The organism is Micromonospora sagamiensis, from assembly GCF_014680085.1.
Classification (GTDB): domain Bacteria; phylum Actinomycetota; class Actinomycetes; order Mycobacteriales; family Micromonosporaceae; genus Micromonospora; species Micromonospora inyonensis.
The window spans coordinates 57672-288357 of the sequence record NZ_AP023438.1 but is presented as its reverse complement, the minus strand read 5'-3'; the positions used below and the strand labels follow the sequence as shown (position 1 = coordinate 288357).

The following is a 230686-nucleotide window of genomic DNA, read 5'->3' as shown; positions in this document are numbered from 1 at the left end:
CGCCGTCAATCAGCGGGCGATCGACCTCACCGAGGCCCTCCTGCTGCTCAGCCGCGGCGACCGCAGGAACTTCACCCGCGAGAGCGTCGACCTCTCCCTCCTCGCCGAAGAAGCCGCCGAAACGCTGCTCCCCCTCGCCGAACAGCGCCGGATCACACTGGACGTCACCGGCGGCGTGGCCCGGACCATCGGCTCCGCCGAGCTGCTGGCGCGGATGGTGGCCAACCTCGTCCAGAACGCCGTCGTCCACAACCTCCCCGCCGGCGGCACGGTGACGGTCCACACCGAGGCGCGCGGCCACACCAGCGTGCTGCGGGTCGAGAACACGGGTCGCCGGCTCCCCCCGGAGCTGGTACCGGCCCTCACCGAACCCTTTCGGCGCGGAACGGAACGGGTACGCACCGACGGGCACGCCGGCGTCGGACTCGGCCTGGCCATCGTGCACAGCATCGTCCGCGCCCACGACGGAACCCTCGACCTCGTCCCCGGCCCCGCCGGCGGTTTGCTCGTCACGGTCCGGCTTCCCGGCACGCCGTAGGAACCTCCAGGAGTTCCCATCGCTCCCGCCCGCCGCCTTGGCGGGTGATGCGCTGCGGGCAGGGTGCTCAGGCCAGTTGCTGACGGGTCCGTCGGGCGGGGTTGATCGCGTACAGGTCGAGTACGCCTGGCGGATCCGCCAGGCCGGGGCCACCGGCGCGGACCCAGGCGGCGATGTCCCCGACGGCGTCGGGGTCGTTGACCAGGCCCAACCAGACCGGCCGACCGCCGGCTCGCCGGCCGGCAGCCGAGGGTTGCACGACGATGACGTTGGCGTACTCGCAGGTGTCGAGGCAGTCGCTGACCCGGACCTGCGCCGCGCCGGCCAGCGTCTTCCGCAGCTGCGACAGTTGGCCGGCGTGGTCGACACCGGGGATCTTGCCCGTGCCGCAGCAGCAGCCCCGGCACACGGTGACCGTGCAACTCGGGCTGGCTGCCGTGTCGCGGGCGGCGGGGCCGGTGCGGCGGGTCACGACGCGGCCCCGGCGGCTGCGCGGCGCCAGGCCCGGCGGGACGCGTTGAGTCCGACGACGGTGGAGTCCTCGTGCCCGGTGACGTCGAGCGGCAGCGGCGGGTGGTCGATCAGGTTCCAGGTAACGAGCACGGTGACAAAGATAGTGGCGATCACACCCGTACGTGGGCAGCCCGTTCGTCGTCGCGCAAGCAGAGAGCGGCGGTTGTCAATTGCCCGCGTTACCCTACCGGGGTAGGGTAAGGCGGGCGGTTGTCATCAAGCCCGCCCCCTCCGGCGTGCCGCTGCTGGTCTTGCAGAAGCGCGTCCTCTGGCTGGCGCGGGCCGTACCGACGCCGCTGACGGTCCAGGATGACGGGGAGGCGGGCACATTGAAGGTCGAAGGGTTCACCGCGCAGGGGTACGACGCCGTACGGGAGGTGTTCCAGCGCCTGGTCGACGAGGGGCGGGAGACCGGCGCGGGGGTGTCGGTGTGGCGGGACGGGCGAGAGGTGGTCCGGCTCAGCGGGGGATGGGCCGATGTGGAGCGGCGACGCCCGTGGCGTGACGACACGCTGGTCCAGCCCTACTCGTTGTCGAAGACGTTCGCCACCCTCGCCGCGCTGGTGGCGGTCCGCGACGGTGCGCTGGCCCTCGACGAGCCTGTCGCCGCGTACTGGAAAGAGTACGGAGTGGAGGGCAAGGAGCGGACCACCCTGCGCCAGGTGCTCACCCACCAGGCGGGGCAGCCCCGGTTTCCGCAGGAGGCTGCGAACCTGGACCTGCTCGACGACGCCGGGCTACGGGAGAGTCTGGCGAGGACGGCGCCGGAGTACGCCCCGGGCACCGCGCTGGGGGAGCACGCACTGACCTACGGCCACCTCATCGACGGGATCCTCCGCGCCGCCACCGGACGCAGCCTCCAGGAGGTGTACGACAGCGTCGTGCGACCCGCGCTCGCTCTCGACGCCTGGTTCGGCGTGCCGGACACGGAACTCGAACGTGTCGCCGACCTCGAGTACGCCAGCCCGGACTGGCCGCGGCAACTGCACGCGGCACCGTGGCTGCAGATCCCCGACGGCGCGTTGGACACCCGCCGGGTCAACTCCCGCGACTGGCGGCAGACGGTGTTCGCCGCGGCCAACCTCCACACCACCGCGACCGCCATGGCCGGCTTCTTCTCCTCGATCACCAGCGAGGAGGGGCCCCTGCGTGAGCTGCTCGGGCCGCAGTTGCACACCGAACTGCTCACCTCGCAGGTCACCGGCCATGACCAGGTCTTCGGCACCCGGCTCACCTGGACGCTCGGCTTCCTCCGTGATCGCGGCAAGATCGCCAAGGGTGGCATCGGGGGCTCCGCCGCCTGGTGGTCCCTCGACCACCGGCACTCCTGCGCCTACCTGACCCGTCGGCTGGACGACCACTCCCGCGCCGCCGAGATCGCCACCGTACTCGGTGACAACCTGGCCGTGGTCGGGGACGATTGAGCACAGGGCTGTGCGAGGAGCGCTCTCCACCGCGTCAGAGGAGTGAGCCTTTCGTGGGTCTTGGAGGTTGACGGTCTCTCGGCGGTGGGACGGTCGGGGCCGGTCACGGGCAGCCGCAGGCGACGGGTCTCCGCGTCGGTCGTCTATCGGGACCGGACCCGGCACCGCGACCGGGCCCGACGCCGGCGGGCCCTCCCACGCGCTGTGACATGATGTCGCGCGGTCGGCCTGACCAGGATGCGCCGACCCCTGGACGGGGAGAGGGAATGCTGCGCCCTGGCCTGAGACTGAACGACCGCTACCGCCTCGACGCCCGGATCGGCGCCGGTGGGATGGGCGAGGTCTGGCGAGCGGTCGACGAGGTGCTCGGCCGGGTGGTCGCGGTGAAGGCCATGCTCCCGGACGTGGCCGGTGAACCGGACTTCGCGCGCCGGTTCCTGGTCGAGGCGAAGGCCATGGCCAGCGTGAACCACCCCGCCGTGGCCTCGATCCACGACTACGGTCACAGCGACGGGCTCACCTTCCTGGTGATGGAGTTCATCGAGGGGCACTCCCTCTCCCAGATCCTGGCCAGCCACGGCCGGCTGACCCCCGCCGACACGATGCACCTCGTCGCGCAGGCGGCGGAGGGACTGCAGGCGGTCCACGACTGCGGGATCGTGCACCGCGACATCAAGCCGGCCAATCTGCTGGTTCGTCGGAACGGTTCGCTGCTGATCACCGACTTCGGTATCTCGCGCCACCGGGACGCCACGAACCTCACCGTCTCCGGCGTCGTCCTCGGCACGCCCACCTACCTGTCACCCGAGCAGGTGCTCGGGCAACCTGCCACCGCGCTCAGCGACGTCTACTCGCTCGGGCTCGCCGCCTACGAGTGTCTCGCCGGGCACCGCCCGTTCGCCGGGGACAACCCGTACGCGGTGGCCCTGCAACGGGTCCAGGCGGCGCCCCGTGCCCTCGGCGACGACGTTCCCCCACCCGTGCGCGCCGTCATCGAGCGGGCCCTTACCCAGGCGCCGGCCGACCGCTGGCCGTCCGCAGCCGCGCTGGCCGGCGCGGCCCGAGCCGCCGCGAACGGGATGCCTGGACACCCGCTACCGCCGCCCGCCGCCCCACCGGTGGCGGCGCCCGCTCCGGGCGCACCGGTGGCCCCGCCCGGTCCGCTCCCGGTCGCACCGGTGGCAGCATCCGGACCGGTGACGGTGCCGCCGGTCGCGGACCGGCCGGTCGCATCGGCCCGGCGGCGGTGGTCGCTGGTGGCCGGGGCGACGGTGCTCGCCCTCGTCGGCGGGATCACGGCCTGGCAGACGATCGGCGACGGTGGTTCGAGGGCCGGCGCCGGCCCGACGCCGGACACCACGCCGTCGGCCGCGCCGGCCGGGTTCGTCGCCTGCGGCGCCACCCTCTGCCCGACCAGCCCGCTGTGTTGGGACGGGCTGGTCGCGATCAGTGGGAACGCCATGCGACCCCGGAAGGCCGACTGCGCCGGGGAGCACTCCTGGGAGACGTTCGCGGCGACCCGGCTGCCCGCCGACGCCGTCGACGTGCCCCAGGACGATCTGATGGCCCACCCCGTCGTCACCGCGGCCTGCTCGGCTTCGGTCATGGCGTCTCGCAGCGCCGATCGGAGCGCCACCGCCGGCTGGGTCCGGGACGCCTGGCCGGTCCAGATCTCCGGCACGGACGTCTGGTTGGTGCACTGTCTGGCGCGACCGGAGACGGGTGACCCGTCGGGCTCCGCCTTCTCGACCCCCTGACCGCGCCGGACGCGCGGCCGCCCGACACACCGCGCGCCGCCGGATGGTGCGAGGCTGGAGGCGGTCGCCGTCGCCGGAGGCGGCGCCCGCAGTGGAGGGTGCGATGGCCGAGCCACCGACCGGGGCCTCGTCGGGCAGCGCGCAGGAGCACGGCCGGCGCGCCAACCGGCGTAGTTACCACGACGGGGCGCAGGTCAACGGGTACGTCGACGACCCGTACCACCGGGTCCGCCGGGCGGTCGCGGCCCGGCTGATGGTCGACGAGGTCCTCGGGGGAGGGCCGGTACTGGAGTTGGGCAGCGGCCCGTGCAGCATGGTCGACCCGACGGAGCTGCCCGTGCCACTCGTGGTGGCGGACATGGCCGAGGCCGCGCTGGACGCGGCCCGCCGGGCCACCGCCGGTCGGGCGCTACCGGTCTGTCTGGACGCCACCCGCGGCCTGCCGTTCCGCGCCGGCAGCTTCGCCGGGCTGCTGACCGGTGAGCTGATCGAGCACGTCTACGACCCGGTGGCGCTGCTGCGGGAGTGTCACCGGGTCCTTGTCCCGGGTGGGCTGCTGGTGCTCACCACCCCGAACCTGGCGACCGTCCAGGACCGACTGGCGTTCCTCGCCGGCCGCGCGCCCCGCCAGGTGGACCCGCTGCACCCGTACCTCTGGTTGCACATCCGACCGTTCACCGCGTCGCTGCTGCGGCGGGTGCTGCGCCGGGCCGGGTTCGCACCGCTGGCGCTACGTTCCAACCACGTCGGGTGGCGGCTGCCCGGCGGGCGCTGGGTCACCTCCCGGCTGCTCGCCCGGGTCGCGCCGGGGCTCGGCGGGTCGCTGATCTGCGCCGCCCGGCGGCTGGGCGAACCACCGTCGCGGCAGGACGCGGGGCCCCGGAACAACGCGTGATCACCATATTGACAAAGGGTTATCATGGAGGTTCCGTCATCGACCGGGGGATGTCATGGCCGGCCTCTTCACCTGGGTCGTCAAGAATCTCGACGCGTTCATCGGGCTGCTCCTGGCCCTGATCGTCGCGATCCTCGGGCTCAACAACGGCGTCAGCCAGGACGTGGTGAACAGCGCCACCCTGCTCATCCTCGGCGTGCTCGCCCAGGCAGTGCTGCGCGACCGGCTGCGCCGGGAGACCGCCGAGCGCGAGGTGCGGCAGGCGGTCCGGGACACCCGCGACCGGCTCGCCGAGCTGGTGCCGCAGATGCGGGAGATCACCGGCCCGGAGGGGGCGCTGAACCGGGCCCGGGAGGCGATCGACAGCGTCTCCATGGTCCGTGTCCTGCACGGCAGCGAGGTCGGGCAGGCCCTGGCCGAGGCCCGTCGGCACACCGACCGGTGGAACTTCAAGGGCGGCACCGGCACCTACACCCGGGCGGTCACCCTGCCCGAGTGCCTGGAACACGCCCGTCAGCGCAACGCCACCCTGCACTTCGCCATCGAGATCATCGACCCGACCGACGAGGAGGTCTGCGAGCGGTACGCACGGTTCCGGCGCAGCCTCGCCCCGGACGCACCCGGCGAGCGGTGGACCGTCGACCGCACCCGCAAGGAGTCCTACGCGACCGTGCTGGCCGCCTGCTGGCACCGGCAGCGCTCCGGGCTGCTCACCATCGACGTCCGGGTCTCCGCGCAGATGACCACCTTCCGCTACGACCTCTCGTCGAGCTGCGTCATCATCACCCAGGAGAATCCACAGACCCCGGCCCTGAGGATCGACCGCAGGGAGCTCTACTACAACCGCTACAACATCGAGTTGCAGTACAGCCGTGAGCAGAGCCGACGGGTGCCCATCGAGGCTGCCGGCCAGGTCAGCCTCGACGACGAGCCCTCGGTGGAGCAGGTCCGCCGGCTGTTCACCGCGCTCGGGCTGCCACTACCCCGGTCCTTCGGCGACCGCGAGGTCGCCGACATCGTGAGCCGGGCCATCCAGGCGAGGAACCCGTACGCATGATGAGCTACGCCGACCTCGAACGCGAGATCGACCGGGGCACCCGGCCGGAGCTGCTCCGCGACTGGGTGCTGGACGTCCTCGACGACGTCGCCGGGAGGCGGCGGCCGTTGCTGGCCGTACGGCACCCGCTCGGCTTCACCTGCCTGCCGGTGAACCGCACCGGCCGCGACGGGATCTGCGTGCACGCCTGGCCGGCCGAGCCACCGGCCGTCCAGCCGACCACGTCCACCATGCACTCGCACAGCTGGGACCTGCTCAGCCACGTGCTGCACGGGCGGATCCGCAACGAGTTGATCGAGGTGACCGAGGCGCCCGCCGACCCCGCCTGGCGGGTGTACGAGGTGCACAGCCGGGGCGACGTCGACGAGATGGCGGCCACCGACCGGCTGGTGACGGCGGCGCCCGCCACCGTGGAGACGCACTCCGCCGGTAACTCGTACGCGCTGCGCGCCGGTGGCTTCCACACCTCCGAGGTGGACCCGGGACAGCCGGCGGTGACCGTGGTGCTGGGTCGGGCCACGCCCGGCCTGTGCGACCTGAGCCTCGGCGCGGTGGACGGGTGCAGCCACCGGGTACGCCGGGATCGCTGCGACGCGGCGGAGACCGCCCGGATGGCGCGGGAGATCGCCCGACTGGTGGCACGGGGCTGAGGGCTGGAGGAGGCATGGACGTGGAGCCGAGCAGACGCGGGCCGGACCTGCGGGACGCGCACCGGTTCGCGGTGGAGGCCGCCCAGGCCGCCGGGCGGCTGTTGCGCCGGGGCACCCGGGGCGACATGCGCGCCCGGGCCAAGAACGACTCCGGCGACCTGGTCACCGACCTGGACCTGGCCGCCGAACAGCTGATCGTCGACCGGATCCGGGCCCGCTGGCCGGAGCACGGCGTGATCGCCGAGGAGGGCGGCGAGTACGCCGCCGGCGACTCCTGGGCGTGGCTGGTCGACCCGCTCGACGGCACCAACAACGTGGCGATCGGACTGCCCACGTACGTGGTCGGGATCGCGCTCTGCGACCGGGGCTCGCCGGTGCTCGGGGTGGTGCACGACCCGGTCGCCGGCCGTACCTGGTCGGCCGTCCGGGGCCAGGGCGCCTTCGTGCACGTGGACGGCCCGGCCGGCCAGCCGCTGCGCACGCCGCACCGGCCGGTGCCGGCCGCGCCGGTGCTGGCCTGGACCCAGGGACACGAGGTACGCCGGGACGACAGCACCGCCCGCGCCCTGAAGGTGGTGCTCGACTCCACCGCCCGGCGCGTGCTGCAACTGTGGGCGCCGCTGCTGTCCTGGGTGATGCTGGCCCGGGGCGACATCGACGGCATTGTCGGCTACCGCCCGGAGGCGGTCGACCTGCCGGCCGGGATGCTGGTGGCTGCCGAGGCCGGCATGGTGGTCCGGGCCCTCGACGGTGGCTGCTTCGACGACCGGTACGGGTGCCCGGCTGACCGGCGCAGCTTCGTCGCCGGCCCGCCGGAGACCATCGACCGGCTGGTCAAGCTGGTCACCGTGGCACAGTGGATCGAGCCGCAGGTCCGCCATCTCACGCCGATCAGCCTGACCACTGTCGGCTGGTGACCGACGACGGCGGACGGTGTGGCGGGCGGATGGTGAGGCAGCCGTCAGGCTGACGGGGTGACCAGCAGGGCGGCGACGGTGGCGACGGTGCACAGGGCGGCGAGGACAGCGCTGGTGGCCAGGAACCGGCCCAGCGGGACCGCGACCCCGGCGGCCCGGCAGCGCTCGTACCAGATCAGCGTGGCCAGCGACGCCCACGGGGTGGCGAGCGGGCCGACGTTGGTGCCCACCAGCAGGGCCAGCAGTTGGGTGTGGTGGTCGGGGGCGATGACCGCCTCCCCGGCCACGTACGCGGGCAGGTTGTTGACCGCGTTGGCGAAGAGCGCGCCGGCGGCGCCGGCCCGCAGTGCGCCCTCGGTTCCCGGGTCGCTGCCGATCAACGTGCCCATCACGGTGTCCAGCCCGTGCCGGCCGATGGTCTGCACCACCAGGAACAGCCCGGTGACGAAGACCAGCAGCCGCCAGGGGACCAGCTGGAGTCTCAGGCTGCCCCGGGCGCGGACCGCGAACCCGGCGACCAGGATCGCCGCGGCCACCCCGGAGACGATCCCGATCTCGACCCCGGCGAGGATCCCGGCGACGAAGAGCAGGCAGGCCACGAGCGCGGTGCGATAGAGCACGGGGTCGGGCGGCACGTGCGGCGGCGGTGGCACGAACGGGTCGGCGCCGGCCCGCGCCGGCCGCCAGTACCACCACCAGAGCAGCAGCATGGTGATCGCGATGGCGACCAGTTGCGGCCACCACATCCGGGCCGCCCACGGCACCGGGGCCAGCCCGATCCGGTCGCTGGCCAGGATGTTGGTCAGGTTGGACACGGGCAGCAGCAGGCTCGCCGTGTTGGCCAGCCAGACCGTGGTCATCGCCAGAGGGATCGGCGGCACGCCGAGCTTGCGGGCCAGGGCGATCATCACCGGAGTGAGCAGGACGGCGGTGGTGTCCAGGTTGAGCGCGATCGTGGTCACCGAGGCGAACCCGACGCAGAGCCAGAACAACGCGCCGAAGTTGCCTCGGGCGGTGATCGCCATCCGGGCGGCGAGCGCGTCGAAGACCCCGGCCACCGCGGTCAGCTCGGCCAGCACCACCACGGTGCCGAGGAAGACCAGGATCGGCAGGATCCGGCGTACGGTGGCCTCGGCGTCCGCGCCGGGGAGGAGACCGGTGAGAACGCAGAGGACGCCGCCTGCGAGCAGCCCGATCGCGACCCAGTCGAGTACGTGCAGCCGGCCCCAGCGGGATCGGTCCGGTGCGGCCGACGGTGGCTCGCCGGTGGTCTCCACAAGGCAGGATCCTCGCACACCGCTTCTCGCCCGACCGGGCCGGACGCGACGGGTCGACCTCCCAGGGTGGCGACGCGTTGACGGTGGGTGGCCATAATGGCCAGGTGGCTGTAGGCACGCAACCGACCCGGTCCGACCGCCCGATCGACTTCTTCATCAGCTACTCGCCCGCCGACGAGCGCTGGGCGACGTGGCTGGCGTGGGAGTTCGAGGCCGCCGGCTACCGCACCATGCTCCAGGCGTGGGACTTCGTGGCCGGCACCAACTTCATCGACTTCATGGACCGGGGGGTCCGGGAGGCCGCAGTCGTGGTGGCCGTCCTGTCCGAACGCTACCTGCACTCCACCTACGGCAAGCTCGAGTGGCAGGCCGCGCTGCGCGCCGACCCGGACGGCACCGGCAACAAGCTGGTCACCGTCCGGGTGGAGGACTGCCCGATCGACGGCCTGCTCGCCACCATCACGTACGTCGACCTGGTCGGGGTCACCGACCCCGCGCAGGCACGTTCCCGGGTGCTGGACCGGATCCGGGAAGCGCTCGACGGCCGCGCGAAGCCCGCCCGGCAACCTGCCTTCCCGCACCATCCCGCCGACCCGACCGGGGTGCTCTCCGCGCCCGTCGTCGGCCCGCCCGCGCCGCGCCGGTCGCGGCGTACGCCGATCAACCCGCCACCGTTCCCGCCCGCCTCGGTGGCCGTACCGACCGCGCGGACGGCGCTGACCGTGCTCCAGGTGGCCGGACCGCGGTTCGGTCGGGGCGTGATCGCGCCGGGTGCCCCGGTCACCCCCGGAGAGCTCCAGGAACACCTGATGGGTGACCTCACCCTGCTGATGAACGACGGCGTTCCCCGACCCGACCTGCTGGTGGTGGCGGGCAACCTGACCGAGTCCGGCAGCCCCCGCGAGTTCTCCGACGCGCTGAGTTTCCTCACCGGGCTGCGGGTGCTGCTCGGGTTGGAGCCGCACCGTCTGGTCGTGGTGCCCGGCCCGCGCGACGTGACCATGGCCGCGAGTCGCGCGTACTTCGCCACCTGCGAGGCGGACGACGTCGACCCGCAGCCGCCGTACTGGCCGAAGTGGCGGCACTACGCGCGGCTCTTCGACGACCTCTACCAGGGTCTCGAGGACCGGATCTTCGACAGCGAGCAACCCTGGACGCTGTTCCCGGTGCCGGACCTGCGGGTGGTGGTGGCCGGGTTGAACTCCACCGTCGCCGTCACCCACCGCGAGGAGGACCGGTACGGCTTCCTCGGCGAGGCCCAGTCCACCTGGTTCGCCCAGCGGTTGCGTCACTACCAGCAGTCCGGCTGGCTGCGGCTGGGCGCGATGGCGCACGTCCCCGGCCCGCGCACCCCGTACGCCGACGAGGTGGCGGTCCCGGACGGGGTGACACTGCGCGACCGGGGGTCGTTCAACCGCCTGCTCGGGCCGATGCTCAACCTGCTGTTCTCCGACGCCGCGCCGACCGGCGCCCGGGTCGACCCGGTGGTGCCGCTGGCCACCGCCTCCCGCGACGGCCGGGCGCAGGTGCTCCGGCTCGCCGCCGACGGGATGACCCGCTGGGTGCTCGGCCGCGACGACCGGCACGAGGTGGGCGAGCCGACGGCGGTGAGCTGGCCACGGACGGAGGCGACGTTCGGGGCTGCCGGTCCGGCCCAGGTGCCCGACCCGCGGCAGCCCACCGCCGTCGAGGGGCCCACCCAGGACGCGCCGGCCACCCCGCCGGCCGTGGTCCCGGCGGCGCCGCTGGACCGACTGCTCGACCGGCTGGCCGAGGTCTGCGAGGCACGTCACGACCGGGTGCTGGTCCGCCGGGTGGCGGCCGAACCACCACACCTGTTCGTCACCTACCGCGCCGACGGGGTGGTCCGGCAGCAGCGGGTCGGGGCGTACGTCGGCACCCCGACCGCCACCGACCTCGACCACTTCGCCCGGCGGGTGCACGCCACCGACCCGGACATCCCGTCCGAGCTGGTCTACGACGGCGACCGGGTTCCGCGCGGGCTGGCCGACCAGGCGCAGCGGCGCGGCGTACGGGTGCTGCACCTGACCGAGTTCCAAGGGCTGCTCGACCTGCGCGAGTACGTCGCCACGCAGACCGCCCGGCTACAGGCCGACCGGCTCTACCCGCCCGGCCAGTACGTGCCGCAGCGCTATCGCCACCTGGTCGGCGCCGACCAGCAGGTCCGCGAGGACGTGGTGGACGAACTGCTCGGGCTGGCCTCCGCGCCGGACGGCCGGTTCGTGCTGGTGCTCGGCGACTTCGGCCGGGGCAAGACGTTCGCGTTGCGCGAGGTGGCCCGCCGGCTGCCGACCGCCGCCCCCGACCTGATCCCGATCCTGGTGGAGCTGCGTGCGCTGGACAAGGCACACTCGGTCGACGGGCTGGTCGCCGCGCACCTGGCCAACCACGGCGAGCAGGTGATCGACCTCAAGGCGTTCCGCTACATGCTCCGGCAGGGGCGGATCGTGCTGCTCTTCGACGGCTTCGACGAGTTGGTGGCCCGGGTCACCTACGACCGGGCGGCGGACCACCTGGAGACGTTGCTCCAGGCGGCCGAGGGCAACGCCAAGATCGTGGTGAGCAGCCGCACCCAGCACTTCAAGACCAACTCGCAGGTGCTCACCGCCCTCGGCGAGCGGGTGGGCATGCTGCCGCACCGGCGGGTGCTGGCCATCGAGGACTTCACCCCCGGGCAGATCGAGGCATTCCTGCGGCACCGCTACGGCGGTGACGAGCGGGCCGCCCGGGAGCGGATGGACCTGCTCGGCGGGGTCAAGGACCTGCTCGGCCTCTCCCGCAACCCGCGCATGCTGGGCTTCATCGCCAACCTCGACGAGGGACGGCTGGCCGCCGTGTCGGGTGCGGGTGGCACGTTCAGCGCGGCCGCGCTCTACCGGGAGATCCTGGAGTCCTGGCTGGACTTCGAGGAGCGGCGTACGCAGGGGGTGCCGGGCGTACCGGTCAGCCTGCGCCGCCCCGAGCTGTGGCAGGCGGTGAGCCGGTTGGCGTTCCAGCTCTGGGAGAGCGGGGAGTCGTACCTGCGCCTGGCCGAGCTGGCCGAGACCGCCGGGCAGCTGGCCGGGCTGGCGGAGTCCCGGCTCTCCGGACCGCAGGCGACGCACGCGGTGGGTGCGGGCAGCCTGCTGGTCCGCACCGACGACGGCCTGTTCGGGTTCATCCACGCCTCCGTGATGGAGTGGCTGGTCGCCGCAGGGATCGCCGCGCAGTTCAACCAGGGCGAGGAACCGTCGGCCCTGGCGGCGCGCCCGCTCTCGGCGCTGGCCGTGGAGTTCCTCGGCGACCTCGCCGACCCGGCCCGCTGCACCGCCTGGACGGCGCAGGTACTCGGCGACGAGACGGCTGGCGAGACGGTCCGGGCCAACGCCTTGCGGCTCAGCGCCCGGCTGCGGCTGCCGGACCGGGCCGACCTGCGTGGCGCGGTGCTGCGTGGTGAGGACCTGTCGCACCGGGAACTGGCCGAGGCGGATCTGACCGGTGCGGACCTGACCGACACCCGCCTGGTCGCCACCAACCTGACCGGGGCCCGGCTGGCACACGCCCGGTTACGCGGCGCCCGCCTGGACCAGGCCCGCCTCGCCGGGGCCGACCTGCGCGAGGCCGAACTGGCCGGGGCCCGACTGTTCCGGACGGACCTGCGCGACGCGCGGGTCGCCGGCAGCAGCTGGCGCCGGGCCGCGCTGATCGACGTGAACGCCGACGCGGCGCTGCTGCGCGCGCCGGAGCTGCGTGGCGCGGTGGTCGCCCCGGGCCGTCCCGTGACACCGGGCCTGGCGCCGCCCGCCGTCGGCGTCTCGTACGGCTTCGAGGTGGGCCGGCTGCCGGTGCCGGCGGCGTACAGCCCGGACGGCGCGGTGCTCGCCGTGGGCAGCGACGACGGCGGTGTGCTGATCTGCGACACGGCCACCGGCCTGCCGGTGCGGACCCTCCAGGGGCACCGGGGCCGGGTGTACGCGGTCCGCTTCGACGCCGCCGCGCACCACCTGGTCACCGGCGCGGCCGACCTCACCGTACGGCTGTGGGACGCCGACCACGGGGACGTGCGGCACGTGATCGAGGACGTCTTCGCCGGCTGGGTGTGGCCGCTGCTCACCGACGGCGCGCGGGGCCGGCTGGTGGTGGGCGACGCGGCCGGCGTGGTCCGGCTCTACGACACCCGCACCGCCCGGCTGCGCCAGGTCTGGCCGGGGCACGCCGCACCCATCTGGGGCACCTCGTTCAGCCCGGACGGCCGGCGGGTCGTGGTCGTGGACAGCGCCGGCGTGGTCCGGGGCTGGGACATCGCCTCGGGCGACCTCGCCTTCGAGGTGCGGGAACCGGAGGTGGTCTACCGGGTGGTGCACACCCCGGACGGCCGGTTGCTGGTCGCCGTCGGCCAGCACGGCCGGGTGTGGATCCGGCGGGCCACCGACGGGGATCTGCTGCGCCAGCCGCGTGGCCACGAGGCCGACGTGTACGCCCTCGACGTGCACCCCGACGGCGGGTTGATGGCCACCGGCGACACCCATGGCGCGCTACGACTGTGGGACGTGGAGACCGGCCGCCCGGTCCGGGTGCTGGGCCGGCAGCGCGGGGCGATCTACAGCGTCCGGTTCAACGCCGACGGCACCGTGCTCGCCACGGCCGCCAGCGACGGCGCGATCCAACTCTGGGGCACCGCGGACGGCCAGCTCCGGCACGAGCTGACCCGGCACCGTGGCTCGGTCTGGCCGGTGGTCTGGCGGCCGGACCAGACCCAGGTGGCGACCAGCAGCAACGACGGCACCACCCGGCTCTGGGACGCGCGGACCGGGCAGCTTCAGCACACCCTGCGCGGACACGGGCGGCGGGTCACCTCGCTGTCCTTCCGGGACGACGGCGAGGTGCTGGCCGCCTGCGGCAACGACGGCGTGGTCCGGCTGTGGGAGCCGCGCACCGGGCGGCTGGTCCGGCAGCTCGCCAGTCCGGCCGACCGGCTGCTCTCCGCCGTGTTCTGCCCGGGTGAACCGCTGGTCGCCGCACCGAGCGGCGACGGCGGGGTGCACCTGTGGAACACCGACACCGGGATCGACGAACGCGAACTGAACGTGGACACCGACCATGTCTGGGCGGCCGCGTTCAGCCCGGACGGCGACGCGATGGCCACCGCCAACGACGACGACACGGTCCGACTGTGGTACCGGCGTACCGGCCGGCACTTCGCCACCCTCACCCCGCACCGCGGCCGGGTTCGGGCGGTGGCGTTCAGCCCGGACGGCGAGACCATCGCCACCGGCTGCGACGACCAGCTCGTCCGGCTCTGGGACGCGGCCACCGCGACCTGTCGCCGCACCCTGGAGCAGCACACCGACCGGGTGTACGCGGTGTGCTTCAACCGTGAGGGGACCCTGCTCGCCAGCGCCAGCAACGACGGCACCGCCGTGGTGTGGGACGCGCTCACCGGCGAGCGACGCACGGTGCTCACCCAGCACACCGGCCGGCTCTGGTCCTGCGCGTTCAGTCCGAACGGCGCGCTGCTCGCCACCGCCGGTGACGACCTGATCATCCGGCTGTGGGATCCGGGCACCGGCCGGCTGCACGGCACCCTGGCCGCGCACACCCGACGGGTCTGGTCGGTGGCGTTCAGCCCGGACAGCAGCATCCTCGCCAGCGCCGGTGACGACGGCACCGTCCGACTGTGGGACGTGGCGGACCCGGAGCACGCGCAGCTGCGCACCACCCTGATCGGCCTGCCCGACGGCTGGGCCGCCGTCAGCCCCGACGGGCGGTACAAGCTGGACGGTGACCCAGGCGGCCAGTTCTGGCACGTCATCGGCACCTGCCGGTTCGAGGTGGGGGAGTTGGACCCGTACCTGACGCAGGTGCGCCGCCTGTCGGTGGACGCCCCGTTCTGAGGGCCGGCCGTGAGCCGGCCAGCCCTCGGAACGGGCGGGCGCCGATGCCGGCCGGCTGACTACTTGAGCTGGCCGGCGGTCAGGCCCGACTGGACCTGGCGCTGGAAGGCCACGTACACCAGCAGCACCGGCACCACGGCGATGGTGAGGCCGGCGAAGAGCTGGGCGTAGTCGCCCGCGTAGCCCTGGCTGACCGACAGCGCGGCCAGGCCCTGGGCCAGCATCCACTTCGAGTCGTCGCCCTGCAACAGCACCTGTGGCAGCAGGAACTGGTTCCAGTGGCTGAGGAAGTTGAAGATGGCCACGCTGATCATCCCCGGGCGGGCCATCGGCAGCATCACCCGGAAGAACAACCGGAAGTGGCCGCAGCCGTCGACCAGCGCCGCCTCCGCCACCGACGTCGGCAGGGTGCGGAAGAACGCGGTGAGGAAGAAGACCGTGAACGGCAGCGAGTACGCGGCGTAGACCAGGACCAGCCCCGTCCAGGTGCCGAACAGCCCGGCGTTGCGCACGACGAAGAACAGCGGCACCAGGGCGAGGAAGACCGGGAACATCAGGCCGCCGACGAACAGGTAGTACGCGAGCTGGCGGCCCCGGAACTCGTACCGGGCGAAGACGTACGCGGCGGTGGCACCCATCAGCATGGTGAGGGCGACCGAGCCGGTGACGACGATCGTGCTGTTGAGGAAGTACCGGCCGATGTGCGCGCTGGTCCACGCCCGGGCCCAGTTGTCGAAACGCAGCTCGCCGGGCAGGCCCCACGGGTCGGAGACGATCTCCGCGTTGCTCTTGAACGAGCTGAGGAACATCCACAGCAGCGGGAGCACGGTCAGTGCGCCCCAGAGCAGCAGGAAGCCGTGCGAGAGGACGTCCACCACGCCCCGGTCGCGGCGTACCGCCCGGTCGGCGCCGGTGCCCCGGCCCCGGCCGGCGGTGACGTCGGTGGACGTGTCGATGGTGGTCATGACAGTTCGATCCGTTCCCGCCGGCTGACCCGCAGCGCCAGCACGGCCACCGACAGGGTCAGGAAGAACATCACCACACCGATCGCCGAGGCGTAGCCGAACTTGGTCTCGCTGCCGAACGCGGTGTCGTACAGCCGTACGCCGATGACGTCGGAGGAGAAGTTGGGGCCGCCGTTGGTCATCAGCTGCACGAGGATGAAGCCGTCCAGCGCGGCGATGGCCAGGTAGATCCAGGCGACCTGGACGGTGTCCCACAGCAGCGGGATGGTGATCCGGCGCAGCGTCGTCCAGCGCGACGCCCCGTCGATCAGCACCGCCTCGTAGATCTCCCGCGGGATCGCCGACATGGCGGCACCGAAGAGCACCACGTAGAACCCGACGTTGGCCCAGATCATCACCGCCAGCACGCACCAGAACGCGGTACGCGGGTCGCCGAGCCAGGCCGGCGCGGGCAGCCCGACCGCGCGCAGGATGCCGTTGAGCAGTCCGGCGTTGGGCTGGTAGACCTCCTTCCACAGCGCCGCGATGATCACCACCGAGAGCACCTGCGGGAAGAAGTAGACGGTGCGGTAGAGCGCGCTGCCGCGCACCCCGGTGACCCCGGCCCGGCCCCGGCGCCCGCCCATGCTGAGCATGGTGGCGAAGAACAGCCCGAGCCCGATGGTCAGCACCGGCACCAGGGCGAGCAGGATCGCGTTGTTCTTCAACGCGTTCCAGACGTAGTCGTCGTGCCACAGGGCCCGGAAGTTGGCCAGGCCCACCGGGTTGGCCTCGGCCGAGTAGCCCAGCCAGTCGGTGGTGGAGATCTGGAACGCCTGCAGGTACGGCGAGACGACGAAGACGACGTACAGCAGCAGCGGCGGCACCAGGAAGGTGACGATCAGCGGGTACTTGCCGTGTTTCATGGGGCCTACTCTCCGGCGGCGGCCGGGCGGGGCGCTGCCCCGCCCGGCCGGGGCTTCACGCGGCCCGCTTGTACTTCTTGATGGAGCTGTCCTGGGCGATCGAGTCGGCGCCCTTCTGGCACTGGTCCAGGAACTCCGCCGGGCCGATCCGCCCGCTGAAGAACTCGCCGCACGCGGCGTCGACCAGGTTGCGCTCCAGCTTGCGGTAGTAGTTGTTGTAGACCCAGTTGAATCCGTTGGTCCCGGAGGCCTCCAGTGCCTTGACCACGGTGGTGAGACCGAACGGCAGCTCCACGCCCTCGGTGGCCCCGGCCACCACGGTCAGGCTGGAGACCTTCTTCGTGAAGTCCTGGGCGCCCTTCTTCGACAGCATGGTCCGGAAGTAGTCCAGGCCGCCCGCGACGTTCTTCGCCTTGGCCGGCACCATGAACGGCTCGCCGGCGGTGCCGCGGATCGCCTCGAAGGGCAGCTTGTCGCCGCTGCCGAGGCTCGGGGTCGGTGCCACGGTCATGTCGAACCCGGCCGGGGTGACGGCCTTCTGCTCGCTCTCCAGCCAGGAGCCGCAGGAGATGAACGCGGCCTTGCCCTGGCACCAGGCGGTCTGCGACTGGACGTGGTCCAGCCCCGGCGTGCCGTCGAGGATGAACTTGTCCTTGACGATCTGGTGCCAGGCGTCGGCGGCGGCCTTCATCGCGTCGGACTTCCAGGCGTTGGGCTCCAGGTTGTCGATCGCCGTGGCCACGGAGGGGCCGCCGAACTTGATCGCCGTGGAGATCACCGGCCAGCTCATGTAGCGGGGGTGCTTGCCCGCGTACGTCCAGGGGGCGATGCCGGCGGCCTTGATCTTCTTGCACAGGGCGATGTGGTCGTCCCAGGTCTTCGCGTACTCCCAGCCACGGTCGGCGAAGAGCTTGGTGGAGTGCCAGATGCCGTAGACGGTGTAGGTGTAGTTCATCACCAGGAACCGGCCGTCGTACGAGCCGACCTCCACCGCGCCCGGCAGCAGCGTCTCCTGGACGGTCTTGCCCGGAATGTCGAGGCTCGGGGCCGAGAGCAGCTCACCGAGGTCGGCGAGGGCGTTCTGGGAGACCAGGCCGTTGAAGTCGATCTGGCCCGCGCCGGAGTTGTTGACCACGTCCGGCGGGGTGCCGTCGACGAAGCGTGGCTGGAGGGTCTTGCTGATCTCCTGGGTGGCCGAGTGCTTGATCGTCGCCTTGGGGTACCGCTCGGTGTACATGGCCTCGTGGGCCTTGGCGTAGTCCTCGCCGAACCCGCCGTTGAAGATCACGACCTCCAGCGGGGCGTTCTCCTTGACCCCCAGCGGGTTCTGCTCGCTCTTGGTGTCCTTGTACACGTCGGCATCGCCCTTGTCGCCACCGCCGGAGGTGGCGCAGCCGGCGAGCAGGCCGGCGGCGGGGGTGGCCAGCAGGCCGGCGGCGGCGCTGCGCCGCAGGATGTCACGCCTGTTCATGCTCTCTCCTCGAATCGGTACGGGCTGCCGCCGGATGTGGGGATGACGGCCACCGCGCGAGGGGCGGGGGAACCTGTCGTTAGTCTTCACTTTGTCGAATATTGCTGAAGAATTTCTACGGCAGGACCGCGCCGACTTCAAGACCTACGGCCCGGCGTGGTGTTACGAGACAGCCTCAACTGCCCGGCGAGGTCTGGATCGCACCGCCGCAACCGCCGGATCTCCGCCCGGTCTGCGCCGATTGTCATCGGTGGTGGGGGAGTGGTTCGTGTCCTCCCTCGGACACCGATTCGCGGCATCGAGGCCGTGTCCTGGGTACCGGTCGAGGCGGGGAGTTCAGCTGTTGCGCGGGTGAGCCGCGAAGAAGCGCCAGATCGTTTCGGTGGCCGCCAGCGCCGTTGACGGCGGGTCCATCCCGAGCAGGCGTTCCACCCTCGCCGGCGACGCGCCCGGCCACTGGTGCCCTGCGTCGGCGATGGTGATCAGCTCGACGTCGCGCCCGTCCGGACAGCGGGCGGCCGACGTGGTGACGGCTCCAGCGGTACGTGCCTGCGGAGCGGCGCATCGCGCGACCTTCCGCCACCGGTCGACCTGGTCGGCGACGGGTCCGCCGTCGATCTTCACCGGGCGCCGCCCGGCCCCGCCGTTGTCCAGCTTTCCTGGCCGACCGTCGTACGGGACCACGTCGTCGGCGGTGCCATGGATGTGGACCAGGGAGATCGGTGCCGGCGACGGGCATGGCCCGAGCAGCGTTCCCGCCACCACCCCGATCGCGGCGAAGGTGGTGGTCTCGCAGGCCAGCCGGTAGGCGAGCATCCCGCCGTTGGATATCCCGGCGGCATAGGTCCGGTTCGGATCGATCGACAGCCTGGCGGAGATGTCGGCCACCGTGGCGACGACGAACGCCACGTCGTCGACGCCGTCGTGGGCCGGCTGCCCGCAGCAGTGGGCGCTCACCGCCCAGGATCGCTGGAGGCCATCCGGGTACGCGACCACGAACCCCTCACGTTCCGCCGTGGCGTTCCACCCGTACGCCATCTCCGCCTGGCGACCGTTGCCAAGGGCGCCGTGCAGCATCACCACCAACGGTGCCGGTGCAGACGGCGACAGCTTGGCCGGCCGGTACAGCCGGAAGGTGCGTTCCCTGCCGGCCACCGTGATCCGGTGGGCGGACGATCCACCGGCAACCGGGCTCCGGGGGCCGGCCGCGGTCGGTGTGGACCCGGGTGGTGCGGTCGGTACGGCGGCCTCCCGCCGCGGCGGACGCGTCACGTCGCAGCCGATCAGCACGGTGAGGACGACTCCGACCGCCACCACCACCGCTGACGCGGTACGTGCGACGGTCGCCGTCATCGTGGTTCGCCGATTCATGAGATCTCCCCTCGCGGTGCCCGTCCTCAGCGGCGCGGGCCGGTCGGTGCAGAACACCGACCGGCCCGCGCCCGAACGGACTCGTCACTTTCCGCCGGTCGCCGCCGCCTCGCTGGCGTCACCTCCGGGCGGGAGCGGACGCCCCGTCCCGGCAGTGGAGGGGTCGAGGGCGGCGACGGGTAGCCGGATCAGCTCCCAACCGCCCTCCGGGACATCATCCTGCTCGTCGGTCCGCAGGTTCATCGGGTTCGCCATGCCGAGGTAGATGCTCGAATCGTCGGCGACCATGGTGCGGATGCCGTAGTTGAGATAGTTGCCGAGTCCGGTGGTGTCCACCGGCCTGGCAGGTTCGTTCGGGTTGTCGAACGCCCACAGGTCGGCGCCGTACGACGAGGCGTCGGCGGTGCCGAGCGCGGCGGTGATCCCGCCACCAGATTCCCTGCCCAGGTAGCTCCAGTCCATGGTGCCGACGTACAGCGAGCCTCCGGCCACCACCATCTTCCAGATGTAGTTGTTGTAGCCGTTGCCGAATCCCGCCGCGCCGAACCTGGGCGTGTACCCGGTCGGGGTCAGCCGCCACTCGCCCGCCCCGTCGTTCGCCGCCGGATCGAATGCCGGCAGCTTCGACTGGCCGTAGAGAAGCTCGACCGACGCGTTGTCCTCACATTCACACTCGGGATCGAAGCCGCCGGCCCGGAAGAGGCTCGCCGTGCGCTGCGTGTTCGGCACCGCGACGGGGTCTGGCTTGCCACCCGTCGGCGTGTAGCGCCTGGCGTGCGCCTGCGTGGCCTTCAGCGGCACGTGCATCGTCCCCCAGTAGAGGTGACCGCCGTACGAGGCGAGCCCGCCCAGGCCGTACGTCTCGGCCACGACGGGGTCCGGCTCGTACTGGCCCGCGTCCCACAGCCGGCTCCAACCGTCGGCGTCGGCGGGGGTGAGGCCCGGCTCTCCGTCCGCGAGGAGCGGGCTCAGCCACACGCCGGGGACCCGGCCCTGGGTACCAGCGCTGGGCCAGGTGATGAGGGCGATCCGTCCCTGGTGCGCGGTGATGTCCGCGACCTGTCCCGGCAGATCACCGACCACCCCGAACCGGAACGGGTCGTCCTTGCTGCCGGTCCAGCGCAGCACCGCACCCCCGCCCAGACCGTCGAGCCCTACGCCCACACCGGCGTAGAGAACACCGTCGGCGACCACGAAGTTCCGGATGTTGCCGTAATCGGAGAGGGTCGTCGATCCGAGGTACCGACCCGACTCGCTGTCGAAGGCGAAGAGGTTGATGCCGCCGAGAGCCGGTCCCCCGAGCAGTACGACACCCTGGTGGGAGCCGGCGGCGCGGATCCCTATCGTCGAGTTCCGCCGCATCCTGTCCATCGGGGACGCCTTGCCGATGTCGCCCCCCTTGTCGGTGAGCTGCCGCGTCCGCGTGTCGTAGAGGAACACGTCCGGTGGCCGCCAGTCTCCCCCTCCCGCAGGCAGGAACGGGTTGAGCTTTCGCAGCTGACTCTCGCCGTACTCGCACACGTAGTCGTCGTTCTGGACCGGCTTCGTCTGCTTGAGGCCCTTCCCCAGGGTGAGGCAGTGGACGTTGGGAGCCGTCCCGAACCAGAGCTGGTCGCCCGACTTGGTCAGGCCCCACACGTACGACTGGTTCACCTTCGGTACGCCGACTCTGCACGGCGGTCCGGGTGGATACGGCTCACCGATGCCGGCGAAGCACTCGTCCGGTGTGGCTTTGGCCAGCAGTTCCGGTCCGGGGGGCGCCGGTGCCGCCGGCACGTCCGCCAGGGGTGGCTGATCCGCGAACTCGCGTGTGCGTCCGACCGGATCCGGACTGAGGCGGTGCTGGGCCGCCGGCACGGTGGCGAGCAGCGGCAGGGTCGCCATGATGGCGGCGGGAAGCAGAGACCGGGCGAGGATCTGGGCCCTGTCCATAGAGGTCCTTTCGTCGGGTGGCGATGCGTCGAGCGGTTGTTGCCAGGACTTCGGGTGCGGTTGGTGACGTGAATGTGAGCCCGAACTCGGTTTTATCAGACAAACCCGGACGAACCGCGCAAAACGCTAGAGACCTACCTATTTCGGATGAAGGCCCCGCCGGTGACGTGGCTGGCGTGGCCACCGCGAACGGGTCTGGAGTGAGTCGGAAGGTGAGGCACTTTGCGTGCTCGGGTCGTGACGCGGCGGTGACGTGGGGTGGCCGAACATCGCTGCGGTGACACACGGACGACGGGCCCGACGCACCGCTACCTCGATCGTCACGGTGGTGGCTGCGACGGAACCCACCGGCGCAGCGGACGGGCTGAGAGCGCCGGCGCGCCTGCCCCAATCGACGGGAGATCGATGAATACCGCACCCGCCAGTCGCAGTTTGGTGATCGTGATCAATCCATGTGGTGCGGTGGAGCCCAGTCCGCAGCTGGTCGCCGCCGCCGGTGCGGGTGGTGGGCTCGGTGTGTTCGATCTGGCCCGGGGCGACCACCCGACGCTGCGCGCGCTGGAGCAGGTGGCGGCGAGGTCGGCCGGGCCGATCGGGGTGCGGGTGCCGGTGGGCTGCGCCGCGACCGTTACCGATGTGGAGCGCGCCGCGAAGGGCCGGGTGGGTTTCGTCGTCCTGCCGGCGGACGGTTCGTGGCCGCTGAGGACGTCGTCGGAGCGTTATCGGGTGCTGGTGGAGGTGACCAGTCGTACGGAGGCGCAGGCGGCGGCGGCGAGCGGTGCGTACGGGCTGATCGCGCGCGGCTCGGAGGCGGGCGGACGGGTCGGTGAGCTGAGTTCGTTCGTCCTGGTGCAGCAGTTGATCGCCGACGAGGCGCTGGACCTGCCGGTGTGGGTGGCCGGCGGGATCGGGCCGCGTACCGCCGCCGCGTGTGTGGTGGGCGGGGCGGCTGGGGTGGTGGTGGACAGCCAGTTGGCGCTGATGCCGGAGTCGGATCTGCCGGAGGACGTGCGGGCCGTGATCGGGCGGATGGACGGCTCGGAGACGGTGCTGCGTGACGGCGTGCGGGGGGTGCGCCGCGACGGCCGACCGGACGGCGTCGGTCCGTTGCTGCCGGTGGGGGAGGACGGCTGGTTGGCCGCGGTGTTCCGGCGGCGTTGGCGGAGCACGACTGCCGCGGTGCGCGGCATCCGCGCGGCGATCACGGACGCGGTCGAGGACGCCGCGGCGGGTGGGTTGCTGGCACCGGGTGCACCGCTGGCGCGGGCGTGGGGTGTACGGATCCCGGTGGCGCAGGGTCCGATGACGCGGGTCAGCGACGTGGCGGGGTTCGCGGCGGCGGTGGCCGGCGACGGCGCGTTGCCGTTCGTCGCTCTCGCGCTCGCCAGCGGCGAGCAGTCCCGGCGGATGCTGCGGGAGGCCGTCCAGACGCTGGGCGACAGACCGTGGGGAGTGGGCATCCTCGGCTTCGCCCCCGAAGAGGTGCGGGCGGCGCAGCTCGCGGCGGTGCGGGAGGCACGGCCGCCGGTGGTGATCATCGCGGGCGGCCGGCCCGCACAGGCCAAGGCCCTGGAAGCCGACGGCATCAACGTGCTGCTGCATGTGCCGTCGCCGGGGTTGTTGCGCCAGTTCCTGCGCGCCGGGGCGCGGCGGTTCGTGTTCGAGGGCGCCGAGTGCGGTGGGCATGTGGGGCCGCGGACGAGCTTCTCGTTGTGGGAGGCGCAGGCGCTGGCGTTGGAGGAGTTCCTCGATGGCGCGCCGGCCGGGACCGCCGCGCAGGTGCAGGTGTTGTTCGCCGGCGGCATCCACGACGCGCGTTCGGCCGCGATGGTGGCGGCGTTCGCGGGACCGCTGGCGCGTCGCGGTGTGCAGGTGGGCGTGCTGATGGGCACCGCGTACCTGTTCACCCGGGAGGCGGTCGAGTGTGGGGCGATCCAGCCGCTGTTCCAGCAGCAGGCGATCGCGGCGACACGTACGGCGGTGCTGGAGACGGCACCCGGACACGTGACGCGCTGCCTGCACAGCCCGTACGTCGACGACTTCCACCGCGTGCGGCAGGAGTTGCTGGCGGCGGGGGCGGCTGGCCGGCAGGTGTGGGAGTCGCTGGAGGTGCTCAACGTCGGCCGGCTGCGGATCGCCAGCAAGGGCAGACGGCGCGAGGGAGGCGACCTGGTCGCGGTCGACGAGGCGGGGCAGCACGCCGAGGGACTGTTCATGGCGGGCCAGGTCGCCGTGCTGCGCGACGCGCGAACCACCGTGGCCGCCCTGCACGACGAAGTCACCACGGGCGCACAGCGCTTCCACGCCGAGCGGATCGCGGCGCTGGCGGCGACGCTCGGGCCGGACGGCGAGGCGGCCGACCGGGCGTCGGTGCCGCCGCTGGACGTCGCCATAGTGGGCATGGCCTGTGTCTTTCCGGAGTCACCCGACCTGTCCAGCTTCTGGCAGACGATCCTCAGTGGCCGCGACGCGGTCACCGAGGTGCCCGCCCAACGATGGCCGGTGGACACCTACTACGCGTCCGAGGTGGACCGGAGCCAGACGGGACGGCTCAGCGTCTCGAAGTGGGGCGGGTTCATCGCGCCGGTACCGTTCGACGCGATCGGGTACGGCATCCCACCGGCGGCGTTGGCCAGCATCGACCCGACCCAGCTGCTGGCCCTGGAGGTCGCGAGCCAGGCTCTGCGCGACGCGGGGTACGCGTCGGGCGTCGACCACTCCCGTACCGGGGTGGTGTTCGGCGCCGAGGTGGGTAGCGACATGGCGCATGCGCAGACGCTCCGCATGATGCTGCCGACCTATCTCGGGGAGGTACCGGCGGAGCTGGAGGACCAGCTGCCCGTGATCACCGAGGACTCGTTCCCCGGCGTGTTGGCCAACGTGATCACCGGGCGGGTGGCGAACCGGCTGGACCTGGGAGGACCCAACTTCACCATCGACGCGGCCTACGCCTCGTCGCTCGCGGCCCTGGACGCCGCGTGCAAGGAACTGGCCGCAGGCACCAGTGACCTGATGATCTGTGGCGGCGCTGACCTGCACAACGGCATCAACGACTATCTGATGTTCAGCTCGGCGCACGCGCTGTCGCCCACCGGCCGGTCCCGCGCGTTCGACAGCACCGGCGACGGCATCGCCCTTGGCGAGGGCGTCGCGTGTGTCGTGCTCAAGCGGCTCGCCGAGGCCGAGCGCGACGGTGACCGGATCTACGCGGTCATCAAGGGGGTCGGCAGCTCCAGCGACGGGCGGGCCCTGGGCCTGACCGCGCCGCGTGCCGAGGGGCAGCGTCGGGCGCTCGACCGGGCGTACGCGCGTGGCCGTGTCTCGCCGCGCCAGGTCGGGCTGATCGAGGCGCACGGCACCGGCACCATGGTCGGGGACCGTACCGAGTTGGAGACCCTGACGCGACTGTTCGCCGAGTCGGGTGCGCAGCCGGGCAGTTGTGCGCTCGGCTCGGTCAAGTCGCAGATCGGCCACACCAAGTGCGCGGCCGGGCTCGCGGGTCTGATCAAGACGGCACTCGCGTTGTACACCGGGGTCAGACCGCCGACCATCAACCTGACCCAGCCCAACCCGGTGTGGGACCCGCAGCGCAGCCCGTTCGCCTTCTACACGCAGGCCCGCCCGTGGAGCGCCCCGGCCGGTGAGCGGATCGCCGGGCTCAGCGCGTTCGGCTTCGGCGGCACCAACTACCACGTGGTGCTCGCCGCGCACCCACACACGCCCGAACCACGCCACGCCCGCCAGGAGTGGTCGGCGGAGCTGTTCTGCTTCCGCGGCCCCGACCGCTCGGCAGCGCACCGGGCGGTGCGGCAGCTGGCCGCCGCACTGTCGACCACCGACCGGTACGGCCGGCCATGGCGACTGCGCGACCTGGCCGCCACGGCGGCGGCACAGGCCGACCTGCGCTCCGGCCCCGTCCAGGTCGCGATCGTCGCCCGCGACACCACCGAACTCGACCGGCTGCTGCACCGCGCGCTCGCCGGCGAGCACGACCCCGGGCAGGGACTCGTCCAGCCACCACCGCAGGCCACGGGCACTGCCGACGGGAAGGTGGCGTTCCTGTTCCCCGGGCAGGGCAGCCAGTACCCCGGCGCCCTGGCCGAACTGTTCGTCACCTTCCCCGACCTGCACCGGTACCTCGAACTCGGCGAGGAATGTGCGGACGTGCTGTTCCCACCGACCGCGTTCGACCCCGCCACGGAACGCGCCCAGCAGCAGCGGATCGTCCGGATGGCCCAGCCCGTGCTCGGCATCGGCGGACTCGCCGTGGACCACCTGCTCCGCCGGCTCAACATCCGTCCCGACGTCGCTGCCGGGCACAGCTACGGCGAACTCGTCGCGCTGTGCGCCGCCGGCGCCTACGACCCGCCGACCCTGCTGGAGCTCAGCCGGCAACGCACCGAGGCGATCCTCGGTGCCACCGACGACGATCCGGGCACCATGGCGGCGGTCGGCGTCACCGCCGAACGCCTCGCGCAGATCCTGGCCGGTGCCGGCCTCGCCGACCAGGTCGTCCTGGCCAACCGGAACGCCCCCACCGAGCAGGTGATCTCCGGCCCCACGCCCGCGGTGCGGGCGGCGGTCACCGCGCTGAAGGCGGCCGGCCTGACGGCACGCCGTCTCGACGTCGCCCGCGCCTTCCACAGCCCGCTCGTCGCCGCCGCCGTGGATCGCTTCGCGCAGGTGCTCGCCGCCCAACCGGTCGCACCACCGGGCATCCCGGTCTGGTCCAACCGCACCGCCGCCGCCTACCCCGCCCACGCCGACGGGGTGCGGCACGAACTCGCCGCCCAGATCGGCGCCCCCGTGCGCTTCGTCGAGCAGATCGAAGCCATGTACGCCGCCGGCACCCGCACCTTCGTCGAGGCCGGCCCCGGGCAGGTACTCACCCGTCTCGTCCAGACCATCCTCGCCGACCGGCCACACCTCGCCGTCGCCTGCGACCGGCGCACCGGCGAAGGGCTCCGTGACTTCCTCATCGCCGTGGCGCAGCTGGCGTGCGCCGGGGTACCCGTACAGACCGGCTGGCTGCTGCACGGCCGCGACACCGCCGAGGCCACTCCGACCGCGGCCGACAGCCGCCCCTTCTGGCGGGTGGACGGGCAACTTGTCCGCGACCGCGGCGGCAACCGCCTTCCTGGCGGCATGACGCCCCCACAACGTATGAAGGAGTTGTCCATGACCGCAGCAACCGAACGCACCGCCAGCGGTCGCGGTGAGCGTTCCGGGCGGGAACATTCCGACGACCTGCTCGCCGAGTTCCTCCGGACCAACCGGGAGATGATCGCCTCCCAGCGTGACGTGCTGCTCGCCTACCTCGGTCACGACACCAACGGTGGACCCCCCGCCCCACGGCTACCCGAGACACACCGCCCCACCGGCTCACCGGTCGATCCCGTTGACGCCGTGGCGGGTCCACCGGAACCTGCGCCGACCGGTCTGCGGGCTCCGGTCCCGCCGGCCACGACCAGCCCACCGACACCGCTCCCGCCGATGCCGGCCGCCATGGCGGTGTTCACGCCACCCGAGCCCGGCGGAGCCACCACCAGCGCCAACGGCGCGGCAGTCGCTGCACCGGTCGCCACCGTCGTGGCGGAGCCACCCGGTCCCGACCTCCAGAACGTGGTGCTGACGGTGCTCAGCGAGCGGACCGGTTACCCGGTCGACCTGATCGAACTCGACCTCGATCTGGAAGCGGACCTCAGTATCGACTCGATCAAGCGGGCGGAGATCGCCGGTGAGGTCGCCGCCCGGCTCGGGATGTCCGGCGAGGGCGACGAGTCGGAGCTGGAGGAGATGATCAAAGCGCGGACCGTGCGCGCGATGCTCGACCTGCTCGCCACCCGGATCAGCGCTGCGGGGACGTCCTCGGTGGCGAATGACGCCGTTGCGACCCACGTGCCAGCCGCCGGCACCGCCCCCGCTGTCCCCGCCACGCCGGCAGACGGTGCCGCGTCCGCGTCCGCTCTCCCCGCACCCACCGGCGTGCCGGTCTCTCCCGTCGGCGCGCCGGCACCGCCCGCCGCCCCCGCCGCGACACCGGGCGGTGTGGACCTCCAGGCCGTCGTGCTGACGGTGCTCAGCGAGCGGACCGGTTACCCGGTCGATCTGATCGAACTCGACCTCGATCTGGAGGCGGACCTCAGTATCGACTCGATCAAGCGGGCGGAGATCGCCGGTGAGGTCGCCGCCCGGCTCGGGATGTCCGGCGAGGGCGACGAGTCGGAGCTGGAGGAGATGATCAAAGCGCGGACCGTGCGCGCGATGCTCGACCTGCTCACCACCCGGGTTACCGACGCCGTGGCCGCCACGGTCCCCGCATCGTCTCCGGGCACCCCCACCGGGCCGGCGCCGGCTGCGGCGTTGCCCCCGATACCGGCGCAGCCGCGCCCGGCGCTGCTCGCCACGGTCCCCGCCGGGCACCTGCCACGGGTGCCGCAGACGGTGCCGGCTGCGGGTGGCGCGGCGTCGGTGGACGGTGACGGGCGGCCGGGTGTCGCGCCCACGCGGATGCTCCCCACGTTGGTGTCGGTCGCGGACGCGCCGATGCAACCGGAGACCGTGCTCGCGGGTGCCACGTTCCTGGTCACCGGCTCCTCGACGGTGGCCGACCAGGTGGTGGAGCTGCTGCGCCGGCACGGGGCGACCGTACGCGTCGGCACGGCAGCCGATCCCGGCACCGTCGACGGCGTGGACGCACTGGTCCTGCTCGACGGTCTGGCCGGTGGCCGGGCGCCGCTGCTGCCCGGCGCGTTCGGGTTGATCAGACAGGCCCTGGCGGGCGGGCCACGCTGGGTGTTCGCGGTCGCCGACCGGAGCGCCGGCGCGGGCACGGACGGGCTGGGTGGCCTGTTCCGCACCATCGCCCGGGAGTACCCGTCGACCACGGCGCGGGTGGTCATCGTCGACGGTACGGAACCCGCGCAGGGGCTCGCCCAGCAGATCATCGACGAGTTGCTGCTCAAGGACGATGCGGTGGTGGTGCACCGTGGCGGTGGCGGGCGGGGTGGGCACGACCTGGTGCCGGCGAGCCTCGGGGCGCTGGCGGCTGGCGGTGCCGGTCCGGCCGGCGACGGCGTGGCCGAGGCCCGGGCGATCGGTCTGGACCGTGACTCGGTGGTGGTGCTGGTGGGCGGCGCGCGGGGCATCACCTCCTGGTTCGCACGGGCTCTGGCAACGGCTGCCGGGTGCCGCATCGAGCTGGTCGGCCGCACCCCGCTGTCGGAGGGCCCACCGGATCCGGTGTTGGCGGCGGCCACCGACGCGGTGGCATTGCGGGCAGCGCTCGCCGGACAGGGGGTCGGCTCCCCCGCGACGATCGCCCGCACGGCCCAGGCGATCCTGGCCGGCCGGGAGGTCGAGGCCACCCTGCGGGAACTGGGGGAGCGGGGCGCCCGGGTGCGCTACCACAACCTCGACGTCCGTGACGCGCAGGCGACCAGGCAGCTCATCACCGCGATCCACGGCGAGTACGGTCGCATCGACGGGCTGGTGTACGCCGCCGGGGTGATCGAGGACAAGCTGATCGCCGACAAGGATCCGCAGTCGTTCACCCGCGTCTTCGACACCAAGGTGGCCGGTGCCCAGGCGGTGCTGGACGCGCTGGAGGGCCTGCGCTACCCGCCGAGGTTCGTGGTGCTGTTCGGCAGCATCGCGGCGGCGTACGGCAGCCGCGGGCAGAGCGACTATGCGGCGGCCAACGACGCCCTGGAGGCAGTTGGTGCCCGCTGGAAGGCCCGGACCGGCAACCGCTGCCTGACCGTCCACTGGGGACCGTGGGCGCCGGTCGAAGGTCACGGCGGCATGGTCAGCGCGGAGCTGAGCCGGGCGTACGCCCGGCGCGGCGTCCGGCTGATCGACCCCGAGGAAGGCGCGCTGAGCCTGCTGGGCGAGTTGGCCTGGGGCGATCCGGCGGCCACCTCCGTCGTGTACACCGCGTCGGGCTGGTGATGGGAATGTCCAGCGACCAGATCGCGATCGTGGGGATGGCCGCGGTGCTGCCCGGCGCGGGTGACCTCGACAGTTACTGGCGCAACCTGGTCGAGGGTTTCGACGCGATCATCCAGGTGCCGCCGCACCGGTGGGATCCGGAGTTCTACGACCCGGCGCAGGCGCACCGGCCGGACCGGGTGTACTGCCGCCGGGGCGGCTTCGTTGACGAGTTCGCCACCTTCGATCCGCTGAGGTTCGGCATCATGCCGGCGTCCGTCGCCGACATCGAGCCGGATCAGCTCATCGCGCTCCAGGTGGCGGCGGCGGCCATCGACGACGCCGGTGGTGGCGACCGGCTACCCGCCGCTGACCGCGTCGGCGTGATCCTCGGCCGGGGTGGCAGCATCAGCCCCGCCGCGGCCCGGTACGCCCTGCGCGTGCGGATGACCAGCCAGACGATCAACCTGCTCCGGGAGCTGATCCCGGACCTGCCGGAGAGCCGGTTGGAGGCCGTGCGGGCGAGGTTCGACGAGCAGCTCGGCGAGCACCGGCCGGAGGGAACGATCGGACTCGTGCCGAACCTGGTCGCCTCCCGGGTGGCCAACCGGCTCAACCTGCGTGGTCCGGCGTACACGTTGGATGCCGCCTGCGCTTCGTCGCTGATCGCGGTGGACCAGGCGATCAGCGAGCTGACCAGCGGCCGGCTCGACGCGGTCCTCGCCGGGGGTGTGCACCACGTGCACGACATCGGTTTCTGGTCGATATTCAGCCAGCTCGGCGCGTTGTCCCGGCGGGGCGAGATCCGGCCGTTCGACAGCGCGGCGGACGGGCTGCTCATCGGCGAGGGCACCGGGATCGTCGTACTCAAGCGGACGGCCGACGCGGTGCGCGACGGCGATCGGATCTACGCGGTGCTCCGGGGGAGCGGGGGGTCCAGCGACGGGCGCGCCGCGAGCATGGTCAACCCGGTCAGCGAAGGGCAGGTGTTGGCCGTCCGGCAGGCCTGGGCCGCGGCGGGTCTGGATCCGACCGCCCCGGACGCGCTGGGCCTGCTGGAGGCACATGGCACCGCGACGCCGACGGGCGACACCGTCGAGCTCGCCACCATCGCCGAGGTGTTCGGTCCGCACCGGGGCGGGCCACGACCGGTGATCGGCTCGGTGAAGTCGATGATCGGTCACACCATGCCGGCGGCCGGCAGCGCAGCCCTGATCAAGGCGGCCCTGGCCGTGTACCACGGCGTGCTCCTGCCGACGCTGCACTGTGACACCCCCCGACCGGAGCTGGCGCGCACCCGGTTCGCGCCGATCAGCGGCGCTCAGCCGTGGGAGAGCGACGGACCCCGCCGCGCCGCCGTCAACGCCTTCGGCTTCGGCGGCATCAACGCCCACGTCATCCTGGAGGAGGCGCCGGAGGCCTTCGCCTCCCGTCGGGGTGGTACGGGCACGACCGGGCTGGTGTCCCGCGCCGTGTCGGCGCCCGCGGCCGTCGACACCACGGCGGCGGTCACCGTCGAACAGCCCGACGAGGTGCTGTGGCTGGCCGCCCCCGACCCGGCCGCACTGGCCCGCCTGCTCGACACCGACGACCACGCCGTCCGCGCCCTCGGCCTCGCCCGGGCCCGACAGGCCGGTCCCGCTGGCGCCCGGGGCCAGGCGGACGAGCGCTGCCGGCTCGGTGTCGTCGACCCCGACACCAAAAGCCTCGCCACCGCCCGGCGCGCCGTCGCCAAGGGGCAGCCCTGGCACGGCGCCCGGGACATCTGGTTCAGCCCCGCCCCGCTGCTCTCCGGCGATTCCCCCGGCCAGCTGGCCTTCGTGTTTCCCGGGCTGGAGACGGAGTTCAGCCCACGCACCGCGGACGTCGCGGCGCACTTCGGCCTGCCCGACCGGCAGTGGTCCACCGACGACCTCGGTCGGCACGGCGCCGGCGTGATCGAGGTCGGCAAGCTGCTCGACGCCGCCCTGCACCGTGTCGGGATCACCCCACACGCGGTCGCCGGGTACAGCATCGGCGAGTGGACCGCCGCGGCCACCACCGGACTGATCAGCTCGTCATCGGTGGACGAGTTCCTCGCCATCTTCAACTCGACGGCCGTGGAGACGCCCGGCCGCGTGTTCGCCGTCGTCGGCGGGGCCGCGCAACAGATCACCGCGCGGCTCGCCCGCTATCCGGGGGTGGTCCTCACCCACGACAACGCGCCGGCCCAGTGCATCGTCAACGGGCCCGAGAACGAGATCGACCGCCTCGTCGAGGCACTACGCGGCGACGCGATCCTGTGCCAGAAGCTGCCGTTCCGCGCCGCCTTCCACACCCCGGTGTTCGCCTCCGGGCTGGAGTCCATCGGCGCGGCCCTGCCCCGCTGGCAGGTGCAGTCCGCGCGGGTGCCCGTCTGGTCCACCACCCTCCGGGCGCCGTTGCCCACCGAGCCGGCCCGCGTGCTGGAGATCTCCGCACGACACATGCTCGAACCGGTCTGGTTCCGGCAGACCATCGCGGCCATGCACGACGCCGGCATCCGGGTCTTCCTTCAGGTCGGCGCCGGGCAGCTCGCCTCGGTCATCGCCGACAACCTGCGTGGCCGCGACCACCTCGCGATGCCGGTCAACGTCGCGCGTCGCGGCGGGCTGAACCAACTGCGCCGCGTCGCCACGGCGCTGTGGGTGGAGGGCGCCGCACCGGACCTGTCCGCCCTCGACACGACGGCCAAGGGCCGTGCCCGAGCTGCCGCGCCGGCCGCCCATCCCGCCCGCCGTGGCCCGGTCATGCGGCTCGACCTCGGCGGCGCGCTGGTGCGCTTCGGCGAGGGAGCCGACAAGCTGCTCGGCGTCTCCGTGTCCGCCGACCAGTCGGCGGGTGACGCGGACGGCACCGAGTGCACGAGCGCCACGAACGGCGCAGGCGGTGGGTCCGGGTCGGTTGCCCGGGACGCGACGACCGCCGTGGCAACGCAGGGCACGAAGACCGCGGTGGTGACACCGGCGGTCGCGACCCCGTACGCCCCGGTCGGTCCGCCGAGATCGCCGACCCTGGACAGGCTGCACGACCTCGCCGGACGCTCCAGCGTCGCCGCGGAACTCGCCTCGTTGCTGAGCGACCCCACGGACGGTGTGGTCGTCGACGGCGGTGGCGGGCACCCGCCGCCGGTCCCGCCGCGCGTCCACCGCACGGTGCTGCGGGTCGCCCTCGACACGATGCCGTACCTGCGCGACCACTGCTTCTTCGTACAGCCCGAGGACTGGCCCGAACCGGAGGACCGCTGGCCCGTGATGCCGGGCACCACCGCCCTGCACCACATGATGGAGGCCGCCCGGCAGGCGGCACCCGGCATGCGGGTCGTCGGCGTGCGCAGCGCCCGGTTCAACCTCTGGTGCATCGCCGCGCCGCCACAGGACGTCGAGATCACTGTCAAGCCCACCGGTCCCGGCCAACTCTCGGTGACCTTCGGAAACTACGCCCGCTCGACAGTCGAGGTGGCCCCGGCCTACCCGCACGACCGTCCGGCGTTCTGGAGCCACGACCCCGCCACGGAACAGCCGCCACGGATCAGCGCCGAGGAGATGTACGCCGAACGGTTCGTGTTCCACGGCCCCCTGTTCCGCGGCGTGACCACGGTGCACGCCGTCGGCGACATGCACATCCGTGGCGTGGTGACCGCCCCGTCCCCGCCCGGTGGGCTGCTCGACAGCACCTTCCAACTGGTGGCCAACTGGATCGTCACGACGCAACCGTTCTCGGCGTTGCCGGTGGGAATCGGACACGCACGGTTCTTCGGTCCGCCGCCGGCGCCCGGTACGGCGCTCGAGTGCATCGCCCGCGCGCGCTCGACCGACGACGCGCAGCACGTCTTCGACATCCAACTCGCCGTCGACGGCCGGGTATGGGCGCAGCTCGACGGCTGCATCGAGCGACGGTTCAAGAGCCACCCCACCCTGCCGGAGGAACGTTTCCCGGAGCGCCACCCGATGTCGCTGCGGCAGCCCGAGGGCTGGACCTTGGCCTTCGACTGCTGGCCCGACCTGGTCACCCGGGGCATGACCGCGCGCGGCATCCTCGGCAACCGGGGCTATACCGACTACGAGCGGCAGCCGCCCAAGGCGCGCAAGCAGTGGCTGCTCGGCCGGATCGCGGCTGTCGACGCCGTCCGGTTCCCGCTGTGGGAAAGCGGCCACACCGATGTCTACCCGATCGAGTTGACCATCACGAACGATCCGAACGGCCGGCCCCGGGTGCGCCCGCGCCCCGGCCGGGGCTTCGGCGCCTGGGACGTCTCACTCGCCCACGTCGCCGAGATCGGGGTGGCGATCGCCGGGCCCCGCGCGCCGGACGCGCTGCCCGGCACGCCGGGTGTCGGCATCGACGCTGTCGAGATCACCGAGCCTCCGGCGGACGCGGTCGCGTCCGCACTGTCGGAACCAGAACGACGGCTGTTCGACTCGATGCCGGCCAGCGGCGAGGAGAGGCAGCTGTGGTTCGCCCGCTTCTCGGCCGCCAGGGAGGCCGTCGCCAAGGCGGAGGGCACCGGCCTGGCCGGCGACCCACGACGGTTCACGGTGGTGGCCGCCACCCCAGCCGCGCTGACCGTCGAGGTGGGTGACCGCATCTACCAGGTTGCCCATCGCGAGGTGTCCAACCCCGAGGGCCTACCCCCGAGGCGGTACGTCGTCGGCTGGACGTGGGGACCGGAGCCTGCCCACCGGACCGGCCGCCCGTAGCGCGATCACGAGAGGGGACATCACATGTCCGTAGACCAGGCCACCATCCTCGCCGAGGTCGCCGCGATGGTGCACGCGATCCGCGACGACGCCGGAGTCGACGGTGAGATCACCATGGCGACCAGGTTCCAGGACGACCTGGAGATGGAGAGCATCGACGTCATCTCCCTCGCCGGCCGCCTCCAGGCGCGGTACGGCAACGTGGTCAACTTCGCCCAGTTCGTGGCCAAACTGGACCTGGACTCCATTCGACAACTGCGGGTCGGCCACCTCGTCGCACACATCGCCACCGCGCTCGACGGGGCGGACGCGGACGCCGGCCATGCGGACGCCGGCCTCGGCACGGCGGGCCGGTCCGCATGAGCATCCTCCGGGCCAACGGACTCGCCGTCCACGTGGAGCAGCTCCGGCCGCCCGAAGCGGCGCCCGGCGTACCCGGCGGTGGCCCCACCGCCGTGCTGATCCACGGCCTGGCCACGGACAACCTGGCGAGCTGGTATCTCAGCATGGCCCACCCGCTCGCCGCCGCCGGCCTCCGCGTGATCATGTACGACCTGCGCGGGCACGGGAGGAGCGAGCGGCCGCCGGCGGGCTACACGCTGGACCACTTCGTCGACGACCTGGCGGCGCTGCTGGCCGTGCTCGACGTCACCGGTCCGGTCCACCTGCTGGGCAACTCCTTCGGGGGCACGATCGCGTTCGGCTACGCGGCACGTCACCCCGAGCAGGTCGCCGCGATCGCCGCCGTCGAGTCCTCCCCGCCCACCGCGGCCTGGTTCGGGCGGGTGGCCAAGCGGCTCGACGCCGCCGCCGCACAGCTGACGGACGAGCACGTGCTCGCCAGGATCAGCGTCGAACGCGGGGAGCGGGCCAGCCGCCGGGCCAGGACGGCTCGCGAGGTGCTCGTCGCCACGAGCCTCACGCGCGACCTGCCGGCCAGCCGGCTACCGGCCGAGGAGCGGATAGCCGCGGTCCGGTGCCCGGGGCTGTGGGTGTACGGCGGATCCTCGGCCGTGGTCGAGCTGGCCCCCGACGTCGAGCGGCTGCTGCCACACGCGCGGATCGTCACCGTGCCCGGCCAGCGGCACTCCATCCTCATCGACCAGCCGGACACCGTCCGCGACATCGTCCTGTCCTGGCTGCGCCAGGACTGTGGCCTCCACCCCGGCCCCGCCGCAGCCGGACGTGACGGTCCCGACCAGCCGCCCTCACCCGTCACCCTGCACTGACCCGCATCACTCAGGAGGTTGTCGATGGACGCATCGAGCCCTGACCAGGCGATCATCATCAGCACCGGGCGGTGTGGGTCGACGTTGCTGTCCGACCTGATCGCCGAGCAGCGCGACACGCTGTCGGTCCAGGAGTTCTTCGTGCCGATGGGGTCCTGGATCGAGGACCGGGAGAGGCTCAGCGGTGCCGAGTACTGGTCGAGGGTGAGCGAGCCCAACCCGGCACTCTCCGCCCTCTTCCGGATCGGACTCCCGCCGCCCGAGGTGCGCTACCCCGAGAACGGCCGGTGGGCCGGCAATCTCGGGGAGCTGCCGCGGGTTCTGGCGACCACGTTGCCGAAGATCTCGTCCGATCCGGACCACCTGTACGACACACTCGCCGAACGGGTGCCCGGGTTTCCCACCCAACCGGTGGCGCAGCACCATCGGATGTTCCTGGAGCTGCTCACCTCGCTCCACAACCGGCGGCGCTGGGTCGAGCGTTCCGGTGGCTCCAGCCACTTCGCCCTGTCCCTGCTGAAGCACTTTCCGACTGCGAAGATTGTCTATCTGACCCGGAGCTGGGCGGACACCGCCGAGTCGATGAGGCGCCACTCCTACTTCCAGCTCCTCGAGCTTCGCATGAACGCGTTCCGCCGGTACGGGCTCGACCCGTTCGAGCTTGCCGCCGGCCAGCCGGTGCCGGAGGAGATGGAGCGCTACCTGCCCGGCCAGCTGACGGCCCGGACGCTACGCGAACGCGGCGGGGACATCGGGCACTACCTGGTCCTGTGCGCGTTCCTCGCCAACGAGGCCGAGCAGGCCATCGCCGACGCCGGGCCGCGCGAGCTGTTGACGATGACGTACGAGGACCTCGTCGACGACCCGCTGACGCAGCTCGGTCGGCTGGGCCGGTTCCTGGGCTTCGACGACTGGGCGCCGTGGGCGCACCGGGTCGTCGGGTCGGTGGAGACCCGCCCTCGCGGGCTCCAAGCCAGGCTGTAACCCGGATCGCAGATGCGGAAACAGAACCGGTATGGAAGAAGACGACCGGGCAAGATTCGTGGAGTTGTTCCGGCGACATTACGGCGCCGTCATGCGGTACGCGGCACGTCGGGTGGGATCGGACCGAGCGCCCGACGTCGTCAGTGAGACGTTCCTCGTGGCTTGGCGGCGGTTGTCCGATGTGCCGGTAGCCGACCCGCTGCCTTGGCTGTACGCGACGGCCCGTCATCTGATCGGCAACGAGATCCGAGGGCGAAGCCGGCAGGCGAGGTTGACCTCCAGGATGGGTGAGGTCGTCGAGATGGTGGCGGCCGATCACGCCGATGTGGTGGTCGACCAGGTACGAGTGCGCCGCGCGTTGGCCGAACTCCCGGAACGCGACCAGGAGGCACTGCGGTTGGCCGCCTGGGAGGGCCTGGACGCCAGCGCCGCCGCCAGGGCGATGGGGTGCAGCCGCACCGCGTACAAGGTCCGCCTGTATCGCGCTCGGACGCGGCTGGCAGCCGCGTTGGAACCTACACAGGCCCAGAAGCCCGCAGACGCCGCGCTTCTCCCGTTGGCTCACGAAGGAGGCTCATGATGGTGAGCGATCGGCTGTTGCGCGAGGCGGATCCCGCCGCCGACTGGCGTGTGGATCCCGAAGCGTCCGAAGCCCAGGCCATGCTGGCCGGCATTCTCGCGACGCCGCGCGACGGTGACGCCGAACGATCCGGGCTGGTGTCGCGCCGGCGCCTCGCCACGACCTGGCGGGCATGGCGCCGGCGGATCGCGTTCGGCGTCGCCGCGACCGTGGCAGTGGCGCTCGGGGCGCCGACGGTGTTCAGCGGCGGACCCAAGGGGGCCGCTGCCGCGTACGCGGTCACCGCGAAGCCTGACGGGTCTGTGGAACTCACCGTGCGGTGGGAACAGTTGGACGACGTGGACGGGCTCGTGACCACGCTCCGCAAAGCCGGTGTACCCACGGAGGTGCGCTCCGGCATGCCCGCTCGTTTCTGCGCCGCTCCCGCAGATCGGGACCGGAACAGCCAAGCTCTGAACGAGTACCACCCCCACGGTGGATCGGTCTCCACCGACGGTTACCTCATGCGGCCGACGTTGTTTCCCGCCGGCAGCACCCTGGTCATCTCGACCTTCTCCGACCGGGCGATGGCCTACACGATGCTCTACCTTGCGCCGGCCGGTTCCAGCGCCTGCGCCCTGAGCGGCTTTGTCGGTACCGCTCGCTACACCGGGCCCGGACCCCGTCCAACCCGTGTCACCATGCCGCAACCGACAGAGTGAGCATCGAGCCTGCCCCGTCCACCGGGCACCGGTGGACGGGGCGGTGCACGTCGACCGCCGGGGCTCGGGGGAGCCCGGCGGGTCAGCGGGGCTGGCGGGTCTTCGGCAGGTCGAACTGGTCGGCCGCCCGGCAGTCGCGCGGCCCGCCGACCGCGTCCGGACCGGCCCGGTCGAGGGCCTGCCGGGCGCGGAGCCGGCCTAGGTTCCAGGCGTACCAGGGGTCCGGCTCGTCGAGGTCCTCGGCGATCCAGCTCAGCGTGCAGCGGCGTACCGGGCCGGGCAGGCCGGCCAGGGCGGGGGTCGCGTCGGCCGACAGCGCCCGCAGATACCAGGCGTCGATCTTGCCGGTCTCCTGGTACCGGTCGATGTTGCGTCCGGCGGCGTACCCCTCCGGGTTGAGCACTGCCAGGCCGAGCAGCATCGCCACCGCGAGCGCCACCGTCCCGCGCGGGATCCAGCCGCCCCGCAGCCGTAGCCCGGCGACGAGGATCATCAGGAAGATGCTGCCGAGCAGCAGCTCGAACGCCATCACGAACAGGCGCTCGCCGGTGAAGCTGTAGACCTTCTGGTACGTGTACATCCGGGACAGTGCCGAGATCACGATCACGACGCTGAGGGCACTCAGCGCACCGAGCAGGACACGCAGCACGATCCGCTCGGCCTTGCTCTCCCGTCGCGCCCAGCGCCCCACCCCGCCGAGCACCGCCACCGTCAGCAGGGTGACCGCCACGAGCTGCCAGAAGCCGCTGCGGGCGTACTCGGCGTAGTTCAGGCCCGCGGTACGCAGTACGTGCCGCTCGCCACCGAACAGCACGGTGAACTGCACCGCCACGAAACCGCCGAACAGCAGGGTCAGCGCGCTGATGGCCGGCGCCCACTCCGTCATGCCGAGGCTGCGGCGGGTCGGCCGGTCCACCGCCGACAGGTCCGGTGGCGCGGAGAGGGTCCACACGGCGGCCACCACGCAGAGCGCGCCCACCGCGGCGAGGAAGATCCAGCGGAACACCGTACCCACGTTGACCTCGGGCACGATCGCACCGAGCAGCACCGAGAACGCGCCGTCGGCGGAGGCGAGCAGGGTACCGAAGACGACCAGCGCGGCGATGGTGGCCGTGGCCGAGCCGACCACCCGACGCAGCAGCCCCGGGTCGGCACCGGACCGGAAGTGGGCGCGCACCCAGGGCAGGCCCCGGAACGCCGCGGTCGGCGCGGCAACCAGGCTGAACAGGATCGACCGGATGCGCCGGCCCCCGACCACGCCGAGCGCCGCGCAGCCCAGCGCGGCCAGGACGCAGAACGTCACCAGCCACCAGGCGTTGCGGAACGCCGGCACCGCCAGCAGCGCCAGCGCCGCACCCGCCCAGCCGGCCCGAACCCACCGTTCGGCACGCGGCAGCTCGGCCACCGCCCGCCGGACCGCGAACACCACCGCCACGGTCACCGCCAGCCAGCCGAGGAACCACCCGATTCCGGTGCGGCTAAGCGGCACGAAGAACGCCAGCCCGAGCGCGCCGACACCGACCGCGGCGGGCACCGCCCGCCCCCGGGCCGGCTTCGGTCCGGGCCAGTACCGCTGGAGGAACGACGGTCCGGGCGGCTGCGGCCGGTAGAAGCCACCGGCCATCCCCGGGTACGTCGGAACACCGGGCCGGCCGCCGACGGCGACGGGGTGCACCGGAGGACCGAACGTCCGAGCGGGCGGCGTGCTGCCGGCGGTGACGGGTGTCGCGGTGGGTGAGGGAGGGCCGCCGGGGCTGGACGCGGTGGTCGCCGGGGTGCCCGTGGTCGCCGGGGCGCCGGTGGGCGCGGCGGCCGGTACCGCCGGGGCGGGCGCCGCCGCCGGAGTGGACGCTGCCGCCGGGGCGGACGCCGCCGAGGACCCGCTGGCGGCCGGTCCGGGCCCGCTCGCCGGAGCACCGGCGGGCGGCGGGTCCACGGTCGACGTCGACAGTGGACCCGCCGCCTCGGCTGGGGCCGTGGACACCGTCGCGGCAGCCGCGCCCGACGCGGCCACCGGCACCAGTGGGATGAACACGGCGTACCCGCGGGTGCCGGGCGGAAGTTCGACCGGGATCGCCCACGCGGGCTGGCCCTCCGGCCACGGGATGGCGCCGGGGGCTTCGTCACCCGCCGGCATGGCCAGCAGGTACGGCGGCATGGTGCCGCCGCCGGAGGCCTGATGGGGCGGTCGGGGCGCCGGTGGCTGCGTCACGGCACTCTCCTCGTTAGGGGTGGGGCACACTGTACGGCCGACCCATCCCACACGCCGCCCCGCCGTCGGGGGCGACCCGCCCCGCCGAGACCCGTGTCCGGCCGCAGGTCACCCCCCCCGGTGGTGGGCCCGCCACCGCTACTCCGGGCGCGTCGGCCTCGCTCCGGTCCGGTGCACGGGTCGGGTCTTCTCCCGGCTTCCGGTACCTCGATCCCGATGTGCGGCGGTTGTTGTCGCGTCAGCAGGGGTCAATGTAATAAATGGGATCCCAGTCGATCCGTACCGGATCGGGGTCCGGGTCGAGGGCTACCTGGATGACCCGGTTCTGGTTGAGCAGGAGTGCTCTGGCGCTGCCGGTCTGGGCGTTCTTGGCAGAACCGTCGCCGATGAAGTTGGTGAGCGAGCGTTCGGTGCAGTAGTAGAGGTAGTAGACGGTGTGCAGACCGTTGCCCTCGCCGGCCGCGACACACAGCCGGCCACTCGGGCAGAGGTCGATGAGGAGGTTCCGGCCGTCCGTGTCCACGTGGGGGAAACGCTTCTCGCGGTCGGTGTAGAACGGGCTGATCACCGGTGTCCAGGCCATCGCGTGGACGTCGTCCCTGCTCGTCGTCGCCTCGCGGGTGGTTTCCGTGGCCTGCGCCGCCGGGGCGGCCATGGCGAACACCGAGACGAGCGCGGTCAATGCGGCGGCAACGGTCAGCATTCGGGGGCGCGACCGTGAGGTTCGGTCGGTGCGCCCAGGGGAGGGGCTTCTCCGGGGTTGTGACATTTTCGATTCCGTTCCTCTCGGGACGTGGCGTGCGGGTGCCGGCAGATCGGCAGTGCGCGGGGCGCATCACCGTCCGCCACCAAGAGGATGCAGCCCGTGGCGCGAGATGTCCTTACGGCTGCGTGCACAGTTGTTCAGTCTGCGTGCACTCGTGTGGTCTGGCGGCGGAACTGGCGCGGGGAGAGGCCGTAGGCGCTGCGGAATGCCTGGCTGAAGTGCGCGGGGCTGCTGAACCCCCACCGGGCCGCGATCGCCTGGATCGGGCGGCCGTCCAGGCGGGGGTCGGTGAGGTCGCGCCGACACCGCTCCAGGCGGAGCTCGCGGACGTAGCCGGCGACGGTCTGCCCGTCCTGCTGGAACAACTTGTGCAGATAGCGCAAAGAGATGTGGTGGGCTGAGGCGATCGCGTCCGGGGTGAGCCGCGCGTCACCCAGGTGGTGCCGGATGAAGGATTTGATCTGCGCCATCAGTGCGCGCTGCCGGGTGCGGGGCGGCACCACGCTCTCGCACTCCAGCGCGTGGGCGAGCGCCGTGCCGAGCACCTCGACGGTGAGGGTGGACAGCCGGCGGACATCCGAGGGACCGAGCTCGGGCATGCGTTGGGCCAGATGCAGGAGGAACTGTGACGTCAGCGCACCGACGCCCTGGTCACCCGGGATGCGCACTGCGGTCAGGCCCCGCATGTCCGCCGGGGGGATCGGCAGGAGCGAGCGCGGCGTGTGCAGAAGCAGGACCCGGCTCAGCCGAATGTGCGGCGCGGGCTCGATGCGGTAGGGACGCGAGGGGTCGAGGAGAACCAGGTCCCCGCCACCCACGTCCGCGCTCCGGCCGTCCTGGGTCACCGTACCGCCGCCGCGCACGGTGCAGACGACCTCGAACACCTCGGGGTCGGCCTGGCGGATGCGTCTCGGCGTGCGGTGGAGCGAGTGTGGCATCACGGTCGCCAGGGCCGCCCGCACGGGACCGAACGAGCTGAATCCGGCATGCGCCCAGAACTCGTTCTCCACGCGCGGGTCGCAGTGCAGGTCATAGGGTACGGCGAGCTTCGAGATCACCTCGCGCCAGTAGGCGAACCGCTCCGCCGGGGGGACATCGTCGGTGCTGACCGCGTCCATGACCCCATGGTGTCGCGACGCGTCCGAGCGGCACCACCAGGATCGCAGTCGACACCCCGACATCACCCACCTGCGCAGCGCGATGGGCAGCCTAATCGACATTTGTCGCGGCCGCAGCGATGTCGGAGGTCGTCTCTTTGGGGCCTGTTGTCGACGTCGACGGCGTGTTTTCATACCGGGACGACGATGGCGGTGGTCTTCCCCGCGGCGGCCCTCGGCCTCCTGCTCCGTGAACCCCCCATCTCCCGCGCGTGAAAGGGCAACTATGCGCAGAAAATCCACCTTCCAACTGGCAGTCCTGATCGCTACCGCGTCGACGTTCCTGGCTGCCGGCGGCGCCTCCGGAGCGGTGAACACGGCAGCGCCCGGGACCGCCTCCCCGGGTGCCGCGGCGTGTGAGCCGGGCGCCGATGTGCACAGCGCGGCGCGGGTGCGCGAGGGCGCCACCGTGCACGAGCCGGAGTTGTACTCCAAGAACGAGGCGAACGCCTACGGCGTGATCAAGGACTCGCCGCGCCTGGCCAACGGCAGCGTCACCGTGCCCACGGTCTTCCACATGGTCTCCGACCACGCCTTCAGCGCCGCCGAGACGGAGAGGTGGAAGACCCTGATCGCGGCGCAGATGACGGTGCTCAACGACTCGTTCGCGGGCCGCACCGCGACGGACGCCTCCGACACGCCGTTCCGGTTCTCGCTCGTCGACACCACCTGGACGGTGAACAGCGACTGGTACACGGTCGTGCCGGGCAAGAACGAGCGGGACATGAAGCAGGCGCTGCACACCGGCGACTCCCGCACCCTGAACGTGTACGCGGCCAACATCGGCGACGGGCTCCTCGGTTGGGCGTACTTCCCGAAGGGCTACAACAACGGCCGGGACTACATCGACGGCGTCGTGATGCTCGACGAGTCGATGCCGGGCGGAACGGCGGGCAAGTACGCCCTCGGCGACACGCTGACCCACGAGGTCGGGCACTGGCTGATGCTGGAGCACACCTTCGCGCACGGCTGCGCCGCTTCCGGTGACTACGTCGCCGACACTCCGCGGGAGGCGGCGCCGCAGTTCAACTGCCCGCAGGGCGCGGACAGCTGCACCGCACCCGGTCTGGACCCGATCCACAACTTCATGGACTACACGCAGGACTCCTGCATGAACATGTTCACCCCGGGCCAGGCGGACCGGATGAGCGACGCCTGGGTTGCCTTCCGGGCCGGCGGCAGCAAGTAGTCAAGCACTGACAGCACGTGTCCGGGTTGGCGGGCCGCGATCAGCGGCCCGCCAACCCTTTTCGATGAACGGCTTCGATTCAGCCGGACGGGTCCATCAGGGCGGTGACGTAGGCGTCCAGCCGCTGCTCCACGACTCGCGTCGTCAGGTCCGTCCGGCCTGCCTCGCGCCATGGCTGCGCCACCGACCGCACCTCCTCTGAGCACGCCAGCGCGTCCCGCACCTGCCAGTACAGCCGTTCGCTCGCGGCAGCGGCCAGCACTCCGCCGGCCTCCTCGTACGCCTGCGCGAACCGGCGGCCCCAGGTCGGGCCGTGCAACAGCGCGAGATTGGTGGCGCAGTGCGCCACATCGAGATCCGCCGGGCCCCAGGAGGTCCCCGCCCAGTCGACGACCCCGGTGATCCGGGCACCTGCCGGCCCGGGGGCCGGCAGGTCGAACAGCACGTTGCCGGGTTGAAAGTCGCGGTGCAGGAATCGCCCTTCATAGGGCGGCGCGGGCTTGCGGATCACGTCGATCGCCGCAGCCCACGCCGCCGCGTCGGCGACCGTCGGCGTCACGACGGTGTCGGCGGTCGTCAACGTCGCGTACTTCCGGGGCCGCTCGGTGGGTCGCACCGCGTGGATCGCCACGAGCTGACGGGCCAACAGGAGAACGCGCGTCTCCACGCCCTCATCGTGGAGGACGGTCCGGCCGGCCAGATGCGTCATCAGGAGCGACGGATACCCGCAATGCGTGGCGGTCGGATCGACCGCGACCAGTTCAGGAGCCGGCACGTCGGTCCGCGTGAGCAGGGACAGGGCGTCGGCTTCCCGGTTCAGCCAGTCCTCGGCGTGCCCCAGGTAGAACGGGTCGACGAAGCTCCGCAGCACCAGGGCCCGGGTGCTGCCGTCCGGCCTGCCGATGGTCAGCCTCCGCATCTGGGCGGTGATGCCGCCGAGCAGCACCTCGGTCCTGACGATTCGTTCGCCGACCTCCAGGTGCCGGCTCACCCAAGCCAGTGTCAACGGTAGGACAGACGCCGCGTCATCGTGGTTGGTCACCGTGACACCTCATCATCCGGAGGGCAGCATGCGTGCCTTTCCACCTCGTTGACGGTGTCCGCCGTTGAACAGAATCACACCCGGCTCCACCGTTGGTTGGTGTTGCCGTGGCAGGACCAGAGGATGACCGGGGTCCCGTTCGCTGTGCCGCCGTTGTCGACATCCACGCAGAGGGACGGGAAGCGGACGTTGCTGACCGTGCCGTTGCCGTTGAACGTCCACTGCTGGTTGGTGCCGCCGTTGCAGTCCCAGATCTGCACCCGCGTCCCGTTGCCCGCGCTCGTCGGGGCGTCGAGGCACTTGCCGAGGATCCGCAGCGTCTGCCCGTTCTGGCTGACCTGCTGGTTGGGGTTGTGGTGGCAGTCCCAGATCAGGGTCCCGGTGCCGTTGGCGGTGTTCGAGTTGTCGAGGTCGAGGCACCGCCCGGCCGACTCGCTGCGGAGCCGGAACGTGGTGGGCGTCGGGTTGGTGGTGCCGCCACCGCTGACCCGGTACACCACCGTGCCGTGCGCCGGGACGCTCGCCGAGATGGTTCCCGTCGTGGTGGAGGTGACGTTGGTCCACGCCTCCCGCAGGGCGAACGAGCTGCCGGTCTTGCCGATCGCCGCCGCCGTGGTGGAGACCGTCGTGGTGGTGCCGCCCTGGTTGAACAGGGCGACCGCGACGTCACCGTCGGCCAGCCGCTTCGCCAGGATCCGTCGGGTGCCGTCGTGGGACACCTGGACGCCCTGGAGACCGAGGGAGTCCTGGTTGATGGCGACCAGGTGGTGGTTCTTCAGGATCGTCAGCGTCGCCGCGCTGGCCGAGCGTAGGTCGTTGCCCATCATGAGCGGCGCTGCCATCATCGCCCACAGCGCGAAGTGACTCCGCATCTCGGTGTCGTTCATGCCGCCGTTGCCGACCTCGAGCATGTCCGGGTCGTTGAATCCGCCGGGGGCCGCATATCCGGCCAACGGCACGTTGACGTCGACGATGTTCTGGATGCCCATCGGGTAGCCGTTGGTCTGGCCGGTGTTCCACGCGTTGGTGATGTCCTCGGTGGTCCGCCAGAGGTTCGCCACGTCGCTCCAGTTGCGCCGTGGGCCGGTCTTGTCGTGGATGCTGTTCGGGTTGATGCTGTAGACGATCGGCCGTCCGGTCGCCGCCAGCGCGTCGCGCATGATGCCGAACCTCGCCACCTGGTCGTCCATCGTCCCGGTGGGGGAGCACCAGTCGTACTTCAGGTAGTCCACACCCCAGGCGGCGAACTGCCGAGCGTCCTGGTATTCGTGTCCGAGGCTGCCCGTGGAACCGGGAAAGGCGTCGAAGTACTGGGCGCAGGTCTGCTCCAGCGGCGCCTGGTAGATGCCGAACAGCAGGCCCCGCGAGTGCAGGTAGTCACCGAGCGCCTTCATGCCGCTCGGGAACCGCTGCGGGTGGGCCTGGAGGTTGCCCTGCGCGTCGCGGTCCGGGTTGAACCAGCAGTCGTCGACGACGACGTACCTGTACCCGAGGTCCCGCAGGCCGTTGTTGACGATCGCGTCGGCCATCTGGTGGATGAGGGTCTCGTTGATGTTGCAGCCGAAGGTGTTCCAGGTGTTCCAGCCCATCGGCGGGGTCCGGGCGACGCCGTTGTTCAGGGCCTGGGCCGGACGGGGTGCGATGACGGCGTCGGCGACGCTGGTGGCGAGCATCACCGCCGAGACGCCGAGGACGGCCATCAGCCATCTCTTCGCTCTGAGCATGCTGTCTCTCCTGTGGAGTGAGGCCGCAGGTCGCCCACACCGCCCTCCCGCCCACCGGGCAGGAAAGTCGGTGTGGGCGACGCTGTCAGCAGATCCGGCCCAGCCGCCGGAGCAGGGCGATGTCGTCGCCGCTGGCGGCGGGGCCCGTGGTCATCCGACGCGGACGAGTTGCCACTGTTGGTTGTTGCCGCCCCAGTCGGTGTACTGGACGACGTTGGCGCCGTCGGCGGTGGAGGCGCCCTGGACCTCGACGGCCTTGCCGCTGTTGCGGTTGATCAGCCGGATGTAGCCGCCGGTGGAGTCGGCGGGTCGGAACTGTTGGTTGGTGCCGTTGAGGTCGGTCCACTGGACGATGGTGCCGCCGTCGGTGGTGGACCAGTTGTGCACGTCGAGGACCTTGCCGGAGTGGCGGGACTTCAGCCGGTAGTAGCCGCCGCCGGAGTCGACGAACTGCCACTGTTGCCAGGCTCCGTCGCCACGGGTCCACTGGGTGATCCGCGCGCCGTCGTTGGTGGCGAGGTTGTACACGTCCAGGGCCTTGCCGCTGTTCCGGTTCACCAGCACGTACCAGGCGCTCGTGTCCACCGGACTGCCCGGCGGTGTGGTGGGGGTGGTGCCGCCGGAGTTGAGCGCGTCGAGGACGGCGGTGTACGCCGGCTTCTTGTTGCCGTTGGCGTCGAACAGCAGCGGGTTCTGGCCGGTGCGCCAGGAGTCGCTGTCCCGGATACCCCACACGGTGATGCCGGTGCAGCGGGGTACGGCCAGGCAGGCCCGGGTCACGGTGCCGTAGACGGCCGCCTGGTTGGAGCCGGCGATGTCCAGTTCGGTGATCTGCACGTCGACGCCGAGGTCGGCGAAGCGCTGGAGGTTGGCCTGATAGTCGCTGGGCACCGAGTTGGTCAGGTGGGACTGGAACCCGACACAGTCGATGGGTACGCCTCGGGCCTTGAAGTCGCGAACCATGTTGTAGATGCCGGTGGACTTCGCGTTGACGCCGTCGGTGTTGTAGTCGTTGTAGCAGAGTTTGGCGTTCGGATCGGCGGCGCGGGCGGCACGGAACGCCGCCTCGATCCAGTCGTTGCCGGTGCGTTGGAGGTTCGAGTCACGCCTGCCGCCGCTGGTGCCGTCGGCGAACGCCTCGTTCACCACGTCCCAGGAGTGGATCTTTCCTCGGTAGTAGCTGGCGACCTGGGTGACGTGGTTGATGGCCGCGCTGCGCAGCGCGGAGCCGGACATGTTCTGGGCCCAGGCCGGTTGCTGGGCGTGCCAGAGCAGGGCGTGGCCGCGGATGCTCATCCCGTTGGCGCGGGCGTGGTTCACGATGCGGTCCGCGTTGGTGTAGGAGAACCGGCCCTGGGAGGGCTCGGTGGCGTCCCACTTCATCTCGTTCTCGGCGGTCACCGAGTTGAACTCACGGTTGAGGATGGTCACGTACTGGCTGTCGGAGAGCTTGAATGCCGCTACGGCCGTACCGAAGTAGCGCCCCTTCTCCGCTGCCGAGGCCCCGAGAGTGGTGGCCGCGTCGGCCGGACCGGGGGAGACGAGCGCCATGGTGGCGGCGACGAGCCCGACGCCCACCGCGGAGAGGGCAGCCTTCCACCCCCGTGGTCTGCGGACGGGGGTTGGCTGGCTTCTGGTTGTCGTCATCGTTGTCCTTCCAGGGGTGCGGGTGTCGATGGGTCGGTGGACGTGAGGAGCTGCACCGGTTCTGGACCGCCGCTCATCCTGGGATCAGGGAGTGGTCGTCTCGAACCGGCGGACGGTGACGGCGCCGCCGAGAGCCTGGGTGGCGTAGTTGAAGATCCCGTATCGGTAGCCCATGAAGAACTGCCAGGCGTTGTTCAGGGTGAAGGCCGGTCCGAGGGTCGTGAAGGTGACGCCGTCCGTGCTGTACGAGAACCGTGCCTGCCGACCGGTCCCCGGGCGGATGTCGGCGTTGATCCGCAGCCAGATCCGGCCGCCCGAGATGGGGGCGCTGGCCGCCTCGACGCCGGTGCCGGTGGTGTTCCAACTGCCGTCCATGGTGAGGCCGTTGGTCATCACCACCCGGGTCGTGCCGTTGTCACGTTTGACCCCGATCCACGCCGAGGAGTCGCGGAGCATGGCGAGGCCGGCCCGGTCTCCGTTGCTCATGGCGGAGTGGTCGAGGTCGATCGTCGCGGTGGAGGTCGGGCCCTGGATCCGGTGGGTGACGGTGTTGCGGGCCGAGTAGAGGTCGTTGGTCACGGTCGCGGTCTGGAGTCGCAGTCCGTTGTTGACGCTGTACCTGCTGGTGTCCGGGTTGTGGTTCCACTCCCACCGGTGGCCCAGGCCCGGCCCGGTGAAGGTGTCCGCGCCGATCATCGGCTGCACGGTCCGTGACGTCGTGATGTTCGGCTTCGGGTAGGTGACGCCCCACCGGCCGTTGACGGTCTGGAGAACGGGCCAGCCGTCGGCGGTCCAGGTGATCGGCGCGAGGGTCGGCACCCGGCCGCCCGGGTACGCGTCGGTGAAGGCCATGTAGTACCAGTCGCCGTTCTGCGTCTGCACCAGGCCCCCCTGGTGCGGGACCCCGCCCCCCGAGATGGGGCCGGGCAGGTCCAGCAGCACCTGGCGCATCTCGTACGGCCCGAACGGCGAGCTCGACTTCAGGACGTACTGTCCGTTGGCCGGTCGGGTGAGCCAGATGTAGTAGCTGCCGTTGCGCTTGTAGAAACGTGCGCCCTCCAGGGTGCCGACGTTCGACGGCGTGGTGAAGACCTGCTGCGCGCGGACCTGGGACAGACCGTCCGCGGACAACTGCGCGACGCTGATGGTGCCGTTGCCGTAGGCCACGTACATGGTGTCGTTGTCGTCGATCAGCAGGCCGGCGTCGTAGTAGCAGTTGTTGATCTGAGACCGCTTCTGCCAGGCGCCGTCGACCGCTGCCGCCGTGTAGACGTACGTCCGGTTGAACTCGACACAGCCCATCCAGTAATAGGTGCTGTTGCTGCGGCGGTAGTTCAACGTCGAGGCCCAGATGCCCTTGACGTACGCGCGCCCGCCGGTCAGGTTGTAGGCGTTCGACCCGAAGTCCAGGCTCGGCACCGAGTGGCCGGCGTACTCCCAGTTCACCAGGTCGTACGAGCGCAGGATCGGCGCTCCGGGCGAGTAGTGCATCGTCGAGGCCGAGTAGTAGTAGGCGTCCCCGACGCGGATGATGTCGCCGTCGGCGAAGTCCTGCCACACCACCGGATTGGTGAACTGCTCACCGCCGGCTGGTGGGGTGGTGGGGGCGGTGCCGCCGTCGACGCGGACGAGTTGCCACTGTTGGTTGTTGCCGCCCCAGTCGGTGTACTGGACGACGTTGGCGCCGTCGGCGGTGGAGGCGCCCTGGACCTCGACGGCCTTGCCGCTGTTGCGGTTGATCAGCCGGATGTAGCCGCCGGTGGAGTCGGCGGGTCGGAACTGTTGGTTGGTGCCGTTGAGGTCGGTCCACTGGACGATGGTGCCGCCGTCGGTGGTGGACCAGTTGTGCACGTCGAGGACCTTGCCGGAGTGGCGGGACTTCAGCCGGTAGTAGCCGCCGCCGGAGTCGACGAACTGCCACTGTTGCCAGGCTCCGTCGCCACGGGTCCACTGGGTGATCCGCGCGCCGTCGTTGGTGGCGAGGTTGTACACGTCCAGGGCCTTGCCGCTGTTCCGGTTCACCAGCACGTACCAGGCGCTCGTGTCCACCGTCGCGGCGGAAGCCGCCGGCGCGGCGACGAGCGCCGCGACACCACCGGCGAGGACCGTCACGACCGCCACCAACGCCGCCGGCCATCGTCGGCGCCACCGGGACGGCGGCGAAGCCACATCGATGTCGTTCATGCCTCTCCTTCGATAGGAGTTCGGTCGCAGCGAACATCCGCCCCGACTGGCGGCCCGCCCGACTGCGGAGAGCGCAGCTCATGCCCGGAAACGAGTTGCTGCACCGGCCCAGGACACGGCAACTCCCCACCTCGATACCTCCACCACCGAAAATGTGAGCGCTAACATCATCGGGCGAGCGCTGGTCGCTCGCACGGGAAGAGTTGGCCTTCTCCGGTGGTCTCCATCGAAGTAAGGCGATGTTACGTGACGCCTTCGTGGGCATCAAGAGGCGCGGGAAAACTCGATGCGGTCCAGGGTCGAGGCCGTGTGAGCGTTCAAGCGGATCCGTCCGTCTCCGACTGTCCGCACCCTGGTCGGATCGGTTCGGTGGTCGTTCCGTGGGGCGTTACGCCTTGGCGACGAGCGGCGTGCGCTGCGGGGATCCGACGAGGGCTGCGGTGCGCCACCGGCTGGCGAGCCGGTGCATGGCGGCTTGACGGACGGCATGTTATCGCTCACAGTCGATGGTTGAGGCGACGGCGCGTGTGGGCTTACCGGGCAAGCCCTGTTTCGTCGGGCCGTGAGGGTGTCGTCCGGGCAGGCGGGCGCCCTGTGACCGCTAACATCACCGACGCGCGACACCTGGCCGTGCGTCATGGTCGTCCACCCCTCGGGTGGGCCGGTCGACTCATCGTCGATGAAGGAGGATCATGTCTGCCTTTGGTAGGTCTCCATCGGTCGCGCCGCCGTCGCGGCGGCGTGGGTGGTTGCTGCGGTTCGTCACCGCTGGGGTGGCGGCGGTGGTGGTCGGGGGTGCCGCCGCCGCGGTGGTGTCCGCACCCGCCGCCGCGGCAACGGTCGACACGAGCGCGTGGTACGTGTTGGTCAACCGCAACAGCGGCAAGGCCCTGGACGTGTACAACCTGGCCACCAACGACGGTGCGCGCATCGTGCAGTGGGCGCGGAACGACGGCAACCAGCAGCAGTGGCAGTTCGTGGACTCGGGCGGTGGCTACTACCGGTTGCGGTCCCGGCTGTCCGGCAAGGTGCTGGACGTCTACAACTGGTCCACCGCCAACGGCGCCAGCATCGTGCAGTGGACCGACGGTAACGGGTCCAACCAGCAGTTCCGGTTGGCCGACTCCGACGGTGGCTACGTCCGGCTGATCAACCGGAACAGCAACAAGGTGGTGGAGGTGCAGGGCGCCTCGACCGCAGACGGTGGGAACATCGTGCAGTACGACGACTGGAACGGCAGTAACCAACAGTGGCAACTCGTCCGCGTCGACGGCGGCGGGAACCCCACCACGCCGCCGCCCGGCACGTGTGCTCTTCCGTCGACGTACCGCTGGTCGTCGACCGGCGCGCTGGCGCAGCCGAAGTCCGGGTGGGTCTCGCTCAAGGACTTCACGCACGCCCCGTACAACGGCCGGCACCTGGTCTACGCCACGACGCACGACACCGGGACGCGGTGGGGCTCGATGAACTTCGGCCTCTTCAGCAACTGGTCAGAGATGGGGTCGGCCAGCCAGAACGCCATGCCGTTCTCCGCCGTGGCGCCCTCGCTGTTCTACTTCGCCCCGAGGAACATCTGGGTGCTCGCCTACCAGTGGGGCTCGACCGCCTTCTCCTACCGGACCTCGACCGACCCCACCAACGTCAACAGCTGGTCCTCGGAGCAGCCGCTGTTCACCGGGAGCATCTCCGGCTCCGGCACGGGGCCCATCGACCAGGCACTCATCGGTGACGGCACGAACATGTACCTGTTCTTCGCCGGGGACAACGGCAAGATCTACCGGGCCAGCATGCCGATCGGGAACTTCCCCGGCAACTTCGGCTCGTCGTATACGACGATCATGAGCGACACGACGAACAACCTTTTCGAGGCGGTCCAGGTCTACAAGCTCCAGGGCCAGAACCGGTACCTCATGCTCGTCGAGGCGATCGGCGCGCAGGGTCGTTACTTCCGCTCGTTCACGGCCACCAGCCTGAACGGTTCGTGGACGCCGCAGGCCGCGACCGAGAGCAATCCCTTCGCCGGCAAGGCCAACAGTGGCGCCACCTGGACCAACGACATCAGCCACGGCGAGCTGATCCGCAGCAACGCCGATCAGACCATGACCGTCGATCCTTGCCACCTGCAGTTGCTCTACCAGGGGCGTTCCCCCAACTCCGGCGGCGACTACGGCCTCCTGCCCTACCGGCCGGGTCTGCTGACGCTACAGCGCTAGAAGTCGAGCGGCGGGCTCGGTGACAGGCCGGGCCCGCCCGCGGCAGGCGTTCACCTCCGGAGGCGTCGCCGGGTCAGTAGCCTTCAGCCTCCCGCACGGCGTCGGGGTGGGCGAAGAAGGCGCCACGATAGCGCGGCGGGTACGCCGGGTCGGGTGGAAAGGCGCGGTTGACGCCGAGTGCCACCTCGTGGCCGCCGTGGAGGAGCAGCTGCTTCGCTCCCGGAACGTACTCGTTCTCGACCCGGTACCGCAGTTCGGTGAACTCGGCCTCCACCGCGTCGCGGAGCGTCACGAGATCCAGGGTCTCCGGACCGCCGTTGACCCCTGCCTGTAGCGCTCTGGTCAGCGTGCTCGTGAACGGGTCGATCTCGCTGCCGAACAGCATCCCCCTGCTGGCGCCCAGCAGGGACAGGGGCGCGCGGTGCCGGGGACGGGCCGGTGGGGGCGGCTGGATGAAGTGCGGTGCGGCGGTTCCCGCAGCACCGCAGTCCAGCAGGACGACGAGGCGCGTGGCCCCACTGTCCCGCATGACGTCGGCGACCCTCGCCAACACCGACCGCCGGCTGCCCGGACACCCGGCCCACTGCTCCCCGCCATCCGGGGCCGCCCCGTGGTCCTGGCCGGTCGCGGCGTAGGAGAACAGCAGGACGTCCGACGTCGCCGCAGCGGCCCGCCGTACGGCGTCGATCACCGCGTCGGGGGACTCCCCGCGCACGAGCTGTTCGATGTGCGTCCCGAGGAACGGCGTACCGCGATGTCCCGGGAGGCGAGGGTGCGCGCCAACGCCCCGGTCGCCGCCACCGCCGACTCGTAGCCGTCGCCGAAGCCGTGGTCGGCGTCGGGCTCGGGGGTGTCCCGGCCGACGAGCACGGCTCGGGACCCGGCCAGGACGGGCAGGAGCGGCGATCGTCGCGGGTCGGAGTCGGCTGTCACCGCTCCAGTATGAGCACCGATCGGAGGCTGGCCGAGCTGTCAGGTGGCGGGCAGCGCCACGTAGGTGGTCTCGAGGTACTCCTCGATTCCCTCGAAGCCGCCCTCGCGGCCGAATCCCGAGGCCTTCAGGCCACCGAACGGTGCGGCCGGGTTCGAGATCAGTCCGGTGTTGACGCCGACCATGCCGTACTCGAGCAGTTCCGCCAGCCGCACCGTCCGGGCGAGGTCACGGGTGAAGACATAGGCGGCGAGGCCGTACTCGGTGGTGTTGGCACGGCGGACCGCCTCCTCCTCGGTGGTGAAGACGCTGACCGGGGCGACCGGGCCGAAGATCTCCTGGCGGTTGATCTCGGAGTCCTGCGCAACGTCGAGCAGCACCGTGGGGTGGTAGAAACAGCCGGGCCCCTCGGGAGCGGAGCCACCGACCACGAGGCGCGCCCCGTCCCGGACGGCGTCGGTGACGAGCCGGTGGACGGCGTCGACGGCGCGCTCGTCGATCAGCGGGCCGACGTCGACACCCGGGTCCTGACCACGGCCGACGACCAGCCGGCCCATTCGGTCGGCCAGCTTCTCGGCGAACTCCCGGGCGACGTCCGTGTGGACCAGGAAGCGGTTCGCGGCCGTGCAGGCCTCGCCCATGTTGCGCATCTTGGCGAGCATCGCGCCGTCGACGGCGGCATCGACGTCGGCGTCGGCGAAGACGAGGAAGGGAGCGTTGCCGCCGAGCTCCATGCTCAGCCGCTGCAACTGGTCGGCCGACTGGCGGACGAGCTGCCGTCCCACCGGGGTGGAGCCGGTGAAGGACACCTTGCGCAGTCGTGGGTCCGCCATCAGCGCCTCGCTCATCGCCGCGGCACGAGAGGTCGGCACGACGTTCAGGACGCCCGGTGGCAGCCCGGCCTCGTCGAAGATGTCCGCCAACGCCAGCATCGTGAGCGGCGTGAGCTCGGCCGGCTTGACCACCATCGTGCAACCGGCGGCGATCGCCGGACCGATCTTGCGCGTTCCCATCGCCATCGGAAAGTTCCACGGCGTGATGAGGAGGCACGGGCCGACCGGTTTGCGGACGGTGAGCAGGCGGCTGGCGCCATCGGGAGCGTGCATCCACCGGCCGTGGACGCGCACCGCCTCTTCGGAGAACCACCGGAGGAACTCGTTGCCGTAGGCGACCTCGCCCCTGGCCTCGGTGACCGTCTTGCCCATCTCCAGGCTCATCAGCTCGGCCAGCTCGTCCGTCCTGGCCCGGATCAGCTCGAACGCCCTGCGCAGGATCTCCCCACGGTCACGTGGCGCACTCGCCGCCCAGCCTGCCTGGGCGGCGACAGCGGCATCGAGGGCGTCGACCGCGTCCCGGACCGAGCCGTCCGCGACCGAGGCGAGGACGGACCCGTCGGCCGGGTCGCGCACCGTGAAGGTGGCTCCCTCCTCCGCCTCGCGCCAACCACCGTCGATGAAGAGGCCACGCTGATCGGGGCCGGGCAGAGTGCGTCCGGGCATGGGCGACTGAACTCCTCGGGGTGTGTCGGGCAGGGAGAGTCGCACCGGGTCCGGCGACTCGATCAGTGGGGCTCTCAGCGGCTGGCGGCCGCCGCGGCCCGCCGCAGAGCCGCCTGGACCTTCGCGATGTACTGCTCGTCCGACCGGGTCATCGGGACGACCACGGCCAGGACGCCGAGAAGGAGGTCGCCCCGGAAGACAGGGGCGGCGACCGCCCACGACTCCTCGGTCGACTCGCGACCGCTGTATCCCATGCCACGTTCTCGGATGGCGGCGCATTCGGCCCGGAGGTCGGCCAGGGTGCGCACGGCCCCGGACTCGGTCTTGAACTCGTCGGTGCCGGGCGGCAGGCCGAGGTAGCCGTGTTCGGCGTTGCTGAAGGCGATGAGGGCCTTACCGGCGGCACCCAGGTAGACCGGCCCGCGCTCACCGGGGTGGCAGACCCTCCGCACGAGCCTGGCGGACTCCGCCGACTCGATGCAGACCCGGTCGTTCCCGGCGCGGACGAAGAACGCCACGGTCTCGTCGAGCTCGTCGCGGAGGCTCGCGGCGGCCTCTCCGGCGAGCTTGCGGATCCCCGACCACTGGTCGCCGGCGTACAGGAGTGCGGTCAGTTCGGGCCCGGGAACGAACTGGCCGTCCTCGTCCTGCTGGAGGAAGTCCGCCATCTTCAGGGTTGCCAGGAGCCGCGATGCGGTGCTCAGGCTGACCCCGGCCTCGCCGGCCAGCTCGGTGAGTGTCCGGCTTCCGCGAGCGGCCGCGGAGAGCAGGTTGAGCGCCCGGATCACCGACCTGACTCCACGTTGCTCCGTGGGCTCGCATTCCAGCTCGGTCACCGCGTCCTCCTTCATCGTTCGGCCGTCGAGCCGAAGACGTTCACATCACGTGTCCGCCAGATCATGCCGACCGTTTCGCCGGTGCGGTAGGGATGCTCGCCGTCATCGTGCTGCATCTGCACCCGTACCGGGCCGAGTGTCTCAGAGTGGACGGTGTACATCGTGTGCGAGCCGAGGTACAGACGGTGCGTGACCTTCCCGGTGCAGTGGCTGAACCCGGACGGTGGGGCAGCGGTGACGTCCGTCAGCGCGATCCGCTCCGGACGTACCGCGGCCACGGACGCGTCGGCGGGCATGCTCCGGCCGTCGTCGAGTGCCAGCAGTCCGCCGTTCTCGACGCTCAGCCGTCCCGGGGCCTCGGGACGGACCGTGAGCATGTTGTTGGTGCCGAGGAAGTCCGCGACGAACGCGGACCGGGGCTGCTCGTAGAGCTCCCGTGGCGTCCCCATCTGCTCGATCCGGCCGTGGTTCATCAGGGCGACGCGATCGGACATCGACATCGCCTCCTCCTGGTCGTGGGTGACGTAGACCATCGTCACCTTCAACGCCTGCTGGAGCTGCCGCAGCTCGACCTGGAGCCGCTGTCGCAACTTGCGGTCGAGGGCGCCCAGCGGCTCGTCCATGAGCAGGAACGCCGGATCGAACACGATGGCCCGCGCCACCGCGATCCGCTGTTTCTGGCCACCGGAGAGCTGGTCGGGCAGCCGGTCGGCCGCAGCGGCCATGTCGACGAGCGTGAGCGCCCGGTCCACCCGCTCGGCGATGACCGTGCGCGGCTCCTTGCGCATCTCCAGCGGGAACGCGAGGTTGTCGCGGACCGACATGTGCGGGAAGAGCGCGTAGTCCTGGAAGACGACACCGATGTTGCGCTTGTCGCTCGGCACGTGCGCGATGTCGACGCCGTCGACCCGGATGGCTCCCGAGGTCGGCTCGGTGAAGCCGGCGAGCATCATCAGGGTCGTGGTCTTCCCCGAACCCGACGGGCCGAGCACGGTGAAGAACTCACCAGGCTCGATCGTGAGGGTGAGGTCGTCGACGGCGACGTGGTCGCCGTACTCCTTGCGGACGTTGTCGAAGTGGATCGCGCCCTGCCGGCGGGTCATGGGTTGCTCCTCCAGATCTGGGTGAGGCGGCGGACCAGCACATAGCCGAGCCAGACGACAGCGGCGCAGGCCATGACGAAGACGGAGATGACCGCCACGGTCGGGTTGGTCTCCAGGGAGAGCGCTTCGAAGATCCGCTTGGGGAGGGTCTTGACGTGCACGCCGGAGAGGAAGATCGCGACCGTCGACTCGTCGAACGAGGTCAGGAACGCGAAGAGGCTGGCGGTCGCGATGGACGGGGCGATCAGCGGTAGCACGATCCGGCGTAGCTGGACCGCCCGGCTCGCACCCAGGCTGGAAGCGGCCCGCTCGTAGACCGGACTGAGCGAGCGGAGCCCCGCGCTGACCACGCTGAACACGAACGGCAGAGCCAGCGTCACGTGGGCCAGGACGATCCCCAGCTCGGTGTCGACGAGCCCGATCCGCTCGAACTCCACGTAGAAGCCGGCAGCGGCGACCACCGTCGGGAACAGCAGCGGCAGCATCATCAGCGTCGAGGTCAGCGCTCCCCACCGGTGGGCAGTTCCCCGGACGACGCCCATCGCGGCGAGCGTTCCGAGCACTCCGGCGATGATGGTCACGAAGAACGCGATCCGGAGGCTGACCGCGAGCGGATCGAGCCAGCTCGCGGTGAAGAACTCCGCGTACCACTGGGTCGAGTAGCCGACCGGCGGGAAGACCAGCGCCTTGGTGGAGGCGAACGAGATCGGGACGACGATGAACTGCGGCGCCAGCACGAGGGCGCCGAGGACGGCGGCCAGGACCTTCGGCAGTCTGCGGCTGCGGGTGACCCCGAGGCGGTCGAGTGCGCCGGCCGCGCGGCCCGCGAGCTTGAGGCCGCGTCCGCCCCGGCGCCTGGCGCGGGCGGAGCGGGTGGCCGCGGTGCCGGATCGGCCCGCGAGTTCGGTCGTCGACATGCCGGTCAGCCGCTGGAAGCCCAGGACGATGGCCAGGACCAGGGTGCCGAGCACGAGAGCGGCGGCCGAGGCGAGGCCGTAGTCGCCGCTCTGCTTGATCGCACTGTGGATCAGCGAGCCGAGCATGCTGCCCTCGGAGCCGCCGAGGAGCGCGGGGATCACGAAGGCGCCGATGCCGTAGACGAAGCAGAGGACCGATCCCGCCTGGATGCCGGGCTTGGTCAACGGCAGGTAGACCCGGACGAACGCCTGGGCCGGCCCGGCGCCCAGGCTGGTCGCGGCGCGTGTCCGCGAGTCGCCGAGCGAGCGCATCGTGGCGGCCAGCGGCAGGATCATCAGCGGCAGCAGGTAGTGGGAGAGGCTGACGACGACCGCGATCGGGGTGAAGACCATCGCGACCGGCTCCAGCCCGACCTGCGCCAGCAGTTTGTTGACCGGGCCCTGGCGGCCGAGGATCACCAGCCAGGAGAACGACCGCAGCAGGATCGAGGTCAGGTACGGCGCCATGATCGCCACCGTCAGGAAGGTGCGCAGCCACTTGCCGCCGTGCACCATCTGGTATGCGATCGGGTAGCCGAAGACCAGCGCCAGCAACGTCGAGGCCGCGGAGATCAGGATCGTCCGTACGATGCTGTCGCGATAGCCGGAGTGCCCGAGAAGCCGGGTGAAGTTCTCCAGGCCGAAGGTCGGCTCCGTCACGCTGCGCAGGCAGAGGATCGCGACCGGAAGCACGAAGACCAGGGCCACGACCACGGCTGCCGGCGCCGCGCTCACATCCCAGCCGCGCCGGCGGTGGCGCCGGCCCCCCGTGGTGCGGGAGGCCGGCCCAGCAAGATCCGCGTCTGGCCGTGTCGGAGTGGTGGTCACCTGTTCTGCCAGTCCTGCCAGCGCTTGAGCACGTCCGCGCCGTTCTTCGCCCACCAGTCCACGTCGATGCGGAAGGTCTCGTCGCTGGCGGTCTCCTCGGTGCCGGGAAGGTCGGCCCGTGCCTTGGCGTCGAGGCCGTCGAGCACCGACTTCAGCGACGGCGTGTAACCGAGCTTGTCCATGATCGCCTTCTGGACCTCGGGCTTCAACGAGTACTTGATCGCCTCGAAGGCGTCCGGCTGGTCCGGCGCTCCCTTGGGAATGACGAGCTGCTGAACGGAGAGGACAGCGCCGTCCCAGGTGTAGTCCAGCGGCACCGCGCCGCTGGCGGCGATGCTCTTGATCCGCGCGAGGTTCCCGTAGCCCAGCGCGATCTCGCCCTGTGAGATGGCGTTCTGCAGGTCACCGTTGGACGGGAAGAAGACGGTGTTGCCGCGGATGGTGTCGAGCTTGCGGAAGGCGCGGTCCAGGTCGAGCGGGTAGAGCTGGCCGACCGGGACGCCGTCGGCGATCAGGGCGCCCTCGAGGATCCCCCAGGGCAGCCCTACCATGCCGCGCTTGCCCGGGATGCCCTTGGTGTCGAACAGGTCGGCCCAGGAGTCGATGCCACCGGGCACCTCGTCCTTGTTCCAGAACAGGTTGCGCGAGAACGTGTACCACGGCACCGAGTACTCGGTGACCGCGCTCGGGTCGGCGAAGCCCTGGAGGCTCTTGGTGTCGATCGGCTGGAGGATGTCGGCGGCCATGAACTGGGCGAGCGAGGAGTCCTCGGCGTCGATCAGGTCGAGGGTCATCGAGCCGGACTTGGACATCTGCACCAGCTTGGCGACGTCGGAGCCGCTGCTGTCGTAGAGGACCTTGACGTCGGTGTCCTTCGAGTACGGGTCGAAGAGCGCGGCCTTGACGGCCTCCTCGTAGGTACCGCCGAAGCCGGCGTACGTGATCGACCCCTTCTCGCCGGCGTCGTCGCCACCGGAGCAGGCCGTGAGGCTGCCGAGGGCCACGACGACCGTCGCCAGCGCGGCACCGACGAGACGTCGGCCCCTGGTCACGTCGAGATATGTTCGCATAACGGTTCCTTCTTGGTCATCGCGGCCGGATTGAGTGACTGGACCACCTCGGAGTAAGCTTCCACACCATGGAAGTGTGACTTCCATTGCAGATGCTGGTGGCCTGGGCGGTGGGCTGTCAAGAGCTGTAGCTGGGCTTTTCTGCGATGACGCTGGCGAGGGACCCCGAACGCTCGTACTCGTCCAGGGCGGCGGCGTACGGCGTCACGTCGAAACCGTGCTCCGCCCGCCAGGACGGGTCGTAGTACGTCGAGGCGTACCGCTCGCCGCCGTCGCAGATCAGGCTCACCACGCTGCCCCGCTCGCCGTTACGTTGCAGTTCGGCGACGAGCTGGAGGGTCGCCCACATGCTGGTACCGGTCGAGGGTCCGACCCGGCGGCCCAGGCGGCGCGAGGTCCAGAGCATCGCCGCGACCGACGCCGCGTCCGGCACCCGGACCATCTCGTCGATCACCTCGGGCACGAAGGACGGCTCGACCCGGGGGCGACCGATCCCCTCGATCCGGGAGCCGCTGGTCGACCGCAGTCCGCGGTCGCCGAGGCGCCAGGCGTCGAGGAAGACCGAATTCTCGGGATCCGGCACCAGCAGTCGGGTGGGGTGCCGCCGGTAGCGGAGGTAGCGCCCGATGGTCGCCGCCGTTCCGCCGGTCCCGGCGCTGGCGACGATCCAGGTCGGCACCGGTCGCGCCTCGCCGGACATCTGCTCGAAGATAGACTCGGCGATGTTGTTGTTGCCGCGCCAGTCGGTGGCCCGCTCGGCGTAGGTGAACTGGTCGAGATAGTGGCCGTCGAGCTCGGCGGCGAGCCGCCGCGCCTCGTCGTACACCTGCCCCGGATGATCCACCATCTGGCAGCGCCCGCCGTGCCACTCGATGAGTTCGAGCTTGGTGGGACTGGTCGTGGCCGGGACGACGGCGATGAACGGCAGGTTCAGCAGGCGGGCGAAGTAGGCCTCGGAGACCGCGGTCGAGCCGCTGGAGGCCTCGACCACCGTCGTGGTCGGGCCGATCCAGCCGTTGCACAGCGCGTACAGGAAGAGTGAGCGGGCGAGCCGGTGCTTGAGGCTGCCGGTCGGGTGTGAGGACTCGTCCTTCAGGTAGACGTCGACGCCGTGCCGACCGGGCAGGTCGAACGTCAGCAGGTGGGTGTCGGAGCTGCGGTTGGCGTCGGCCTCGACGCGGCGGATCGCCTCGTCGACCCAGGTCCGGTCGACACGGGTCTGCTCACGCATCGTCATTCGAGATCTCCTTCGGGGTCTTCTTCCGACCGTCCGCGCGGATGCCGCAGTGGCGCTTGACCGGGTTCCGATTCGAGGGCATCCTATGGTACGGAAGTCGGACTTCCACTGTACGGAACATCCGAAGGAGTCCAGTGAGCAACCAACCCGTGAACCCGGCCGATGCCCGAGCGATCGAGGAAGTCCTCAACCGGGTCGCCTACCTCCTCGACACCCGGGAGTACGACCGGCTCGGGGAGGTGTTCGCGCCCGAGATCTCCTTCGACAACCCGGGCCGTCTCACCGCCAGCGGGCTCGATGCCGTGATCGCGGCGTTCCAGGCGATCGCGACGCCCGCGGTCAGTCACCACATCACGAACGTGGTGGTGAACGGCGTCGACGACGACACCGCCGAATGCGACAGCAAGGCGCTCGCCCTGCGGGCGGGAGGGGAGGTCACCGCCGCGATCTACCGCGACACGGTGACCCGCACCGACGCGGGCTGGCGCATCTCGGCTCGACGTATCAGCCCGCTCGGCTGACCTGCCAACGGCGACGGAACGGGAGGAAGCGGATGGAGCAGGCGTACGACGTGATCGTCGTCGGGACCGGGCACAGCGGCCTGGTGGCCACCGGATACCTGGCGCGGGCCGGGCTGCGGGTGCTCGCCCTGGAGCGCCGCGACGTCGTGGGGGGCACCTGCGTCACCGAGGAGATCTTCCCGGGGTACCGGGGGAGCAGCGTGGCCAACGCGAGCCACAGCCTCGACCCGCGCATCGCCCGGGAACTCGAACTGGAGAAGCACGGGCTCCGTTTCGCCCACCCGTCGCTCGGATCCCTGACCCTCTTCGAGGACGGCCGGGCCCTGCCGGCGTGGCCGGACCGGGCCAAGCGCCGGGCGGCCATGGCGCAGTTCGCGCACGGGGACGCGGACCTCGCCGGTTACGCCTCGGTCATCGAGCTGTACGCCTCGGTGGCCCGGCAGATGAAGGTCTCCTTCTACGACCCGCCGCCGTCGTTCGCCGAGGTGGCCGCGCGCTTCACCACCCCGCGCCAGCGCCGCGACTTCGAGTCGATCATGTTCGGTCCGGTCGCGGACATCCTCGAGGAGCGGCTCTCGTCGCCGCAGCTACAGGCGTTCTTCGCCGGCACCGCGGTCGCCACCAACTTCGTCGGCCCGAGGACACCGGGCAGCGGCTACCTGCTGCTCCAGCGGCCGCTGTGGGAGGAGTCGCTCCGCAGTGTCGGCAGCCACGACGACAACGAGCTGATGATGCGCAACGCCGCGCCGCTGGGCGGCATCGGCGCCGTGACCGGCGCGATGGCGGATTCCGCCCGCGCCCACGGCGCGACGATCCTCACCGGCGTACAGGTCGAGCGCATCCTCTGCCAGGACCAGCGGGTCGTCGGTGTCGCCCTGCGCGACGGGCGCGAGTTCCGCGCCCCCCGGGTCGTCTCCAACGCGAACCCGAAGCTGACCCTGACCCAGCTGGTCGGACCCGAGGACATCGGAGCGGACCTGTACGACCTGGCCAGGTCGGTCAGCATGAAGGGCACCTCCGCCAAGGTCCACCTCGCGCTCGACGGGACCCCACGGTTCGCCGCCGCGCGGGACGAGGAGGAGAACCGTCTCTTCCTCGGCACCAACTTCCGGATCGCGGCCAGCATCGACGTGCTCCAGAACGCCTACAACGAGGCGGTGCTCGGGCGCTGGAGCAAGCGACCCACCGTCACCGCGATGATGGACTCGGCGCACGACCCCTCGCTGACCCCGCCGGGATGTCACTTCGTGAGCATCAGCGTCCGCGGCGTGCCGTACCACCTGGCCGAGGGCACCTGGGACGAGCAGCGCGACGACCTGGGCAAGGCGGTGGTCAGCACGTTGGAGCAGCACATCCCGAACCTGTCCGGGATCCTCGCCGACGTGCACGTCTACTCGCCGCTGGACCTCGAACGCGAGTTCGCCCTCGTCGAAGGCAACGGCGCCCACGGCGACATCGTGCCCGGGCACATCTTCGACTCCCGCCCGATCCCGGGCTGCGCCGACTACCGGACCCCGGTCGAGGGGCTCTACCTGACCGGCGTCGGCAACTGGCCGGGCAACTTCATGAGCGGTGTCACCGGCTACAACGCGAGCAACCGCCTGCTGGCCGACCTCCGCCGTACCACCGACTGACCCGACCCACGAACCAAGGAGCACGATGATCATCGGACGAGGCATTCCTGCGGACCGGGTGTCGGCCATGCGGTCGGCGACCACGACGGGACAGGTCTGGTCGGACATCGTCCTGGCCGACGGGGGGACCCGCGCCCTCAACATGTTCTTCGCGCCCGGGTCGCGTACGCACTGGCACCGGCACCCCGGCGGCCAGATGCTCTACACCGTCTCCGGGGAGGGCTGGATCCAGGAACGCGGCGGCGAGGTGGTGGTGATGCGTCCGGGTGACGTCGTCTGGACCGAGCCCGGGGTCGAGCACTGGCACGGTGCCACCGCGTCCGCCCAGCTGGTCCAGATGGTGTTCCACTTCGGCGACGTCGAGTGGACCGGCGAGGTCGGCGAGGCCGAGTACGCCGCCTGCGGTGCCGAGGGCACCCGGTGAGCAGCCGGTCGGCCGACCTGGTCGCACAACTCGTCGGCGACAGCCCGGGTTCGTGGATCGGCGGCACCTGGGTGACCTCCCCGGACACGTTCGAGGTCCACGACCCGGCCACCGGTGCCACCATCTGCGCGGTCGGTGACGCCGACGCCGGCCAGGCCGCCACGGCGGTCGCCTCGGCCGCGGCTGCCCTCGACGGGTGGTCGTCGGCGACCGGCTGGCAGCGTTTCGAGGTCCTCAGCCGGGCGACCGACCTGCTGGGGGAGCGGGTCGAGGCCATCGGTGAGCTCATCAGCGCGGAGACCGGCAAGCCGTTGCAGGAGGGGATCGGCGAGGCCCGCAACACGGTCCGCTTCTTCGAGTGGTTCAGCCACGAGACGCTGCGTCTGCCCGGCGAAGCCTGGTCCGACGTCGCGCCCGGACGCGACGCCCTCGTGCTGCACGAGCCGATCGGGGTGGTCCTGGCGATCACGCCGTGGAACTTCCCGGCGTTCATGGTGGCCTGCAAGGTCGGTGCCGCGCTGGCGGCCGGTTGCACGGTCGTGCTCAAACCGGCCCCGCAGACGCCGCTCACCGCGCTGGCCATCGCCCGCTGCTTCGAGGAGGCGGGCCTCCCCTCCGGTGTGCTGAACGTCGTCGTGGCCGGCGATCCGCAGCGGGTCAGCGACACCCTGCTGGACGCCCCCGAGGTCGCGTGCGTCAGCCTCACCGGGTCGCGCCGGGTGGGCGAACTCGTCATGCGCAAGGCCGCGTCGTCGATCAAGCGGGTCCTGCTCGAGTTGGGCGGCAACGCCGCCGCAGTGGTGCTGCCCGACGCGGACGTCGTGCGGACCGCGCGTGACCTGGTCCGGGCCCGGTTCCTCAACTCCGGGCAGGCGTGCATGGCGGCCAACCGGGTGTACGTCGTCGAGTCGACGGCCGGCGACCTGGTCGCCGAACTCACCGCGGCGGTCGACCAGATCGTCCTCGGCGACCCGCGCGACCCGGCGACCACGATGGGCCCGCTCATCGACCACGCGGCGGTGGGACGGATCGAGGCGCAGGTGGCCGAGGCCGTGGCGGGCGGCGCGACGCTCGTCACGGGCGGTGCCAGGACCGCCGAGAACGAGGCGAGCGCGTTCCTGGCGCCGACGCTGCTGACCGCCGAGGGGAGGAGCCAGCCCGCCGTGCTCGGCGAGGAGTTCTTCGGCCCGGTGCTCAGCGTCATCCGCTGCGCCGACGTCGACGAAGCCGTCCGGTTGGCCAACGCCACCGAGTACGGCCTCGCGGCGTACGTGTTCGGCGGTGACCAGGCCGCCGCGACGGCGGTGGCCCGCAAGCTCAAGGCGGGCTCGGTCGGCGTCAACGCTCCGTTGGTCAGCGAGCCGGCCCTGCCGTTCGGTGGTATGCGCAGCAGTGGCCTCGGACGGGAGCGCGGGCGGCTCGGCGTCGAGGAGTACCTGGAGACCAAGACCGTGCAGATGCCCGCCGTCCGCTGAAGCAGCCCCTGATCCGCCACCGTCGGCCCCATCCACGACGGCGGCTCGACAACCATGCCCGGAAAGAGGTAGAGCAGTGCCAACAGAGACAGTGTGCTTCGTCGGCGGTCGGGTCCGCACGATGGACCAGGCGGGAACCGTCGCCGAGGCGTTTCGCGCCGAGGACGGCCGGATCGTGGCGGTCGGGACGACGGAGGAGATTCTCGCGGGGGCCGCAGGGGCGCGGGTCGTCGACCTGGCCGGTGCGGTGGTGATCCCCGGACTGGTGGACTGCCACTCCCACCTGGAACTGCTCGCCTATGCCTGGGAGTTGGCCGCCGACTGCCGCTCGTCCCGGGTGTCGAGCGTCGAGGAGATCGTCTCCGTCCTCGCGGAGCGCGCCGGCGCCACGCCCGCCGGCGAGTGGATCCTCGGTCAGGGGCAGCACTACCAGAATCTCAAGCTCGCCGAGGGGCGCTATCCCGACCGCCACGACCTGGACCGGGTCAGCACCACCCACCCGGTGATGTACCGGGCGAGCTACCACATCAACGTCTTCAACTCCCTGGCCCTGGAGTTGCTGGGTGTCGACGACGACACCCCGAACGCGCCCGGCGGCCGGATCGAGCGTGACCCGGCCACCGGCGTCGCCACCGGCCGCACCTACGACATGTTCGAGCCGCTCGGCGGCCCGCAACCGACGGTCGAGGAACTCGCGGCGGCCATCAGACGGGTGCAGGAACGGTATCTCGCCGTCGGCGTCACCACCGTCGGCGACATCCCCCTGCACCGCGAGGGGCTGGAAGCGATCGCCGCGCTCGCTGCCGACGGTGAGCTGGTGCTGCGCGCCGCGCTGTACCCGAAGCTGGAGGCGGTGCTGTCGGCCGAGGACGTACGCACCGGCCGTACCAGGGACCGCATCGACGCCCTCGACCCGGACCACCTCGCGATGGTCGGTTTCAAGGTCTTCCTCGACGGCGGGCTCACCGCAGGGGCGGCCGCCCTGCACGGGGACTACCCCGGCCAGCCCGGCTACCGTGGCGAGCTGGCGTTCCCCGACAAGGAGGTCGCCGCTCTGATCGCCACCGCCGACGAGGCGGGCCTCCAGATCGCCATGCACGCGATCGGCGACCGTGCCCTGGACCAGGCTCTCGACGGCGCGTTGGCGCTGCCGCCCGAGCGGCACGGCGTCGCCCGGCACCGCATCGAGCACGCGGGCAACATGTTCATGACCGACGAACGGATCAAGCGGCTGGCCGCCTCCGGAGTCGTCCCCGTTCCGCAGCCGGCCTTCATCATGACCACCGCGGCCGGATACGTCGCGCACCTGGGCACCGACCGGATCGGGACGGTGATGCCGTTCCGGACGCTGATCGACCACGGCCTGCCGATCCCGGGCAACTCCGATGCGATCGGTATCACCGCCGACCAGCACGACCCCTTCCCGGCGATGCAGGCCGCCGTCACCCGGCGGACCAACGACGGTGACGTGCTGGCCGCCCAGGAGGCGGTCACGATCGAGGAGGCGCTGCGGATGTACACCGAGTGGTCGGCGTTCTCGATCGGCTGGGAGGACCGGATCGGCTCGATCGAGGTGGGTAAGTTCGCCGATTTCGTCCTCCTGTCCGCGGACCCGTTGGAGACCGAGCCGACGGATCTTGCCGCCCTGACCGTCACGCAGACCTGGATCGGCGCGACGCTGGTCTACGAGCGGATCTGAACGCGGCGGCCAACTGCTCCACCAGGGCGAGCGCGGCCGGGACGTGACGCCGGGGGAGGACCGGGAGTAGGTTCGGCGTGTGGAACGCGGCGAGCTCTGGTGGGCCCGGTTCGACGGCACACGACCGGTCGTGCTGCTGTCGGGTGGTGCGGGGCCGGAGTTCCGGGCCGTGCAGATCGTCGCCCCGGCCACGCCGGCCGAGCGGCAGGGGTTCGTGCTGATGTCCGGTGAGCAGGCGGCGGACCCTGCTGAGCGGCGCCGCATCGTCGAGGCGGCCGGGGCGGACGCGCGGGCGATCGGCGTCGAGGTCTTCTTCGGGACGCAGGAAGGCCTCGCCGAGGAGGGTGTCGTGCGGGTGGCGCTGCCCATGGACGGAAAGGTCTTCTGCACCTGGACGCTGTCCCTCGGCCGGGAGTACCTCGTCGAGCGGATCGGCGCCCTGTCCCCGGCGAAGCAGCGCGAGCTCGACGTCGCGATGGAGCTGTCCGGCGCCGGGTGACCGCTCTGGTCCGCGTGCGGGCCGAGTCGAAACAAAACTTGATTCATTCCAAAACTGGGCTATGTTCAACACATGACGTCCGACTTCGAGACCCAGCTTCGGGCGGTCTCGTTGCGCGTGACCCGGCCCCGGTTGGCGGTGCTCGCCGCGCTGCGCGACCATCCGCACGTCGACACCGACACCGTGATCGCGCTGGTCCGGGCGGACCAGCCCACCGTCTCCCACCAGGCGGTGTACGACGTGTTGCGGGCGCTCACCGACGCCGGCCTGGTGCGGCGCATCCAGCCGGCCGGTGCGACCGCCCGGTACGAGTCCCGGGTGGGGGACAACCACCACCATGTCGTGTGCCGCTCCTGCGGCGCGATCGCCGACGTCGACTGCGCCGTCGGCCATGCCCCCTGTCTCACCGCCTCCGACGACCACGGCTTCACGGTCGACGAGGCGGAGGTCGTCTACTGGGGCACCTGCCCCGACTGTGCGACCGAACGCACCTCCCAGTGATCCGCCAGTCGGAAGGAAGCAGATGAGCGACACCCAGGACAACGTCCCCGCCAGCGCGCAGGGCGTGGACGAGAAGGCAGCGGCCGGCTGCCCGGTCGCGCACGACTCGGTGACCGCGCACGGCAGCGAGAGCGAGAACCCGGCGATCGACTCGCCGGCCCCGAAGACCGGCGGTCGTCCGCGTACCAACCGGGACTGGTGGCCCAACCAGCTCGACCTCTCGGTGTTGCATGCCCACTCGTCCAAGGGCAACCCGCTGGGGGAGAACTTCAGCTACGCCAAGGAGTTCGCCAAGCTCGACGTCGAGGCCCTCAAGCAGGACATCGTCCAGGTCCTCACCACCTCGCAGGACTGGTGGCCGGCCGACTTCGGCCACTACGGCGGCCTGATGATCCGGATGAGCTGGCACGCCGCGGGCACCTACCGCATCGAGGACGGTCGCGGCGGCGCCGGCGACGGTGGCCAGCGGTTCGCCCCGCTCAACAGCTGGCCGGACAACGCGAACCTGGACAAGGCCCGCCGGCTGCTCTGGCCGGTCAAGCAGAAGTACGGCCAGAAGATCTCCTGGGCCGACCTGCTCGTGCTCGCCGGCAACGTCGCCCTGGAGTCGATGGGCTTCAGGACCTTCGGTTTCGGCTTCGGCCGGGAGGACGTCTGGGAGCCCGAGGAGATCTTCTGGGGCCCGGAGGACACCTGGCTCGGCGACGAGCGCTACGCCTCCGAGAAGGAGATGGCGCCCGGCGTCGGGGCCACCGAGATGGGTCTCATCTACGTCAACCCGGAGGGCCCCCGTGGCAACGCGGACCCGCTCGCGGCGGCGCACTTCATCCGTGAGACCTTCGCCCGGATGGCGATGAACGACGAGGAGACCGTCGCCCTCATCGCCGGCGGTCACACCTTCGGCAAGACCCACGGCGCCGGCGTGGCCGACGACCACGTGGGCCCCGAGCCCGAGGCCGCCCCGCTGGAGGCGCAGGGCCTGGGCTGGCTGAGCACCCACGGCAGCGGCAAGGGCGGGGACACGATCACCAGCGGTCTCGAGGTGACCTGGACCGACCGGCCGACGCAGTGGAGCAACCGGTTCTTCGAGATCCTCTTCGGCTACGAGTGGGAGCTCACCACGAGCCCCGGCGGCGCGAAGCAGTGGGTCGCCAAGGACGCCGAGGCGATCATCCCGGACGCCCACGACCCGTCGAAGAAGCACAAGCCGACGATGCTCACGACCGACCTCTCACTGCGCGTCGACCCGGCGTACGAGAAGATCTCGCGCCGCTTCCTGGAGAACCCCGACGAGTTCGCGCTGGCGTTCGCGAAGGCCTGGTACAAGCTGCTGCACCGCGACATGGGTCCGGTCGACCGGTTCCTCGGTCCGTGGGTCCCGGAGCCCCAGCTGTGGCAGGACCCGGTGCCGGCCGTCGACCACGAGTTGGTGGGTGACGCCGACGTCGCCGCCCTCAAGGCGAAGGTCCTGGAGTCCGGCCTGACGACCGCCCAGCTGGTCTCCACCGCCTGGGCCTCGGCCGCCAGCTTCCGGTCCACCGACAAGCGCGGCGGTGCCAACGGCGCGCGGATCCGGCTCGAGCCGCAGCGCGGCTGGGAGGTCAACCAGCCCGAGCAGCTCGCGACGGTTCTGGAGACCCTCGAGGGCATCCAGCGGGAGTTCAATTCCGCAGGCGGCGCGAAGATCTCGCTCGCGGACCTGATCGTGCTGGCCGGCTCGGCCGCCGTCGAGAAGGCGGCGCGTGACGCCGGCGTCGAGGTGACCGTGCCGTTCCGTCCGGGTCGTACCGACGCCACCCAGGAGCAGACCGACGTCGAGTCCTTCCGGGTCCTCGAGCCGCGCGCCGACGGGTTCCGCAACTACCTGCGCCCCGGCGAGAAGACGCAGCCGGAGGTACTGCTCATCGACCGGGCCTACATGCTCGACCTGACCGCGCCTGAGATGACCGTCCTCGTCGGCGGCCTGCGTTCCCTCGGGGCCAACGTCGGCGGCACCCGGCACGGCGTCCTCACCGACCGGCCCGGCGTGCTCACCAACGAGTTCTTCGTCAACCTGCTCTCCCCGGGCACCCGGTGGAAGGCGTCGAAGTCCGACGAGCACGTGTACGAGATCCGGGACCTGGCCACCGACGAGGTGAAGTGGACCGCCACCGCGGTCGACCTCATCTTCGGCTCCAACTCCCAGCTGCGGGCCCTCGCGGAGGTCTACGCCAGCCAGGACGCGCGCGACAAGTTCGTGACGGACTTCGTCGCGGCCTGGACCAAGGTCATGGAACTCGACCGGTTCGACCTCGTCTGATCTGATCCAAACCGGCGAGCCCGGTCGATCCCTGGTGGGTCGACCGGGCTCGCCGGTTGCGCCGACGGCCGAATCACGCGGGCCGGGGTTCCTTGCGCGTGTCGAGGGTGTTGTAGGGGACGCCGGCGGTGTCGGTCATGAACTGCAGCAGGGTCTGGGCGGGGAGCGGCAGGCGGCGTTGCCGTGGCCACCACACCCGGACGTCACGGACGGCGTCGGGATGGTCGATGTCGCGGACATGCAGGTTGTCGGTGCGGGACACGTCCATGGCCAGCTGGGTGGTGACCCCGACACCAAGGCCGGCGCCGACCAGCGCGACGAGTGACTGGGGGTTGCTCACCTGGTACACCAACGGGGGCGGCTGTCGGAGTGAGAACCAGAGGGGGTGGGTCTGGAGGCCGTCCGTGTCGTACCGGCCGGTCATGATGAGCGGATGCTTGAGGAGCTGGGCGGGCGCTAGCGGTTCGTCGGACCTGGCCAGTGGGTGATACGCCGGCGTGACCACCTTGAACTTCTCCCGCCACATCGGGTGGCTGCGGAAGACCGTCTCCGACAGAGGCGGCGTCGTCTGGCGGAGGAACAGCTGGACGTCGCCATGGATCGCCGCGTCGTGCAGGTGGGCGCCGCCCAGCTCGACGAGCCGGACCCGGATCAGCGGATACACCGCCCGGAATGCCGTCAACAGCTCGGGGACGTAGCCGGCCGTCGCACTCGGGTAGGTGCCCAGGCGTACCTCCCCCCGTCTGCGTCCGCCCGACTCGCTGACGTTGCCTCGTGCCGACTCGATCTCTCCGAGGATCGCGTGGGCGTGGACCAGCAGCGCGCGACCACGGTCGGTGAGGACGATGGGGCGACGGTCACGGTCGAAGAGCGCCACGCCGAACTCTTTCTCCAGCGCGGCGATCTGGGCGCTCACGGTGGGCTGGGACACGCCCAACTCGACGGCCGCCGCGGCGAAACCGCGCCGGTCCGCCACGGCCACGAAGGTCTCCAGCCAGCGAGTCTCCACCTGTGAGCCCCCTGCGATCTTGTTTCATCAGGATTTCCTATAGAGGAAATCAATGTTACTAGCGATTGCTATTCGGCCTGGCCAGGCCCCACTTACGTTGGCCCCGATCGACGAGCGCGCCAAGGCGCTCACGGAGCCGACGAGGACCAATCTGCATGCCTGTCATCACCCGGATCGAGGTCGCTACCGCCGTCGTGCCCCTACCACGGGTCACGGGCATCGCGCGACGGACGATCAGCAATCGTGAGTACACGCTCGTCCGGATCACCGCCGACGACGGTGTGACCGGAATCGGCTTCTGCTACCCCGGACACAGCGGAGCCAACATCGCCACGCTGGCGGTGCGCGACCTGCTGGCTCCCGTCCTGCTGGGCCGGGACGCCGACCTCATCGAGGGCGCCTGGCAGGCGATGTACCAGGAGTCGCTGCTCCACGGTCGGGTGGGCTCGGTCGTCCGTGGCCTGTCCGCCCTCGACATCGCGCTCTGGGACCGCAGCGCCCGCGCTGCCGCCATGCCGCTGCACAAGTACCTGGGTGGCCACTCCGACGAGGTCCCGGCGTACGCCTCCGGCGGCTACTACCTCGACGGAAAGGGCGTCGACGGGCTCGCGGCGGAGCTTCAGGGCTACCAGGACCTCGGCTTCTCGGCATTCAAGATCAAGGTCGGGCGGGTCGGTGTCGAGGAGGACCGGGACCGTATCGCCGCGGCCCGAGAGGTCATCGGCCCCGAGGGGGTGCTGATGCTCGACGCCAACAACGCGTGGAGCGACCTGCCGAGTGCCGTCCGCGCGCTGCGTCGCTGGGAGGAGTTCGACCCGTACTTCATCGAGGAGCCGTTCGGGCCCGACGACATCGAGAACCACGCGCGGCTGGCGAAGGCGACGCCGATCACCGTCGCCACGGGCGAGATCGAGGCCGGACGCTGGCGGGCGAAGAGCCTGCTGGACGCCGAGGCCGCGGTGATCCTCCAGTGCGACGCGGCCGTCTGCGGCGGTCTGAGCGAGCTTCGGAGAATCGCCGACCTGGCCAGCGCCTACGGTGCGTCGCTCGCCCCGCACTGGTTCCACGATCTGCACGCGCCGATGGTGGGCGCGTTCCCGGCCGCGATCTTCGTCGAGTACTTCGTCGGCAACGACATCCACAACATCAACGCGCTCCTCGACCGTCAGCTCGAGGTGTCCGGCGGCGTCATCCGGCTGCACCAGACACCGGGGCTGGGGTTCGGCTTCGCCGAGGAGGCCCTCGACCGCTACCTGACCGGCCCGTGGGAGGTCGTGGAGAAATGAGCGAGACCGACACCCTGACCCTGCGCAACCTCGTGAACGGGGCGTACGTCGACGGCGCGGCCGGCACGGACGTGTCGACGAACCCGGCGGACTCCTCCGACGTCGTCGCGGTGGTGCCCCGGATGTCCGCGGACGAGGCCCGGTCGGCCGTCGACGCCGCCGCCGCCGCGTTGCCGGCCTGGCGGAATACGCCGAGTGTGCTGCGGGGCAAGCACCTGTTCGCCGTCGCCGCGCTCATCCGGGAACGGGCCGACCAGTTCCGGGACACGATCTGCCGCGAGATGGGCAAGACCAGCGCCGAAGCGACGATCGAGGTCGAGCGCAGCGCCGAGCTGGTGGAGTTCTTCGCCGGTGTCGGTCGTCTCCCGCACGGCGACGTCGTGCCGGACCGCCGCCCCGGGGTGGTGACCACGACCCGACACGAGCCCATCGGTGTCGTCCTCGCCATCACACCGTGGAACGACCCGCTGATGGTGCCGGTCCGCAAGGCCGCACCCGCGTTGATCCAGGGCAACACCGTGGTCCTGAAGCCCAGCCCGGACACGCCCGCCGTGGCGTTGCTCCTTGCCCAGGTGATGCAGGACGCCGGGCTGCCCGCAGGGACCTTCAACACGGTCACCGGCGACGTCGCGGAGATCGGCGACACCCTGGTCCGCGATCCCCGCATCGCGGGGATCACGTTCACCGGCTCCACCGCGACCGGCCGCCACCTCGGCCGGGCGATCGCTGGCACCGGCATCCGGCTGCAGACGGAGATGGGCGGCAAGAACGCGGCGGTGATCATGGCCGACGCCGATGTGACCCGGGCGCTCGAGGTGCTGCTGCCGTCGATCTTCGGCCAGACCGGTCAGCGGTGCACCGCGGTGAGCCGTCTCCTCGTCCACCGGGACCGCTACGACGAGGTCGTGGAGCAGATCGTCGCGCGCGCCGGCGCGGTCGCCGTCGGACCGGCCGCCGACGCGGCGACGACCATGGGCCCGGTGGTGAACCAGCGCCAGCTCGACAAGGTGCTCACCATGATCGGCACCGCCCGCGAGCAGGGCGCGGTCATCGCTGCCGGCGGCGAGCGACTCGCCGACGGGACGGCGGCCCGTGGCTGCTTCGTCACACCGACCGTCGTCACGGGGGTCACCACCGACATGCGGATCTGGACCGACGAGGTGTTCGGCCCGGTCGTCGCGGTCATGCCGTTCGACGACCTGGACGAGGCGATCGGCATCGCCAACGACACGACGTACGGACTGGCGTCGGGCATCTTCACCAACAACCTGGCTGCGGCGGAGGCGTTCGTCCACGGCATGGAGACCGGCCAGGTCGTCGTCAACCTCGCCCCCAGCGGCTGGGACGTGCACCAGGCGTTCGGCGGGTTCAAGGAGTCCGGTTCCGCGTTCAAGGAGCACGGCCTGGACGGACTCGCCTTCTACACCCGCGTCAAGACCGTGGCCGTGGCGGCCACCCCTTGAGAATCGGAGCTACCCGATGAGCACGTTGTACATGCTTGCCTTCGACCACCGCGCCTCGCTGACCAAGATGTTCGGTGAGCACGGGGGCAGCTACCAGGGGCGGCCGGTCGACTACTCCGCGCTCAAGCGCGTCATCTGGGAGTCGTTGCCGCTCGCGATCGAAGCACGCGGGCTGCAGCGGTCGACTCTCGGCGTCCTCGTCGACGAGGAGTACGGCGCCGACATCGCCCGGGAGGTCGCCGAAAAAGGCTTCCTGCTGGCCATGCCGGCCGAGCGCAGCCTGCAACGGGTCTTCGAGCTGGAGTACGGCGACCAGTTCGACGTACACATCGAGGCGTTCGACCCGGACCACGTGAAGGTGCTCGCCATCGCCGACGAGACGCTGCCGGCCGACTTCCTGGCCGTCTCGATCTCCCGGCTCCGGCAGCTCTCGGAGTGGGTGTCCCCGCGACGCCAGCGGCTGATGCTGGAGCTGCTCGTGCTCCCCTCCGCCGAGCAGTTGGCGCAGGTCGGCGACGACCGGGAGCGGTTCGACACCGAGCTGCGCCCGCAGATCATGGTGGACACCATCCGCGCCTACCAGCAGGCCGGCATCGAAGCGGACATCTGGAAGGTCGAGGGCCTGGTCACCGTCGACCAGTACCAGGCGGTCGCCGCACAGGCGCGGGCGGACGGCCGCGACGACGTCGAGTGCATCGTGCTCGGCCGTGGCGCCGACGACGCGCAGATCCTGCGGTGGCTGCACGCCGCCGGCCAGGCCGACGGCTTCACCGGCTTCGCGATCGGCCGCAGCACGTGGGCGCCGAGCCTGGAAGGGCTGATGGCCGGCCGGCTCGACCCGGAGCAGGCCCGCGCGGAGATCGCCGGCCGGTTCGTGTCGTACGTGGACGCCTTCGAGGGCGGGACCGGGGACCGTCCATGACCAGAGCGGTCGACGAGGTCTATCTCGGCGTCGACGTCGGCACGACGTACACGAAGATCCAGATCGTGGACGCCGACGGGAACACCGTCGCGCTGAGTTCTCGGGCCACCCCCTGGGAGCGCACGGCGGGCGTCACGATCCTCACCCCGGACCGGCTGCTCGACGAGGTGTTCCAGCACCTCGAGACGGTGCTCGACGACCACCCGGCCCGCCGGGTGGTCGGCATCGGCCTCACCGGGTTCGGCGAGACCGGCGTACCGCTGGGCGCGCAGGGCGACGTCCTGGCTCCCGGCCTGCCCTGGTACGACCTGCACGGCGCCGACCAGCTCGACCGGCTCGCCGTCTCGCTCGGCCGGGAGGCGTTCACCGGCAGCAGCGGCCTACCCCTGAACCTCAAGCCGTCGCTGTTCAAGTTCGCCTGGCTGGCCGGGCGGTACGCCCCGCTGTCGCGATGGGTCCGCTGGCTCAGCATCCAGGAGTGGCTCGCGTTCCGGTTGACCGGGACGATCGCCGGCGAGGCGTCGCTGGCCAGCCGCACCGGCCTCCTCGACGTCGTCTCCGGACACCAGTCGGCGGAGACCAGCGCCTGGGCGGGCGTACCGCCGACCCTGCTGCCCGACCGGGTGGGGGCCGGTACCTCGATCGGCCGGGTGACGACCGGGCCGGCCCGGATCCACGGCGCGCAGGTGACCATCGCCGGCCTCGACCACCTCGTGGCCGCGGTCGGGCTGGGTGCCCTCGACGACACCGATCTCGTCGACTCGTGTGGCACCGGCGAGGCGATCATCCGGCACCTGCCCGAGCGCCCGTGGAACGCGCTCAGCCTGGTGGACGCCGTGAACCGCGAGCTCTCCGTCGGCCGGGACGTGTTCCCCGGCCGGCTGCAGGCCATGGCCAGCGTGCGCAGCGGAATCGGCATGGGGCGGTTCCTGAAGCTCATGGGAATCCAACGCGACGAGCTGCCGGCGCTGGACCAGGCGGCGCTCGCCGTGGTCCCCCGGGTCGACGGACCCCGCGTCTCGAACGTCTGGCTCGACCAGGCTCAGCTCACCAACATCGACTACGAACCGGACCGGGCCGAGGTGTGGAGAGCCGTCATCGAGGCGGTGCAGGAACGCGCCGCCTACCTGGTCCACCAACTCGACGTCGTGGCGGGGATCCCCGCACGGCGACGCATCATGACCGGCGGCGGGCTGACCAGCCACGCGGTCCGCGAGATCAAGCGCCGTTACCTCGGCGACTACGAACTGCCGGACATCTCCGAGGCCACCAGCCTCGGCGCCGCGCACTTCGCCCGGATGGCCGCCGGTGCCATCCCCCCGATCCGGATCACCGGATCATCGTCCGACGCGGCAGTCGACAACGCCTTCGACCGTTCCCACCGTGCGCCCGTTGACCCTGCCGATCACCTCGCCAGCGTGCCTGGCGGCAGAGAAGATCAGAGGTAAGGCATGCGACACCACCGACTCGGCGTCAGTATCTGCGCCGTGACCGCACTCGCCCTTCTCGCTGGCTGCGGCGGTTCCGCCAGTTCCGACAGCGACGGCCCGAAGACCATCACCTTCGCCGCGTCGATGCTCGGCGAGCCGACGCGAGGCCCACAGTTGACGGCTCTGCTGGAGAAGTTCAACGCCAGCCAGGACGACTACGTCATCAAACCGGTCTCCATCCCGTTCGCGTCCTTCGGCACGACCATCTTCACCCAGCTCGGCCAGGGCAAGGGCCCCGACGTGATCGCGTTCGACCAGATGAACATCTACGAGGCGGCTGACGCGAAGCTGATCCGCCCGCTGGACGACGTCGTGAAGGGCATCGACCTCACCGCGGCCTCCGAGTCTCTCGTCATGGACGACCACCAGTGGGGCGTCCCACTCGACGTCTCCAACTACGCGCTCATCTACAACCCCGACCTCGTGAAGAAGCCGCCGACGACGTTCGAGGAGTTCAAGCAGGTCGCCCGTGAGCAGACCGTGGCGGGCAGGTTCGGATTCGCGTTCCGGACCACCCAGGCCGAGGAGGCCGGGGTCTGGTACGACCTGAGCAACTTCGTCTACGGCGCCGGCGGCGCGTGGAGCGACGACGCCGGCAACCCGACGATCAACAGCCCGCAGACGGTCGCCGGTGTCAAGGCATTCGCCGACGTCTACCAGGCCGGCGTCATCCCGAAGGGCTCGACCGCCGCCGACTACCGCCGCATGTTCGCATCGGGCAAGGTGGCCATGATGATCGACAACGGCGGGATCCCCACCGTTCTTCGGGGCACCAACCCCGACATCCCGATCGCCGCCGCGCCCGCACCGTTCCCGACGCAGTCCATCGGCCAGGTGATGGCCGCCATCGGCATCAACGCCAACACCCGTAACGCCGAGGCGGCCGAAGCGTTCGTGCGCTGGTTCCTCGGCAAGGAAGCGCAGACGACCGTCCAGGGCTTCCTCGGCGGAAGCCTGGTCGCCACCGGTGTGGAACGGACCACGGAGGAACTCACCAAGTCGCCGTTCGTCAAGGTGTTCGACGCGCAGAGCGACCACGCACGTTCGTTCATCCCGACCGGGCTCGAGGTCGAGACGCCGCGGATCCGCTCCGCGGTGGTGCAGGCGGTGCTCAACGCGCTGCAGTCGGGCGGCGACCTCCAGCAGGCACTCGACGGCGCGCAGGACAAGGCCAAACAGATCGCCGGCGAATAGCCGCCCAGGGGAGTGGGGGAGCGGCACCGCGCCGCCCCCCACTCCCAGCCCCGTCCCGCCGGTCCCCCCCAACCCCCCGGGCGTATGCCCGTCCCCCCGACGAAACGAGCCACACATGTCCGTACTCGACGCGACATCGACGCGCGGTCGCCAGCGTGTCGGCGGGCCGAAACCGGCACCGCGACGACGGGCGGGCGAGCGCCTGCTGCCCTACCTCCTCGCGGCGCCGGCCGTCATCTACCTGGTGGCGTTTCAGGGCATCCCGTTCCTTCAGCAGGTCGTGCTGAGCTTCTCCGACACCAGCCTGCTCAACCCCACGAGCATCGACCTGGTCGGCCTGGAGAACTACCGCGACGTCTTCGCCGATCCCGGTTTCCTCGACGCCGTTCGCGTGACGATCGTGTACGTCGTCGCCTGTGTCGCCGGAACGATGCTTCTCGGACTCGGCACGGGGCTCCTGATGAACCGCAAGTTCACGGGCCGCGGCGTCGCGCGGTCGCTTCTGATCATCCCCTGGGCGGCGCCGGCCGTCGCCGTCGCGCTCGTGATGGCGTGGATCTTCAACCCCCAGTACGGTGTCGCGAACGATGCCCTCGGCGGTGTCGGCCTCGCGCCCAGCGACGGTCAGTGGCTCGACAGCACGTCCCGAGCCCTGGGCACGATCCTCTTCATCACGATCTGGCAGCTGTTCCCCTTCACCGCCGTGATCATCCTCGCCGCGCTCCAGGCCGTCCCCGACGAACTCCACGAGGCGGCGCTGCTCGACGGCGCGTCCTGGACGCAACGCTTCCGGGCCGTCACCTGGCCGGTCATCCGGCCGACGATCTCGATCCTTGCCCTGCTCATGACCATCTGGTCGATCCGTCGTTTCGAGTTGATCTGGCTGATGACCCAGGGTGGCCCGGCGGGGAGCACCAACACCCTGGTCATCGACCTCTATCGACGGGGCTTCGTCGAGCGTGAGCTTGGGCATGCGGCTGCCGTCGGGTTCGTGGGCGTCGTCATCTCACTGACGATCACCGTCATCTTCTTCGTTGTCAGCAACCGAGCAGAGAAGTCGGCCTAGCCATGCGTCATGGAATCAAGCCCCGACTGGGGCTGACCGGAGCAGTCACGGTCGTGCTCGCCCTCGTCGGTCTCGCCGTGTTCCCGTTCTACTGGATGCTCGTCACCGCCACCCGGACCGACGACGAGCTGTTCGGCGACCGCCCGCCCCTGTTGCCCGACCTGTCCGGACTGGGCACGTTCGCCACCGTGTTCAGCGACACGACCATCGTCGGCTGGCTCACCAACAGCGCACTGATCGCCGCCGGAACGACGATCCTGACGATGACACTCGCCGTGCCGATCGCCTACGCGATGTCCCGGTTCGACTTCCGCGGCAAGGTGCTCGTCGGTATCGGGCTCCTCGTGACCCAGATGCTCCCCGAGGCGGTACTCGTCGTGCCGCTGTTGTCGGTGTTCAAGACGCTCGATCTGCTGGACACCCGCAGCGGGCTCGTACTGGGCAACACCGCCTTCGTACTGCCGGTCGTGACCTGGATCCTGAAGAACGCCATCGACACCGTGCCACGCGACCTCGACAACGCCGCCAAGATCGACGGCTGCTCACCGGTCAGCACCCTGTGGCGGGTGATCGTCCCCATCGTGGCGCCCACCATGGCAGCCGGAGCCGTCATCGCGTTCTTCCACGGGTGGAACGAGTACATCTTCGCGGTGAGCTTCCTTACCGACCCCGGACTCCAGCCGATGTCCGTGGGGCTCGCCGGATTCATCGGGGAGATCAGTACACCGGTCCAGACCGTCATGTCCGTCGGTATGATCTACACGCTGCCCGCCGTGGCTCTCTACCTGCTCCTGCAGCGTTACATCGTGTCGGGCATGGCCGCCGGAAGCGTCAAGGGATGAGGGTGCCGACCCACGGTCTGTCCGACGCCCGCTACGCAGGACGTCCGGACGCGCCGGCCACCTCGCACTCACGCCCTGGAACCAGTATTCAGTCTGCCGTCGGGCGGAGCGTGTCGACGGCCCGGCCCATCCGGGTGACCGCCTCGGTGAGGATCGCGGGCGAGGTGGCGAAGTTGAGCCTCACGAAGCCATCGCCGCCGGTACCGAAGACGTGCCCGGAGCTGAGGGCGACCCGCGCGTGGTCGAGGAACATCCTCGCGGGGCCGGCGAGGTCGCTGACCACCCCGGACCCGCCGGCCGGCCGGTCGGTGGCGAGGCCCAGCGGGGTGCAGTCCAGCCAGGCGAGGTAGGTGCCCTCGGGGCGGTGGTACCGGACGGACGGCAGGTGCGTGGCCAGCAGCGTCGACAGCAGCGTGCGGTTGGCGTCGAGACCGTCGAGGAGGAGATCGAGCCACGGCCCACCGGCCTGGAACGCGGCGGTGTGCGCGATGACGCCCAGGTGGCTGGGCCCGTGGCCGACCTCTTCCGGCATCCGGTGCAGGTCGGCGGCGGCCCGCGGCCCGGCGACCGCGAGGGCTGCCTTGAGCCCGGCGAGGTTCCACGCCTTGGAGGCGGACACCAGGGCGAACGCGTTCTCGGCACCGGGCACCGTGAGGTACGGCGTGAAGTGCGCCCCGGGAAGCACCAGGGGGGCGTGGATCTCGTCGGAGATCACCCGTAGGCCGTGCCGGTCGGCCAGTTCGGCGACGGCTGCGAGTTCGTCGCGGCGGTGGACGACACCGGTCGGGTTGTGCGGGTTGCACAGCAGGAACGCCGGTCGGCGGCCGCAGGCGCGGGCCCGGCGGAAGGCGTCGTCGAGAGCGGCGTGGTCCATCCGTAGGTCGGGTCCGAGCGGGGCCTCGATCACCTGCCGGTCGGCGTGGCTGACGAAGGCGTAGAAGGGTGGGTAGACGGGGGAACAGACCACCACCGCGTCGCCCGGGTCGGTGACGAGCCGGAGCACCTCGACGATGCCCATCATCACGTCGGGCACGACCGTGGTGTGGTCGACGCGGACGTCGTGCCAGCCCCAGCGCCGGGCGGCGAACTCGCCGAGCGCCTCGGCGTACGTCGTCCCGTGCGCGTAGCCGGTGTCACCGAGGTCGATCGCGCGGCGGAGCGCGTCGGCCACCGGCGCGGCGAGGGGCACGTCCTGCTCCGCGACCCAGAGGGGGAGCACGTCGGATGGGTGCATGCGCCACTTCACGCTCGTGCGCTGCCGGAGTTCGTCGAGCGTGAGCTGGGTGAGCGGGTTCCGGTTCGTGGTGCCGCCGTCGGCGGGCGCGGGGCTTCCCATGCCAGCCACCCTAGTACGGCGGTGACACTTCGTGATCTTGCCGGACGGGGCAGCCGGCCTCGACGGCGAGGCCCGCTGCATCAGTGGCCGGCTGCTACCCGAGCGGTCACCGCAGGTCAGCCTGCCGTCCCGGCCTCGGGCAGACCCTTGACCATTGGTCTATACCAGTATTAGCCTTCGCCGCATCTGCCCGAACTCGTGGGCGGCCTCCGAGTACCGAGCGCATGCCCGTCAGCCTGCGTCGCGGTCACCGACTCGATGAGGAGAAGGGCTGATGGCTACTAGACAACGCACGAACCGATGGGCACGCGTGGCTGCACTCCTGGTGGTCTGTCTCGCGGCCGGGGGAGGCGTCCAGGCGCCGGTCACCGCAGCGGCTCCGGCTTCGGGCGACATGCCTGACGGGCCGATCGGCGGTCGACCGGACCAGCCGGTGTTCCCGGACGGATACGTCGAACGTGTCCAGGCGGCCCTGCGGCAGGGGACCGACACGTGGGGCGAGCAGCTCATGGCGCTGCCCGGTGGCCCGACGATGGCGAACATGCAGGACCTTCTCGTACCGGCCAACCACGGCGACGACTTCTGGCACGACACCCGGTGGAACAACCTGCCGTTGACGTACCCGATGCCGGACCTCAAGAACTTCAGCGCGCAACGGGACTTCAGCTTCCACTTCACCGACGGAAGCCAGATCAACTCGGATTTCGCCGACGCGCGGACCCGGCAGTGGGTCAAGTTCTACGTCGGCGACGGGGCCGAACTCTACGGGTCGGCCGAGACCAGGCTCAAGGAGCCGACGCTCGCCGATGGCTTCCAGCCCGTGCTGCAGAACCAGTACACCGACCGCCAGGGACGGGTCTACGAACGAGAGTCCTTCGTCACGCGGTTCTCCGACTCCGCCCGGCTCATGAGCATGATCCGCTTCACCGTCCGGCCGGGGAACTCCGGCCAGACGTCGGCCACCCTCCGCGTCAACCTGAACGGCATGAACGTCGCCGGGGCCGCGGCTGCCGAGAACAACCTCAAGGTGGGCGACAAGCTCGCGCTCGCCCACAGCGGCCAGGCGGCGTGGACCGCACCGGATCTGACCTACACCCTCGACCTCAGTCAGGGCCCGGCAGAGGTCCACCTGCTCCTGATGAACCAGCCTCAGGCGCTCGGGACGGTCGTCATGGACAAGAGCGGATACGACGCCAGGCGGGCGCAGATGATCGCCTACTGGAAGGGCCAGCTCGACACCGGCAGCGGGGTGCAGATTCCGGAGAAGTACGCCGCCGACGCCATGCGGTCCATGCTGCTGAACAACCTCGTCATGGGCTACAACCTCACGGTCGGCAACGGCTACGAGTTGCCCGACGACCCGAAGTTCGCGTGGATCCCCGAGGTGGTGGCCACGGTGGGGTCGCTCGGCGACTTCGGCTACGCGCCGCGCACCCGGCAGACGATGGACGAGTTCCTCGTCCGGGGGCAGTACCTCGACGGGTTCACGACCTGGGAGCGGGGCATCAAGCTCCAGGCGGCCGCGCGGTACGTCCTCCAGACCGGCGACACCGCGCTCATCACCACCCACCTCGCCGCCTTCACGGCGTGGCTCGCCGACATCGCGAAGCAGCGGACCAACGACCCCAACGGGCTGCTCGCCAAGACGAGCCTCTACTCCGACAACAGCACCAAGGCCCATGGCATCCACCACCAGGCCGACGTGTGGCGGGGCCTGCGTGACATGGGCGTCGTACTACGTCTCATCGGGCGCCCCGACGACGCAGCCGCCTTCACCGCACAGGCCGACGGGCTGCGCGCCGCGACCCTCGACGCGATCAACCGGAGCAAGACGCAGCTGCCCGACGGCTCGGTCTTCGTGCCCATCGCGCTGCTCGATCCGAACGACTTCGATCCGGCCGGCATGATCACGGACTCGCAGCACGGCAGCTACTGGAACCTCATCATGCCGTATGCGCTGGGCAGCGGCCTGATCGATCCCGACAGCCCGCTCGGGAAGGGCCTGACGGCGTTCCTCAACAACCACGGCGGCCTGTTCCTCGGGCTCACCCGGTTCAACCTCTCCGGTGAGCCGGTCGAGGCGTGCCAGACCCGCCCGGCTGGCCCGTGGCCCGCAGCGGACGGTTACCGCTCCAGCGGCGTCGACCAGCAGTACGGCTGGTCCTACCTCAAGTACCTCGACCAGATCGGTGATGCCGACCGGATCGGGCTGACGTTCTACGGCATGCTCGCCCAGAGCTTCACCCGCAACACGTTCATCGGAGGCGAGGGCGAAACCGTCGCACCGTGCCCGATGGAGTACTACCGCTCCCAGTTCCGGGCACCCCTGTCACCGAACAACGCCACGTACCTCAAGGCGCTGCGGGGGATGCTCGTCAACGAGACCCTCGACGCCGCGGGTGTGCCGACCGAACTCGACCTCGCGCCGGCGACGCCCAAGCCGTGGCTGGCCAACGGGCAGACGGTCGGGGTCACCAAACTGCCGACCCTGTTCGGGCCGGTGACCTACTCCGTCACCTCGAAGGTCGCCCGGGGCACGATCGAAGCCACGATCACGCCACCACCCGCTGCGGCGGGGCGGCCCGAACTCCAGCGGGTCAAGCTGCACCTACGGCTGCCTGCGGGCTACCGGCTGGACGGCGCGACGGTCAACGGCAGGGCAGTGGCCATCCAGGGCGACGTCGTGACCGTCCCGGGCACCGGAACGACGACCGTTCGCGCGACCGTGTCGCCGGTTCCGGTGACCCCGGTCTCCAGGGCGCAGGTCGTCTCGGCGGAACTGGCGACCATGGTGGCACCAGGGGCGACGACCGACCTGGGGATGCTCGTCGAGATGTCCGGGACCGGTGCCGTCGAGGGCCGGATCTCGGTGGACCTGCCGAAGGGCTGGACGTCCGGGTCCGGGCAGACCCCGTTCGCCCGTAACGCCAAGAACGGGCTCGCCTGGCAGGAGGTCCGCACCCGCGTCTCGGTCCCGGCTGACGCGGCGCCCGGTGACTACCGGATCACCATGACCGCCCGCCCGGACGGCGGGGAGCCGAGGGCGTTCACCACGACCGTGACGGTGGCCCGGCCGGCTTCCGGGACCTACTCGGACCTGGTGCGAGCCGACGGCGCCGTCGGTTACTGGCGGCTCGACGACTCCGGGGGGACGGTGCTCGACAAGTCCGGGCACGGCAACGACGGGGTTGTCCGGGGAACCGTGACCCAGGGGCAGCCGGGACCGCTGGCTGACGAGAACAGCCGGTCGATGAGCCTTGAGGGCGGCTACATCGAGGTGCCCGACTCGGCGAGCCTGAGCCTGACCGGCCCCTATGCCCTGGAGGCATGGGTCTACGTCCGGGAGGGCGGCGACCAGGGCGTGCTGGAGAAGTACGACGCGCCCGCGCGCAACGGGTACCTCCTGCGCCTGGGCGCGAGGAACCGGCCGGCGGCGATGAACCTCTCGGACACCCTCTCCACCACCGGTCCGGCCGGTGCCCCCGTGTTGCAGTGGGGTTGGCACCACCTGGTGTCCGTCTTCGACGGCTCGACGCTCAAGATCTATCTCGACGGCACCGAGCGCGCGTCCGTGCCGATGAGCCGGGTGCCGACCGACGGGGCTGCCTCGCTGAAGATCGGGGCACGAGGTGACGACGCGGGGAACCCCTTCGGCGGATGGATGTCGGAGGTCGCCGTCTACGATCGTGCGCTCATCCCGGACAAGGTGAAGGCCCACTACGTCAAGGGCGTGACGGTCGTGAGACAGTGAAATCTGGTGGTCAGCTGACCTCCGGCGTGCCCCTGTAGAGGCGAGTCTGGCCGCCCTCGGTGTCCTCGATCGCCGTGTACCACAGGTCGGCGGTAGCGGCGCAGGGTCCATGATCGATTTGTGATCATGGACCCTGCGCCGTCGTGTTCAGCGCCGTGCGCGGGTGGCGAGCCCGTCCTCGACGGTCGCGATATCGGCGTGGTGTCCGTAGGTCTGGGTGGTTGTGGGGTGCTGTCCGGTATTCGGGCGGTACTTTCTGGTCGCCACTGTGGACCCGCTACCGGAATGCGGGCCAGTGCTCCGGCCTTCAGGCCGGGGGTGAGAGCCCGCGCTGGGAGGGCCGCCAAGGCCCGAGCAGTGCCCTAACCGGGCCGGTTCTGCTGCTCGATGTACTGCTTCACGACGCTCAGCGGTGCCCCGCCCACGGAGCCTGCGAAGTACGAGCCTGACCAGAGCTTGTTGGCCCGGTAGTAGTGCCGCGTCAGGTCGGGGAACTCCTGTCGCAAGCGGCGCGAGGAGACGCCCTTGAGGGAGTTGACCAGCCGGGCCACCGCCACCTTGGGAGGGAAGTTGACCAGCAGGTGGACGTGGTTGTTCTCGCCGTTGAACTCCACCAGCTCGGCCTCGAAGTCGGCGCACACGTCCCGCATGATCGCCTCCATGCGGGAGAGGTGCCGGTCGGCGAACACCTTGTGCCGGAACTTCGTCACGAAAACCAAGTGGACGTGCATCGCGAAAACACAGTGTCTACCAGTGCGGATGCCTGCAAGATCAGCCATAAACCAACATGGTGCAATGTCCTCCGTGCAGCTCCGGTACAACTTCCGCGTCTATCCGACGCCCGGCCAGCAGATCGAGCTGGCGAAGGCGTTCGGGTGCGCGCGGGTGGTGTTCAACGACGGGCTGCGCGCACGGCAGGAGGCCCGCGAGCAGGGCTTGCCGTACGTCTCGGACGGGGACCTGTCCAAGCAGGTCATCACTCAGGCCAAGCTGACCCCGGAGCGGGAGTGGCTGGGCGAGGTCTCCGCCGTCGTCCTGCAACAGGCGCTGGCCGATCTGAACGTGGCGTACCGCAACTTCTTCGCCTCGGTCACCGGCAAGCGCAAGGGACGCCGGGTGGCCCCGCCAAAGTTCCGCTCGCGGAAGGACAACCGGCAGGCGATCCGGTTTACCGCCAACGCCCGCTTCAAGGTGCTGGACAACGGCCGGCTCCGGCTCCCGAAGATCGGCGACCTGGACGTCCGCTGGTCACGGGGCCTGCCGTCCGACCCCAGCTCGGTCACGATCGTCAAGGACGCGGCGGGCCGGCACTTCGCCTCGTTCGTGGTGACCACGACGGACGAGGCGCTGCCCGAGCTGGACTCCGAGGTCGGGATCGACCTGGGCCTGACGCACTTCGCAGTGCTCTCGGATGGCACGAAGGTCACCGCGCCGAAGTTCCTGCGCCGCGCGGCGCGCAAGCTCAAGCGGCTGCAACAGGATCTGACCCGCAAGCAGCGGGGCAGCAACAACCGCAAGAAGGCCGTCGTGAAGGTCGCCCGCGCTCATGCTCGGGTCGCCGACACCCGGCGGGACTGGCAGCACAAGCTCTCGACACGGATCATCCGCGAAAACCAAGCGGTGTACGTCGAGGACCTGTGCGTCGTCGGTCTCGGCCGGACCCGGCTGGCGAAGTCCGTCCACGACGCCGGATGGTCGTCGTTCGTCGGCATGTTGGAGTACAAGGCCGCCCGCTGGGGGCGAACCTTAGGGAAGATCGACCGGTTCGCACCGACGTCACAGACGTGCTCGGTATGCGGCCGGATCGACGGACCCAAGCCGCTGTCCGTCCGGTCGTGGGCCTGCCTGTGTGGCGCGGTCCACGACCGGGACGTCAATGCGGCGATCAACGTGTTGGCCCAGGGACGCTGGGACAACTCAAACGCCTGTGGAACTCGGGTAAGACCGGCACTTGTGCCGGCACCGCGGCCGACCTCGCGTCGAGAAGCAGGAATCCGCCCGGACGCCGCGTGTTCCACGCGCAGCGTGGAGGGAATCTCCGCCCTTTAGGGCGGAGAGATCGTCAAAGCTCGGCCTACTGCACCCCGTGCAGGCGGCCACCGGCCTGGTGGTGGTCGGCGTCGGCGCCAACCTGACCTACCGTCAGCTCCGGGGACGGGGTCACTCCCACTCCCACGGCCATTCCCATTCTCACGGTCATTCGCACTCCCACGCGCCGGTGCACGCCCACGCCCACCACTCCCACGCGGTCGAGCACGCCTCCGACGATTCCGACGCGCACAGCGAGTCCACTTCGCACGGGCAGCACCACCACGAGGAGCACGGACATCACCACCACCACGAGGAGTTGACCGACCCGTGGTCCCGGCGGGGACTGATCGCCCTCGCGCTGTCGGGCGGGCTCCTGCCGTCGCCGTCGGCCTTCATCGTGCTGGTGAGCGGGCTGCTCACCGGTCGTGCGCTCGACGCGGTCGTCCTGGTCATCGCGTTCGGGGTCGGCATGGCGCTCACCCTGACCGGCGTCGGTGTGGTGACCATCCGCGGTTTCGCGCTGGTGGCGACCCGGACCCGGCGCTGGCCGCTGGCCTCGATGCTCGCGACGTGGATTCCCCTCCTCGCCGGCATCGCGGTGATGATCGGTGGCTGTCTCTACCTGCTCACCGCGCTGTCCGCCCTGAACGCCTGACCGGCGCTGCTGCTCACCCGGACGACACCGGACCGATGCGTCACGTGGTGGGCGAGGTCGGCGGAGAACCGCCGGCCCGGAACGTCCGACCATCGAGTCGCGGTAGGGGCGGGCCCGGTCCTGGTCCGCCGTGGACGGGGTGCCGGGACCGGGCCCTGTGGTGCGACCGCCGGGTCAGCTGGTGCTCTGGTCGTGGGGAACGGTGACGGTGACGGTGCAGCCGAGCGGACGGCCGACCTCGTCGTGGCCGGCGTAGGTCAGGTGGTAGACCCGGTCGCCGCCGTTGCCGGGGCGAGTTGCGCGGAGTTGCCCGCTGAAGTCCGGCGTTCCGTCGACGAAATCCTCGACGTCGTCAGCCGCACCGCCGGTGACCCCGGTCAGGGTGAGCGCGTTCGGGCCGAGCACGCCGTCGGGCAGATCCGCCGCCACGGTGACATCGACCATGCGGTGGTTCGGGGGCCAGAGCACCGGTCGGTCCACCACGCAGTCCACCGTACGGGTGGGCGGCGGTTCGGCCAGGGTGGCCACCGCGTGGCCGATCGTGGCGGTGAGCCGCCCGCCCGCCTCGTAGTACATGTGCACGGTCTGGCCGTCGAAGTAGAAGGTGGGTGCGGCCGAGCGGCCCAGGTCCGGCGCACCGGTCATCGAGTCGTGCACCAGTCCGAGGTGGGTCTCCTGGTCGAAGTCGTCACCGACGTCGACGGCGTGCATGTTGCCGTCGGCCGCGTGGAAGATCACCAGGTTGCGGTTGTCCCAGCGCAGGAAGAACGGGCCCGAGGCGTTCGGGCCCTGGACGCCCCGGGGTGTCACGATCGGATCCGGTTGGATCGTCCACGTCCTCGCGTCGTGGGAAACCGCCCAGCGGATCCGGCGCGACACGGGTCCGGTCGGTCCGGGCGACGCCGCTGTGGGGTTGTCCATGAACAGCATCAGGTAGCGCGTACCCAGTCGGGGTACCGACTGTTCGAAGACCCGGGCGTAGGAGGTCTCGCCACCGGTGGTGGCGTCCCGGCTGACAGCAGTGCCGCCGTAGCTGAAGTGGATGCCGTCGTCGGAGGTGGCGTACCGGGTGATGGAGTTCTCGCCGTGGTAGTAGAGGAAGAGCTTCCGCTCGCCCTCGATCCAGATCGCGTGCGGCGAGGAGACGTGGCTGACCGTCGAGTAGTGCGGTAGCCAGGTGTTGCTGATCAGCGGGTTGGCGGCGTACTCGGTCCAAGGCCCGTTGATCGAGTCGGCGTAGGCCAGGGCGATTCCGCCGGGGCGCTCGTGGGGGGCGTAGTACAGGTAGTAGGTGCCGAGGGGGTTCGGGAAGTAGTCGGCGGCCCGGATGATGCTCGGGAAGATGAACTCGTTGGTCGGGTTGTAGTTGAGGGTGCTCTTGTCGAAGGCGTTGTCGACGTAGCTGAACTGCGGGAAGGCGAAGGCTGGGTCGGCGGCGGCCGGCGGGGCGCCGGCGAGGGCGGTGACCAGCAGCCCGGCGCTGGCCGCTGCGGCGGCGGCGCGACGGCGCGGTACGAGGGATGTTCTCGTCATGCCTTTTCCTTTTCAGGGGCGGGATCGGACGCTGGGCGGTACCGGGACGGGCGGTACGGGGGCGGGCGTCGATGAGGGAACGCGGACATGATTCGTCGTCGGCCCACGGCTGCCGCGATGCCGATGACTGGCAGAGCTCAACGTGACACTCCGTGATGTATCCGCAGGGCGTGGGTTGCCTGCGGGCGACTCGGAACGGCTTGCTAATACGTATTACTAACTACGTTTCTCGAATCTTGCTGGGCGGCGGTTGCCCTGTCAAGAGGTTGCGACTAGAGCGCCCCCTATGGCGGGATCGCGGCGCGCCGCCTCGGCGGCGGCGGTCAGGGCCGGTCGCTAATCCGCATTAGTTCAGGGAGTTCATCGACCTGAAATCTTGCGTCATCCTCTTGACATCGACCGGGCTGGCCCGCGAGGCTCGCTTTCGGTCCTCGGTGCTAATGCGCATTGGTGGCAGCGGGTGTTTCCGCGTGCCCCGGCATCCCGGCGCGTCACTAGCCGTGACGGTGCGTGGTTGGCGGCGGGCGCGTCTGGCGTACGCCGGGGTGGCGCCAGGGCGGGCCGGCGAGGGTGGCCCCGACGTCGGTCGTGAACGTGCGGTACCGGCCGACCGCGACGGCGATGACCGAAGACATGCGGTGAGAGGCCGGGGACGCACTCACAGTGCGGTTGCCGGCACGTGCGGTCAGATTGCAGATAGTGTCGACCGGGTGGTCTCCATACCGTGCCGACATGACTGACAACAAGCCGACAGCCGGAGGACAGGGCTGGTCGTTCCGGCTCGGCGCGGACGAGGGGCGTTCGTGCCCTGCAGGAGTACGAAGCCGCCCACCCCGGGGAGCCGGTCCCCGTGGGCGACGTGATCCGGAGGATCACCGGTCGGGAACCCACCCGGTCGGACGTGCCACCTCCGAAAGTGGACCCGCCGGCGGTCGGGCCTTCCTGGGAAGGGTCCCCTGTTCGAGCACGTCATGGAGGACGTGGCGAGGGGCGGGAGCGTCGACGTGGCTGGGGCATGCCTGGACCTGATCGGGCGTGACCCTTTCGAGAGCGCCGGGTAGCCGCTGGCCGCTCGCGCCTCGGGTGCGTAGTACGCGAAGGGGCCGCCCCGGTGCGCGGTGTGCCCTCGCGGTCGGCCGCGTCGGGGTCCGCTCCGTCGCGCAGGAGGGCGCCGGCGACCACCGCGTCGTCGCGTAGCACCGCCTCCATCAGGCGCTTGGTGAGCTTCTTCCGCTGCCGGGTGTTCACGGTCCTCAGGGTAGGCACGTGCTGCGTCCGGCGGACGCCCGCTACACCTCGATCGGGGACTCCATGATCACCGTCCGGTCGCGTGGCAGGCCGGAGTATTCGGCGGCCGCCGCACCCGGGCCGCCGGATCAGCGCAGCATGTTGCCGGCGAGGGTGGCGTACTGGTCGGCGAGGTCGTCGACGGTGATGCCCAGGGTCGGGTTCCACCATTCGGCGACCCGGATGCCCATGGCGCCGATGGCGGCGACGGCGATCAGCGGGTCGACCTCGGCGCCGAACGCGCCGAGCTGTCGACCCCGGTTGACGACGTCCAGGAACAGCCGCTCGGAGTCCAGGCGGACGGCGGTGATCTCGTCGCGGGCCGTGCCGTCCAGGGTGCCGAGTTCGCGGTTGGCGACCCGGGCCAGCAGTGGGTACTCGGCGTGCATGCGGACGTGGGCCCGGGTGAGCGCGGCCACCTGGTCGCCGGGGTCGGACCCGCAGTCGAGGAGGGCCTGCCGCAGCCGGTCGCGGTGTTCGACGTGCCCGAGGCGCAGCAGGTCGGCCAGCAGGCCGGCCTTCGACGGCACGTGGGCGTAGATCGAACTCGGGTGGATGCCCACGCCCGCCGCCAGGTCGCGCACCGAGACGGCGTGGTAGCCCCGGGCCGCGAACTGGCGCAGCGCCTCCGCCTGGAGGCGGCGAAGGGTGCCGCCCGCCGTCGCGCGCGGTGGCAGGGGATCCGTCGCGTCCTGAGCCGGTGGGCTGGCAGCGACGATCTCGGTCAGCAGCCGGGCGGTGTCGGCGGCAGCGGCCGGACGCCTACGAGCCACGCCTCCTGCTCCTTCCCGCCGTACTCGACGAACGTGTCCCTACCCTGGCACACCGGTTCGTCAGGCGGGAAACCTGGCCCGCAGCGCCTTCTTGTCGAACTTGCCGACGCTGGTCCTTGGGATCTGGTCGAGGAACTCGACGCGGTCGGGCAGTTGCCACCGGGCGAACCCGTGGGCGGTCAGGTGCTCGTGGAGCTGGTCCAGGGTCGGGACGGCGTTCTCGCCGGGGACGACGCAGGCGAGCGGCCGCTCCAGCCACTTGGGGTCGGGGATCGCGATCACGGCGGCCTCGACGACGTCGGGGTGCGCCATCAGCGCCGCCTCCATGTCGACCGAGGAGATCCACTCGCCGCCGGACTTGATCAGATCCTTGGTGCGGTCGGCGATGCGGAAGTAGCCACCGGGAGAGCCGACCGCGACGTCGCCGGTGCGGAACCAGCCGCCGGTGAACTGTTCGACGCCGTCGCCGTGCAGGTAGCTGTCGGCCACCCAGGGACCACGAACGTAGAGGTCGCCGAGCTGTTCGCCGTCCCAGACGACCTCGGCGCCGTCGCCGTCGCGGATGGACAGGTCGACCGTCGGCACCGGGAGGCCCGCCTGGGACGCGGCCTGCTCGATGAACTCCTCGTCCGGCAGGCCCCGCAGGTGGTGCTTCGGCCAGGCGACGCTGGCCAACGGCGAGGTCTCGGTCATGCCCCACGCCTGCAGGATCGGGATGCCGAAGTCCTTGCGGTAACGGGCGATCAACGAACTGGGCGGCTGCGCCCCGCCGGAGACGATGTGCCGCAGGTCGGGCAGGGGCCGGGGTCCGTGCAGCTGCCCGGCGACGTCGATCCAGATCGTCGGTACGCCGGCTGCCACGGTCACCTGCTCGTCGCGCAACAGGCTGATCACGCGCTGGGCCGTGAACGGTCCGGCCGCGAATACCTGCTTGGCGCCGACCATCGTCGCGGCGTACGGGACGCCCCAGGCGTTGCCGTGGAACATCGGCACGATCGGCAGGACGCAGTCGCTGGGTCCGAGCGCGAATCCGGCTCCGGACGCGACCCCGAGCGCGTGCAGGACCGTGGACCGGTGCGTGTACACGACTCCCTTGGGGCGTCCGGTCGTCCCCGACGTGTGGCAGATCCCCAGCGGCCGGCTCTCCGCCCACGGCGTACGCGGATAGGAGGTGACCTGCCCCGCGATGAGCGGTTCGTACGCCACCAGGCCGGGAAGGTTGGCCTCGGGGGTGTGGTCGTCGAGCACGATGACGTGGGTGACGTCGCGCAGCCCGCCGAGGGCGCGGGCCTGTTCGAGCAGCGGGACGAGGTCGGGGTCGACGAGGATGGCGACGTCGCCGCCGTGGTCGATGACCGTGGCCAGTTCGGTCGGGGAGAGGCGCAGGTTGAGGGTGTGTAGCACCCGTCCGCTGCCCGGTACGCCGAAGTACGCCTCCAGGTGCCGGAACCCGTTCCACGCCAGGGACCCGACGACCGCGTCGTCGGCGAGGCCGAGGCTGTCGAGGGCGTGCATGAGCTGCTGGGCCCGGGCGGCGAACTGGCCGTAGGGGTAGCGGTGGCGGGAGTCGTCGGGGAAGCTGGTGACGATCTCGACGTCGAAGTAGTGCCGCTGGGCGGCGGCGAACATCGTCCAGATGTTGAGCGGAATGTCCATCATGGCCGGCAGTTCACCTCACTTGCCGCACTGCTCGGCGAACGCGACCAGCGCGTCGGCGCAGACGGTCGCGCCGTGGTCGGCCAGCGCGATGGTGTAGTGCGTGGTGGGGGAGACCCGCTGGTGCGCGAAGCGGGCCATGGCCGCGCTCTCCGCCTGCACGAGCGCATCGGGGTACAGCGGCGGCTGGCCCGGGTAGAAGCCCTCCTCGGCGGTCAGCAGCGTCACCGGCACCTCGATCGCGGCCAGCCGCTTACGCAGCAGGTCGGCGTCGAGGGTGTCCAGGTAGTCCGCGCGAATCGCCGCCTCGGAAGCCCTCGGTCGCAGCCGTGGTGCGGTGCCGCCGAGGTCGTAGTCCAGGTACGCGTGGACCCACGGTCCCCACACCTCGGCCGGGAACGCCGGCAGCGGCCGCCAGTAGTCGTGGTACGCCTCCCGGCTCGGGAACTCCTGCCGGAGCCGGGCCAGTTGTGGACCCAGCACGACGTCCAGCAGCGCGACCGGGTCGACGCCGGGCGGGGCCGTCAGCGGTAGCCCGCCGTCGACCATCATGACGCCCGTGACCCGGTCCGGGTGCTCGGCTGCCAGGGCCGCCGCCACGAACGCGCCCATCGAGTGCCCGACGACGACGCAGTCGTCGAGGCCGAACGCGGCCATCGCCGCGGCGACGTCCCGGGCATGCTGGCTCATGCCGTAGGGGCCGCCCTCCGGCTTGTCGCTGCCGCCGCGGCCACGCAGGTCCAGGGCCAGCAGCGGACGCCGTCCGGCCAGCCGTTCGGCGATGCCGACGAAGTTAACGTAGGACGCGGTGATCCCGTGCAGGGCCACGATCGGCTGGCCGCGTCCCGGCCAGAACCCGAACGCCAGCTCCACCCCGTCCCCGGCGACCCGGCCCTGTGCTTCCCGGCTCGGCACCACGCCCATCGCACTTTCCCCATTTCCTCACGAACGATCGTTTGGAAGAAGGTCAGTCTCGGCTCCCACGACCCCAGCGGTCAATACCCCCACGGGCGACGCCTTGACAGAGGCGGTGATACGCGTCGATGCTTCCAAACAAACGACCGTTTGGAAGGGGTTCGATCATGGCAGTCAACCCTGGTCGATGGCTGCGGACGCTCGCCGCAGCTCTCATCCTCGTCACGGGAGCCTTCGTCGCTCCGCAGCCCGCGCAGGCGGCCTCCGGCACGTTCTTCTACGGCACCTACATCTCGCTCTACGGCACCCGGGACTACCACGGCTACCTGCCCTCGACCTACCGACCCGGCACGCCGATCCCGCTCGTCGTGGCGCTGCACGGCTGTACCGAGAACGACGTCGGCTTCGACCTCCTCACCGGCTGGAGCGCCCGCGCGGAGCAGAAGGGCTTCGCCGTCGTGATGCCGGACCAGAGCAACCTGGTCAACCCGGCCGGCTGCTGGAACTGGATGCTGCCGACGAACCAGCGTCGCGGCTTCGGCGAACCGGCGATCATCTCCGGAATCACCAACCGCATCGTGAGCCAGTACGGCGTCGACCGCCGCCGCGTCCACGTCACCGGCATCTCGGCAGGCGGGGTGATGGCCAACATCATGGCCGTCGCCTACCCCGACGTCTACGCCGCCGCGAGCATCGTCGCGGGCTGCGAGTACCTGTGCGACCCGCTCCAGCTCACGACGCCGCAGCAGTCCGGCCAGGCGGCGCTGCGCGAGATGGGCAGCCGCGCCCGCAAGGTGCCGGTCGTCATCTTCCAGGGCACCAACGACCTTGTCGTACCGCCGTCGACCGCGTACCGGATCGCGGGGCAGTGGACCACCGTCGCCGGAGCCGACGCCGTGCCCGACCAGACCGTCAACGGCCAGGTGCCGGGTGGGCGCAGCTACACCCTGCTGCGCTACCACGACAACGCCGGCCGGGCGATCGTCGACCAGTACATGATCAACGGCGCCGGGCACGCGTACCCGGGCGGCTGCTCGTGCAGCATCTTCGGCGACCCGGCCGGACCCGACGCGACCGGCCTCAGCTGGGACTACTTCGCCGCCCACCCCATGCCGTAGACATGCCCACCGTCAATGCTGGCTTCCTGAGGGCACAAGGAGCCAGCGCGCGAAGCAGTCGTCGTCGTCAAGTTCGGTGTACCACCGGATCTTGAACCGATACGTGGTGGTGTCAGTCGTCTGGATCAGCATGCCCGGGTCGGGCTGTCGCGCTGGCGGACCGTGCACGACCGGCACTGGCCCTGGCCTCGTCGGCGACAGCGGGGCCGAGTACTCGCCGTCGCCGTCGAGTGCTGTGCTGAAGACCGCCAGTCCACCACTGCCGACGACGAGGTCACGACCCGTGTCGTCCTCGGCGTCCGGATACTCCAGCGCTGCCGCGAGCACGGTCGGGTAGTCGGGCCCAGATGCCTGTACGAAGGCGAGGCTGCCATCCTCGGACTGGAAGACCTCGATCCAACTGTCGTCACGGACAACCCCGTCCCCGCCAACCAGAGCCGCGCTGCCGGACCCGACGGAGATCGTGGTGTCCTCTGGAGCCAGGTCGACGACTCGTTCGAAGTCGTCATTGCTGTAGCCGCGCCAGTCGCTCCGCTGCATGGCGTCGATGGCGAGGAACGGCTCACCGTTGGTCCACTACCGGCCTACGTGAACCCATGATTTTCGCACCGCGACAGTATCGCCACCGCGTACCGGGGGTCAGAGCCTGGGCCCGTGGGATGGCAGTGGTGCGGCTGGGCGGACCGCGGTGAACTGGTCGTGTTCGTACCGGGTGGCGGAAAGCAGCAGTAGCCATTCGTCGCAACCCTGCCACGGGTAGAGGTCGGCGGCGCCGCCGCGTACGGTCCGGGGCCCGTCGCCGGTGCGTGGCCGGGCGTCCGCCGGCGCGCCCGCGAAACCGGGGATCCACACGTCGGCGCAGATCTCGCCCGCCGAGCCCATCGCGGTCAGGCCGAAGGCGTTCTCCCCGGCCGCGGTCCGCTCCTTGTCACCGAAGTCGTCGAGGAGCTGGTCCTCGCCCGGTTTTTCGTCGCCGTGGAAGGTCAGCGTGGTGGTGCCGGCCCGGGCCGCGTACTCCCACTCGGCCTCGCTGGGCAGTCGGAACGGCAGGGCCTCGAGCAGGTCGTCCAGGTCGTCCTCGAGTCGGGCCGTGCCGGAGTGGCTGTCGGCGTAGAAGTCCTCGTATTCGGGCAGCCAGTGCCGGACCTGGGCGACCGTCAGCGGGTGCCGGGCGATCAGGAATGGTTCGACCCGCACCTCGCGCACCGGCTGGGCGTCCCCGGCGCTGGCGAAGAACGGCTCGAGAGTGTCCTCGCCTCCTCCGCTGCGCTCGATGGCGCGTACCGCGTTCAGCTCCGCGTCGGACAGGCCCATCCGGAACGTGCCGCCCGGCACCTCCCGGAACACCACGCCCGACATGGTGTGCACCCATGCCGGACGACCGGCCACGATCTCCTCGGTCCACATGGTGCTGTGTCCACTAACGTTCACTGGCTTTTCGGTGGCGTTGTGGATCCTCGCTGGTTGGGCGAGCGACTCCCCACCGATTGGTGGGGCGGGCCACAGCGGGCCATCTTGATCCTCGCGCTGCCGGGTGGGCGGCGGGGGTCACGTCGGGACCGACCAGCACCGGGTAGGTGCCGGCCGGCTCGACGGTGCGTGACCACCCCCGGCAACACGACACACGTGCTGCCGGTGGTGGTGGGTCCGCCGCCCGGTGTGCGGGTGGCGATGCTGGCCGCCGCGACCACGTCACGGTGACCGGAGAACTGGCAGTGCGGGCAGGTCAGCGTCCGCCCGCGCGGCTTCGACACCCGCCGTGCGCAGGCGGGGCAGGTCGAGGACGTGCCCCGCTCATCCACGAGGTGGACGGTGATGCCGGCGAGGGTGGTCTTGTCGGTCAAAATCTGCAGGAGCCGGCCGATCTGCCACTGCCGTAGCCGCAGGTTGTGCCTTCGCCCGGCCGGTAGGTCGAGGACACCGCGCGGGTCGCCGACCTTGAGCACGCCGACCCGCTGGTTGACGGCCCAGGTGATGACGGTGCGGGCGGCCTCGTGCTGGGCCTGTCGCACCCGCCGCCGATGGCGGCCCTCCACCCGCCGGACCCGAGCGCGGTACCTGCGCCACCGGCGTGATCCGCGCTGGCCGGGCTTCGGCGCTCGCCGGGCCACGGCCCGGCGGCGGGCTTTGGTGTCGGCGAGGTGCATGCGGTGCTCGGCGCGGATCGCCCGCCCCGACACCAACAACGCCTCCCCACCAGGACCAGCCACCGCGAACGGATGGATGATCCCCACGTCCACACCTGCGACCCGGGTCTGGTCCGGCCCCTCACCAGATGGGTAGACCGTGATCGGGACTTCGGCGGTGACGTCGAGGAACAGGCGGCCGCCTTCGGACAGCAGGGTGATCGAGCGGATCTGCTCGGCCGGGTACGGCACCTCGCGGGCCAGGCGCACCCACAACGGCCTGGTGCCTCGTGCGGTAGGGATACGTACGCGGCGGCCGTCGAGGGTGAACGTGCCGTGGTACCAGCGCACCGGCATCAACCCTCGCCGACGCCTGGGGAACCGCGCCGACACGTCACCCGCCTTGCGGCGTTTCGCCGTCGCGAACCACGCGTCTGAGAACCGCCGCAACACTGATCGCGCGCCCGTGGTGTCCAGCTCGCCGAACGTGCCCGGCCCGGACGCCGCCAACTCCCGGCACAACTCCTGGTAGCTCGTCAACGGGGTGTCCTGGCGGCGGCGTCGCCACGTGTTGGCCTCCAACACGCACGCCCACACATCCCCGGCCGAACGCAACAACCCGAAGCACCGCCGACGTTGCCCCGACGTCACCCGCAACGCCACACGGGCGGTGCGATGCACCACCAGAGGCGCACCCGGATCCCGACGACGAGGCATAGCAAGCAGCCAACACCACCGGTACGACACTTTTCACAACCGCTCGATTACCCCGTCAACGTTCAAAGACGCGGCGCTGGCAGCCGTCAGCCGGGTGGTACGCCTCCCCGGATCCCTGCCGAGTAGCACGACCGACGGGGCACGGACTGCTGGTTGGTCGATACGAACGGTCGATGCGCCGAGAGTAGTGGCGTTGCTACTTTTCGCATCCGTGTCGCCCGTCGGGCGCACGCCGGACCCACGGCGTCCGTGAGTCGACCGGCGCAGAGATGAGGTGGATGGGATATGAGACGTGCGTTCGTCGTAGCGGCGGCGCTCTGCCTCACGCTACCGGGCGTACCTGCCCTGGCAGCGCCCGCTATGGAGCACGACCACGGGGAGCCAACCCCGGTCTTCGCTGTACGCACCGGCGAACTGGCCCGGCCGGAGAGCGTCGTCGCGTTCGACACACTGGCCGACGACTACACGACGACGGCGGACGGTCAGGTCCTGGTCGGCTTCCTCCTGGCCGCAGCCGAGGAGAGTTCGCTCGACCCGGGCGTCATCCACGTTCGCACCCGGGACGGGCGCAACGTCTCAGGGCCGCACCGGCCCGAGGCCCCAGGACAGGCGTCCAGTTTCACCATCGCGACTCTCTCACCGGGCTCCGGATACGACGTGACGCTTCGGTCGCAGCGCGGCACGACGGGGGCGTACCAGCTCTCCGCGTTCCTCGCCGGTGATGCCAACAGCGACTTCCAGGTCAACCAGGACGATCTGGTCGCCATCGACGCGCTTGCCGGCACCGCATACGGCGACCCGACCTACTCACCCTGGGCCGACGCCGACCGCAACGGAAAGATCAACGCGGCCGACCGGCAGGTGGCGGGGAAGAACCTCGGTGCGGCGACCCGGCTGCGGCTCGACGTGGCCAACCCGCTGGACGAGCCACTGCCGGCCGACGCGCTGACGCTGGACGGCCTGTCCCCGCAGGGCTTCAACGCGGTGTCCGCCCCGGCGGCGTTCGCGTTGGCCGGAGCCGAGTTTCACGACGACCCCGCCGAAGCGAAACTGACCGTCAACGGCCACGCGGTACCGGCCGACCGGATCAGCCTCACCCCGAGCCGGGTGACCACCTCCGGGGCGCTGGTCAACGGCCGCAACACGATCGCCTTCACCGGTGTGGACTCGATCGGTCGCCCGCTGTACCACACCACGACCGTCTGGGCCGGCGTCAACAACCTGCGGGTCGACGTGGTCGACCAGACCGGCGCCCCGGTCACCGATGAGGTGACCGTGCGGGTGAGCCTCACCGACGACCAGGACGTCCACACCGAGACGACCACCTCCACCGGGAGGGCCACCTTCGCCAACGTGCCGTCCCGGACGGTTCTCGTGAAGGCCACCGCCAGCGGCAACCGACTCGGCACCGTCGGGCTCCACGCCGGCCAGGGCTCCGTCCGGGTGACACTGCTGAGCTTCGGGCAGGCCAGTAGCATCGCCAACAACGACTTCAGTCAGGGTGCGGCCGGCTGGGACATCGGCTCGGCGCCGGTGTCGATCGCCCCGCACGTCGAGGGCATACCCGGAAGTGCCGGGGTCTCGGCCCAGGCCGCGCCCGATGAGACGCGCGCCGAGGAGCCGCCGATGGCCCCGGCGAAGGCCGAAGAGTCGGACGGGACGCCGGACGCCCTGGCAATCGTCGACAACGACCTCACTCTCAGTACCACCGTCGAGGGTGAGCAGGCGATCTCCCGTACCTTCACCACGGAGCCGGAGGTCACCGCGATCCGCATCCGGTACCGCTTCATCACCAGCGAGGTGCCCGGGGGGTACTTCGGCAGCCAGTACAACGACTACTTCCGGGTGGCCCTGCGCAGCCAACAGGGCGGCGGAGCGAACGCCGAGGCGAACAGCATGAACGGGCTCGGCCTCGGAGAGTTCCACTACGGCAGCGGCGCCACCGGTTGGCGGGATCTGACCCTGCCGGTCGACCAGGACGGCGACACCATCCAGGTTGACCTGGGCGTCGCCAACGTCGGTGACGGCGCGTACGACTCGCAGGTGGTCGTCGACTTCGTCGAGGAGGTCCGCGACCAGATCAGCCCCACCCTGGCCTGGAACAACACCCAGGGGGGACTGGACCTGACCTACACCGTCGAGAACGGAGAGCTGGAGCAGGCCGGCCGGATCGACGTGTACTGGGCCAACGGACCGGGCCACGCCAACCGGCTGGGTGCGCCGGTGTTCAGCCATGAGGTTCCGGCCGGCACTGCCGAAGGATCGCACGGGCCGGTCCGGATCGCGGGCAACCTGCTCGCAGGCGATCCGGCCGGGGTCACCCACCTGGTGGCGACAAGCAGCCCCAGCCGAGTGGGGGCGGTGGCCGACGTCCGGGTGAACTTCGGCCCGAACGCGAACGCCGGGGCGGTCCGCGCGGCCACCATCGACATCATCAAGGACAGCCAGCGGGCGGCTGGCCAGGCAGCGGTGACGATCAGCAGCACCGCCCGGACTCCGGCCGACCAGGCCCGCGCCATGTTCCAGAACCTGACCAACGCGGCCCGTCCGATCGCCACGAACGTGCAGAACCAGCTAGACCTCTACGCGGCAGCCGGTGACGCGGTGGTCAACGTCTTCGTTGCACAGACCCAGGGCCTGAACCGGCAACAGATCCTCGCGAACGGGGGAGCGATCCGGGCGGCAATGGAACAGGAGATCAACAACCAGGGGCCGCAGAACGTGTCCCGTCACTGCGCCGACCCGAACGTCGTCAACGTCGCCGACATCGGCGCGGGTGCGTTCACCGCCGCTGGCGGCGCGCTCTTCGTCAACGCAATCCGCCCTCGAGTCACGCGATTCCTCGACGAACGCGCCAGCAACAACTGCTATCACATAGAAGTGCAGTAGGGCGACCGATCCGTGGGGGCGGTACGGCACACTCTGCCGTACCGCCCCCACCCTGGTGCACGGCAAGAAGCAGCGGAGGCGATCAGGCGGCGTGCCGGCGGCGGCCCAGGGACAGGAGCAGGCCGGCGGCGGCCAGGGCGGCGCCGGCACCGGCGGCGTACCCGGGGAGGCCGGCGGGGATGCCCAGGTGGACGGTGATGCCGAGGATGCGGGACAGGCCCCAGGGCAGCAGCGCCAGCTGGTCGTTCCAGACCGTCAGCGCGCGCTCCAGGCCGACCACCGCGACCAGGCCGGACAACACGCCGAGCGGGACGCCCGCAGCGGTCAGGGTCAGCCCGACAGCACCTCGGCGTCGCAGACCGTACCGGTCCCGCAGGACCAGGGCGGTGGCCACGAACAGCCAGCAGAACGCCGCGAACGCGACGGTGACGTACACCGCGCGCAGGGTCGGCTCGGTCCAGAAGGCGAACCAGTACCGCCCCGGTCCGCGCCCGGCGAGCGCCACCAGCAGCAGCACGCTGCGCAGCAGCGCGACACCGCCGACCACGGCCCACAGGTGGAACGGGTCCCGCCGGCCGACCACGAGGCGTACGACGAGGGCGAACAGCGCCCACCCGCCGAGGGTGACCAGCAGGTGCGCCGGGGCGGCGAACCAGGTGAAGACGAGCCGGCTCCCCACCAGCACCGCAGCCGGGACCAGCCACACCAGCACCCGGTCCACCCGGGACTCGGGCACCGGCAGCGCGGCGACCCGCCAGGGGCGGACCGCGCCGAGCAGCAGCCCCCGCGCGGCGGCACCGCCGAACCCGCGCCCGCGCAGGCCGAGCAGGACCACCAGCAGGATCGACCCGAGCAGCACCCGGGCCGCCCAGGCCATCGCCGGGTCCCGGTCCGCGCGCCGCGCCCCGAGGTCGGCGGCGGTGAAGTTGTACGCCGGCAGGTCCAGGTCGGCGCCGTAGCGCTGCCGGTGCACGTCGCGCGCGTCGGCGTACGCCGCCCCGGCCAGCCGCCAACCGTGGTAGGCGGACGGGGAGCCGGTGTCCAGCCACTGCGTGTGCCGCAGCACCATGGTCCGGTAGGCGCCCAGGGTCTCGAACAGGTTGACCTGATAGTCGAGCGTCCTGGTGAAGTGCTCGCGTAACCCGGCGTCCCGCCACGTCGCCGGGTCGGTCGTGGCGACCAGGTCGCGCATGCGTCGGGCCAGCGTGACGGCCTGCTCGCCCTCGTCGATCGCCGCGTCGACGCGACCACCGGTCACCGCGTAGATGCTGCCGAGCGCGGCGGAGTCGCCGGTCGGGATGTCCCACTCGAAGATCCACATCATCGGCGGTGGTTCCAGCCCGAGCGCCCGCACCGACCGGTCGGCGTACGGCCCGATGTAGAGGCCCCTGGTGACCGCCTGCCGGGACAACGCCATGGCCTGCCCGATCGCGGCGACGGTGGCCGGGTCGGCGGAAAACGTGCGGTACGCCCAGTCCGCGGTGACCTGCGCCGGGTCGGCGTCCGGATCCCAGGCCAACCGGGCGGTGGCGTACGTGTTCAGGTCGTACAGCTGCCAGAACCCGGCGCGCAGGTGCAGCGACATGGGCCCGGCGCGCAGCGGGCCGCCGTCCTGGGTCCAGTTCCAGACACCCTCGACCCTCGGGTTGGCGGCGAGGAACTCGCGTAGCGCCTGCCGGTGCAACGGGCCGAGGTCGTTGGGCAGCGAGCCGAACCCCTCGAACTCGCGCCGGGCCTGGAACTCCACGATGCGGCGGTGCCCACCGGAGCGCAGCGTGGTGTTCAGCGGCAGGTGACTGTAGAAGTCGCCGAGGGTGTACTTGGTGGACACGATCAGATGCGGGTCGTCGAACCCGCCCAGCACCTTCTCGTACGACTCCGGGTTGGTGTGCAGGTCACCGACGGCGCCGACGCCGACCGTCCAGGTACGGAAGACGACCTCCCGGCCCGCCGCGCCCGCCGTGTCCAGCAGCGCGCGCAGCATCGTACGCACGGACGCGTCCGTGGTGACCGCGAGCTTCGACGAGTAGTCCCAGCCGTCGGCGGCGTACACCTCGCCGCCCTCGCCGACGCGGACCATCAGGCCGTCGACGAACGGCATGCTCTCGAACAGTTCGGCCAGCCCGGCCTGGTAGACCGCCCACAGCCGGGGGTCGGTCACGTCGAGGCCACCGACGGTCCTCGTCAGGTACGCCTCCAGCGGAGGCGACACCGCGAGCATGTCGGTGAGCAGGAAGACCTTGACGCCCATCTCCTCGGCGTACCGGAAGACCGGGCCGAACGCGGCGACCATCGCCGTCGCACGGTCGACGTGCGGGTCGCCGGGCGGGTAGACCGCGTGCCCGTCGCCGACCTTCGCGAAAGTGACGTACTCCAGGAAGCCGGGCACGACGATCCCGTTGTAGCCCTGCGCCACCGAGTGATCGACGAACTTCCGGAACTGCGCGTCGATGCGGGCCACCGCCCCGGCGTCCACCCACGGAGCCCTCGGCAGTAGCGCCGACGAGACCACGTCGGTGTTCAGGTTGTAGTCGTCGCCCGCGGCGAAGGCGGCCGGGTCGGGCTCGCGGCCCACCGAGCCCGCGTCGGTCAGCCGCAGGCCGAGCCGGGGCGTGACCAGCCGGCCGGCGTCGGCGGCGGGAAGCACCTCGGCGCCGGAGCGGAGCCGGTCGGCGAGCCGGTACAACCCGGCTGCGGTGCCGGCGACGTCGCCGCCCTCGACGGCCAACTCGGTCCCGCGCACGCCGAGCCGGTACGACTCCGGCGTCCCGCCCAGGGTCGCGACCACGGACGCCCGCAACGTGGTCGGGGTGCCCCGGTCGGCCCGTCGGGGCGCGGCCGGTCCGGTCTGTGCCGGGGCACCCGGGGTGGTTCCGGCCGTGACCGGGGTGACGACCGGGCGGGGCAGGCCACGGAAGACGAGCGCGTCGGCGACGGCGGTGGCGGCCTTCCGGATGCGCGGCTCGTCGGGTACGACGAGGGAGGCCAACGGCGGTGCCGGCGCGACCGTCCGGGGCGGCGCGGCGGTGACCTCCTCGTGCGGCACGTCGGCGGGGGTGTGGGTCAGCCTGAGCGTGTCACCGACTCCCCAGGCCACGGCCGCGCCGAGCGCCACCAGGACGACCACCGCGACCACCAGCGGGTACGACCTGCGGACTCGTGCGACGTGAGCCACTCTCGCATTCTAGGGGCAATGTGGACCACCTGCGCGCCGCTGCACCGCCCGCCGCTCAGACGGGGGCGCTGGTGTGCCAGTCGCCGAGGAACGCGTCGACCAAGGCGTGCGCGCGGGGCCGCAGGTCGAAGGATTCCACCCGCCGACGGCGCGCCATGTGGGCCAACGCGTCGGCGGCCTCGTTGAGCGGGTGACCGCTGTGGCCCTTCACGTGTACGAAGACCAGGTCGGGACGTCCGGCCACCTGGACGGCAAGGCGGGCCAGGGTGGGCTGGGCCGCCCACTGGCGGTCCCGGAGCTGGTAGCCGGCTGGCATGTCGTCGGTCTCGCCGGCCTGCCAGCGGTGTAGCCACTCCACCGCGCCGAGGCTGTCCACCAGCACCGTGAGCCCAACCGGCGGCTCGTCGTAGGCGGTCAGCAGAAACTCGACCGCCCGCAGTTCGTTGACGAGGACCCGGGACGGGCCGGTCGGGTCGAGCCGTCCGGTGCCCCGGCCGCGCAGCCCGTACCGGCCGTCGGTGACGACGTAGCCGATGCCGCCGACCCGTCCCTTCCAACTCGCGTCCGTGGCCGCCATCAGCGGTGTGGACGCTTCGGCCCACCGGGTGACCCGGCCCCGGCCGTGTCCGGGGTCGTCGCCGGTCCGGCGGTGGACGTCATGGTCTGCGGCGAGTCCCTCGGCGGTGTCGAGCAGCTCGCCGGCGGCGGTCAGTTCGTCGTAGCGGGCGGCGGTGAACGCCAACTGGACGGCGTCGCCGACCCGCTGGCACCCCTCGCAGTCGGCGGCGCGCAGGTAGTGGCGCAGGGCGAGAAGTCGCGGGTGCCGGTCGGCGGGGAACAGCTCCAGGGACCGGAGGAACTCGTCGGAGCGCATCAACCGAGCGTCACGTCGACGCCGCCGGAGAACGGCGAGTCGTGCAGTTCGAGTTTGGTGAGCTTGACGTTCTTCGGGATGTCGAAGACGACCACGCCGGTGACCTGGTTGCCGGGGTTGATGTCGTTGAGGAACGTCTCGGCGTTCTTGTTGGCGTACATCGCGGCGCCGCTGTCGGCGGAGTACTCGGTGCCGTCGGCGGCGTACGCCTTCTGGCTGCTGCCGTCGAACATCTGCGCTTCCTTGCCGATGTTCTTGACGTTGACGGTGATCAGGCAGAACTGGCCCTGCGCCTTCTGCCCGAGCAGGTCGGTGCCGATCTTGGCGACGCCGCACTTCGAGGACTTGACGGTGAACTCGAACTTGCCGTCCCGGGCGGGCTGGCCGACCTTCGCGACGGTGGCCTTCTTGTCCTCACCCGTGCCGCCGGCACTGTCGGCGCTGTCGGTGGCCCCGGCTCCGCAGCCCATGGCGACGAGAGCGGTGGTGACCAGGGCGAGAGTGGTGGTTTTGCGCAACGCGTCCTCCTGCATCCGGTGTGGCGGCGTCAATAAGAGCATGGTGCGTGAACGGTGTCAACAGACGGACTGGTTGACGGCTGTGACACACTGCGGAGGTGCAGGAGACCCCGACCGTCACGGCAGCGGAGGTCGCCCGGCTCGCCGGGGTCGGTCGCGCCGCGGTCAGCAACTGGCGTAAGCGTCACGCCGACTTCCCCGCCCCGGTGGGCGGCACCTCGGCCAGTCCGGAGTTCGACCTGACACACGTCGAACAATGGCTCCGCGCCCAGGGCAAACTGCCCGAGCTGACCACCGCCGAACGCCTGTGGCGGCACCTCGCCGCGGCCAGCGAATCCCCAGCCGCCGGCCTCGCCGCCGTCGGTGCCCTGCTCCTGGCCCGACAACGCGGCCGACGTCCCCGCCGGCCAGCCGATCCGCAGCTCACACCGCTGCTGCCCGACGTCGACGCGCTCGTCGACGAACTCGGGCCGCAGGGCGCCTTCGACGAACTGTGGCAACGCTTCTCCGCACCCGGCCCCGGCCGGGCGTTCGCCACCCCCGACGAGGTCGCCGATCTCATGGTCGGCCTCGCCGGTGTGGGCGGCGACTCCGTCCTCGACCCCGCCGCCGGCTCCGGCGCGATGCTGCGCGCCGCCGTCCGCGCCGGCAGTGCCTCCGCCCACGGGCAGGAACTCGACGAGGGTCTCGCCCGGCTCGCCGGGCTGTGGCTCGCCCTCCGCGACGTGCCGGGGGAGGTCAGCACCGGCGACTCCCTGCGCGCCGACGCGTTCACCGGCCGCACCTTCGACGCCGTCGTCTGCCACCCACCGTTCGGGATCACCAACTGGGGGGAGGAGGAACTCGGCCACGACCCCCGTTGGATCGTCGGCGTCACCCCCCGTACCGAACCGGAGCTGGCCTGGGTCCAGCACGCCCTGGCCCACCTGCGGACCGGCGGGCACGCCGTACTGCTGATGCCGCCCACCGTGGCCAGCCGCCGCGCCGGCCGGCGGATCCGCGCCGAACTGCTGCGCCGGGGCGCCCTGCGTGCCGTCTTCGCGCTCCCGTCCGGGGCGGCCGCGCCGCACGCCGTACCGCTGCACCTCTGGGTGTTGCGGCGGCCCGCATCCGACGCGCCGCCACCGGCGCGGGCGCTGCTGGTCGACGCCGCCGGTGGTGATCTGGCCGAGACCGGCCCGCGGATCCTCGCGGCCTGGCGGCAGTTCACCGCCACCGCCGACGCCGAGGTCGACGAGGCCGGCTTCGCCCGCGCGGTCCCGGTGGTCGACCTGCTCGACGAGGAGGTCGACCTCACCCCCGCCCGCCGGCAGCCCACCGACACGGGCGGGGACACCGGAGAACACCTGGTCCGCACCCGGGAACGGCTGGCCGCCGTCGTCGCCGACCTGCCCGCGCTCATGCCACAGGTCGCGCCCGTCGCCGACGGGCAGGACGGGCAGTTCCTGACGGTGGGGGAGTTGGTCCGGGCCGGCACCCTGCGCCTGCTCGGCCCGATCCGCGCCGCGTCCCCCGAGGGTGGCGAGCCGTCAGCGGGCGGACCACCCGTGCTGACCGTGGAGGACGTGCTGAACGGCAGGGCCCCCTCCGGTCGGGACGACGGTCGGCTCGGACCGGAGATCAGGCTCGCGGCGGGGGACGTGGTGGTGCCGATGATCGCCCGGCAGTTGACTGCCGGCGTGGTGACGACCGGGGAGGCGCTGCTGGGGCGGAACCTCTACCTGCTGCGGCCCAACCCCACCGTGCTGGACCCGTGGTTCCTCGCCGGGCAGCTTCGGACGTCGGCGAACGAGAGACAGGCGTCGAGCCTGTCCGGGACGTCGCGCTTCGACATCCGGCGGGCGCAGGTCCGCCGACTCCCCCTCGACGAGCAGCGGGCATACGGCGACGCGTTCCAGCGGCTCGACGCCTTCGAGTCGGCGATCCGACAGGCCGCGTCGCTCGGTGCGGAGCTGGCCCGACTGACCGCGGACGGGCTGGCGCGAGGCGCACTGTCCCCTGTGGAGCCCGGTGCGGCGACGACCGGACCGTTGCGACGCCAGAAGGATCGGCGAAAGTCCCCAAAGGACCACTAGCTCCCAGATCAGTCCATGTTGTACGGTCGTGCGTCCGCCGGGCGTGGGGCCGGGAGCGCGGACCGACGACCCGGACGGGTGTCATCGTGAGGGGGCGGGATGACGCTGGGCACCATCGGTGGCTTCGAGTTGGTCAGGCCGATCGGCTCGGGCGGCATGGGCGAGGTGTTCTTCGCCGTGTCCCCGACAGCGGACCGGGTCGCGCTCAAGGTGATCAGGCGGCACCTCATCGAGGCACCGACCGTCCGGGAACGCTTCGCCGCCGAGGTCGACAACCTCAAACTGGTCTTCGGTTCCCGGGTGGCACGCCTGGAGGACGCCGACCCGTACGCCGACCCGGCCTGGCTGGCCGTGGAGTACGTGCCCGGTGCGACGCTGCGGCAGCACGTGGACGCCCGTGGCCCGCTCCCGTTGCCGCTGGCCGCCATGGCCGGGGCGATGCTGGCCGACGGCCTGACCAAGGTGCACCAGGTCGGCCTGCTGCACCGTGACCTGAAGCCGCAGAACATCATCCTCGGGCCGGACGGCCCGAAGCTCATCGACTTCGGGCTGGCCGTCCTCATCGACCGTAACGACTTCCTGACCCAGCCCGGCGCGTTGGTCGGCACACCGGCCTACATGTCACCGGAGCAGGTACGCGGCGAGCGGGACCTGACCCCCGCCGCCGACATCTACGGCCTGGCCGCGACGCTGGTGTTCGCCCTCACCGGTCACGGCCTCTATCCGCCGACGAACTCCTGGAACCTGCTGCTGCGGATCACCGAGCCGACCGACCTGCCCGACCTCTCCGGGGTGCCCGCCGAGCTGGTGCAGGTGCTCGGCGCGATGCTGGCCCACGACCCCGGGGCCCGACCGGGCCTCGACGACGTCCGCAGCCGGCTGTTGGCGGTCGCCACGGCGAGCAGCGGCGTGGGTGTCCCCGAGCTGCGGCAGCAGGTCGCCGACCTCACCTACGACGTGGACGCCGAGCTGCACGTCCCGCCCGACCTCGAGGACCCGAAGCAGGATCCGGAGGGCGACCCGACGGCCGGGCGGGACACCGGTCCGGAGCCGGAATCCACGGCCAGCCCGGACGCCCCCGAGCGGCCCGCCGCCTCCCGACCCGACGTGACCTGGCTGGTCGACAAGATCCGCAGGCAGTACGCCCGCCGCTCCACCCTGTAGGAAGGCCCACCGATGACCACCCCCACCCCGGCCACCACCTTTCCCCCGGGTTCCCGCATCGTCGTCCGGGACGAGGAGTGGCTGGTCCGCAGCGTGAAGACCGGCACCCCGGACGGCACCATGGTGAAAGCGGTCGGGGTCTCGGAGTTCGTCCAGGACGTCGAGGCGACCTTCTTCACCGCGCTGGAAACGATCCAGGCGATGCGTCCCGAGGAGACGGTGCTGGTCCGGGACACGTCCTCCCGGTTCCGGCAGAGCCGGCTCTTCCTGGAGGCCGTGCTCCGGCGCACCCCGCTGCCCCGCACCGAACGCGGCCTGGCCCTGGCCGACCGGTTCCTGCTCGACCCGCTGACCTACCAGCAACGCCCGGTCGAGCTGGCGCTGTCCGGCCTGCGCCCGCGCATCCTCCTCGCCGACGTGGTCGGCCTGGGCAAGACCCTGGAGATCGGGCTGATCCTCGCCGAGCTGATCCGCCGGGGCCGGGGCGACCGCATCCTGGTGGTCTCCCCGCAGCAGGTGCTGGAGCAGTTCCAGCGGGAACTGTGGACCCGGTTCGCGATCCCGCTGGTGCGGCTCGACTCCACCGGCATCCAGCGCATCCAGCAGGAGATCCCCGCCGGGCGGAACCCGTTCACCTACTTCAGGCGGGCCATCATCTCCGTCGACACGCTCAAGGACGCCGGCCAGTTCGGCCACCACCTCGACGCCACCGGCTGGGACGTCGTCGTCATCGACGAGTCCCACAACCTGATCAACAAGGGCACCCAGCGCAACGAGCTGGCCCGCCGGCTCGCCGCGAAGACCGACGCGCTGCTGCTGGCCAGCGCCACCCCGCACAACGGCGACAAGGAGTCCTTCGCCCAGCTCATCTCCCTGCTCGACCCGGCGGCCATCGCCAACGAGAAGGAGTACGAGGCCAAGGACATCGCCCACCTCTACCTGCGCCGGACGAAGATCAGCCCCGAGGTGCGCGACCAGATCGGCGACCGGTGGGCGGACCGGGGCCCGTCCCAGGCGGTGTACTGCCCGGCCAGCCCGATCGAAGAACAGATCTTCGACGAGCTGACCGACGTGTGGCTGGCCGGCAAGTGGAGCGACGAGGCGGTCACCGGCCAGCACCGGCTCTTCCCGTACACGCTGCTGAAGTCCTTTCTCTCCTCGCACCGGGCGCTGCGCGAGACGGTGACCAACCGGCAGAAGAAGGCCACCGGCACCGAACGGGCGGCACTGGACCGGCTCGCGGAGTTGACCGCCGCGATGACCGACCGCGACTCCGGCAAACTCCGCGCCCTGGTCGAGGAGCTGAAGACCATCGGCGTCGGCCGGGGCAGCGACACCCGGGCGGTGGTCTTCTCCGAACGGCCACCGACCATCAAGTGGCTCGCCGAGGTGGTGCCCGGCCTGCTCGGCCTCAAACCGACCGCTGTCCGGGTGCTGCACGGCGGTGTCGCCGACTCCGACGAGCAGAAGATCTTCCAGGAGTTCGAGCTGGCCGGCAGTGCGGTGCGACTGCTCTTCACCAGCGACGTCGCCTCCGAGGGGGTCAACCTGCACCAGCAGTGCCACCACCTGATCCACTACGACATCCCGTGGAGCCTGATCCGCATCGAGCAGCGCAACGGCCGTATCGACCGCTACGGCCAGCGGCACCAGCCCCAGTTCCGCGCGCTGCTCCTCACCTCCACCCGCGAGGACGCCAAGGACGACCGTACGGTCTCCGAGAAGCTGCTGAAGCGGGAGGAGACCGCCCACCGCAGCCTCGGCAGCGTCGGAGCCGCCACCGGCCTCTACGACTACAAGGCCGAGGAGGACCGGCTGGTCCGCGACCTGTTCAACAACAGGTCGGTGGACGAGTCCTACGAGGCGGTGTACGCCGAGATCGACGTGATGGCCGACCTGTTCGGCGACGTCGGCACCGCCCCGGTGGCGACGGACGTCCCCCGCGCCCGGGTGCCGAAACTCTTCGACTCCACCGAGGACTTCGTCGACGCCGCGCTGGCCGAGATCTACGCGGACCGCCCCGAGGACCACATCGACCTGCGCCGCGAGGAGGAGCTGCTCACCTTCCTCGCCCCGGACGACCTGGTGCACCGGCTCACCGACCTGCCCCGCTCCTACCTGCGCGCCCACCGCGAGGGCGAGGACCTGCGACTCAAGGTCACCTTCGACCGCGCGCTGGCCCAGCGCAAGCTCGACCAGGCCCGGCAGAGCAGGACCCCGATGTGGCCGGAGATCGCCTTCCTCAGCGACGTGCACCCGATGGTCGACTGGCTGGTCGACAAGGTGCTCATCCGGCTCGGCCGCCAGCAGGCCCCGGTGCTGGTCGCCGACGTGACCGCGCCGACCTTCCTGGTCCAGGGCGCCTACGCCAACCGCCTCGGCCAGCCGACCGTGGTCCAGTGGATGGCCGTCTCCGGCCTGCCGGCCACGCCCCACATCCAGCCCATGGACGACCTGCTCCGCGCCGCGAACGTCGGCCCGTCGATGGTCAACCGCGCCGAGCACATCGACCTCGAACCGCTCACCCGGCTCCTGCCGCAGGCCGTCGAGGTCGCCCGGGACCACCTGCGGGACAAGCGCGACGAGTGGGCCGAGGCCAACGCCGAACCACTGCGCAGGTACCGCCAGCAACTGACGCACTTCGAGCAGGCCAGCCTCCTCGACGACCTGCCCGCCCCGCACCGCGAGAAGCGCCGCCAACGGGTCCGCGCCACCGTCGCCGAACAACACGACCTGCTCGACCGCCTGGAAACCGCCGGTGAACCGCTGCTGCGCGTGCTCGCCGTGCTCGTACCGTCCCCGGAGACCGCCGCATGAGTTTCGAGTCGCTGACCAACCGAGGTGAATACCTCTCCGCGCACTACCTCGCCGAGATCCTGCCCACCACCCTCAAGGGCAGCGAACTGGTCAAGCGCTGGACCGCAGCGGAGAAGAACGGCGAGCAGACCCCGCGGACCGGCCTGCGCGGCCTGCGCCGGCCCTACTTCGACGCCAAGACCGAACTGGCCGACGACGAGTTCTTCGACCCGGAACGCCTCCAGAAGCTGCACCAGGACGTGCTGCGGGCGCTCGGCTTCGACCCGCAACCGCAGACCGTCACCGTCGAACGCGCCGGCCAGGAACACCAGGTCACCGTCGCCCACGCCGAACTGACCACCGCGCACGGCATCGTCGCGCTCGACTGCGGCTGGGCCGTCGACACGGAGGCCGCCCAGGACCCGGACGGGCCCGGCCGGCTGCTCGCCCCGGTCACCGTGAGTAGCACCGAGACCGTCACCGCCGGGGCGAAGCTCGCCTCCTGGCTCTTCGCCACCGAGAACCCACCCCGGTACGTCCTCGTCCTCAGCGGCGGCGTGGTCACCCTCGCCGACCGCAGCGCCTGGGGTGAAGGCCGCTACCTCGCGGTCAGCCTGGACACCCTGTACGCCCGCAACGACGACCGGGAGTATGACGTCGTCGCCGCCCTGTTCGGGGCCGACTCGCTGCGCCCGCCCGCCGAGGGCGGCACCGAACCCCTCGCCGACCTGGTCGCCGGCTCCCGCCAGCACGCCGTCGGCGTCTCCGGGGAACTCCGCGAGGGCCTGAAGGTTTCCGTCGAACTCATCGCCAACGAGGTCCTCGACCGCATCCGCCAGGCCGGCTACCAGCCCGAGGAGGTGATGGACCTCGACGAGCTGGCCAAGGAACTCGGCCGGGAGGCGCTGCGCTACCTCTACCGCATCCTCTTCCTGCTCTACGCCGAGGCCCGCCCCGAACTGGGCGTCCTCCCGGTCAACGATCCCGAGTACGTCGAGGGCTACAGCCTCGCCCGGATCGGCGACCTGGTGGCCCGCCGGCTCGCCCCGTCCGCCGAGGGTGGCTTCCACCTGTACGAGTCCCTCGACCTGCTGTTCTGCATGGTCAACGACGGCCACCGCCCGCGCGGCGGCACGACCGTCTCTGAGCAGGCCAGCGAGGGGGAGGGACTTCGCTTCGAACCGATGAAGTCCGACCTGTTCCTGCCGGAGCGGACCAGGCTCATCGGCCGCCTCATCCCCCGACCCGACGCCGACGATGACGACGCCCCCACGCCGACCATCGACACCCGGCTCCGCAACAAGGTCCTCTACCAGGTGCTCCGCCGGCTGATGCTCACCAAGGGCGGCCGGAGACGCCGGGGCGGCTTCATCTCGTACGCCCAGCTCGGCATCAACCAGCTCGGCGCGGTCTACGAGGGCCTGATGTCGTACACCGGCTTCGTCGCCACCGAGAAGCTCTACGAGGTCGCCAAGAACGGCGACCCGAAGGACGGCTCGTGGATGGTCCCGGCCGCCAAGCACGGCGAGTACGACGACAGCGTCTTCGTCTACAAGGAGAACGCCTACACCGGTCTACGCAGTCAAGTCAGCTACGACCCGGGGCAGTTCGTCTACCGGCTCGCCGGCCGCGACCGGCAGACCAGCGCCTCCTACTACACCCCGCAGTCGCTGACCGAGGTCACCGTCCAACTCGCCCTGAAGTACCGCCTCGACCAGGACGACACGGTCACGCCGGCCCGGGAGCTGCTGGACTGGACGATCTGCGAACCGGCACTCGGCTCCGGCGCGTTCCTCAACGAGGCGATCAACCAGGTCGCCGCCGAATACCTGCGCCGCCGGCAGAAGGAACTCGGCACCACCCTCGACCCGGAGGACTACCACCTCGAACTCCAGCGGGTGAAGGCGTACATCGCGCTGCACAACTGCTACGGCGTCGACCTGAACCGCACCGCCGTCGAACTGGCCGAGGTGTCGCTCTGGCTCAACGTCATGCACGCCGGCCTTCAGGCCCCCTGGTTCGGCCTGCACTTGAAGCGCGGCAACTCGCTCATCGGCTGCGGACGCAAGACGTACGACCCGAAGCAGCTCGCCGACAAGTCGTGGCTGACCACCGCCCCGCAGGAGAAACCGTTCCGGGACGGCACGATCGACGCGGGCACCATCCACCACTTCCTGCTCCCCGCCGACGGGTGGGGCGCGGTCGCGGGGGAGAAGGAGGCCCGCGAGCTGGCCCCGACCGAAACCGCGAAACTCAAAGCCTGGCGTACGGCGATGAAGCGCACCCCGTCCGCCAAGGGGAAGAACTCGCAGGTCATGCGGTTGCAGGCGCTGGCCGGGCGGGTCGAGTTCCTGTGGGGCCTGGTGCGGCAGCGGCTCGCCATCTCCGAGCAGGAGATACGCCGTGACATCCCGGTCTGGGGTGCCGACGACCTGCCGCCGGTCACGCAGGCGGTGGAGCGGGACAAGATCCTCGCCGACCTGACCGCGCCGGGCACGCCGTACTGGCGGCTCAAGACCTTGATGGACGTCTGGTGCGCGCTGTGGTTCTGGCCGCTGGACAAGGTCGGCCTCCTCGACGGCTCCGACCGCGCGTACCCGACCGCGCCCGTCCAGGTGTCACACGTCAAGGACGTGCCGGCGGACGACGAAGCGGCCACCTACGAGGTCGTCGACATGTTCGGCAACGTGCAGCCGCAGCAGATGAAACTGCCGACCAAGGCGACCGGCGGCACCCGCCAGATCACGGTGGCGGAACGACTCCGCCAGCAGGTGCCGCTGACCAACCTCGACGACTGGCTCACCTTCGCCGAAGCCCTTGTGGGCCGGAAGGACGCCGACGAGGACACCGAGCGGTTCTACGGCCGGAAGCTCACCAGCCTGGCCGAGATGAGCGAGTACGAGCAGCGCCTCGACGGCGTGATCGGCGTCGACGCCCCCTGGACCCTCGCCGACCGCTTCCCCTGGCTGCTCACCGCCGAACAGATCGCCGACCAGCAGGGCTTCTTCCACTGGGAACTCACCTTCGCCCAGGCATTCGGCAACGGCGGCTTCGACCTGCAGGTAGGCAACCCACCATGGGTGCGGCCCGATTGGGCCGAAGATATGGTGCTTGCGGAAGACGATCCGTGGTTTCGGCTGGTGGAGAGACCGGCGGCAGAAGAGTGGCGAGCGCGAAAAGCAGTGCAGTTGAAGATGGGCGGTCGATTCCGCCAATTTTTCCTAGCGGATCTAACGGTCAATGTCGGAGTGGTGCAAATCATCGGAGGTGCCGCTACGTACCCGCTTCTTGCGGGTACCAGGCCCGACCTGTACCGCGCATTCATGTGCCGAGTGTGGGGGAATATTGGGGCTTTTGGGATTGCTGGCCTTGTGCATCCAGACACTCATTTCGCTGGATCACGCGAGGGCAGGCTTCGGGCTGCCGCCTACAAGCGCCTCAGGTTCCATGCGCACTTTTCGAATCGTCTGCAACTGTTCGATGAGGTTGCGGGGACTCGACAATTTGGCGTTCATCTGTACGGCGCTGTCGGTCCCATAGAATTTACGCATGTTAGCTGGCTTTTCGCGCCGAGCTCGCTTTCCGCTTCTCTAGCCCACGACGGGGATGGCGAACCACCAGGTATCAAGCATAACGGGCGGTGGGATCTCCGCCCTCATCGTGCTCGCCTAGTGACGGTAAACCGCGACCGGTTGGAACGTTGGCGACGGTTGTTGGGCGGGCAGGAAGCGCTAGAGCAGACGAGGCTGCTTTTCCCGGTGACCTCCCTGGAGGACGGGGCAATGCTTGCGCTCAGCCAGGCGAGTCACCGCCTGCGTGATCTTCGTCCTGTGGCCAGTCTTGGCCTCGATGAAGGAAAGGCTAAAAAGGATGGCCTGATTGTTTGGGACACGGGACATCGCGTAGACTGGGATTCGGTAATTCTTCAGGGTACTCACATCGGTATCGCCACGCCATTGGCAAAGCAGCCAAATATTCCCTGTCGGTCGAATCGAGATTGGGGGTCATTCGACCTGCGTAAAACGGGAAGTAGCGTCGTGCCTCGTGCAAACTACCGGCGCTCCGTTGGCGTGTTTCAGTTTGAATCAGCGCAAGATATCTGGTTTGATAAGCCGTGCTCTCGGTTCTATCGGCTAGCTTGGCGTGAGATGATTCCTTTCGACACTGAGCGAAGTTTACATGCCGCTCTTATTCCCCCGGGGCCGACTCATGTTGACGCGGTCAACACGATGAGGCTTGCAGAGGATCTGGATACTGTCCTTGCTGCCGGATTTTGGGCCTCACTCCCGCTGGACTATCTGCTTCGCGTGTGGGGGAAAGGTCATCTAAGGATGACCGAGGCCCGTAACTTCCCTACTCCTCAAGCTGATCACCCTCTTGCCGCTGCCTTGGCAATCCGGGCCCTGCGCTTAAACTGTTTAACCGACGCGTATTCAAAGCTTTGGTCAGCAGTCTTCGACCCGATGTGGGCTTCTTCTGAGAAGTGGTCATTTGACCAGCGACTCGCTCGCCCGCTGGCTGATGTTGGGCCTTCATGGGAGTGGCGTTCTGCCCTACGTACCGAGCAGGAACGAAGAGCGGCGTTGGTGGAGATCGATGCCATAGTGGCGGTGTGGCTGGGCATTAGTTGCGATGAGCTGATTTCGATTTATCGGTCACGCTTTCCGATTTTGGCTGACTATGAAGCGGAGACCTGGTTTGATGGTGCGGGGCGAAAAGTTGCGGCGAATCACAATGCGTTCGGCGTAGGGCAGACGAAAGAAGACTACGTTCGGCTGTTGGAGTACATCGAGCATCCTGAAAGGAATGCCCTGCCAAGCGGCTATGTGGCGCCACTATACAAGGCGGACCGAGAGAGTGAATACCGGCAGGCGCACGCCGTATTTAGCAGGCGCCTATAGGATGCAATTGGCGCGGGCTGGCGACAGTTGTAGTTCATTCCTATTCATCTCAGGAAGTGCATAGGGGCCGTCTTGCCGCTAGAGCCAGGCTGGGCGGCACCCCGCCGTGCTGAAGCGTCTTGTGGGGATGTGTAGCGGTTCTGCATACATCCCAGACGTTTATGGCGATCAACGGCATGGTGAGGGCTGAGTGGGTTGATGGTCAAGGTACGTGGATGATCGCCAACGCCGACAAATGGCACGATGTCTACTGACGTCTACGTCTAGGTGGATGTGCCGTGTCGGCCGGCGCGATCTCGGGATCGTGCCCTAGCGATGAGTTGCGCAGCGGGGTGCGTACCCGGAGCTGCGCCCGCTGCACCCCGTCACCCACCGCCGGCACCGAACCCTGCAACCAGGTGACCGCAGCCCAGGTGACCGTTTCCACCGGGACCACCCCGACCGGGACCACCCCGACCGGGACCACCCCGACCGGGACCACCCCGACCGGGACCACCCCGACCGGGACCACTCACGACCGTAGGGGCCGCACCTGCCGGTCCGGCGGCAGCGGCGCGGCGGACACCTCATGCTTCTCGCCGTCCTGCTGCCACAGTAGGACCCCCGCCACCGGCACCAGCACCGGCCACCCAGAGGCCAGGACACCCCACCGCGACCGGGGCCAGCATCAGCGCGACCGACAGCAGCACCAACCCGTCGACCGCCATCAAGGCGACACTCAACCGTTTCGTCACACTGTGGAATCGTGCCCGTACCCGGCAACCCACGCGGGAGCGGGTCCGGGTGGGTGTACCGGACGCGATCCCGTCCTGCCGTACGGCTCAGGGGTGCGTCTTGGTCGCTCGGGTGAAGGCGGCCCAGGCGGTGGGGGAGAAGGTGAGGGCGGGGCCGGCCGGGTCCTTGCTGTCCCGTACGGCGACCAGGCCGGGCAGGTTGCTGGCGACCTCGACGCAGGCTCCGTTGTTGTCGCCGCTGTAGGCGCTCTTACGCCAACGGGCACCCGCCAGACGGTCAGCCATGGTGGACCTCCTCGATGATCTTGATGATCAGCCGTCTTGATTGTTCCTCATCCAGAGCGAGGGCTTCCAGACTTGCCCAGGCGTTTTCGTAGGCAGCAAACTCTTCTGGCCTGTCGAGGTAGAGGGCTCCTGTGAGGGACTCGCTGTAGATGATGGATGGGTCAGTCACGTTGCGGTTGCCGGGCGGAAAGTCGAGCATCATGAAGGTGCCTGTCAGTGCGCCGTACTGAGCGCCCGCAGCCAAGGGCAGGATGCGGACCGAGACGTTCGGCAGCTCGGTCGCGGCGAGGAGCCGACGTAGCTGATCGGCCATCACCGCTGGTCCGCCGATGGACCGGAGCAGGACTGACTCAAGCAGGATCGAGTCGTACCGGGGAGCCTTGGGCCTCACGCGGTGTAGAAGAGACTGTCGACGGCGGCGTACTTCGAGGACATCTTCCAACTCGTCGATGGGCATGTTGGGCCGGTTGGCGTACACGCCTCGGGTGTAGTCAGGGGTTTGGAACAGCCCGTTGATCAGGGACTCGTCGTAGCCGCGTAAGTGGGAGGCGGTCTGTTCGAGGCTGACGTACAGCTCGAACCAGTCGGGGACGGCGTTGCCGTAGGAGTGCCACCAGCCTTTGGCCTTGGTCTCGGCGGCGAGGTTGGTCAGGGCGTCGGAGAGTTCTCGGGTGGCCCCGTACAACTCGCACATGAAGCGGACGTCGAGGGGACGGACCGGGCCGAGGCCGGACTCGATGCGCCACATCTTCTGCCGGCTACAGTGCAGCGCTTCGGCTGCGCCGTCGAGGGTCATCTGGGCTTCGACGCGTAGCTCCTTGAGGGCCCGTCCGAGTTGGCGTCGGGGAACGGTCGACCCGGTGTCCTCGGTCATGGGCATCGGCTCCTCTCGTGTCAGTTTTTGTTACATCGCGACGGCAGTGGTGAAACGTGGAACTGTCGCTCGGAAAGGAGAGGGGAGCGACGGTGGCCGGTCGTTACGATCGCGCTTCTGACACTACTAAAGTCGGCCGATAATGGCTATTTCTGTGGGATTCCCATGAACTATTACAAAGTGGGCGGCAGAGTTGGTACAAAATGCGTCCACCGGGTGGGCTCGTGCGGCAAGGGTGGAAGCGGTTGACCCTGATTTGCTGTGGCCTGCGGCTACACGGGCATGTGGATGACCGGTAGGTGCCCGTCCGGGCCGTACCGGTGGCCCTCGCTGGTCAGGATCGATGCTCGGTGCTCCAGGGCGGCCATCACCGTGGCGGCCAGGTCGACGCGGCCGGTGAGCCCTCGCCAGTAGGACAGTTCCTGCCACGACTCGCCCCGGGTGGGCAGTCGTGCGCAGGAGTCGTGGCTGAGCAGCCGGTACAGGTGTTTTCGGTGCTTGGCGTCGGCGGCCAGCTCCAGGGCCTCAGGGCAGCAACGGCGGTGATGCCGAAACGCTGGCCATCGGTGATGACCTCACCGATGGGTTCGCCGACGTGGATCGAGTACGGGTAGGCCAGCAGCGCTGAGCGGTCCAGCACCAGCGTGACTGGGCGCTGCTCGTCCTCGGCGCTCACGCGGCCGACCGGCTGGCGTCGTCTGCCTCGTCCTGCATGTGCTGGCGCACCCGGTCGCGTGCGGCGTCGTAGCGCTCTTGGGGCCACTGGGCCTGCACCTGTAGACGGCGGGTGCGGGCCTCGGCCATACCCTGCTCGGTGAGCTGCACCCCGGCATCGGCCATGAGCGCGCGGAACTCGTCCATGCGCCTACGGTCGCGGACGGCCTGGGTGACGTATGCGGAGGCGTTGGGCTGCTGCTCCAGGGTTTCGGCCACATCCTCGGGCACGGAGACGGTCACTCGGCGCTTTGTCATACTGATCAGGCTGCTCCTGTCATACCGTGACGTACAGCAACGTCATGAACTCGGTGAGTGTCGGGTGGGGGTGCGGGCCGAGGTCGGCTGCGATGCGCTACATCCTCTGCCGGCTACAGTGAGTTCTTTTCATCGTGGGTTTCGGCTGGTCCGGGCGGTGTAGGACGAGGATGGCCTGGACGATCTTGGTGGCGCGTCGGGGGCAGCAGTGGAGTTTGGCCAGGATTTTCCAGCCCTTGAGGGTAGCGACGGCGCGTTCGCCGACGGCGCGGATCTTGGTGTGGTGACGGTTGACGGTCTTCTGCCGGCGGGACAGTCCAGGGCGCCTGGCGACCGTCCGGGGTGCCGGCTACTGGCACGTGGTTGGCACGAATCCGTATGGTGGCCGTCGATCACCCCCGTGAGTAGAGGGTGGAGGAAGGTGCTGAGGCAACATGTCTGAGCTGGCACTGCCGATACGTACCGAGCGACTGCTTCTTCGGCAGTACCGGCTGAATGATGTGGATGCCTTGCTTGCCTACTACGGGGACCCGCTCGTTGCGCGCTACGTTCCGTGGGAACCGTGGTCGCGTGAGCACGCGGCTGAGCAGGTGGCCAAGCGCATTCATGGCTTGGGTGTTACCGGGATGGACTCCGTGCTGGCGCTGGTGGTTGAGCACAAGGGCGAGGTCGTCGGCGATGTTGTTCTGTGGCCGGCCGACGAAACGCTGTCTCGAGGTGAGATGGGCTGGATCTTCCGTCCGTCCGTGTCGGGACGCGGGTTTGCCACAGAGGCAGTCCGAGCCCTTGTCGACGTGGCCTTCGAGCACTGCGGCATGCACCGAGTCATTGCTCGACTCGATGCACGGAACGAGGCATCGGCGCGACTGTGCCAACGTGTGGGCATGGTCAAGGAAGCACACCTGCGCCAGGACTACTGGATCAAAGGCGAGTGGGCTGACACTCTGATTTACGGACTGCTCGCGGAGCAATGGCACGGCTAGTACTCCAGCCGGGGATCGTGATCACGGTTCGGTGAGGGCTTGTCGGGCGTAGTGGCTGGTCATGGCTTGGGCTTGGTGACGGCGTCGGCGGATCGACCAGAGCAGTGGGTCCGCTCGGCGGCGGGTGGGTTCGATGATCAGGACGTGGAACAGGTGGCGTAGTTCGTTGACGGTCAGTGGGATCAGCCCGACTGGTTGATGGTGGTGGTTGGCGGTCGCGGCGGCGAGGAAGGCGTGGGCCAGGATCACCAGGGTGGTCCAGCGGTGCCAGGACCGCCAGCGGCGGTGTTGGTGCTGGTCCAGGCCGAGTCCGGTCTTCGCGGCCTGGAAGGCTTCTTCGATCTTCCAGCGGCGGCCGGCTACCGCGACCAGGCGGTTGAGTGGGACTGGTTGGGGTGACCAGCAGCGGTAGAAGGCCAGCTCACCGGTGCGGCGGTTACGGCGGATCAGGAGCCAGTGGTGTCCGCCGTGTGCGTCGGTGGCGTGGGGCAGGGCGGTGTAGGACCAGTCGTACCAGCGGTGACCTTTCGCGCCCCTGCCGGCGGAGATGCGCTGCCAGGCGATGGTAGGAAGACCGGTGGCCAGTGCGTCGACGCGGTAGACGCCGAGGCCGGTGGTGACCTGATGGGACCGGGCCACGGCCAGAACGTAGCCCAGGCGCAGCTGACGCAGCCGGGCGGCGAGGCGTGGATCGTTGCCGTAGGCCTCGTCGCCGGCCACCCAGCGACACGGCAACCCGGCGGTGACCGCGGCGGTGATCATCCGGGCTGCCAGCTGCGGCTTCGTGGCGAACCGCACCTGCTCGGGGACACCTGCCCGCGTCCGGCGTTCGGGGTCGTCGCACCAGGACTTCGGCAGGTAGAGGGCCGTGTCGACCATTGCGTGAGCGGTGTCGGTGGCATAGACCAGGTGCACCGCGAGCTGACAGTTCTCGATCTTCCCGGCCGTGCCTGAGTACTGCCGTTGGACACCGACGGTGTGCCGACCCTTCTTCAGGTTCCCCGTCTCGTCGATGACCAGCACCGCCTCGGGGTCACCGAGATGCTCGCCCACGAACGCGCGGACATCAGCGCGGACCGCGGCGTCGTCCCAACGCACCCGGGTCAGCAGGTCCTGCATCCCGTCCGGGCCACTGTCCCCGGCATGCTCGGCGATCGTCCAGCAGTTCTTGCGCGGTAACGGCGCGAGTAGGCCCCGGACGAAGTCACGCACCCGACGGCGAGGCTCGGGCCTGCGGAAACGTCCCCCGACCGTCAGCATCAGGCCGTCGAACAACACCCGCCACCGTTGGGCGTCTACCCTGTATCTCGCAGCCACCGCCGCGTCATGGTCAGTCCACACAACCGCCCATGATCGACGGTGGCTGCACTCGTTCACCCACCACACCAAGCCGCAGCTCAGCCAAGGTCAACATCCCCGGCTGGAGTACTAGTGCTGTGTCCACTAACGTTCACCGGGTTTCCGGTGAAGCGAGTTCTCTTCATCGTGGGTTTCGGCTGGTCCGGGCGGTGTAGGACGAGGATGGCCTGGACGATCTTGGTGGCGCGTCGGGGGCAGCAGCGGAGTTTGGCCAGGATTTTCCAGCCCTTCAGGGTAGCGACGGCGCGTTCGCCGACGGCACGGATCTTGGCGTGGTGACGGTTGACGGTCTTCTGCCGGCGGGACAGTCCAGGCCGGTACCTGCGGTGCTTGAACGGCGTGCGGATGCCGCCGCCGGCGCCTTGGTATGCCTTGTCAGCGAAGGTCATCACGTTGGCGCTGGCCAGGGCGTCGATCAGGCCGTGCGTGCGGGCGGCGGTCAGGTCATGCACGGCACCGGGCAGGGCGGGCGAGGCCCAGACGAGGCGCCCTTTGCAGTCCGCGATGATCTGCACGTTGACCCCGTGGCGTTTGTGCTTCCCGGAGTAGTACGGCTTCTGGTCGGCGACCCGGTCAATGGGGATGAGGGTGCCGTCGAGGATCGCGTACGCGAGCCGGGCGACACGCCGGACGGCTGCGTTCAGGTCCTCGGCGTGCTCGGCGAGCAGGTCGATGGCTTCCCGGACCGCCAGGCGGCCCGGCCTGCCCGGTAACCGGCTCACCGCCCGCCGTGATCTGTTCTCGTCCGGGCGGGTTCGCCCAATAAGCTCACGCCATGCCACTGCTGTCGTCGGAGATGTCCGAGTCCGTGTTGACTCTCACCTGGGCGGTCGAGGCTCCCGCCGAGGCCGTCTGGGAGCGCTTGACGACGCCGTCACTCCTCCCGCAGTGGCTCGGCGAGCTCGTCGAGGGCGAGGTCACCGGCGGGTCGCCGTTCGTCGTCGATCACGGTGGAGGCTACCGGTGCGCATCCACGGTGACGGCTTACGATCCCGGGCGCCTACTCGCCTACACGTGGGAGTTCCCGGACGAGCCTCGCACCGAGGTGTCCTGGACGTTGTCCCACGATGAGAGCGTCACGACGGTCCGACTGGCCCACGACGGCCTTGGAGACCTCGCCGCGTCGTATCGGGACGGCTGGACGACGCACCTGATGTTCCTTGAAGCGTCGGCGCTCGGAGATTCCCTGCCCACCGCGATGTTCTGGCAGATCCACGCCACGATCGCACGCCTCAACGCGCGGGGGGAGTGAACGGCAGCGTCCGACCCCCGACCATCCCCTCCGGGCGTGGAACTCGCGGGTGGCTCCGTACGGCTCGCACGTGTCGCTTTTTGTTACATCGCGCCGCCATCGGTGAAACGTTCACCTCTCGCCCCGGGAAAGCTCGGCCAGGCCGTCGTCCACGCAATGCTGATTGCGCGGTGGAACCTGCCGGGATAGTTCGGTAATCGCCATTGGGGTGCAATTTCCTCGCGTGTAATTTGCGCGCATCGATTGCAATCGCTATTTGGTTGTTTGCCGCGTGGGCGTGCCGCCGGGCGGTGCGGTGGACCCGGCGGGGCGGCAGGAGGGCAGTGGCCCGCTAGGGGGGGTGAACGCGGCCTCGGGGCGTATATGTCCGGGTTGTGGCCAGGCCGGAAGAGCGGTCGGTGGCCATCGTGGCGCAGGTGGGGTGCTCGGTCCGGCGGTTGTCGAGACGGACAAGATCCAATGAAGCTCGTCAATTGACCGGTGGTTGGGGCGTGGATATCCTGGCGCGGCAGATCATGATCTGCGTTCTCCACGGTCTCCCCCACCCCGCGTCAGCACGGAAGGGAACACCCATGAAGGATGTCGGCGTAGCCCGGCGACGGCGTTTGGTCGGTTCGGTCGCGACAGCCGGTATGGCCGCCCTGTTCCTCGCGGCGACCGCGTCGCCGGTGGCGGCGGCGGAAGGCCAGATCCTGGGCGCCGGCAACCCGGATGCCATCCCGAACAGCTACATCGTGGTGCTCAAGGAGAGCAAGGCGGCCGACACGCGGGCAGCTACGCGTGAGTTGGCGGCGAGGTTCGACGTGCGGGTGGAGCACACCTACTCGCACGCGGTGCAGGGGTTCGCCGGCACGATGAGCCCGGCCGCCGCGCGCCGGCTCGCGGCCCAGCCCGAGGTGGCGTACGTCGAGCAGAACGCCGAGGTGCGGACCACCGGGACCCAGCCGAGCCCGCCGTCGTGGGGGCTCGACCGGATCGACCAGCCGAACCTGCCGCTGAACAGCAGCTACACGTACCCGAACACGGCGGGCAACGTGCGGGCGTACGTGATCGACACGGGTATCCGGACCACGCACACTGACTTCGGTGGCCGGGCGGCCTGGGGCACCAACACCACCGGGGACGGCAACGACTCCGACTGCAACGGCCACGGTACGCACGTGGCGGGCACCATCGGCGGTGCGGCGTACGGTGTCGCGAAGGGAGTGTCACTGGTCGCGGTCAAGGTGCTCGGCTGCACGGGTTCGGGCAGCTGGGCGGGGGTGACCGCCGGGGTGGACTGGGTGACCGCCCACCACACCACCGGGGTGCCGGCGGTGGCGAACATGAGTCTCGGCGGCTCCGGTAGCAACGCCACGCTGGAGAACGCGGTCCGGAACTCGATCGCCGACGGTGTCGTCTACGCGCTCGCCTCGGGCAACAACAACAGCGACGCCTGCAACTTCACCCCGGCCCGGGTGCCCGAGGCGATCACGGTCAACGCCAGCACCAGCACCGACGCGCGCGCGTCGTTCTCCAACTGGGGTACCTGCACCGACATCTTCGCCCCCGGCGAGGGCATCACCTCGGCCTGGCACACCGGCGACACCGCGACCAACACGATCAGCGGCACCTCGATGGCCTCCCCGCACGTGGCCGGCGCTGCCGCGCTGGTGCTCGGCGCCAACCCGGGCCTGAGCCCGGACCAGGTCGCCGGCACCCTCTACGCCAACGCCACCCCGGACAAGATCACCAACCCGGGTACGGGCTCGCCGAACCGGCTGCTCCACGTCCCCTCCGGCACCGTCACTCCCGGTACGGCCACCCTCTACCGGCACTGGAACGGCCGCGACCACGTCAGCAGCACCAGCGTCTCGATCAGCGGCTACGTCAACGAGAATGCCATCGGGAAGCTGCACACCACCCCGGTCGCCGGCACGAACCCGATCTACCAGTGCATCGTCAGCGGCTGGGACCGCATGACCTCCGGTGCCTCCAACTGCGAGGGCCAGGCCAACGCCGGCATCATCGGCTACGTGTACGCGTCGCCGCCGGCAGAGCCGCACCGGGCGTTCTACCGGTGCCGGATGAGCAGCGGTGACCACTTCGACTCGCCCGCCAGCAACTGTGAGGGCCAGATCTACGAGCACCTGATCGGTTACCTGCTCCTCTGAGCCTGACCGGTTCCGTTCCGACTCGTCCGACGGGGTCGCGGTGCGCGAGCACCGCGGCCCCGTCCCGCGTAACGGTTGCAAGCCGCAGGCGACAGCGCGCCTCTCCGTCTGGATCGGAACGGCCGATCTGGTCGTCGACGTGTCGGCGTGGTTTTTGGACCATGCGAGTACTGGTGGGCGCGGGTGCCGGTCCGGATCTGCGTGGCGGTCGGTTCCTGCCGGCCTATCGCAGCCACCGCAGTGCGGCGTCGGCGGTGTCGTCGGGGGTGCTGTTGAAGGCGATGGCCGCGCCGGGAGCATGTTGCCGGACCAGGTTGATTACCTTCTCGAAGAGCTCAAGCAACGGCTCGTGCTTGCGGATGCCGCCCCCGATCACCACGCAGGCGTAGTCCTTTCGGGCCAGAGCCTCGATGATTGCTTTCTCGGGGTTGTCGTCGGGTGCCACCAAGCACAGGTCGGCCTCGATGCCGTGGTCCTCGAACCGAGCCTGACCACGTGCAATCGCCTTCACAACCGGCTCAGGATCCCAACCGGGGATCCTGACGGGATCGAGACCGACCACCAGGACTGCCCCGGTGCCATGCATCCTTCCACCTCCCAGGGAACGGTCTGGCCCACACCGCGACACGTGGGCACGAGTTGGCCGAACGCCGTCGTCATGCCGGAAGGGTGCGCCTTCACGATTCTGATGCTGCCACAGGTGGCATCAGACGTGCTCGATACCCGACTTCCAGTGCGGAAGGCTCAGTTCCCGAGCTGTTCGCGGAAGCGCTCCTCGTCGGCCCTCTTGCGGTTCCTGATGATCTCCGCCGCGTTGATCTGCGGATCGCTCCGGTCGAAGACTGCCTTCTTGCCGTCGGGGCTCACGAGCAGCGGTACCGTGGCGTCGACTGCGACCCCGAGGGTGTGGACGTCCTCCAGGACCTCCAGCTTGGTCTTCTGTCCGTCCGGTCCCGCGAACTGGACGATGTAGGCCCACCTCACGTTCGAGTTCCGGACGCTGTGGATCCGCGAGTCGATCACGCGGCCGGTAGCTTTGGCCCAATTGCGGTGAAAAAGGCGGAAAAACATGGGGCTCATTTCTGCAAGATTCGTCGACCGGAGGGCTTGCTGTCGGCGCTAATATGCCAGCCGTTGTCAAGGTCCCGAGGTGGCCCGGAGGTAAATGGCTCCTACCGGGAGCCGGAGGTGATCAATTGTCGCCGTACGGTGATTCGGCTCGACGGCACTCGCCGTGGAAGGTGAAGAGATCATGACCGAACGTCGAAGAATCCTGCGATCGGCCCTGTACGCAGTGGCGACAATGGCAGCCCGACCCACCCCGATCGCCGCATGACATCAGACCGGTTCCCGCGATGACCGTCTCCCGCACCACTCGCGCGGACACGACCGCCTGCCTCCGGGGGATCCCGGGGACACGCCGGACCAGGAACGACTCCCGGACAGCCTCACCGCTTTAACCTGTTGAGAAGGACTACGCGGTGGCCGCTCGTACACCACTTTCCTTGGACATGACCCGGTGAGTAGCGACAGGTGCGTCAGGTTTCTCATGACTCTTCTCGGACCGCCCCACCCGTAGTGGTGGTGTGCCTGATACCCAGGTCGGAGCATCCATGCCAGATCTCGACTACCCAGAGCGTCCCAAGGCCTCTCCGTGCGGCGGCTTTCTGACGAGGAGCCGTGGGGGCGAGAGCGGAAACTTCGAAGTCGTCATACCGTGGCCCGACGGCGGCTTGGCCCACTTCTGGCGGAATAACGACGATCCCGCCATGCCATGGCACGGGCCGACCATCTTCGGCAGGGGCCGGTATCAAGGGGCCTCGGTGATCGAGTCCGACTTCCGGGCGTTCGAGGGCCGGCTCGGCAATCTCGAGGTCGTCGCGGTGGCCGAGAACGGTGACGCCGAGCACTGGTGGCGGGAGAACGGCGGAACGTTCAGATGGACTCAGGCCGCGACTGTCGTCACGCAGGCCAAGGGCGTTCCCGCGCTGGCCTATTCCGGTGCACGCTTCAAGGGGTCGGGGTTCTTCTTCGACCTCGACGCTCATGGTCCGAGTGAGTTCTTCGCCGTGATCCCCTCGAAGGGCGGCGGGTTCAACATGTTCCGCCGGCGCAACGAGGAACGTCCCAATCCTCTCGGCTCGGGATCCACGTTGCCGAACGGCTGGGAGCAGATCAGCAGTCCTCCCGTCTTCAGCTCCATCTCGAGCGCCATCCTTCGAGACAGGGACTTCGTCGGCCTGGGGCTGGCGCTGACGACTCTGAGGAACATCACGACCTCCGCCGGCTGGAAGGAGATGCGCGAGAGCGTGGAGTTCGACATCGTCTCCGGGGACATTCTCGTGGCCGGCGTTTCGACCGAGGGAGCGTTGAGCATCCTCGAGTGGTCGTACACCCGGAACAGCCCTGGGGCGAGCACCGGGCAGCTGTGGATCGACGCCACGTCGCTCACACTTCCCACGCCGCTCGGGCACGAGCTGCGTCCTTTCCGAGGGCGCCCAGCCATTATCCAGGCCGACTACGGCCTGGATGAGATCGGCGAGATCGGCGGATTCTTCGGTGACGACGCCGAGTACGGCAACCTCGAGGTCGTGGCTCCCGCGAAGGCTGGGGGTCTGCTGCACTTCTGGCGCGAGAACGGCGACCACGGCGACACCCCTGAACTGGACAGCGGGTGGTCGTTCGGAACCAAGTTCGGGGAAGCTCTCTACGACGAGGTCTCGATGATCCAGAGCCGCTTCGGCACCGGCGAGGACGGCAATCTCGAAGTCATCGCGCGCCGTCATGATCAGCGCGGGTTTGACCTTTTCTGGCGTGAGGAATCGGACCGGATTTGGCGGGGACCCATCACCGTCACCGGTGAGGCACCCGGGAACGTGCGGCAGCCGCTCATCGTCGAAGACACCCTGCACGCGCTCGCGGGCGCCGGGGTTGATTTCAGCGTTCCCGAGGCGGAGCTGAGGGAATGGCTCGCCAATCCGGAGTTCACGCCCTACCCGGCGATCTCCGCTGTCCTTCTGCAAACACTCGCCGGCCACAGGCTCAAGCGAGACATCCACCTCGATGTCGTGGTGTTCAACTACGAGCATTCGCTCGGCGAGCCTTCTCCGCGCACGACGGAGGATGTCGATGTGGACGTGCTCGAGGCGTCCATACTCGCGAGCTACAACTCTCGGTACGGAACGTCGGAGACAGAGCTGTCGGCGATCGCACTGCCGCGCTAGCGACCGGAGTGCCGAGCGTGAACTCCCTCAGGAATCTGGTACTCCGGGTACGGGTCCTGTTCCGGCTCGGCGCCTTGCCCGCACGCCGAGGTGCCCCGCAGGTAGACAACGGACCCGTCGCGGGCGGTGACCCGGAGCGCGGCGGCCACAGGCACCTCGCAGCCCGACTGGCGGCACAGCTCCCACCCGCTGAACTGCTCCGGGCGGGCGACGTCGAGGAGTTGGTGGGCGAAGACGAGCCCGCGAGCCGCCCGCAGCCGAAGCGGTGGCATCTCGTCGGGTAGCGGCACCGGCTTGGCGTCGCGTGGCGGTACCGCCCCCCACAGCATGAGCGACGACCCGGACCGGTACCACACCCGAACGCCGCCGGGCGACTGGCCACCTGGCTCCGAGTCCCGTCCGTACCGCGTGATGTCGGTGACGTCCGGATGCTCGGCGGCGCGGTGGAGAGCCTCCACCACGTCCAGGACCTGTGACAACTGCACGGGACCTCCTGCTCTGTCAGAGTTCGGGCAGGTCAGAACCATTCCCAGGGCGGTGCGCAGCTCCGTTGCAGGGGCCAACATACCCGGCCGGTCGTCGCGGATGCCGCCGGCACGCGCGCGCAGCCCGGAGCGGCTCCCGAACCGTACGGCGGGCGGTACGCCGTACCGTCCGCCGCCGCTGCTTGACCTTGACACCGTGGCAAGGTCTTCACTGGGCGGGAAGGAGGTGGTGTCGATGACCGTCCCGACCGAGGACACCAACCAGACGGAAGCCCTCCGAGGGGTGGCGCACCGCAGCTCGTCGGTGCGGCTGCGGGCCGCGCTGGCCCTCGGCACGACCCCGGACCGACGGTACGTCGACCCGCTGATGCAGCGGTGCGCGACCGAACCCGAGTTCTTCGTACGCGAGGCGCTCACCTGGGCGCTCACCCGCCACCCGGCGTCGGTGACCGTACCGGCGCTCGTCGGCGAACTCCGCTCGGCCGGTACCCGGGCCCGCAGTCAGGCGCTGCACACCCTGTCCAAGATCGGGGACCGGCGGGCGTGGCCGGCGATCACCCGCGCCCTGCTCACCGACCCCGACGACGAGGTGGCGCGCAGTGCGTGGCGGGCCGCCGTCGTCCTCGTACCCGTTGGTGGGGAACCCGGCCTGGCCGCGACGCTGGCCACGCAGCTCGGGCGCGGCGGACGGGAGACGCAGTTGAGTCTCAGCCGGGCGCTGGTCGCGCTCGGTGAGCCGGCCGAGGCGGTCCTGTGCGCCGCCACGACGCACCCCGACCCCCGGGTACGCCAACACGCCGTCGCCACCGAACGGCTGCTGCGTGACCCGGACGCCGGATTCGAGTTCGCCGTCGAGGAGGCGAAACGCGTCGTGGCCCTCGGCCCGACCGGCCAGGAGGGGTGACCGACCGTGCGGATCGGTGAGGTGGCCCGACGCTCCGGGGTCAGCGCCCGCATGCTCCGGCACTACGAGTCGCTCGGCCTGGTGCGACCCACCGGTCGCACCGGTGCCGGCTACCGGGAATACTCCCGCGAGGACATCCGGCGGATCCTCCACATCGAGATCCTGCGATCGTTGGGGCTGTCGCTGCGGGACGTCGGGCGGGCGCTGGACGACCCCGACTTCACGCCCTCGGCGCACGTCGACGACCTCGTCGCGCAGACCCGGGAGCGCATCGCGCGGGAAAGGGAACTGCTCACCCGACTCCGCCGGATCGGTGCCGCCGAACCCGCCGACTGGGAGGACGTCCTCCAGACCGTCGCGCTCCTCCAGGACCTGGGATCGGAGAGCGCCGGGAAGCGTCAACGCGCGGCCCTGTCCTCCGTCGGCAAGGCCCCGGTGCCGGTGAACGCCCTGGTCGAAGCGGTGCTGCGCGAGCCGGACCCGAACGTCGCCGGGGCGCTGCGCTGGGCCCTGGCGCAGTCGGGCGACGCCGGGCTGGCACTGCTCGCCGAGGGCCTGGCCGCACCAGAGGCCGACGTACGCGAACGCGCCGTCCAGTCCATCGCCGAGATCCCCCACGGTACGGCCACCGCACTGTTGCGCGACGCCCTCGCCCACCCGGACCTCGTGGTCGTCAGGTGTGCGGCGTTGGCGCTCGGGGCACGCGGCGTGGCCGATGCGGTCCCGACCCTCCTCGACATGATCGTCGAGGGCACGAACGACGCCGACGCCGCCGACGCGCTACGCGCGCTGGCCGGTGATCCGGCGCTGGCGGACCGGATCGCCACCCGGCTCGTCGCCTGCCTGGCCGACGGCTCCGTCGAGGCGTCCGCGCGGCAACGGCTCACCCAGGCGCTCGGGGACATTCCGGGTGTCCCGGCGTCCCGCGCCCTCGCCGACCTGTCCCGCGACGAGGACCGCGCCGTCGCGCTCACCGCGACCTACCTCCGCAAACTGCGCGCGGCGCGATAGCGTCCAGTAGAGCCCCTACCGTGCTCCGCCGGACTGGTGTTGAGCACCCAGGCGAGTGGCATGGTGGCGCGCACCGCGTACTGGTCGCTGCTGTCCAGGTGGTGCATGGTCACGGTTTGCGCTTGGTCCTGGTCGACCACCCAGTACTGCGGGATACCGGCGGCGGCGTACTCGCGGTGTTTGGTCACCGTGTCCACGCCCTCGGAGCCGGGCGAGACGATCTCGACGACGAGGAGCACGTCGGCGACCGGCAGCCAGACGCCGTCCGCCTGAGGCTTGCTCCATACGACCAGGTCCGGGATGCGCCCACGCCGGCATCGTGCCGGCCTGCTGCCTGGTAAAGCTGCGGCGGCAGCGTTCCGAGTGTCGCCCGCTCGTCGGCGAGCACGCCTTCGTCGGATCGGCCCCGCTGTCCGGGTGCCGGGTCGGGAGCTCTCGTCTCGGGACGGGTTTCTTCGGCGGGAAGCTGGCTGGTCGCGAAGCGCGCTGTAGCGCGACGGACCGGGTCAGTAAGGTTCGTGTACCCGACGCCAGCGATGCCGTGTCTCGTTGGTGATGCGTGCGACGAGCACGGTGCCGTCGCGCCCGACCGAGAGCACGGCACCGGGTATCTGCCTGCCGTGCCAACGCTCGTGGACCCGCGGCGCGGCGCGCAGGTACTTCCCGACCTGGCCTTCGGCGAGGTAACCGTATAGCCGCTTCTCCACGCCCCGGTAGACCTCCAGCACCATCCCGTCCCGTAGCGGTGTGCGGAATCGCGTGCCTTCCAGCCGGAGCCCGTTGGGCAACGGAAGAGACATCGCGGTGCTCTGTGTCCACGTGGCGTCGGCGTCGAGAAGCGCATCGCTGGCATCACCGCGCTGCCGGGGCGTGGTGTAGTGGCGTGCGGTCGCGCTGTCTCCGGCGAAGAGCAACGTGGCGGCGGCCGCCGCTCGCGTCAAGACCTGGGTGAACCAGCCTCGACGCTCCTCCGGAACGTCGAAGACCCGGGGTGCGCCGGGCGCGACGTTACCCCCGCCTTGGCCGGAACCGCCGCTGGCTGAGGTGGGTGGGGCCGTGCCGGGTGACTGTGGGGGTACGGCCCGACGCGCCCGCCAGCTCGGCTCGTCGGGGATGGCGCTCAGCAGCTCGTCCATGTCTCGGTTGGATCCCGACCACAGCTCGTCCTCGCCGGGTGGGTCGAGCACGTACGAGGTGATGCCCTGTTTCGTCAACCGGGACGCCACCATCAGCGACGGTGGCACGATCCCACCCACCGTCAGTGCCTCCACCTGGAGAGAGGCTTTCGCGAGCTGCCTGTGAGTGAAGGCGATGGTGTCGTGGGTGCCCTTGCACTCCAGCACGTACACCTTGAACTGGCTGCGCCGGCCCCGCGTTCGGTGTCCCACCAGGAAGTAGTCCGGCCGCTTCTTGGTGTCGTCCCGGCTCTTCACGGCGCCGACGTCCTTGATGAAGCCCGTCTTGAGCGCCACCTCCGCGTCGACCGGTCGGAACTGCCAGCCAGGGTGGGTATCCCGCAGCACCGCCTTCGCGACGACCAGCGCCAGCCCGATGCCCAACTGCTCGGACTGGGTGACCTTGTGGTGGTAGACCACGTCTTCTGTGACGTGCGACAGAGCGAGCCCCCCGTGCCGGAGTGTGGTGAGGGTCGTGCAGTACCGGACCTGCGCCCAGTGCCGGGCTACCTGGGCCAGTGGCGACGCGCCCAGGAAGGTCGTCGCCATGCCGAGTTCGTGCAGCACCTCGGCCGGAGTGGTGGTGAGCGGGAGCGGCGGCCGCACCGGGAGCAGCTTCTTCCGGTACGCGAACGCCTCGCTTTTTTCACCCAGTTTCTGTGCGGCAGCGTCCACGTAGTCGACGAGTTCGTCGGACGACTCGACCGTGAGGCTCGACCGGGTCCCCAGCTCAGTGATGAGCGAATCGAAGTTCACTGCCACCCCGCTGTACGCTCCGCTACCCGTGTCGGCACCCAGAGTGATCTAGAGATTCCGAACTGTCAATCATGGACGTCGGGTGATCTACATAGGACGTGAAGTAGCATGCGCCGGTGATTCGCGTATGAGGCCGACGATCGCCGCCGACACGCTGCGCCGCACCCTCACCCAGTACCTCACCACCACCTTCGGGCTCACCGAGGACGACGTACGGCAGGGCCTGGAGGGCTTCCTCTCCCACCCGGAACAGGGCATCTTCCGTGGGCCGTACCTGCGGATCCGCACCCCCTTCCGCCCGGCCGACGGTGACTGGCGGGCCTGCCTGGACTGGGCCCCGGCGGACTTCACGCCCTACCTGCACCAGGCGAAGGCGTTCGCCCGGCTGTCCACGAAGGACGGCGTGGCCGAGCCGACGCTGATCACCACCGGCACCGGCTCCGGCAAGACCGAGGCATTCCTGATCCCGGTGCTGGACCACTGCCGGCGGCAGAAGCGGCGGGGCCGGGCCGGGATCAAGGCGATCCTGCTCTACCCGATGAACGCCCTCGCCACCGACCAGACGCAGCGGATCAACGAGCTGCTCTCCGACCCGGCGCTGGCCGGGGTGACCGCCGGCCTCTACATCGGTGACGTGGCGGCGGTCGAGTACCCGCACGTGCTGACCAGGCGGTCGGAGATGCGCCGCACCCCGCCGGACATCCTGATCACCAACTACAAGATGCTGGACCTGCTGCTCCAGCGCGCCGACGACCTGCCGCTCTGGGTCGACGCCGAGCCGGCGTACGTGGTGCTGGACGAGTTCCACAGTTACGACGGCGCGCAGGGCACCGACGTGGCGATGCTGCTGCGCCGGCTCGCCGCCGCGCTCGGCCTGGCCGAGCCGGGGCGACCGTTGGGAACGATCTGCCCGGTCGCCACCTCGGCCACCCTTGGTGAGGGCGGCGGCCGGGACGGCCGGACCGCCATCCGGGAGGTCGCCGAGCAGGTCTTCGGGGTCGCCTTCGACCCCGCGTCGCTGGTGGGGGAGGACCGCTACGAGCCGGGCGAGTTCGTCCGGCGGCAGAACTTCAACCTGCCGCTGCCCGAGCCGGAGCAGCTCGCCGCCCTCGACGACCGCGACCCCGAGCGGATGATGGCCGAGGTCGCCGCGCTGGTGGTCGGCGAGCGCTGCCTCGACGACCCGACCCGGCTCGGCGCGCTGCTGCGGGAGCACCCGCTGACCAAGGCGGTGCTCGACTCGCTCCAGTCGCGGCCGGGCACCCTTGAGGAGATCATCGACGTCCTGCCCCGGAAGAACGCCACCGGTTGGGGCAGCGCGATGAGGACCCGACCCGAGGTCACCGCGAAGGCCCTGGCCCGGTTCGTCGGGCTGCTGTCCATGGCGCAGAATCCGCAGGCGCCGGGCCGTCCGCTGCTGAACATCGAGACCCACCTGTGGGTACGCGCCGTCTCCCGGTTGCTGCGCGGCACCTCCCACCAGCCCGCGTTCGGCTGGTACGGGGAGGCACCCCGGGAACCCGACCCGTACGCGCCGGCCGGTGACGTCGTCGTCGCGGACAACCGCTACCCGCGCCTGCCCGCCGTCTACTGCCGGCACTGCGGCCGTTCCGGCTGGATGGCGCTGTCGCCGGAGCGGGAGCCGCAGGAGCTGGAGACCGACCCGGACAAGATCTACCGGGCCAGCGTCGGCCGGGACAAGCGCCGGGTCCGCGCGCTGATCGCCGCGACCCCCGACGAGATCCGGCAGCGCCCCGCCGGCCTGCTGGTCCTGGAACACGGCCGGCGGGTACGCCCCCTCGACGAGCAGCGCGACCGCGAGCCGAGCGACGACGCGATCGTCGTGCTCGGTGACCTCACCGGCATCGACGCGGCCGAGAAGGACCGCTGCCCGTCCTGCCAACTGGACCACGGGATGCGCTTCCTCGGTGCCGGGCTGGCCACCCTCGCCTCGGTGGCGATCACCCAGTTGTTCACCGGCGGCGAACTGGACGAGCAGGAGAAGAAGACCCTGCTGTTCAACGACTCGGTGCAGGACGCCGCGCACCGGGCCGGGTTCGTGGCCAACCGGTCGTACGCGTTCTCCCTGCGTACCCTGCTCGCCGGCCAGCTCGCGCCCGGCGAGTCGGTGGGGCTCGACGACCTCGTGGCGCGGATGGTGGCGGAGGCCGCGCGGCCGGAGATCCTCTCCACCGTCGTCCCGCCGGACCTGTACGACCAGCCGGGCGTCGACAGCCTGCTCGCCGGGGAGCACAGCGGCAGCCGGCAGACCTGGTCGCTGATCAGTGAGCGGCTCGTCTTCGCCACCGTCCTGGAGACCGGGCTGCGTTCCCGCCAGGGCCGCACGCTGGAGCTGACCCGCAGCGTCGCCGTCGAGGTGGCCCTCGACGACCCCGGGCGGGCCACCGCGATCTGCCGGGACATCCACCTCACCGGCCCGGGGCAGCTCGACGGCACGCCCCCGGACGACCGGCGCTACCTCGCTTTCCTCCGGGGGCTGCTGGAGCGGCTGCGTACCCGGGGCGCGGTCTACCACGAGTGGCTGGTGCCGTACCTGCGGCGGGGTGGCACCCGGTGGCAGGTCTGGGGTGGCCGCCCGGCCGGCATGCCCGCCTTCCCGCGAGGGCTGTCCGCGCCCGCGTTCCTGCTCGCCACCCCGAAGTCCCGCTCCGAGTTCGACACGCTGACCGGGCGCGGCAACTGGTACCAGGACTGGACGGCTCGCTGCCTCGGGATGGACCTCGGCGCGACCGCCGGCTACCTGGGGCAGCTCCTGCCCGCCCTGGCGGCCGAGGGGATCGTCGCCGCCGGGGACACCGAGGACGGCAACCGGGTGTACGGGCTCATGCCCGGCCACCTGCGGGTCACCCGGCTCGACGACGCCGCCGCCGGTGCGGCCGGGGTGGGCTGCGACACCTGCCACTGGCAGCAGACCGAGCACCCCGACCGGGTCGCCGACTGGACCGGTCACCCGTGCCGGCAGTACCGCTGCCGGGGGCGGCTGCGGCCCGCCCCCGACGAGACCGCCCCCGACGACTACTACCGGCGGCTCTACCTGGGCGGCCGGGTCTTCCGGGTGGTGACCGGTGAGCACACCGGCATGCTCACCCGCGCCCAGCGGGAGACGGTGGAGAAGCAGTTCCGCCAGGGCCGCCGGCACACCGACCCGAACGTGCTGTCCTGCACGCCCACCCTGGAGATGGGCATCGACATCGGCGCGCTCTCCGCGGTGGTGCTGGCGTCGCTGCCGCACGGCCCGGCCAACTACGTGCAGCGGGCCGGTCGGGCCGGTCGGCGCAGCGGCAACGCCCTCGTCCTCACCCTGGTCGGCCGCAGCGAGCGGGACCGCTACTACCTGACCGAGCCGAGGGACATGATCGCCGGGCAGATCGTGCCGCCCGGCTGTTTCCTCTCCGCCGTGGAGATCCTGCGCCGGCAGTACCTGGCCCACCTGATCGACTCCGCCGCGCGCGGCCGGCTGCCCGGGGTGCTGCCGATGCCCCGGAGGGCGCACGTCCTGTTCGGCCCGAGCGGCTGGCTCACCCACCTCGCCGAGGCCGGCAGCCGCGACGGCGTCCGGCTGGTGGCGGACTTCCTGGCGCTGTTCGGCGGGCGGGTCCTGCCGGCCGCCGCCGAGCAGCTTCGCCAGTTCGCGGTCGACGGCATCCGGCACCGGGTGAAGGAGGCCGAGGAGACCTGGGAGGAACGCCTGGCCGACCTGCGGCGTCGTCTGCACGAGATCGGCCGGGCCCGGGGCGGCCTGGTGCCCAGCGACCCGGACCACGCCCGCGAGATCCGGATGCTCAAGGCGGAGGAGGGCGCGGTCCGTCGCCGCCTGCGCGAGATCAGCGCCGCCGCCGCCCACGGCACCCTGGTCGAGTTCGGTCTGCTACCGAACTACGCGCTCATCGACAGCAGTACCGACCTCGAGGCCACCCTCACCTGGGAGGAACAGACCGACGGCGACCGTCGGTTCCACACCGAACTGCGCGAGTACGCCCGCCCCGCCCGCCCGGCGCTGGTCGAACTCGCCCCCGGCAACAGCTACTACGTGCGGGGCTACCAGCACGAGATCTCCGGACTCGACGTCGGCCCGGCCGACCGGCCCGCGTACGAGCAGTGGCGGGTCTGCGCCCAGTGCGGGTACGTGCGGACCCACCTGGCCAAGGAGGACACCAGTGCGTGCCCGCGCTGCGCGGACCGGGGCATCGCGGACCACGGCCGACTGTTCCAGGTGCTCCGGCCGACCCGCGTGCACAGCCGCGACAAGCGCGACGACGCCCGCATCCGGGACGACAACGACGACCGGAAACGGCGCTTCTACGCCACCGCCGTCGCGGTCGACGTCGACCCCGCCCGGGTCGGGTCGTCGTGGCGGCACGCGCGCGACACGTTCGGTGTCGACTACAGCCGGCACGCCATGATCCGACACTTCAACCTCGGCGCCCAGCGCTACGACCGGGCCGCCGAACTCTTCGCCGGGGAGGAGGTGCGGATCAACCGGTTCCACACCTGCACCTCGTGCGGCGGCACCACGGTGGACGGCCTGCCGACGGCGGGCCAGCAGCTCGCCGCGCAGGCCTCCGGCGCGACCGTCGTACCGGGTGCCGAGCACCACCGGCCCTGGTGCCCGTACCGGCGGTCGACGCCCGGCCCGGACACCCACGTGGACCTGATCCTGGCCCACGAGCTGGAGACCGAGGCGCTGCGCATCCTCATCCCGGCGGCGACCGCGATGGTGCGGGAACGGCTGCTGTCCTTCGCCGCCGCGGTCCGGCTCGGCATCGCCGCCCAGTACGGCGGCGAGCCCGCCCACCTCCAGGCCGTCCCGGCCACCATGCCCGACGGGCACAGCGACGGCACCCGCAACTTCGTCGTCGTGTACGACACCCAGCCGCAGGGCACCGGCTACCTGCACCGTCTCGCCAGACCGGAGGAGTTCCGTACCGTCCTGGAACTGGCCCGACAGCGCATCGCCGAGTGCGACTGCCGGCACGAGGCCAAACCGGTGTGCCACCGCTGCCTGCTGCGGTACGCCCGCAACGAGCACTTCGCCCTGATGAGCCGGGACGAGGCGCTCGGCATGCTCGACCGGCTCCTGGACGGCTGGGACGTCCAGGAGGGCACCCGGACCGACGAGATCTCGCTGATCCACCAGGTGGAGAGCGAGCTGGAGTTGCAGTTCCTGACCAAGCTGCTGGCCCTCGGCGAGCGGCCGGACTCCGGGCTGCGCATCGACCGGCGACGCGACCACGACGGTGCCCGGATCGCCGACCTGCGGTTCGTCCGGGACAACGGGCACGCCGTCACGCACTGGCAGATGAAGTTGCAGAACACGGTCCGGGGCACCCGGCCCGACGTGCACTTCAAGCGCCTCGACGGGCCGTCCCCCGAGGTGGCGGTGTACCTCGACGGGTACAAGTACCACGCCGCGCCGCAGTGCAACCGTCTCGCCGACGACGCCGAGAAGCGGGCCCGCCTGCGCGCCCACGGCTTCCTGGTCTTCGCCGCCACCTGGGACGACGTCAAGACCTGGGGCGGCGGTGACGGGTCGGGGCGCTGGACACCGTACGGCGGGGTCGGCAAGCAGACGGCCCGGGAGCGGTACCGGCAGTTCCTCCCCGGAGCGGACCCGGCCGAGCTGGAGGAGGCGGTCTGGACCAACCCGGTCGAGCAGTTGCTGCGCTTCCTCGCCGACCCCGATCCCGTGCGGTGGCAGCGCCGGGCGGAGGCGACCCTGGCCGGGCTGCTCAAGCAGGCCCGCGACCACACCGCCACCGACTCGGCCGGGGTCGCGCCACGCCTGTCGGCCGCGCTGCGGGGCGAGCCGCTACCCGCGCCGACCGCACGGCACATCATGGTCGCTCGGGCCCGGGACAACGCGGACTGCCCGGTGACGATCGTGGTGGACAGCCGCAGCAGGCCGCTGCCGACCTGGTCGGCTCTCGCCGTTCTCGACGACCTGCCGGCCGCGCTGGCCGGCGCGGGCCACAAGCAGCGCTGGGCAGCCTGGCTGACCTGGGGGAACGTCATCCAGTTCCTGACCGGTGGCGGCGGGGACGCCGGTCAGCTCGCGGCCTCCACCCTGGACGCCTTCGACCCCGCGTCGCTGGCGGTCACCGAAGGCACCGGACTGGCCCTGGCACGGCGCGAGCTGCCCCTCGACGAGGAGACCGCCGGCTGGCTCGGCGTGCTGCCGCAACCGGTGCCGGCCGAGCCGGGGCCGGTCGACGACGAGTCGCCCTGGCAGGAGGTGCTGCGGTACCTGGACCGTGACGAGAGCACCCTGACGTCGCTCGTCCAGCACCTCGCGCGGCAGAACCTGCCCGCACCGATCGTCGGCTACGAACTCGGCGACGACGCCTGGCCCGCCGAACTCGCCTGGCCGGAGCAGCGGCTCGCCGTCGTGCTCACCGGCCCGCCCGGCGACCCGGAGACCGAGGACCGTGACCGGGCGTACGCCGAGGCGGGCTGGCACGCCCGGACCGCGCGGGAGTGGTCCGTCGACGAGCTGGCGGCCCAGCTCACCGAGCCGAGTGGGGGAGAGAACCGATGAGCACCGGGGCCACCCTGCGGATGCTGGACCGCGCCGACAAGGAGGTCATGAAACTCACCCGCGCCGACATCGGCGCGGTCTACGAGTTCATGCACAAGTTCCGCCACAACCCGGGCAACCCGGGGCTGAAACTGAAACCGCTGCACGGTGACTCCCGGCTGATGTCCGCCCGGGTCAACCAGGACTACCGGGCGCTGCTGCTGCACATCGCCGACCGGGACTACCTGCTCGTCGCGGTCAAGCACCGGGGCGAGGTGTACGACGACCTGTCCCGGTACGCGTACCGGATCAACCGGGTGACCGGCGGTATCGAGGTGGTCGACCTGACCCCGGTCGGCGACAGCATCGTCGGCCGGGTCGTACCGCCGGACGCCGGGTCGACGTCCGCGCCGCAGCCGCTCTTCGCCGCGTACACCGACGCCCAGCTGCTGGAACTGGGCGTCGCCGAGCCGCTGCTGCCGCAGATCCGGGACCTCACCACCGAGGGTGAACTGCTGGCGTTGCTCGACCGGGCACCGCAGCTCACCACCGACGTGCTGTTCGCGCTCTTCGACGGCGTCCCCTACGACCAGGTACGCCAGCAGGTCACCGACCCGGTACGCGCCGACGAGCCGGTCGACCCGGAGGACTTCGAGGCGGCCGTGGCGCGACCGGCCACCCAGGTGACCTCCGACGACGAGGCGTTGCAGGCGATCATCGGCGAGACCTTCGAGCGGTGGCAGATCTTCCTGCATCCCACCCAGCGCAAGCTGGTCGAGAAGAGCTACAACGGCCCGGCCCGGGTCGGTGGCGGCCCGGGCACCGGCAAGACCATCGTCGCGCTGCACCGGGTCGCCCACCTCGCCCGACGGCTGCCGCCCGGCACCGACCGGCCCATCCTGCTCACCACCTTCAACCGCAACCTCGCCGCCGACCTGCGTACCCGCCTGCTGGCCCTCGGCGGTCAGGAGTTGGTGGCCCGGGTCGACATCGTCAACATCGACCGGTTGGCTAGTCGGGTGGTGACCGAGGCGAAGGCGGGTGGCAGCCGGCGGGTCGTCGACGACAACCGGGTCCCCGAGCTGTGGACCGAGTTCCTCCTCGAGACCGGCGAGTCCGGCTGGGACGCGGAGTTCCTCGCCGCCGAGTGGACCCAGGTGATCCTCGGCCAGGTGCTCAACTCCCGCTCGGAGTACTTCAGGGCCCGGCGTCCCAACCGGGGCCGGAGCCTCACCCGGGTCGAGCGGGACCAGGTCTGGCAGCTCACCGAGCGGTTCACCAGCTGGCTCGAAGCCCGTGGCGTCTGGACCTGGCGGCAGGTCGCCCAACGCGCCGCCCGCCTGGAGATGGACCGGCTGGCCGCCACCACCGAGTCCTCCGGCAGCTTCCGCCGACCCCGCTACCGGCACGTCGTCGTCGACGAGGCACAGGACCTCAGCGCGGCCCACTGGAAGATGCTGCGCGGCATGGTCGCCCCCGGCCGGGACGACATGTTCCTCACCGGCGACACCCACCAGCGCATCTACGACAACCAGGTCACCCTCGGCAGCCTCGGGGTCAACATCCGGGGCCGGTCGTCCCGGCTCACCCTGAGCTACCGCACGACCCGGCAGATCCTGGCCGACGCGCTGGAGATCATGACCGGGGAGGTGTACGACGACCTGGACGGCGGCGAGGAGGACCTGGCCGGTTACCGTTCCCTGCTGCGTGGCGGCCGACCGGTGTTCCGGGGCGCGGTGAGCTGGGCCCAGGAGTTGGACCTCGTCGCCGAGCACCTGCGCGCCTGGGGCAACCCGGCCGACGGCTCGGTGGCCGTCTGTGTGCCGACGAGGGAACTCGCGGCGGACGTGGTCGACCGGTTGGCCGCCGACGGACTGCCGGCCGTGGAGATCGGCCCGGACGGTCCGAAGCAGCCGGACGGCGTCCACGTCGGCACCATGCACCGGTTCAAGGGCCTCGAGTACCAGCGCATGATCATCGCTGCGGTCAGCGACGGGCTGGTGCCGCGCCAGGCGATCAGTCGGTACCGGAACACCGACCCCAAGCGTTACCAGCGCGAGCGCCAGCGGGACCGGTCGCTGCTCTTCGTGGCCGCCACCCGGCCCCGCGACGAACTGGCGGTGTTCTGGCACGGCACGCCCAGCCCGTTCCTGACCAGCCGGCTCGTCCAGCGCCAGCTACCGTGAGGGGCACCCCGGCCACCGGGGACGTCGGCGGCCGGGTCGGTCGTCCGGCGACCGCTCACGGCTGTTCGGCACCCGGCGGCCCGTCGTAGCCTGCCCCGTCGAGCGTCGCCCCCTCGAACGGCGTGCCGCCGTGGATCACGGCACCACCGAAGTCGGGCAGCGAGGAGAACCGCACCTCGCCGAACCAGGCGTCGCCGTCGAAGGTGGCTCCACCGAACCAGGCGTCAGCACGGAACGTCGCCGCACCGAACCAGGCGATGCTGCGGGCCGCCGCTCCGACGAACCAGGCGTCACCGTCGAAAACCGCCCGGTCGAACGAGGCGTCGCCGTTGAGGGTGGCCTTGTCGAACCAGGCGGTGCCGCCGAAGGTCGTACCGACGAACGAGGTGGTGCTGCCGAACGTCGTCCGGTCGAACGAGGCTTCGCCGTGGAAGGTGGCCCGGTCGAACCAGGCGCTGCCGCCGAAGGTCGTACCGACGAACCAGACGTGTCTGCTGAACGTGGCCCTGTCGAACGAGGCGTCGCCGCGGAACGTCACCCCACCGAAGCGGGTGAGGCTGCTGAACGTCGCCCCGTCGAACCGGGCGTCGCCGCTGAAGGTCGCCCCGTCGAACGAGGTGTCGCCGCTGAAGGTCGCTCTGCTGAAGGCGGCATCGTGGAGGTGGCATCCGGCGAGGTCGAGGTCGACGAGGGTCGCCTCGGTGAGGTCCAGGACGATGTCCGGGCCCCAGTACCGGGGGTCGGGGTGTCCGTCCCGGATCTCGGGTCGCAGGTGTCGGGCGAGGACACGTTGGGCGGTGAGGCGGACCTGACGTTCCTCGCGCGGCTCCTTGGCTGGCCGGTCCGGGGCGTCGGCCTCGGTGTCGGTGTCGGTGTCGGCGGGAGCGTGGTCGTCGGGTGGGGTGTAGGGCATGCGCAGGTAGGCGCAGACCACCTCCACGGTGCTCTGCCGGTGGGCGGGATGGTCCTGGGCGAGGCGTTCCAGGGCGTACAGGCCGGCGAGGCGTACCGGGGCCTTCTCGGAGCCGAGTTGTTCGGCGGCCCTGACGTACAGCTCGGTGATCCGCCTCTCCCCGGCGTCGTGTTCGGTGGCTCGCTGGGCACGCTCGGCCAACTGCTGGCCGTGTTCGGCCAGCTGCTGCCGTCGGAACGCCAGAAGCAGTGCGAACCCGGCGGTGACACCGGCACCGACGGTCAGGCCGGTACGGATGCTCTCCACCCGCAGCTTCGACCGTTCCAGCGGGGTGCCGTCAACGGGCACGCCGCCCTGAAGCCACTCCACCGCAGCCCAGGTGGTGGCAGCCACCAGGACCGCCCCGATCAGGATCATCCACGACGGTAGGGGCCGCATCGGTCGTCCCTCATGGAGGTTCCCCACAGTCAAAGCGTGCCGCATCCCTGCCACGTGTCCCGGTCCACGCCGGTCGAGGAAGCGTCGACCACTGTGGACCGGGTCGGCCTGCCGGGTAGCAGGGGTCCCTTGTTCATCGTTTTTGATGAACAAGGGACCCCTGCAGTGCCCGGGACGCAGGCCGGCCCTGGGCCGTGCGGGGAGACGGCGTGCCGACGGGCCGCCGGAGCGTTCGTCACGCCCCGACGGCCCGTCGTCGACAGACGGTGTCAGCCGTTGTTGTCGATCAGGCTGGCGATCTCGTTGTAGATCAGGTGCGCCTTCGCACCCTGGTTCGACGGGCAGCCGCCGAGGTGGTGCAGGGCGATCACCCGGTGGCTGGAGTTCAGCACCGGCGAGCCCGAGTTGCCGCCCGAGGTGTCACAGCTGTAGCTGATGTTCCAGGTGTTGTAGTTGGCGTTCTTGACGGTGCAGGCCGTGCCGTTCTGGGTGTCCTCGAAGATGGACAGCCGCTTGGGGCTGCCGTCACCGTGCCCGGGGATGTACATCCGGGTGCCGGTGGCGGTGGCGGTCGTCGCCAGGTACAGCGTGCCGAACGTCTGGATGCTGGTGAAGTTGTTCACCGAGTAGAGGGCGTAGTCCAGCTCGCCGGAGCCGCCACTGCTCACCTTGTAGAGGGTGGCGCCGCTGACCTTGGTGCCGGCGCCGGGGTTGTTGCCGCCGCAGGTGGCGCACTGGTAGTTGAACTGCATCTCGCTGCCGCTGACCTGGGCCTGGGTCGAGAAGCAGTGCTTGTTGGTCAGCATGCGGTTGGTGTTGCCGACCCGCCAGGTGGTGCACATCCCGCCGCCGCTGATCAGCAGGCGGGCCACCGCCCGGCCCCGGGCGTACTCGTTGGGGTGGCTGCTCTGGTAGCAGACCACGTCGCGGCGGGCGTCGGTGCTGCACACGGACTGCGTGGAGAAGTTGTACTGCTTGACCTCCGCGTGGTCGTAGCCGCGCCAGAACCGGTCGATGGTAGCGGCGCTGCCCCGGGCGGCGCGGCTGCTGTGCAGCGTCACCACGGCGGTGTCGCCCTCCACCGACATCGCCCAGAAGCCCGGCTGACCGTCGGTGGTGTAGTCCGAGCCGGTCGCCCGGTTCAGGTGGCGGTCGTACCGGTAGCTCTCCCGGCCGTCCGGGCTCGCCACGGTCACGTAGTCGCCGTCAGCCAGTCGCAGGGAGCTGAAGTGCACCTTCACGTACGACGCGCCGGGGTGGCGGATGACCTGGGTCCGGCCGTCCCGGGTGTAGGACAGCGCGCCGTCGACGGTGCGGAGTTCACCGACCGTGGTGACGCCCTCGGCCGAGAACTGGTCCGATTCGGGGGCCCGCTCGGAGTGCGGCGTGACGGGTTGCCCCGAGTACGCCTCGGCGGGTACCGACAACAGGCTCAGCCCGAGCGTGCAGGCGGCGAGCGCGACCGTCGCCGTTCGTAGGCGGCGCAGAGTGGGTTTCATCGTCGCTCCTCCTCAGGAACCAGCACCGAGACGTGCTTCCCGCCTTCATACCTGAGATGTCTAACACATGTAAATACATCAATGCATTGATCCTGTTCGGGCCGCTGGGTGACGTGCGGTTTCCAGGGCCGATCAGTCGCGCAGCGTACGCAGGATGCGGGTGAGGTGCTCCCGGTCGGCCGGTGGGAGGAGCCCGAAGAGGTCCTCGGCGGCGGTGTGGCGGGCGGTGTGGATGGCGGCGCCGACGCGCGTACCCTCCTCGGTCGGCGCGACCAGGGTGGCGCGCCGGTCCGACGGGTCGGGTCGGCGCTGTGCCAGCCCGCGTGCCTCCAGGTCGTCCACCACCTCGGTGGCGGAGCGCGGGGCGATGCGCAGGTGTTCGGCGAGCGTGCTGAGCCGCAGCGCGCCGTGCCGGGTCAGCATGCCGAGTGCCCGGGACTGGGCGGGCGTGACGTCCCAGGGCGCGAGCGCCTCCCGGGTGCGGTGGCGCAGTCGCCGGGTCACCGCCCAGAACGCCTCGGCGAGGCTGTCCTCGGGCCCGTCCGTGTCTCCGGTCACCGGAATACGGTAGCAGCAGGAGCTGTTGTTCCCTCATGATGAGGTAACCTCAGCATTGTCCACGGAAAGGACGTACCCCTTGGAACCCCACCCCTCCGGCCGCGACCGCGGCTCCCGCACGGTGAGCGCCGACGAGAAGACCCAGGCCCGCCAGGTGTCGCTGCGGCGCATCGGCGGGCTGTTCGCCCGGCACCGGGGCGCGCTCGCCACGGTCACCGCGATCATCGTGGTGTCCTCGGTGCTCGCCATGGCCTCGCCCTTCCTGCTCCGTGCCGTGATCGACCGGGCCCTGCCCGAGCGGGACCTGCCGCTGCTGGCCTGGCTGGTGGCCGGCATGGTCGTGGTCGCCGCCGTGACCTCCGTGCTGGGCGTGGCGCAGACCTGGGTCTCCACCCGGGTCGGGCAGCAGGTCATGCACCGCCTGCGCACCGACGTCTTCACCCACCTGCAACGGCAGTCGCTGGCGTTCTTCACCCGCACCCGTACCGGCGAGGTGCAGTCCCGCATCACCAACGACATCGGCGGCATGCAGAGCGTGGTCACCTCGACCGCCACCTCGATCGCATCCAACCTGACCACCGTGGTCGCCACCGGGGCGGCCATGGTCGCGCTCTCCTGGCGGCTCTCCCTGGTCTCCCTCGTCGTGCTGCCGCCGGCCATCTGGCTGACCCGCCGGGTCGCCCACCTGCGCCGCGAGATCACCGCGCGCCGCCAGCGCGAACTCGCCGACCTGAACGTCACCGTCGAGGAGGGGCTGTCGGTCAGCGGTGTGCACCTGGCCAAGACCCTCGGCACCGGCCCCACCCTGGCCGCGCGCTTCGCCGCCTCGTCGGCCCGACTGGTCGACCTGGAGCTGCGCTCCGAACTCGCCGGACGCTGGCGGATGGCCACGATGAGCGTCGTGTTCGCCGCCATCCCGGCGGTCATCTACCTCAGCGCCGGCCTGCCCGGCACCGCCGGCACGCTCAGCATCGGCACCCTGGTCGCCTTCACCGCGTTGCAGGGCGGGCTGTTCCGGCCGCTGATGGGCCTGCTCAACGTGGGTGTCTCGGTGACCGCCTCGCTGGCGCTGTTCGCCCGGATCTTCGAGTACCTGGACCTGCCGGTCGAGGTGGACGACCCCGCCGAGCCGGTCGACGTCGACCCCCGCCGGATCCGGGGCGACCTGCGCCTGCACGACGTCACCTTCCACTACCCGGGCAGCGACACCGCCGCCGTCGCCGGGATCACCCTCGACGTGCCCGCCGGCACCGGCCTGGCCCTGGTCGGCGAGACCGGCTCCGGCAAGAGCACCCTGGCCGCGCTGGTGAGCCGGCTGTACGACCCGACGAGCGGCCGGATCACCATCGACGGCGTCGACCTGCGTCACCTGCGCCTGGCCGACCTGGCAGCGATCGTCGGCGTGGTCAGCCAGGAGACCTACCTGCTGCACACCACGGTGCGGGAGAACCTGCGTTACGCCCGCCCGGACGCCACCGACGCCGAGATCGAGGCCGCCGCCCGTGCCGCCCAGATCCACGACCTGATCGCCGGGCTGCCCGACGGGTACGACACGGTCGTCGGCTCGCGGGGGCACCGCTTCTCCGGCGGTGAGAAGCAGCGCCTCGCGATCGCCCGTACGCTGCTGCGCGACCCGCGCATCCTGATCCTCGACGAGGCCACGAGCGCGCTGGACACCGAGACCGAGCGTGCCGTGCAGCGGGCGTTCGACGAGGTGGCCCGGGGCCGCACCACCATCACCATCGCGCACCGGCTCTCCACCGTCCGCGACGCGGACCAGATCGCCGTGCTCGACCACGGGCGGATCGTCGAGTCCGGCCGCCACGACGGTCTGCTGGAGCGCGCCGGCCGCTACGCCGCCCTCGCCGCCTGACGACCCGTCGGGCGACCGCCTGACGGCCCGCCTGATCACGCGTCGGGCGACGCGTCGTCGCGCCGCTCCGGGGCGGTCGGCGTGACCTGCCTCACGCACTGTCACAACCACCGCTCGCCCGGTGTCTTGAGGTCGAACCCCTGCAACGGAGGAGAGACCATGACCGGGAACATCGATGTCGTCGTGATCGGCGGCGGATACGCCGGCGTCATGGCGGCCAATCGCCTGACGCAGCGTGACGACGTGACGGTGACTCTGATCAACCCGCGCCCGACCTTCGTCGAGCGGATCCGCCTGCACGAACTGGTGGGCGGTTCCGACGACGCGGTCGTCGACTTCCGGGAGGTCCTGGCCGAGCGCGTCCGGCTGGTGGTCGACACCGCGACCCGCGTCGACGCCGCCGGGCGCTGCGTGACGTTGGCGGCCGGCGGCACGGTCCGCTACGACTACCTGGTCTACGCGGTGGGCAGCGGCAGCGCCGACCCGAGGGTGCCCGGAGCAGCCGAGTTCGCCCGTCCGATCGCCAGCCTGGAGGAGGCACAGCGGCTGCGGCAGGTCGTCGACGCCACCCCGGCGACGGCCGCGTTGACGGTCGTCGGGGCCGGGCCGACCGGCATCGAGACCGCCGCCGAACTGGCGGAGGGGGGCCGCACCGTCACCCTGGTCTGCGGCGAGGTACTTGGTCCGTACCTGCATCCCCGGGGCCGACGCTCGGTTGCCAGGCGGCTCGCCGAGCTCGGCGTGACCGTGATCGAAGGTCCCGACGCGCAGGTGACGGCGGTGACCCGCGATGCCGTGCGACTCGGTGACGGCCGCGAGCTGCCGAGCCGGGTGACCATCTGGACGGCGGGGTTCGGCGTGCCGGATCTGGCCGCCCGCAGCGGGCTGCGTACCGACGCGCTGGGCCGGCTGCTCACGGACGAGACGCTGACGAGCGTGGACGACGTGCGCATCGTCGCGGCCGGCGACTCGGCGGCACCGTCGGGCCTGCCGTTCCGGATGAGCTGCCAGGCTGCGGTCCAGCTGGGCCCGCAGGCCGCCGAGACGGTGCTGCGCCGGATCGCGGGCGTGCCGCCGGCGCCCGTCCAGGTCGGGTTCGCCGGCCAGTGCATCAGCCTGGGGCGTCACGCCGGCGTCTTCCAGTTCGCCCGCCGGGACGACACCGCCACCGGGCTGCACCTCGGCGGTCGCCTGGGCGCGTGGCTCAAGGAGTTGGTGGTGCGGAACATCGTCACGCAGTTGGCGCACGAGGCGCGCAAGCCCGGTTCGCGCACCCTGCGGCTCAGGGACGACAAGCGCCAGCAGCTGTTGCGGGCCAGGCGCGGCGAGGCGCCGGCCACCGCCGACCGGGCAGCCTAGCCGGGACCGGACGTAAGAGAGGGGTCGAGACATGAGCGACCACGCCACCGATCCGGCGACCGAGACGTTCGTCGCCCACCGTAACCTGCTCTTCACCGTCGCCTACGAGCTGCTCGGATCGGCGGCCGACGCCGAGGACGTCCTCCAGGAGACCTGGCTGCGGTGGATCAGGGTCGACCTGGGACAGGTGCGTGACGAGCGCGCCTACCTGGTGCGGATCACGACCCGGCAGGCGCTCAACCGGCTGCGCGCGATGCGACGCCGCAAGGAGGCGTATGTCGGCCCCTGGTTGCCCGAGCCGCTGCTCACCGCGCCGGACGTGGCCGAGGACGTCGAACTCGCCGAGAGCGTGTCGATGGCGTTGATGCTCGTCCTGGAGACGCTGTCGCCGACCGAGCGCGCCGTGTTCGTGCTGCACGAGGCCTTCGATGTCAGCTACGACGAGATCGCGGCCGCCGTCGACAAGAGCCCGGCGGCCGTCCGCCAGATCGCCCACCGTGCCCGTCAGCACGTCGATGCCCGCCGCCCTCGCGAGGTGGTCTCGCCGAGGGTGACCCGGGCGGTTCTGGAGTCGTTCCAGCGCGCGGTCGAAACCAGGGATCTGCGGGGTCTCCTCGACGTGCTCGCACCGGAGGTCGTCCTGGTCAGCGACGGCGGCGGCGTCAAGCACGCCGCGCTCCGGCCGATCGTCGGCGCCGAGAAGGTGGTCCGCTTCATCGCCGGTGGTCTCGGTCGGACCGAGGGTGTGGTCACCTCCGGTCCCACCACGGCCAACGGCAGCCCGGCACTCGTCGTACGCCTGGACGGTGAGGTCGACGGCGTCATGGCGATCCGGGTCGAGGACGGCCGCATCACCGGCCTCTACTACGTCCGTAACCCGGAGAAGCTGACCCGCGTCGAACGCGAGACCCCACTCACCCGGCGATGAACACCGGCGGCGGGGCACGTCACCGGCGGACCGCCTCGGCGTAGACCTGGAGCGTACGGGCCGCCGCCGCCTCCCAGGAGTGGTGGTCGAGCACGTAGCGGCGGGCCCGGTCGCCCAGCGCCGGATCGTCGTCGCCCAGCGCCTGACGCACCGCGGCGGCCAGGTCGGCGGGTTCCACCGTCGCGGTGCGCAGGCAGGCGCCCTCGGCGCTGCCGACCACGGCCTCGTCGAAACCGGGCCCGACGACGGTCCGGGCCCGCAGCGCCATCGCCTCCAGGGCGACGAAGCCGAACGGCTCGTACGACGACGGGAACGCGCAGGCGTCGGCCGCCACCAGGTGGTCACGAAGCTCGGCCGTGTCCAGGTACCGCCCGAGCAGGTGTACCCGCCCGTCCAGTCCCAGCTGCGTCACCCGCTCGCGTAGCCGCTGGTCGTGGGCGACGTCCGGCCAGCCGGTGCCGGCCATCACGACGCTGACGTCGACACCGTCGTCCCGCATCCGCCGGACCGCCTCGACCAGCTCGGTCACCCCCTTGTGCGGGGCGTACCGGCCGGCGAACACGACCAGCCGCCGGCCCTCCGGGATGCCGTACGACGAGCGGACCTTGTCCCGGACGACCGCGCGTTCGGCGTCGTCCGGGCAGTCCATCCGCCAGGCCTTCCCGGCGCCGTGCGAGACCACCACCACGTCGGGGCGGCCGGCCAGGTGCGGTACGGCGGACACGGTGTCCGACGACGGGACCACGACCAACCGGGCCCGCCCGCTCAGTGCCCGGTTGAGCAGCCGGCCGAGCGCGGCGATCGGACCCCGGCTGCCGTCTCCGTGGAAGGTCTCGGCGGAGTGCACGTGGTAGCACACCGGCATCCGGAACAGCAGTGCGCACACCAGCCCGGCCGGCGCGCACATCCAGTCGTGCACCGCGACCAGGTCGACCTTCCCCCGGGTGCGCAGCCGCCGGGCGTACCGGACCCCGGCGAGGTTCAGCCGGGCGACCGCGATCAGCATGGCGAGCCGCGATCGTGGCAGGGGAGCGCGCGACCACGGCAGGGTGGCGGGGACGCGACGGACGGTCGCCCCGCCGTACCGCGACAGCCGTGGCAGCTCGCGGTGCCGGGACGAGCCCACCAGGTGGACGTCGGCGTCCTCGGGCCGTACCGCGCCGAGCAGCCCCTCCAGGTAGGTGCCGATCCCGCCGAACGGATCGGGTGGTGAGCCGGTGGACACCATGACGATTCTCATTCCGACCTGCCTCGACGTGACTCACTGAGCGACCTGTCCGGCAATCTAGGATCGATCATCATCGTTCCGTCACCGTGTCGGCACCGCCATCGTCGACCGTCGTCCCGCCCGAGTGGGGTGTCCGCTCCGCGCCCCGGCCCCGTCGGGCCGGCCGTGCGCGCCGCGCCTGCCGGTCCGCTCGTCGTGGTGACGCGGTGGTGACGGGCTGATCGCCGCGGCATTTAGCTTCATCGATGTCTATCGGGGTGTGGCCGACGGTCGCGCTCCGGGCGACAGGAAGCGGTGGTCAGACGTGGAGGTACTGGTGGAGCGGGGAGCCGGGCCATGACTCCCGACACCCGGCGGGGCGGGGACCCGGCCGTGGGCCCCGCAGGGAAGCGGTGGCGGCGCTGGCTGTGGCGGTTGCTCACGGTCGCGTTCGTCCTGGTCTTCACGGCTGCGGTCGGGCGGGCGCTGGTCGGCCAGGACTGGTCGGTGGTGGGCGTCCTGCTCCGCCAGCAGGACCGCACGTGGATCGGCCTGCTGCTCGCCGGCGCCCTGCTGGCGGCGATGCTCGGCCCGCTGCTGGCGATGCTCTCCTGGCGGGCTGTCCTGCTGGAACTCGGCCCGCCGGTCAGCCTGACGGCGGTCGTACGGGTCTTCTTCGTCGGGTTCTTCGTCAAGTACGTCCCCGGCAAGGTGCCGGGCGTGGTCGCCACGGTCAGGGTCGCCGCCGCGAACGGCGTGACGATGACGCGGACGCTGGTGACGGGGACGCTCGGCATGCTCCTGGTGAACCTGACCGGCCTGACCGTCGGACTGCTCACCGGCCCGCAGGTGCTGGGCGGCCGGGCGGTGTGGCTGGCGCTGGCAGCCGCGCCGTTGCTGGTGGCGATGGGCTGGCCGGACGTGCTCGGCCGCGCCGCCCGGATGGCGTTGCGGTTGCTGCGCCGGCCCGCCCCGGCCCGGTCGGTCTCCGGTCGGGCGGTCCGGGTGGCGGTCGGCTGGCAGACCCTGTCCTGGCTGGTCAGCGGGGTGCACCTGTGGCTGTTGGCGGTGGTGATGGGTGCCGACGCCGGTGCCGCCCTGCCGCTGTGTGTCGGGGCGTTCGGGCTGGCGTCGGCGGTCGGTGTGCTGGCGGTCGTGGTGCCCGACGGCCTGGGGGTGCGGGAGGCGGTGCTCACCGGGGCGTTGGCGTTGCTGCTGCCGGTGCCCTCGGCGGTGGCGGTCGCGGTGGCCAGCCGGCTGGTCACCACCGTCGGTGAGGTGGCGGTCGGCGGCGTGGCCCTGGCCGTGGTGGAGGTCGTCCGCCGGAGATCGTCCGTAGTGGATGCGTCAGTGATGAGGGAGATGAGCGGACATGTCCAGGTTGATCGGTCTTGAGGAGTGCGAACAACTGACCGTCCGGGAGGTGCACGACCTCTACCGGCGGTACGTCAGCAGGTCGCAGGTGTCGCTGATGACGACCTTCGGCTTCGGGCGGGAGTTGGTGGACCGGGCCGAGGGCGCCTGGGTGTACATGCGGGACGGCAGCCGGGTGCTGGATCTCTCCGGCGGGGTGGGGGTGCTCAACCACGGCCACAACCACCCCCGCATCCTCGCCGCGCGGACCCGGTTCGCCGGGCAGCGGCGGATGGAGGTGCACAAGGCGTTCTTCTCCCCGTACCTGGCGGCGTTGAGTCACAACGTGGCCGAGTTGCTGCCGGGGGACCTGAACATCTCGTACTTCCCGAACTCCGGGGCGGAGGCGAACGAGGGCGCCATCAAGATGGCGTACAAGTACCACGAGGGGCGGCGGCAGACGATCCTGCGGGCCGACATCAGCTTCCACGGCAAGACCCTCGGCGCGGGCAGCCTGACCGGGTCGGCCGAGAACCACTTCCGGTTCCCGGGGCTGCCCAACGCGCAGGTGTACCCGTACGGGGACGTCGAGGCGGTGCGGGCGGCGGTGGAGGCCACCCGTGGACCGGACGGCCGCTGCGACGTGTACGCGCTGATGGTGGAGCCGTACTCGGCGTCGAGTCTGCGCTGCTGGTCGGAGTCGGCGTTGCGGGAGCTGCGGCGGCTCTGCGACGACGAGGACATCGTGCTGATCTTCGACGAGGTGTACACCGGGTGGGGCAAGACCGGCAGCCTGTTCTACTTCATGCGCCACGACGGGTTGCTGCCGGACATCCTGGTCTACTCGAAGTCCCTCGGCGGCGGGAAGGCGTCGATCTCCGGGTACACCGCCCGGGAACGGCTGTTCCGCAAGGCGTACGACCGCCTGTCCGACGTGATCCTGCACAGCACCACCTACTACGGGTTCGGTGAGGAGACCGCGACCGCGATCGAGGCGGTCAACGTGGTGGTGGAGGAGGACTTCCCGGGCCGGGCCCGCCGGATCCAGGAGACCCTCGCCGCCGGCCTGGAGCGGATCCACCGGGCGCACCCGGACGCGGTGGACCGGGTCGCCGGGGTCGGATCGCTGCACGGGGTGTTCCTGAGCAGCGGGCCGAAGCTGCTGGACCTGGCCGGCCGGCTGATGCCCGGCTTCAGCCGGGATCCCCGGTTCGGCACCAAGCTGATCACCCTGTCGGTCATCGCGCACCTCTACCGCGAACACCGGATCATGACCTACTACAGCCCCAACGTGGAGAACCCGCTCATGGTGGCGCCCACCCTGATGGTGGAGCCGGCCGACCTGGAGTACTTCCTGACGGCGCTGGACGCCACCCTCGCCCTGGGACTGCGCCGGCTGCTCACCGCCTTCGTCAAGGAGAAGGTGAGCGCGACGTGGTAGGCGACGGGCGGGTCGTGGTGACTGGCGCGAGCGGCATGCTCGGCGGGTTCGTCGTCCGCCGGCTGCGCGCCGACGGCGTACCGGTGCACGCCGTGGACCTGCGTGCCCCCACCGAGGCGGGCGTCGACGCCACCGTGGCCGACGTCCGCGACCGGGACGCGATGACCGGGGCGTGCGCCGGCGCGGCGGCGGTGGTGCACTGCGCCGCCGCGCTGCCGAGCTACGCCCCCGCCGAGATCCACTCGGTCATCGTGGACGGCACCCGGACCGTGCTGACCGCCGCCCGGGACGCCGGCGTCCCCCGCGTGGTGCACATCTCCACCACCGCCGTGTACGGGCTGCCCACCCTCGTGCCCACCCCCGAGGAGCACCCCCGGCAGCCGGTCGACACCTACGGACGCGCCAAGGCCGCCGCCGAGCAGGTCGCCGAGGAGTTCCGGGAGCGCGGACTCTGCGTGCCGGTGCTCCGCCCGAAGACCTTCCTCGGACCGGGCCGGATGGGCCTGTTCGCCATGCTGTTCGAATGGGCCGACGAGGGCCGGCACTTTCCCGTCCTCGGCCGGGGCGACGTCCGCATCCAGATGTGCGCGGTGGAGGACCTCGCCGAATGCGTGCTCACCACCCTGCGCGCCGACCCCGCCGACGCCAACGACACCTTCAACGTCGCCGCCGAACAGTTCGGCACGTTCCGTGACGACGTCCAGGCCGTCCTCGACGCCGCCGGCCACGGACGGCGGGTCGTGTCGATCCCGGCCCGGCCCGCCCTGCTCACCCTGCGGACGCTGCGCCGCGCCAGGCTCTCCCCGGTCTACGACCGGCTCCTGCACAAGCTGCTCGCCGACTCGTACGTCAGCACGGACAAGGTCCGGCGACGGCTCGGCTTCACCCCCCGCCACTCCAACTCCGACGCCCTCCTGCGCACGTTCCGGTGGTGGCAGGCCCAGCGGTCCCGAGGCGGGAACCAGCAGACCGGGCGTACCAGCCGCGAACCGTGGTCGCAGGGCGCGCTCCGTGTCGCGAAGGTCCTCTTCTGATGAACACAGTCGTCCGCGCCGACCCGGCGGTCCGGACCGGCGGACCGCCGGCCACCCGCGCCCGCCGCGTCGGCGCCACGCTCGGCGCCCTGGTCCAGCTGGCCCGCCCCGGCCACTGGCCGAAGAACGTCCTGGTCGTCTCGGTGCCCCTGCTCGACCCGCAGTCCTGGAACCGGACCGCGTCGGCCGACCTGGGCGGGGCGGTCGTCGCGTTCACCCTCACCTCCGCCCTCGTCTACGTCCTCAACGACCTCGTCGACCGGCGACGCGACGCCCGGAACCCGGACCGCTGGCACCGCCCACTCGCCTCCGGCCGGGTCTCGCCACGTGCCGCGGTGCTGTTCGCCGCCGCCCTCGCACTGCCGCTCGCCGGTGTGCTCGCCCTCCAGACGCCGGCCACCGCCTGGCCCGTCGCCGCGTACCTCCTGCTCAACGTCGCCTACTCCGCCGGGCTCAAGCACGTTCCACTCCTGGACGTCTTCCTCGTCGCCACCGGCTTCGTGCTCCGGCTCGTCTACGGGTACCTCGCCACCGGGGCCGCGATCCCCGGCTGGCTGGTCACCGCCGTCTTCACCCTGTGCCTGCTGCTCGCCCTCGGCAAACGCCGCCAGGAACTGCGCAGCACCGGCGGCGGACACCGGCCCGCCCTGCGCGGCTACACCGTCGCCCTCACCGAACAGCTCATGCAGCTCTCCGCCACCCTCACCGCCGGCAGTTATCTGCTCTACCTGCGCGAGGAGGCGCCCCTGGGCGTCCACGCGTCCGTCGCGGCGGTCCTGTTGACCCCGATGGCCGTCTTCGGGCTGTTCCGCTACCTGCAACTCGTCCTGGTGCACGACGCCGGCATGCGCCCGGTGCGGATCCTCGTCCGCGACCCCGCGCTGGTGGCCAACACCGTCCTGTGGGCCGCCCTGTCCGGTGGTCTCCTGCTCGCCGCGCGGGTGCAGTCGTGACGGCCGGGCGGTCGACCGTGACCACCGACGAGCCGGTGCGGACGGCCGGGGACGCGGACCGCCCCGCGCGGCGGCGGCGACGCCGCACCCGGCTGGTGTTGGGCGCCGCCGCGTCGTGGCTGGTGTTCGTGGCCGCGCACCGGGTCCTGTCCGGCCGGGTCTGGTGGTGGAACCTGCCGGACCTGGCACCGCCGCCGGCCTTCCTCGCTGTCCCGGTCCTGCTGCTCGCCGTGCTGGTGCTGCTCCGACCCGCCCGGAGGGTCGGCGTGGTCCTGGTCGTGGCGGCGCTCGTGCTCGGCTGGCCCTGCGCGGGCGTCAATTTCGCCACCCTGTGGCACCGGCCCGCGCCGGCACCGCCCGACGCGGTCACCGTCTTCTCCTGGAACACCTGGTACTGGGACCAGTTGGTCCGGACCGGACCGGGTGGCGAACCGGTGCGCGACCCCGACCGGTTCTACCGGTACCTGCGGGCGCAGGCCGCCGACGTCTACCTCCTCCAGGAGTACCTCTACGTCGACCGGCAGGACTTCTCGCCGCTGCCGGTGACCGACCCGGACCGGCTACGCCGGGAGTTTCCCGGCTTCCACGTCGCGGTCTCCGGCGAACTGGTGACCCTGTCCCGGTTCCCGATCGTCCTGGAGCGCCCGGTCGACCTGCGCCCCTGGCTGGACCGGCAGTGGCCGGACCTCCCGCCGGCCGGGTCGTCGATGCCCGACTACCACACGGTCAAGACCCTCCGCACCGACCTGCGGGTCGCCGGCCGGGTGCTTTCCTTCTACAACGCCCACCTCCACGTACCGATCACCGGGCTGCCGTCGCGCGGTGGTGGCACCGCCTGGGACGGACTGGCCCGGTACGACCTGCGGGCAGCGGACTACCGGGCCCTGGCCGCCGACCTCGCCGACAACCCTCACCCGGTCCTGCTGGCCGGTGACCTGAACACCTCGCCGGCCATGCGGCTGATCCGTGCGCTCCCGGACCGGCTGGTCGACGCCAGCCGCGCGATCGACTCGCTCTACCCGGTCTCGTGGGCCGGCCACGGGCTGCCGCTCTGGCGGATCGACTGGGTGTTCACCACCACCGACGTCACCGTGCACCGCTACCGGATGGTGCCCCAGGGCGGCCTGTCGGACCACCGTGGACAGCTCGTCGTCGTATCGATCCCATCCTGTCGAGAAAGGACGTCATGTCGATGAACCAGCAGTACGACCTCACCGTCGCGTTGACCTACTACACCCCGTACATGAGTGGGGTGACCCACACCGCCAAGACCGTCGCCGAGGGGATGGCGGCGCGCGGCTGGCGGGTGGCGGTGGTGACCAGCCAGCACGACCGGTCCACCCCGCGCCGCGAGACCGTCAACGGGGTGGACGTCTACCGGGCCCCCGTACTCGGCCAGATCACCCGGGCGCAGATCAGCCCGGCGTACCCGCTGCTGGCGGGACAGCTGGCCCGCCGGTCCTCGCTGCTCCACCTCAACCTGCCGATGGCGGAGGGCTCGGTCGTGGCCCGGCTCGCCGGGCGTACCCCGATCGTGAGCATGCTGCACATCGACCTGTACCTGCCGCCCGGCCGGCTCAACCGGATCGCGGTCGCCGCCTCCGACGTCACCTCCCGGTCGGCGCTGCGCCGTTCCGCGGCGGTCCTGGCGTACAGCGACGACCAGGCCCACCACTCGAAGTTCTGGCCGTTGATGCGGGAGAAGATCTACCGGCCGATCCCGTCCCCGTGCCTGGACCGCCGGGGCGGCCAGCCGCGCTACCGCCGCACCGGCGGGCTGCACGTGGGGTTCCTGGGCCGGATCGTGGAGGACAAGGGGATTCCCTACCTCGTCCGGGCCTTCCGCCGGATCGCCGACCCCGACGCCCGGTTGCTGATCGGCGGGAACTACCAGACCGTGATGGGCGGGGCCAACCTGGACGACATCCGGGCGGAGATCGGCGCGGACAGCCGCGTCCAGGTGCTCGGGGAACTGCGCGGATCGGAGATCGACGACTTCTACGCCTCGATCGACGTGTTCGCGCTGCCGTCGGTGGCCGAGTCGTTCGGCATCGTGCAGGCCGAGGCGATGATGTGCGGCGTGCCGTCGGTGACCACCGACCTGCCCGGCGGACGGTATCCCGTCCTGGCGACCCAGTTCGGCCGGGTGGTGCCGCTCCGGGACCCGGAGGCACTGCACCAGGCGATCCGGGAGCTGGCCGACGCGCCCGAGGACTGGCGGGAGACCAAGGCCCGCGAGGCACGGAAGCTGTTCGGGGTCGAGCGGAGCCTGAACGAGCACGAGGAGGTGTTCACGCTGGTGCGGGACCGGACCGCCCGGCGGCTACGGTGACCGGCTGACCGGGCTGCTGACCGGCGCGGCGCAGGACGTCGGCCAGCAGCCACGCGACCGACCTCGGGCCGTACCTGGCCGCGTGTTCGGCGGCCGCGACCAGGTTCGGGCGTTCCGCGTCGAGCCAGTCCACCGCTGCGGCGTGGTCGCCGAACCTGGCCGTGGGTGCCGGGTGCTCCAGGTCGGTCAGCCCCGGCAGGTGCGGGTGCAGGATCCGGGTGGCCGCCCGTGCGTGGTCGAGGTACCAGTGCAGCAGCGCCTCCACGGCCGCGGTCCGCGTCGTCTGGTCGTCCTCGGCCTCGGCGCGCTGCCTCATGTACAGGCGGAGCAGGTCGTGCGTGGCGTACCGGCCCGGTCCGCTCGGTCCGACGAGATGGTCGGCCGCGAGCCGACCGACCGCGAGGGCCGCCTGCTCCCGGTCCAGGCCGGTCAGCGCCGGCACGGCGTCCACCGCGATGTCCGGGCCCGGGGCGAGCCCGAGGAGTCGGAACACCCGACGGGTGCCGATCGGAAGTTGCTCGTACGAGGCGTCGAAGACCGACCGCACAGCCTGGTGGTCGTCCACGACGCGCAGGACGGCGAGCCGGTCGCCCCGGTGCAACTCGTCGACGTACGCGGCGATGGGGCGGTACGGCTCGCTGTCGAGGTTGGCGGCGGCGATCCGAAGTGCCAACGGCAGCAGCGCGCACGCGTGCGCCAGCCGGGAGGCGTCCTTCCGCTCGTTCGCGACGCGGTGCGGGCCGAGTATCCGCCCGAGGAGTTCCACGGCGTCGTCCTCGCCGAGTGGCTCGACCGTCAGCCGGCGTGCCCCGTGGCTGGCCACCAGGCCGTCCAACCGGTTCCTGCTGGTGACGAGTACGAGGCAGCCGGAACTGCCCGGCAGCAGCGGACGGACCTGCTCGGCGGAACGTGCGTCGTCCAGCACGAGAAGCACGCGCCTGCCCGCCAGCATGGACCGGAAGAGGCGCGCGGCCTCGTCCGGTTGGCCGGGCACGTGGCCGGCCCCGACGCCGAGCGCCCGTAGCATCGTGGTGAGTGCCTCGATCGGCGGCATCGGGGACGTGGGGGAGTAGCCCCGCAGGTTCACGTGGAGCTGTCCGTCGGGGAAGCGCACGGCCACCCGGTGGGCACAGCGGACGGCCAGTGCCGTCTTGCCGACACCGGCGGTACCGGTGATGGCGATGATCGACATGCCGCTGGCCGGTGGCTCGTTCCGGGCGGGCAGGAGAGCGTCGAGCGCGTCGAGTTCGCGGACCCTTCCGGTGAAGTCGACGAGGTCGGCCGGGATCTCCGCCGGACGGGCGACGGGCGCGCCGGCAGCCGGGGCGGTGGTGCGGGCGCGGCCCACAGGGGCGGCCGCAGTGGGGGTCACCACCGCCGGGGCCGGGCCCACCGGCTCGGGTCGCCACCCGACCGGCGGGTCGATCGCGGGGGACCGGCGCAGGATCGCCTGGTGCAGAGTTTGCAGCTCCGGGCTCGGATCGAGGCCCAGCTCGTCGCGGAGCACGCCGAGGTACCGCTGGTAACAGGCGAGCGCGTCCGCCTGCCGTCCGGAGCGGTACAACGCGAGCATCAGGTGATGGGTGAACCGTTCCCGCAGGGGATGGGTGTGGACGAGCGCGGAGAGTTCGACGACGAGCTGCTGATGCCGTCCGGTCGCCAGTTCGTGGCCGAGGCACTCCTCGGTGACCAGCAGACGGCGTTCCTCCAGGAGGGTCGCCGCCGCGGTGACCGCCTCGCCGCCGATTCCGTAGAGAGCCGGTCCGCGCCAGCAGCCGAGCGCGGCGCGTAGCAGCCGTGCCGCCTCCTCGCGGTCGTCGGCACCCGCCGCCTCCCGGGCCGACGACACGTGTCGCTCGAAATCCCGGACATCGAGGCCGTGCCCGGCGAGCTGGAGCAGATACCCGTTGCCCACGGTCCGCAGCGTGTCCTCCGGACGTGTCGTGGCGCTGCGCCACGACCTGCGGAGCCGGGAGACACGATTGCGCACCTGTGTGGCGGCGGTCGTCGGAGGGTTGTCGTCCCACACCGCGTTGATCAGGTATCCCAGGGCGACCGGCTGGTCGGCGTTCAACAACAGCATCGCCAGGATCCGCTGCTCCCGCGCGCCCCGCACCGGCAGGAGCGCGTCATCCGACAGCACCTGCAATGGACCGAGAACGTGGAACCGCATCCGCTCGTCCCCTCCGTGACGGGTGGGTGTGGACGTGCGTCGCAATCGGGACGCACGCTGACCCGTGCTGTGCGCCGCGACCATTCCGGTCGGCCGGTCCGCCGGGTGTTGCATATACGAGTTGGTGAATGTTTCCGGAGCGCCCGCCTGGCGTTTGCCGTTCGTGGGTGCGGTGCGGAATTGCTCCCTTTCGGCCTTCCTGAAACGAGGTGCCGGGCGTCTCGTGTCACTCTCCACCGCCGCCAGCGACCATGACAGGTCGGTGGCCGGACATCGACCGGGCACTTACCGGAAAGCGCGAGGGACGATTGCCCACCGAGGAGCCAGGGGACGTATCGCCGCCGGGGCACCGTGGGTGCGTCGACGGCGCGGCGACCACCCTCGGCGCTCTGGTGCGGGCCTGGCGCGAGCGGGCACTGCTGACCCAGGAGGAGCTTGCCGAGCGCGCCGGTCTCAACGTCCGGACGGTCCGGCGCGTGGAGAGCGGCAGCGTGCGCAGACCGCGGCTGGGATCGGTGCGGTCGCTGGCCGACGCGCTCGGCCTCGGCCGGGCCGAGACGGAAACCCTGGCCGCCGCGGCCACCGGTACGTCGCGGCAGGTGATCGGCGTCCGTGCCGTTCCGCCGTCGTACGACCGCACGGCCAGGTCCGGACCGCCCGGTGCCCCACCGCGCCAGTTGCCCGCCGACGTGGCCGGTTTCACCGGTCGCGAGGAGGCCCTGCGCCGCCTCGACGCTCTCCTGCGGATCGAGCCGGGCGACGGGACGGGGCCGACGACCATCGCGGCGATAGTCGGACCGGCCGGGGTGGGGAAGACCGCGCTGGCGGTGTACTGGGCGCACCGGGCCGCGCACCGATTTCCCGACGGGCAGCTCCACGTCGACCTTCGCGGGTTCGACCCGGGCGAGGCCCTGCGGCCGGCCGAGGCGTTGCGTGGCCTCCTCACCGCCCTCGGCGTCCCGCCCGGTTGCCTGCCGGCCAGTACCGACGAACGGGCCGCCCTCTTCCGCAGCCGGTCGGCCGGCCGGCGCATGCTCGTCCTGCTCGACAACGCCCGCGACGCGGACCAGGTGCGGCCACTGCTCCCCGGCGCTGGGACCTGCGCGGTACTGGTGACCAGCCGCACCCAGCTGTCCGGCCTGATCGCCACGGAGGGCGCACACCCGATCGTGGTCGACGCGCTCACGAGTGCGGAAGCCCGTCAGATGCTGGCCCGCCGCCTCGGGGCGCACCGGACCGCCGCCGAGCCGGAGGCGGTGGCGGAGATCGTCGAGCACTGTGCGCGCCTGCCGTTGGCGCTGGCGGTCGTCGCCGCCCGCGCGGCGCTCCGTCCCGGATTCCCGCTCATCCGGTTCGCCATCGAGTTGCGCGAGACACGCGGCGGCCTGGACGCGCTGTCCGGCGGCGACGCCAGAGCCGACCTGCGCCGGGCCTTCTCCTGGTCCACCCGGGCGCTGAGCCCGTCGGCGGCCAGGCTGTTCCGCCTCCTGGCCACCCACCCCGGTCCCGAGCTCAGCACCGTGGCCGTGGCCAGCCTGGCGGCTCTGCCCCGGGACGAGGTGCGGGTGCCGCTCGCCGAGCTGGCCGACGCGCACCTGGTCGTCGAGCACGCGCCGGACCGGTACACGTGCCACGACCTGCTCCGCGCGCACGCCGCCGAGATCGCGCGGGCGCTCCCGGTCGACCGCTCAGGCGTTCACGAGCGGCCCGTCCTGACGGCTGAGGGCCAGTAGCAGGTTCCGGGCGTGACGCAGTTCCTCGGGATCGTTGCCGCCCTCGTACAGGCCGGCGATGGCCGCGCCGTCCGCGGCGCGGACGATGAGCAACGCCCGTTGGGGGTGCAGCCCGTCGGCGTCGAACGCCTCCCGCCACCGTTGCTTGTCGCGTTGCAGCACCTCGGCGACGCCGGGGACGGTGGCCAGGGTGGCGGCGAGCACGGCCTGCTCGGGGACGGTGGAGTCGTCGAGCAGGTCGTCGAAGGTGGCGTTGACGTAGCCGCGCACCAGGCGTCCGGGTGCGTGGTCGCGGGGGTCCACCGCCGCGTACACGGCGGCGGTGAACTGCTCGGCGAGGTCCTCGGCCAGGGCGAGGAGCAGCTGGTCGCGGGAGCGGAAGTGGTGCAGCAGGCCGCCCTTCGAGATCCCGGCCTGCCGGGCGACCGCGTCCACGCTGGCGCCCGAGCCGTGTGTGCCGACCACCTTCGCGGCGGCGTCCAGCACGACCCTTCGGGTTCTCACCGTGTCGCGTTCCCGACCCTGCACCACAGCCTCCGGCTCGTTGACGCGGCGAGACCGGCTCACCGCTGGGTCGATCCTAGAAGCCGACCATATGGTTTGCACAGCCGACCATGTGGTCGGTAGCGTGGAGGGATGACGTCCACGACGCCCTCCCGGCCGGCCGGTGCCACACCCGATGCAGCCGACCGTCCGGTCCGTGCCGGAGCCCGGCAGTGGGCCGCGTTGGGGGCACTCACCCTGGCGGTGACCCTGTTGGCCGTGGACGGCACCGTGCTGGCACTGGCGATACCGGCCCTGACCGCCGACCTCGGGGCGACCTCCACGGAGGTGCTGTGGATCGGCGACGCCTACTCCTTCGCCCTGGCCGGGCTGCTGATCAGCATGGGAACACTGGCCGACCGGATCGGCCGCAAGCGGCTGCTGCTGATCGGCGTCGCCGGTTTCGGTTCCGCCTCGCTCGTGGCGGCCTTCGCGCCGACCGCCGGCTGGTTGATCGCCGCCCGCATCCTGCTGGGTGTGGCCGGGGCGACGTTGATGCCCTCGACGCTGTCGATCGTGCGCAACGTGTTCACCGACGCGGCCCAGCGCACCCGCGCCATCGCGGTGTGGTCGGCCGGTGCCTCCGGCGGCGCGGCGCTGGGCCCCCTGGTCGGTGGCACCCTGCTGGAGCACTACTGGTGGGGATCGGTCTTCGTGATCAACCTGCCGATCATGCTGGTGGTGCTGATCAGCGTCGCGCTGCTGGTGCCGGAGTCGCGCAACCCCACCGCGGCGCCCTTCGACCTGGTCAGTGCCGTGCTGTCGGTGGCCGCGATCGTGCCGCTGGTGTGGGCGGTCAAGCACACCGCCAAGACCGGTGTCGACCCGGCCGGCCTGCTCGCCGCCGTGCTCAGCGTGGGCGCCGCGCTGGTGTTCGTGCGCCGCCAGCGCACGCTGCGGACGCCCCTGGTGGACGTCACCCTCTTCGCCCGCCCGGCGTTCACCGGCACCATCCTCGTCTCGCTGATCACCATCTTCTTCGCCTTCAGCGGACTGCTCTTCTTCTTCTCGCAGTACCTCCAGTTGGTCCGTGGGCACCCACCCCTACAGGCCGGGCTGCGGGAACTGCCCGCCACCCTGGCGTCCATCGCCGTGGTCGTCGTCGCCGTCCGGCTCATCGCCCGGCTCGGTGTCGGACGTGCCCTGGCCGCGGCGCTGCTGGTGGCCGCGGCGGGGCTGGGCGTACTGGCGATGGTCGAAGGTGCCGCCGGCTACACCGGCCTGGCCGTCGGGCTGGTCCTGGTCGGGCTGGGGATCGGGATGGCGTTCACCGCCTCCACCGACGCGGTCCTGGGCGCGGTGCCCCGGGAACGGGCCGGAGCCGCCTCGGCGATCTCCGAGATGTCCTACGAGCTGGGCGTCGCACTGGGTATCGCCCTGCTGGGAACACTGCACATCGCGCTGTACCGCGCCGGTCTGCCCGACCTGTCCGGCCTGCCCGGCCCCGCCCGCGAGGCGGTCGCCGACTCGCTGGCCGCCGGCACCCGGGCCCTGGCCGGCACCGGCGAGCAGGGCACCCGGATCCTGGACGCCGCCCGCGACGCCTTCGCCCACGGCATGCGGATCACCTCGGTCATCGCCGCGGTCCTGCTGCTGGTGGCCGCGCTGATCGCGTGGAAGGTCATCCCCTCCGACCGCCGCGGCGCGCGTGAGTGAGCCGCCGGATATGGGGTGGCTGCCCGGGTGGTCGGCTGGGAAGCTGTGGCGGTGTTCCTGACGATCACCTCGACCGCGCCGGCTGCGACGGATCTGGGCTTCCTGCTGCACAAGCATCCGGGGCGGGTGCAGACCTTCGACGTGGCGGTGGGGCAGGCGCACGTCTTCTACCCGGAGGCGACGGCACAACGGTGCACGGCGGCCCTGCTGGTGGAGGTGGACCCGGTCGCCCTGGTGCGCGGCAAGGGTTCGGGTGGACCGGACGGGTTCTCGCTGGCGCAGTACGTCAACGACCGGCCGTACGCGGCGTCGTCGATGCTCGCGGTGGCGCTGGGACGGGTGTTCCGTACGGCGATGGCGGGACGCTGCGATGCCCGCCCGGAGTTGCCGGGACAGCGGCTGCCGTTGCAGGTGCGGATTCCGGCGCTGCCGTGCGTGGGTGGGGTCGAGGTGGCGCGCCGGGTGTTCGCCCCGCTGGGTTGGTCTGTCGAGGCGGCAGCGGTCCCGCTCGATCCGCAGGTGCCGCACTGGGGATCGTCGCGGTACCTGGACGTGCGCCTGACCGGTCGGGTGCGACTGGCGGAGGCGTTGAACCACCTGTACGTCCTGCTGCCCGTACTGGACAACACAAAGCACTACTGGGTCACCACGGACGAGGTGGACAAGCTGGTCCGTGCCGGGGCGGGCTGGTTGCAGGAGCACCCGGAGCGGGACCTGATCCTCCGCCGCTATCTGGCGCACCGGCGGACCCTGGTCGGCACCGCCGTGGGGCGGCTGGCCGAGGTCGACGACGCCGAACCGCAGACGTTGGACAACGCCGTACCGGACGGGGACGCCGACGAGGTGCCGCAGCGTTCGCTCTCCCTGGCCGAGCAACGCCGGGGTGCGGTGCTGGCCGCGCTCCGCGCTGCCGGCGCGACCCGGGTGGTCGACCTGGGCTGTGGCGAGGGGGCGCTGCTGCGGGCCCTGGCGGCTGATCCGGTCTTCACCGAACTCGTCGGGGTGGACGTGTCGGCCCGGGCGCTCCAGGTCGCGGCGCGGCGGCTGCGTCTGGAGCAGATGTCCGACCGGCAGCGGGAGCGGATCCGGCTGATCCAGTCCTCGCTGACCTACCGCGACACCCGGATCGCCGGGTTCGACGCGGTGGTGCTGATGGAGGTCGTCGAGCACGTCGACCCGCCGCGACTCGGAGCGCTGGAGCGGACGGTGTTCACCCACGCGCGCCCCGGCACGGTCGTGGTGACGACACCGAACGTGGAGTACAACGTCCGGTACCCGGACCTGCCCCCGGGCCGCATGCGGCACCGCGACCACCGCTTCGAGTGGACCCGTGCGCAGTTCCGTTCGTGGACGGAGGGGGTCGCCGCCGAGCGGGGCTACGCGGTACGCCACCTGCCGGTCGGCGTCGACGACCCCGAGATCGGCCCACCGACCCAGATGGCGGTGTTCACCCGCCACGACGCCACCGGAGACACCCGATGACCGACACCGAACGGCAGCTCGTCATCCCGCAGCTGTGCCTGGTCGCGCTCGTCGGCGTGTCCGGCTCCGGCAAGTCGACCTTCGCCGCCACCCGCTTCGGGCCCTTCGAGGTGCTCTCCAGCGACTTCTGCCGGGGCCTCGTCAGCGGCGACGAGAACAACCAGGCGGCCAGCGCGGACGCGTTCGACGTGCTCTACCACATCGCCGGCAAGCGACTGGCCGCCGGGCACCTGACGGTCGTCGACGCGACCAACGTCCAGCCCGACGCGCGGAAGAAGCTCGTCGAGCTGGCCCGTGCCCACGACGTGCTGCCGGTGGCGATCGTGCTCGACGTACCGGAGAAGGTCTGCGTCGAACGCAACGCCCGACGCGCGGACCGGGACTTCGGCGCACACGTGGTCCGCCGCCAGCACGACCAGCTCCGCCGATCGCTGCGTGGCCTGGCCCGGGAGGGCTTCCGGAGGGTCCACGTGCTGCGCGGCACCGACGAGGTGCAGGCCGCGACGATCGTGCGCGAGCCGCTGCTCAACGACCACCGACACGAGACCGGCCCGTTCGACGTCATCGGTGACGTGCACGGATGCCGCAGCGAGCTGGAGACCCTGCTCGGCCGGCTGGGCTACACGGTGGTCCGGGACGAGGCGGGGCGGGCTGTCGACGCGGTGCACCCCGAGGGCCGCCGGACGGTCTTCGTCGGTGACCTGGTCGACCGGGGGCCGGACTCGCCCGGGGTGCTGCGCCTGGCGATGGGCATGGTCGCCGCCGGGCATGCCTTCGCGGTGCCCGGCAACCACGAGAACAAGCTGGTACGCGCCCTGTCCGGCCGGAACGTGCAGGTCACCCACGGGCTGGCCGAGACGCTGGCCCAGCTCGCCGAGGAGCCCGAGGAGTTCCGTCGGCAGGTCGAGGTCTTCTGCCGCGACCTCGTCTCGCACCTGGTCCTCGACGGTGGGCGGCTGGTCGTCGCCCACGCCGGGCTCAAGGAGGCGTACCACGGCCGGGCGTCGGGGCGGGTCCGCAGCTTCGCCCTCTACGGCGAGACCACCGGGGAGACCGACGAGTTCGGCCTACCCGTGCGCTACCCGTGGGCCAACGACTACCGGGGTCGCGCGACGGTGCTCTACGGCCACACGCCCACCCCCGAGCCGGAGTGGGTCAACAACACCATGTGCCTGGACACCGGATGCGTGTTCGGCGGGCGGCTCACCGCCCTGCGCTACCCGGAGAAGCAGATCGTCGCGGTCCCGGCCGAGCGGGTCTGGTACGAGCCGGTGAAGCCGTTCCCGCCGTCCGAAGCGGTCGCGTCCCGCACGGCGGAGGCAGCGTCCACCGCGGGTCGCCGGGAACCGGACCTCCTCGACATCACCGACGTCCTCGGCAAGCGGACCGTCGAGACCCGCCACCACGGGCGGGTCACGGTCCGGGAGGAACAGGCCGCCGGCGCGCTGGAGGTGATGAGCCGCTTCGCCCTCGACCCGCGATGGCTGCTGTACCTGCCGCCCACGATGGCCCCGTGCGCCACTTCCCCGCGCGGTGACCTGCTCGAGCACCCCGCCGAGGCGTTCGACGCCTACCGGGCCGACGGTGTCGGGCAGGTCGTCTGCGAGGAGAAGCACATGGGGTCGCGCGCTGTCGTCCTGGTCTGCCGCGACGCCGCGACGGCCCGGGCCAGGTTCGGCGCCGCCGACGGCACGACCGGCGCCCTCCACACCCGCACCGGCCGGCCGTTCTTCGGCCCGGAGTTGACCGAGCAGTTGTTGGACCGGCTGCGTGCCGCCGTCACCGCCGCCGGGCTGTGGACGGAACTCGACACCGGGTGGCTGCTGCTCGACGGTGAACTGCTCCCGTGGTCGGCCAAGGCCGAGGACCTCCTCCGCAACCAGTACGCCGCGGTGGGCGCAGCCGCGCGGGCGGCACTGCCGGTCGCCCTCGACGCCCTACGGACGGCGCAGACGTCGGGACTCGACGTCGGCGCGCTGCTCGACCGCACCCGGGCCCGGGTCGGCAACACCGAGTCGTTCGCCGAGGCGTACCGCCGCTACTGCTGGCCCACCGACGGCCTGGACGGCCTGAGCCTGGCGCCCTTCCAACTGCTCGCCACCGACGGGGCGACCTACCACGACCGGGACCACGGCTGGCACCTGGCGCTCGCCGACCGGCTCGCCGACGCCGCACCCGATCTCGTCCGGGCCACCCGCCGGCTGCTCGTCGACACCACCCGGCCGGAGTCGACAGCCGCAGGTGTCGACTGGTGGGAGCAGCTCACCGCCGCCGGCGGTGAAGGCATGGTCGTCAAGCCGTACGCCAACCTCACCCGGGGCCGGCGCGGGCTGCTCCAGCCCGGCATCAAGGTCCGTGGCCGGGAGTACCTACGCATCATCTACGGCCCCGACTACACCGAGCCGGCCAACCTGGAACGGCTGCGCCAGCGCGGCCTCGGCCACAAGCGGTCACTGGCACTGCGGGAGTACGCCCTCGGCCTCGAAGCACTCGAACGCGCCGCCCGGGGCGAACCCCTGTGGCGCGTCCACGAACCCGTCTTCGCCGTACTCGCCCTCGAATCAGAACCCGTCGACCCGCGGCTCTAGCACCCCCGGCCCGGTGGCTCGGCGCCGCGACCCGACCGCCGATGTCAGCGCGTCGAGGGAGGGCTCACCGGACCCGCTGGTCGGCTCTGCTCAGGTCGGGGCCCGACGGACCGGTGCCGTCGTCGAGGTCGCCGACGAGTGAGTTCGGGGCGCGCATGTGCCACGCGTCGGTGACGAGTTCGGTCAGGCGTTCGACGTCCACCTGTGCCAGCCGCAGCATGACCAGGGGCAGCCCGTCGTACGCGGGCGTGGTGAAGAAGACCTCGGGTTCGCCGAGGAGCAACGCCTGCTTCTCGGCCTCGTCCCCGACGTACAGCACCGCGATGTCGGTCCGGACGAGGCGCGACGTACCCGGTCTGCGTTCGGGGTAGGACCAGACGAACCCCTTGTCGGCGACCCGGAAGTCGAAGCCGTCACTGTCGATCTCGACCACGTGCGGCAGTGCGAGCGCCAGGCGACGGACATCGCCGGCGTCAGCCATCGAGGTTGCTCCAGAACACCGCTTCCTGCACCCGCACAGGCTAACCGCTGCGTCGGACAGATTTCGGCGGCCCGCAGGACCGGCGTCGACGCGCACCTGTCGCCCCGGTACGCCCGCCCGTTGCCGCCGACGGGCCCCGGTCGTGTCGGTGACTACTGTTAGCCTGCGCTGCGTCGTCGATCATGGCGATTCGCCATGGAATGTGGCTAATTTTCCGCTGCGGAGGGTGTTCCTGATGGGCTGGCTACCGGTGGGGGACTCGTACGAGATCTCCCTCGTGGACGGGAAGGTGGCGGCCCGGACCAGTGGCCCACGGTCCACCGGCCGTCCACTGAAGACCCTGCCGAAGGTGCTGCGCGACAGCGCCGAGGTGGACCGGCTGCGCCAGCTCGCCCAGTGGCTGGATCGGCACGCCGCCGAATGCCTGGCCCGGGTCGACGCCTGGGTGGTGTCCTCACTGCCGGTGCCGACCGGGCTGCTGGCCCGGGTCTGGCCGGACCCGGCCTGGCGGGACGCGCTACGCGACCTCGTGGTGCTCGGGGACGACCCGGCCGAGGCCGGCTTCCTGCGGGACGTCACCGACACCGGTGACCTGCGCGTGGTCAACCTCGACGGGGAGACCGTCCGGCTCTCGCCGGCCAGCGCCACGCTGCCGCACCCGGTGCGCCTGCCCGACCTGGCCGACCTGCGCGAGTTCGCCGACGAGATCGACGTCACCCAGCGGATCGAGCAGCTGCACCGGGGCACCTGGGGCAGACCCGCCGACCTGCGGGACCGGGACACCACGATCACCGACTTCCGTGGCACCAGGGTCCCCAACCGGTTGGCCGCCCGGGCCGCCACGCTCGGATTCCGGGTCTCCGGCTCGCGGGTCGCCTGCCGGGTCTGGGAGGGCGGTCGCACGGTCGAGGCCGCCATCTGGTTCGACGAGGACTACTGGGACTCCGAGGCAACCCTGGGCACCCTCTCCTGGTCGGTCGTGGACGGACCGACGCTGCGGTTGACCGAGGTCGGGCCGGTGGCCTGGTCGGAAGGAATGCGGATGGCGACGGCCCTGTCCGGCGCCGTGACCGGAACGGGGACGAAGGCATGACCGGGATGACGACCGCCTCGGGCGAGAATTCGGCCGAGAGCCTGCTGGCCGCTGGCGCGGTGCTCCCGGTCGACACCGCCGGGGCCGGCGACCGGGCGGTGCCCCTCACCGCCCGCACCTACCGGCACCCGGCCCTCGACGACCGGCCGGTGGTCCGTCTGGTCGACGCCGCCCTGGGCGAGGGCGAGGACATGGCCGTCGGGTTCCTCGGCCTGGCACCGGGTGCCGAGCCGGCCGTCGTCGGGCTGGGCCCGCGCCGACCGCTGGCCTTCCCCGAATGGGTGCTGGTACACCACCCGGCCGACGGCCGACACGCGTTGGCGGTGGTGCCGGAGTTGCAGAAGCTGGCCAAGCAGGTGCGGTCGCGACCGAAGGCCGCCCTGGACGGGCACCAGGGGATCGCCGACCGGTTCGCCAGTACGCTGCCGCACTTCCTGCCGACGTTCTTCGAACAGGCGGCACGGGTGTTCCTGGCCGCCGGGCAGGACACCTACGCGACGCAGCTGTTCAACAAGGCGCGCAAAGCGGAGGCGCAGCACGGGTTGCCGGTCGACCTGACCCGGCTGGACGAGGTCTACCTGGAGTTCGCGTCGGCCAAGGTGGTGTCCGCGACCGCGTTGGCCGGCTACGCGAAGGAGCTGTCCGCCCAGGTGCCGGCCGACGAGGCGCTGGACCGGTTCTGCCGGCTGGCGCTGCGGGCCGCAGCCGCCGGCGTGGTGCCGTCCGCCCAGGCCGCCACCACAGTGAACAGGCTGGTCCGAGCCGCCACCAAGGCCGCCGGCAAGGGCGGTGCCGCCGTCGTCGTCGACCGTGAGGCGGCCTACCTGACCGAGCTGATCCGGCTGCCGGTGGCCGCCGAGGCGCCGGCCGGCTGGTGGAAGGCGCACCTGCCGGCGGTGACGGCGCTGGCCGGCCGCGACCCGGCGATCCGCGGCAGCCTGCTCGACCTGATGCCCACCGACCGGGACGACCTCGTCACGTGGCTGGCCCTGCTGACCGACACCGGTGCGCTCGCCGGACTCTCCGACCCGGACGTGCCGGAGACGGCCCGCCCGCAGGACGGTTCCGTCGGCTGGCTGCGCCGCTTCGTGAACCGGGCCAACTCCGGCTACCACCGCCGCCGGATGCCGGAGCTGTACCCACTCGTCGAGCGGATGGCCGACCGGCTGCGCGCCGAACTGGCCGCCAGCGGCGAGACGTTCACCGTCGACGGCGACCTGGACCTGCTCGACCTGCTGCTCGTCCTCGACCTGCCGGTGACCCCGCCGAAGGAGCGCGAAACCCTGGATCTGGGGCAGTGGGTCAAGGTCGGGGGAGAGCGGGATCTGCTCGCCGTGGCCGGCGACGCCCGGTTCGCCGGGGCCCTGCGCCGTGGCCTCGACCAGCTCGACGACCAGCAGCCCGCGCTGCGCCGGATGGTCGGGACGCCGGGCATCCGGCCGTTGCTGACCGACTGGCTGCGGGCCCGGATCCGCGACCGGTTCGCCACCGGGCTGCCGTACCTGCCGGAGTCGGTGGACTGGCTGGGCCGGCTCCCGGTGGAGGCGCTGCGACTGGTGTCCGACGACCTCGGCCGGCCCGGTGACCCCGCCCAGGGCGGCGACCTCGGGCAGGCCCTCGGTGTCGACCTCGCCGAGCACGTCGCGCGCAGCCTGCGCGGTGGGATCTTCGACGAGCTGGGCTGGCCGGACTGGGAACTGGCCTGGCAGGAGGTGACCGGCGGCGACCACCGGGTCGAGCTGATCTGCCAGGACGCCTGGCCGTACGTGATCCTGGGTGGGCCCACCACGGTGCGCGTGCTCGGGGCCGAGGGGATCGTGCTCCGCCACGACCTGCGCATCCCGGCCGACGACATGTGGGGCCAGCCCGGCTACCACTACGTCGACGGTCACCTGCTGGTCTACTGGATCTCCCCCTCGCTCGGCTACGAACTGCGCGGCTACTGGCACTCGTCGCCCGGCGAGCCGCAGCCGATCATCGGTCAGTCCCACGGCGACAAGCCGCGCACGAACCAGGTCACCCTGCCGCTGGCCGGTGGCGGGCGGACCACCGGCGACGGGGTGCTGCACGTCGGGGACACCGCTGTCCCGTCGGAGCTGCCGGTGATCACCGACGGCACCTCGCACTGGGTCTTCCCTCCCCGCGCGGACGACGGTGACCACGGCTGGCACGAGTACGACCCGGCCAGCAACACCCACGGCCGGCGCAGCCTGCCCCGGTTCCTGGCCGACCTCCCGGTCGGCGCGGGTCGCCTCCGCGAGTCGGCCAGCTGGCTGCGGCCGGCCCTCTCCGACCGGGCCACCCCGGCCGCCGTCCCGGTGGACGGTCTGCTCGGCTGGCGGGTGGTCACCCTGCCGGACGGCTCGGTACGCGGCGAGGACCTGGCCGGTCGTACCGTCACCGTGGCCCCCGGCCAGGAGCCGATCGCGGCGCTGGTGCTGCCCGGCGACGACCGCCCCCGGGCCGTCCTCCGGGGACTCGTCGTGGTCGACCCGGACGGGGTGGTGTCGGCCGTGGTCGGGCCGCCGTCCAGCCGGGACTACACCCCCGGCGCGGTCCCGCTGCCGGGGCCGAGGTTCCTCGGCAACCTGCTGCCCCGGGACCCGGCCGGCTCCACCGCGCTACGTCAGATGGACCGGGAGACCGCCGCCGCGCTGTTCAAGGTCGCCCTCGACGAACGCCGCGCCGTCCTGGCGGAAGCGGCCGCGCGGGCCGCGGCTCAGGCGGCGCTCCGACCGGGGATGCCCCGAGCCGCGCAGGCCGTCACCGGCCGGGCCGCCGCCGGGTCGCCGGCCACGGTCGGCGTACCGGCCGGCGCCGCCGGTTCCGGAGCGGCCACCGACGGCGAAGGCGACCAGGACACGCTGGTCGAGCTGGTCCGTTCCACGATGCCGGCGGTCAGCCACGATGCGCTGCTGGCCGGGGTGGCCGGGGTGCTGCGGCTGGCCGCCCGGGTCCGCACCGACCTGGACGCGGTGACCGAGCGGATCACCAGGTCGCTGTCCGCCCCGAAGCCGGTGGCGCCGGCGCCCACCGTAACCGGGCCCACCGACCGGCAGCTCCAACTGGCGCTGGACGGTCTGCTCGGCTCGAGCTATGGGGTGAGCACCGAGCCCAGCACCTTCGTCCAGTTCCAGGCGTTCGCCGCCCAGCGACGCGCCACCACCGTGAGCGAACCCGTACGGCTGCACCTCGACGGACCGGTACTGCCGAACACCGTGCGCTGGTGGCCCATGCTCGGCCGGGTCGCGGCCATCGCCTACCGGGCCGTCGCGGCGATCACCCTGGACAGCCACCGGGAGACGCTGCGCGCCCTGCTCACCGAGCTGGACCGGCTCGACCTGAGCGCGGCCGAACCGGCCCGGTGGCGTCGGTTCACGCTGCACCTGCTGGACGACGAGCTGGCCGACCGCGACAACACGCGCTGGTATCCCAAGCGGGGCATCCTGCCGTTGCCCGACGGGGCGTTCATCGCCTTCCTGGACTTCAACGGCACGACCACCGGCAACTCCTTCGACGCGCTGTACCACGACCCGGCCGGTGGGTTCGCCGTACCCGAGCCGTACACGGTGCAGTCCTCGGCGCCGGTCGGTGACGAACGGCCGGCGGGCTGGCTGGCCGGCTTCCTCACCGAGTGGGCCGCGCGCGGCCCACTGCCCTGGCGGCCGGAAGCGGCCGAGCGGTTCGCCGAGCTGACCGGTGTCACCCCCACCGCCGCGAAGCTGGTGCTGGCCGGCCTGCCGTACGCGGACTCGGCGAACACCGTGCCGACCGAGCTGCGCAAGGCACTCGGGATCAAGCAGGTCGGCGAGGTCAAGCTCGCCTTCGGGATGCTGAACGAGGCCAACCCGGAGGTTCGACGCGCCGTGGTGTCGGCGCTGCTGCCGGACGACCCGGCCCGGCTGTGGACCGACGGTCCGGACGTGGCCGCCGCCGCGGCGGTCTGGAACGCCGCCCTGGGACGTCGGGTGACGGTGCCCGAACAGCTGCTCGCCGAAGCGGTGCGCGCGGTCCGCACCGGCTGGGAGCCCGCGAAGGCACTGCCGGCGCTGCTCGACCCCGCCCGTTCGGTCGAGCTGAGCACCGACGTGGCCTTCGAGATCAGGGGCGACCGGGCCCGGCAGGTCGACGGCCGGGTCGCGGGCTTCACCGGCGAGGTGCTGCTCGCCACCGTCGCCCTGGCGGCCTGGGTCGCCCACCACACGCCGGCCGGCGACCCGTGCCGGGCCGCGCTGCCCGGCGCGCTGGCCGTGGTCCGGGACCGGCTGGCCAACCCCTGCCTGCTGCTCGACGTCAACCAGTACGTCTCCCTGCCCGCGTTCCGCCAGGTGGCGGGCACCCCGTCGGAAACCGGCCCGGGCTGGGAACGCTACGGCGCCATCGTCCTGGCCACCCACGACAGCCAACCGTCACCCGCGTTGCGGCCGGACCTGCTGGACGCCGACGGGACGGATCCGTACCTGCCCGCGTTGCGTCAGGACGCGGCCAAGCCGTACCCGGTGGAGGTGGCGTTGCGCCTGGTCCGCGACCCGCGGTTCGCGGCGCTGCTCGCCGAGCCGGGGGAGCCGGCCGGCGGTGCGCGGGCGGCGGACGGGACCTGGTGGCCACAGGATCCGACCCGGTCGGTGCCCGACCTGGTCGCCGAGGTGGCCGGGGAACACGGCCTCGGTGCCGACGCGGCGGCGGTGTACCTGATGCTGCTGGCCATGCCGGACCCGACGGACCGCAACACGGCGAAGTGGACCGGATGGAAGCCGACCCGGTTGAAGGCGGCCCGCGCCGAACTGGCCGGCACCGACCTGGTCGTCGAGGCCAGCCGGTCCCGGGCCGGTCGGTCGCTGTTCCTGCCCGGTCCGTGGCGGGAGCGCGGCAGCGGACAGGCGCCGATCGAGGGCTGGAAGGTCACCCTGTTCGACCTCGCACCCGACGGTACGGCCGCGCTCGGCGTGACCGTGCCCTTCGAGCCGGCCGCCGACCTCTACCGGCGGGCCTGGCAACGCCTCCGCGACGGCGACCGGCCCCGGTTCGACAACCTGCCCGCCCGGGGCACCCACCGCTGACTCCTGTCCCGAAGACCCATTCGCACCAGAGAGATCGAGGAACCCCGTGACCGTGACGGAACACGTCCGCCCCACCGTGGCGCCGGAGCACGCCGCCCAGGTCCTCTCCGCCGAACAGCGGTACGCCGACGAGCTGGCCTTCCTGGCCGCGTACGACGACGGGGCCCGGCCACCGGGCTGGGCGCTGACCCCGCGCGCCGTGGTCACCTTCATCCGGGGCAGCGACGGCGAGGCGTTGACGCTGCCCGCCGACCGGCGCGCCGGCCCGGACGGCACCGGACTGCCGGCCAGCATGACCATCCCGCCGAAGTTCGTCGGTGAGCGGAGTCTGGTCGAGCGGTGCGTGGTCACCCTGGCCGGTGAGCGGGGACTGCTGCTGGTCGGCGAGCCCGGTACCGCCAAGTCGATGCTGTCCGAGCTGCTGGCCGCCGCGGTCTGCGGCACCAGCGCGCTGACCGTGCAGGGCACCGCCGGCACCACCGAGGACGCCTTCCGGTACGGCTGGAACTACGCCCTGCTGCTCGCCCAGGGCCCCACCCCGCAGGCGCTGGTCGACTCGCCGGTGCTGACCGCGATGCGTACCGGCCGGGTGGTCCGGATCGAGGAGGTCACCCGCTGCCTGCCCGAGGTGCAGGACGCGTTGGTGTCCATCCTGTCCGACCGGCGGATGAACGTGCCGGAGCTGTCCGGCACCGAGGACGGCCTGATCCGCGCGATGCCCGGCTTCACCGTGATCGCCACCGCCAACCTGCGGGACCGGGGCGTGTCGGAGATGTCCTCGGCACTCAAGCGCCGGTTCAACTTCGAGACCATCCACCCCATCGCGGACGCGGACACCGAGACCGACCTGGTCCGCCGGCAGGCCACCGCCGCCGTGCAGCGCGCCGGCGCGACCTACACGGTGGACGACGCGGTGCTGGACGCCCTGGTCACCGTGTTCCGTGACCTGCGTTCCGGCCGGTCGGGCGAGGGCTGGGACGTGGAACGGCCCGGCACCGTCATGTCCACCGCCGAGGCGGTGCAGGTGGCGGCGTCGCTCGGCCTGGCCGCCGCGTACCTGCCCGGCGGGGACGCGCTCGACCTGGTGCCGGGGCACCTGCTGGGCGTGGTCCGCAAGGACGACCAGAACGACCACGCGCGGCTGCTTGGCTACTGGGACGGCCCGGTCCGCCGCCGGGCCGAGGACGGCTCGGCGATGTGGCGCCGGCTCTGGGACCTGCGGGGGAGCCTGCGGTGACCACCCTCTCCCGTACGTCGACCGGGGCCTCCCCGCCGACCGTCGACCCGCCGACGAGCGATCTGCCGGCCGCGGACCTGCCGACGACCGATCTGCCGGCCACCGATCTGCCGACGACCGACCCGGCGACGGCCGATCCGCGCGCCGTGGTCGACGCGCTCGCCGGTTCGGTCCAGCCGTACCTGATCGGGGTGCGGCATCACAGCCCCGCCCTGGCGGCGGTGGTCCCGGCACTGCTGGAGGCCGCCGGGGCCGAGGTGGTCTGTGTCGAGCTGCCGGCCGACTTCCAGCGCTGGCTGCCGTACCTGTCCGACCCGGCCGCCCGGGCCCCGCTGGCCCTGGTCGGCAGCCACGGTGCGGACGGGCCGATGGGCTTCTACCCGTTCGCCGACTTCTCGCCGGAGCTGGCCGCGATCCGGTGGGCCCGGCAGCACGGCGTCGAGGTGGTCTGCTGCGACCTGCCGCTGGCCGACCCGGGCTGGGTGGCCGACCCCACCGACCCGGCGCCGACTGCTGGTGCCGAGCCGGCGGTCGATCCTGCCCCGGACGCCGGTGAGCCGCTGCCCGGCCTGCGCCGGTCCGGCTACGCCGCCGCGTTGAGCGCCAGCGGCACCGGCCGGGACGGCGACGACCTGTGGGACCGGGTGGTCGAGGTGCGCGCCCCGGGCTCTCCGCCCGAGGCGGTCCGCCGGGCCGCTCTCGGCGTGGGCTGGGCGATGCGTACCGACAGCGCCAGCGGCGACGGCGTACCCGCCCGGGACCTGGCCCGCGAGCGGCACATGCGCCAGGTGCTGGCCGGGGCCGGCGCCCACGGCCGGCGGGTCGCCGCCGTCGTCGGCGCCTTCCACGCCCCGGCCCTGCTCGCCGCCCCGCCGACCGGGACCTGCGACGACCCGGCTGGCGACGCCACCGCGTCCGACCCGGCCGGCGACGCCACCGCGTCCGGTCCGGTCCGGTCCGTGACGACCCGGCCCGGGCCGGGTCGCACCGACGGCGGCGAGGCGGTCACCTCACTGGTGCCCTACGCGTTCGACCTGCTCGACTCCCGGTCCGGCTACCCGGCCGGGATCCGCGACCCGCGCTGGCAGCAGTCCGTCTTCACGGCCGCCGGCGACCCGGAACGGATCCGGGCCGCCGCCGCCCGGGCGATCACCGACCTGTGCCGGGAACTCCGCTCCGCCGGGCACACCGCCGGCACCGGCGAGGCTGCCGAGACGGTACGGCTGGCCGGCGACCTGGCCCGGTTGCGGGACCTGCCCGCCCCCGGCCGGGGCGAGGTGCTGGAGGCGGTCACCACCGTGCTCGGCCAGGGCGAACTGCTCGGGCGCGGCCGGGCGCTGGCCAGAGCGCTGGAGGCCGTGCTGGTCGGCGCCGAGCGGGGCCGGACCGCCCCCGGGACACCCCGGTCCGGGCTCGGCCCCTCGGTCGAGGCGGAACTCACCGCGCTGCGGCTGCCCCACCCGGAGAGCCCGAAGTCCCGCGAGGTCCGGCTGGACCCGCTGCGCACCGAGCTGGACGGGCGGCGGGAGATCCTGCTGCAACGCCTCCACGTCTGCGGCGTCGGCTACGGTGAGCCGGTCGCGGTGGCCGGCACCGGCGACGGTGCCGCCCTGACCACCCGCTGGCAACTGGCCTGGACGCCCTCCGTGGCGGCCCGGCTGGACCTGGTCGGCGTACGCGGGGTGACCGCGGCGCTGGCGGCGGCCGGCACCCTGCGGGAGCGGTTCCGCCGGGAGGCCGCCGACGGCGGCCCCACCGCCGCGCAGCTGCTCACCGGAGTACGCGACGCGGCCCGGTGCGACCTGTCCGACCTGGTCACCGACCGGCTCGAACTGGCCGCCGCGGTGCTGCCGGGAACCGGCACCCTGCCCGAGCTGCTGGCCGCCCTGGACCTGCTGGAGGCGCTGCGCCGGGAACACCTGCCCGGCACCACCGCCGCCGTCCGGACCCGGGCGGCCGAGTTGGCCGTCGTGCTGCTGGACGCGGCGGTTCGCGGGCTGCCCGGCCTGGCCGGCAGCGACGACGCGGCCGACGCCGCCGCGCTGGTCGACCTCGCGGTCCGGGCCGGCGAGGACCGGATCGGCCTGCGCCTGGACGAGGCCCTCGGTCACCTGACCCGGGTCGGTTCGGCGCTGATCCAGGGCGCCGCCCTGGCCGCCCGCGTCCTGCTCGACCTGACCGACCTGGACACCCTGGGCACCCGGGTGGCCGGCTGGGTCGACGCGGCGACCGGACCGGACACCCGGCGGCAGCTGCACCGGCTGCTCGGTGGTCTGCTCACGGCGGCGCACCCGCTGTTGCAGTCCGCCCCGGCCGCGCTGGACCCGCTGCTGGAGCGGATCGAGCGGCTCACCGACACCGAGTTCCTGGACCGGCTGCCGGCGCTGCGGGGTGGGTTCGACGTGCTCACCCCGGCGGCCCGGGACCGGCTGCTGCACACCGTCGCCGAACGGTTGGGCGACCGGCTCGACCTGGCCCTGTCCGCCCCGCCCGAGCTGCTGGCCCGCTGGGCCGCCGCCGACGCGGTCGGCCGTGCCGCCCTGGTCGCCCGCCATCTCCCCGTCCCGGGTTCGCCGACCGGCTCCGCCGACGCCCGCGCCGACGGCGCACCCCGTCCGGAGCCGCCAGCCGCCGGGCTCACCCCCGCGGACCGGTGGCGGCTGCTACTGGGCCGCCAACCCGACCGGTTGCCGGCCGACGCCCGCCGCTACGCCCGTGCCCTGGACGAGCTGTACGGGGCGGGTCGGGGCGAGGGCGTCACCGACCTCGGCCCGGCGACCGGCGGTGGGCAGGAAGCCTCCTTCCCGACCGCGCGGGAGTGGGCCGACGAACTCGAGGCGCTGTTCGGTACCGCCGTCCGCGAGGAGGTCATCGCCCGAGCGGTCGAGGGCGGCCGTACCGACGTGCTCGCCGAGCTGGACCCGGCCGCGGTACGCCCCTCGATGGAGCTGCTGACCTCGGTGCTGTCGCTGGCCGGTGGCCTGCCCGAGGCGCAGCTGGCCCGACTGCGCCCCCTGGTGCGGCGGCTGGTCGAGGAGCTGACCCGGCAGTTGGCCACCCAGGTGCGTCCGGCGCTGACCGGGCTGACCAGTCCGCGTCCGTCCCGCCGTCCCGGTGGCCGGATCAACCTGGCCCGTACGCTGCGGGCGAACCTGGCGCACACCCGGCGGCTCGACGACGGCCGGACGGTGGTGGTGCCGGAACGCCCGGTCTTCCACACCCGGACCCGCCGGGAGGCCGACTGGCGGCTGGTCCTGGTGGTCGACGTGTCCGGCTCGATGGAGGCGTCGGTGGTGTGGTCGGCGTTGACCGCCGCCGTCCTGGCCGGGGTGCCCACCCTGTCCACCCACTTCCTCGCCTTCTCCACCGAGGTGGTCGACCTGACCGACCGGGTCGACGACCCGCTGTCGCTGCTGCTGGAGGTGCGCGTCGGCGGCGGTACGCACATCGCCGCCGGGCTGGCCCACGCCCGCTCGCTGGTGACCGTGCCGAGCCGCACCATCGTCGCGGTGGTCAGCGACTTCGAGGAGGGCTACCCGCTGGCCGGGCTGCTCGGCGAGGTCCGCACGCTGGCCGGCTCCGGTGTGCACCTGCTCGGCTGCGCCGCGCTGAACGACAGGGGAGTGCCCTGCTACTCGGTGCCGGTCGCCGAGCAGCTCGTCGCGGCCGGGATGCCGGTCGCCGCTCTCAGCCCGCTCGAACTCGCCCGCTGGGTGGGCGACCGCGTACGCGGAGGATCACGTTGACGGACCGCACACCCATCGCCGTGGACACCGACCGGCTCCCGCCGGTGCTGCCGGGAGTCGCCGCCACGGCGGTGGCGACCCTGCCGTCCCGGCTGCACAAGCGGCTGGACGCGGCCGTCGAACGACTGGCCGGTGTACCGGTCGGCCGGGTCGACGGCGGCGTGTCGGTCGACTGCGGCCCCGAGGCCCTGGTCACCCTGACACCCGGACCGACCGGCGCGGTCACCGAAGCGCACCAGGCGCGGTGCAGCTGCCTGCTGGCGCCGCGCTGCCTGCACCGGACCGCGGTCCTGGTCGCCTGCCCGGTCGCCGACCACCCGGCGTCCACCACCGTGGAGCCGTCCGCCGTGGACGGTGCCGGCGCGGCCACCGGGAGGGCCGGGCGTACCGGAGCACCGGATGGCCCGGCCGCCGGTCGCACCGCTCGGGGCACCGCACCGACGAAGGCGCAGCGGGCTGCCGCCGCCGCGCTGTGGCGGGCCGCCGCCGCGGTGCTCTCGGCCGGCGTGCCGGCGGCCGGCGCGGTTCTCCAGGCCGAACTGCTGCGGGCCGCGCACAGCGCCCGACTGGCCGGTCTGCCGCGGGCCGAGAGCGCCGCGCTGCGCACGGTGCGTGGCCTGCGTGCCCATCGGGGACGACAGACCGGCCACCGGCTGGCCGACCTGGTCGAGGTGCTGCACGACCTGCTGTACGTGGCCGGCCGGCTGGCCGCCGGCGATCCCGACCCGGCGCTGGTCGGCATCCTCCGGCGGGCGTACCAGCCGGACGGCACGCTGGAGGTGTACGGCGTCTGCCGGGAACCGGTGATCAGCGCGACCGGGTACGCCGGGGTGGTCACCCACCTGGTCGCCGCCGACGGGCGTCGGCTCTCCTTCGGCGACGTGAAACCGGGCGGCCCGGACCGGGCGCGGGACTGCGCGCGGGCGGTCACCGAGATGGGCGCGGTCGCGGTCAACCACGCGGTGCTGGCCCGTGGTGGCCTGCGGATCACCGGCACCACCGTCTCCCCGGACGGCCGGCTCGGTGCCGGCAAGGGGGTCCGGGCCACTCCGCTCACCGGGACCGGCTGGTCCACCGGGCCGCTGGCGGAGCTGTTCGCCCGCCCGCTCGCCGAGGTGGTGACCGCCCAGCTCGCCGCCGACGACCCGGAGGATCCGGGCCGGGCCGGGACGGCGCTGGTCGGCGGTGACCTGATGGTGATCGGTGCCGTCGGTGACCAGGTGCTGGCCCGCGAACTGGCGCCCGCCACCGACGCCGGGGCGGAGCGTGTGCCGGTGCCGGACGGGCCGGTGATCCGGCTGGTGCCGGTCGACTCCCACCCGGTACTGGCCCACGTGGCCAACCTGCGGCGGCTCGCCTCCTGGCCGGGCCTGCGGATCCGGGTGGTCGGCCGGCTCGACCCGGACCGGGCCAGCACGCTGCGCCCGCTCGCGGTCGGTGCGGTGCCCGGTGCCGACGCGACACTGCGGCTGCCGGCGGACTGGCACGGCCGGGCGGACCTCGGCTACGACCAGATCCAGGGCGGCCACCTGCCGCCGCGTGATCCGGCCGCGATGGCCGAACCGGTTCTCGCCGTCGCTGCCGACGCGGTTGCGGAGTCCCCGCTGTGGCGGGTCCGCCGGCTGGTGGAGCTGGCCGTCTCCGGCGGTCGCCGCGCCGTCGGCGAGGCGGCCCGGGGCGAGAGCGGGTGGCTGGCCGGTCCGCTGCGCCGTGCCGGCTTCACCACCGCCGCCGCGGTGGCCGCCGCGCTCGCCGACGAGTCCGACCGGCGCGGCCGGGACGCGTTCGGCCGCCTCACCGATCCCGATCCGGACCGGTACGCCTGGGCCTGGCTCGCCGCGGCCGCCCACCTCGCGGCCACCGAGCGGGAGCTGATCCGGTCCTCCTGGACCTGACGCGGACCAACCGCGCCGCGGCGCCCGCCCGCACCTGGTCGGGCGCCGCGGCGCGGGGCGGGCGGTCACCAGTCCGGTGGGAGAGGCGGCGGACCGACGCCAATCATCCGTTCGGCCGATGACCCCGGATGTATTTTTCGCCGAACTCCCGACTCCTTACTGGCATCAGCCCTTCCGCAGGAGGAGGAGTGCCATGAGGAGTATCCGGCTGTTGGCGGGTGCCGTCGTCGCGGTGGTGTCCGCCGCGACGGTGGCCGTGCCGGCGTACGCGGCGGATCCGGTCGCCGCCGACACGGGGCGGGAGGAGACCCAGGCGGCGATCCTCGCCTACCGGACCGTGTACCCGACGATCACGGAGGATGCCGCCAAGGTCGCGGCCACCCAGCAGGAGACCCGTAAGCAGCTGCACGAGCAGCTGGCGAAGGAGCCCCAGACGTACGGCGGGGGCCACTTCGATCCGCTGTCCGGGATCACCCACGTGGCGCTGACCACCCAGGCGGGCGCGGACCGTGCCGCCGAGGCGGGCCGGGCCCTCGGGCTCACCGTCCACGCCCGCGTGGTCGAGCGCAGCTACGACGAGTTGGAGCGGCTCGCCGACACCGTACGTGCCGGCACCGACGAACTCGCCGTCCTGGCCAAGGGGCGGGTGGGCGTCGAGGTGAGCAGCAACACGGTGACCGTCGCCCTGACCGCGCAGGAGGAGGCCAGCCTTCCCAAGGGCGCGGTGCCGAGCTGGGTCACCATCGTGCCGGCGAGCACCGACTCCGTCGAGGAGGACGTCTGCACGTCGCGGGCCAACTGCAACGACAGCCTGCGCGCCGGACTGGTGATCCACCGTTCCGGCGGCGGCTGCTCGCTGGGCTTCACCGCCCGCAGCAGCGGCGTGCGCTGGGCGCTCACCGCCGGCCACTGTGGCGGTGGCACGGTGACGAACTGGTCCACCGCCGGTACCCCGATCGGCCCGATGCACCCGGTGAACGCGATCAACTCCGGTCCGGTCGACGCCGGGGCGATCCAGGTCACCAACGCCGGGTACGCGGCGGACACCCTCGGCCGGATCGCCATCTCCGGCTCGTCCTGGGTGCCGGTCAAGGGTCGGGCGCACACCATGTCGTTCATCTGGGTCGGCGACGTCGTCTGCGTCTCGGCCCGGTACGCGGCGCCCGCCACGTCCGGCAACCCGTGCGGTGTGGTCACCAAGACCAGCGACGCGGCGGTGCGTGGCCTGACCAGGTACGAGGGCTACGACCCGTGCCCCGGTGACAGCGGGGGTGGCGTCTACTGGCTCACGTCGTCCGGTAAGCGGTACGCGTTCGGCCTGCACAGTCGCAGCACGTCGGGGTGCAACGCGACGCCGCGGAAGGCCTGGTTCAGCGCGCTGCCGAGGTTCTGGCCCGGTCTTTCCTACGACCTCGCCTGATCGTCCGCTCGTCGCCGTGGTCGGTCCGGAGCGGACCGACCACGGCGACCGGCCAGTCGGATTCCCGCCAATTCATGGAAACCCATCTACATTCGCATGTCTGCCGTCTAACATCTCCTCACCTGATCGACTTCTGTCGATCAGCCTCACGGTCATGGAAGGACATGCTCAGATGGCTCTCACGTCCTCCGCCAGGCAACACTGGCGTCTCGGCGTCGCCACCACCGCGGTGGCCGCCGCGGTGGCCTTCGCCGCCCCCGCAACCGCAGCCCCCGCCGAAGGTGCCATCCGCCAGGCCGGCGGTGCCACCGCCGTCGCCGACTCGTACGTCGTGGTGCTCAAGGAGACATCCGTCGCCCGTACCGGGGTCGACGCCTCCGCCCGGAGTCTCGCCCGGGAGTACGGCGGCACCGTCGCCCGCACCTACCAGCACGCGCTGCGCGGCTTCGAGGTACGGCTCCCCGAGACGGCGGCCCGCCGGCTCGCCGCCCACCCCTCGGTGCAGTACGTCCAGCAGAACCACCAGGTCAGCATCGCGGCCACCCAGTCGCCCACCCCCTCCTGGGGTCTGGACCGCGTCGACCAGCGCAACCTGCCGCTGAACAACTCGTACACCTACCCGAACAACGGCTCCGGGGTGCGGGCGTACATCATCGACACCGGCATCCGGTTCAGCCACGGCGACTTCGGCAGCCGTGCGGTGAGCGGCTTCGACGCCATCGACGGCGGCTCGGCCGACGACTGCAACGGGCACGGCACGCACGTCGCCGGCACCGTCGGCGGCACGGCGTACGGGGTGGCCAAGGGCGCCACCCTGGTCGGCGTCCGGGTGCTCGACTGCGGCGGCAGCGGCACCTACGCCCAGGTCATCGCCGGCATCGACTGGGTGACCGGCGACCACGACCCGGGTGAGCGCGCGGTGGCCAACATGAGCCTCGGCGGCGGCTTCGACCAGGCCACCAACGACGCGGTGACCAGGTCGATCGCCGACGGCGTCAGCTACGCCGTCGCGGCGGGCAACGAGTCCGGCTCCAACGCCTGCAACGTCTCGCCGGCCAGCACGCCAAACGCCATCACCGTCGGGGCGACCGAATCCACCGACGCCCGGGCCAGCTACTCCAACATCGGCACCTGCCTGGACATCTTCGCCCCGGGCAGCGCGATCACCTCGGCCTGGTACACCAACGACACCGCCACCAACACCATCAGTGGCACCTCGATGGCCAGCCCGCACGTGGCCGGCGCGGCAGCCCTGGTGCTCGCGGCCAACCCGTCGTACACGCCGCAGCAGGTGCGTGACAAGCTCGTCAACGACGCCACCGGCAACGTGGTGACCAACCCCGGCACCGGCTCGCCGAACAAGCTGCTCTACACCGGCAACGTCGTCCCGCCGACCCAGGACTTCAGCGTCGCGGTGACCCCGGCCGCCGGCTCGGTCAACCCGGGTGGTTCGCTGACCGCCACGGTGGCCACCACGACCACCGTCGGCAGCCCGCAGACGGTGGCCCTCACCGCCACCGGCCTTCCGGCCGGCGCGACCGCGACCTTCAGCCCGGCGTCGATCGCCACCGGCGCCTCCGCGGCCCTCACCATCGCCACCACCGGCAGCACCGCCCCGGGCACGTACACCGTGACCATCACCGCGACCGGGCCGGTGACCACGCAGAGCACGTCGTACGCGCTGACCGTCAACGGGCCGCCCGGCTGCGCGCAGACCAACAACACCGACGCCACGATCGCCGACAACAGCACCGTGGACAGCTCGGTCACCATCTCGGGCTGCACCGGTAACGCGTCGTCCACCAGCACCGTGCAGGTGGCGATCGTGCACACCTACATCGGTGACCTGGTGGTCAGCCTGATCGCTCCGGACGGCAGTGCCTACGTGCTGCACAACCGGGCCGGCGGTTCGGCCGACAACATCAACCAGACCTACCCGGTCAACCTGTCGTCGGAGTCCGCCAACGGCACCTGGCGGCTGCGCGTCCAGGACGCGGCGAGCGGCGACGTCGGTTACCTCAACACCTGGACGCTCAACCTGGGCGCCCCGCCCGTGCCGAGCTGCGGCGGCACCAACGGCACCGACGTGACCATCGCCGACAACACCACGGTCACCAGCACCATCGCGGTCAGCGGCTGCACCGGTAACGCGTCGTCCACCAGCACCGTGCAGGTGGCGATCGTGCACACCTACATCGGTGACCTCGTGGTGACCCTCGTCGCTCCGGACGGCAGCGCCTACGTGCTGCACAACCGGACCGGCGGTTCGACCGACAACCTCAACCAGAGCTACCCGGTCAACCTGTCGTCGGAGACCCGCAACGGCACCTGGACCCTGCGGGTGCAGGACGCCGCCTCCGGTGACGTCGGTTACCTCAACACCTGGACCCTCGGCCTGTAACCCTTCTCGACGCCGGGTCCTCGGCCGGCCGGGCCCCTTCGCGCGACGCGGAGGGGCCCATCGGCGTCCGACGGATCGACCTCAACGGCCGACCTCGAACGCACCCACCCTCTCGACGAGCCAGGTCACATCGGCTCCGCTCGGAACCTCGACCGGCTCGGACCCCCGGCAGAAGACCCGCGCGCCCGTGGACACGCCGTCGAGCCGCATCGAACCGTCGCTCACGCGCAGCCAGGTGCCCTCGCGCATGGCGAGCACCGGGACGTCGTTCTCCTCGAGGAACTGGGTCAGTCGCTCCTCCCGGGTCTCGCCCTGGTGGGTCGAGGCCGGGTCCGGGTCGAGGTAGTGGGGGTTGATCTGGAAGGGCACGAGACCGAAGGTCTCGAAGGACGGTGGTTGGACGATGGGCATGTCGTTCGTCGTACGCAGGCTCGGCGTCGCGACGTTGGTGCCGGCACTCGAACCGAGGTAGGGCATCCCCTCGGCCACCCGGGTCCGTACGACGCTGATCAGGCCCGACTCGTGGATCGCCTTGACGAGACGGAAGGTGTTGCCGCCGCCGACGAAGACCGCCTCGGCGTCGGCGACCAGGTCGCGTGGCGTGCCCTCGTGTGCTCCCCGGACGGTGATGCCGAGTGGCTCCAGGGCCCGACGGACCGTGTCGGTGTAGCCGTCGTGGTCCGCCAGCGCGAAGGGGACGAACACGATGGAGCGTCGGCCGTCGAGTGCCTGGAGGATCGCGTCGTGCGCATGCTCCAGGTAGGCCCGCCCCGGGGCCGTCGAGTTGGACAGCAGCAGAAGGTTCTGGTGGCCCTGGGTCATGGTGTCTCCTCGATGCGGCCGGTCCGGCTCGTCGGCGCGGCGTTCAGTGGGACCGGGTCACCCTGGTCTGTCGGGCTACGGCGGCCGAGTGCGCCCGGTTGTCCAGCAGGGCGGACAGTTGCTCCGCCCCGGCCTGTAGTGCGGGCAGGTGGTCGCGGATGTCGTCCGGACGGGCCGGGTACTTGCTCTCGCCGAGGCTGAGCGAGCCGACGGGCCGTCCCCGGAGAATGATCGGAACGGCGAGCGCCCTCGTGGCGTAGTCGTACTCGCCCTCGGAGTAGGCGTAGCCCTGTGCGACGGTCTCGACGAAGAGCCGTTCGAGTTCCTGCTCGTCGACCTTCGTCAAACCGGTGAACGTCGCGAAGACGCGACCGGAGATGAGGGCGCGTCGCTCGTTGCTGTCGAGGAAGGCGAAGTAGCCGCGGGAGGTGGCTCCCGCGTTGGCCGGGTACAGCTCGCCGACGAGCGGGTGACTACGCAGCGGGCCGCCGCCGTCGACGGCGGCGACGCAGCGGACGTGGAGCCCGTCCGGGACGGCGAAGATGGCGGTGCGGTCGGTCTGGAAGGCCAGCGGCTCGAGCACCCGCTGCGCCAGGGCGGCCAGCCCGCCCGCCCGCTCCCAGACGGCGGCCATCCGCCACATCGTCGGTCCGAGGCTGTAGCGCCGGGTCACCGGGTCGGCGCTGAGGAAGCCGCGCGCGGCGAGCGCGGCGAGGATCCGCTGCGCGGTCGACTTGTCGATGGCGAAGGCTTCGGCAAGCTCCATGACGCCCCAGTCCCGACGCCGTTCGGTGAACGACAGGAGGACCTCCAGGGCGCGGTCCACGGTCTGGAGCGGCGAGCGGGGGCGGGCGACGCCGTCGTCTGGCATGGGTCCTCCGGGCTGGACGGGACGGGTCAGAACCTACCGCACCCTGATCCAGTTCGGGATGCCCTCTCATATACAGAGAAAATATTGCACGAGGGTGCCGGGCCGGCGAACCCTGGGTGGCGTAAAGCCCAGGTCAGGCCCAACAACGCGCAGATTGGAGGTGGCCGTGAACCACGTGGTGCGACGGGTGCTCGCGATGATCCCGGCACTGTTCGGTGTCGTGCTCTGCATCTTCCTTCTCACCCGCGTCCTGCCCGGTGACCCGGCCCGCACGCTCGCGGGGGAGCAGGCCGACCCGGCGACCGTCGAGAAGATCCGCGTCGAGATGGGCCTCGACCAGCCGCTGGCCACGCAGTTCGTCTCCTACGTGCGTGATCTCTTCTCGGGAGACCTCGGGTTCGCGTGGCACACCGGGCAGCCCGTCCTCACCGACTTCGCCTCCCGGCTGCCGGCGACGGTCGAGCTCGCCGTCGTGGCGATCCTCATCTCACTGCTCGTCGGGGTCCCGATCGGGGTCGTCAGCGCGACGCGGCGCGACCGGCCCATCGACCACGCCAGCCGGATCTTCTCGCTGGTCGGGGCGTCCATGCCGCTCTTCTGGCTCGCCCTCCTCGTGATCTTCGTCTTCTACAACAAGCTCGGCTGGGAGCCGGCCCCGCTGGGCCGCATCGCCCAGGACGTGAACCCCCCGACCTCGATCACCGGGCTCTACGTGCTCGACTCGCTCCTGAGCGGTGACGTCGTCGCGCTGAGGTCGTCGCTGGCCCACATCATCTGGCCGGCCATGTGCCTCGCCACCGGGAGCACGGCGATCATCGCCCGGATGACCCGGTCCGAGATGCTCGAGGTGATCAACCAGGACTACGTACGCACCGCACGCTCCAAGGGCCTGCCGCCGGCCAGGGTCATCCTCAAGCACGCGTTGAAGAACGCCGCCCCGGTCATCGTGACCGTCGTCGGCCTGCAGTTCGGCCAACTCCTCGGCGGCGCGGTCATCACCGAGACGGTCTTCAGTTGGCCCGGCATCGGCCAGTACGTCGTCCAGTCCGTGCTCGCCACCGACTACGCGCCGGTGCAGGCCTTCACGCTGCTGGCCGCGGTCATCTACCTGACGGTCAACCTCTGTGTCGACCTGTTCAACGCCCGCCTGGACCCGAGGATCGAGAATGCCTGACACCACCGTGTCCGCCACCGCGCCGGGCAGCCGGGTCGCGTCGGCCGACCAGGCGAGGTCGAGGCCCACGACGGCGTGGCGCCTGCTGGTCCGCAACCGCCTGGCGATGGTCGGTCTCGTCTTCATCGCGATCTGGACAATCGGTGCCCTCCTGGCCGACCTGCTGCCGTACTCGCCCACCGAGACCGGGGTCGGCGGGCTTCTCGAGCCGCCCTCCCGCGAGCACCTCTTCGGCACGGACAACTTCGGCCGCGACATCCTCGCCCGGGTTCTCGCCGGTGGGCGGATCTCGCTCTGGACCGGGCTCATCGCCGTCGGGATCTCGCTTCTCGTGGGTGTCCCGATCGGCGCCGTCTCCGGCTTCGTCGGCGGCGCGGTGAGCACGGTGCTCATGCGGGTGATGGACGTGCTCCTCGCCTTCCCGTCGCTCGTCCTGGCCATGGCGATCGCCGCCGCTCTCGGGCCCGGCCTGGCCAGCGCGATGATCGCCGTGGGTGTCGTCGGCATCCCCGAGTTCGCCCGCATCGTCTACAGCCAGACCCGCTCGCTGCGGGAGCGTGACTTCGTCGAGGCGGGCCGCGCCATCGGGTTGCGTGACCGCACGATCCTCGTCCGCCACATCGTCCCGAACACCGTCGCCCCGATCCTCGTCCGGTCGACCCTCGGCATGGGCTACGCGATCCTCACGGCCGCCTCGCTCAGCTTCATCGGCCTCGGCGCGCAGCCCCCGACGGCGGAGTGGGGCGTCATGATCTCGGACGGCCGTGGCTACATCATCAGCGGCGAGTGGTGGATGACCTTCTTCCCCGGCATCGCCATCGCCACCTCGATTCTCGGCTTCAACCTCATCGGCGACGGCCTTCGTGACGTCCTCGACCCGCGCCTGCGGACGAGCCGATGACCCGGCGCGGACCTGGCACGGACGCCAACCCATCCGCCCACCCATCCCCCCACCCTGACCCGAAGGAGAACAGCGTGAAGCGCAGCGCCACCCTGCCCGCCGCGGTCGCCGCCACCTTCCTCGCCGCCGGCTGTGGAGCCAACGCCAACCAGGGCGGCTCCTCGCAGGCCGGCGGGGCCGGCAAGGACACCCTGGTCGTCGCCTACTCCGAGGGCGGCAAGACCCTCAACCCCGCCGAGGCCAACGACGTCACCTCCGACACGTTCGTCGTGGCGGCCTACGACCAGCTGGTCACGTACGACCGTACGACGGTCGACGGCAAGCCGACCGCCAAGACGGACACCATCGTGCCGATGCTGGCGGAGAAGTGGGAGGTGAGCCCCGACGCGAAGAGCTACACGTTCAAGCTGCGGCAGGGCGTGACGTTCGAGGACGGTTCGCCCCTCGACTCCGACGATGTCGTCAAGTCGTTCGACTTCATCAAGAAGTCGAGCTCGGCGAGCTTCCTCTACGGCATGGCCGGCATCGACACCGTGACCGCCGTCGACCCGCAGACGGTGAAGATCGGCCTCACCGCGCCGAACCACCTCTTCCTGCAGATCCTGCCGATGTACTCGTTCTCGATCATCAACATCGACAAGGTCAACGCCGAGGGCGGCGCCAAGTGGCTCGACACCAACACCGCGGGTTCCGGCCCCTACCGGCTGAAGAAGTGGGACCCGGCGACGGAGGCCGTGCTCGAGCGCAAGGACACCTACTGGGGTGAGAAGCCGGCGCTGCGCACCATCAACACCAAGTTCATCGGCGAGGCGAGCAACCGCGTCCAGCTCCTCAGCAAGGGCGAGGTCGACATCGCGCTCGAGGTGCCGGCGAAGGACGTCGACACCCTGTCGAAGCAGTCCGGCGTCACCATCGACTCGCGGGCCAGCAACAAGGTCCTCTTCTTCGGGATGAACAACGCCGTCAAGCCGTTCGACAACCCGAAGGTCCGCCAGGCCGTCTCGTACGCGATCCCGTACGACAAGCTCGTCAACGACGTCATGAAGGGCCAGGCGTCGCCGATGCGCTCGTCGGTGGCCAGCTCGACCCCGGGCTTCAGCGACGCCGGCTACGTCTACTCGTACGACCTCGACAAGGCCAAGGCGCTGCTCGCGGAGGCCGGCCATCCCAACGGCTTCAGCTTCGACTTCACCCTCGGTAGCGGCTTCCAGGACTGGTCGGACGACGCCGTCCTCATCCAGGCCGAGCTGGCGAAGATCGGCGTGACGATGAACATCAAGAACATGGCGCGTCCGCAGTTCCTCGAGGCGCTCGCGACGAAGAAGGTGCAGAGCTACATCACCCGCTGGACCTCCTTCGTCAACGACCCGGGCTACCACCTCGGCCTCCTGCTGACCAGCGACGGCACGAGCAACTACGCCAACTTCCACAACGCCGAGGTCGACAACCTCTGGAAGAAGGCCGCGACCGAGCCGGACCAGAAGGTCCGCAACGACCTGTACGGCAAGGCGCAGGAGATCATCAACACCCAGGCGCCGTGGGCGTACCTGTACGAGTACAACATCGTCGTCGCGCAGCGCGAGGGCGTGCAGGGGTACACCTCGTACCCCGACGGGATCATCCGCTTCTTCCAGATGAGCAACAAGGGCTGACGCCGAGGCAGGCGTGCCGCCGGGCCACCGCGAAACCGACGCGCCCGGCGGCACGCCCCCACCGGCCACCGCGAACCACCCCTCCCGCAACGACACCTGGAGCCCGACGTGACCACGACATCCCCCGACTGGGAGACCCGGGTCCTCGACGAGATCGAGCGCACCCGGGACGAACTGCTGACGCTCGCCGGGGCCCTCATCCGGATCCCGAGCGAGAACCCTCCGGGGGACTGCACGGACGTCGGCATCTTCATCGCCGACCACCTGCGCGCCGCGGGCCTCGACCCCGAGGTCCACGACGCGGGGGACGGTCGCCTCAGCGTCGTCGTCCACCGTGCCGCGAGCAACGCCGCGGTGGACGACGACCCCAACGTGGCGCGGCACCTGGTGCTCGCCGGTCACACCGACGTCGTCCCGGTCGGTGACCTGGACCGCTGGACGTTTCCCCCCTTCGCGGGGGACATCGTCGACGGTTACCTGCGCGGTCGCGGGGCGAGCGACATGAAGGCCGGTCTCGCCGGTGTCATCCACACGCTCGTCGTCCTGCACCGCCTCGGTGTCCCGCTCGCCGGGAAGCTGTCGCTCGCGGCGGTGCCCGACGAGGAGCAGGGCGGCTCGCGCGGCGCGGACTGGCTGCTCGACCAGGGAGTCCTCGACGGCGCGACCGGCGCGATCATCGCCGAGCCCGCGGAGCGCACGCACCCGACGATCGGCCAGAAGGGCAGCAACTGGTTCCGGATGACGATCGACGGCAAGCCGGGGCACGGCAGCCTCCAGCCGCTGCACGGCGTCAGCGCGAACCTCCTCGCGGCCAAGGCCGTCATCGCCCTGCAACAGCTCTGGGACATGAAGCCGTCGCCGCCCGAGGACGTGGTCGACCTCATCGAGCGGTCGAAGACGTTCGCCGAGGAGCGCGAGGGCTACGGTCCCGGCATCGGTGCCGTCTTCGAGCACGTCACCGTCAACATCGGCACGATCCGCGGCGGCACGTCCTCCAACGTCGTCGCGGACCGGTGCGTCGTCGACGTCGACACCCGCGTGCCGATCGGGTTGTCGCGGGCCGAGGTCCTGGCCCGGGTCGACGAACTGCTCGCCGAGGCGGGCGTCGAGGCGACGATCGAGCCGACCGGCTTCCGCAGCGAACCGAACTGGACGCTGCCGAGCGATCCCATCGTCACCGAACTCGTCGCGGCGCTGCGCGACCTGACCGGGGACCCCACCGCGGAGGGGGTGCTCCAGTGGGCGTCCTCCGACGCCCGCACCTTCCGCAGCCACGGCATCCCCGTGCTCCAGTACGGGCCGGCGGAGCTGGCCACCATCCACGGCTTCGACGAGAGGGCACCCGTCGCCGACGTCGTCCTCGCCGCGAAGACCTACGCCCTGACCACCCTCCGGTACCTCGGCGTCGCCGAGACCGCTGTCGAAAGCGAATGATCGTGCTGTCCCACGTGCTCACCGTCCTCGACCTGCTCGACCGCCCCGACGCCTCGGGCAAACTCGTCGCCGAGCACCTGCGTGCCCTCGGCGACGACGCCTGCTCGATCGTCGTCGAGACGGTGGCGGGCGAGCAGGGCTCGACCGACTTCATCCAGGTCACCGTCCCGGGCAGCCGCGGCAGGACCATCGGCGGCGACGCCCCGACGCTCGGTGTCGTCGGCCGCCTCGGTGGTCTCGGCGCCCGGCCGGAGCTCATCGGCTACGTGTCCGACGGCGACGGAGCGACCGCCGCCATCGCCACGGCCGCCAAGCTCCTCGCGATGCATGCCCGCGGCGACATCCTCCCCGGCGACGTCGTCATCTCGACGCACATCTGCCCCGACGCGCCGACCCGGCCGCACGACCCGGTGCCCTTCATGGACTCGCCCGTCGACATCACCGCGATGAACGAGCACGAGGTGACCTCGGAGATGGACGCCGTGCTGTCCATCGACACGACGAAGGGCAACCGCATCGTCAACCACCGGGGTATCGCCATCTCCCCGACGGTCCGCGCCGGCTACATCCTTCCCACCAGCGCCGACCTGGTCAGCGTTCTGGAGACCGTCTCCGGTGAGCCAGCCGTCGTCTTCGCGCTGTCGACGCAGGACATCACCCCGTACGGCAACGGCCTCCACCACCTCAACTCGATCCTCCAGCCGGCCGTCGCGACGGCCGCGCCTGTCGTCGGTGTCGCCATCACGACGGTGACGCCCGTCGCCGGCTGCGCGACCGGCGCGAGCCACGAGGTCGACATCGCCCTGGCCGCGCGCTTCTCCGTCGAGGTCGCCAAGGGCTTCACCGCAGGCGCGGTGTCCTTCTACGACGAGGCCCAGGCGGCGCTCCTCGAGGGCCTCTACGGCCCGGCCACCCACCTGCAGACGACCGGAACGGTCCCCGCGAAGCCCTGATCGGGCGGGACCGCATCCAGCGGCACACGGAACAAGGAGCACGGACATGGCTGAGACCCTGCTGTCGATCGAGAACCTCTCGGTCCGCATCGACACGTCCCGTGGCCCGATCCATCCGGTCCGGAACCTCGACCTCTCCATCGCGCGCGGCGAGATGGTCGGGCTGGTCGGCGAGTCGGGCTCGGGCAAGAGCGTCACCGCCATGTCGATCACGGGACTGCTGCCGGCGCGGCAGGCGCACATCACCGGCGGGCACATCCGCTTCGACGGGCGCGACCTCGCCGCGCTGTCGGACCGTCAGATGCGCCGGATCCGGGGCAAGGACATCGCCACGATCTTCCAGGAGCCGATGACCGCGCTCAACCCGGTCTTCACGATCCGTGACCAGCTCACCGAGCCGTTGCGCCAGCACATGCGCCTCGGCCGACGGCAGGCGGCGGACCGCGCCGGCCACCTGCTCGACATGGTGGGGATCCGCAACACCGCCCGTGTCCTCGCCGGATACCCGCACGAGCTGTCCGGCGGGATGCGCCAGCGGGTCATGATCGCCATGGCCATGGCGTGCGAGCCGAAACTGCTCATCGCCGACGAGCCGACGACCGCGCTCGACGTGACCACCCAACTGCAGATCCTCGACCTCATCATGGACCTGCAGGAGCAGCACGGGACAGCGGTCCTGCTCATCACGCACGACCTCGGGGTCGTCGCCCAGACCTGCCAGCGGGTCGCCGTGATGTACGGCGGGGAGCTCCAGGAGACGGCGTCGACGGAGCAGCTCTTTGCCGCGCCCCAGGCCGACTACACGAAGCGGCTGCTCAGCTTCATCCCCTCCGCCAACGAGCACGTCGTCGAGGCGGTCGAGGCGCTCGCCGAGGGCGGCACGGCGCGCGACGGCTCGCCGGGCCGCGTCGAGACACGTACGGAGGCACCCGACGACGACGCGCCGGTGCTGCTCGAGGTCACCGACCTGACGAAGGTCTTCACCGGGCGGCGCCGCAGGCTGGGACGTCCGGCCGACACCGTCAGAGCCGTCGACGGCGTCTCCTTCCGGGTCCGGCGTGGCCGGACGCTCGCCATCGTGGGCGAGTCCGGCTCGGGCAAGTCGACGACCGGTCGCGCCCTGCTGCGCCTGCACGAGCCGACGTCGGGGGCGGTGACCTTCAACGGGGCCGACCTCCTCGCGGCGAGTGACGACGAACTGCGCCGGCTCCGCTCCGAGATGCAGATCGTCTTCCAGGACACGTACGCCTCGCTCGATCCGCGGTGGACGATCCACCGGGCCCTCGCCGAGCCGCTGCGGTTGCACACGGACCTCGACGACGCGGCGATCCGCGCCCGCATCGTGGAGGTCATGGAGACGGTTGGCCTGCGGGAGGAGGACATCGACCGCTTCCCGCACGAGTTCTCGGGGGGTCAGCGCCAGCGGATCGGCATCGCGCGGGCACTCATCCTCAACCCGAGCCTCGTCGTCTGCGACGAGCCCGTGTCGGCACTCGACGTGTCGGTACAGGCCCAGGTACTCGACCTCATGAAGCAGTTGCAGCGGGACCTCGGACTCACCTACGTCTTCATCTCGCACGACCTGTCCGTCGTCGAGATGATGGCCGACGAGATCGTCGTCATGAGCCAGGGTCGCGTCGTCGAGCAGGGCAGCGTCGAGCAGATCTTCAGGACACCCCGGCACCCCTACACCAGGGCGCTCCTCGCCGCGATCCCGGTCGCCGACCCCACCGCGCGGGTCGACCGCGCCGTGCGGCGCCGCATCGTCGAGCGCGGCGTCGCTGCTGCCGACCTGTCCGAGAAGGAGGTGGCGTGATGCACGTGGCGACTGCGGGCGGGACGCGCCGGATGCGGCCGAGGCTCGGCCTCGTCACGATCGGCCAGGCACCCCGCACCGACCTCATCGGCGATGTCGAGGCCGCCCTTTCCGACGTCGACTGGGTCGAACACGGCGCGCTGGACCTCCTCGACGCGGATGGCATCGCCCGGCTCGAACCTCGCGGCGGGGAGCGGACCCTCGTTTCCCGGCTGCGGGACGGTTCGCGCGTCCGCCTCGGCGCGACGGGCATCGCCGCAGCCCTCGACGAGGCCATCCGGCGGTGCGTGGCCGATCACTGCGCGGCCGTCCTCGTGCTGTGCACCGGCCGTGTCGAGCACGGCCCGGCGTCGGTGCCGGTGCTCCATGCGGAGGATCTCGCCCACGACCTCGTGGCGCGGCTCGTCGGCACGGGTCGCCTGGGCGTGCTGTGCCCCGTGCCGGAACAGTTGACGGACATCCGGGAACGATGGGAGGAGCGTCTGGGACGGCCCGTCATCGCGGCGGCCGTGGACCCCTACACGGCCGGACCCGACGAGGTGGTGGCCGCCGGACGGAGGGTCGCCGCGGGCGGAGCGGATCTGGTCTTCCTCGACTGCATCGGCTACACGGGCCAGCAGCGGGGATTCCTCGCCGCCGAGGGCATCCGGGCCGAGACCGCCCGCCACCTCGCGGTGACGGGGGCGGTGGTCCATCTGCTCTCCACCTCGTGCGCCGATGACGAACGCGCGCCGGGTCGGTAAGCGGTCAGGCTGACCACGAGGGTCGGGGCTCGCCGCACTGCTGGGGCTGGTGGTGCTGTTCGGACGGCAGGACGGCGGTGGTGAACAGGGCTGCCGGGCGTACGAGACGGGCGGCCGAGACCGTGCGGGTCATGGAGGTCCCCTTCGGACGACCGTGTCGCCGCGCTGGTCGACGGACCCGCTGTGGACATGTGCACTACGTAATGCCGGGGAGCCATCCCCGAAGGTCACACTGCGCGGCCAGGCGATCACAGGTGCCGGCTACGTCTCGCGGTAGGCGGCACGAGACCGAGGATCTCGACGACCGGCGGTGATAAGCGAGTCTTGTGAGTAGCTCCGAGTGCGGTGTACGGTGGCAGCCAGTTTCGATTGTTACGTAATCTCACGTCCGTTACGGACGGCGGCCGAGGTGTGCTGCTGCGCAGTTTCGGCTGACCGTCGAACCGCTCGTTTCCAATTGCCGATCCGCGCACTTGGCGGCTGGTCGCCACTTGGGACGATTGGTTCGTGGTTCCTGTTCCCATACCGCTGTCAGTATCAGAACCCATGTTTGTCCTGGTGAAATGAAATCCCTGCTGCCGCGTGCGAGTGCGCTGCCGTTCGTCCGCTGAACCCGGACTGGTCGCCGCCTGGCCACCGGACAGGCCGAGCCGTGGAGCGGGGCCTGCTTCAACGGATTGGCCCGAGGTGCTGCCCGATTTCCGAACACGGCGTACCGGCGGCCAAAAACCATCGGCTGAGCCAGTGCGGAAGAGCCTTGAGCATGCATTTCGAAAGGAGGAACGGGCACGGATCCGTAGGGGTGCCGTGCCCGGACCGAAAATGACGACAGCAAATGCACCGGAACTGACGCCCCTGCCGCTGCTGCAGCTGAGCACCGGATTCTCGAGCTTCAAGACCTTCGCCGCCGCAGTGGAGATGGGGCTGTTCACCCGGCTCGCCGACGGCAGGACGATGGGCGTGACGGAGGTGTCTGCCGAGTTTGGACTGCCCCATCGCCCGGCGGATCTGCTGCTCGCTGCCTGCGCTTCGCTGGGCTTGCTGGAGAAACGCGGTGACGGGTACGGAAACACCGCGCTCTCCGAGAAGTTCCTGGTCGAGGGGCGTACCTACTACTTCGGTGGGTTCGTGCGGTTCTACGACAAGCGTGAGTACCCGGCATGGGACCGTGTCGGCGAGGCGCTTCGGACGGACAAACCGACCGCCTGGAACCCGGAGGTCCAGGACTCCCCGTTCACGGCCGAAGACTCGCAGATGCTGCAGTTGTTCTGGGACGCGATGCACTGCATGTCGACCTTCACCGCCCGCGCGCTCGGTGAGGTCTACGACTTCGGCGAGCACACGCGACTGCTGGACGTGGGCGGCGGCTCCGGGGCGTTCCCGATCGAGCTGTGTCGCCATTACCCGAACCTGTCGGCGACGGTGTACGACCTGCCTCACGTATGCCCGATCGCTGATTCGAAGATCGCCGATGCTGGACTGAGTGGACGGATCACCACGGTGGCCGGTGACTTCCTGCGCGAGGCCGAGCTGCCGGCGGGCCACGACGTGATCCTGTACAGCATGATCATGCACGACTGGGGTGAGGACACCGACCGGGAACTGCTGGCACGCGCCTACGAGGCGCTGACACCGGGTGGTGTGGTCATCATCAGCGAACTGATGCTCAATGCCGAACGCACCGGCCCTGCCGAGGCTGCCCTGATGGGTATGAACATGCTCATCGAAACCACAGCCGGCAAGAACTACTCCGAGACCGAGTACGCGACGTGGTTGCGGGATGCCGGATTCTCCGACATCCGCACCCTGCCGTTCGTCGCGGCCGGCGCGAACGGGGTCGTCATCGGCGTCAAGGACTGACCGGACCGTGGCGGGAGTCGGGGCGGGCCGGGAGCTTCGTGCCCGGCCCGCCCCGGCTGAGCCCTGGCAAGCTGAACGAGCGGTCCACTCCCAGCGCCGGGGACGGGACGCACCCGCACCACACCTCGACGCGGCGCAACCCTTTCGGGCGCTGGCCTGCGGAGCCCCGGCCGGAGCGCGGCCGTGATCGCGAAGAAGAGCAGGGTTCGTTACTATTAGCCTTTCGTGATCCCGGTGCGGATCATCTACCGATAGATTCCCATCGCAGCGGTGGCGCCGGTTACGTCACTGTCGGCGAGGAAGGGCGGCAATGGAGCGGCCGGACTGGGCACCAGACGATGTCGATCTGAGTCGCCCGAGCGTCGCCCGGGCCTACGACTACTGGCTGGGCGGCTCACACAACTTCGAGGTCGACCGGGAGTTCGCCCGCCAGGCGCTCGCGGCGGTGCCGGATCTCCGCCTGGTGGCGCGGGCGAACCGTGAGTTCCTGCATCGCGCGGTGCGGTTCATGCTCGACGAGGGGATCCGGCAGTTCCTGGACATCGGGTCCGGTATTCCGACCGTCGGCAACGTGCACGAGATCGCCCAGCGGGTGGATCCGGACGCCCGCGTGGTCTATGTGGACATTGATCCGGTGGCCGTGGCGCACAGCACGCAGATCCTCGCCGGCCAACCGAACGCGGTGGCGCTGCTTGAGGACCTGCGCCATCCGGAGGCCATTCTCGAACATCCGGAGACCCGACGGCTGTTGGACCTCGACCGGCCGGTCGGTCTGCTGCTCGTGTCGGTCGTACACGCGATCCCGGACGAGGACGATCCGTACGGGCTGGTCAGGCGACTGTGGACGGCGCTGGCACCGGGCAGCTGCGCGGCGATCAGCCATGTCACCACCGACAGCCGACCGGACGAGATGGGGGAGGGCGCCCGGCTGAGTGGTCGGACGAGCACGCCGGTCACCGCCCGGACCCGATCCCAGGTGCAGGACCTCTTCGCCGGCCTCGAGCTGGTGGAGCCCGGTGTGGTCTGGTCGCCGTTGTGGCGTCCCGAGACTCCGGACGATGTCGGTGAGCATCCCGAGCGGATGAGCTTCTACGTCGGAGTCGGACGCCGCAGGTGAGCGATCGGCCCGATGCCGACGGGGCCGACGACCGGTGCCGTCAGGGTGTCGAGGAGTTCGCCAGGGTGTGGGCCGCCGCGCTCCACCGGGCCCACTACGTGCCGATCAGCGCCGAGGAGCGGCATCGGATCGTCATCGGGCTGGCGGACCGTCTGGTCGCCGGTGTCCTCACCGAACCGGCCGAACCCGGTGGCGGCCGACGGATCGGTGCCGAACTCGTGGCGGCCGGCTTCGGGTCACCGGAGGCGCTCGGTCGGACGATCGCGATCGTCGGCTCACGCCTCCGCGCCGATCTGGGGCTGCCGGCGGACCCCGCGCTCGACGCCCGGCTGACCGGGCTGCTCGCCGACCTGGCGGTGGGCTTCGCGTCGGCGGCCCACGACCGTAGCCTCCAGGCCCAGGACGGGGTCCGGTTGGCCGCGCTGGCGGCGCACACCCGGGCCGAGAAGGCGTTGCGGGTCAGCGAGGCCCGGTTCCGTCACTTCGCCACCCACGACCAGTTGACCGGACTGCCCAACCTGACGTTGTTCACCGAGCGCCTCGAACGGTTGTCCGCCGCCGGCACGCCGGCCGACCGGGCCGGCGTCTGCTGCTTCGACATCGACGACTTCGCGGCGGTCAACGACGTGCTCGGGCATCCGGTGGGCGATCTGCTGCTCCAAGCTGTCGCCGACCGGCTCGGCGCGATCACCGACCGCCGGATCGACCTGGTGGCCCGTCTGGACAGTGACCGGTTCGCGATCCTGGCCGTCGGCACCACGTGCGGCGAGGACACGATCAAGATCGCTGACCGGGCGCTCGCCGCGCTGGCTGCCCCGTTCCACGTCGCCGGTGCCGAGGTACCCCTGACGGCGAGCGCGGGAGTCGCCGAGGGAGCGGTCCGCGACGGCGGCGCCGCGCAGTTGATGCGCGCCAGCGAGATCGCGCTGCACTGGGCCAAGGCGGACGGGAAGGCCACCTGGCGTCAGTTCGACCGGGCACGCAGCAACGCCGACGCCGAACGTTACCGACTGTCGGCGGCCATGCCGGCGGCCCTGCGGCGGGGCGAGTTCACCCTCGCCTACCAGCCCATCGTCGATCTCCGGTCCGGCCGGCTGACCGGGGTGGAGGCACTGGCCCGCTGGCACCATCCCCAGCTCGGCCTCTTGGGTGCCGCCCGGTTCATCGAGTTCGCCGAACGCACCGGCCTCGTCGTGGCGCTGGGCAACCACCTGCTGGAGCAGGCGTGCCGCCAGGCCAGCCGCTGGCAGAGCCTCCAGCCCGGTCTGTACGTCAGCGTGAACGTATCGGTGCGCCAGCTCCACCAGAGCGGCATGGCCGGGGCCGTCTCCCAGGTCCTCGACCGGACCGGCCTGCCGCCGAGCCTGCTCCAGCTCGAAGTCACCGAGCAGGCGGTGATCGAACTGACCGGTACCGTGACGGACACCCTGACCGCGCTGATGAAACTCGGGGTCCGACTCGTCATCGACGACTTTGGTGTCGGCTACGCGAACCTGGCCAACCTCCGCGCCCTACCCCTGCACGGCCTCAAACTCGACGCCAGCCTGACCCGTCCGTCGACACCGACGATCAGGCGAGCGACGATCCACCACCCCGCCACGGACGACGATTTCCTCACCACCGTCGTGTCGCTCGGCCACCAGCTCGGTCTCACCGTGACCGCCGAAGGTATCGAGACCTCCCAGCAGGCCGACCGCATGGCCGCCACCGGCTGCGACAGCGGGCAGGGCTGGTACTTCGGTCACCCGGTGCCGCCCAGCGAGATCACCGACAGCATCGTGGCGCAGCACCAGCAGATGCCCACCACGTAGCTGCCCGGATTTGGCCGGACCGCGTCCGGCAGCTAAGCTGCGGCCCAGGTCATGAGTGCCAGCGACAAGCCCCGGCTTGCTGGCCGGCAACCCTCGTCGAGGTTCGCGGTGGGGTGCCCCGGGTGATGACCCGGCCCAGCGCGATCAGGTGCTGGGCAAGCGCGGACCCCGTCCAGCTGCCGTTCCGGGGTCCCTGGACTGCCGGAGGTCTGCCATGACCACTGCCCTCGTACCGTCGCCCCTGCGTGCCGGACTCCGTCCGGCACCGCAACCGCCGTACCCGCCGCTCCAGGTGCTCGGAGTGCCCGGCGAGGTCAACCTCGACTACGCCGCCTCCGCACCCTGCGCCCGTGCCGCCGCCGACGCGGTGGCCGAGCTGCTGCCCTGGCACGCCAGCGTGCACCGGGGTGCCGGCGCCCTCTCCCGGCGCTGCACCCTCGCGTACGAGCGGGCCCGGCAGACCGTCGGCGACTTCTTCTCCGCCCGCCCCGAGGATCACGTGATCTTCACCCGGAACACCACCGACGCGCTCAACCTGCTCGCCCACGTGCTTCCCGCCGGCACCAAGGTCGTGACCTTCGCCGCCGAACACCACGCCAACCTGCTGCCCTGGCCCGCCGGGGCACTCCGACTGCCGGTGCCCGACTCTCCGCACGCGGCGGTACGCGGGCTCGCCGCCGCCCTGCGTGAACTGCGTCGCGGGTCCGACCCGAGTGCGCCGATCCTGGTAGCGGTCACCGGCGCGAGCAACGTCACCGGGGAGTGCTGGCCGGTGGCCGAACTCGCCCAGGTGGCCCACCGGTACGGCGCCCGCGTCGCGCTGGACGCCGCCCAGCTGGCACCGCACGTTCCCGTCGACCTGGCGGCGCTCGACGTGGACTACCTCGCCGCGTCCGGGCACAAGCTGTACGCCCCGTTCGGTGCCGGCGTGCTCGTCGGACGGGCGGACTGGCTGGACGCCGCCCCGCCGTACCTTCTCGGCGGCGGGGCCACCCGGCACGTCGGGCCGGCGACGCACGACGTGCGCTGGACCACCGGCCCGGGGCGGCACGAGGCCGGCACCCCGAACCTGCTCGGTGCGGTGGCCCTGGCGGCGGTCTGTACCGCGCTCACCACCGCGGACCGCGCCGCCCTGCACCGCCGTGAGCAGGCATTGCTGACCCGGTTGCGTACCGGCATCGCGGCACTGTCGCACCTCGTCGAGCTGCGGACGTTCGGCCCCGCGGCCGACCGGGTCGGCATCGTGTCGTTCGTGGTCGCCGGCCGGGACTCCGCCGAGGTGGCGGCCACCCTCGCCGCCGAGCACCGGATCGGGCTACGCGACGGGCTGTTCTGCGCCCACCCGTTGGCCCGACGGTTGCTCGCCGAGGCCGCCGCGCGTAGTGGGCGCCGCGACCTGCCGCCCACCGCCCTGCGGGCCAGTCTCGGACTGGGCAGCACCGACGACGACGTGGACCGCCTGCTGGCCGCCCTCGCCGCCCTCGGGTGAGCCTGGCCGGCCACCCGGCTTGTCACCGGTGACCGGCACGACGTGTCACGGCGAGTCGGCGAACCCGGTCATCCGCCGGGGAACTGGTCCGGGTCGACGCTGCTGGTGCTGGCGTTGCCGCCCACCACAGGGGTGAGGGAGAGCGTCCAACTGGTGTACGTCCGCGAGGTGGTGCTGAACTTGAGCGGGTCGTCGAACTTCTCGAAGTCGCAGTCCCGGCTGAACGCCCTGTTCTTGGCGTCCCAGTCCTTGCCGCTGGTCATGAAGATCTGGTAAGTCCCGTCCCGGACACCGCGTACCGTGAAGGTGCTCTTGCTCCGGACGTAGACCCGGGTGACCGCTGTCTTGCCCCGGGCGATGCTGATCACCGCGTCGGCGCCACCATTTTCGATCTTGAGCTGGCCGAGGCCGCCCTTGGTCCGCTTGACGTAGGAGCCGTTGCTCAGCCGCCGGTTGCCGTCCTTGGTTTCCTTCGGGACGAAGGAACCGACCTGGTAGGCCCGGGTGGGGTCGGTGGTCGCCAACGCCCGGGCAGCGGCCCGGAGTTGGTCGGCGGCCGTCTCCCGGCTGACCCGCGCGACCGCCGCCGGCCCGAGGCAGGCCTGCCCCGACGTGGCGGCGCCGGTGCCGGTCAGGGCGGCGGCCAGATCGTCCAACGCCTCGACGAGGGTGTCGTGGGCGGTCGCCACGCTCGCCGGCGGCACCACATCGTCCAACGCCTGGCGCTGGGTGCCGGCGGTCGTCGCGAGGTTGGACGCCGCAGTACGCACCGCCGTGGGGCTCTTGGCCGCGGCGAGGGTCCGGAAGCCCGTGTTCAACGCCTGGTCGGTGCTGGTCAGCACCGTCTGGTACTGGTCCGGGGTCATGGGCGCGGCGCTCGGGGACGGCGCGACCGACGGTGCTCCGGAGCGGGCCCCGGCGACCGGTGCGCCGTCCTCGTCGTCGCCGTCGAGGAAGAACGCCAGCGGCAGTCCGCAGCACGCCAGCACCGCCACGACCGCCACGGCGGCGACGACGAGCACCGTCCTGCGGCGCGCCGGCTGGACCGGGGCGAGCACCGGCGGACCGTGCTGCGGCGGACCGGGCGGGGGCCCGAACTGTGGCGGAGGCCCGAACTGTGGCGGAGGCCCGAACTGTGGCGGGGGCCCGAATTGTGCCGGCGTCGCGTTCACCCGGACCCGGACGTACGCGTCCTGCGGTGATCCGTCCGGCCCCGCCGGTCCCAGACCGGCCAGCCGCAGCATCGAGCCGTCGACGGTCCCGGCCGGAACGCGGACCGTCGCCGCGTGTCCGGACCAGGGAAGGACGATGGTCTTCACGGTCTCGGCGCCAGCTTCATCCGGGCCGAGCTCAAGCGTCAGGTACGCCTCGGGCTCCACGTGTCGAGTATGGACGACCCGCGCAACGGCGTTCCACGCCCGGGTCCGCCGGCCCACCGGGGTGCCGGTGGGCCAGCGGACCGCCGGTCAGCTCACCGACTTGTTGTAGCTCTCGATCGCCGACTGGACGCTCGCGGCGGCGTCCTTCATGGCCTGCTCGGCGGGCTTGGTGCCGACGATGGCGGCCTCCAGCCCGTCCTCGGCGGCCTTGCGCGCCTGCGGCATCACGCCGAGCAGGCAGCCGGCCGAGGCGACCGACGGCGGCAGCGCGTGCAGCTGGTCCACCGCGGTACGGAACTGCGGGTACTTCGTCACCCAGCCCTTGTCGACCTGCTCCAGCGCGCCCACGTTGATCGGCACGTAGCCGGTGCCGGTGTGCCACTGGGCCTGCGGGGTGGCGCCGGCCGCGAACTTCACGAACTCCCAGGCGGCCCGCTTCTCGGCCGCGCTGTGGCCGACCCCGTTGATCCAGAGCGACGCGCCGCCGATGATCGGCCCGCCGGTGGAGGAGTCCGACACCTTCGGGTACGGGGCGGTGAGGACGGTGAACTTGCCCGCCGCCGCGTCGACGTAGCCGCGCAGCACGCTGGTGGACTCCAGGTGCATGGCGACCGTACCGGCCTTGAAGGCCGCCTGGGCGTCGTCGGTCTTCCGGCCGGTGTTCGCCGCGTACCCGTTGCGGACCAGGTCCGTCCACCACTGGGCGACCTGCACCCCCGCCGCCTGGTCGAACTGCACCCGGGTGGCGAGCTTCTGGCGTCCGTTGCCGTTGTCGCAGTACTCCTGGCCGTCGGTGGCGAGGAGCTGTTCGAGCAGCCAGCCGTAGATGGCCGCGCCGAAGCCGTACCGGGTGGTCTTGCCGCTGGCGTCCTTCACGGTGAGCTTCTTGGCCATCTCACCCAGCTCGGCCAGGGTCTTCGGCGGCTTGGTCGGGTCGAGCTTGGCGGACTCGAACGCCTCCTTGTTGAGGTACAGCAGGGGGGTGGAGGTGTTGAACGGCATCGACCAGAGCTTGCCCTCGACCGAGTAGTAGCTGGCGATGTTCGGCTCGATCTCGGCGACGTCGAACCCGTCCTTCTCGATGAACCGGTGCATCGGCACGACCTGCTTGGAGTCGACCATGAAGCGGGTGCCGATGTCGTACACCTGGACCAGGGCGGGGGTGCTCTTCTGCTGCACCGACGCCTTGTACTTGGCGATGGTCTCGTCGTAGCTGCCCTGGTAGACGGCCTTGATCTCGACCTTGCCGCCGTTGCCGGCGTTGAAGTCGGCGACCAGCTTGTCGACGGCGGCGGCGTTCGCCCCCTTCATGGAGTGCCAGAACTCGACCGTCGTCTTCCCGCTGGTGTCCTTGAGCGCCTCGGCGCCCGGCGCGTCCAGGGCGTCGGTCGACTCGCCGCCGGACTCGGAACCGCACCCGGCGACCAGCGCGGCGGCGGTGAGCAGGGCGACGATGACTGCGCCGGTACGGCGTGGTCGTGGAAGTGCCATTGCCTCTCCTCGGTGGGGGTTCAACGCAGTGCGCCCGCAGTGAGACCACGGACGATGTACCGCTGGCCGAAGAGCACGACGGCCAGGGTGGGGAGCAGGGAGAGCGCGACGCCGGCCAGGATCAGCCCCGGCTGGGCCGCCTCAGCATCGTTGAGCTGGGAGATTCCGATCTGGAGGGTCTGGTACTCCGGATCCCGGACGAGGATCAGCGGCCAGAAGTACTGGTTCCACGCGGAGAGGAAGACGTACACCCCGACCGCCGCGATGGACGGCTTGGACAGCGGGACGACCACCTGCCAGAGCAGCCGCCAGTGCCCACAACCGTCGATCACCGCCGCGTCGCGCAGCTCGCCCGGGAACTGGAGGAACGCCTGGCGCAGCAGGAACGTGCCGAACGCCGAGGCGAGGAACGGCAGGACGAGCCCGAGGTAGGTCAGCCCACCACGGGTCAGCCCCCAGTCCGAGATGGCCAGGTAGTTGGGGATGATGATGCTCTCCCAGGGGACCATCAGCGTGGCCAGGAAGAGCGCGAACGTCGCCGCCTTCGCCGGCATCCGCAGGAACGCGAAGGCATACGCGGCGAGGATGCTGGTCACCACCTGGGCGAAAGTGATCACACCGGCCTGCACGGCGGAGTTGACGTAGAACCGGCCGAGCGGCACGGCCTCGAACACGTCGCCGAAGTTCTGCCAGTGCAGTTCGCCCGGCACCAGCGCCGGGGGATAGGTGGCCAGGTCGCCGGGGCCCATCACGGCACCGGCGAACGCGTAGTACACCGGGAACAGCACCGGGATCAGCGCCAGCCCGAGTACGACGTAGACGGCGATCCGGCCGGGAGTGGTACGTCGGCTCATCGGTAGTGCACCCGCCGTTCCAGGACACCGAACTGGATGGCGGTGCAGACCAGCATGATCAGCAGCAGGACGACCGCCTGTGCGCTCGCCCCACCGAAGTCGGCGGAGCCGAACGCGAACGCCCGTTCGTAGATGGCGTAGACCAGGGTGGTGGTCGCGTCGTCCGGTCCGCCCTTGGTGAGGATGTGGATCTGGCCGAAGCTCTGCAACGCGTGGATGGTGGAGACCACGACGAGGAAGAACAGTTGCGGGGAGAGCAGCGGGACGGTCACGCTGCGGGCGAGCCGCCAGCCGGTCGCGCCGTCGAGCCGGGCCGCCTCGACCACCTCCTGCGGGATAGCCGCGACTCCGGCGGAGAGCACCAGCACGTTGTAGCCGAGGTTCATCCAGATGGTGGCGACACCGACCGCGGGCAGGGCGATGGAGGGGTCGGTGAGCCAGTTGACCCGGTCGACGCCGACCGCGCCGAGCAGCCCGTTGGCGATGCCGATGGCCGGGTTGTAGATCACGGCGAAGACCACCGACGCGGTGGCCACCGAGAACGCGAACGGCAGGGCGAAGGCGGTGCGCAACGCGCGTACGCCCCGGATCCGCGATTCCAGCAGCAGGACCACCAGTAGTGCGCCGAGCACCGCCGGTACGACGCTGATCAGGGTGAACATCGCCGTGGTGGCGAGCACCCCGAGGAATTCGCCGGACAGCATCTCGGCGTAGTGGTCGAAGCCGACGTAGGCGCTCGGCGCGCCGAAGATGTCATTGGCGTGGGTGGACAGGTAGAGGGTCCGGCCGAGTGGCCAGAAGATGAACAGGGCGAAGATCGCGACCGATGGCAGGAGCAGTAACCAGGACAGGCCACGCTCGCCACGTGGCCGGCCGGGCGCGGGGGCGCCGGCGCTCGTGGCCGCCGTGGGTGGGGCGTCTTCGGCAACCGAAGGGGGAGGCACCGCCGCACACTACCAACGGATCAGGCGCAGGAAATGCTCCGGACACCTCTGCGTTACCTGACAGCAACCTTCATGATCGGGTTCCGGTGTCGAGGTCGATGCCGTTTCCGAAATCCAGGGGGTGGAAACGGCGGTCGATGGCCCGGATCGTGGGTCGGCGCCCCGGGACTCGTCCACGACATTGACGTGCGCGAGAGCCCGTCGCGACGCCTTCACCGCCGAGTCGCCTCTCGGCTGGGACGTGGACTGGACGAACTTCACCGACGAGTACCCGGGCGTCCCCGGCGACGCCGAGACCTGGAAGCGCCGGCTGGCCCTCGCACTCGACCGGGGGGCCGCGACCATGCCCCGGACCGCCTGACCATCCTCCCCTGCCGGCCGGGCGAGGTGCGGGTGGTGCGCCGAGTCGCAGGTACCCGGACACGACCGCACCCCGTCGCACCGCTCCCCGGTCCCGGGGCCGGTCGTTGGGAGGGGCAGGTGGAACCGTTCGTCACGGTGTGCCGTCCTAGCCCTCGACTCGTGGTGACCCACGAGACCGGGGGAGACGGCGGAACGGAGAGTCGAGATGGCACGTCAGGGCTACCTTGCGATGCTGGTCGCGTTCGGCGCGCTGCTCGCCGGATGCGGCGGGCAGGCTGGTGCGGGCGCCGAGGACCCGGGGGCGCTCCGGGACGGTACGGAGGACGCGCGTCCGCTGGCACCGGAGGAGCTGCTGGGCGCCTGGACGCTCGTCGACGTCGACGAGCCCGGGGCGGGTACGATCCTGCACCTCGCACACCGTGACCTGCATGTGCTCGGCAGCCGCTGTGGCGTTCTGAGTGGATCCTGGCGGGCCGACACCGATGGTGTCTTCCTCGCGGAGGTCACTTCGGCCTCCGCCTCCGCCGTCGAGGGCATCCCGGGCTGCGAGAGGGCCAGCCAGGACACCCCCGACTGGCTGCGGCGCGTGACGGCGTACCGGTTCGACGACGGAGGGCGGCCCCTGCTCCTGGACGACCTGGCGCAACCGGTCGCCCGGCTGGTCCCCGGCGCGAGCCCGACCCCCGGGCCGGACATGGCGGCCTCCGTGCTGGCGCCGCCGGTGGTCACCGACGAGGTCCGGCGGGCCCTCGCGCCGGCCGCCGCGCTACCGGTGACGCTGACCCCCGCCGACCGGCACCGGCTCGCCGGCCGCTGGGTGCCCCTCACCGGGAACCGGAACGCGTACCTGGAGTTCACCGCGGACGGTGACTGGACGGGGTCCGACGGCTGCAACGGCTCGCGCGGTCGGTGGATCAGCGCGTCCGGGGGCACGCTGCTCGCCACCGCCGGGGCCACCACGCTGGTGGGCTGCGACAACGTGCCGGTCGACAGTTGGCTCGGGACGGCCCGGCGGGCCGGTTTCGACGGTGAGGTCCTGGTGCTGCTCGATGCCCAGGGCAAGGAGACAGGGCGGCTGCGCTCCGCCGGCTGACTGTCCGGATCGGAGTCCCTTGAGGGCGGCGAGGCAACACAGCCGAGGGCGGGGCCGTCGCGTCGGACGGCCCCCGCCGCTCGTACCGCGCTGCTAACCGGCGTACGTCTCGAACTCGGCGACCCTCGGCGTGCCGGTCGAGCTGGTGATCTCGAAGGTGACCTTGGTCAGTGCGGTGGGGGCGAAGGTGACGACGCCCGCCCCGCTGCCGGAGGCCAGGACGGCGCCGGTGCCGCCGTTGAGGACCCGCCAGGACCCGATGACGCCGACGGAGCCGGACGCCTCCCGGATGTTGATCCTGGACACCGTGGTCGCGGAACCCCACTTGATCGAGATGGAACCGGTCGAGCCGACCGGTGACCAGTAGGTGCTCATGTTGCCGTCCCGCACGTTGCCGTAGCTCGTTCCGTCGGCCTTGCTGGAGCCGTCGGAGCCGGCCCCGATGCTCAGGTTGGTTCCGCTGGACGGCGTCGGCGTCGGCGTCGGGCTGGTCGGTCCGGGCGTCGGGCTGGTCGGTCCGGGCGTGGGGCTGGTCGGTCCGGGCGTCGGCGTCTGCGGCGAGCAGTTGCCGTCCGACACCTTCAGACCCGTGTGGGCGCCGGCCGTCTGCCGGACGACGTCCGGCACGCAGCCGGCCCCGTCGAGGCTGTAGGGGTACGGGATGCTGACGGTGGTGTTGGACTGCGGGTTGGGGCCGGCGGGGTAGTTGTCGGTGCCGGGGGCGGACCAGGTCACGTTGTCGAAGATGTTGCCGCTGACCTGCCAGTACCCGCGTTCGCTGGTGTAGAAGGTGCCCAGGACGTCCTTGGAGTTCCGGAAGTAGTTGTTGTCCACCTTCGCGCGCGCCCCGGCCCGCGAGTTGATGCCCGACTCGTGGAGGCTCACGTAGTGGTTGTTGTAGACGTGGGCGATGCCGCCGCGCAGCAGGGGCGTGCGGGAGTCGATGTTCTCGTACAGGTTGTGGTGGTACGTGATGAAGCCGTTCGAGAGGTCGCTCTCACTGGACCCGACGAGGCCACCACGGCCCGAGTTGCGCAGGATGCTGTAGGACAGCGTCACGTACTGGGTGTTGTCCTTCATGTCGAAGAGGCCGTCGAATCCCTCCGACTCGCCACCCGAGGCTTCCAGGGTGACGTGGTCGACCCAGACGTTGCGGACGTTGCTCTCCATGCCGATGGCGTCGCCACCGTTGGACGTGGGCGAGCCCGACTTCTTGACGTTCCGGATGGTCACGTTCTGGATGATGATGTTGCGGGAGTCGCGGATGTGGATGCCGAGCTGGTCGAAGACGGCCCCGCCCCCGACGCCGACGATGGTGACGTTGCTGATCTGCTTGAGTTCGATCACGCCGTCGGCGGTACTGCAGCTTCCGCCCGACACCTTGCTCGTGTTGCCGTGGTTGATGGTCCCCTCGACCTGGATGACGATCGGGGTGCTGCTGCTGGCCCGCGTGCACAGGGCGGCGTGGATCGCGGTCCCCGTGGTGGCCCGCACCGTCTGCCCGCCGGCACCGCCGGTGGTGCCACCGTTCTGGGTCGCGTAGCCGGTGGCGCTGCCGACCGCCGCCGACGCCTGGGGCGTCGGCAGTGCCACGGCGATCGCGGCCCCGGTGGCCGCTGTGGCCAGCACCGCCGAGAGGTGCAGTACGACTGGTCGTCTCATCTCGCCTCACCTTTGTGGTCGTATGCCAGGTGTTGCCGGTGTCTGCTCGTGAACTCGTCGTCCGGCCGCCGCCGCGGCTGGCGCCGGGGCGGGTCGCTGGCGGCCCAGGCGGAAAGCGGCTGTGAGTGCCGCACGGCCGCCTCCACGGGGCAACGCGTGCGTAGCTGGAAAGCGCTTTCCCCAGCGAGGATAGAGAGGCGTCTGTGGATATGGCAAGAGTCCGTGCGGATTCGGGGAGGGGCTGTCACCCGGGCGCTGCCGTCGCCGCAGGCATGCTGCCGGTTTCGTCGGTTCCGGCTTCTCGTGGCACGGGGTCGCCGTACCGTCGGGTCAGGGCACGCTGAGGTGGGGAGGGTCGGTGCCGCGCCAGGTGACGTCGACCGCTCCGGGAACGCCCCCGTACCCGATGGTGGGTACACCGGTGCACTGCAACGCCCGCGACCACGGGCTGACCGGGGACGGCAGGACGAACGACCAGCCGGCCCTCGCCGCCCTCGTGAACCGGCTCGGTGACGTGTTCGCGGCGAACGGGCGGGCCCAGGTGATCTACTGTCCGCCCGGCGTGTACGCGATCCGCGACGCCGGTACGGTCTGGCGCAGCGGGGTATCGCTGGTGGGAGCGGGACCGGGCGCCACCCGCTTCGTGTTGAGCAACGAGGGCAATCGTGCCGAGCCCGTGCCCCTGGCGTTCTTCACCGCCCAGCTGCACGGCGCCAGCCCCGACCACCACCTCGCCTACTGCACCTTCGCCGACTTCGAGATCGACGGGTCGGGCGTCGCCTCGGCCGACTACAACCCGCTGGCCAAGGGCCTCGGGTTGCAGTACGTGATCGGCGGCCTGTTCCGCAACCTGTTCATCCACCACACCGCCGCCACCGGGTTCGGCTGCGACTTCCTCCAGGACACGCTGGTCGAGGGGGTACGGGTCGTCGGATGCGGCCGGATGGACAACGGCCTGGAGATGGGCGGTGCCGGCATCGGCGTCGGCATCGGCGCCTGGGGCGCCGTGGAGCGGCTGACCATCGCCCACTGCAGCGCCGTGGGCAACGCCACCAACGGGATCTTCCTGGAGATGCAGTACCGGGGCGAACCCCAGCCGCGCGGCATCCGTGTCGTCAACTGCCACGCCCAGGGCAACCGGTTCGGCATCGCCGACTGGGGCGCCGACGGACTCATCGTCACCGGGTGCACGATGACCGGGAACCTCGAGGCGGGCTTCCAGGTGTCGGCCAAGGGCACCACCGGTATCCCCGGCAGGGGCGGACTGCTCACCGACTGCGTCATCGACGGCAACCTGCGCGACGGGGTCAGCATCGGCAACACCCGTGGCCCCTACACGGTGCGCGGCAACCGGATCAGTGGCAACGGTCGTTACGGCTACCACCACCACGACCTGGGTGCCAGTGACGGCACCGCCGCCGAGGAGATCGTCATCGAGAGCAACGACATCTGGGGCAACAGCGCCGACGGGATCCGTTTCGACCGCCCGCTACGCGACACCGTCGTCATCAACAACCGGATCCGCAACAACGGTCGCCAGCGCGCCCCCGCCACCACCGGCGGAGGGGAGTCCGTCCGTTACCGCGACACCACCCTCGTCGACCGCCAGGCCACCTGGCCGAAGGACGGACACCGGGGCAAGGTGCTCCGGGTCGGCGACCGGTACGCCGTCGTGGCCGCCAACGACGAGAACACCCTGACCCTCGCCCCCATCCGTCCCGGCGCGACCAGCGCCTGGTCGGCTGCCACGCCCCAGCCCGGTGCCGCTTACGAGCTGCCGGCACCGCCCGCGAACCGGGCCGGGATCACCATCAACGCCAGCGTCGACGCCGTCACCATCCGGGGCAACCTGATCCGTGACAACGGCCCCGGCACCCAGACCCACGGCCTGTGGATCACCGATCGGGGCAGCTGCCTGAACTGCCGGGTGGTCGAGAACGACCTCGACGGCAACCGCACCGCCATCCAGGCGGACACCCCCGCCGTCGGCGGTCACTGGGAGGGCAACTACGGCAACCCGTAGCGGAATCAGCTCGGCTCCGACGAGGACGGGAGCCCGTCCGGTCCGCACGCTGCCGTGTCGGTGCCCACCGGTGGGGCCGGCGGTGGGTCGTCGGGCGGCTGCGGCGGCGAGATCCAGGTGACCAGCACGACCGAGATGATCATAAGGAGGAACCACGACGCGAGCTTCGCCGGCGAGACGGGTTGCCAACCGCCCAACTGGCTGGGGTAGAGCCAGGCGTTGGACCAGGTGGCGATGTTCTCCGCGAGCCAGATGAAGAAGGCGACCAGGAGGAACGCCAGCAGCAGTGGCATGCGCCAACGGAACCGGAATACGCGGAACTGCATGACACAGCGACCGAACACCAGCACGACGACGGCGATGAGCAGCCAGCGGATGTCGAGGACGTAGTGGTTGGTGAAGAAGTTGGCATAGATCGCGGTAGCCAGGACAGCCGTCGCCCAGCGTTTCGGGTAGCGCGCGAAACGTAGGTCGAACAGCCGGTTCACCCGAACCATGTAGGAGCCGACCGCCGCGTACATGAAGCCGCTGAAGAGAGGGACCGCACCGATTCGCAGCACGCCGTCGGGCAGGTAGGACCACGATCCGACGTGGGTCTTGAACAGTTCCATGGCCGTGCCGACGAGGTGGAACAGGATCACGACCCGCAGTTCCCGCAGGGTCTCCAGGCGCGCCGCGACCATGACGATCTGGATGGCCACCGCGGCGATGGTCAGGAAGTCGTTGCGGGCGAGTGTCGCGTCCTCCGGATACCAGAGGTGCGCCGCGAAGATGACCACCAGCATGGCCCCGCCGAACACGCAGGCCCAGGCCTGTTTGAGCCCGAAGACCACGAACTCGGTCAGCCAGGAAGCCGGTCCGCGCTGCGGCAGCCGCGCCAGGATCGCGTGGACGCGGGCATCGATCGAGCGTTCGGTCGTGGTCCGGGTGGCTGGTTCGCCAGGGGTGCGCACCGCCCCGACGCTATCCTGCCGGCGCGGGCCCGCCCGCGCCGCCCAAGGGGCACCGCCCGGCTCAGGTGCGGTCGGCCAGGAACGCGTCCAGGGCGGCCACCGACTCCCGCCAGCCGGCGGGGCGGTCGTAGGCGATCCAGTTCCGTTCCGCCAGCGCGTGCAGCACCTCGTGGACGTCCAACCGCTGGTGCTCACCGGGGCCGTCGACGCCGTACCCTTCGGTGAGGGCGGTGGTGTCGGCGGGCCGGTGGTAGCGCACGTGCAGCCGGGTCTGGGCCAGATCACTCAGCGGGTCGTTCCAGGACGCGCGTTCCAGGTCGACGACGCCGCACAGGCGGGGTTCGCCGGTGGCGGGTACCAGCAGGTTGCTGTCGACGAAGTCGTTGTGGCACAGCACCGGCCCCGGACACGCCGCCACGACCCGCCGGTGGTCCTCGACGAAGTGTCGGATCCGCTCCGCCAGACGAGACGGGCCACCGGTCCGCAGGTACCGCGCGGTCAGTTCACCGGTCCGGGCCGCCACGTGCTCCCACGCGGTGGGCCGACGTGGCCCGTCGTCGAGCAGGTCGCCGAACTGCTGGCCGGACACCCGGTGCAACTGCCGCAGAGTCCGACCCACCTCACGGGTGAGGGCCGTCGTGCGGGCCGGGTCGAGGTCGGCGCGACGGTCCGCCCAGCGCACGCCGTCCAGGCGGGTCATGAGCAGGAAGCCGACGGCCGCAGGGCCGTTCCGCTGTCCGTACCCGACCGGCCGGGGCGCCGCGATCCCGGGCACCTCACCCAGCAGCCGCTGGGCCAGCACCTCGGTGTCCAGCCGCCGCCGGGCGGTCGCGGGATAGACCTTCAGGACGTACGGCGACCCGTTGCCGTCGCGTACGCCGACGACCTGGCCCACCGCACCCTGCACCGAGGGCGCCCACCGGTCCACCTCGATGCCCGGCACCTCCGGTCGCAACCGGCCGAGAACATCGCCGAGCACTTCGGGATCGACTGCCACGGGCACCATCCTGCCGTTCGCTCGGGCACGCCGCTCGGGTGGCCGGTCGGCAGTCGTCGCGCGGTCACCCAACCGGACCCGGGTGCCCCTGGAACCGCTGCCTTCATCGTCGCTCGTCGCCTCTACCGGCGAGAAGCACGAACGCGACCACCCCGACCGCCGAGACGATCGCCTGAGGCAGGATCATGGCGGTGGGCGCGCCGGTGACCAGGGCGACCAGGGTCGGCACGGTGAACAGCACGGCGACGTCGTAGCCGGTCGCGGCCCAGTGCAGCGGCCCGGTCGGCAGGATACCCATGGGGGTCACGATCGGCGGCAGCTCGTGACGGACCGCGCCGCGTCGTGCCGCCCGGAGCGCCCCCACCGCCAGTCCCGGCCCGGCGGCGGCACCGAGCAGTGGCCAGGCCCAACCGTCCGCGCCGGGGGTCCGCGCCGCGAGCAGGGCACCCGCACCGACACACCACACCACGGCGAGGGTCACCGGCAGCGCCGACCGGGCGCCCACCAGGGTCGGGCCAGGGAGGTTGAGCAGCCGACGCAACGCGGGCAGGTCTCGGTCCCGTCTCGCGTTGACCGTCGACGGTGTGACCGCGGCGAGCCCGCTCAGCAGCCAGCCGGCGGCCAGCGTGACGCCCCAGCCGGTGAGGATGCCCAGGAGCGTCGGCACCAGCAGGGCCGCCCCGGCGGCCAGGAGATGCTCAGGAGATCGGCGGAGTACGACGAGATCGTGGCCGACCACGGCGCGGGGACCGGCGACCCTCGGCAGCTCACCGCCCCTCGGGGCGCGCACGGCCCACCGGCGTTCCTCGGCGGCCCGGGACGCGATGCCCGGGTCGACGGTCACCAGCCCCGCACCCGCGATCGCCCCCAGTGTGCTGCCGGCGGCCAGCCGGCGCAGGGGAAGCCGGTCGAGCCGCCACACGGCGACCGCGGTGACCACGAGTCCGGCGAGCACCGCCCACGGCAACCAGGACCCGCCCCGGCCGTCGGCGGCGGCCTGTGGCCAGCTCCACGGACCGATCCAGGTGGACACCACCGACGCCGGAGTCCGGATCACGGTCAGGACCGCGGCCGCCACGCCGAGGAGCACCGCGATCCGTTCCAGCACCGTCGCCGAGGCGTCGGTCACGGTCTGGACGACCATGACGAGGGCCCCGGACAGCAGCCCAGCGGCGATGCCGGCGGTCACCACCGCTGCGGCCGCCGCCTGGTCGGCCGCCCCGACGACGGCCACCACGAAGGCGCCGTGCAGCGCACCGGCGACGGCGGCGACCGACAACACCAGCGCGGCGCTGGGGAGCAGAAGAGCCCGCCGGTCGACCGGGCCGGTCAACCACCACGCCAACGTCGCCGGGGTGGCGGTGACCGGACCGAACCGGGCGGCGACCGTCAGGGCGAAGGCGTACCCGAGTAGACCCACGGCGAGCAGCGGCACGGCCGTCGCGGGATCCGCCGCGCGGCTGACCCCGCTGAGCAGCCGGGGCAGCGTGCCCGCCCCGACAGCGATGCCCACCAGGACGGACAACGACAGGAAGTAGACGTTTCCGGCCCGGCCCTCGTGGTCGCGGCGGCGCTGCCTCAGCCACCGCCGTGCCGCCCCGGGGGGGTTGGCCCGCCACGGCCGCCCGTCGGACACCGGGGAATCGGCGGGTGCCCGCCTCGTCACACTCATCGCGCGCCGCTGCGTCGACGCCGCTTCCCCGACGTGCCCGCCGGCCGGGCGGTGGTGTCCCGATCCAGCGAGAGCGTGCGCAAGCCCGGGCCGGTGGCGACTGAGGCGTCGTGGGTGACCAGCACGACCGTGCCACCACGGTCGGCGTACTCGACCACCAGTCGGCCGACGGCGTTACGGCCGGTCTCGTCGAGGTGCCGCTCCGGTTCGTCGAGCAGCAGGAGCCGGCTCGGACGGGCCAGCACCATGGCCACCGCCAGCCGCTGGCGTTGCCCGGACGACAACTGACCGGGAACGGTGTCGGCGAAACCGTCGAGGGCGAGCGCAGTGGTCAGGTCGGCGGCGGTGAACCAGTCGTCCGGCAACGGGTCGTTGACCAGTTGGACGAAGCTCAGGTGCTCGGCGGCGGTCAGATTCGGGTACCACGCACCACCGTCGAGGAGGGCGGCGACGGAGCGGCGGAAGCGGGGGTCACGGTCGTCGGCCGCCCGTCCCTCGACCGTCACCGTGCCGCCGAGTGGTCGCTGCTGACCGGCCAGGCACCTGAGCAGGGACGACTTTCCGCTGCCGTTGCGGCCGGTCACCACCAGGACCTCGCCGGTGTCGACGTCCATCCGCAGAGCGTCGAACAAGGGCTGGTCTCGATAGCCCACGGACAGGTCACGGCTCTCGAGAAACATCAGGGCCTTCCTCCCCACCACCGGTCGGTGAGGACTGTTTCGTCGGATGTAGGCGCATTGACACGCTACCGGAGTAGCGCACGGAACACGGTCAGGGAAACGGGTGTGGATGAGGATTGACCGCCGTTTCCGGCAGCACGGAGGTGCGGTGACCGAGGCGTACGGGTACCGTCCTCAATCGCTCGATTCCGTGGATCCGCCGATTGGCGTGCCCGAATGTCATCGGCAGGGTGCCCGGCACAATGACCTTGACGCACGACAGTCCCGCAGCCCGGTGCTCCGCAGTGGTCTGATCCACCACCAGCACATCCATGCCGGTGGAGAGGAAGCGGCCGATCAGGGCATGCAGATCGTTGCGCAGGTCGTCCTGGGGAACGAGACCGCACCGGCGGGACATCTCCGCCACCGTGGTGGTCCGGTCGGAGGCGAGCAGGAAGTCCATCCGGCTGCCAACCGCCGGATGGGAGTAGAGCAGCGAGTGATCGACCATCCGGCGGACCAGGGCGTCGTCGCGGACCATGGCCTCGATCCGGTCGGCGTGTCGGGGAGCGGACCGCGCCACACTCGCCGCAATCGGGCCGAGTTCGCCGAGGGCCTGTCGCAGCGCCTGTTCGGGGTCGGGGTGGGCACCCCCCGCACAGACCACCGCAGGTCGTCCCGCCCCCGGACGCCGGTGCGTGGCCATCGCCCACAGACAGGGCACACCCTGCTCGACGGTGGTGTCGAAGACCGCCACCTCGGCGCCCGTGGTCTCCTCGATTCGATGCACCAGCACCCTGGTGCGGGGATCGGCGGTGGAGGCCAGGTCGAGCCGGGGCACGGGGAGGCGGGCGAGCCAGGTCAGCAGGAAGGCGTCCCGCTCGGCGACCTCCAGCAACCCGAAGAGGATGGCCTCCTCCAGACAACCCCCGAGGGCGCATCCGTTGGAGATCTCGTCGACGAATCGCGGTTCGTCCGGGTGGGTCAGCGCCGTGCCCCAGTACGCCACGGAGAGCGGGACGAGGACCGGCCGGTTCCGGTGGAACGAGTGCGCCCACACCCAGGTACAGACGGTGTCCTCGGTGAAGGGCACGAAGGGAAAACCGGGCGTCGCGTAGGCCTCCGGCGCGTGCGTGCCCAGCGTCCGTGGGTCGATCGCGTCCGAGCGGATCGCCTGGTAGGGCGCGCGGACCGTCGGCCGGCAGCCCCCAGGAGCAACTCCGCCCCACCGTTCGACGGCCTCCAGCAGGGCGGTGAGGTCACTGTCGCGGTAGTTGTCGGCGCGACCCCAGCCGGACTCGGTCACCGGGGCGGCGCCCGGGGCGCCGCCGCGTAGGCCCAGCGGAGCCCGGGCGACCGTGAAGCCCGCCTCGTCATCGCGTTCCACCCGCCTGACCAGACCGGCGTACGGGTCGACGAAGAGTGAGTGCAGGTCGTCGAACTCCTGCCGCATGTCCCGTATCCGGTAGCGATCCGGTGCCGGTTTGGGACGGCTTCGTAGAGTGAGTCGGGCCCGGTCCGGTCCGTCGTCGGGCAACGTGCCACAGTACGGACAGAACGGGTCGGGTAGGAACCGGTGTGTCCGCACGGCGAGGGTGCTCAGGTTCAGCCGCATGACCGCCCCTGACGCGCGCAGGTCCACGTACCGCCCTTCTCGCATCGCCGTGACCTCGGCGGCGACGAGATCGGCCGCCGCAGCGACCGCGAGCGCCGGCAGGCCCGTCGGTGGAGCGTCCGCCAAGCGCACCGCATGTCGGGCGCAAAGGGCGCGGAAGTGCTCCTGCGCGCGGCTACGCCGCAGCCGGACGCAGGACGGGCACCCGGGCACACCCGGTCGCTGCCACGGCCCGATCACCAGCTCGCCCGGCTCGCCGTGGACGGTCAACGAGCCAGCCGCCGGGATCCGTGCGACGCCTGCGGTGACATCATCGCCGCCGATGGGCCACCCGTCGCTAGCCAGCACCAGCGGACCAGCCGCACCGTCCATCCGGCCCCAGTTGCGTGGAGCAGCCCCGGCCGGAACCGGGTGGACCGGCCGCAGGCCGTGCGGCGCCGCGTCGTCCGGGACGGCACCCATCGGGATCCGCCGCAGTCCGTAGGGCTCGAGAAGGCGGGCGAGGGTGTCGGCGACCAGACCCGTGCCGGCCAGCAGGGGTACTGCGGTACCGCGAGCCTCACCCATCGACGAGCACCACCCGCAGCACGTAGGGCAACACCGCGTGCACGGCGGGGTCGTGGTCCAGCGGCACCACGACGGGAACGGTGCCGTCCCGCTGGAACGCGTCCACGAGGTCGACCGGCTCCGCGGCGGTCGTGGGTACGTCGGCGGCCGGTACGTGGACCGGTGTGGACGCGTAGCGGGAATCGTCGTGCCACATGGACTGGGCTCGTAGCAGCGCCTGCGCAAGCGCGGCCCGTGTCGCCGCCGGCTGGTCCACCCCCGCCGCGCAGCCCACGATGTCCTCGCCGCACATGACAGCCACCACCGGAACACCGAGCTTGCCGGTCACGTCCAGCACCCGTAGCGTGCTGCCGGCTCCGCCCAGCAGCGTCCACAGTGCTTCCGTAGTGGGCTCGATGTGATCGAGTTTGACATGCCTGGTGGCCGGATCGACCCGGGCGGCCAGTCGGCGTCGTGCGTCCGCCACCGCATACGACAGGAGCGCGGCCTCCAACGCCTGGGCCCACGAACAGCCGGCCGCGGCGCCCACCGGAAGGTCCGCGTCCGAGGCATCGAACACTCGCGTGGCCGGTAGCCGGACGGGCTCGCCGTCGGCCAACCGGACCCCCCACACCGTCCGGCCGGGACCGAGGCGTCGCTGGTCAACGACCCGAACGGCATAACTGGCCAACGCCCGCAGGGCAGCTGTCCTGCGGGCGTCGGCGTAGGTGCGGGCGGCCGCCCGGAGCCGGAGCCGACCGGTGGGCGTGGCCACGTCGATCTCGGTGACGTGGAGCGGTGACTGGGCGAGGTCGTGCTCGCCCACCGCTCGGAAGATCCCGACGACCGGATCGACGCAGGCGGCGACCCGACGGTCGAGGTCCTCGGCGCCCACCGGTGTACCCGCGCGCATCCGACGGACAGCGGAGACGGTCTCGTCGGGGCCAGCGGCCCCGCCCGGCGAGGCCAGCAGGTGCGGCAGGACCCGGACGGGGGTGGTGACCAGGCTTTCCGCGTGCACCAGCCACATCGCCGGCCCTTGCTGCTCGCCGTCGAGGGTCCGCTCGACCATGCGGACGAACTGCCGAGCGACGTGGCGTACCGCGTAGTCGGAGGGAGGAGGTCCGTCCCGGTCGGCGCTCAGGTCGATCCGAGACCAGAGGCCCGCCGCATCGGCGTTCACCCCCACCGGACCGATCCAGCCGTAGCCGGCGCGCAGGGCGGCGTGCCCGACCGGGACGCTGCGGCGGGCCGCCCGCTCGACCTTGGCGGCGGCACGCGGCGACAACTCGTCGGTGGCGTGCAGGATCACATGGTCGGGAAGGTGCGCGGGAGTCGCTTCCGTGGCATGCGGCACTGATGCCGCCTGCAGCAAGCGCCAGCCGGAGGTCTGTAGGGCGACGAGGGTCGCCGCGTGTAGTCGTCCGCTGCCCGCCAGCACCACGTGTGGCCGGTTCAGTACCGCACCGGCCGGACCACCGGGGATGTCCCGGTCGGCGTCCTCGATCACGCCGTGGTCGGCGAGGATGTCGACCAGCCGGGTCACTGCCGTTCGACGTGGCGGCGTCAGCTTCGTGGTGAGTCCCTCGAGGGTGTGACTGCCATCGAGGAAGGGGACGAGCCGACGGAGCCAGGCACCGGCCCCGACCACTCGGACGACCTCAGTCCCTACGACGAAGGCGGCGTCCTCGGCGGAGCCGACGTCGTAGGCGTCGTGACGCAGGCGTGGCCTCATCGCCCGGCCCGCCGGCTGCCCAGGGCGAACTCGCCGACGCTCGACTCGTGCAGGGGATCGCGACCGGTGGCGGCGGCGAAGAGGTCAACGTCGCCCGTCCCGAGGGCACAGGGCGCCAGCCCCATCGCGGTCGCCACCAGGTACATGGTCTGCATGAGAACTCCGACGTGCTTGAGGACGAGGGCATACCCCATCGACTCGTACTTCCACATCAAGCGGCCGAACCGCGCCGAGAACACGATCAGGACCTGCGGCTGACCGGGGCCTGCCATCGCCGCCGCCGCACGCCGTAGCAGCGCCCGGACCGCGACGGGCTCGGCCGGTACCCGGGCGAGCCCATGCTGGTAGGGCTCGTAGTGGTAGAGCCCGGGTGCCAGACCGTCGACGCTGCGTACCAGGAGGTAGATCTCCAGCTCGTGTAACCGTCCCCCGCTGGGGTACGGCCGGTCGGACATCTCGACACCGTCGTGGTGGTCGTGTGCCCGGACCCGGGAGCAGCGATACAGGAACTCCGACACCTCCGCCATTCGGATCGGTCGCTCCTCGTCATACGAGCGGTGGGAACGCCGTGACTCGATGGCCTCGGTCAGGGTGACCAGGTCAGCCGGCGACCCGGCGAGGTGCGGTGCGGGCAGGGGGACGTGAGACCAGACGGGGTCACCGCCGGCACCTGGCAACGCCGGGAAGACCCCCTTCGCCCACGAGGTGCCGCCGAAGTCCACCCCGAGCCGGCGGTGGGCCCGGTCCCGGCTCTCGTGGTGGAACCAGAGTTCGTGCGGTCGCCACTGGGCGTGCGCCAGGTCCGCCGCCTCGTCGTCCTCCTCGGGGGTCAGCAACCCGCACGCCCGTAGTCGGTCAGCGAGCTGGACGGGAACCCCGGCGGGCATCGCGGAGCCGTCCCGGGGGACCGGTGCGGCGAGGGTGGCCAGGGCGGCGACGAGGGTCCGGTCGTACACGGTGAGCTGCTGGGTGGCCAACGGCGACTCCAGCACCGCAGCGGACCCCGCCCGCCGCAGGATCGCGAACCGCGACAGCACCGACCGGGTCCCCGCCGGCCGGTCGTCGGGCTCCCTCGGCCGCCCCACCGGTGTCATGGTGTACGTGGAGGTGCCCGCCGTGCCCGTCTCCACGCCGGCCCACCCGCCGCCGACCAGCAGCCGGTCCAGCGCAGTGGGCAGTTCCGTTCCGGTACAGCTGCCGTCGGCGAGCCGGGCGAGGGTGCTACGGCCACGGTCATCCAGGACGCCCAGGCGAACCGTGTCGGGGCCGCACACCAGTTGGACCTCGCCGCTGCCCGCGGTGACGGCGGAGACACCTGGTCGCAGCCGGACCCGTACCGGGTCTGTGCCGTTCACCCGGCAGCCTCCGCCGGTCCGGGCAGGACCACGTCGGCCGCTGTCACGCCGTAGAGTTCCTCGGCCACGTTGGCGGCGAAGTGGCAGAGCATGAAGCGGTGCACCGGGGCGAGTCCCAACCGGGTCAGGTACAGGTAGGTGTAGTTGAGGACCAGTCGGTAGGTGGCGAACCAGGTCCGGTCCACCGGTCGACGTTCCCCGAGCGCGTGGCGGTGGAAGGGGCTGCGCCGCAGCATCTCCACGACGTCGGCGTTGCGCGGGTCGGCCAGGTCGAGATCAGCCCACGGTGGGTCCATGCTCAGCGCCCCCGAGCGGATCAGGGTCGCGCCGTGACGTCGGACCGGTTCCACGGTCCGAGCCCAGGTGGTGGCGGCGCTGGCGGCACCCGTGTCCAGGCGGGACAACAGCCGTTCCGTCCGTTGTCGCAGGTCCGGACCGTACGCCGCGTATCGTTCCTGCCACCGCTCCCGCATTCCGCGCGCCTCTGGCCACCAGGACAGGAACGCGTCGGCATGGGACCGGAAGGAGACGAACCCCCTGGCGAAGCCGACGCCGGAGAGCAGGTGGGCCGAGGCGATCATCAAGTCGTACGCCATGGTCGGCAAGGAGCCGCCGGCAACCATTCGGCGGGTCGCGGCGAAGGCGAGTGGTGTTGTCGCCACGTGGAAGTCCGCCAGAAGCTCGGCGGCGACGGCACTGCCGAGCACCTCGATCCGATCGTCGACCGGGATCTCCTCGATGGTGTTGTCCGGATGGAGCGGCGTCAGGGGTTCGCGGACCTTTTCGAGTTCGGCCAGCCGGCGATGCTGGGCCAGCGTCCGGTACGGATCGAGGACGGTGGTGGACGGGTGCCGGGCCAGGAAGCCCCCGACCACATCCTCGACCATGGGCAGCACGGTCGAGTCGAAGACCGTGTCGTCGACGTCGAACATCAGGCGCAGGTGCGGCCCGCGTAGCCAGTGGCGCAGGTGGTACGCGCGGGGAACCGTGACGGCGAGGCGGGTGAAGAGCGGTTCCACGGCCTCGACGACCAACCTGTCCTGGGATTCGTCGTGGTAGTGCACGGCGACGCACCTCCACCTACTCATCTCGCCTCCTCCCACTGTTCGGCGATGGTGAGGACGGCCAGCTGGCGAAGCAGTCCCTCGGACTCCAACCGCACCCCGATCCGGTTGCAGAACAGGTGTGCGCAGATGTCCAGCACGGGGAGGGCCTGCGCGGCCGGGTCCGGGCCGAGGGGCGCGGAGGGATAGCGGGGTGGCGTGAACCTGCCGGCGGCGATCTCCCCGGCCAGTACGGTGTGCAGCGTCCGAACCGACCGTACCCAGCGCACGAAGGCCTCGCCGGCCGGTAGCCGATCCTGTTCCAGGACCAGCCGGCGCAGCTGGACGACCGTTCGTCGCAGTGACTCCCGCTGCTGCGCGAAGCGGTGCGGCACGGAGGTGCCGGGTGCTGCGTTGGTCAGCAGCTCCGCCCAGCTCGCGGTCTGCCCGGTGAGGGCGGCGAGCAGGTCCCCGCGCTCGCCAGCGGCCACGAACCAGGTCAGCACGATGGCGGCGAAGGCAGCGGTGTCCCTGGTGGCGAGGGCGGGCCGGGTGCCGAGCAGCTCCAATGCCAGCTCGGTGGACTCGGCGAAGTGATGCTCCACGGCGGTGGCCGAGCCGCCGTTGCCGTACCGCGACTCCTCCCGTACGTAGGGGACGAACGTCATCGTGTTGTTGGGTTGGAGGCGCTGTGGTTGGCCCGTCCGCTCCCAGCGGGCCAGCCGAGCGGCGGACCGCTCGTAGGTCTCGGCATCGAGCAGTGTCGGCGACGGGTTCCCGGCCAGCCAACTCCGGCAGCGCTCGCGCAGCAGCGTCCTCAGAGCAGGCAGGGCGCCCGGCCCGGTCGACCGCAGCCGCCACCGGACGTGGGGCCCGCCGTCCCAGTAACGCAGGAAGAACGTTTGGCGCACGAGCCCGGCGGCACGCAGCTCACGGCCGAGAGGGCTGACCAGTCCGGTGAGCAGCGGGTCGAGGTCCCCCTGGTAGAACAGGTGGACACCCAGCCAGTCCGAATCAGACATGTAAGCGCCTCTCGCTGAGCTCGACGATCATCTCGGTGACCCGCGGGTCACCGTCCGCCCCGACCGGAGACAGTGGGTCGGGCAGCGCCTCCTCGAATGTGACCGAGCCCGACTCCGACGAGCAGAGATGCTCCAGGACGCTCAACAGCCAGGGATTGGCCACGTCGACGTACATCGGCTTGCGGCCCTTGTCGAAGACCCTGGTCTGCCAGGGGCCGTCCTCGGTCACCGTCCGGATGTAGCTCCGGCTCGGGATGCCCTTCTCCCGCAGCCAGCGGGCGAGTCGGACCAGGTAATCGGCGTCGTGCTCGCCCGGCTGCCGCACTGGAATCTGGCTGGCCGGTACGGTCCAGCGGGCACGTTGCAGGGTCAGCCGGCCGACCTCGATCCGTGGCTGCCGGACGACGCCCTCGGTGCGCTGCTCGCCGACAGTCACGATGGGGAACTGCGGGTGCAGGAAGAACGACTGGCCGAAGGCGGCGAACATGAACCTCGCCGCCGGCGGCATGAGGGGGTCGGCCATCAGGCCGGTGTGCGCTGGCAGGATGGGGACCCGCAGTGGGGGCCAGCCGAGTTCCCGCAGCCCGGATTGGGAGTTGCGGCGCACGACGAGTTCTCCGAAGGGGATACGTTGGGCGACCGGGCGGTCGCTGTTGGTGAAGGGATAGTCGATCTCCCACGGCGCCGTGGGCTCGCGTAGGTTCATCGCGACACCGAACGTGCCGGAGAGTTCCGCGACGGCTGGTGCGTCCGTATCCATCTCCACGACGTGGTTCGTCGGCCCCAGCGAGCCGGCCAGCCGTCGCCACCGACCCCTGCCCCTGCCGTGCCCACCGCTGATCACGTTCACCACCGCCCGCAGCCCTTGCCCGGTGGGCCGGGGCTGGAGGTAGCACGAGACCGACGGCGGGGCGGTCACCCAGGTGGGCCAGGTGGCGGTGAGCGCGGCCAGGCGTTCGGGCGCGACGACGACAGTGGTCCCGTCCCGCTCGGCTTCGGCGAAGATCGCCATGGACCGTCGACGGAGTTCGGCGAGCCGTCGCAGCCGCGGCTCCCTCGCCCGGTCCAGGTCCTCGGCGGCGAGCGGCCTGCCGAGCTGCAGGAAACGACTCCAGTCTGCCGTCGAGTCGCCAGCGGCGAGGTCACGTTGAAGGCAGGCATGCAGCTCTGTCAGGTTGATCTCCGGCCGGTCCGGGAACCGGGTCGCGCAGTAGGCGTCGAGCGCGATGCGCACCGGGAGCATCCGGTCGTGCAAGCCCAGCCACCGGCGTACGACGTTGAGGTCGTCGAAGACCGGTTCCCAGGCGGGGAGGGCCGCCTGAGCTCTTCCGACCAGGACGGCGTTCTCGTGGAAGGCGGCCTTGCGCAGGCGGTCGTCGGGTTGCCACGGCAGACCGAGCGCGTGGCCGACACCGGCCACCATCTCGCCGAGGAGACGCTGTCGCCGGTCGTGGGCGGCCAGGTCGGTGGGCTCGTCGTTCGCGTGCAGCGTCTCGTGCAGTCGGCGCAGTTGCGCCGCGACCGTCGATCGCCCGGTGTCGGGGACCGTCTCCCCGTCGTCGCTCCGGGGGGCGGCGCGACCGGCGGCTGCGATGGTGTCGTACCAGTCGGCCAGCTGTGCCTCCGGATCCGGTGCCTGGTCCGCCACCGGCTGCTGAGCCTCCAGTAGACCCAGATGGAGCAGGCGTTCGAGGAACGGCCGGACCTCGGCCGGTTCCTTGCCGGACTTCTCCGCGACCAGGGCGACGAGGTCGTCGAGGATCCGACCGGGCTCTGCGGCCACGACGTCGAGACAGAGAGCGAGACTCCGGCCCAGGGGGACGGAGTGAATGGCCTCGCCCGGTCGTGGCCCGAGGAATGTCACGGTGCCGGCGTCGCGTACGGCGGAGGGGTTCAGCCGTACCGGCAGCGCGCCGACGGCCCCCGGGGCGGCGAGGAGCCGCTCCACGACCTGCCCGAGCATCAGTCGGTCGAGTTCCGGCACGCACCGCAGTGGCCCGTCGACGGGAATCCGCAGTGGTGCGCCGCCGGTCGACCAGTCTCCGAGCGCGATGCTGGTGAAGGTGCTGTAGGGGCTGGTCTTCGCGGCGGCTCGGGACACGTACTTCGCCAGCCCGAGCAGAAGCCGGGGCCGTGGCCGGTCGAGGTGCCCGACCACCCAGCGTCTCGACTGCGCGGCCAGCGAGGGGCTCGCCTGGATCAGACCGCGCTGCAGGGCGGGCACGGCGGCGGCGTCGCGGAGGGCGGACATGGAACGGCGCGCCTCGGCGGTGAGCACTTCCCGCAGCGCCCGGCTCAGCTCCGCCCGCTGGCGTAGCAGGAGCAGGAGCGCCTCGACGTCGTCCACGACATGTTCCGGCAGCTGATCCCGCAGGTCGCCGGGCCAGTCGGCGGGCCGTGGAGGACGGCGAGCATAGAGGGTGCGCCGGAGGGCGACCAGTCGCGGCTTGACGGCGGCGAAATGCAGACGGCCGATGACCTCGTACAGAGCCTCGCTGAGTTCGTCCGCCCGACCGGCGATCGCGTCGTCGAGATCGAGAAGCTGCTGGATCCGGGCCCAACTGTCGCGCTGGACCCCGGCAGCCAGCACGCTCCACGGCAGGCCGGCGACCCGGACGACGAAGGGTCGCTCCAGCTCGTAGCTGCGCCGCATGCTGTACCTCCACAGGCCGTCGGGACGGAAGGGGAGCGCCGGTCGTCACCGGCGCTCCCCTCTGAACTAGCCGTTGGTCACGGCAGGGACGAGCAGGACGACCCGCAGCTGGGCCACGAGGCACCGTTCTCGACGAGGCCGTGCCCCGCGGTCAGCGACTCGACGGTCATGCCGCCGTCGGCGAGCTCGAAAACGCTCAGCGGCAGGTCGTCCACGTCGAACTCGGCACCGGCGTTGTCGAAGGCCGTGCGGTCCATCGCGTTCATGCGCTTCTCCTCTCTGATCGTTGCGCTGATCTGTCGACCCGGGTGATGCCGACGCTAGGAGAGGTGGCAGGCCGTGACAATGGCGCCACATGCCGTAGCGGAACGTGACAAGCTTGCGGAGCGTAGTGTGTGGACTGTCACGTGGTGATCGGCGGTCTCGCCGGTGGCCTTCGGAACCGACCGGCAGCGGGATTCACGAGGGCCCTTCGCCGCTGACTAAGCGTAGTCGCGTTACTCCGTGTGCATGCTCACCCGGCTGGGGCGCCACCCTCACTTTCGTGGGCAGGGCTCACGCGGACCGCAGGAAGGGCTCGGCGTCCGGTCGGGGCGCCCGGGTTGGGCGTGGTGGGCGGGTTCAAACCGGAGGCGAACCGGCTCGCTGGTGGTGCTCATGCGAGGGTGGTCCGGGAAGCAGCGAGAGGTGGCTCTCCCGGACGATCTCGTAGCGGAGGGCGGCCGCCGCCAGTGCTTCGCGCTTCCAGCGCACCCGCCCCGATTCGCCGTCTTGGTCGAGGTAGGGCCGCAGCTTCCCGCGCGCCAGGTAGGAGATGTGGTAGTTCACCGCATCCCGCGTCACGTCGCAGAACTCGGGCAGGGGACGTAGCCGTTCCACGATCTCGGCGACCGTGGGTACGCCCACGGGAGACCCGCCGCGTAGTCGTGGTTCGCAGAGTGCCACCAGGACGGCGAAGTACTTCCGCTGTTCGTTCAGGGACGCGAAGCTGGCGGTGCTCGGCGGGAGCATGTCGACCGGATCGACCATGCGCGGCGGCGGCGCCAGGACGTGGAAGCCCTGCGGGCCGTGATTGCCGGGTACCACCACCCGGGCCAGTTCGAACAGGATCGGTGCCGCTCGGCGACCCGGCCGCACCTTGACATACTCCGATCTGTCGTTCAGGTTTTCCACGACGTACGGGTCGACCGCGCTGAAGTTCGACAGTGTCCAGTAGCCAGACTCGGACGTGACCCGGCCGACCACGAGGTTGATGTGGGCGCCGTCCCCCGTCACCGTGAGTCGTTCGCCGCGTCGCCGGTAGCCGAAGGTCGCGGTGCGTCCGGGTGGGAGGCTCATGGGCTTTCTCTCCGGCTTGGCCGTCGTTCGATCCGGTAACTGGATGATCAGATCCCTCATCAGGCGCCCTCCCCGTGGCGGACAACGACACGAGGGGTGATGTCCACATGTGTCGAGGTGCCGATCGGTTGGTGGAACCTCGAGGTGCACCCCCCGCTGCTGTCGACACTGTATCAACGCTTCGAAGTTGATTGTTTACAATCTGTTTCCGGTCTCTGTTCGGGTTCCGGCACTTCGCGACCATCGCTGATGGTTGATTCGACCCGGTTTGCGTCGACGCTGCCTGTGTCGTCCGACCGGATCGAGAGCCCTCGTGGCCGTCGGGACGCGGGGCGGTGGCAGGCCACCCGGGGTCCGGCTTCGCGGAGAGTCAGCGGTCCACGACGGGCAGGATGGTGCGGCTCCGGCCGGGCCGAGGGTGCGCGTCGGCGGCTGCGGCCAGCCGTACCGCGTGGTCGCGCTGCTTCTGCCAGTGGCCGTAGAGGGCACCGCGCTGGGAGAGCCGGTCCACCTCCCGGATGGTCTCCGGGGCGACGTCCCCGGGCGGTGCCTCCCGCCACGGGGTGCCGGGCAACGGCATGAACGTGTGCGCGTGGATCCGGGCACCGAGGTCGGCCAGCTCACGGGCCAGCCGCAGGGAGGCGTCGACGTCGGACTGGTCCTCGCCGGGCATGCCGAAGATCATGTCGACGTTGATCCGGAAGCCCTCCTCGACGCCGAGGCGTACCGCCCGTTTCACCTCCTCGACGCCGTGGCCACGCTTGGCGGCGTCGAGGATCCGGTCGGAGCCGGACTGCGCGCCGACGATGATGTTGGTGTTGGCACAGTACTTCCGGACCAGGCGCAGCGCCGCGCGGCTGATGTGCTCGGGCCGGATCTCGCTGGGAAAGGAGCCGAAGAAGACCCGCCCGTTCGGGCCGATCCCCTCCCGGCAGGAGGCGAGGAGTTCCTCGACCGCGTCGAGGTTCGCCTCGTCCGTCTGGCTGCCGTACGACAGCGCGGTCGGGGTGATGAACCGGACGTCGCGTAGCCCGCGCTCCCGCATGGCGTCGACGTGCCAGCGGACGTTGGCCACGCTGCGGTGCCGGAACTTCGCGGAGAACATGAACGGGGTCTGGCAGAACCGGCAGGAGAACACGCAGCCGCGCGTGATCTCCAGCGCGTTGAACCGGTGCCACCGGAGGGAGAAGCCGCGGAACTCGTCGAGCGGTCGCCGTTCCGGGCGCCGGGTGCGGACGACGGCGCCGGTGGCGTCCCGGTACGCGAGGCCCGGGATCCCGGTCGGGTCACCGGCCGCGTCGACCAGGCGCAGGAGCGTCGTCTCGCCCTCACCGACCGCGGCGACGTCCCACCCCGCGTCCAGGGTCTGCCCGGGTTCGGCGGTGGCGTGCACCCCACCGGCGACGTGCGCCACGTTGGGGGCGTCGACCAGCCCACGGATCAGTGTCAGCTCCTCCGCCAGCGCCTCGGCGTCCGGCGAGTAGAACGACCAGAGCACCAGGACCCGCTGCGCGCCACCGTCGAGCGCCGTCCGGATGTGGGCCGCCGTCGCCTCCGGGGTCTCGCCGAACCGGACCTCGTACCGGGTGCTGGTCGGGTGCTGCTCCAACGCTCCGAGAAGGACGTGGAACCCGTACGTCACCGCCTTGCGGTAACGCAGCACCAGCACCAGAGCGGGAGCGTCCATGGCGGCGATTGTGCCAGGCGGTACCCGATGGGGGCACCATGACCACCCGCGAATCAGCTACCCCGAGTGACCGCCGCCGTGTACCGCCTCGGCGAAGGCGGTACTGGAGTGTCTCGTGTGGAGTCGCGTCGGTCGCCTTGCGCCCGCTACATCGTTGCCCTCGCATGAAACACTCTGTGCATGGACGGTATACGGATCCGGAAGTTGGTGATCCTCTACCTGGTCGGCCCGGCTCTACTGTCGGCGGCGTGTGCCGTCCCGGAGGCATCAGCGCCGAGCCAGCATCCCACCGCCGACCGCGCCCCGTCGACGCCCGTACCCCGACCGACGCGATCCCCCACGTCGGGCGGCGACGAGCTTCCGCCTCTGCCGCCGAAGCCGACGGCAAGCGCCACCAAAAGAAAGCCGAAGCAGCCCTTTGTCGAGGTAGCACCAGGCGACTTGAAGCTTGCGCGCCACCTACTCAAGGTCCCCACGAACTCTGTCGTGAATCTCGACGAGCCGTCCCTGATGAGCGAGGGGTCAGCACCGCCGGGTGCGGACATCCGGTTCCGGGCCGATCCGGAAGCTGGCCTCCAGGTCATCCCGCTCGCCGGCACCCGGATCGGCGCTGTCCGTGGCAGCGAGGAGGGGTGGAATCGGTGCGCGGCGGCGCACCTCGACACCAAGCCGATCGCGATTGGTGCCCTCATCAACGGTGGGGGATACCTGTGCGTGCGGACCGCCCAGCGGCGGGTAATGGTGAGCTTCGGTGTACCGGCCGCAGCCGTCATCCCTATCACCGTCATCTTCTGGGTCAACGTGGGACGTGGCCGGTAAGCCACCGCGGCCCCGGCCCGCCCGGAGTCGCCTTTCCGCCGCGCGGCCGGCGCGGTCTGTGTCCGTGGGGGCAGCATCCCGCTTGCCGGTGCCACCGGCGGCGGACGCCGATGGTGCCGGTGGCGTCGATCCGACCACGAGGATCTGGGTTGTCCTTGGATCGCTCGTCTCCCAGACCGCGGTCCTGACGGCGCTGCTCTACTACTTCGGATGGGTGCGGACCAAAACCACCTACGGTCACTTCGGGGTCGACACCCGGCTGCTCGACTTCTCCACCACCGACTATCTCCTGCGCAGTCTCAATTCGGTGCTGACGCCGCTGATCGTGGCGGGGTTCCTCGCCTTGGCCCTGAGGGCCGCACACCGGCAGACGGTGCTGCCGGTGATCACCGCCGGCGACCGACGCCGGCTCGTCACCCGAGCCGTCGTCATGGCGAGGGGCAGCGCGGTGCTGCTCGCCGCGTTGGTCCTCGTCGGGTTACTGGCCGAAGACCGGGTCGGTGCCTCGCTGGGTTCCGCGCTTCCGCTGGCCATGATCGCCGCGACCGGTCTCCTCGGCTATGCCGAACACCTGTCGACATTCACCACCCGGGCGGTTCCCGACACCGGCCCGACCCGGGTGCGCTCGCTCGCCCTACTGATCCTGACGCTGGTCGGTCTGCTCTGGGCCGTTTCGTCGTACGCCGTGCATGTCGGCCGCGAGATGGCGGCCGATGTGGTGGCCAGTCTGCCGAGCGAGCCGGAGCTTGTGTTGTACAGCGCCGAACGGCTCGCGGTGGCCGGGCCGGGGGTGACGGTCGACGAGATCGGCCAGGAGGGCAGCCGGTACCGATACCGGTACAGCGGACTGCGCTTACTGGTACACACCCGGGATCGTTACGTCCTGCTGCCGGCGCAGTGGGAACGGGGACGGGACCATGTCTACCTGATCCCCACCAACGGCAACCTCCGGATCGACCTCGTTGTCCACGCACCGTGACCCGCCCGTGCGCGGGGCTCCTGCTCCCGGCTCGACGAGCTGGCGGTGTGCACGGGCGGGACCGGGCCGGGCGCGGCCGGGCGAGCCGGGGCCGCGCCCGGCCGTCGGCTTGCGGGGCGGGGTGCCGTGTCGCTACCACTGCCTGGCGGTCAACAGGGTGGCGGCGACCACCAGCACGGCGCACCCGGTGACGGTGATCGTCCGCAGCCGTACCCGGAGCTCCGCGTCCCACCGGTCGCCGCTGCCGGCGGCGCGGCGGGTCAGTGGGGTGAGGGCGCGTCCGACGCCGAAGCCGACCCCGGCGAGCACCGCGACCTCCAGGCGCTGGCCGACGAGGAGGAGCGCGGCGGCCAGCACGTACGGGGCGCTGGCCGAGACGTAGGTGCGCACTCCCGTGCCGAGTTCGAAGCCGAACTGCAGCGCGCCGCGTCGCGGGCTGCGTTGCAGGACGTCCTGTGGCACCTGCCGGGCGTTCTGCGGCAGCCGGAGCGACACCAGGCCGAGTTCGCGGAACAGGCCCACCACCGCCACCGCGACGACGCCCGCGTACCGGACGTGCGCCGGCAGGGGAGCGGTCAGGCCGGAGAGCAACCCCAGGACCAGTCCGCTGAGCAGGCCACCGGCGACCAGTCCGGTGGTGAACAGGGCGAGCAGGACGCTCTGCCGTTCGCGATCCCGCCACCCGGGCGAGGCCAGCGCGTACGCGCTGTTGTGCGTTCAAACCGAGCCGGAGAGCGTGTAACCGGTGAGCGCGCCGATCACCGCCCAGGTGAGCACGTGCCCGTACCCGGCGGTGGCGAGGACGCCGACGGCGAGCACCAGGGCGGGGACGAGCGGAGCGGTGACCCACCGGCGTGCTCCCCGGGCGGGCCGCACCGCCGTCGGTTCCCCGCCGGTCATACCGTGCCGCCGGTCAGGGTCCGCCAGGTGTTCACCCCGGCGATGCCGTCGGCGGTGAGCCCGTTCTGCCGCTGGAAGTCCCGCACCGCGCTGTCGGTCGCCGGGCCGAAGACCCCGTCGACCGAGAGCGCGTGGCCGTGCGCGTTCAACTGGCGCTGGGCGCCCCGGACGGCGTGGCTGTTGTCACCGGAGCGGATCGTGATCACGAGAGCCGGCCAGGTGGTGGCGTCGACGACACCGGTGGCCGCGACGCCGGCCCCCGTCTGGAAGCTCTTCACCTTCGCCTCGGTGTCGCTGCCGAAGACCCCGTCGACCGCGGTCGCGTGGCCACGGGCGGTCAGCAGGTGCTGCACGGTGTAGACGTCTACCCCGCTGGCACCGCGTCGGACGCTGGGCCAGGCGACCGTGCTCAGGCAGCCGCACTGGGTGTTCCACCGGCAGATCGACCGGACCCAGCCCGAACTGGTCTTGCGGTATCCGTCGTGGCAGCGGCGCTCGACCGAGCACGCGCAGGCCCCGCACGCCCCCTGGTAGCGCCAGAGCCAGCCGTCGTACGTCCCGGCGTAGCACTCGTTGGGCCGCAGGATCCAGGTGACGCCGTCGTTCTTGTGGTACCCGGTGTACGTCCCGCTGATGTTGCAGGCGTCCGCGAAGATCGTGCTCGGGCCGCAGCCCGGCGAGCAGTTCTGGTCGCTGGCGTAGCTGGGACACGAGTCGTAGATCGTGTAGCCGTCGGCGTACGCCCGCCGGGCCGCCGGGAAGACACTGAGCGCGGCCATCCCGACCGCGGTGCCGGCCCGGAGCAGGGCGCGTCGGGACAGTGCCCACGTGGCACGGGCTCCGCCCGTACGCGCCGGTGGGCGCCGGACGGCGGCTCCGGTCCCGGGGTCGGTTCCGCGCAGGGCGGGCACGGCGTCGAGAGTGGTCATGCCCGGCCTCCGTGGTGGTGCGTGGCGACGACCGGCCCGGAGTCGCCGGGTGGTGGGCCGTCGAACTCGTCGAGCAGGCGACGCAGCGCCGCGCGGGATCCGAGCGGCTCGGCGTGGAGCACCCGTCCGGCCG

163 protein-coding genes, 3 pseudogenes and 1 riboswitch (2 of these 167 only partly in view) are annotated in these 230686 nt (G+C 71.2%); of the genes and pseudogenes, 86 read left to right on the top strand and 80 right to left on the bottom strand.

All coding sequences use genetic code 11. From position 1 onward, the window contains the following. Positions 1-538, top strand: the final stretch of a protein-coding gene (locus IGA62_RS01000) for a sensor histidine kinase (protein WP_269780478.1). Its footprint begins 596 nt before the window's first position; 538 of the gene's 1134 nt are visible here — the last part of the coding sequence; its start codon lies beyond the left edge, outside the window; its stop codon occupies positions 536-538. A gap of 67 nt (positions 539-605) precedes the next feature. Here IGA62_RS01000 and IGA62_RS00995 read toward each other — a convergent pair whose 3' ends face one another. Further along, on the bottom strand, positions 606-1010 hold the full coding sequence (locus tag IGA62_RS00995; RefSeq protein WP_145817056.1) for a (2Fe-2S) ferredoxin domain-containing protein: 405 nt from the start codon (positions 1008-1010) through the stop codon (positions 606-608). After that, positions 1007-1141 carry a hypothetical protein gene (locus IGA62_RS30515; protein WP_269780477.1) on the bottom strand — a complete coding sequence of 45 codons (135 nt, stop codon included), beginning with the start codon at positions 1139-1141 and terminating at the stop codon, positions 1007-1009. The genes IGA62_RS00995 and IGA62_RS30515 overlap by 4 nt, the downstream gene beginning before the upstream one ends. A 146-nt stretch (positions 1142-1287) precedes the next feature. Here IGA62_RS30515 and IGA62_RS00990 point away from each other — a divergent pair, with 146 nt between their 5' ends. From IGA62_RS00990 to IGA62_RS00965, 6 genes are all read left to right on the top strand, one after another. After that, the gene (locus IGA62_RS00990) at positions 1288-2475 is read left to right on the top strand and encodes a serine hydrolase domain-containing protein (RefSeq protein WP_198501177.1); all 1188 of its coding nucleotides are present in this window, start codon (positions 1288-1290) and stop codon (positions 2473-2475) included. Positions 2476-2741: 266 nt separating this feature from the next. Continuing rightward, the gene (locus IGA62_RS00985; protein ID WP_186499786.1) at positions 2742-4232 is read left to right on the top strand and encodes a serine/threonine-protein kinase; all 1491 of its coding nucleotides are present in this window, start codon (positions 2742-2744) and stop codon (positions 4230-4232) included. A gap of 103 nt (positions 4233-4335) precedes the next feature. Further along, a complete protein-coding gene (locus IGA62_RS00980) occupies positions 4336-5127 on the top strand; it encodes a class I SAM-dependent methyltransferase (RefSeq protein WP_145817060.1) in 792 nt (263 codons plus the stop codon). A gap of 55 nt (positions 5128-5182) precedes the next feature. After that, complete coding sequence (locus tag IGA62_RS00975) at positions 5183-6184, top strand: hypothetical protein (RefSeq protein WP_145817062.1); 1002 nt, start codon at positions 5183-5185, stop codon at positions 6182-6184. Continuing rightward, positions 6181-6834, top strand: a complete 654-nt coding sequence (locus IGA62_RS00970; protein ID WP_145817064.1) for a hypothetical protein — start codon at positions 6181-6183, stop codon at positions 6832-6834. The genes IGA62_RS00975 and IGA62_RS00970 overlap by 4 nt, the downstream gene beginning before the upstream one ends. A gap of 14 nt (positions 6835-6848) precedes the next feature. After that, positions 6849-7751: an inositol monophosphatase family protein gene (locus IGA62_RS00965; protein WP_145817066.1), complete on the top strand. Its 903-nt coding sequence runs from the start codon at positions 6849-6851 to the stop codon at positions 7749-7751. Between the two features lie 44 nt (positions 7752-7795). Here the strand turns inward: IGA62_RS00965 and IGA62_RS00960 are convergent, their stop codons facing one another. Next, positions 7796-9028 (bottom strand): ArsB/NhaD family transporter, encoded by a 1233-nt coding sequence (locus IGA62_RS00960; RefSeq protein WP_145817069.1) that lies wholly within the window; start codon positions 9026-9028, stop codon positions 7796-7798. Positions 9029-9132: 104 nt separating this feature from the next. Here IGA62_RS00960 and IGA62_RS30510 point away from each other — a divergent pair, with 104 nt between their 5' ends. Next, positions 9133-14922 carry a WD40 domain-containing protein gene (locus IGA62_RS30510; protein WP_145817070.1) on the top strand — a complete coding sequence of 1930 codons (5790 nt, stop codon included), beginning with the start codon at positions 9133-9135 and terminating at the stop codon, positions 14920-14922. Positions 14923-14981: 59 nt separating this feature from the next. Here IGA62_RS30510 and IGA62_RS00950 read toward each other — a convergent pair whose 3' ends face one another. The 5 genes from IGA62_RS00950 to IGA62_RS00930 form a co-directional block, all read right to left on the bottom strand. Beyond that, positions 14982-15887 carry a carbohydrate ABC transporter permease gene (locus tag IGA62_RS00950; RefSeq protein WP_145817072.1) on the bottom strand — a complete coding sequence of 302 codons (906 nt, stop codon included), beginning with the start codon at positions 15885-15887 and terminating at the stop codon, positions 14982-14984. Next, positions 15884-16792 carry a carbohydrate ABC transporter permease gene (locus tag IGA62_RS00945; RefSeq protein ID WP_145817075.1) on the bottom strand — a complete coding sequence of 303 codons (909 nt, stop codon included), beginning with the start codon at positions 16790-16792 and terminating at the stop codon, positions 15884-15886. The genes IGA62_RS00950 and IGA62_RS00945 overlap by 4 nt, the downstream gene beginning before the upstream one ends. 55 nt (positions 16793-16847) lie before the next feature. Further along, positions 16848-18263, bottom strand: a complete 1416-nt coding sequence (gene ngcE / locus IGA62_RS00940) for an N-acetylglucosamine/diacetylchitobiose ABC transporter substrate-binding protein (protein WP_145817077.1) — start codon at positions 18261-18263, stop codon at positions 16848-16850. Positions 18264-18599: 336 nt separating this feature from the next. Beyond that, complete coding sequence (locus tag IGA62_RS00935) at positions 18600-19634, bottom strand: extracellular catalytic domain type 1 short-chain-length polyhydroxyalkanoate depolymerase (protein WP_198501176.1); 1035 nt, start codon at positions 19632-19634, stop codon at positions 18600-18602. Between the two features lie 84 nt (positions 19635-19718). Further along, the gene (locus IGA62_RS00930; protein ID WP_186499787.1) at positions 19719-21566 is read right to left on the bottom strand and encodes a hypothetical protein; all 1848 of its coding nucleotides are present in this window, start codon (positions 21564-21566) and stop codon (positions 19719-19721) included. 462 nt (positions 21567-22028) lie between these two features. Here IGA62_RS00930 and IGA62_RS00925 point away from each other — a divergent pair, with 462 nt between their 5' ends. Genes IGA62_RS00925 through IGA62_RS00895 form a run of 7 tightly spaced genes read left to right on the top strand, consistent with a single transcriptional unit; the run spans position 22029 to position 37707 of the window. After that, positions 22029-29516: a type I polyketide synthase gene (locus IGA62_RS00925; RefSeq protein ID WP_232624838.1), complete on the top strand. Its 7488-nt coding sequence runs from the start codon at positions 22029-22031 to the stop codon at positions 29514-29516. Between the two features lie 5 nt (positions 29517-29521). Continuing rightward, entirely contained in the window at positions 29522-34213 is a 4692-nt protein-coding gene (locus IGA62_RS00920; RefSeq protein WP_145817081.1) for a type I polyketide synthase, read from the top strand. A 24-nt stretch (positions 34214-34237) separates the two neighbouring features. Next, a complete protein-coding gene (locus IGA62_RS00915) occupies positions 34238-34576 on the top strand; it encodes an acyl carrier protein (RefSeq protein ID WP_145817082.1) in 339 nt (112 codons plus the stop codon). Next, positions 34573-35442, top strand: a complete 870-nt coding sequence (locus IGA62_RS00910; RefSeq protein WP_145817084.1) for an alpha/beta fold hydrolase — start codon at positions 34573-34575, stop codon at positions 35440-35442. The genes IGA62_RS00915 and IGA62_RS00910 overlap by 4 nt, the downstream gene beginning before the upstream one ends. Positions 35443-35466: 24 nt before the next feature. After that, positions 35467-36426: a sulfotransferase domain-containing protein gene (locus IGA62_RS00905; RefSeq protein WP_145817086.1), complete on the top strand. Its 960-nt coding sequence runs from the start codon at positions 35467-35469 to the stop codon at positions 36424-36426. 31 nt (positions 36427-36457) lie between these two features. Beyond that, on the top strand, positions 36458-37006 hold the full coding sequence (locus IGA62_RS00900) for an RNA polymerase sigma factor (protein WP_145817088.1): 549 nt from the start codon (positions 36458-36460) through the stop codon (positions 37004-37006). Continuing rightward, a complete protein-coding gene (locus IGA62_RS00895; protein ID WP_232624837.1) occupies positions 37003-37707 on the top strand; it encodes a hypothetical protein in 705 nt (234 codons plus the stop codon). Before IGA62_RS00900 ends, IGA62_RS00895 begins: the two co-directional genes overlap by 4 nt. A gap of 82 nt (positions 37708-37789) precedes the next feature. On the opposite strand, the gene IGA62_RS00890 is transcribed toward IGA62_RS00895, so the two are convergent. Further along, entirely contained in the window at positions 37790-39382 is a 1593-nt protein-coding gene (locus IGA62_RS00890) for a DUF4153 domain-containing protein (RefSeq protein ID WP_232624836.1), read from the bottom strand. Positions 39383-39437: 55 nt separating this feature from the next. Here IGA62_RS00890 and IGA62_RS29840 point away from each other — a divergent pair, with 55 nt between their 5' ends. After that, a complete protein-coding gene (locus IGA62_RS29840) occupies positions 39438-39887 on the top strand; it encodes a hypothetical protein (RefSeq protein WP_232624835.1) in 450 nt (149 codons plus the stop codon). 270 nt (positions 39888-40157) lie between these two features. On the opposite strand, the gene IGA62_RS00885 is transcribed toward IGA62_RS29840, so the two are convergent. Then, on the bottom strand, positions 40158-40622 hold the full coding sequence (locus tag IGA62_RS00885) for a hypothetical protein (RefSeq protein ID WP_145817090.1): 465 nt from the start codon (positions 40620-40622) through the stop codon (positions 40158-40160). Positions 40623-40822: 200 nt separating this feature from the next. Next, on the bottom strand, positions 40823-41803 hold the full coding sequence (locus IGA62_RS00880; protein ID WP_145817092.1) for a helix-turn-helix domain-containing protein: 981 nt from the start codon (positions 41801-41803) through the stop codon (positions 40823-40825). Between the two features lie 265 nt (positions 41804-42068). On the opposite strand from IGA62_RS00880, the gene IGA62_RS00875 reads away from it, so the two are divergent. Further along, the gene (locus tag IGA62_RS00875) at positions 42069-43031 is read left to right on the top strand and encodes a zinc metalloprotease (RefSeq protein ID WP_145817094.1); all 963 of its coding nucleotides are present in this window, start codon (positions 42069-42071) and stop codon (positions 43029-43031) included. A 79-nt stretch (positions 43032-43110) separates the two neighbouring features. Here the strand turns inward: IGA62_RS00875 and IGA62_RS00870 are convergent, their stop codons facing one another. The 4 genes from IGA62_RS00870 to IGA62_RS00855 form a co-directional block, all read right to left on the bottom strand. Beyond that, complete coding sequence (locus IGA62_RS00870; RefSeq protein ID WP_198501175.1) at positions 43111-44022, bottom strand: phosphotransferase family protein; 912 nt, start codon at positions 44020-44022, stop codon at positions 43111-43113. A gap of 125 nt (positions 44023-44147) precedes the next feature. Then, on the bottom strand, positions 44148-45746 hold the full coding sequence (locus IGA62_RS00865) for a glycoside hydrolase family 27 protein (RefSeq protein WP_232625022.1): 1599 nt from the start codon (positions 45744-45746) through the stop codon (positions 44148-44150). Between the two features lie 201 nt (positions 45747-45947). After that, positions 45948-47348: an endo-1,4-beta-xylanase gene (locus IGA62_RS00860; RefSeq protein WP_198501238.1), complete on the bottom strand. Its 1401-nt coding sequence runs from the start codon at positions 47346-47348 to the stop codon at positions 45948-45950. A gap of 180 nt (positions 47349-47528) precedes the next feature. Further along, positions 47529-49628 carry a family 43 glycosylhydrolase gene (locus tag IGA62_RS00855; RefSeq protein ID WP_232624834.1) on the bottom strand — a complete coding sequence of 700 codons (2100 nt, stop codon included), beginning with the start codon at positions 49626-49628 and terminating at the stop codon, positions 47529-47531. Between the two features lie 692 nt (positions 49629-50320). On the opposite strand from IGA62_RS00855, the gene IGA62_RS00850 reads away from it, so the two are divergent. Then, positions 50321-51841, top strand: a complete 1521-nt coding sequence (locus IGA62_RS00850; protein WP_190289242.1) for a non-reducing end alpha-L-arabinofuranosidase family hydrolase — start codon at positions 50321-50323, stop codon at positions 51839-51841. Between the two features lie 73 nt (positions 51842-51914). Here the strand turns inward: IGA62_RS00850 and IGA62_RS00845 are convergent, their stop codons facing one another. The 8 genes from IGA62_RS00845 to IGA62_RS00810 all read right to left on the bottom strand — a co-directional run bounded on the left by IGA62_RS00845 (position 51915) and on the right by IGA62_RS00810 (position 60301). Next, positions 51915-52556 carry a hypothetical protein gene (locus tag IGA62_RS00845; RefSeq protein ID WP_145817104.1) on the bottom strand — a complete coding sequence of 214 codons (642 nt, stop codon included), beginning with the start codon at positions 52554-52556 and terminating at the stop codon, positions 51915-51917. Beyond that, complete coding sequence (locus IGA62_RS00840) at positions 52529-52774, bottom strand: hypothetical protein (RefSeq protein WP_145817106.1); 246 nt, start codon at positions 52772-52774, stop codon at positions 52529-52531. The genes IGA62_RS00845 and IGA62_RS00840 overlap by 28 nt, the downstream gene beginning before the upstream one ends. Before the next feature lie 39 nt (positions 52775-52813). After that, positions 52814-54271, bottom strand: coding sequence for an NAD-dependent succinate-semialdehyde dehydrogenase (locus IGA62_RS00835; protein WP_145817108.1), 1458 nt, complete (start codon positions 54269-54271; stop codon positions 52814-52816). A 74-nt stretch (positions 54272-54345) separates the two neighbouring features. Continuing rightward, positions 54346-55107 (bottom strand): IclR family transcriptional regulator, encoded by a 762-nt coding sequence (locus tag IGA62_RS00830; RefSeq protein ID WP_186499789.1) that lies wholly within the window; start codon positions 55105-55107, stop codon positions 54346-54348. An 11-nt stretch (positions 55108-55118) separates the two neighbouring features. Further along, complete coding sequence (locus IGA62_RS00825) at positions 55119-56210, bottom strand: ABC transporter ATP-binding protein (protein ID WP_145817112.1); 1092 nt, start codon at positions 56208-56210, stop codon at positions 55119-55121. Continuing rightward, a complete protein-coding gene (locus IGA62_RS00820; RefSeq protein WP_145817114.1) occupies positions 56207-57901 on the bottom strand; it encodes an ABC transporter permease subunit in 1695 nt (564 codons plus the stop codon). The genes IGA62_RS00825 and IGA62_RS00820 overlap by 4 nt, the downstream gene beginning before the upstream one ends. A gap of 89 nt (positions 57902-57990) precedes the next feature. Beyond that, a complete protein-coding gene (locus tag IGA62_RS00815; RefSeq protein ID WP_186499790.1) occupies positions 57991-59064 on the bottom strand; it encodes an ABC transporter substrate-binding protein in 1074 nt (357 codons plus the stop codon). 118 nt (positions 59065-59182) lie between these two features. After that, positions 59183-60301, bottom strand: coding sequence for a PLP-dependent cysteine synthase family protein (locus IGA62_RS00810; protein ID WP_377465667.1), 1119 nt, complete (start codon positions 60299-60301; stop codon positions 59183-59185). A 149-nt stretch (positions 60302-60450) separates the two neighbouring features. On the opposite strand from IGA62_RS00810, the gene IGA62_RS00805 reads away from it, so the two are divergent. From IGA62_RS00805 to katG, 8 genes are all read left to right on the top strand, one after another. After that, a complete protein-coding gene (locus IGA62_RS00805) occupies positions 60451-60822 on the top strand; it encodes a nuclear transport factor 2 family protein (protein WP_186499791.1) in 372 nt (123 codons plus the stop codon). 32 nt (positions 60823-60854) lie between these two features. After that, a complete protein-coding gene (locus IGA62_RS00800; RefSeq protein WP_145817119.1) occupies positions 60855-62456 on the top strand; it encodes a phytoene desaturase family protein in 1602 nt (533 codons plus the stop codon). A 25-nt stretch (positions 62457-62481) separates the two neighbouring features. Next, on the top strand, positions 62482-62880 hold the full coding sequence (locus tag IGA62_RS00795) for a cupin domain-containing protein (protein ID WP_145817121.1): 399 nt from the start codon (positions 62482-62484) through the stop codon (positions 62878-62880). Further along, positions 62877-64355 carry an aldehyde dehydrogenase family protein gene (locus tag IGA62_RS00790; protein WP_186499792.1) on the top strand — a complete coding sequence of 493 codons (1479 nt, stop codon included), beginning with the start codon at positions 62877-62879 and terminating at the stop codon, positions 64353-64355. Before IGA62_RS00795 ends, IGA62_RS00790 begins: the two co-directional genes overlap by 4 nt. 121 nt (positions 64356-64476) lie before the next feature. Then, complete coding sequence (locus tag IGA62_RS00785) at positions 64477-66054, top strand: amidohydrolase (protein WP_145817125.1); 1578 nt, start codon at positions 64477-64479, stop codon at positions 66052-66054. 79 nt (positions 66055-66133) lie between these two features. Beyond that, positions 66134-66553, top strand: coding sequence for a type II toxin-antitoxin system PemK/MazF family toxin (locus IGA62_RS00780; protein WP_145817127.1), 420 nt, complete (start codon positions 66134-66136; stop codon positions 66551-66553). 72 nt (positions 66554-66625) lie between these two features. Beyond that, complete coding sequence (locus tag IGA62_RS00775; RefSeq protein WP_145817130.1) at positions 66626-67054, top strand: Fur family transcriptional regulator; 429 nt, start codon at positions 66626-66628, stop codon at positions 67052-67054. Between the two features lie 22 nt (positions 67055-67076). Further along, complete coding sequence (gene katG / locus IGA62_RS00770) at positions 67077-69353, top strand: catalase/peroxidase HPI (protein WP_145817132.1); 2277 nt, start codon at positions 67077-67079, stop codon at positions 69351-69353. Positions 69354-69426: 73 nt separating this feature from the next. Here the strand turns inward: katG and IGA62_RS00765 are convergent, their stop codons facing one another. Then, a complete protein-coding gene (locus IGA62_RS00765) occupies positions 69427-70362 on the bottom strand; it encodes a LysR family transcriptional regulator (RefSeq protein ID WP_145817135.1) in 936 nt (311 codons plus the stop codon). A 155-nt stretch (positions 70363-70517) separates the two neighbouring features. On the opposite strand from IGA62_RS00765, the gene IGA62_RS00760 reads away from it, so the two are divergent. The 7 genes from IGA62_RS00760 to IGA62_RS00730 all read left to right on the top strand — a co-directional run bounded on the left by IGA62_RS00760 (position 70518) and on the right by IGA62_RS00730 (position 78625). Continuing rightward, positions 70518-71648: a mandelate racemase/muconate lactonizing enzyme family protein gene (locus tag IGA62_RS00760; RefSeq protein WP_145817137.1), complete on the top strand. Its 1131-nt coding sequence runs from the start codon at positions 70518-70520 to the stop codon at positions 71646-71648. Then, positions 71645-73111 (top strand): aldehyde dehydrogenase family protein, encoded by a 1467-nt coding sequence (locus IGA62_RS00755; protein WP_145817139.1) that lies wholly within the window; start codon positions 71645-71647, stop codon positions 73109-73111. The genes IGA62_RS00760 and IGA62_RS00755 overlap by 4 nt, the downstream gene beginning before the upstream one ends. Before the next feature lie 16 nt (positions 73112-73127). After that, a complete protein-coding gene (locus IGA62_RS00750; RefSeq protein ID WP_145817141.1) occupies positions 73128-74033 on the top strand; it encodes a 2-deoxy-5-keto-D-gluconate 6-phosphate aldolase domain-containing protein in 906 nt (301 codons plus the stop codon). After that, positions 74030-75481 (top strand): FGGY-family carbohydrate kinase, encoded by a 1452-nt coding sequence (locus tag IGA62_RS00745; protein ID WP_145817143.1) that lies wholly within the window; start codon positions 74030-74032, stop codon positions 75479-75481. Before IGA62_RS00750 ends, IGA62_RS00745 begins: the two co-directional genes overlap by 4 nt. Before the next feature lie 39 nt (positions 75482-75520). Beyond that, positions 75521-76717: an ABC transporter substrate-binding protein gene (locus IGA62_RS00740; RefSeq protein ID WP_186499793.1), complete on the top strand. Its 1197-nt coding sequence runs from the start codon at positions 75521-75523 to the stop codon at positions 76715-76717. Positions 76718-76832: 115 nt separating this feature from the next. After that, positions 76833-77783, top strand: coding sequence for a carbohydrate ABC transporter permease (locus tag IGA62_RS00735; RefSeq protein WP_145817147.1), 951 nt, complete (start codon positions 76833-76835; stop codon positions 77781-77783). 2 nt (positions 77784-77785) lie between these two features. Beyond that, on the top strand, positions 77786-78625 hold the full coding sequence (locus IGA62_RS00730; protein WP_145817149.1) for a carbohydrate ABC transporter permease: 840 nt from the start codon (positions 77786-77788) through the stop codon (positions 78623-78625). A gap of 88 nt (positions 78626-78713) precedes the next feature. Here IGA62_RS00730 and IGA62_RS00725 read toward each other — a convergent pair whose 3' ends face one another. Further along, complete coding sequence (locus IGA62_RS00725) at positions 78714-79961, bottom strand: MalY/PatB family protein (RefSeq protein WP_145817151.1); 1248 nt, start codon at positions 79959-79961, stop codon at positions 78714-78716. 394 nt (positions 79962-80355) lie between these two features. On the opposite strand from IGA62_RS00725, the gene IGA62_RS00720 reads away from it, so the two are divergent. Next, positions 80356-83712, top strand: coding sequence for a LamG-like jellyroll fold domain-containing protein (locus tag IGA62_RS00720; protein ID WP_145817153.1), 3357 nt, complete (start codon positions 80356-80358; stop codon positions 83710-83712). A gap of 362 nt (positions 83713-84074) precedes the next feature. Here the strand turns inward: IGA62_RS00720 and tnpA are convergent, their stop codons facing one another. After that, positions 84075-84491, bottom strand: coding sequence for an IS200/IS605 family transposase (tnpA, locus tag IGA62_RS00715; RefSeq protein ID WP_145817155.1), 417 nt, complete (start codon positions 84489-84491; stop codon positions 84075-84077). Between tnpA and IGA62_RS00710 the strand changes: the two genes are divergently transcribed. Together IGA62_RS00710 and IGA62_RS00705 are read left to right on the top strand one after the other, a co-directional pair. After that, a complete protein-coding gene (locus tag IGA62_RS00710) occupies positions 84472-85761 on the top strand; it encodes an RNA-guided endonuclease InsQ/TnpB family protein (RefSeq protein ID WP_232625021.1) in 1290 nt (429 codons plus the stop codon). The two genes, tnpA and IGA62_RS00710, sit on opposite strands and share 20 nt — an antisense overlap. Before the next feature lie 37 nt (positions 85762-85798). Continuing rightward, positions 85799-86398: a hypothetical protein gene (locus IGA62_RS00705; RefSeq protein WP_222433303.1), complete on the top strand. Its 600-nt coding sequence runs from the start codon at positions 85799-85801 to the stop codon at positions 86396-86398. A 174-nt stretch (positions 86399-86572) separates the two neighbouring features. Here the strand turns inward: IGA62_RS00705 and IGA62_RS00700 are convergent, their stop codons facing one another. From IGA62_RS00700 to IGA62_RS00685, 4 genes are all read right to left on the bottom strand, one after another. Further along, a complete protein-coding gene (locus IGA62_RS00700) occupies positions 86573-87931 on the bottom strand; it encodes a glycoside hydrolase family protein (RefSeq protein ID WP_145817157.1) in 1359 nt (452 codons plus the stop codon). A gap of 1376 nt (positions 87932-89307) precedes the next feature. Further along, positions 89308-89991, bottom strand: coding sequence for a TetR/AcrR family transcriptional regulator (locus IGA62_RS00695; protein WP_145817159.1), 684 nt, complete (start codon positions 89989-89991; stop codon positions 89308-89310). A gap of 60 nt (positions 89992-90051) precedes the next feature. After that, positions 90052-91650 (bottom strand): long-chain-fatty-acid--CoA ligase, encoded by a 1599-nt coding sequence (locus IGA62_RS00690; protein WP_145817161.1) that lies wholly within the window; start codon positions 91648-91650, stop codon positions 90052-90054. Between the two features lie 15 nt (positions 91651-91665). Continuing rightward, positions 91666-92571, bottom strand: a complete 906-nt coding sequence (locus tag IGA62_RS00685; protein WP_145817163.1) for an alpha/beta fold hydrolase — start codon at positions 92569-92571, stop codon at positions 91666-91668. Between the two features lie 158 nt (positions 92572-92729). On the opposite strand from IGA62_RS00685, the gene IGA62_RS00680 reads away from it, so the two are divergent. Next, positions 92730-93680 (top strand): extracellular catalytic domain type 1 short-chain-length polyhydroxyalkanoate depolymerase, encoded by a 951-nt coding sequence (locus IGA62_RS00680; protein ID WP_186499794.1) that lies wholly within the window; start codon positions 92730-92732, stop codon positions 93678-93680. A gap of 12 nt (positions 93681-93692) precedes the next feature. Here the strand turns inward: IGA62_RS00680 and IGA62_RS00675 are convergent, their stop codons facing one another. The 3 genes from IGA62_RS00675 to IGA62_RS00665 form a co-directional block, all read right to left on the bottom strand. Then, positions 93693-94220, bottom strand: coding sequence for a hypothetical protein (locus IGA62_RS00675; protein ID WP_232624833.1), 528 nt, complete (start codon positions 94218-94220; stop codon positions 93693-93695). 99 nt (positions 94221-94319) lie between these two features. Further along, entirely contained in the window at positions 94320-95087 is a 768-nt protein-coding gene (locus tag IGA62_RS00670; protein ID WP_145821894.1) for a formylglycine-generating enzyme family protein, read from the bottom strand. A gap of 20 nt (positions 95088-95107) precedes the next feature. Continuing rightward, positions 95108-96553, bottom strand: coding sequence for an RNA-guided endonuclease InsQ/TnpB family protein (locus tag IGA62_RS00665; protein WP_145817167.1), 1446 nt, complete (start codon positions 96551-96553; stop codon positions 95108-95110). 330 nt (positions 96554-96883) lie between these two features. On the opposite strand from IGA62_RS00665, the gene IGA62_RS00660 reads away from it, so the two are divergent. Then, positions 96884-99412, top strand: coding sequence for a hypothetical protein (locus IGA62_RS00660; RefSeq protein ID WP_145817169.1), 2529 nt, complete (start codon positions 96884-96886; stop codon positions 99410-99412). 82 nt (positions 99413-99494) lie between these two features. Here the strand turns inward: IGA62_RS00660 and IGA62_RS00655 are convergent, their stop codons facing one another. The 3 genes from IGA62_RS00655 to IGA62_RS00645 are packed head-to-tail and all read right to left on the bottom strand — an operon-like array spanning position 99495 to position 104021. Then, entirely contained in the window at positions 99495-102587 is a 3093-nt protein-coding gene (locus IGA62_RS00655) for a hypothetical protein (RefSeq protein ID WP_198501172.1), read from the bottom strand. A 55-nt stretch (positions 102588-102642) separates the two neighbouring features. Beyond that, positions 102643-103461, bottom strand: a complete 819-nt coding sequence (locus tag IGA62_RS00650; protein WP_145817172.1) for a ribonuclease HI — start codon at positions 103459-103461, stop codon at positions 102643-102645. Further along, positions 103461-104021 carry a DUF4352 domain-containing protein gene (locus tag IGA62_RS00645; protein WP_232624831.1) on the bottom strand — a complete coding sequence of 187 codons (561 nt, stop codon included), beginning with the start codon at positions 104019-104021 and terminating at the stop codon, positions 103461-103463. Before IGA62_RS00645 ends, IGA62_RS00650 begins: the two co-directional genes overlap by 1 nt. 56 nt (positions 104022-104077) lie before the next feature. Here IGA62_RS00645 and IGA62_RS00640 point away from each other — a divergent pair, with 56 nt between their 5' ends. The 4 genes from IGA62_RS00640 (at position 104078) to IGA62_RS00625 (ending at position 114915) form a co-directional block, all read left to right on the top strand. Further along, positions 104078-106054 (top strand): N-6 DNA methylase, encoded by a 1977-nt coding sequence (locus tag IGA62_RS00640; protein ID WP_145817174.1) that lies wholly within the window; start codon positions 104078-104080, stop codon positions 106052-106054. A gap of 99 nt (positions 106055-106153) precedes the next feature. Next, entirely contained in the window at positions 106154-107218 is a 1065-nt protein-coding gene (locus tag IGA62_RS00635; RefSeq protein WP_145817175.1) for a serine/threonine-protein kinase, read from the top strand. 12 nt (positions 107219-107230) lie between these two features. After that, positions 107231-110035 (top strand): helicase-related protein, encoded by a 2805-nt coding sequence (locus IGA62_RS00630; RefSeq protein ID WP_145817177.1) that lies wholly within the window; start codon positions 107231-107233, stop codon positions 110033-110035. Beyond that, positions 110032-114915 carry a DNA methyltransferase family protein gene (locus IGA62_RS00625; RefSeq protein WP_145817178.1) on the top strand — a complete coding sequence of 1628 codons (4884 nt, stop codon included), beginning with the start codon at positions 110032-110034 and terminating at the stop codon, positions 114913-114915. Before IGA62_RS00630 ends, IGA62_RS00625 begins: the two co-directional genes overlap by 4 nt. An 821-nt stretch (positions 114916-115736) precedes the next feature. Here the strand turns inward: IGA62_RS00625 and IGA62_RS00620 are convergent. The 5 genes and pseudogenes from IGA62_RS00620 to IGA62_RS00600 all read right to left on the bottom strand — a co-directional run. Then, positions 115737-115934 carry a DUF397 domain-containing protein gene (locus IGA62_RS00620; RefSeq protein ID WP_145817180.1) on the bottom strand — a complete coding sequence of 66 codons (198 nt, stop codon included), beginning with the start codon at positions 115932-115934 and terminating at the stop codon, positions 115737-115739. Further along, positions 115927-116808 (bottom strand): helix-turn-helix domain-containing protein, encoded by an 882-nt coding sequence (locus tag IGA62_RS00615; RefSeq protein WP_145817183.1) that lies wholly within the window; start codon positions 116806-116808, stop codon positions 115927-115929. The genes IGA62_RS00620 and IGA62_RS00615 overlap by 8 nt, the downstream gene beginning before the upstream one ends. A 272-nt stretch (positions 116809-117080) precedes the next feature. Further along, a pseudogene (locus IGA62_RS29835) lies at positions 117081-117484 on the bottom strand (hypothetical protein). Next, positions 117481-117780 carry a hypothetical protein gene (locus IGA62_RS00605; protein ID WP_145817184.1) on the bottom strand — a complete coding sequence of 100 codons (300 nt, stop codon included), beginning with the start codon at positions 117778-117780 and terminating at the stop codon, positions 117481-117483. Before IGA62_RS00605 ends, IGA62_RS29835 begins: the two are co-directional and overlap by 4 nt. 97 nt (positions 117781-117877) lie before the next feature. Next, a pseudogene (locus IGA62_RS00600) lies at positions 117878-118105 on the bottom strand (transposase family protein); the annotation flags it as partial. Positions 118106-118214: 109 nt separating this feature from the next. On the opposite strand from IGA62_RS00600, the gene IGA62_RS00595 reads away from it, so the two are divergent. Beyond that, positions 118215-118763 (top strand): GNAT family N-acetyltransferase, encoded by a 549-nt coding sequence (locus IGA62_RS00595; RefSeq protein WP_145817186.1) that lies wholly within the window; start codon positions 118215-118217, stop codon positions 118761-118763. A gap of 21 nt (positions 118764-118784) precedes the next feature. Here IGA62_RS00595 and IGA62_RS00590 read toward each other — a convergent pair whose 3' ends face one another. Both IGA62_RS00590 and IGA62_RS00585 read right to left on the bottom strand, forming a co-directional pair. Beyond that, positions 118785-120023: an IS701 family transposase gene (locus tag IGA62_RS00590; protein ID WP_186500239.1), complete on the bottom strand. Its 1239-nt coding sequence runs from the start codon at positions 120021-120023 to the stop codon at positions 118785-118787. A gap of 248 nt (positions 120024-120271) precedes the next feature. Then, positions 120272-120808, bottom strand: a pseudogene (locus IGA62_RS00585) (transposase family protein); the annotation flags it as partial. Positions 120809-120897: 89 nt separating this feature from the next. On the opposite strand from IGA62_RS00585, the gene IGA62_RS00580 reads away from it, so the two are divergent. Together IGA62_RS00580 and IGA62_RS00575 are read left to right on the top strand one after the other, a co-directional pair. Continuing rightward, a complete protein-coding gene (locus IGA62_RS00580) occupies positions 120898-121374 on the top strand; it encodes an SRPBCC family protein (RefSeq protein WP_145817191.1) in 477 nt (158 codons plus the stop codon). Positions 121375-122006: 632 nt separating this feature from the next. Next, positions 122007-123527 (top strand): S8 family peptidase, encoded by a 1521-nt coding sequence (locus IGA62_RS00575; protein WP_332838457.1) that lies wholly within the window; start codon positions 122007-122009, stop codon positions 123525-123527. A 223-nt stretch (positions 123528-123750) separates the two neighbouring features. On the opposite strand, the gene IGA62_RS00565 is transcribed toward IGA62_RS00575, so the two are convergent. Continuing rightward, the gene (locus IGA62_RS00565) at positions 123751-124113 is read right to left on the bottom strand and encodes a hypothetical protein (protein WP_145817195.1); all 363 of its coding nucleotides are present in this window, start codon (positions 124111-124113) and stop codon (positions 123751-123753) included. Between the two features lie 158 nt (positions 124114-124271). Then, entirely contained in the window at positions 124272-124550 is a 279-nt protein-coding gene (locus IGA62_RS00560) for a hypothetical protein (RefSeq protein ID WP_145817197.1), read from the bottom strand. 590 nt (positions 124551-125140) lie between these two features. Here IGA62_RS00560 and IGA62_RS29520 point away from each other — a divergent pair. Continuing rightward, entirely contained in the window at positions 125141-126751 is a 1611-nt protein-coding gene (locus IGA62_RS29520) for a hypothetical protein (RefSeq protein ID WP_222433306.1), read from the top strand. On the opposite strand, the gene IGA62_RS00550 is transcribed toward IGA62_RS29520, so the two are convergent. Continuing rightward, positions 126748-127236 (bottom strand): DUF2058 domain-containing protein, encoded by a 489-nt coding sequence (locus IGA62_RS00550; RefSeq protein ID WP_145817199.1) that lies wholly within the window; start codon positions 127234-127236, stop codon positions 126748-126750. The genes IGA62_RS29520 and IGA62_RS00550 overlap by 4 nt on opposite strands. Positions 127237-127471: 235 nt before the next feature. Between IGA62_RS00550 and IGA62_RS00545 the strand changes: the two genes are divergently transcribed. Both IGA62_RS00545 and IGA62_RS00540 read left to right on the top strand, forming a co-directional pair. After that, positions 127472-128140: a HEAT repeat domain-containing protein gene (locus IGA62_RS00545; RefSeq protein WP_145817201.1), complete on the top strand. Its 669-nt coding sequence runs from the start codon at positions 127472-127474 to the stop codon at positions 128138-128140. A 6-nt stretch (positions 128141-128146) separates the two neighbouring features. Further along, positions 128147-129151: a MerR family transcriptional regulator gene (locus IGA62_RS00540; protein ID WP_145817203.1), complete on the top strand. Its 1005-nt coding sequence runs from the start codon at positions 128147-128149 to the stop codon at positions 129149-129151. Here IGA62_RS00540 and IGA62_RS00535 read toward each other — a convergent pair. Together IGA62_RS00535 and IGA62_RS00530 are read right to left on the bottom strand one after the other, a co-directional pair. Beyond that, on the bottom strand, positions 129121-129552 hold the full coding sequence (locus IGA62_RS00535) for a Uma2 family endonuclease (protein ID WP_280526201.1): 432 nt from the start codon (positions 129550-129552) through the stop codon (positions 129121-129123). The two genes, IGA62_RS00540 and IGA62_RS00535, sit on opposite strands and share 31 nt — an antisense overlap. 105 nt (positions 129553-129657) lie before the next feature. Next, positions 129658-131088 (bottom strand): hypothetical protein, encoded by a 1431-nt coding sequence (locus IGA62_RS00530; protein WP_145817205.1) that lies wholly within the window; start codon positions 131086-131088, stop codon positions 129658-129660. 121 nt (positions 131089-131209) lie between these two features. Here IGA62_RS00530 and IGA62_RS00525 point away from each other — a divergent pair, with 121 nt between their 5' ends. After that, positions 131210-137638: a DEAD/DEAH box helicase gene (locus IGA62_RS00525; protein WP_145817207.1), complete on the top strand. Its 6429-nt coding sequence runs from the start codon at positions 131210-131212 to the stop codon at positions 137636-137638. After that, positions 137635-139803: a UvrD-helicase domain-containing protein gene (locus IGA62_RS00520; protein WP_145817209.1), complete on the top strand. Its 2169-nt coding sequence runs from the start codon at positions 137635-137637 to the stop codon at positions 139801-139803. The genes IGA62_RS00525 and IGA62_RS00520 overlap by 4 nt, the downstream gene beginning before the upstream one ends. 55 nt (positions 139804-139858) lie before the next feature. Here the strand turns inward: IGA62_RS00520 and IGA62_RS00515 are convergent, their stop codons facing one another. From IGA62_RS00515 to IGA62_RS00505, 3 genes are all read right to left on the bottom strand, one after another. Further along, entirely contained in the window at positions 139859-141133 is a 1275-nt protein-coding gene (locus tag IGA62_RS00515) for a pentapeptide repeat-containing protein (protein WP_232624830.1), read from the bottom strand. Positions 141134-141423: 290 nt separating this feature from the next. Continuing rightward, positions 141424-142653 carry a trypsin-like serine peptidase gene (locus IGA62_RS00510; protein ID WP_145817211.1) on the bottom strand — a complete coding sequence of 410 codons (1230 nt, stop codon included), beginning with the start codon at positions 142651-142653 and terminating at the stop codon, positions 141424-141426. A 132-nt stretch (positions 142654-142785) separates the two neighbouring features. After that, the gene (locus IGA62_RS00505; RefSeq protein ID WP_145817213.1) at positions 142786-143211 is read right to left on the bottom strand and encodes a MarR family winged helix-turn-helix transcriptional regulator; all 426 of its coding nucleotides are present in this window, start codon (positions 143209-143211) and stop codon (positions 142786-142788) included. Positions 143212-143290: 79 nt separating this feature from the next. On the opposite strand from IGA62_RS00505, the gene IGA62_RS00500 reads away from it, so the two are divergent. The 3 genes from IGA62_RS00500 to IGA62_RS00490 all read left to right on the top strand — a co-directional run bounded on the left by IGA62_RS00500 (position 143291) and on the right by IGA62_RS00490 (position 147371). Beyond that, positions 143291-145084: an ABC transporter ATP-binding protein gene (locus tag IGA62_RS00500; RefSeq protein ID WP_145817215.1), complete on the top strand. Its 1794-nt coding sequence runs from the start codon at positions 143291-143293 to the stop codon at positions 145082-145084. Positions 145085-145243: 159 nt separating this feature from the next. Continuing rightward, positions 145244-146443: an NAD(P)/FAD-dependent oxidoreductase gene (locus IGA62_RS00495; protein ID WP_145817217.1), complete on the top strand. Its 1200-nt coding sequence runs from the start codon at positions 145244-145246 to the stop codon at positions 146441-146443. Positions 146444-146474: 31 nt separating this feature from the next. Beyond that, positions 146475-147371: an RNA polymerase sigma-70 factor gene (locus tag IGA62_RS00490; RefSeq protein ID WP_145817219.1), complete on the top strand. Its 897-nt coding sequence runs from the start codon at positions 146475-146477 to the stop codon at positions 147369-147371. Between the two features lie 19 nt (positions 147372-147390). Here IGA62_RS00490 and IGA62_RS00485 read toward each other — a convergent pair whose 3' ends face one another. After that, complete coding sequence (locus IGA62_RS00485; RefSeq protein ID WP_145817221.1) at positions 147391-148611, bottom strand: glycosyltransferase family 4 protein; 1221 nt, start codon at positions 148609-148611, stop codon at positions 147391-147393. 324 nt (positions 148612-148935) lie between these two features. Between IGA62_RS00485 and IGA62_RS00480 the strand changes: the two genes are divergently transcribed. From IGA62_RS00480 to IGA62_RS00455, 6 genes are all read left to right on the top strand, one after another. After that, the gene (locus tag IGA62_RS00480) at positions 148936-149973 is read left to right on the top strand and encodes a lysylphosphatidylglycerol synthase domain-containing protein (protein ID WP_145817223.1); all 1038 of its coding nucleotides are present in this window, start codon (positions 148936-148938) and stop codon (positions 149971-149973) included. Positions 149974-150049: 76 nt separating this feature from the next. Further along, complete coding sequence (locus IGA62_RS00475) at positions 150050-151372, top strand: aspartate aminotransferase family protein (RefSeq protein ID WP_198501236.1); 1323 nt, start codon at positions 150050-150052, stop codon at positions 151370-151372. After that, entirely contained in the window at positions 151366-152406 is a 1041-nt protein-coding gene (locus IGA62_RS00470) for an NAD-dependent epimerase/dehydratase family protein (RefSeq protein WP_280526150.1), read from the top strand. Before IGA62_RS00475 ends, IGA62_RS00470 begins: the two co-directional genes overlap by 7 nt. Then, complete coding sequence (locus tag IGA62_RS00465; RefSeq protein ID WP_198501170.1) at positions 152406-153359, top strand: UbiA prenyltransferase family protein; 954 nt, start codon at positions 152406-152408, stop codon at positions 153357-153359. Before IGA62_RS00470 ends, IGA62_RS00465 begins: the two co-directional genes overlap by 1 nt. Continuing rightward, positions 153356-154555: an endonuclease/exonuclease/phosphatase family protein gene (locus IGA62_RS00460; RefSeq protein ID WP_145817228.1), complete on the top strand. Its 1200-nt coding sequence runs from the start codon at positions 153356-153358 to the stop codon at positions 154553-154555. Before IGA62_RS00465 ends, IGA62_RS00460 begins: the two co-directional genes overlap by 4 nt. Further along, positions 154552-155691: a glycosyltransferase family 4 protein gene (locus IGA62_RS00455; protein ID WP_145817230.1), complete on the top strand. Its 1140-nt coding sequence runs from the start codon at positions 154552-154554 to the stop codon at positions 155689-155691. The genes IGA62_RS00460 and IGA62_RS00455 overlap by 4 nt, the downstream gene beginning before the upstream one ends. Here the strand turns inward: IGA62_RS00455 and IGA62_RS00450 are convergent. Further along, positions 155651-157864, bottom strand: coding sequence for an AfsR/SARP family transcriptional regulator (locus tag IGA62_RS00450; RefSeq protein ID WP_186499799.1), 2214 nt, complete (start codon positions 157862-157864; stop codon positions 155651-155653). The genes IGA62_RS00455 and IGA62_RS00450 overlap by 41 nt on opposite strands. A gap of 392 nt (positions 157865-158256) precedes the next feature. Between IGA62_RS00450 and IGA62_RS00445 the strand changes: the two genes are divergently transcribed. Continuing rightward, positions 158257-159597, top strand: coding sequence for a helix-turn-helix domain-containing protein (locus tag IGA62_RS00445; RefSeq protein ID WP_232624829.1), 1341 nt, complete (start codon positions 158257-158259; stop codon positions 159595-159597). Here the strand turns inward: IGA62_RS00445 and IGA62_RS00440 are convergent. Beyond that, entirely contained in the window at positions 159553-160101 is a 549-nt protein-coding gene (locus tag IGA62_RS00440) for a TetR/AcrR family transcriptional regulator (protein WP_186499800.1), read from the bottom strand. The two genes, IGA62_RS00445 and IGA62_RS00440, sit on opposite strands and share 45 nt — an antisense overlap. Before the next feature lie 132 nt (positions 160102-160233). On the opposite strand from IGA62_RS00440, the gene IGA62_RS00435 reads away from it, so the two are divergent. Genes IGA62_RS00435 through IGA62_RS00425 form a run of 3 tightly spaced genes read left to right on the top strand, consistent with a single transcriptional unit; the run spans position 160234 to position 165866 of the window. After that, on the top strand, positions 160234-161796 hold the full coding sequence (locus tag IGA62_RS00435; protein ID WP_190289241.1) for an MFS transporter: 1563 nt from the start codon (positions 160234-160236) through the stop codon (positions 161794-161796). A gap of 51 nt (positions 161797-161847) precedes the next feature. Next, on the top strand, positions 161848-163278 hold the full coding sequence (locus IGA62_RS00430; RefSeq protein ID WP_145817238.1) for a 3' terminal RNA ribose 2'-O-methyltransferase Hen1: 1431 nt from the start codon (positions 161848-161850) through the stop codon (positions 163276-163278). After that, positions 163275-165866 (top strand): polynucleotide kinase-phosphatase, encoded by a 2592-nt coding sequence (locus IGA62_RS00425; RefSeq protein WP_145817240.1) that lies wholly within the window; start codon positions 163275-163277, stop codon positions 165864-165866. The genes IGA62_RS00430 and IGA62_RS00425 overlap by 4 nt, the downstream gene beginning before the upstream one ends. 64 nt (positions 165867-165930) lie before the next feature. Here IGA62_RS00425 and IGA62_RS00420 read toward each other — a convergent pair whose 3' ends face one another. Next, positions 165931-166347 carry an MmcQ/YjbR family DNA-binding protein gene (locus IGA62_RS00420; protein WP_145817242.1) on the bottom strand — a complete coding sequence of 139 codons (417 nt, stop codon included), beginning with the start codon at positions 166345-166347 and terminating at the stop codon, positions 165931-165933. 235 nt (positions 166348-166582) lie between these two features. Between IGA62_RS00420 and IGA62_RS00415 the strand changes: the two genes are divergently transcribed. The 7 genes from IGA62_RS00415 to IGA62_RS00385 all read left to right on the top strand — a co-directional run bounded on the left by IGA62_RS00415 (position 166583) and on the right by IGA62_RS00385 (position 183199). Then, positions 166583-167440 carry a DUF4132 domain-containing protein gene (locus IGA62_RS00415; protein WP_145817244.1) on the top strand — a complete coding sequence of 286 codons (858 nt, stop codon included), beginning with the start codon at positions 166583-166585 and terminating at the stop codon, positions 167438-167440. Further along, positions 167437-172500 carry a hypothetical protein gene (locus IGA62_RS00410; RefSeq protein WP_198501169.1) on the top strand — a complete coding sequence of 1688 codons (5064 nt, stop codon included), beginning with the start codon at positions 167437-167439 and terminating at the stop codon, positions 172498-172500. Before IGA62_RS00415 ends, IGA62_RS00410 begins: the two co-directional genes overlap by 4 nt. Before the next feature lie 46 nt (positions 172501-172546). Further along, positions 172547-173737 (top strand): ATP-binding protein, encoded by a 1191-nt coding sequence (locus IGA62_RS00405; protein ID WP_186499801.1) that lies wholly within the window; start codon positions 172547-172549, stop codon positions 173735-173737. Then, positions 173734-177483, top strand: coding sequence for a vWA domain-containing protein (locus IGA62_RS29830; RefSeq protein WP_232624828.1), 3750 nt, complete (start codon positions 173734-173736; stop codon positions 177481-177483). The genes IGA62_RS00405 and IGA62_RS29830 overlap by 4 nt, the downstream gene beginning before the upstream one ends. Continuing rightward, positions 177480-179378, top strand: coding sequence for a hypothetical protein (locus tag IGA62_RS30505; protein WP_198501168.1), 1899 nt, complete (start codon positions 177480-177482; stop codon positions 179376-179378). The genes IGA62_RS29830 and IGA62_RS30505 overlap by 4 nt, the downstream gene beginning before the upstream one ends. Positions 179379-179571: 193 nt before the next feature. After that, positions 179572-180798 carry a S1 family peptidase gene (locus IGA62_RS00390; RefSeq protein ID WP_145817247.1) on the top strand — a complete coding sequence of 409 codons (1227 nt, stop codon included), beginning with the start codon at positions 179572-179574 and terminating at the stop codon, positions 180796-180798. Between the two features lie 172 nt (positions 180799-180970). Beyond that, a complete protein-coding gene (locus IGA62_RS00385) occupies positions 180971-183199 on the top strand; it encodes a proprotein convertase P-domain-containing protein (RefSeq protein WP_145817249.1) in 2229 nt (742 codons plus the stop codon). A gap of 81 nt (positions 183200-183280) precedes the next feature. Here IGA62_RS00385 and pepE read toward each other — a convergent pair whose 3' ends face one another. Further along, positions 183281-184021 (bottom strand): dipeptidase PepE, encoded by a 741-nt coding sequence (gene pepE / locus IGA62_RS00380; protein ID WP_145817250.1) that lies wholly within the window; start codon positions 184019-184021, stop codon positions 183281-183283. A gap of 43 nt (positions 184022-184064) precedes the next feature. Then, positions 184065-184892 carry an IclR family transcriptional regulator gene (locus IGA62_RS00375; protein WP_145817252.1) on the bottom strand — a complete coding sequence of 276 codons (828 nt, stop codon included), beginning with the start codon at positions 184890-184892 and terminating at the stop codon, positions 184065-184067. 166 nt (positions 184893-185058) lie between these two features. Between IGA62_RS00375 and IGA62_RS00370 the strand changes: the two genes are divergently transcribed. The 7 genes from IGA62_RS00370 (at position 185059) to IGA62_RS00340 (ending at position 193565) form a co-directional block, all read left to right on the top strand. After that, positions 185059-186066, top strand: a complete 1008-nt coding sequence (locus IGA62_RS00370; protein ID WP_198501167.1) for an ABC transporter permease — start codon at positions 185059-185061, stop codon at positions 186064-186066. Continuing rightward, positions 186059-186967: an ABC transporter permease gene (locus IGA62_RS00365; protein WP_145817254.1), complete on the top strand. Its 909-nt coding sequence runs from the start codon at positions 186059-186061 to the stop codon at positions 186965-186967. Before IGA62_RS00370 ends, IGA62_RS00365 begins: the two co-directional genes overlap by 8 nt. Before the next feature lie 74 nt (positions 186968-187041). Beyond that, positions 187042-188619 (top strand): ABC transporter substrate-binding protein, encoded by a 1578-nt coding sequence (locus IGA62_RS00360; RefSeq protein WP_198501166.1) that lies wholly within the window; start codon positions 187042-187044, stop codon positions 188617-188619. Between the two features lie 108 nt (positions 188620-188727). Further along, the gene (locus IGA62_RS00355; protein WP_145817258.1) at positions 188728-190053 is read left to right on the top strand and encodes a M20 family metallopeptidase; all 1326 of its coding nucleotides are present in this window, start codon (positions 188728-188730) and stop codon (positions 190051-190053) included. Then, positions 190050-191006 (top strand): DUF1177 domain-containing protein, encoded by a 957-nt coding sequence (locus IGA62_RS00350; protein ID WP_222433307.1) that lies wholly within the window; start codon positions 190050-190052, stop codon positions 191004-191006. Before IGA62_RS00355 ends, IGA62_RS00350 begins: the two co-directional genes overlap by 4 nt. A 46-nt stretch (positions 191007-191052) precedes the next feature. Next, a complete protein-coding gene (locus tag IGA62_RS00345; protein ID WP_145817260.1) occupies positions 191053-192822 on the top strand; it encodes an ABC transporter ATP-binding protein in 1770 nt (589 codons plus the stop codon). Continuing rightward, a complete protein-coding gene (locus tag IGA62_RS00340; RefSeq protein ID WP_232625019.1) occupies positions 192822-193565 on the top strand; it encodes an AroM family protein in 744 nt (247 codons plus the stop codon). Before IGA62_RS00345 ends, IGA62_RS00340 begins: the two co-directional genes overlap by 1 nt. Positions 193566-193569: 4 nt before the next feature. Here IGA62_RS00340 and IGA62_RS30500 read toward each other — a convergent pair whose 3' ends face one another. After that, positions 193570-193698: a hypothetical protein gene (locus IGA62_RS30500; RefSeq protein ID WP_269780476.1), complete on the bottom strand. Its 129-nt coding sequence runs from the start codon at positions 193696-193698 to the stop codon at positions 193570-193572. 689 nt (positions 193699-194387) lie between these two features. Between IGA62_RS30500 and IGA62_RS00335 the strand changes: the two genes are divergently transcribed. The 4 genes from IGA62_RS00335 to IGA62_RS00320 all read left to right on the top strand — a co-directional run bounded on the left by IGA62_RS00335 (position 194388) and on the right by IGA62_RS00320 (position 199842). Beyond that, positions 194388-195425 (top strand): methyltransferase, encoded by a 1038-nt coding sequence (locus IGA62_RS00335; RefSeq protein ID WP_145817264.1) that lies wholly within the window; start codon positions 194388-194390, stop codon positions 195423-195425. Between the two features lie 310 nt (positions 195426-195735). Then, complete coding sequence (locus IGA62_RS00330) at positions 195736-196542, top strand: SAM-dependent methyltransferase (RefSeq protein ID WP_145817266.1); 807 nt, start codon at positions 195736-195738, stop codon at positions 196540-196542. Beyond that, complete coding sequence (locus tag IGA62_RS00325; protein ID WP_145817268.1) at positions 196539-198353, top strand: putative bifunctional diguanylate cyclase/phosphodiesterase; 1815 nt, start codon at positions 196539-196541, stop codon at positions 198351-198353. Before IGA62_RS00330 ends, IGA62_RS00325 begins: the two co-directional genes overlap by 4 nt. A 47-nt stretch (positions 198354-198400) precedes the next feature. Further along, a riboswitch (SAM riboswitch) is annotated at positions 198401-198521 on the top strand. A 46-nt stretch (positions 198522-198567) separates the two neighbouring features. After that, positions 198568-199842, top strand: a complete 1275-nt coding sequence (locus IGA62_RS00320) for an aminotransferase class V-fold PLP-dependent enzyme (RefSeq protein WP_145817270.1) — start codon at positions 198568-198570, stop codon at positions 199840-199842. A gap of 68 nt (positions 199843-199910) precedes the next feature. Here IGA62_RS00320 and IGA62_RS00315 read toward each other — a convergent pair whose 3' ends face one another. The 4 genes from IGA62_RS00315 to IGA62_RS00300 all read right to left on the bottom strand — a co-directional run bounded on the left by IGA62_RS00315 (position 199911) and on the right by IGA62_RS00300 (position 204510). Next, positions 199911-201221, bottom strand: a complete 1311-nt coding sequence (locus IGA62_RS00315) for a hypothetical protein (RefSeq protein WP_186499802.1) — start codon at positions 201219-201221, stop codon at positions 199911-199913. A gap of 87 nt (positions 201222-201308) precedes the next feature. Beyond that, on the bottom strand, positions 201309-202712 hold the full coding sequence (locus tag IGA62_RS00310; RefSeq protein ID WP_145817274.1) for an ABC transporter substrate-binding protein: 1404 nt from the start codon (positions 202710-202712) through the stop codon (positions 201309-201311). 20 nt (positions 202713-202732) lie between these two features. After that, on the bottom strand, positions 202733-203566 hold the full coding sequence (locus IGA62_RS00305) for a carbohydrate ABC transporter permease (protein ID WP_145817276.1): 834 nt from the start codon (positions 203564-203566) through the stop codon (positions 202733-202735). Further along, positions 203563-204510 (bottom strand): carbohydrate ABC transporter permease, encoded by a 948-nt coding sequence (locus IGA62_RS00300; RefSeq protein ID WP_198501165.1) that lies wholly within the window; start codon positions 204508-204510, stop codon positions 203563-203565. Before IGA62_RS00300 ends, IGA62_RS00305 begins: the two co-directional genes overlap by 4 nt. A 181-nt stretch (positions 204511-204691) precedes the next feature. Between IGA62_RS00300 and IGA62_RS00295 the strand changes: the two genes are divergently transcribed. Both IGA62_RS00295 and IGA62_RS00290 read left to right on the top strand, forming a co-directional pair. Continuing rightward, positions 204692-204871 (top strand): hypothetical protein, encoded by a 180-nt coding sequence (locus tag IGA62_RS00295; RefSeq protein ID WP_145817278.1) that lies wholly within the window; start codon positions 204692-204694, stop codon positions 204869-204871. 207 nt (positions 204872-205078) lie between these two features. Continuing rightward, positions 205079-205966, top strand: coding sequence for an META domain-containing protein (locus IGA62_RS00290; protein WP_145817281.1), 888 nt, complete (start codon positions 205079-205081; stop codon positions 205964-205966). 93 nt (positions 205967-206059) lie between these two features. Here IGA62_RS00290 and IGA62_RS00285 read toward each other — a convergent pair whose 3' ends face one another. Then, the gene (locus IGA62_RS00285) at positions 206060-207628 is read right to left on the bottom strand and encodes a pectate lyase family protein (protein WP_145817283.1); all 1569 of its coding nucleotides are present in this window, start codon (positions 207626-207628) and stop codon (positions 206060-206062) included. 358 nt (positions 207629-207986) lie between these two features. Here IGA62_RS00285 and IGA62_RS00280 point away from each other — a divergent pair, with 358 nt between their 5' ends. Continuing rightward, the gene (locus tag IGA62_RS00280; RefSeq protein WP_377464544.1) at positions 207987-209651 is read left to right on the top strand and encodes a right-handed parallel beta-helix repeat-containing protein; all 1665 of its coding nucleotides are present in this window, start codon (positions 207987-207989) and stop codon (positions 209649-209651) included. Positions 209652-209656: 5 nt separating this feature from the next. On the opposite strand, the gene IGA62_RS00275 is transcribed toward IGA62_RS00280, so the two are convergent. The 13 genes from IGA62_RS00275 to IGA62_RS00215 form a co-directional block, all read right to left on the bottom strand. Then, positions 209657-210604 (bottom strand): DUF817 domain-containing protein, encoded by a 948-nt coding sequence (locus IGA62_RS00275; RefSeq protein ID WP_145817285.1) that lies wholly within the window; start codon positions 210602-210604, stop codon positions 209657-209659. Between the two features lie 61 nt (positions 210605-210665). Beyond that, positions 210666-211601, bottom strand: coding sequence for a phosphotransferase family protein (locus IGA62_RS00270; RefSeq protein ID WP_186499803.1), 936 nt, complete (start codon positions 211599-211601; stop codon positions 210666-210668). A 103-nt stretch (positions 211602-211704) separates the two neighbouring features. Further along, positions 211705-213237: a DUF6297 family protein gene (locus tag IGA62_RS00265; RefSeq protein ID WP_232624826.1), complete on the bottom strand. Its 1533-nt coding sequence runs from the start codon at positions 213235-213237 to the stop codon at positions 211705-211707. A 32-nt stretch (positions 213238-213269) separates the two neighbouring features. Next, the gene (locus IGA62_RS00260) at positions 213270-213953 is read right to left on the bottom strand and encodes an ABC transporter ATP-binding protein (RefSeq protein WP_145817291.1); all 684 of its coding nucleotides are present in this window, start codon (positions 213951-213953) and stop codon (positions 213270-213272) included. Positions 213954-214044: 91 nt separating this feature from the next. Continuing rightward, the gene (locus IGA62_RS00255; protein WP_145817293.1) at positions 214045-216114 is read right to left on the bottom strand and encodes a TOMM precursor leader peptide-binding protein; all 2070 of its coding nucleotides are present in this window, start codon (positions 216112-216114) and stop codon (positions 214045-214047) included. Then, complete coding sequence (locus IGA62_RS00250; protein ID WP_145817296.1) at positions 216107-217828, bottom strand: YcaO-like family protein; 1722 nt, start codon at positions 217826-217828, stop codon at positions 216107-216109. Before IGA62_RS00250 ends, IGA62_RS00255 begins: the two co-directional genes overlap by 8 nt. Next, positions 217825-219183, bottom strand: a complete 1359-nt coding sequence (locus tag IGA62_RS00245; protein WP_145817298.1) for a SagB/ThcOx family dehydrogenase — start codon at positions 219181-219183, stop codon at positions 217825-217827. The genes IGA62_RS00250 and IGA62_RS00245 overlap by 4 nt, the downstream gene beginning before the upstream one ends. Further along, positions 219180-220271 (bottom strand): thiopeptide maturation pyridine synthase, encoded by a 1092-nt coding sequence (locus IGA62_RS00240; protein WP_145817300.1) that lies wholly within the window; start codon positions 220269-220271, stop codon positions 219180-219182. The genes IGA62_RS00245 and IGA62_RS00240 overlap by 4 nt, the downstream gene beginning before the upstream one ends. Continuing rightward, positions 220268-221248, bottom strand: coding sequence for a lantibiotic dehydratase C-terminal domain-containing protein (locus tag IGA62_RS00235; RefSeq protein ID WP_145817302.1), 981 nt, complete (start codon positions 221246-221248; stop codon positions 220268-220270). The genes IGA62_RS00240 and IGA62_RS00235 overlap by 4 nt, the downstream gene beginning before the upstream one ends. Continuing rightward, positions 221241-223901: a lantibiotic dehydratase gene (locus IGA62_RS00230; RefSeq protein WP_145817304.1), complete on the bottom strand. Its 2661-nt coding sequence runs from the start codon at positions 223899-223901 to the stop codon at positions 221241-221243. The genes IGA62_RS00235 and IGA62_RS00230 overlap by 8 nt, the downstream gene beginning before the upstream one ends. A gap of 77 nt (positions 223902-223978) precedes the next feature. After that, complete coding sequence (locus IGA62_RS00225; RefSeq protein ID WP_198501164.1) at positions 223979-224167, bottom strand: thiomuracin/GE37468 family thiazolyl RiPP peptide; 189 nt, start codon at positions 224165-224167, stop codon at positions 223979-223981. A 355-nt stretch (positions 224168-224522) separates the two neighbouring features. Further along, positions 224523-225299 (bottom strand): serine/threonine protein kinase, encoded by a 777-nt coding sequence (locus tag IGA62_RS00220; protein ID WP_145817307.1) that lies wholly within the window; start codon positions 225297-225299, stop codon positions 224523-224525. 310 nt (positions 225300-225609) lie between these two features. Beyond that, positions 225610-226926 carry a TIGR04013 family B12-binding domain/radical SAM domain-containing protein gene (locus tag IGA62_RS00215; RefSeq protein ID WP_145817309.1) on the bottom strand — a complete coding sequence of 439 codons (1317 nt, stop codon included), beginning with the start codon at positions 226924-226926 and terminating at the stop codon, positions 225610-225612. Positions 226927-227412: 486 nt separating this feature from the next. On the opposite strand from IGA62_RS00215, the gene IGA62_RS00210 reads away from it, so the two are divergent. Together IGA62_RS00210 and IGA62_RS00205 are read left to right on the top strand one after the other, a co-directional pair. Further along, positions 227413-227745 carry a hypothetical protein gene (locus IGA62_RS00210; RefSeq protein ID WP_145817311.1) on the top strand — a complete coding sequence of 111 codons (333 nt, stop codon included), beginning with the start codon at positions 227413-227415 and terminating at the stop codon, positions 227743-227745. 82 nt (positions 227746-227827) lie between these two features. Then, positions 227828-228724, top strand: a complete 897-nt coding sequence (locus IGA62_RS00205; RefSeq protein WP_145817313.1) for a hypothetical protein — start codon at positions 227828-227830, stop codon at positions 228722-228724. Between the two features lie 132 nt (positions 228725-228856). Here the strand turns inward: IGA62_RS00205 and IGA62_RS00200 are convergent, their stop codons facing one another. From IGA62_RS00200 to IGA62_RS00185, 4 genes are all read right to left on the bottom strand, one after another. Continuing rightward, a complete protein-coding gene (locus tag IGA62_RS00200; RefSeq protein WP_198501163.1) occupies positions 228857-229315 on the bottom strand; it encodes a hypothetical protein in 459 nt (152 codons plus the stop codon). A 126-nt stretch (positions 229316-229441) separates the two neighbouring features. Then, positions 229442-229624 (bottom strand): hypothetical protein, encoded by a 183-nt coding sequence (locus IGA62_RS00195; protein ID WP_145817315.1) that lies wholly within the window; start codon positions 229622-229624, stop codon positions 229442-229444. Further along, a complete protein-coding gene (locus IGA62_RS00190) occupies positions 229621-230553 on the bottom strand; it encodes a peptidoglycan-binding domain-containing protein (RefSeq protein ID WP_145817316.1) in 933 nt (310 codons plus the stop codon). Before IGA62_RS00190 ends, IGA62_RS00195 begins: the two co-directional genes overlap by 4 nt. Then, on the bottom strand, positions 230550-230686 hold the 3' end of the coding sequence (locus tag IGA62_RS00185; protein ID WP_198501162.1) for a hypothetical protein. Its footprint extends 418 nt past the window's final position; the window shows 137 of its 555 coding nt (coding positions 419-555); the start codon falls outside the window, past its right edge; the stop codon is at positions 230550-230552. The genes IGA62_RS00190 and IGA62_RS00185 overlap by 4 nt, the downstream gene beginning before the upstream one ends.

Bases quoted from the DNA above. Each gene is read 5' to 3' on its own strand.
- IGA62_RS00710 (WP_232625021.1), top strand. From the start codon at position 84,472: ATGCCTGCAAGATCAGCCATAAACCAACATGGTGCAATGTCCTCCGTG.
- IGA62_RS00730 (WP_145817149.1), top strand. From the start codon at position 77,786: ATGCGTCATGGAATCAAGCCCCGACTGGGGCTGACCGGAGCAGTCACG.
- IGA62_RS00970 (WP_145817064.1), top strand. From the start codon at position 6,181: ATGATGAGCTACGCCGACCTCGAACGCGAGATCGACCGGGGCACCCGG.
- IGA62_RS00825 (WP_145817112.1), bottom strand. From the start codon at position 56,210: ATGACCCGCCGGCAGGGCGCGATCCACTTCGACAACGTCCGCAAGGAG.
- IGA62_RS00190 (WP_145817316.1), bottom strand. From the start codon at position 230,553: ATGACCACTCTCGACGCCGTGCCCGCCCTGCGCGGAACCGACCCCGGG.
- IGA62_RS00385 (WP_145817249.1), top strand. From the start codon at position 180,971: ATGGCTCTCACGTCCTCCGCCAGGCAACACTGGCGTCTCGGCGTCGCC.
- IGA62_RS00375 (WP_145817252.1), bottom strand. From the start codon at position 184,892: ATGCCAGACGACGGCGTCGCCCGCCCCCGCTCGCCGCTCCAGACCGTG.
- IGA62_RS00390 (WP_145817247.1), top strand. From the start codon at position 179,572: ATGAGGAGTATCCGGCTGTTGGCGGGTGCCGTCGTCGCGGTGGTGTCC.
- IGA62_RS00875 (WP_145817094.1), top strand. From the start codon at position 42,069: ATGCGCAGAAAATCCACCTTCCAACTGGCAGTCCTGATCGCTACCGCG.
- IGA62_RS00855 (WP_232624834.1), bottom strand. From the start codon at position 49,628: ATGAACGACATCGATGTGGCTTCGCCGCCGTCCCGGTGGCGCCGACGA.
- IGA62_RS00420 (WP_145817242.1), bottom strand. From the start codon at position 166,347: ATGGCTGACGCCGGCGATGTCCGTCGCCTGGCGCTCGCACTGCCGCAC.
- IGA62_RS00525 (WP_145817207.1), top strand. From the start codon at position 131,210: ATGAGGCCGACGATCGCCGCCGACACGCTGCGCCGCACCCTCACCCAG.
- IGA62_RS00235 (WP_145817302.1), bottom strand. From the start codon at position 221,248: ATGTCTGATTCGGACTGGCTGGGTGTCCACCTGTTCTACCAGGGGGAC.
- IGA62_RS00415 (WP_145817244.1), top strand. From the start codon at position 166,583: ATGGGCTGGCTACCGGTGGGGGACTCGTACGAGATCTCCCTCGTGGAC.
- IGA62_RS00220 (WP_145817307.1), bottom strand. From the start codon at position 225,299: ATGAGGGATCTGATCATCCAGTTACCGGATCGAACGACGGCCAAGCCG.
- IGA62_RS00810 (WP_377465667.1), bottom strand. From the start codon at position 60,301: ATGACGATGCGTGAGCAGACCCGTGTCGACCGGACCTGGGTCGACGAG.
- IGA62_RS00920 (WP_145817081.1), top strand. From the start codon at position 29,522: ATGTCCAGCGACCAGATCGCGATCGTGGGGATGGCCGCGGTGCTGCCC.
- IGA62_RS00605 (WP_145817184.1), bottom strand. From the start codon at position 117,780: ATGACAAAGCGCCGAGTGACCGTCTCCGTGCCCGAGGATGTGGCCGAA.
- IGA62_RS00680 (WP_186499794.1), top strand. From the start codon at position 92,730: ATGGCAGTCAACCCTGGTCGATGGCTGCGGACGCTCGCCGCAGCTCTC.
- IGA62_RS00595 (WP_145817186.1), top strand. From the start codon at position 118,215: ATGTCTGAGCTGGCACTGCCGATACGTACCGAGCGACTGCTTCTTCGG.
- IGA62_RS00735 (WP_145817147.1), top strand. From the start codon at position 76,833: ATGTCCGTACTCGACGCGACATCGACGCGCGGTCGCCAGCGTGTCGGC.
- IGA62_RS00675 (WP_232624833.1), bottom strand. From the start codon at position 94,220: ATGCAGCGGAGCGACTGGCGCGGCTACAGCAATGACGACTTCGAACGA.
- IGA62_RS00345 (WP_145817260.1), top strand. From the start codon at position 191,053: ATGGCTGAGACCCTGCTGTCGATCGAGAACCTCTCGGTCCGCATCGAC.
- IGA62_RS00800 (WP_145817119.1), top strand. From the start codon at position 60,855: ATGGAGCAGGCGTACGACGTGATCGTCGTCGGGACCGGGCACAGCGGC.
- IGA62_RS00450 (WP_186499799.1), bottom strand. From the start codon at position 157,864: ATGCGGTTCCACGTTCTCGGTCCATTGCAGGTGCTGTCGGATGACGCG.
- IGA62_RS00725 (WP_145817151.1), bottom strand. From the start codon at position 79,961: ATGGGAAGCCCCGCGCCCGCCGACGGCGGCACCACGAACCGGAACCCG.
- IGA62_RS00335 (WP_145817264.1), top strand. From the start codon at position 194,388: ATGACGACAGCAAATGCACCGGAACTGACGCCCCTGCCGCTGCTGCAG.
- IGA62_RS00980 (WP_145817060.1), top strand. From the start codon at position 4,336: ATGGCCGAGCCACCGACCGGGGCCTCGTCGGGCAGCGCGCAGGAGCAC.
- IGA62_RS00700 (WP_145817157.1), bottom strand. From the start codon at position 87,931: ATGACGAGAACATCCCTCGTACCGCGCCGTCGCGCCGCCGCCGCAGCG.
- ngcE (WP_145817077.1), bottom strand. From the start codon at position 18,263: ATGAACAGGCGTGACATCCTGCGGCGCAGCGCCGCCGCCGGCCTGCTG.
- IGA62_RS00480 (WP_145817223.1), top strand. From the start codon at position 148,936: ATGACTCCCGACACCCGGCGGGGCGGGGACCCGGCCGTGGGCCCCGCA.
- IGA62_RS00310 (WP_145817274.1), bottom strand. From the start codon at position 202,712: ATGGCACTTCCACGACCACGCCGTACCGGCGCAGTCATCGTCGCCCTG.
- IGA62_RS00850 (WP_190289242.1), top strand. From the start codon at position 50,321: ATGTCTGCCTTTGGTAGGTCTCCATCGGTCGCGCCGCCGTCGCGGCGG.
- IGA62_RS00350 (WP_222433307.1), top strand. From the start codon at position 190,050: ATGATCGTGCTGTCCCACGTGCTCACCGTCCTCGACCTGCTCGACCGC.
- IGA62_RS00975 (WP_145817062.1), top strand. From the start codon at position 5,183: ATGGCCGGCCTCTTCACCTGGGTCGTCAAGAATCTCGACGCGTTCATC.
- IGA62_RS00775 (WP_145817130.1), top strand. From the start codon at position 66,626: ATGACGTCCGACTTCGAGACCCAGCTTCGGGCGGTCTCGTTGCGCGTG.
- IGA62_RS00620 (WP_145817180.1), bottom strand. From the start codon at position 115,934: ATGGCTGACCGTCTGGCGGGTGCCCGTTGGCGTAAGAGCGCCTACAGC.
- IGA62_RS00835 (WP_145817108.1), bottom strand. From the start codon at position 54,271: ATGCCCGGACGCACTCTGCCCGGCCCCGATCAGCGTGGCCTCTTCATC.
- IGA62_RS00630 (WP_145817177.1), top strand. From the start codon at position 107,231: ATGACCACCCCCACCCCGGCCACCACCTTTCCCCCGGGTTCCCGCATC.
- IGA62_RS00305 (WP_145817276.1), bottom strand. From the start codon at position 203,566: ATGAGCCGACGTACCACTCCCGGCCGGATCGCCGTCTACGTCGTACTC.
- IGA62_RS00750 (WP_145817141.1), top strand. From the start codon at position 73,128: ATGAGCACGTTGTACATGCTTGCCTTCGACCACCGCGCCTCGCTGACC.
- IGA62_RS00285 (WP_145817283.1), bottom strand. From the start codon at position 207,628: ATGAGACGACCAGTCGTACTGCACCTCTCGGCGGTGCTGGCCACAGCG.
- IGA62_RS00625 (WP_145817178.1), top strand. From the start codon at position 110,032: ATGAGTTTCGAGTCGCTGACCAACCGAGGTGAATACCTCTCCGCGCAC.
- IGA62_RS00910 (WP_145817084.1), top strand. From the start codon at position 34,573: ATGAGCATCCTCCGGGCCAACGGACTCGCCGTCCACGTGGAGCAGCTC.
- IGA62_RS00230 (WP_145817304.1), bottom strand. From the start codon at position 223,901: ATGCGGCGCAGCTACGAGCTGGAGCGACCCTTCGTCGTCCGGGTCGCC.
- IGA62_RS00435 (WP_190289241.1), top strand. From the start codon at position 160,234: ATGACGTCCACGACGCCCTCCCGGCCGGCCGGTGCCACACCCGATGCA.
- katG (WP_145817132.1), top strand. From the start codon at position 67,077: ATGAGCGACACCCAGGACAACGTCCCCGCCAGCGCGCAGGGCGTGGAC.
- IGA62_RS00485 (WP_145817221.1), bottom strand. From the start codon at position 148,611: ATGAGAATCGTCATGGTGTCCACCGGCTCACCACCCGATCCGTTCGGC.
- IGA62_RS00615 (WP_145817183.1), bottom strand. From the start codon at position 116,808: ATGACCGAGGACACCGGGTCGACCGTTCCCCGACGCCAACTCGGACGG.
- IGA62_RS00455 (WP_145817230.1), top strand. From the start codon at position 154,552: ATGAACCAGCAGTACGACCTCACCGTCGCGTTGACCTACTACACCCCG.
- IGA62_RS00465 (WP_198501170.1), top strand. From the start codon at position 152,406: ATGAACACAGTCGTCCGCGCCGACCCGGCGGTCCGGACCGGCGGACCG.
- IGA62_RS00225 (WP_198501164.1), bottom strand. From the start codon at position 224,167: ATGAACGCGATGGACCGCACGGCCTTCGACAACGCCGGTGCCGAGTTC.
- IGA62_RS00510 (WP_145817211.1), bottom strand. From the start codon at position 142,653: ATGAAACCCACTCTGCGCCGCCTACGAACGGCGACGGTCGCGCTCGCC.
- IGA62_RS00785 (WP_145817125.1), top strand. From the start codon at position 64,477: ATGGACCAGGCGGGAACCGTCGCCGAGGCGTTTCGCGCCGAGGACGGC.
- IGA62_RS00580 (WP_145817191.1), top strand. From the start codon at position 120,898: ATGCCACTGCTGTCGTCGGAGATGTCCGAGTCCGTGTTGACTCTCACC.
- IGA62_RS00720 (WP_145817153.1), top strand. From the start codon at position 80,356: ATGCCTGACGGGCCGATCGGCGGTCGACCGGACCAGCCGGTGTTCCCG.
- IGA62_RS00895 (WP_232624837.1), top strand. From the start codon at position 37,003: ATGATGGTGAGCGATCGGCTGTTGCGCGAGGCGGATCCCGCCGCCGAC.
- IGA62_RS00545 (WP_145817201.1), top strand. From the start codon at position 127,472: ATGACCGTCCCGACCGAGGACACCAACCAGACGGAAGCCCTCCGAGGG.
- IGA62_RS00565 (WP_145817195.1), bottom strand. From the start codon at position 124,113: ATGCATGGCACCGGGGCAGTCCTGGTGGTCGGTCTCGATCCCGTCAGG.
- IGA62_RS29520 (WP_222433306.1), top strand. From the start codon at position 125,141: ATGCCAGATCTCGACTACCCAGAGCGTCCCAAGGCCTCTCCGTGCGGC.
- IGA62_RS00905 (WP_145817086.1), top strand. From the start codon at position 35,467: ATGGACGCATCGAGCCCTGACCAGGCGATCATCATCAGCACCGGGCGG.
- IGA62_RS00815 (WP_186499790.1), bottom strand. From the start codon at position 59,064: ATGCGAACATATCTCGACGTGACCAGGGGCCGACGTCTCGTCGGTGCC.
- IGA62_RS00240 (WP_145817300.1), bottom strand. From the start codon at position 220,271: ATGAGTAGGTGGAGGTGCGTCGCCGTGCACTACCACGACGAATCCCAG.
- IGA62_RS00330 (WP_145817266.1), top strand. From the start codon at position 195,736: ATGGAGCGGCCGGACTGGGCACCAGACGATGTCGATCTGAGTCGCCCG.
- IGA62_RS30500 (WP_269780476.1), bottom strand. From the start codon at position 193,698: ATGACCCGCACGGTCTCGGCCGCCCGTCTCGTACGCCCGGCAGCCCTG.
- IGA62_RS00490 (WP_145817219.1), top strand. From the start codon at position 146,475: ATGAGCGACCACGCCACCGATCCGGCGACCGAGACGTTCGTCGCCCAC.
- IGA62_RS00670 (WP_145821894.1), bottom strand. From the start codon at position 95,087: ATGTGGACCGAGGAGATCGTGGCCGGTCGTCCGGCATGGGTGCACACC.
- IGA62_RS00215 (WP_145817309.1), bottom strand. From the start codon at position 226,926: ATGGACGCTCCCGCTCTGGTGCTGGTGCTGCGTTACCGCAAGGCGGTG.
- IGA62_RS00260 (WP_145817291.1), bottom strand. From the start codon at position 213,953: ATGTTTCTCGAGAGCCGTGACCTGTCCGTGGGCTATCGAGACCAGCCC.
- IGA62_RS00365 (WP_145817254.1), top strand. From the start codon at position 186,059: ATGCCTGACACCACCGTGTCCGCCACCGCGCCGGGCAGCCGGGTCGCG.
- IGA62_RS00760 (WP_145817137.1), top strand. From the start codon at position 70,518: ATGCCTGTCATCACCCGGATCGAGGTCGCTACCGCCGTCGTGCCCCTA.
- IGA62_RS00930 (WP_186499787.1), bottom strand. From the start codon at position 21,566: ATGGACAGGGCCCAGATCCTCGCCCGGTCTCTGCTTCCCGCCGCCATC.
- IGA62_RS00965 (WP_145817066.1), top strand. From the start codon at position 6,849: ATGGACGTGGAGCCGAGCAGACGCGGGCCGGACCTGCGGGACGCGCAC.
- IGA62_RS00745 (WP_145817143.1), top strand. From the start codon at position 74,030: ATGACCAGAGCGGTCGACGAGGTCTATCTCGGCGTCGACGTCGGCACG.
- IGA62_RS00900 (WP_145817088.1), top strand. From the start codon at position 36,458: ATGGAAGAAGACGACCGGGCAAGATTCGTGGAGTTGTTCCGGCGACAT.
- IGA62_RS00495 (WP_145817217.1), top strand. From the start codon at position 145,244: ATGACCGGGAACATCGATGTCGTCGTGATCGGCGGCGGATACGCCGGC.
- IGA62_RS00195 (WP_145817315.1), bottom strand. From the start codon at position 229,624: ATGACCGGCGGGGAACCGACGGCGGTGCGGCCCGCCCGGGGAGCACGC.
- tnpA (WP_145817155.1), bottom strand. From the start codon at position 84,491: ATGGCTGATCTTGCAGGCATCCGCACTGGTAGACACTGTGTTTTCGCG.
- IGA62_RS00645 (WP_232624831.1), bottom strand. From the start codon at position 104,021: ATGCTCTTATTGACGCCGCCACACCGGATGCAGGAGGACGCGTTGCGC.
- IGA62_RS00860 (WP_198501238.1), bottom strand. From the start codon at position 47,348: ATGGCGCTCGTCTCCCCCGGTCCGGCCGACGCGGCCACCACTCTCGGG.
- IGA62_RS00520 (WP_145817209.1), top strand. From the start codon at position 137,635: ATGAGCACCGGGGCCACCCTGCGGATGCTGGACCGCGCCGACAAGGAG.
- IGA62_RS00590 (WP_186500239.1), bottom strand. From the start codon at position 120,023: ATGCTGACGGTCGGGGGACGTTTCCGCAGGCCCGAGCCTCGCCGTCGG.
- IGA62_RS00575 (WP_332838457.1), top strand. From the start codon at position 122,007: ATGGCCGCCCTGTTCCTCGCGGCGACCGCGTCGCCGGTGGCGGCGGCG.
- IGA62_RS00320 (WP_145817270.1), top strand. From the start codon at position 198,568: ATGACCACTGCCCTCGTACCGTCGCCCCTGCGTGCCGGACTCCGTCCG.
- IGA62_RS00515 (WP_232624830.1), bottom strand. From the start codon at position 141,133: ATGATCCTGATCGGGGCGGTCCTGGTGGCTGCCACCACCTGGGCTGCG.
- IGA62_RS00885 (WP_145817090.1), bottom strand. From the start codon at position 40,622: ATGCTGACCGTTGCCGCCGCATTGACCGCGCTCGTCTCGGTGTTCGCC.
- IGA62_RS00410 (WP_198501169.1), top strand. From the start codon at position 167,437: ATGACCGGGATGACGACCGCCTCGGGCGAGAATTCGGCCGAGAGCCTG.
- IGA62_RS00475 (WP_198501236.1), top strand. From the start codon at position 150,050: ATGACGACCTTCGGCTTCGGGCGGGAGTTGGTGGACCGGGCCGAGGGC.
- IGA62_RS00985 (WP_186499786.1), top strand. From the start codon at position 2,742: ATGCTGCGCCCTGGCCTGAGACTGAACGACCGCTACCGCCTCGACGCC.
- IGA62_RS00250 (WP_145817296.1), bottom strand. From the start codon at position 217,828: ATGAGGCCACGCCTGCGTCACGACGCCTACGACGTCGGCTCCGCCGAG.
- IGA62_RS00935 (WP_198501176.1), bottom strand. From the start codon at position 19,634: ATGAATCGGCGAACCACGATGACGGCGACCGTCGCACGTACCGCGTCA.
- IGA62_RS00255 (WP_145817293.1), bottom strand. From the start codon at position 216,114: ATGGGTGAGGCTCGCGGTACCGCAGTACCCCTGCTGGCCGGCACGGGT.
- IGA62_RS00690 (WP_145817161.1), bottom strand. From the start codon at position 91,650: ATGATGGACATTCCGCTCAACATCTGGACGATGTTCGCCGCCGCCCAG.
- IGA62_RS00685 (WP_145817163.1), bottom strand. From the start codon at position 92,571: ATGGGCGTGGTGCCGAGCCGGGAAGCACAGGGCCGGGTCGCCGGGGAC.
- IGA62_RS00945 (WP_145817075.1), bottom strand. From the start codon at position 16,792: ATGAAACACGGCAAGTACCCGCTGATCGTCACCTTCCTGGTGCCGCCG.
- IGA62_RS00880 (WP_145817092.1), bottom strand. From the start codon at position 41,803: ATGGACGCGGTCAGCACCGACGATGTCCCCCCGGCGGAGCGGTTCGCC.
- IGA62_RS00755 (WP_145817139.1), top strand. From the start codon at position 71,645: ATGAGCGAGACCGACACCCTGACCCTGCGCAACCTCGTGAACGGGGCG.
- IGA62_RS00340 (WP_232625019.1), top strand. From the start codon at position 192,822: ATGCACGTGGCGACTGCGGGCGGGACGCGCCGGATGCGGCCGAGGCTC.
- IGA62_RS00635 (WP_145817175.1), top strand. From the start codon at position 106,154: ATGACGCTGGGCACCATCGGTGGCTTCGAGTTGGTCAGGCCGATCGGC.
- IGA62_RS00915 (WP_145817082.1), top strand. From the start codon at position 34,238: ATGTCCGTAGACCAGGCCACCATCCTCGCCGAGGTCGCCGCGATGGTG.
- IGA62_RS00290 (WP_145817281.1), top strand. From the start codon at position 205,079: ATGGCACGTCAGGGCTACCTTGCGATGCTGGTCGCGTTCGGCGCGCTG.
- IGA62_RS00425 (WP_145817240.1), top strand. From the start codon at position 163,275: ATGACCGACACCGAACGGCAGCTCGTCATCCCGCAGCTGTGCCTGGTC.
- pepE (WP_145817250.1), bottom strand. From the start codon at position 184,021: ATGACCCAGGGCCACCAGAACCTTCTGCTGCTGTCCAACTCGACGGCC.
- IGA62_RS00660 (WP_145817169.1), top strand. From the start codon at position 96,884: ATGGAGCACGACCACGGGGAGCCAACCCCGGTCTTCGCTGTACGCACC.
- IGA62_RS00650 (WP_145817172.1), bottom strand. From the start codon at position 103,461: ATGCGCTCCGACGAGTTCCTCCGGTCCCTGGAGCTGTTCCCCGCCGAC.
- IGA62_RS00865 (WP_232625022.1), bottom strand. From the start codon at position 45,746: ATGCTCGCCACCAGCGTCGCCGACGCCGTCATCGCACCCCGTCCGGCC.
- IGA62_RS00950 (WP_145817072.1), bottom strand. From the start codon at position 15,887: ATGACCACCATCGACACGTCCACCGACGTCACCGCCGGCCGGGGCCGG.
- IGA62_RS00795 (WP_145817121.1), top strand. From the start codon at position 62,482: ATGATCATCGGACGAGGCATTCCTGCGGACCGGGTGTCGGCCATGCGG.